The organism is Nocardia sp. NPDC004123, from assembly GCF_053603795.1.
Genome location: NZ_JBSGGG010000010.1, coordinates 113,489 through 293,037, shown reverse-complemented (window position 1 = coordinate 293,037; position 179,549 = coordinate 113,489). Strand labels below are relative to the sequence as shown.

At 68.8% G+C, this 179,549-nt stretch carries 159 protein-coding genes, 5 tRNA genes and 1 pseudogene (1 of these 165 cut by a window edge); 75 read left to right on the top strand and 90 right to left on the bottom strand.

Going from position 1 to position 179,549, the window contains the following annotated elements:
* A partial coding sequence (gene ctaD, locus ACWEQQ_RS17090; RefSeq protein WP_452348839.1) for an aa3-type cytochrome oxidase subunit I occupies window positions 1-1,589 on the bottom strand: 1,589 nt, incomplete at its 3' end.
* 252 nt (window positions 1,590-1,841) lie between these two features.
* Between ctaD and ACWEQQ_RS17085 the strand changes: the two genes are divergently transcribed.
* A complete protein-coding gene (locus tag ACWEQQ_RS17085; protein WP_452338095.1) occupies window positions 1,842-2,246 on the top strand; it encodes a hypothetical protein in 405 nt (134 codons plus the stop codon).
* Window positions 2,247-2,258: 12 nt separating this feature from the next.
* Here the strand turns inward: ACWEQQ_RS17085 and ACWEQQ_RS17080 are convergent, their stop codons facing one another.
* Window positions 2,259-3,122, bottom strand: coding sequence for an LLM class flavin-dependent oxidoreductase (locus ACWEQQ_RS17080; RefSeq protein WP_452338096.1), 864 nt, complete (start codon window positions 3,120-3,122; stop codon window positions 2,259-2,261).
* 222 nt (window positions 3,123-3,344) lie between these two features.
* On the opposite strand from ACWEQQ_RS17080, the gene ACWEQQ_RS17075 reads away from it, so the two are divergent.
* The 4 genes from ACWEQQ_RS17075 (at window position 3,345) to ACWEQQ_RS17060 (ending at window position 7,338) form a co-directional block, all read left to right on the top strand.
* Window positions 3,345-4,070, top strand: a complete 726-nt coding sequence (locus ACWEQQ_RS17075) for a HalD/BesD family halogenase (RefSeq protein WP_452348838.1) — start codon at window positions 3,345-3,347, stop codon at window positions 4,068-4,070.
* A 159-nt stretch (window positions 4,071-4,229) separates the two neighbouring features.
* Window positions 4,230-5,588, top strand: coding sequence for a WS/DGAT/MGAT family O-acyltransferase (locus tag ACWEQQ_RS17070; protein ID WP_452348837.1), 1,359 nt, complete (start codon window positions 4,230-4,232; stop codon window positions 5,586-5,588).
* Between the two features lie 46 nt (window positions 5,589-5,634).
* Entirely contained in the window at window positions 5,635-6,423 is a 789-nt protein-coding gene (locus tag ACWEQQ_RS17065; protein WP_452338099.1) for an RluA family pseudouridine synthase, read from the top strand.
* Window positions 6,424-6,558: 135 nt separating this feature from the next.
* Window positions 6,559-7,338 (top strand): metallophosphoesterase, encoded by a 780-nt coding sequence (locus ACWEQQ_RS17060; protein WP_452348836.1) that lies wholly within the window; start codon window positions 6,559-6,561, stop codon window positions 7,336-7,338.
* On the opposite strand, the gene ACWEQQ_RS17055 is transcribed toward ACWEQQ_RS17060, so the two are convergent.
* On the bottom strand, window positions 7,319-8,386 hold the full coding sequence (locus tag ACWEQQ_RS17055; protein WP_452348835.1) for an AraC family transcriptional regulator: 1,068 nt from the start codon (window positions 8,384-8,386) through the stop codon (window positions 7,319-7,321). The genes ACWEQQ_RS17060 and ACWEQQ_RS17055 overlap by 20 nt on opposite strands.
* Before the next feature lie 95 nt (window positions 8,387-8,481).
* On the opposite strand from ACWEQQ_RS17055, the gene ACWEQQ_RS17050 reads away from it, so the two are divergent.
* The gene (locus tag ACWEQQ_RS17050) at window positions 8,482-9,936 is read left to right on the top strand and encodes a flavin-containing monooxygenase (RefSeq protein ID WP_452338101.1); all 1,455 of its coding nucleotides are present in this window, start codon (window positions 8,482-8,484) and stop codon (window positions 9,934-9,936) included.
* Between the two features lie 173 nt (window positions 9,937-10,109).
* Here the strand turns inward: ACWEQQ_RS17050 and ACWEQQ_RS17045 are convergent, their stop codons facing one another.
* Window positions 10,110-10,490: a hemophore-related protein gene (locus tag ACWEQQ_RS17045; protein ID WP_452348834.1), complete on the bottom strand. Its 381-nt coding sequence runs from the start codon at window positions 10,488-10,490 to the stop codon at window positions 10,110-10,112.
* 380 nt (window positions 10,491-10,870) lie between these two features.
* Here ACWEQQ_RS17045 and ACWEQQ_RS17040 point away from each other — a divergent pair, with 380 nt between their 5' ends.
* Window positions 10,871-12,022 (top strand): lipase family protein, encoded by a 1,152-nt coding sequence (locus ACWEQQ_RS17040; RefSeq protein ID WP_452348833.1) that lies wholly within the window; start codon window positions 10,871-10,873, stop codon window positions 12,020-12,022.
* 22 nt (window positions 12,023-12,044) lie between these two features.
* On the opposite strand, the gene ACWEQQ_RS17035 is transcribed toward ACWEQQ_RS17040, so the two are convergent.
* From ACWEQQ_RS17035 to yczE, 3 genes are all read right to left on the bottom strand, one after another.
* Window positions 12,045-12,566, bottom strand: coding sequence for a TetR/AcrR family transcriptional regulator (locus ACWEQQ_RS17035; protein WP_452348832.1), 522 nt, complete (start codon window positions 12,564-12,566; stop codon window positions 12,045-12,047).
* A complete protein-coding gene (locus ACWEQQ_RS17030; RefSeq protein WP_452348831.1) occupies window positions 12,559-12,984 on the bottom strand; it encodes a DUF4260 family protein in 426 nt (141 codons plus the stop codon). Before ACWEQQ_RS17030 ends, ACWEQQ_RS17035 begins: the two co-directional genes overlap by 8 nt.
* Before the next feature lie 84 nt (window positions 12,985-13,068).
* Window positions 13,069-13,710, bottom strand: coding sequence for a membrane protein YczE (gene yczE / locus ACWEQQ_RS17025; RefSeq protein ID WP_452348830.1), 642 nt, complete (start codon window positions 13,708-13,710; stop codon window positions 13,069-13,071).
* A 245-nt stretch (window positions 13,711-13,955) separates the two neighbouring features.
* On the opposite strand from yczE, the gene ACWEQQ_RS17020 reads away from it, so the two are divergent.
* On the top strand, window positions 13,956-15,233 hold the full coding sequence (locus ACWEQQ_RS17020) for a lipase family protein (protein WP_452348829.1): 1,278 nt from the start codon (window positions 13,956-13,958) through the stop codon (window positions 15,231-15,233).
* 38 nt (window positions 15,234-15,271) lie between these two features.
* Here the strand turns inward: ACWEQQ_RS17020 and ACWEQQ_RS17015 are convergent, their stop codons facing one another.
* The 4 genes from ACWEQQ_RS17015 to ACWEQQ_RS17000 form a co-directional block, all read right to left on the bottom strand.
* Window positions 15,272-15,910: an ammonium transporter gene (locus ACWEQQ_RS17015; RefSeq protein WP_452348828.1), complete on the bottom strand. Its 639-nt coding sequence runs from the start codon at window positions 15,908-15,910 to the stop codon at window positions 15,272-15,274.
* A gap of 163 nt (window positions 15,911-16,073) precedes the next feature.
* The gene (locus tag ACWEQQ_RS17010) at window positions 16,074-16,838 is read right to left on the bottom strand and encodes an energy-coupling factor transporter transmembrane component T family protein (protein ID WP_452348827.1); all 765 of its coding nucleotides are present in this window, start codon (window positions 16,836-16,838) and stop codon (window positions 16,074-16,076) included.
* Complete coding sequence (locus tag ACWEQQ_RS17005) at window positions 16,835-18,961, bottom strand: ABC transporter ATP-binding protein (protein WP_452348826.1); 2,127 nt, start codon at window positions 18,959-18,961, stop codon at window positions 16,835-16,837. Before ACWEQQ_RS17005 ends, ACWEQQ_RS17010 begins: the two co-directional genes overlap by 4 nt.
* A 161-nt stretch (window positions 18,962-19,122) precedes the next feature.
* Window positions 19,123-19,299 carry a hypothetical protein gene (locus ACWEQQ_RS17000; RefSeq protein ID WP_452348825.1) on the bottom strand — a complete coding sequence of 59 codons (177 nt, stop codon included), beginning with the start codon at window positions 19,297-19,299 and terminating at the stop codon, window positions 19,123-19,125.
* Between ACWEQQ_RS17000 and ACWEQQ_RS16995 the strand changes: the two genes are divergently transcribed.
* A complete protein-coding gene (locus ACWEQQ_RS16995) occupies window positions 19,299-20,297 on the top strand; it encodes an SDR family oxidoreductase (protein ID WP_452348824.1) in 999 nt (332 codons plus the stop codon). The genes ACWEQQ_RS17000 and ACWEQQ_RS16995 overlap by 1 nt on opposite strands.
* A gap of 123 nt (window positions 20,298-20,420) precedes the next feature.
* Window positions 20,421-21,065 (top strand): cysteine hydrolase family protein, encoded by a 645-nt coding sequence (locus ACWEQQ_RS16990; protein ID WP_452348823.1) that lies wholly within the window; start codon window positions 20,421-20,423, stop codon window positions 21,063-21,065.
* Between the two features lie 9 nt (window positions 21,066-21,074).
* Here the strand turns inward: ACWEQQ_RS16990 and ACWEQQ_RS16985 are convergent, their stop codons facing one another.
* The 4 genes from ACWEQQ_RS16985 to ACWEQQ_RS16970 all read right to left on the bottom strand — a co-directional run bounded on the left by ACWEQQ_RS16985 (window position 21,075) and on the right by ACWEQQ_RS16970 (window position 25,764).
* Window positions 21,075-23,348 carry an ATP-dependent DNA ligase gene (locus ACWEQQ_RS16985; protein ID WP_452348822.1) on the bottom strand — a complete coding sequence of 758 codons (2,274 nt, stop codon included), beginning with the start codon at window positions 23,346-23,348 and terminating at the stop codon, window positions 21,075-21,077.
* Window positions 23,349-23,519: 171 nt separating this feature from the next.
* On the bottom strand, window positions 23,520-23,840 hold the full coding sequence (locus ACWEQQ_RS16980; RefSeq protein WP_379435866.1) for an antitoxin: 321 nt from the start codon (window positions 23,838-23,840) through the stop codon (window positions 23,520-23,522).
* Window positions 23,841-23,875: 35 nt separating this feature from the next.
* A complete protein-coding gene (locus ACWEQQ_RS16975; RefSeq protein ID WP_452348821.1) occupies window positions 23,876-24,997 on the bottom strand; it encodes an MBL fold metallo-hydrolase in 1,122 nt (373 codons plus the stop codon).
* Window positions 24,998-25,038: 41 nt separating this feature from the next.
* On the bottom strand, window positions 25,039-25,764 hold the full coding sequence (locus ACWEQQ_RS16970; RefSeq protein ID WP_452338313.1) for an enoyl-CoA hydratase: 726 nt from the start codon (window positions 25,762-25,764) through the stop codon (window positions 25,039-25,041).
* Between the two features lie 82 nt (window positions 25,765-25,846).
* On the opposite strand from ACWEQQ_RS16970, the gene ACWEQQ_RS16965 reads away from it, so the two are divergent.
* Window positions 25,847-26,977, top strand: coding sequence for an NAD(P)-binding domain-containing protein (locus ACWEQQ_RS16965; protein WP_452348820.1), 1,131 nt, complete (start codon window positions 25,847-25,849; stop codon window positions 26,975-26,977).
* A gap of 2 nt (window positions 26,978-26,979) precedes the next feature.
* Here the strand turns inward: ACWEQQ_RS16965 and ACWEQQ_RS16960 are convergent, their stop codons facing one another.
* The 6 genes from ACWEQQ_RS16960 to ACWEQQ_RS16935 form a co-directional block, all read right to left on the bottom strand.
* Complete coding sequence (locus ACWEQQ_RS16960) at window positions 26,980-27,837, bottom strand: aldo/keto reductase (RefSeq protein ID WP_452348819.1); 858 nt, start codon at window positions 27,835-27,837, stop codon at window positions 26,980-26,982.
* Between the two features lie 119 nt (window positions 27,838-27,956).
* Window positions 27,957-29,507, bottom strand: coding sequence for a carboxyl transferase domain-containing protein (locus ACWEQQ_RS16955; RefSeq protein ID WP_452348818.1), 1,551 nt, complete (start codon window positions 29,505-29,507; stop codon window positions 27,957-27,959).
* Between the two features lie 195 nt (window positions 29,508-29,702).
* Window positions 29,703-30,305, bottom strand: a complete 603-nt coding sequence (locus ACWEQQ_RS16950; protein ID WP_174391578.1) for a GTP-binding protein — start codon at window positions 30,303-30,305, stop codon at window positions 29,703-29,705.
* Window positions 30,286-30,660, bottom strand: a complete 375-nt coding sequence (locus ACWEQQ_RS16945) for a DUF742 domain-containing protein (protein WP_033085504.1) — start codon at window positions 30,658-30,660, stop codon at window positions 30,286-30,288. The genes ACWEQQ_RS16950 and ACWEQQ_RS16945 overlap by 20 nt, the downstream gene beginning before the upstream one ends.
* A gap of 7 nt (window positions 30,661-30,667) precedes the next feature.
* The gene (locus tag ACWEQQ_RS16940) at window positions 30,668-31,081 is read right to left on the bottom strand and encodes a roadblock/LC7 domain-containing protein (RefSeq protein WP_029930951.1); all 414 of its coding nucleotides are present in this window, start codon (window positions 31,079-31,081) and stop codon (window positions 30,668-30,670) included.
* Window positions 31,078-35,145 carry an ATP-binding protein gene (locus tag ACWEQQ_RS16935; RefSeq protein ID WP_452348817.1) on the bottom strand — a complete coding sequence of 1,356 codons (4,068 nt, stop codon included), beginning with the start codon at window positions 35,143-35,145 and terminating at the stop codon, window positions 31,078-31,080. Before ACWEQQ_RS16935 ends, ACWEQQ_RS16940 begins: the two co-directional genes overlap by 4 nt.
* A 339-nt stretch (window positions 35,146-35,484) precedes the next feature.
* Between ACWEQQ_RS16935 and ACWEQQ_RS16930 the strand changes: the two genes are divergently transcribed.
* The 7 genes from ACWEQQ_RS16930 (at window position 35,485) to ACWEQQ_RS16900 (ending at window position 42,834) form a co-directional block, all read left to right on the top strand.
* A complete protein-coding gene (locus ACWEQQ_RS16930; RefSeq protein WP_452348816.1) occupies window positions 35,485-37,632 on the top strand; it encodes an AMP-binding protein in 2,148 nt (715 codons plus the stop codon).
* Window positions 37,633-37,756: 124 nt separating this feature from the next.
* Window positions 37,757-38,143 carry a hemophore-related protein gene (locus ACWEQQ_RS16925; RefSeq protein WP_452338120.1) on the top strand — a complete coding sequence of 129 codons (387 nt, stop codon included), beginning with the start codon at window positions 37,757-37,759 and terminating at the stop codon, window positions 38,141-38,143.
* 193 nt (window positions 38,144-38,336) lie between these two features.
* On the top strand, window positions 38,337-39,035 hold the full coding sequence (locus ACWEQQ_RS16920) for a response regulator transcription factor (RefSeq protein ID WP_364605873.1): 699 nt from the start codon (window positions 38,337-38,339) through the stop codon (window positions 39,033-39,035).
* Window positions 39,032-40,432, top strand: coding sequence for a HAMP domain-containing sensor histidine kinase (locus ACWEQQ_RS16915; protein WP_452338121.1), 1,401 nt, complete (start codon window positions 39,032-39,034; stop codon window positions 40,430-40,432). Before ACWEQQ_RS16920 ends, ACWEQQ_RS16915 begins: the two co-directional genes overlap by 4 nt.
* A 73-nt stretch (window positions 40,433-40,505) precedes the next feature.
* Window positions 40,506-41,663: a YhgE/Pip domain-containing protein gene (locus ACWEQQ_RS16910; RefSeq protein WP_452348815.1), complete on the top strand. Its 1,158-nt coding sequence runs from the start codon at window positions 40,506-40,508 to the stop codon at window positions 41,661-41,663.
* Window positions 41,664-41,809: 146 nt separating this feature from the next.
* On the top strand, window positions 41,810-42,091 hold the full coding sequence (locus ACWEQQ_RS16905; protein ID WP_452348845.1) for a hypothetical protein: 282 nt from the start codon (window positions 41,810-41,812) through the stop codon (window positions 42,089-42,091).
* Between the two features lie 56 nt (window positions 42,092-42,147).
* Window positions 42,148-42,834 (top strand): RDD family protein, encoded by a 687-nt coding sequence (locus tag ACWEQQ_RS16900; RefSeq protein ID WP_452348814.1) that lies wholly within the window; start codon window positions 42,148-42,150, stop codon window positions 42,832-42,834.
* 77 nt (window positions 42,835-42,911) lie between these two features.
* Here ACWEQQ_RS16900 and ACWEQQ_RS16895 read toward each other — a convergent pair whose 3' ends face one another.
* Window positions 42,912-43,274 (bottom strand): FKBP-type peptidyl-prolyl cis-trans isomerase, encoded by a 363-nt coding sequence (locus ACWEQQ_RS16895; protein ID WP_354830823.1) that lies wholly within the window; start codon window positions 43,272-43,274, stop codon window positions 42,912-42,914.
* Between the two features lie 90 nt (window positions 43,275-43,364).
* On the opposite strand from ACWEQQ_RS16895, the gene ACWEQQ_RS16890 reads away from it, so the two are divergent.
* Window positions 43,365-44,168 (top strand): TrmH family RNA methyltransferase, encoded by an 804-nt coding sequence (locus tag ACWEQQ_RS16890; protein ID WP_452338124.1) that lies wholly within the window; start codon window positions 43,365-43,367, stop codon window positions 44,166-44,168.
* Window positions 44,165-44,458 carry a DUF2537 domain-containing protein gene (locus ACWEQQ_RS16885; protein ID WP_452348813.1) on the top strand — a complete coding sequence of 98 codons (294 nt, stop codon included), beginning with the start codon at window positions 44,165-44,167 and terminating at the stop codon, window positions 44,456-44,458. The genes ACWEQQ_RS16890 and ACWEQQ_RS16885 overlap by 4 nt, the downstream gene beginning before the upstream one ends.
* Before the next feature lies 1 nt (window position 44,459).
* On the opposite strand, the gene ACWEQQ_RS16880 is transcribed toward ACWEQQ_RS16885, so the two are convergent.
* The 3 genes from ACWEQQ_RS16880 to serC form a co-directional block, all read right to left on the bottom strand.
* A complete protein-coding gene (locus tag ACWEQQ_RS16880) occupies window positions 44,460-45,200 on the bottom strand; it encodes a DUF6928 family protein (RefSeq protein WP_452348812.1) in 741 nt (246 codons plus the stop codon).
* Between the two features lie 249 nt (window positions 45,201-45,449).
* Complete coding sequence (gene sepH / locus ACWEQQ_RS16875; protein WP_452348811.1) at window positions 45,450-46,496, bottom strand: septation protein SepH; 1,047 nt, start codon at window positions 46,494-46,496, stop codon at window positions 45,450-45,452.
* 232 nt (window positions 46,497-46,728) lie between these two features.
* Window positions 46,729-47,853, bottom strand: coding sequence for a phosphoserine transaminase (gene serC, locus ACWEQQ_RS16870; RefSeq protein WP_354830837.1), 1,125 nt, complete (start codon window positions 47,851-47,853; stop codon window positions 46,729-46,731).
* Window positions 47,854-47,985: 132 nt separating this feature from the next.
* On the opposite strand from serC, the gene ACWEQQ_RS16865 reads away from it, so the two are divergent.
* Entirely contained in the window at window positions 47,986-48,741 is a 756-nt protein-coding gene (locus ACWEQQ_RS16865) for a hypothetical protein (RefSeq protein ID WP_452348810.1), read from the top strand.
* Between the two features lie 38 nt (window positions 48,742-48,779).
* Here ACWEQQ_RS16865 and ACWEQQ_RS16860 read toward each other — a convergent pair whose 3' ends face one another.
* A complete protein-coding gene (locus ACWEQQ_RS16860; RefSeq protein ID WP_452338128.1) occupies window positions 48,780-49,646 on the bottom strand; it encodes a polysaccharide deacetylase family protein in 867 nt (288 codons plus the stop codon).
* A gap of 295 nt (window positions 49,647-49,941) precedes the next feature.
* Between ACWEQQ_RS16860 and ACWEQQ_RS16855 the strand changes: the two genes are divergently transcribed.
* A complete protein-coding gene (locus ACWEQQ_RS16855; RefSeq protein ID WP_452348809.1) occupies window positions 49,942-50,766 on the top strand; it encodes an RDD family protein in 825 nt (274 codons plus the stop codon).
* A 96-nt stretch (window positions 50,767-50,862) separates the two neighbouring features.
* Here ACWEQQ_RS16855 and ACWEQQ_RS16850 read toward each other — a convergent pair whose 3' ends face one another.
* Window positions 50,863-52,005, bottom strand: a complete 1,143-nt coding sequence (locus tag ACWEQQ_RS16850; RefSeq protein ID WP_452338130.1) for a citrate synthase 2 — start codon at window positions 52,003-52,005, stop codon at window positions 50,863-50,865.
* Window positions 52,006-52,105: 100 nt separating this feature from the next.
* On the opposite strand from ACWEQQ_RS16850, the gene pdxH reads away from it, so the two are divergent.
* From pdxH to ACWEQQ_RS16825, 5 genes are all read left to right on the top strand, one after another.
* Window positions 52,106-52,831 (top strand): pyridoxamine 5'-phosphate oxidase, encoded by a 726-nt coding sequence (gene pdxH, locus ACWEQQ_RS16845; protein ID WP_452338131.1) that lies wholly within the window; start codon window positions 52,106-52,108, stop codon window positions 52,829-52,831.
* Between the two features lie 106 nt (window positions 52,832-52,937).
* Entirely contained in the window at window positions 52,938-54,221 is a 1,284-nt protein-coding gene (locus ACWEQQ_RS16840) for an MFS transporter (protein WP_452348808.1), read from the top strand.
* A 187-nt stretch (window positions 54,222-54,408) separates the two neighbouring features.
* On the top strand, window positions 54,409-55,722 hold the full coding sequence (locus ACWEQQ_RS16835) for a citrate synthase (protein WP_452338132.1): 1,314 nt from the start codon (window positions 54,409-54,411) through the stop codon (window positions 55,720-55,722).
* A gap of 234 nt (window positions 55,723-55,956) precedes the next feature.
* Window positions 55,957-57,162, top strand: a complete 1,206-nt coding sequence (locus ACWEQQ_RS16830; RefSeq protein ID WP_452348807.1) for a GNAT family N-acetyltransferase — start codon at window positions 55,957-55,959, stop codon at window positions 57,160-57,162.
* Window positions 57,163-57,430: 268 nt separating this feature from the next.
* Complete coding sequence (locus ACWEQQ_RS16825) at window positions 57,431-57,820, top strand: YccF domain-containing protein (RefSeq protein ID WP_356999267.1); 390 nt, start codon at window positions 57,431-57,433, stop codon at window positions 57,818-57,820.
* A gap of 1 nt (window position 57,821) precedes the next feature.
* Here the strand turns inward: ACWEQQ_RS16825 and ACWEQQ_RS16820 are convergent, their stop codons facing one another.
* The gene (locus ACWEQQ_RS16820; protein ID WP_354830859.1) at window positions 57,822-58,259 is read right to left on the bottom strand and encodes a MarR family winged helix-turn-helix transcriptional regulator; all 438 of its coding nucleotides are present in this window, start codon (window positions 58,257-58,259) and stop codon (window positions 57,822-57,824) included.
* 109 nt (window positions 58,260-58,368) lie between these two features.
* Between ACWEQQ_RS16820 and ACWEQQ_RS16815 the strand changes: the two genes are divergently transcribed.
* Both ACWEQQ_RS16815 and ACWEQQ_RS16810 read left to right on the top strand, forming a co-directional pair.
* Window positions 58,369-58,611, top strand: coding sequence for a DUF2530 domain-containing protein (locus ACWEQQ_RS16815; RefSeq protein WP_452348806.1), 243 nt, complete (start codon window positions 58,369-58,371; stop codon window positions 58,609-58,611).
* 133 nt (window positions 58,612-58,744) lie between these two features.
* Window positions 58,745-59,359 (top strand): TetR/AcrR family transcriptional regulator, encoded by a 615-nt coding sequence (locus ACWEQQ_RS16810; RefSeq protein WP_379397885.1) that lies wholly within the window; start codon window positions 58,745-58,747, stop codon window positions 59,357-59,359.
* Window positions 59,360-59,487: 128 nt separating this feature from the next.
* Here ACWEQQ_RS16810 and ACWEQQ_RS16805 read toward each other — a convergent pair whose 3' ends face one another.
* Both ACWEQQ_RS16805 and ACWEQQ_RS16800 read right to left on the bottom strand, forming a co-directional pair.
* On the bottom strand, window positions 59,488-62,667 hold the full coding sequence (locus ACWEQQ_RS16805; RefSeq protein ID WP_452348805.1) for a sacsin N-terminal ATP-binding-like domain-containing protein: 3,180 nt from the start codon (window positions 62,665-62,667) through the stop codon (window positions 59,488-59,490).
* 142 nt (window positions 62,668-62,809) lie between these two features.
* On the bottom strand, window positions 62,810-64,150 hold the full coding sequence (locus ACWEQQ_RS16800; protein WP_452348804.1) for a DUF3027 domain-containing protein: 1,341 nt from the start codon (window positions 64,148-64,150) through the stop codon (window positions 62,810-62,812).
* Window positions 64,151-64,167: 17 nt separating this feature from the next.
* Between ACWEQQ_RS16800 and ACWEQQ_RS16795 the strand changes: the two genes are divergently transcribed.
* From ACWEQQ_RS16795 to ACWEQQ_RS16785, 3 genes are all read left to right on the top strand, one after another.
* Complete coding sequence (locus ACWEQQ_RS16795) at window positions 64,168-64,962, top strand: glutaminyl-peptide cyclotransferase (protein ID WP_452348803.1); 795 nt, start codon at window positions 64,168-64,170, stop codon at window positions 64,960-64,962.
* A 153-nt stretch (window positions 64,963-65,115) separates the two neighbouring features.
* Complete coding sequence (locus ACWEQQ_RS16790; protein ID WP_452348802.1) at window positions 65,116-67,062, top strand: MFS transporter; 1,947 nt, start codon at window positions 65,116-65,118, stop codon at window positions 67,060-67,062.
* A gap of 16 nt (window positions 67,063-67,078) precedes the next feature.
* Entirely contained in the window at window positions 67,079-67,672 is a 594-nt protein-coding gene (locus ACWEQQ_RS16785; RefSeq protein WP_452348801.1) for a DUF2771 family protein, read from the top strand.
* Between the two features lie 74 nt (window positions 67,673-67,746).
* On the opposite strand, the gene ACWEQQ_RS16780 is transcribed toward ACWEQQ_RS16785, so the two are convergent.
* Complete coding sequence (locus tag ACWEQQ_RS16780) at window positions 67,747-68,190, bottom strand: cold-shock protein (RefSeq protein WP_364606729.1); 444 nt, start codon at window positions 68,188-68,190, stop codon at window positions 67,747-67,749.
* Window positions 68,191-68,372: 182 nt separating this feature from the next.
* On the opposite strand from ACWEQQ_RS16780, the gene ACWEQQ_RS16775 reads away from it, so the two are divergent.
* The 4 genes from ACWEQQ_RS16775 (at window position 68,373) to ACWEQQ_RS16760 (ending at window position 72,584) form a co-directional block, all read left to right on the top strand.
* Window positions 68,373-68,603, top strand: coding sequence for a hypothetical protein (locus ACWEQQ_RS16775; RefSeq protein WP_354830880.1), 231 nt, complete (start codon window positions 68,373-68,375; stop codon window positions 68,601-68,603).
* Window positions 68,604-69,046: 443 nt separating this feature from the next.
* A complete protein-coding gene (locus tag ACWEQQ_RS16770) occupies window positions 69,047-69,679 on the top strand; it encodes a transglycosylase family protein (RefSeq protein WP_379382948.1) in 633 nt (210 codons plus the stop codon).
* Between the two features lie 146 nt (window positions 69,680-69,825).
* Window positions 69,826-70,014, top strand: coding sequence for a hypothetical protein (locus ACWEQQ_RS16765; RefSeq protein ID WP_120743826.1), 189 nt, complete (start codon window positions 69,826-69,828; stop codon window positions 70,012-70,014).
* Window positions 70,015-70,310: 296 nt separating this feature from the next.
* Window positions 70,311-72,584 carry a helicase-associated domain-containing protein gene (locus ACWEQQ_RS16760; RefSeq protein ID WP_452348844.1) on the top strand — a complete coding sequence of 758 codons (2,274 nt, stop codon included), beginning with the start codon at window positions 70,311-70,313 and terminating at the stop codon, window positions 72,582-72,584.
* Window positions 72,585-72,676: 92 nt separating this feature from the next.
* Here ACWEQQ_RS16760 and ACWEQQ_RS16755 read toward each other — a convergent pair whose 3' ends face one another.
* Window positions 72,677-73,207: an LppU/SCO3897 family protein gene (locus ACWEQQ_RS16755; protein WP_354830886.1), complete on the bottom strand. Its 531-nt coding sequence runs from the start codon at window positions 73,205-73,207 to the stop codon at window positions 72,677-72,679.
* Window positions 73,208-73,529: 322 nt separating this feature from the next.
* Window positions 73,530-75,185, bottom strand: coding sequence for an endoglycoceramidase I (locus ACWEQQ_RS16750; RefSeq protein ID WP_452348800.1), 1,656 nt, complete (start codon window positions 75,183-75,185; stop codon window positions 73,530-73,532).
* Window positions 75,186-75,413: 228 nt separating this feature from the next.
* Between ACWEQQ_RS16750 and ACWEQQ_RS16745 the strand changes: the two genes are divergently transcribed.
* From ACWEQQ_RS16745 to ACWEQQ_RS16730, 4 genes are all read left to right on the top strand, one after another.
* On the top strand, window positions 75,414-77,072 hold the full coding sequence (locus tag ACWEQQ_RS16745; RefSeq protein ID WP_452338142.1) for a DNA repair helicase XPB: 1,659 nt from the start codon (window positions 75,414-75,416) through the stop codon (window positions 77,070-77,072).
* Between the two features lie 37 nt (window positions 77,073-77,109).
* Window positions 77,110-77,778, top strand: a complete 669-nt coding sequence (locus ACWEQQ_RS16740) for a DUF3239 domain-containing protein (RefSeq protein ID WP_452338143.1) — start codon at window positions 77,110-77,112, stop codon at window positions 77,776-77,778.
* Window positions 77,779-77,841: 63 nt separating this feature from the next.
* Window positions 77,842-78,480 carry a LysE family translocator gene (locus ACWEQQ_RS16735; protein WP_452348799.1) on the top strand — a complete coding sequence of 213 codons (639 nt, stop codon included), beginning with the start codon at window positions 77,842-77,844 and terminating at the stop codon, window positions 78,478-78,480.
* Window positions 78,481-78,543: 63 nt separating this feature from the next.
* Entirely contained in the window at window positions 78,544-79,947 is a 1,404-nt protein-coding gene (locus tag ACWEQQ_RS16730; protein WP_452348798.1) for a M1 family metallopeptidase, read from the top strand.
* A gap of 57 nt (window positions 79,948-80,004) precedes the next feature.
* On the opposite strand, the gene ACWEQQ_RS16725 is transcribed toward ACWEQQ_RS16730, so the two are convergent.
* The 3 genes from ACWEQQ_RS16725 to sigJ form a co-directional block, all read right to left on the bottom strand.
* Window positions 80,005-80,649, bottom strand: a complete 645-nt coding sequence (locus tag ACWEQQ_RS16725) for a LysE family translocator (RefSeq protein ID WP_379382962.1) — start codon at window positions 80,647-80,649, stop codon at window positions 80,005-80,007.
* Between the two features lie 140 nt (window positions 80,650-80,789).
* On the bottom strand, window positions 80,790-81,974 hold the full coding sequence (locus ACWEQQ_RS16720) for a pyridoxal phosphate-dependent aminotransferase (protein WP_452348797.1): 1,185 nt from the start codon (window positions 81,972-81,974) through the stop codon (window positions 80,790-80,792).
* A gap of 69 nt (window positions 81,975-82,043) precedes the next feature.
* Window positions 82,044-82,973: an RNA polymerase sigma factor SigJ gene (gene sigJ, locus ACWEQQ_RS16715; protein WP_452338148.1), complete on the bottom strand. Its 930-nt coding sequence runs from the start codon at window positions 82,971-82,973 to the stop codon at window positions 82,044-82,046.
* Window positions 82,974-83,069: 96 nt separating this feature from the next.
* Here sigJ and ACWEQQ_RS16710 point away from each other — a divergent pair, with 96 nt between their 5' ends.
* Window positions 83,070-83,651, top strand: coding sequence for a GNAT family N-acetyltransferase (locus tag ACWEQQ_RS16710; protein ID WP_452348796.1), 582 nt, complete (start codon window positions 83,070-83,072; stop codon window positions 83,649-83,651).
* 128 nt (window positions 83,652-83,779) lie between these two features.
* On the opposite strand, the gene ACWEQQ_RS16705 is transcribed toward ACWEQQ_RS16710, so the two are convergent.
* The 4 genes from ACWEQQ_RS16705 to ACWEQQ_RS16690 all read right to left on the bottom strand — a co-directional run bounded on the left by ACWEQQ_RS16705 (window position 83,780) and on the right by ACWEQQ_RS16690 (window position 90,233).
* A complete protein-coding gene (locus ACWEQQ_RS16705) occupies window positions 83,780-84,874 on the bottom strand; it encodes a 3-deoxy-7-phosphoheptulonate synthase (RefSeq protein ID WP_379382970.1) in 1,095 nt (364 codons plus the stop codon).
* A gap of 250 nt (window positions 84,875-85,124) precedes the next feature.
* Window positions 85,125-85,487, bottom strand: coding sequence for a PH domain-containing protein (locus ACWEQQ_RS16700; protein ID WP_354830917.1), 363 nt, complete (start codon window positions 85,485-85,487; stop codon window positions 85,125-85,127).
* A 19-nt stretch (window positions 85,488-85,506) separates the two neighbouring features.
* Window positions 85,507-86,388, bottom strand: coding sequence for an oxidoreductase (locus ACWEQQ_RS16695; protein WP_452348795.1), 882 nt, complete (start codon window positions 86,386-86,388; stop codon window positions 85,507-85,509).
* A 314-nt stretch (window positions 86,389-86,702) separates the two neighbouring features.
* Complete coding sequence (locus tag ACWEQQ_RS16690; RefSeq protein ID WP_452348794.1) at window positions 86,703-90,233, bottom strand: non-ribosomal peptide synthetase; 3,531 nt, start codon at window positions 90,231-90,233, stop codon at window positions 86,703-86,705.
* 142 nt (window positions 90,234-90,375) lie between these two features.
* On the opposite strand from ACWEQQ_RS16690, the gene ACWEQQ_RS16685 reads away from it, so the two are divergent.
* Window positions 90,376-92,013 carry a (2,3-dihydroxybenzoyl)adenylate synthase gene (locus ACWEQQ_RS16685; RefSeq protein ID WP_452348793.1) on the top strand — a complete coding sequence of 546 codons (1,638 nt, stop codon included), beginning with the start codon at window positions 90,376-90,378 and terminating at the stop codon, window positions 92,011-92,013.
* Window positions 92,014-92,036: 23 nt separating this feature from the next.
* Entirely contained in the window at window positions 92,037-92,906 is an 870-nt protein-coding gene (locus ACWEQQ_RS16680; RefSeq protein WP_452338153.1) for an oxidoreductase, read from the top strand.
* 3 nt (window positions 92,907-92,909) lie between these two features.
* Here the strand turns inward: ACWEQQ_RS16680 and ACWEQQ_RS16675 are convergent, their stop codons facing one another.
* On the bottom strand, window positions 92,910-94,292 hold the full coding sequence (locus ACWEQQ_RS16675) for a salicylate synthase (RefSeq protein ID WP_452348792.1): 1,383 nt from the start codon (window positions 94,290-94,292) through the stop codon (window positions 92,910-92,912).
* A gap of 161 nt (window positions 94,293-94,453) precedes the next feature.
* Between ACWEQQ_RS16675 and ACWEQQ_RS16670 the strand changes: the two genes are divergently transcribed.
* The gene (locus ACWEQQ_RS16670) at window positions 94,454-96,823 is read left to right on the top strand and encodes a glycerol-3-phosphate 1-O-acyltransferase (RefSeq protein WP_452348791.1); all 2,370 of its coding nucleotides are present in this window, start codon (window positions 94,454-94,456) and stop codon (window positions 96,821-96,823) included.
* Window positions 96,820-98,349, top strand: coding sequence for an HAD-IB family hydrolase (locus ACWEQQ_RS16665; RefSeq protein ID WP_452348790.1), 1,530 nt, complete (start codon window positions 96,820-96,822; stop codon window positions 98,347-98,349). Before ACWEQQ_RS16670 ends, ACWEQQ_RS16665 begins: the two co-directional genes overlap by 4 nt.
* Here ACWEQQ_RS16665 and ACWEQQ_RS16660 read toward each other — a convergent pair whose 3' ends face one another.
* The 6 genes from ACWEQQ_RS16660 to ACWEQQ_RS16635 form a co-directional block, all read right to left on the bottom strand.
* Window positions 98,350-99,051 carry a polyprenol monophosphomannose synthase gene (locus ACWEQQ_RS16660; RefSeq protein ID WP_354831630.1) on the bottom strand — a complete coding sequence of 234 codons (702 nt, stop codon included), beginning with the start codon at window positions 99,049-99,051 and terminating at the stop codon, window positions 98,350-98,352.
* 123 nt (window positions 99,052-99,174) lie between these two features.
* The gene (locus ACWEQQ_RS16655; protein ID WP_354830937.1) at window positions 99,175-99,345 is read right to left on the bottom strand and encodes a hypothetical protein; all 171 of its coding nucleotides are present in this window, start codon (window positions 99,343-99,345) and stop codon (window positions 99,175-99,177) included.
* Between the two features lie 105 nt (window positions 99,346-99,450).
* Window positions 99,451-99,524: transfer RNA gene (locus tag ACWEQQ_RS16650), tRNA-Phe, on the bottom strand.
* A gap of 57 nt (window positions 99,525-99,581) precedes the next feature.
* A tRNA-Asp gene (locus tag ACWEQQ_RS16645) sits at window positions 99,582-99,655 on the bottom strand.
* A gap of 35 nt (window positions 99,656-99,690) precedes the next feature.
* A tRNA-Glu gene (locus ACWEQQ_RS16640) sits at window positions 99,691-99,763 on the bottom strand.
* A 92-nt stretch (window positions 99,764-99,855) separates the two neighbouring features.
* The gene (locus tag ACWEQQ_RS16635) at window positions 99,856-100,521 is read right to left on the bottom strand and encodes a TetR/AcrR family transcriptional regulator (protein WP_354830940.1); all 666 of its coding nucleotides are present in this window, start codon (window positions 100,519-100,521) and stop codon (window positions 99,856-99,858) included.
* 1,119 nt (window positions 100,522-101,640) lie between these two features.
* Between ACWEQQ_RS16635 and ACWEQQ_RS16630 the strand changes: the two genes are divergently transcribed.
* From ACWEQQ_RS16630 to phoU, 8 genes are all read left to right on the top strand, one after another.
* Window positions 101,641-101,713: transfer RNA gene (locus ACWEQQ_RS16630), tRNA-Lys, on the top strand.
* Between the two features lie 135 nt (window positions 101,714-101,848).
* Window positions 101,849-102,430, top strand: a complete 582-nt coding sequence (locus ACWEQQ_RS16625; protein WP_452338183.1) for a DUF937 domain-containing protein — start codon at window positions 101,849-101,851, stop codon at window positions 102,428-102,430.
* A 210-nt stretch (window positions 102,431-102,640) separates the two neighbouring features.
* Window positions 102,641-103,627, top strand: a complete 987-nt coding sequence (locus ACWEQQ_RS16620) for an acyl-ACP desaturase (protein WP_452348789.1) — start codon at window positions 102,641-102,643, stop codon at window positions 103,625-103,627.
* Between the two features lie 153 nt (window positions 103,628-103,780).
* Window positions 103,781-104,554 (top strand): alpha/beta fold hydrolase, encoded by a 774-nt coding sequence (locus tag ACWEQQ_RS16615; RefSeq protein ID WP_452348788.1) that lies wholly within the window; start codon window positions 103,781-103,783, stop codon window positions 104,552-104,554.
* Window positions 104,555-104,558: 4 nt separating this feature from the next.
* On the top strand, window positions 104,559-105,380 hold the full coding sequence (locus ACWEQQ_RS16610) for a hypothetical protein (RefSeq protein WP_452348787.1): 822 nt from the start codon (window positions 104,559-104,561) through the stop codon (window positions 105,378-105,380).
* Window positions 105,381-105,452: 72 nt separating this feature from the next.
* Window positions 105,453-106,601 carry a tRNA dihydrouridine synthase DusB gene (gene dusB, locus ACWEQQ_RS16605; protein ID WP_379435788.1) on the top strand — a complete coding sequence of 383 codons (1,149 nt, stop codon included), beginning with the start codon at window positions 105,453-105,455 and terminating at the stop codon, window positions 106,599-106,601.
* A 222-nt stretch (window positions 106,602-106,823) separates the two neighbouring features.
* Complete coding sequence (locus ACWEQQ_RS16600; RefSeq protein ID WP_452348786.1) at window positions 106,824-108,977, top strand: LCP family protein; 2,154 nt, start codon at window positions 106,824-106,826, stop codon at window positions 108,975-108,977.
* A gap of 110 nt (window positions 108,978-109,087) precedes the next feature.
* Window positions 109,088-109,759 carry a phosphate signaling complex protein PhoU gene (gene phoU / locus ACWEQQ_RS16595; protein WP_354830957.1) on the top strand — a complete coding sequence of 224 codons (672 nt, stop codon included), beginning with the start codon at window positions 109,088-109,090 and terminating at the stop codon, window positions 109,757-109,759.
* Between the two features lie 55 nt (window positions 109,760-109,814).
* Here the strand turns inward: phoU and ACWEQQ_RS16590 are convergent, their stop codons facing one another.
* The 7 genes from ACWEQQ_RS16590 to ACWEQQ_RS16560 form a co-directional block, all read right to left on the bottom strand.
* Window positions 109,815-111,431 carry an MFS transporter gene (locus tag ACWEQQ_RS16590; RefSeq protein ID WP_452348785.1) on the bottom strand — a complete coding sequence of 539 codons (1,617 nt, stop codon included), beginning with the start codon at window positions 111,429-111,431 and terminating at the stop codon, window positions 109,815-109,817.
* 325 nt (window positions 111,432-111,756) lie between these two features.
* Entirely contained in the window at window positions 111,757-112,533 is a 777-nt protein-coding gene (gene pstB, locus ACWEQQ_RS16585; RefSeq protein WP_040854892.1) for a phosphate ABC transporter ATP-binding protein PstB, read from the bottom strand.
* 12 nt (window positions 112,534-112,545) lie between these two features.
* Window positions 112,546-113,445, bottom strand: coding sequence for a phosphate ABC transporter permease PstA (pstA, locus tag ACWEQQ_RS16580; protein ID WP_452338189.1), 900 nt, complete (start codon window positions 113,443-113,445; stop codon window positions 112,546-112,548).
* A complete protein-coding gene (gene pstC / locus ACWEQQ_RS16575) occupies window positions 113,442-114,413 on the bottom strand; it encodes a phosphate ABC transporter permease subunit PstC (protein ID WP_364606018.1) in 972 nt (323 codons plus the stop codon). Before pstC ends, pstA begins: the two co-directional genes overlap by 4 nt.
* 114 nt (window positions 114,414-114,527) lie before the next feature.
* A complete protein-coding gene (gene pstS / locus ACWEQQ_RS16570; RefSeq protein WP_452338190.1) occupies window positions 114,528-115,646 on the bottom strand; it encodes a phosphate ABC transporter substrate-binding protein PstS in 1,119 nt (372 codons plus the stop codon).
* Between the two features lie 230 nt (window positions 115,647-115,876).
* Window positions 115,877-116,773: a mycothiol synthase gene (gene mshD, locus ACWEQQ_RS16565; RefSeq protein WP_452348784.1), complete on the bottom strand. Its 897-nt coding sequence runs from the start codon at window positions 116,771-116,773 to the stop codon at window positions 115,877-115,879.
* Window positions 116,773-117,528: a winged helix-turn-helix transcriptional regulator gene (locus tag ACWEQQ_RS16560; protein ID WP_040854884.1), complete on the bottom strand. Its 756-nt coding sequence runs from the start codon at window positions 117,526-117,528 to the stop codon at window positions 116,773-116,775. The genes mshD and ACWEQQ_RS16560 overlap by 1 nt, the downstream gene beginning before the upstream one ends.
* 246 nt (window positions 117,529-117,774) lie before the next feature.
* Between ACWEQQ_RS16560 and ACWEQQ_RS16555 the strand changes: the two genes are divergently transcribed.
* The 6 genes from ACWEQQ_RS16555 to ACWEQQ_RS16530 all read left to right on the top strand — a co-directional run bounded on the left by ACWEQQ_RS16555 (window position 117,775) and on the right by ACWEQQ_RS16530 (window position 122,028).
* A complete protein-coding gene (locus ACWEQQ_RS16555) occupies window positions 117,775-118,650 on the top strand; it encodes an LmeA family phospholipid-binding protein (protein WP_452348783.1) in 876 nt (291 codons plus the stop codon).
* On the top strand, window positions 118,647-119,105 hold the full coding sequence (locus tag ACWEQQ_RS16550; RefSeq protein WP_452348782.1) for a thioredoxin family protein: 459 nt from the start codon (window positions 118,647-118,649) through the stop codon (window positions 119,103-119,105). Before ACWEQQ_RS16555 ends, ACWEQQ_RS16550 begins: the two co-directional genes overlap by 4 nt.
* Before the next feature lie 255 nt (window positions 119,106-119,360).
* On the top strand, window positions 119,361-119,870 hold the full coding sequence (locus tag ACWEQQ_RS16545; protein WP_452348781.1) for a DUF4395 domain-containing protein: 510 nt from the start codon (window positions 119,361-119,363) through the stop codon (window positions 119,868-119,870).
* A 69-nt stretch (window positions 119,871-119,939) separates the two neighbouring features.
* Window positions 119,940-120,773, top strand: a complete 834-nt coding sequence (locus tag ACWEQQ_RS16540; protein ID WP_452338195.1) for a sulfurtransferase — start codon at window positions 119,940-119,942, stop codon at window positions 120,771-120,773.
* Between the two features lie 6 nt (window positions 120,774-120,779).
* Complete coding sequence (locus ACWEQQ_RS16535) at window positions 120,780-121,085, top strand: DUF1416 domain-containing protein (RefSeq protein ID WP_354830981.1); 306 nt, start codon at window positions 120,780-120,782, stop codon at window positions 121,083-121,085.
* A 274-nt stretch (window positions 121,086-121,359) separates the two neighbouring features.
* Window positions 121,360-122,028, top strand: coding sequence for an FABP family protein (locus ACWEQQ_RS16530; protein ID WP_452338315.1), 669 nt, complete (start codon window positions 121,360-121,362; stop codon window positions 122,026-122,028).
* A gap of 438 nt (window positions 122,029-122,466) precedes the next feature.
* On the opposite strand, the gene ACWEQQ_RS16525 is transcribed toward ACWEQQ_RS16530, so the two are convergent.
* The 5 genes and pseudogenes from ACWEQQ_RS16525 to ACWEQQ_RS16505 form a co-directional block, all read right to left on the bottom strand.
* A complete protein-coding gene (locus ACWEQQ_RS16525) occupies window positions 122,467-124,143 on the bottom strand; it encodes an ATP-binding cassette domain-containing protein (RefSeq protein ID WP_452348780.1) in 1,677 nt (558 codons plus the stop codon).
* A gap of 335 nt (window positions 124,144-124,478) precedes the next feature.
* A pseudogene (gene cydD / locus ACWEQQ_RS16520) lies at window positions 124,479-126,203 on the bottom strand (thiol reductant ABC exporter subunit CydD); the annotation flags it as partial.
* A gap of 66 nt (window positions 126,204-126,269) precedes the next feature.
* Window positions 126,270-127,319: a cytochrome d ubiquinol oxidase subunit II gene (gene cydB, locus ACWEQQ_RS16515; protein ID WP_452348779.1), complete on the bottom strand. Its 1,050-nt coding sequence runs from the start codon at window positions 127,317-127,319 to the stop codon at window positions 126,270-126,272.
* Between the two features lie 9 nt (window positions 127,320-127,328).
* The gene (locus ACWEQQ_RS16510; protein ID WP_452338199.1) at window positions 127,329-128,801 is read right to left on the bottom strand and encodes a cytochrome ubiquinol oxidase subunit I; all 1,473 of its coding nucleotides are present in this window, start codon (window positions 128,799-128,801) and stop codon (window positions 127,329-127,331) included.
* 179 nt (window positions 128,802-128,980) lie between these two features.
* Window positions 128,981-129,907, bottom strand: a complete 927-nt coding sequence (locus ACWEQQ_RS16505; protein ID WP_452338200.1) for an aminodeoxychorismate lyase — start codon at window positions 129,905-129,907, stop codon at window positions 128,981-128,983.
* A gap of 359 nt (window positions 129,908-130,266) precedes the next feature.
* Between ACWEQQ_RS16505 and ygfZ the strand changes: the two genes are divergently transcribed.
* From ygfZ to ACWEQQ_RS16485, 4 genes are all read left to right on the top strand, one after another.
* Window positions 130,267-131,382 (top strand): CAF17-like 4Fe-4S cluster assembly/insertion protein YgfZ, encoded by a 1,116-nt coding sequence (gene ygfZ, locus ACWEQQ_RS16500; protein WP_452348778.1) that lies wholly within the window; start codon window positions 130,267-130,269, stop codon window positions 131,380-131,382.
* Window positions 131,379-132,050, top strand: a complete 672-nt coding sequence (locus ACWEQQ_RS16495) for an MOSC domain-containing protein (RefSeq protein WP_452338202.1) — start codon at window positions 131,379-131,381, stop codon at window positions 132,048-132,050. The genes ygfZ and ACWEQQ_RS16495 overlap by 4 nt, the downstream gene beginning before the upstream one ends.
* A 26-nt stretch (window positions 132,051-132,076) precedes the next feature.
* Entirely contained in the window at window positions 132,077-133,039 is a 963-nt protein-coding gene (locus ACWEQQ_RS16490; RefSeq protein WP_452348777.1) for an asparaginase, read from the top strand.
* Window positions 133,040-133,226: 187 nt separating this feature from the next.
* Window positions 133,227-133,439 (top strand): DUF3073 domain-containing protein, encoded by a 213-nt coding sequence (locus ACWEQQ_RS16485; RefSeq protein ID WP_452338204.1) that lies wholly within the window; start codon window positions 133,227-133,229, stop codon window positions 133,437-133,439.
* 343 nt (window positions 133,440-133,782) lie between these two features.
* Here ACWEQQ_RS16485 and purM read toward each other — a convergent pair whose 3' ends face one another.
* The 6 genes from purM to purF form a co-directional block, all read right to left on the bottom strand.
* Window positions 133,783-134,862: a phosphoribosylformylglycinamidine cyclo-ligase gene (gene purM, locus ACWEQQ_RS16480; protein ID WP_356998884.1), complete on the bottom strand. Its 1,080-nt coding sequence runs from the start codon at window positions 134,860-134,862 to the stop codon at window positions 133,783-133,785.
* A 241-nt stretch (window positions 134,863-135,103) separates the two neighbouring features.
* On the bottom strand, window positions 135,104-136,840 hold the full coding sequence (locus tag ACWEQQ_RS16475; protein WP_452348776.1) for an ABC transporter ATP-binding protein: 1,737 nt from the start codon (window positions 136,838-136,840) through the stop codon (window positions 135,104-135,106).
* Complete coding sequence (locus tag ACWEQQ_RS16470) at window positions 136,833-137,855, bottom strand: ABC transporter permease (RefSeq protein WP_452348775.1); 1,023 nt, start codon at window positions 137,853-137,855, stop codon at window positions 136,833-136,835. Before ACWEQQ_RS16470 ends, ACWEQQ_RS16475 begins: the two co-directional genes overlap by 8 nt.
* Window positions 137,855-138,865, bottom strand: coding sequence for an ABC transporter permease (locus ACWEQQ_RS16465; RefSeq protein WP_452348843.1), 1,011 nt, complete (start codon window positions 138,863-138,865; stop codon window positions 137,855-137,857). Before ACWEQQ_RS16465 ends, ACWEQQ_RS16470 begins: the two co-directional genes overlap by 1 nt.
* A 118-nt stretch (window positions 138,866-138,983) precedes the next feature.
* Entirely contained in the window at window positions 138,984-140,570 is a 1,587-nt protein-coding gene (locus ACWEQQ_RS16460) for an ABC transporter substrate-binding protein (protein ID WP_452348774.1), read from the bottom strand.
* 292 nt (window positions 140,571-140,862) lie between these two features.
* Window positions 140,863-142,428, bottom strand: coding sequence for an amidophosphoribosyltransferase (gene purF / locus ACWEQQ_RS16455; RefSeq protein WP_452348773.1), 1,566 nt, complete (start codon window positions 142,426-142,428; stop codon window positions 140,863-140,865).
* Between the two features lie 113 nt (window positions 142,429-142,541).
* Here purF and ACWEQQ_RS16450 point away from each other — a divergent pair, with 113 nt between their 5' ends.
* Window positions 142,542-143,900, top strand: coding sequence for a YhgE/Pip domain-containing protein (locus ACWEQQ_RS16450; RefSeq protein WP_452348772.1), 1,359 nt, complete (start codon window positions 142,542-142,544; stop codon window positions 143,898-143,900).
* Between the two features lie 10 nt (window positions 143,901-143,910).
* On the opposite strand, the gene ACWEQQ_RS16445 is transcribed toward ACWEQQ_RS16450, so the two are convergent.
* Genes ACWEQQ_RS16445 through ACWEQQ_RS16435 form a run of 3 tightly spaced genes read right to left on the bottom strand, consistent with a single transcriptional unit; the run spans window position 143,911 to window position 146,749 of the window.
* Entirely contained in the window at window positions 143,911-144,297 is a 387-nt protein-coding gene (locus ACWEQQ_RS16445) for a sterol carrier family protein (protein WP_364606083.1), read from the bottom strand.
* 44 nt (window positions 144,298-144,341) lie between these two features.
* Window positions 144,342-144,992: a CPBP family glutamic-type intramembrane protease gene (locus tag ACWEQQ_RS16440; RefSeq protein ID WP_452348771.1), complete on the bottom strand. Its 651-nt coding sequence runs from the start codon at window positions 144,990-144,992 to the stop codon at window positions 144,342-144,344.
* 2 nt (window positions 144,993-144,994) lie between these two features.
* On the bottom strand, window positions 144,995-146,749 hold the full coding sequence (locus tag ACWEQQ_RS16435; protein ID WP_452348770.1) for an alpha/beta hydrolase: 1,755 nt from the start codon (window positions 146,747-146,749) through the stop codon (window positions 144,995-144,997).
* A 151-nt stretch (window positions 146,750-146,900) separates the two neighbouring features.
* Between ACWEQQ_RS16435 and ACWEQQ_RS16430 the strand changes: the two genes are divergently transcribed.
* A complete protein-coding gene (locus ACWEQQ_RS16430) occupies window positions 146,901-147,188 on the top strand; it encodes a YiaA/YiaB family inner membrane protein (RefSeq protein WP_364606092.1) in 288 nt (95 codons plus the stop codon).
* A 93-nt stretch (window positions 147,189-147,281) separates the two neighbouring features.
* Here ACWEQQ_RS16430 and purL read toward each other — a convergent pair whose 3' ends face one another.
* Window positions 147,282-149,576: a phosphoribosylformylglycinamidine synthase subunit PurL gene (purL, locus tag ACWEQQ_RS16425; protein ID WP_452348769.1), complete on the bottom strand. Its 2,295-nt coding sequence runs from the start codon at window positions 149,574-149,576 to the stop codon at window positions 147,282-147,284.
* A gap of 317 nt (window positions 149,577-149,893) precedes the next feature.
* On the opposite strand from purL, the gene ACWEQQ_RS16420 reads away from it, so the two are divergent.
* A complete protein-coding gene (locus tag ACWEQQ_RS16420) occupies window positions 149,894-151,150 on the top strand; it encodes a glycosyltransferase 87 family protein (RefSeq protein ID WP_452348768.1) in 1,257 nt (418 codons plus the stop codon).
* Here the strand turns inward: ACWEQQ_RS16420 and ACWEQQ_RS16415 are convergent.
* Window positions 151,140-152,426: a M18 family aminopeptidase gene (locus ACWEQQ_RS16415; RefSeq protein ID WP_452348767.1), complete on the bottom strand. Its 1,287-nt coding sequence runs from the start codon at window positions 152,424-152,426 to the stop codon at window positions 151,140-151,142. The genes ACWEQQ_RS16420 and ACWEQQ_RS16415 overlap by 11 nt on opposite strands.
* Before the next feature lie 163 nt (window positions 152,427-152,589).
* The gene (locus ACWEQQ_RS16410; RefSeq protein WP_354831037.1) at window positions 152,590-153,027 is read right to left on the bottom strand and encodes a MarR family winged helix-turn-helix transcriptional regulator; all 438 of its coding nucleotides are present in this window, start codon (window positions 153,025-153,027) and stop codon (window positions 152,590-152,592) included.
* Between the two features lie 47 nt (window positions 153,028-153,074).
* Here ACWEQQ_RS16410 and ACWEQQ_RS16405 point away from each other — a divergent pair, with 47 nt between their 5' ends.
* On the top strand, window positions 153,075-154,142 hold the full coding sequence (locus tag ACWEQQ_RS16405) for a substrate-binding domain-containing protein (protein ID WP_452338217.1): 1,068 nt from the start codon (window positions 153,075-153,077) through the stop codon (window positions 154,140-154,142).
* Between the two features lie 17 nt (window positions 154,143-154,159).
* Here the strand turns inward: ACWEQQ_RS16405 and purQ are convergent, their stop codons facing one another.
* Window positions 154,160-154,837 (bottom strand): phosphoribosylformylglycinamidine synthase subunit PurQ, encoded by a 678-nt coding sequence (gene purQ / locus ACWEQQ_RS16400; RefSeq protein ID WP_452338218.1) that lies wholly within the window; start codon window positions 154,835-154,837, stop codon window positions 154,160-154,162.
* The gene (gene purS / locus ACWEQQ_RS16395) at window positions 154,834-155,067 is read right to left on the bottom strand and encodes a phosphoribosylformylglycinamidine synthase subunit PurS (protein WP_040803258.1); all 234 of its coding nucleotides are present in this window, start codon (window positions 155,065-155,067) and stop codon (window positions 154,834-154,836) included. The genes purQ and purS overlap by 4 nt, the downstream gene beginning before the upstream one ends.
* Window positions 155,068-155,220: 153 nt before the next feature.
* Between purS and ACWEQQ_RS16390 the strand changes: the two genes are divergently transcribed.
* On the top strand, window positions 155,221-155,865 hold the full coding sequence (locus tag ACWEQQ_RS16390) for an MBL fold metallo-hydrolase (protein ID WP_452338219.1): 645 nt from the start codon (window positions 155,221-155,223) through the stop codon (window positions 155,863-155,865).
* 99 nt (window positions 155,866-155,964) lie between these two features.
* Here the strand turns inward: ACWEQQ_RS16390 and ACWEQQ_RS16385 are convergent, their stop codons facing one another.
* Both ACWEQQ_RS16385 and ACWEQQ_RS16380 read right to left on the bottom strand, forming a co-directional pair.
* Window positions 155,965-157,347: a M20/M25/M40 family metallo-hydrolase gene (locus tag ACWEQQ_RS16385; RefSeq protein ID WP_452348766.1), complete on the bottom strand. Its 1,383-nt coding sequence runs from the start codon at window positions 157,345-157,347 to the stop codon at window positions 155,965-155,967.
* A 13-nt stretch (window positions 157,348-157,360) separates the two neighbouring features.
* Window positions 157,361-157,570 carry a hypothetical protein gene (locus ACWEQQ_RS16380; protein WP_452338221.1) on the bottom strand — a complete coding sequence of 70 codons (210 nt, stop codon included), beginning with the start codon at window positions 157,568-157,570 and terminating at the stop codon, window positions 157,361-157,363.
* Between the two features lie 131 nt (window positions 157,571-157,701).
* Between ACWEQQ_RS16380 and ACWEQQ_RS16375 the strand changes: the two genes are divergently transcribed.
* Entirely contained in the window at window positions 157,702-159,204 is a 1,503-nt protein-coding gene (locus tag ACWEQQ_RS16375) for a glutamate decarboxylase (RefSeq protein WP_452348765.1), read from the top strand.
* A gap of 104 nt (window positions 159,205-159,308) precedes the next feature.
* On the opposite strand, the gene ACWEQQ_RS16370 is transcribed toward ACWEQQ_RS16375, so the two are convergent.
* Entirely contained in the window at window positions 159,309-161,465 is a 2,157-nt protein-coding gene (locus tag ACWEQQ_RS16370) for a S9 family peptidase (RefSeq protein WP_452348764.1), read from the bottom strand.
* Window positions 161,466-161,849: 384 nt separating this feature from the next.
* Here ACWEQQ_RS16370 and ACWEQQ_RS16365 point away from each other — a divergent pair, with 384 nt between their 5' ends.
* Window positions 161,850-162,122, top strand: a complete 273-nt coding sequence (locus ACWEQQ_RS16365) for a DUF397 domain-containing protein (protein WP_083868551.1) — start codon at window positions 161,850-161,852, stop codon at window positions 162,120-162,122.
* 42 nt (window positions 162,123-162,164) lie between these two features.
* Here ACWEQQ_RS16365 and ACWEQQ_RS16360 read toward each other — a convergent pair whose 3' ends face one another.
* From ACWEQQ_RS16360 to ACWEQQ_RS16340, 5 genes are all read right to left on the bottom strand, one after another.
* Window positions 162,165-163,124: an alpha/beta hydrolase gene (locus ACWEQQ_RS16360; protein ID WP_452348763.1), complete on the bottom strand. Its 960-nt coding sequence runs from the start codon at window positions 163,122-163,124 to the stop codon at window positions 162,165-162,167.
* A gap of 132 nt (window positions 163,125-163,256) precedes the next feature.
* Window positions 163,257-163,691: an HIT family protein gene (locus tag ACWEQQ_RS16355; protein WP_452348762.1), complete on the bottom strand. Its 435-nt coding sequence runs from the start codon at window positions 163,689-163,691 to the stop codon at window positions 163,257-163,259.
* Between the two features lie 146 nt (window positions 163,692-163,837).
* Window positions 163,838-165,259 (bottom strand): adenylosuccinate lyase, encoded by a 1,422-nt coding sequence (purB, locus tag ACWEQQ_RS16350; RefSeq protein WP_452338226.1) that lies wholly within the window; start codon window positions 165,257-165,259, stop codon window positions 163,838-163,840.
* 106 nt (window positions 165,260-165,365) lie between these two features.
* Window positions 165,366-165,971 (bottom strand): TetR/AcrR family transcriptional regulator, encoded by a 606-nt coding sequence (locus tag ACWEQQ_RS16345; RefSeq protein WP_452338227.1) that lies wholly within the window; start codon window positions 165,969-165,971, stop codon window positions 165,366-165,368.
* A 69-nt stretch (window positions 165,972-166,040) separates the two neighbouring features.
* A complete protein-coding gene (locus tag ACWEQQ_RS16340) occupies window positions 166,041-167,198 on the bottom strand; it encodes a pyridoxal phosphate-dependent aminotransferase (RefSeq protein WP_452338228.1) in 1,158 nt (385 codons plus the stop codon).
* 71 nt (window positions 167,199-167,269) lie between these two features.
* Between ACWEQQ_RS16340 and ACWEQQ_RS16335 the strand changes: the two genes are divergently transcribed.
* Entirely contained in the window at window positions 167,270-168,367 is a 1,098-nt protein-coding gene (locus ACWEQQ_RS16335) for a M23 family metallopeptidase (RefSeq protein ID WP_452338229.1), read from the top strand.
* A gap of 186 nt (window positions 168,368-168,553) precedes the next feature.
* Here ACWEQQ_RS16335 and purD read toward each other — a convergent pair whose 3' ends face one another.
* Window positions 168,554-169,837, bottom strand: a complete 1,284-nt coding sequence (gene purD / locus ACWEQQ_RS16330) for a phosphoribosylamine--glycine ligase (protein WP_452348761.1) — start codon at window positions 169,835-169,837, stop codon at window positions 168,554-168,556.
* 92 nt (window positions 169,838-169,929) lie between these two features.
* Between purD and ACWEQQ_RS16325 the strand changes: the two genes are divergently transcribed.
* On the top strand, window positions 169,930-170,355 hold the full coding sequence (locus ACWEQQ_RS16325) for an HIT family protein (protein WP_354831079.1): 426 nt from the start codon (window positions 169,930-169,932) through the stop codon (window positions 170,353-170,355).
* A 37-nt stretch (window positions 170,356-170,392) separates the two neighbouring features.
* Here ACWEQQ_RS16325 and ACWEQQ_RS16320 read toward each other — a convergent pair whose 3' ends face one another.
* Together ACWEQQ_RS16320 and ACWEQQ_RS16315 are read right to left on the bottom strand one after the other, a co-directional pair.
* Complete coding sequence (locus ACWEQQ_RS16320; protein ID WP_452338316.1) at window positions 170,393-171,796, bottom strand: sensor histidine kinase; 1,404 nt, start codon at window positions 171,794-171,796, stop codon at window positions 170,393-170,395.
* Window positions 171,797-171,870: 74 nt separating this feature from the next.
* Window positions 171,871-172,608 carry a response regulator transcription factor gene (locus ACWEQQ_RS16315; RefSeq protein ID WP_354831085.1) on the bottom strand — a complete coding sequence of 246 codons (738 nt, stop codon included), beginning with the start codon at window positions 172,606-172,608 and terminating at the stop codon, window positions 171,871-171,873.
* A 449-nt stretch (window positions 172,609-173,057) separates the two neighbouring features.
* On the opposite strand from ACWEQQ_RS16315, the gene ACWEQQ_RS16310 reads away from it, so the two are divergent.
* Window positions 173,058-174,014: an AraC family transcriptional regulator gene (locus tag ACWEQQ_RS16310; RefSeq protein WP_452348760.1), complete on the top strand. Its 957-nt coding sequence runs from the start codon at window positions 173,058-173,060 to the stop codon at window positions 174,012-174,014.
* Window positions 174,015-174,184: 170 nt separating this feature from the next.
* Here ACWEQQ_RS16310 and ACWEQQ_RS16305 read toward each other — a convergent pair.
* The 3 genes from ACWEQQ_RS16305 to ACWEQQ_RS16295 form a co-directional block, all read right to left on the bottom strand.
* Window positions 174,185-174,256: transfer RNA gene (locus tag ACWEQQ_RS16305), tRNA-Thr, on the bottom strand.
* 165 nt (window positions 174,257-174,421) lie between these two features.
* Entirely contained in the window at window positions 174,422-174,664 is a 243-nt protein-coding gene (locus ACWEQQ_RS16300) for an MbtH family protein (RefSeq protein ID WP_019931522.1), read from the bottom strand.
* Window positions 174,665-174,802: 138 nt separating this feature from the next.
* Window positions 174,803-175,636, bottom strand: a complete 834-nt coding sequence (locus tag ACWEQQ_RS16295) for an alpha/beta fold hydrolase (RefSeq protein ID WP_452338232.1) — start codon at window positions 175,634-175,636, stop codon at window positions 174,803-174,805.
* Window positions 175,637-175,865: 229 nt separating this feature from the next.
* On the opposite strand from ACWEQQ_RS16295, the gene ACWEQQ_RS16290 reads away from it, so the two are divergent.
* Together ACWEQQ_RS16290 and ACWEQQ_RS16285 are read left to right on the top strand one after the other, a co-directional pair.
* Complete coding sequence (locus ACWEQQ_RS16290; protein ID WP_167659823.1) at window positions 175,866-176,033, top strand: hypothetical protein; 168 nt, start codon at window positions 175,866-175,868, stop codon at window positions 176,031-176,033.
* Window positions 176,034-176,036: 3 nt separating this feature from the next.
* Window positions 176,037-177,518, top strand: coding sequence for an alpha,alpha-trehalose-phosphate synthase (UDP-forming) (locus ACWEQQ_RS16285; protein ID WP_364606162.1), 1,482 nt, complete (start codon window positions 176,037-176,039; stop codon window positions 177,516-177,518).
* 57 nt (window positions 177,519-177,575) lie between these two features.
* On the opposite strand, the gene ACWEQQ_RS16280 is transcribed toward ACWEQQ_RS16285, so the two are convergent.
* The 3 genes from ACWEQQ_RS16280 to ACWEQQ_RS16270 all read right to left on the bottom strand — a co-directional run.
* Window positions 177,576-178,547, bottom strand: coding sequence for an oxidoreductase (locus tag ACWEQQ_RS16280; RefSeq protein WP_452348842.1), 972 nt, complete (start codon window positions 178,545-178,547; stop codon window positions 177,576-177,578).
* 195 nt (window positions 178,548-178,742) lie between these two features.
* Window positions 178,743-179,480 carry an SDR family NAD(P)-dependent oxidoreductase gene (locus ACWEQQ_RS16275; RefSeq protein WP_452348759.1) on the bottom strand — a complete coding sequence of 246 codons (738 nt, stop codon included), beginning with the start codon at window positions 179,478-179,480 and terminating at the stop codon, window positions 178,743-178,745.
* Window positions 179,481-179,505: 25 nt separating this feature from the next.
* On the bottom strand, window positions 179,506-179,549 hold the 3' portion of the coding sequence (locus ACWEQQ_RS16270) for a 3-oxoacyl-ACP synthase III family protein (RefSeq protein ID WP_452348758.1). Its footprint extends 898 nt past the window's final position; the window shows 44 of its 942 coding nt (coding positions 899-942); its start codon lies beyond the right edge, outside the window; the stop codon is at window positions 179,506-179,508.

The following is a 179,549-nucleotide window of genomic DNA, read 5'->3' as shown; positions in this document are numbered from 1 at the left end:
TTGTGCCGCGGCGGCGGGCAGGAGGTCGCCCATTCGAGGGAGTTGCCGTAGCCCCACGGGTCGTCCACGGTCACGACCTCGCCGTAGCGGTAGGAGCTGAAGACGTTCCACACGAACGGCAGCACCGACGCGCCCAGAATGAACGACCCGATGGTGGAAACGGTGTTCAGCGTGGTGAATCCGTCGCTGGGCAGGTAGTCGGCGTAGCGGCGCGGCATGCCCTGCGCACCCAGCCAGTGCTGGACCAGGAAGGTGGCGTGGAAGCCGAGGAAGGTGGTCCAGAAATGCCACTTGCCCAGGCGCTCGTCGAGCATGCGGCCGGTCATCTTCGGGAACCAGAAATAGATGCCGGCATAGGTGGCGAAGGCGATGGTGCCGAAGAGCACGTAGTGGAAGTGCGCGACCACGAAGTAGGTGTCGGACACGTGGAAGTCCAGGGGCGGCGAGGCCAGGATGACACCCGACAGACCACCGAAGAGGAAGGTGACGATGAACCCGACCGCGAACAGCATGGGCGTCTCGAAGGTGAGCTGACCACGCCACATGGTGCCGATCCAGTTGAAGAACTTCACGCCGGTCGGCACCGCGATGAGGAAGGTCATGAACGAGAAGTACGGCAGCAGCACCGCGCCCGTCGCGTACATGTGGTGCGCCCACACCGCGATCGACAGCGCCGCGATGGCGAAGGTCGCGTAGACCAGGGTGGTGTAACCGAAGATCGGCTTGCGCGAGAACACCGGGATGACTTCGGAGATGATCCCGAAGAACGGCAGCGCGACGATGTACACCTCGGGATGCCCGAAGTACCAGAACAAATGCTGGAAGAGGATGCTGCCGCCGTTCGACGGATCGTAGATGTGCCCGCCCAGGTGGCGGTCGAAGGCCAGCGCGAACAGGGCGGCCGTGAGGATCGGGAAGGCAATCAGGACAAGGAAACTCGTCACCAGGATGGTCCAGACGAACACCGGCATCCGGAACAGTGTCATGCCCGGGCAGCGCAGGCAGACCACGGTGGTGATCATATTGACGCCACCGAGGATGGTGCCCAGGCCGGAGACGGCCAGACCCAGAATCCACAGGTCGCCGCCCACGCCCGGGGAGTGCACGATGTCCGACAGCGGCGTGTAGGCGGTCCAGCCGAAGTCGGCCGCGCCGCCCGGGGTGAGGAAGCCGGCGGTCGCCATGGTGCCGCCGAACAGATACAGCCAGTAGCTGAGCGCGTTCAGGCGCGGGAACGCCACGTCGGGCGCGCCGATCTGGAGCGGCAGCACCACATTCGCGAATCCGAACACGATGGCGGTGGCATAGAAGAGCAGCATGATCGTGCCGTGCATGGTGAACAGCTGGTTGAACTGTTCCGTCGAGAGGAACTGCATGCCCGGCCGCGCCAGCTCGGCGCGCATGAGCAGCGCCATCAGGCCACCGATCAGGAAGAAGCTGATGGCCGTGGTCAGGTACATCATCCCGAGCATCTTGGGATCGGTTGTGGTGATCACCTTGAGGACGAACGAGCCCTTGGGACCGTGTCGCGGCGGATACGGGCGGATCGCCTCGAGATTCTGTTCGGGCTTTGGAGCAACTGCAGTCACCACATCCTCCTCGGGAGGGTTCCGTCCAGCTTCTACCAATCAGGGCACATAGAACGGCGCACAGCGTACCGACAGCAAATCGATCCTCGCCGAAAACACTCCGGTCGGAATGAACAGCGATTGGAATGCAAGATACTGCAGGGCAACCCTGCGCGTCGATGGCGGTCTCGAACAGGTTTGGTGCGTTGTTCATTGGCAGTTCATCCCCCGCCATCACGAAATACTCACGAGGCAGGGTCCAATATCGGTGCTATGTCTCGATCACTGCGCACCCGCGTTCTCACCGTCGCCGTGGTCGGCAGCCTCGGCACCGTGCTCGCCGTGGGCGCCGCCACCAATGCCCATGGCGAACCCAAGGCCGTGATCCAGGGCCGCACCGAGGTGACCGCCCGGGTCACCGGCGAGAAGCCGGACAACAAGTGCCAGATCGCGGCGTCCGATATCAGCGGTCCGTGGGGCATCGTCGGCGCCGACGGCACCGTCACCCTCACGCTCGGCGCGGTGCACAGCAACGCCAAGAAGCTGCGCGTCATCTGCGAGGACCCCAGGCGCGGCGACGCCAGCCTGCACACCGTCCGCTCGGATCGGGTGACCTTCGACGGACTGCTCTCCCCCATCCGTCAGATCATGCACAACCGATTCTTCGGGGCCAGATAGCTGTCTTCGGGGCTAGACAACCGGGTGACCGGCGCGCGCCGAGGCGACCGCGGACCGGACCGCGGGCACGGTCTCGGTGGCGAAATGGTGTGTGGCGCGGTCGCCGCCGGGGTCGACGGGGAGCAGGAATTCGCTGATACCGTGGGCCAGGGCCACTTCCGTGAGCTGGCCGGGCGTCATGGTGGGGTCGATGATGTAGGCGCGGCGGATCAGGGCCGGGACGCGACCCGCCCCGCGAGCGGCGGCGTCGATGGCGGTCATCATGGCGGTCAGGGTGGCGGGCGGGGCGTAGCCGACGCTGCCGAGCCAGCCGTCGGCCAGTTCACCGGTCAGGCGCAGGGCGCGGGGACCGTAGACGCCGAGCCAGATGCCGATCGGATGGGCCGGGCGCGGACCGGGTTTCGCGCCGCGCAGCGGATAGAACTGGCCGGCCAGCTGCGAGCGTTCACCCTCACCCCACAGCGCGCGAACGACCGCGATGGCCTCGCGCAGCGCGGCGAGGGCCTGGCCGGGACTGCGGCGGGTGCCGCCCATGGTCTCGATGGCGTCCCAGAACGCGCCGGCGCCCAGGCCCAGTTCGACCCGGCCGCCGCTGAGCAGGTCCAGGCTGGCGGCGCTGCGGGCCAGCACCGCGGGCGGGCGCAGCGGGAGGTTCGCGACCGCGGGCATGAGGGTGAGGTTGCGGGTGACGCCGGCCAGATAGGACAGCAGGGTCCAGGTGTCCAGGAAGGCGGGCTGATACGGATGATCCTGCACCGCCAGCACTTCCAGCCCGGACTCGTCGGCGTGCCGCACCAGGCGCAGCAGCAGCCGCCCGCGCGCCGCCTCGGGCGGCACGAAGATCCCGAACCGGAGCTCATGCCCGTAATCCGCCATAGCGAATATCAAGCTACCGCGCTGCCGGGGGCGCCCGGGCGAAATCGGGCGGATTCGGCGCGTCCAGGCGGCACCAGCCGTCTCAGATCGTGATCAACTGGCAACCCGATTCCATAGTCGTTGCCGGGCAACGGAATACAATTGAGACCGGGTCGCCCGGGTCACGACCCGGTCTTTTCGGCAGTGGGCCGTTCGCGACGGCCGGGTGAAGGGACGTGCGCGATGCCGGCTCACAGCACGGTGGACATCGCCCTACGGCACCTGAGGGGAGTGGATCCCTCGGCGTTGCACCACGCGCGGAACCGGTTGGCGGAGACCGGAATCGCACGGCTGGGATTTCTGCTCCCGCACCGGGTCAAACGGGTCCTCGCCGCCGAGGCGCTGACCCTGCTCGATCATCACAAACAGTGGGGCGACCTGCTGCCCGAGGGCGAGGGCCTGGCCCGGCAGCAGGTCGAGCTGACCGAGCAGGAGGTGGCCGCCCACGCCTTCTGCATCCCGCAGCTCTACGACTGTGAACCCTTGCGGCACAGCCTTTCCGTGGTCGCCGCCGAACCGGTCCTGGCCTGCCCCGAGGCCGAGCGCTACCGCGTCAGCCGCCTGCACCACGACGACTCGGTCGACCAATGGCATTGGGACGACTACGCTTTCGCCCTCGTCCTGGTGGTGGAGTGCCCGCCGCTGGCGGACGGCGGCTTCGTGCAGACGGTGGCGCACACCCGCCGCGACTGGGACCACGCCGACATCTACCGGACCCTGACCCGCAATCCGATCCACTCCTGGGAGATACAGCCCGGCGACCTCTACCTGATGCGCGCCGACACCACCCTGCACCGCGTGCACCCCTTCGCGCACGGCCGCCGCACGATCGTCGCCATGACCTTCGCGGCGCGGACCGACACCGAGCGGGAAGTCCCGTGGCGGGCTGTCGAACTCACGCCCCGATAACGGACACGCCGTGCAGAGCTGGGAGTTTGCGCCAACAGGTCGATGTGGGCCGAATCATATAGAGTGATAGCCTGATTAACCGTTAACGCAGCGGGGGGCAGCGTCGCCGCACCGTATCCGCTCCGGGCAGTTGTGCCCCACCCGGCTAAGGCGGCTCCCATGGACCTGCTCAACCCTCTCGACGCGATCTTCCTGGCCATCGAATCCCGCGAGCATCCCATGCACGTGGGCGGTCTGCAGCTGTTCGAGCCGCCCGCCGACGCGGGCCCCGAGTTCACCCACGAGCTCTTCGAGGCGATGGCCGCGAAAACCGATGTCCGCACCCGATTCCGGCGCAAACCGAGCCGGCTGCTGGGCGGCTTCTCCAGCCTCGCCTGGTCCCACGCCGAGACCGTGGATCTGGGCTACCACCTGCGGCGTTCCGCACTGCCGGCGCCCGGCGGCATGGGTGACCTGCTGGACCTCACCGAGCGCCTGCACGGCATCCTGCTGGACCGGCACCGCCCACTGTGGGAGGCCCGGCTCATCGAGGGCCTGTCCGACGGCCGCTTCGCGGTCTACGTGAAGATGCACCACGCCCTCATCGACGGCGTCTCGGCCATGCGGCTGCTGCAGCGCACCCTCACCGACGACCCGCTCGACAGCCGGCTCACCGTCCCGTGGGGCACGGCGCCGGTGCCGCGCGACGACAGCCCCGAACCCGAAAGCCCCTGGACGCAGTTGCGCCGGGCGGTGCCGCGGATCCTGCGCGCCACCGGATCGATCGCCGCGCCGTTGCGGGGCGCCATCGACGGGCGGCTCACCCTGCCCATGACCGCCCCGCGCACCGTGCTCAACACCTCCATCGGCGGGGCCCGGCGCATCGCGGTGCGGTCCTGGCCGCTGGAGCGGATCAATGCCGTCCGGCTGGCCACCGGGGCCACCGTCAACGACATCGTGCTCGCCATGAGCGCCGCCGCGCTGCGCGCCTATCTGCTCGAGCGTGACGCACTGCCGGACGAGCCGCTGATCGCCATGGTGCCGGTCAACATTCGCAGCGCCGCCGAATCCGATACCTCCGAGGGCAATCTGGTGGCGGCCTGCCTGGCCAACCTCGGCACCCACGTCGCGGATCCGGCGATCCGGCTGGAAACCATCAGCACCTCCATGCGCGACGCCAAACGGGTGTTCACGCAATTGCCGAAGCTGGAGGCCATGCTGCTGTCCGCCGCGCTGATGACGCCGTTCGGGGTGTCGCTACTACCGGGCTTCGAAGCACTGCCGCGTATGCCGTTCAACCTGGTGATCTCGAATGTGCCCGGGCCGCGCAAACCGGTCTACATGCAGGGTGCGCGCCTGGACGCCAATTACCCGCTGTCGATTCCGTTCGAATCGCAGGCCATGAACATCACGCTGACCACCAACGGCGACAATCTGGATTTCGGCCTGGTCGGCTGCCGCCGCACCGTGCCGGATCTCGATCGCATGACCGACCATCTGGAGAACGGCCTGGCCGAGCTGGAGCGAGCCGTCGCCTGACGCCTCGTGGCACCGGGCCGCGCCGGGCCTCATTACGCTGGTCCGCGTGGAAACATCGTGGCCCGAACTGCGCACCGAGTGCCTGATCCTCGAGGACGAGGCGGTCCTGGCCCTGAACAAGCCGGCCGGGATCTCGGTGACGGGCGAACGCCACGACACCGACATCGTGGAAATGGCCGCGGCGCAGGGCGAGACGCTGTATCCGGTGCACCGGATCGACAAGGTCACCTCGGGTCTCGTCCTGCTGGCCAAGGAGCTGTCCGCGCACGGGCAGCTCACCCGGCAGTTCAACAAGCGCACGGCGGAGAAGACGTACCTGGCCGTCACCGCCTCCACGGGCCTGCCCGACCGCGGCGTCATCGATCTGCCGCTGAGTGTGGGCCGCAAGAATCGGGTGCGAATCGCCGCGCCCCGCGAGAGCATTCACCGCGCGGGCGACACCTGGCTGGTCGACGAGCAGGACGTGGCGGCGGGCAAGAGCTATCCGTCGGTTACCGAATTCACCACCCTGGCCCGCACCGATTCCCATACCGTGCTGGCACTGCGCCCGATCACCGGTCGGCGGCATCAAATTCGCGTGCACCTGGCCTGGATCGGTCACCCCATCGTCGGCGACCCGCTGTTCGACCGGACCGGCGCATTTCCCCGCACCCATCTGCATTCGTGGCGTCTGACCCTGGACGCGTCCTGGCGTCCCACCGGCACACTCGAACTGGAGGCCGAGCCGGGCGCCGACTTCTGGCGGATCGGCGACACCCCGGTCACCACCGATCCGCGGCAACTGTTGAGCAGCGCAGGCGAACTCATGACCCGCACCACATCGACCGGTCATTGATACGACTTCGCTATATTGGGTGGCGGGTCTCACCGAGACCGCATCAGGGCAGGTCAATTAGCCTGAATGGGGTGACCGCGGTGCGGCGGCACAGCCGGGCGCAATGATGCTGCCCTTCACAGAAAGCGAACGCCGATGGTTCTGCTGGCTCAGCTCAGTGACACCCATTTCAATATGGGCGCCCGCAATGTCGAACGCGCCGAACGGGTGATGGCCTTTCTCGCCGAGCTGCCGCAGCGACCCGACGTCATCATCGTCACCGGCGACATCGCCGACGAGGGCGATGTGGAGGAGTACCAGCAGGCGCGCGCGGCCCTGACCGCCGATCTGCCCGTGCTGATCCTGCCCGGCAATCACGACGACCGCGCCAATATGCGCAGCGTGCTCTTCCCCGCCACCTCGGGCACCGGACCCATCAATCAGTCCTATCGGATCGACGGCGTGACCCTGGCCCTGCTGGACTCCAGCATCCCCGGCAAACCGGAGGGCCTGCTCGAGGACGAGACCTACGACTTCCTCACCGAGGTCCTAGCAGCCGCCCCCGCCGATGAGGTGGTGCTGGTGGCCATGCATCATCCGCCGGTGCCGGTGCAGTCCACCGTCGTGGATCCCATCCGGCTCACCAATCCGGAGCGCCTGGCCGAGATCGTGGCGGGCGACGGCCGCATCGCCGCCGTCCTCACCGGGCACGTGCACGCCGGGCTCATGACCCAGTTCGCGGGCAAGCCGCTGATCGTGGCGCCCAGCGTCTCCTCCACCATCGGCTGCGAATGGGAAACGGCCGCACCGGGGCACGTGCCGATCGATTTCGCGCCCGACCCGTCGATGATCTTCCACTCCATTACCGACGGCCGGCTGCTGTCGATGTTCCGGCCCATCGCCATGGGCGGCTGGCTCAGCGAACCGACGGAGTGAGCGCGCCGCGCCGGTAGGCCGAGGGCGTGGTGCCGGTCCAGCGTTTGAAGGCGTGAATGAAGGTGGACGCCTCCGCGTAGCCGAGCCGGATCGCCACATCGCTCACCGACAGCGGTGTGGCCGTGAGCATTTCCTCGGCCAGCGCGCGCCGCACCTCGTCCAGCAGCTGCCGGTAGCTGGTACCCGCCGCGTCCAGGTGGCGGCGCAGGGTGCGGGTGCTCATATTGAGATCCCTTGCCACCGAATCGATTCCGGGCGGCACCGCGAAACCGTCCAGGCCGCCGCGCGGCACCAGCAGCGCCCGCACCTCGGCGGCGATGCCGGTGCGGGCGCGGCGGCGGGAGACCAGTTCGGTGCACTGCGCCAGGCACATGGCCCAGGTGTGCTCGTTGGCCTGCGGCAGCGGCTGCTCCAGGATCGCCGGATCCATAGTGAACACATTGTGCTCGGCCTCGAAATTCGGTGTCAGTCCGTAGATTTCGGTGTAGAGGCGGAGGTCGGGCGGCGGCTCGAAATCGAAGTCGGCGCGCAGCAGTTCGACGCGGTGACCCATCAGGTCCGACAGCATCTGGAACATGGCGGTGACGTCGCGTTCCACCAGGAAGCGGCGGACGTCGGCGGGCACCCGCTCGTCGTGGATGCGGGCCATGAATTCACCCGGCCGCCAGCGGGCCGCCGGAATGCAGAAGGTGAAGCTGAGCTCCAGGTAGCGCAGGGCGAGGGAGATGGCCTCACCGAGGGTGGGACTGCTGACGCAGGCGAAGCCGAAGATGCCGAAGGTGGTGATGCGGTACCGCCGGCCCACCTCCAGCCCGAGGTCGGGGCGGGCGCCCAGTTCGCGCACCAGGTTCCGGATCACCGCCAGTTCGGTGTGCGCGTCGATCTGCTCGTCCGGATTGGCCAGCTGCTTCTCGTTCAATCCGCTGCCCTGCAGCATGCGGGCGGCCGGGACACCGTGCTCGCGCGCGAATCCGACCATGAGGGCGACACTCGCCACGCCGCGCGGGAAATTCCAGTCGCGAATCCCCGCCTCCTGCACCGTGCCCATAGCCTGATTATGGCCGAAATTCTCGATCCGGTCGCCCACCAAATCGAACGCTCGCTCCTACAGTGAGAAGAGTCTTCGATGTGAGGAGCACCACAATGCCGTCCGTCATCATCATCGGCGCCGGATTCGGCGGGCTCGGCATGGCGATCGAGTTGCAACGCAATGGCTTCCGCGAGTTCACCATCCTGGAGAAGGCGGCCGGCCTGGGCGGGGTGTGGCGGGAGAACACCTACCCCGGGGCGGCCTGCGATGTGCCGTCGCCGCTGTACTCGTTCGCGCACGAGCCCAGACCGAAGTGGCGGCAGCGGTATTCGACACGCGAGGACATCTGGGCGTACATGCGCGGGATCGCCGAGCGGCATCGGCTGCTGGACCACATCGTGTTCGGGACCGAGGTCACCGAGGCGGAGTTCGACGAGACGACCGGGCAGTGGACGGTGCGCACCGCCGACGGCGTGACGCGCACCGCGGACGTGCTGGTCCCGGCCGTCGGGCAGTTGTCGCGCCCGGCCATGCCGCCGATTCCGGGCATCGAGGTGTTCGGCGGGGAATCCTTCCATTCGGCGCGGTGGGATCACGGGGTCGAACTGGCCGGCAAGCGGGTGGCCTGCATCGGGACCGGGGCCAGCGCGATCCAGTACATTCCCGAGATCCAGCCGCGGGCCACTCATCTGACCGTCTTCCAGCGCACCGCCGCCTGGGTGCTGCCCAAATTCGACACCGACTACAAGCCGGTGCATCAGCGGATCCTCATCTCGATTCCGGGAATGCCGAAGGCCGAACGCCTTTCGTGGTGGCTGCTCGGCGAGTTCATATCGCTGGGGCTGGTCGAGTTCCCCGGCATCGTGCGCGCGATCGCGCGGATCGCGGAGAAACATCTGGAGGTGAAGGTCGCCGATCCGGAGCTGCGCGCCAAGCTCACCCCGGACTACCCCATCGGCTGCAAGCGCGGACTGTTCTCCAACGACTACTTCCCGGCCCTCACCCAGCCCAATGTGCACGTGGAGACCACCGCCATCAGCGAAATCGTCCCCGAGGGCGTCCGCACCGCCGACGGCGTGCTGCACGAGGCCGACGTCATCATCTACGGCACCGGCTTCAAGGGCACGGAATTCCTGTGGCCCATGAAGATCCGGGGCCGCGGCGGCCGCAACCTGAGCGACGTGTGGGACGGCGGCGCCCATGCCTACCTGGGCATCACGGTCCCCGAATTCCCCAATATGTTCATGGTCTACGGCCCCAACACCAACCTGGGCGTCGGATCCGTCATTTACATGATCGAATCCCAGGCGCGCTACATCCGCCACGCCCTGCAACTCCTCGCCGAACGACCGCGCACCTATCTGGAAGTCCGACCCGAGGTCGAACTGGCCTTCAACGATGCCCTTCAGCAGCGCCTGGCCCGCACCCCGTGGAACTTCTGCACCAGCTGGTATCGGACGCCCTCGGGCCGCATCACCAACAACTGGCCCGCCACCACCCACCGCTACCGCCGCCGCACCCGCGCCCTGCGCCTCCCCGACTACACCTTCACCCCGATCCGGGGCTGATCGGTAACTGGTACGCGAAATTCCTTGCCCACCAGGTCATCTCAACCTCGGTGGGGAACACGGTGCTGGCAGCGGACACCGAGTGATCTGCTGCGGCCGTCTTCCACCAGCACCGAACCTTCCCGATTCCTCGGCTTCACCGCTCAATGAGAATCAGAAGGGCAATCCGTTGGTCAGTACCGGTGGCAAATGTCGGTGACCTGGCGCAGGTGCGGACCGAAGTCCGAGTTGATGTCGGTGGGCGCGCCCACCTGCTGCTGTTCGACGAGCAGGGCCTGGAAGGCGATGCGCCGCTGCCACATCGGCTGGTCGTAGGCCATCCGGAACGCGGCCTTGCGCGCGGGTGCGGCATCGAGCTGCGCCGCGACCTCGGGTTCCACCTGATGGAAGGCGGCGTCGATCTGGTCGAACGAGCAACTCGAGCTCAGCAACGGTTCGAGATCGCTCATCGGATCGGCGCCCGCCACTCCCGCACCGGACAGCGCCGCACCGGCGGCGAATCCGGCAATCGTCACTGCAATCACGCCTGCGTACCGCGCACTGATCAACCTCATGTGAGACCAACCTTTCGTAGTAGCTGGATCTGCGGATGACAACCGGCCCTCGTCCGGGCCGGACCGAAGGGTAGCCGAGGGCATCGGGGGCCGGAGCGCTGGACTCCGCACAACACCTTTGTCTCCACGCGCGAGTCGTCGTTGACCGCGCGTACCAGGCCACATAGTTTGTTCTCCCGTGCGCCGGAATTCTTGGCGGCGCAAGCAGTGGTCCGTGGTATCTGGAGCGTCGGCCGATACACACTGGAGGCGTTTTGAAGCTCGATGCCGCACGGTTCGGGAAACGCACGAATAGATCGACCAAACTATCGCGAACAATTCGATACTGGTGGCGCGCCGGACTGATCGGCGCAGTCACACTGCTGACGACGGCGATCGCGGTGCCCAGCGCCCGCGCCGATATCCCCTTCCCCGACAACGATCCGTTCTACGCGGCGCCTGCCAACCTCGGACAATTCGCGAACGGGTCGATTCTCAACTCCCGGCCGATCTCGGTGTTCGGGCAGTCGCTGCCGGTAGCGGGCTGGCAGGTCCAATACCGGACCACCGGCTCCAATGGCGAGGCCGCCGCCGATATGGCCACGGTCTTGAAGCCCGATACCCCGTGGAACGGGCCGGGTGATCGCCCGCTGCTGGCGTTCCAGGTCGCCGAGGACAGTCTCGGAACGCGGTGCGCGCCATCGTTCGCGCTGCGCGGCGGACGCGGCTTCTCCATCATCACCACGCTGCTGGATGTCCCGTTCCTGGCGCAGGCGCTGTGGCGCGGCTGGGCGGTGGTGGTGTCCGACTACCAGGGCCCGCAGTCCCGTTTCTTCGACGGCGTCAACTCCGGCCGGGCCGTGCTGGACGGCGTGCGCGCCGCCAAATCCTTTGCCCCGCTGGGCATTACCACCAACAGCGCACTCGGCGCGTGGGGTTACTCGGGCGGCGCCTTCGCCACCCTGTGGGCCATGCAGCTGCGGTCGAGCTACGCACCCGAGCTCCGGTTCGCGGGCGTGACCTCCGGCGGCGTGCCCGTGGACATCCCCTCCATGATGCGCGGGGTGGACGGCGGTTTCCAGGCCGGGCTCGCCGTGCTCATCCTGATCGCCCTGGCGCGCAACGATTCCGGCACCGGACTGGCCAAGATCCTCAATGACAACGGCCGCACGCTGATGGCCCGAGAGGCCAGCTCGTGCGCCGGCGACCTGGTGGTCCACCACGCCATGCGGCACCTCGACGAATACTCGACCGCACCGAATCTCGTCGGCAGCCAAGCGTTCAAGGCCGCCGCCATCCGTCAGGAACTGGGCGCCCAGGCCCCCGATACCCCGCTGTACCTCTACCACAGCAATGCCGACGACGTGATCCCGGCGGGAGGCTTCAGCGCCCTCGTCGACCGCTACTGCTCCCTCGGCGCAAACCTGACCGCCATCCACTCACAGATTCCCGGCCACAACCCAGCGGCAGTCGTGGAATCCCTGGGAGCCATGAACTTCCTGTCCGACCGCTTCGCCGGCAAACCGATGTCCCCCGGCTGCGACGTGCGCTGAGGCGTGCATGCAGGATCGGCCGCTACTCGCCGAAGGCGGCGAGGCCGGATTGCCAGGCGGCCGCGAGGTCGGCGTTGTTGGGGAAGCGGCCGTCGATTTCGAGGCTCACCATGCCGTGGGCGAAAGCCCAGAGGGCGCGGGCACGGGCCGGGTCGCCGCCGACGGCCGTGACGAGTGGTTGTGCCGTGCGCTCTTCCAGGTCGGGCGGGAGTAGGTCGCGGCGGAGTGGGCGGTAGTTCATGAGGCGGTATACGTGCGGGTGGGCCAGGGCGTAGTCGCGGTAGGCCTGCGCCACACCCGGGAGGCCCCGGGCGGAGGCGGTTTCCAGGGCCTGCGCCACCTCGGTGAAAGCCTGGGCCACTACCAGGGTTTCGAGGGCGGTCTTGTCGGGGACGTGTTTGTAGAGGGAGGGGGCTTTGATACCCAAGGCCTCGGCCACGTTTCGCATGGTCAAGGCCTCGGGGCCCTGGGTGTCCAAGAGGGTGCGAGCGGCGGCGGCGATCTGCCGCTGCCGCTCGGTGAGTGGTCCGGTCGGGTCAGGCACGGAGGAATCCGTCCGCGGTGCGGAGGCCGTAGCCGGCCATGCGGTCGATGCCGATGTGCAGCATCCAGGCCAGCAGGAAGGTGAACAGGGCCGGGATCTGGAGGGGGGCAAAGGTGTACGCGACGGCCAGGGCCAGGGGGATCCAGGTGCGGTGGGCGGTGTTGTAGAAGGGGACGGCCCGGCGGGGCAATTGGCCCTGCTGCACAGGGTCTTTGGCGCCGATGGCGGCGAAGAAGGTGAGGTCGGGGGCGATGAGGCCGGCCGTCAGGGCCAGCCACGAGCCGGTGCCGTGGTTGACGCCCTCGAGGATGGCGAAGGCGGCGAGGAAGACGGTCCAGGAGATCCATCCGGCCTTGCGGACCAGGGCCGGGAGGCGGTGATCGGTGGTGGCCGGCAGGTTGGCGGCGATGGTGGTCATCGGACCCTCCGAGGCTTCTAACTGGGGCTAACGTTGTTAGCCACCACGTTAGGCTAACGCCGTTAGCCCGTCAACCCCGGATGGTCAGGCGGCCATCGGCTCCGCCTCCGCGGCGGGCGAACCAGCCGGTTCCGCGGGATGGAAGCCCGGCAGGAACCGATCCACGTACGGGATCATCAGCTGGATCAGCGGTCCGATGGCGAACGCGTACACGACCGTGCCCACTCCGACGCTGCCGCCGAGGATCCAACCGGCGGACAATACCGTCGCCTCCAGCCCTGTCCGGATGACCCACACCGGCTTGCCCGTACGCCGAACCAGGCCAGTCATCAGGCCATCGCGTGGACCCGGCCCCATGCCCGCGCCGATATAGAGCACTGTCGCAATCGCATTGAGCACCACCGCCGCGGCCATGGCCGCGATCCGGATCGGCAACGCGTGCAACTCCGGCAGCAACCACAGCCCCGCGTCCACCGAGACGCCGATCACCACGACATTGCTGACCGTGCCCAGACCCGGCCGCTGCCGCAGGGGAATCCAGGCCAGCAGTACCGCCGCGCCCGTAATCGCCACGACCGTACCGAAACTCAGCGGCACCTGATCGGCCACGCCCTGGTGGAACACATCCCACGGATCCAGGCCGAGCGCGGCGCGGATCATCACGGCCATGGAGAAGCCGTACAACCAGAGTCCGACATACAGGGCGATGAGGCGGCGCAACAACATTGACCGAGCATGGCGACAACTGGCATGTAACCGGTAGAGCCAGTCGAAAAGATCTGGATACCAAGCTGGATATATCTTTTCGTACAAGAAACCGCGCAACGCCGTAGTTACGACGCGCGGAGACGCGTTGACCGCGAGGACCGGCCCGACGTAATTTTGTTTCTCCGATGCGCCGGAATTCTTGTCGGCGCGAGCAGCGGGTCCGTGATGTCTGGAGCGTCGGATGGTTCGACGCTGGAGGCGTTATGCGGCGGGACGGCGCAGGGTTCGGGGTACGCACGCGCGAATTCACGGTGCGCTCACATAAGGTTCGGCACTGGTGGCGCGCCGGGCTGATCGGCGCGGTGACCCTGCTGGCGGCGGCGGTCGCGGTGCCCGGCACTCGCGCCGACATCCCCTATCCCGACAATGATCCGTTCTACGCGGCGCCGATCGACCTGGGAGAGTTCGCCAACGGGGCAATCCTCAACTCCCGGCCCATCGCCGTCTTCGGGCTGCCGCTCCCGGTGGCGGGCTGGCAGGTGCAGTACCGCACCACCGATTCCGCCGGGGTAGCCGCCGCGGATGTGGCCACCGTCATGACGCCTCTCACACCTTGGACCGGTCCCGGCGATCGCCCGCTGCTGTCGTATCAGATCGCCGAGGACAGCCTCGGAACCCGTTGCGCCCCATCGTTCGCGCTGCGCGGCGGGCGCGACTTCTCCATCGCCACCACCCTGCTGGACGTGCCCTTCCTGGCCGAGGCGTTCCGCCGCGGCTGGGCCGTGGTGGTGTCGGACTACGAGGGCCCGCAGTCCCGATTCTTCGACGGCGTGAACTCCGGCCGGGCCGTGCTGGACGGCGTGCGCGCCGCCAAATCCTTTGCCCCACTCGGTACCACGGACTCCAGCCCGCTCGGAGCCTGGGGCTACTCGGGCGGCGCCTTCGCCACCCTGTGGGCCATGCAGCTGCGGGCGAGCTATGCGCCCGAGATCTGGTTCGCGGGTGCGACCTCCGGTGGCGTGCCCGCCGATATCCCCGCCATCGCGCGCGGCGTGGACGGCGGCTATCAGGCTGGGCTCGCGGTGCTGATCCTGCTCGCTCTGGCCCGCAACGACTCCGGCTCCGGACTGGCGGACACGCTCAATGACAGCGGCCGGGCGCTGCTGGCGCAGGAGGCGACCTCCTGCGGCGGCGATCTGGTGGCCCGCCACTTCTTCGGGCACGTCGACGACTACTCGAGCGTCCCGGACATCCTTGACAGCCAAGCCTTCCGGGCCGCCACCAGCCATCAGGAGCTGGGCGGCTGGGCGCCCGACGTGCCGCTGTACCTGTACCACAGCAACAACGACGACGTGATTCCGTCGGCGGGCTTCAGCGCGCTGGTGGACCGCTACTGCGCGCTGGGCGCGAACCTGACCGCCGTGCACTCGGCGATACCGGGCCACAATCCGGCCGCTGCCGGAGAAGCCTTGGGGGCCATGAACTTTCTGTCCGATCGCTTCGATGGCGACCCGGTGGACGCCGGGTGCACCGTCCGCTGACGATCGTCCGCAGCGGCCGGTGCACCCGCGCCAGAGCGTTACTGGTCGCCGGGCTGGGCCCACTTGGTGGTGCCGGGCGCCGCGTTCAGCGTGTTGATCAGGTCGATGCCGGCGATGAGCAGGGCGGGCCCGCCGACCACCAGGGTGCCGATGACCGCGCCGACCGCCGCGGCGACCGGGACCGTCGCCAGACCGAAAGCGCCACCGAGGAATCCGATCGCGCCGACCGCCGCGCCCACCGCCAGGCCCAGGAAACTGCCGATGGCCGTGCCGATGCCGAACTGGGTGCTGAACGCCTCCATCGCGTGCTGATTCTCGTTCGTCGAGGCCACCGGGTGCAGTGCCGGCGTGGCCGCGGCCACATCCTTGACCGCGGTCAGGGACAGGGTGGCGCCGTCATCGCTGACGGTGCCCGGCACCGGGTAGCTCAGGCCGTCCTGCTCGAAGGCCAGCGGCAGGCTGAGGACGGTCGCGCCCGCGGAGTCCTTGATGTTCACCGCTCGCCCGGCCAGCTCGAAGCTGCCGTTGGTGAGGGTGGTGACAACGGTATTGCCGACCAGTTGGGCCTGGTAACCGATGTCCGGCACCGCCGGATCCGCGTGTGCCACACCGGCTCCGGCGATGGCGACTGCCGTGACAACCGGCGCGGCGACAGCGGTGATCTTGCGCAGCATCATGGGTCTTCCAATCTTGATCAGGTGTTTGTGGCAACACACGGCTCAGTTGAAAGAATTCCCCCCTTTGCGACTGTGAGCCCGTGCTGCATCGGCAACGCGTTCTACTGGCAGACACGGTAGCGCGCGGCACCGACAGCCCGAATTATTTTCCGCTCGAGTGTTGCTAAAAAAGCAGTTCGATGCCGATTCCCAAGGCGCACACCAAAGCCACCACCAGCAGCGCCACCACGTCCGCGCGCCCCGGCGATCCCGGGCGGGCGGTCAGCTCGCCGGTGCCGCCGCGGGTGGTGATGGCCTCGCCGAGTTCGCCCGCCCGCCGGCTCGAGACCGCCATGCTCGCGGTCAGAATGTCGACCAGCGGGTTCTCCGACGCCCGATGCAGCAGCGAATCCTTGGGCCGCAGTTTGCGAGCCGCGCGCAGGATGCGCATCTCTTCCAGCAGCAGCGGCAGGCCGCGCAGGGTGAGCGCGACCACCACCGCCCACTCGTCCACCGGAATCGCGTGCCGGACCCCATGGCGTGTCCAGCCGATGCGCTTCAGCGGCGCACCCAATCTGGCCAGCGCGGGCGCCACCTCACCCATCGGCGTGGTCCAGGCGACCAGGAACGACGCACCCAGCAGCAGGAAGCCGAACAGGATCACCTGCGCGTACCGCAGCAGCGCCGACGCGCCGACCGGCGCGTTGATGGCCGCCCCGATCAGCACGCCCGCCCAGATCCACCACGGGAGCCGGGGCAGCGTGCCCAGCGGCAGCTTCGCCAGCAGGAACACCGCCACCAGGAACAGCGACGCGACACCCAGCAGCGCCCAGGACGGGATGAACATGAGCAGCACGCTGACGGCGAAGACGCCGATCATCTTGGTACCGGCCCAGAGTCGATGCACGGGGCTGTCGACGGGGACCTCGCGGAGCACGACGCTGCTCATCGGACACCTCCGGTGAAATCCTGAATCCGGTTGTCGTGCACTGCGGCGGCACCGTTCTCGACGAGGCGGCCGTCACGCAGGTGGACGGTGCGGTCGCACACCGCGGCCATGTCGGACACGTCGTGCGAGATGACGATGAGGGTCAGGCCCGAATCCCGGAGCCGGGCAAGCAGTTCCACCACTCCGGCGCGGCCCTTCGGATCCAGTCCGGCCAGCGGCTCGTCGAGCACCACCACCTGGGGATGGCTCGCCACGATCGCCGCCAGCACCACCCGCTTGGCCTGCCCGCCACTGAGCTCCTCGACCGAGCGCGAGGCCAGCGCCCGATCCAGCCCCACGGCGTCGAGGGCACGCGCGACCGCGTAACTGCCGCGGCCACCCCAGTCCTCGATCTCGGTGCCGACGTCCTGGCGCTGCAATTGCAGGCGGGAATGCTGGAAGGCCAGCTGCACGGCCCCGATCCGCTTGTGCACCGGACGGGTGGTGCCCATGGGTTCGCGCAGCACGCAGGTGCCGGCGGTGGGCGTGGTCAGCCCGGCCATGATCCAGGCCAGCGTGGACTTGCCGGAACCGTTGCCGCCCACGATGAGCAGGGCTTCGCCGCGGCGGACGCTCAGGTCGATGTCGTGCAGGGCGGGCGCTTCCCAGGGGGTGCCGCGGTTGTAGGTGTGGCCGACGCCCCGCAATTCGAGGACGGCGTCGCCCATGGGCCGGCGGCGTGGATCGCGAACGGGGCGCGGCCAGGCGGGCAGATGGCCGACCGAGCGGCCCTGTTCCAGATGGACGACCCGGTCCGCGGCAGCCGCGTCCGCCTCGTGATGGGTCACCAGGACCACGGCCATCGGATGCCGGCGCGGCAGGTCGGCCAGCAGTGCGACCAGGTCGCGACGACCCTCGGGGTCGATCATCGAGGTCGCCTCGTCGGCGATGAGCAGCGTGGGCTGCCGGGCCAGGGCAGCGGCCACCGCGAGCCGCTGCTGCTGGCCACCCGACAGGGTCGAGGTTTCGCGGCCGCCCATCCCGGCCAGGCCGACCTCGGACAGCAATCCGTCGATATCGACGGCCGCGGCATCGGCGGTGGGCAGGCCCCACACCACGTCATCCGCGACGAGCACGCCCAGCGTCTGGCTCTCCGGTCGCTGCAACACCATCGCGGTGCCGCCGCGCACGCCCAGACCGGCCGCGCCCAGCCGGGTGACCGTGCCCGCGGTCGGCGGGCGACCCGCGAGAATCCTGGTGAGCGTGGATTTTCCGGACCCGTTGTGGCCGACCACCGCCACGAATTCGCCGACGTCGACGGTCAGATCGATATCGTGCAGGGCATCGGTCTGCGCCCCCTCGTATCGGAACGCGACCTCCCGCAAGCTGACCGGCAGCGGCGCGACCGGACGCGGATCCGCGGGCGCTTCCAGCAGGCTGTCGCGGCCCGGCAGCCAGGACAGGCGATCCAGCACCCGCCCGAGCACGAACCAGGAGAACACTCCGCTGACCACCATGGCGGCGATGATGCCGCCGCCCACGAAGGCCCACCACCAGTGCAGCACGGTGTCGGTGTAGTCGGACACGGCACGGCCCAGCGGTTCCAGCGAAGACTGGCGCGACGCAAGGTTTTCGATGCCTGCCGCGGAGTTGCGGATGCTGTCGAACAGCAGGTGCCGTGACTGGGCGAAAACCAGCAGCATGCCGACCGTCAGGGCGGCCATCGCGGATCCGGCCACCGCCGACAGCGCCACCACCGCGGGCAGACCGCCTCGCCTGCGCTTGACGGTGCCGATGATCCCACCGATCACCGCGACGCCGACCAGGTTCTCGGCGGGCAGCAGCCCCGCCGCGACGAACGTCACCAGCGCCCCCGCGATGGTGGTCGCCAGCTGCGCCCGGAACCGGTGCCGATGCGCCAGCATCCCCATGGGCACCGCCGCCACCAGCTGCAGTGCCGCGGCGAAGGGCACCAGCGACCCGAGGGTCACCAGCCCCACCGTCGCCCCGCCCAGCACGGCGGACGCGGCCAGCTCGATGGGCCGCAACGCCCCTGTGGGAAGCGTCGCCCCAGCGCTGCTCCCGGCGCGGGACACGCCAACCTGCTCGGCCAGGCCGCCGCGAATCCGGTACGAATCGGTCACGCCTACCAGTCTGCCGTGTCCGCACCCCAACCCACCGCGACCTCTCAACATCTCCACAGACTGCAGGCAGTGCCGCCACAAATATCGGCGGTCGATCAGCGGAAACACCAGCCCCTATGGCATGGCCGACCCTCCCGCAGATCGGCCCACATTCCCGGCCGCTAGGCCGGACGCTGGTCGATGAGGTTGGCGAAGATGTGGGTGATGCGGGTCGTGAGGGCTTCGGGGGTGGTGCCGGATTGGGTTGCGCGGAGGCCGAATTTGCCGTCGACGGTGAGGGCGGCCATGCCGTGGGCCAGCGACCACCAGGCCAGGGCCAGGGTTTCGGCGTCAGGCAATGTCCGATCTCGTTCTCGTCACCGGCGCTTCCGGCTATGTCGCGGGCCATGTCATCCAGGAGCTGCTCGGCCAGGGCTATCGGGTGCGCGGCACCGTGCGCTCGGCCGCCCGCGCCACCGCGGTGGCCGAACTCCTGCCCGGCGTCGAGCTGGCCGAGGCCGATCTGGGCTCGGACGCGGGCTGGGCCACGGCCGTCGCGGGTTGCCGCTACGTGCTGCACACCGCCTCACCCTTCCCCTCCGGCGTTCCCGAGCACGAGGACGAACTCGTCCGCCCCGCCGTGGACGGCACGCTGCGGGTGCTGCGGGCGGCCGCCGGGAGCGGTGTCGAACGGGTCGTCGTGACCTCCTCCATCGCGGCGGTCGAGGTCGGCAACGAAGGGCATCTGCTCACCGAGGCGGACTGGTCCGACACCGAACAGTGCGACGCCTACCAGAAGAGCAAGACCCTGGCCGAGCGCGCCGCCTGGGACTTCGCCGCGCAGCACCCGAATCTCGAACTGGCCGTGATCAATCCGGGCATGATCATCGGCCCCATCCTGCGCGCCGAGGCCGGCACCTCGGTGGACGGCATTCGCGTCCTGCTGGCCGGGGGCATGCCCGGCGTCCCCCGGCTGAGCTTCGCGACCGTGGATGTCCGCGACCTCGCGGTGGCGCATCGGCTCGCCATGGAAACCCCGCAGGCCGCGGGCAATCGCTACATCTGCGCGGGCGAGGAACTCTCCTTCCCGCAGATGGCGCAGATCCTCGCCCAGCGCTATCGGGTCGCGACCCGCGTGCTCCCCGACTGGCTCGTCCGCCTGAGCGCCCGGTTCAACCCCGACGCCCGCACCGCCGTCCGCTTCCTCGGCCGCGCAGCACAGCTGAGCGCCGCCAAGGCCGAGCACGACCTGAACTGGACCATGCGCCCCGTGGCGGATTCCCTGCTCGACACCGCGGAGAGCCTCATCCACTTCGGCCTGGTGCCCGCGCCCCGCCCAGCCCGCTCCGCCGCCTGAGTCAGGGAGCTTCCACCGAGGGATGTCGCCCGATTCCCCCGCACCGCGAGGTCCCCGATCATGGTTCGCCGGCGGGGTAGGGTGGCGAAAGAGGGTGGGGCAGTGGGAGATTGCGGAGGGCTTATGCGGCGCGGGAACGGGCTGGAGATTCCGGAGACGCTCGAGGACGTGTGCTCGCCGGAGAAGATGGCGGTCGTCGTGTACGACATGCAGGTCGGGGTGCTCGGGCAGCTCGACGCCGGCCCGGCGATCACCGAACGGGTCGCGCGGGTCGTCGAGGCCGCGCGGCGCGGCGGCTACCCCGTGATCTTCCTGCGGCACTTCTTCCTGCCGAAGCGCCTCATGGGAACCTTCGCATTGCGCATGGCCATGACCTGGCAGGGCGTGGACTCCGCGGACGAGGTGGTGCCGATGCTGCAGCGGGACACCCCGGGATTCGAGCTGGTGCCGGAGCTTCGGCCGCAAGCGGGCGAGACCGTCTTCGACAAGACCTCGATGTCGGCGTTCGAGGGCACCCCGCTGGCCTCCACCCTGCGGGACCTCGGGATCGGCGCGTACGCCATCGTCGGCGTCGCGCTCGAGATCGGCATCGCGCCGACCGTATGCCACTCCACCGATCTGGGTTTCATCCCGGTCGTGATCCGGGACGGCGTCGGCGGGCGGGACGAGCCCGGACAGCAGCGCGCGTGGGACGATTTCGCCTTCCAGGGCCACGCCATCGTCACCGACATCGACACCATCGTGCCGCTGCTCGAGAAGTCGAGCTAGCCGAAACGGTCAGTCGGAGCTGGGAATCCAGGCCGGATGCCAGAGTCGTCCGGTCTCGGTCCAGTTCATGAAGCGCACGGTGCCGGTGAGTTTCGGCGTCACCCACACCGCGTCCTTGCGCTCGTCGGCGGTGAGTTCATTGTCGAACGGGCTGGTCTTGCGTGCCAGGCGGCGCAGCCGATCGGCGAGGTCGCTCATCTCCTGCTCGCTGAACCCGGTGCCGACCCGGCCCAGGTAGTACAGCTCCCCCTCGTGCGGAACACCGACCAGCAGCGAAGCGAACTGCCGCACCTCCGATCTCCGGTAGCCGCCGATCACCACCGACAGCGTCCGCCAGTTCCGGGTCTTGATCCACGACTGCCCGCGCCGCCCGGGCAGATATACCGAGTCCCGCCGCTTGGCGACCACGCCCTCCATGCCGTGATCCTGGCTGTACCGCAGGGCTTCCGCACCCGGCCCGCCCAGCTGTCTCGGCACGATCAGCGAACGCGCCTGCCCGGCAAGGGCTTCCAGCACCCGCCGCCGGTCGTCGTAGCGTTTGCGGATCAGCGAGGTGCCGTCCAGATACAGCAGGTCGAAGGCCAGGAAGACCGCCCGCGTCGAATCCTCCCGCAGCAGGCCGAGATTCGCGCCGCCGTGATCGTCGAAGACCACCGCCTCGCCGTCGAGCACCGCGCTGTGCCCGGACAGTTCCGAACCCAGCACCGCCAGGCCCGGATATTTCCCGGTGACCATATGCCCGGCCCGGCTGCGCAGCGTGACCGCGCCGTCCTCGATCTCGGCGATCAGCCGGAACCCGTCCCACTTGGTCTCGAAGGCCCAGTGCTCGGCGTCCAGGGTCCCGACATCACCCGCCGTGGCCAGCATGGGTTTCAGCCCCCGCGGCATGGGCGCGGGGGTGCGCGGCGCGGCCGGAACCGGCTGCGCCCCATCGCCTTCCATCCCCGGCGGCGTCTGATCCTTCATCAGGTGCATGAGCCACTGGTTGCCGCTGGTCTGGATCAGCGCGTACCGCCCCGTCAGCCGCTGCCCGCGCAGCCAGACGATGACCTCGTCGTCACGCCACTTCTCGGTCTCGTAGGTGCCGGTATCCCAGATGGTCATCTCGCCGCCGCCGTACTCGCCCTTGGGGATGGTCCCGTGAAAGGTGAGGTACTCCATCGGATGGTCCTCGGTGTGCACGGCCAGGCGGTTCTCGCCGGTATCGGTGGGTGGGCCCTTGGGCACCGCCCAGGACACCAGCACGCCCTCGCGTTCCAGCCGGACATCCCAGTGCAGCCGCCGGGCGTGATGCTCCTGCACCACGAACCGATTCCCCGGACCGGCGTCTGGCGGGCCCGGCGGGACCGGTTCGGGTGTGCGCCGCGGGTCACGCATGGAGCGGTAGGTGTCGAGCCGGTCCGGAACCGGTTCCGGCAGTGGCTCGTCCAATCCTTCGAGCAGATCCCCCTGCTCATGCCAGCGCCGTAGCACCTCGTCGAAGCGCAAGTGCCGCAGCCGCTTCGGCTTCTCGATCTCCGGCCAGGCCCGGGGCGCGGCCACCCACGGCTCGGTGCGCCCGCGCAGCGAATACGGCGCGATGGTGGTCTTGGCCGGATTGTTCTGGCTCCAGTCCAGGAATACCTTGCCCCCGCGCGCCGATTTCGCCATGGTGGCCGTCACCAGCTCCGGCCGCAGCTGCTGCAGGTTGGTGGCGACCTGCTTGGCCACCGCCGACGCCCCGTTCGGCCCGAGTCTGCGGTCCAGCGGCACGTAGACGTGAATTCCCTTGGAGCCGCTGGTGACCGGGTATGCCTCCAGCCCCACCTCGCGCACCACGTCCCGCAGGATGAGCGCCACCTCGGCGCACTGCGCCAGCCCGGCCCCCGGCCCGGGATCCAGGTCGAACACCAGGCGGGTGATGTCCCCGACCTCGGCCCCGTCGAAACGCCATTGCGGCACATGCAGTTCCAGCGCCGCCTGCTGCCCGAGCCAGGCCATGCCCGCGAGATTGTCGATGAGCGGGTACGTGACCGGCCGGTCGGAATGCCGAACCGTCCGCCGCGCCAGCCACTTCGGCGCGTGCTCGGCCAGGTTCTTCTCGAAGAACGACTGCTCGTCCACCCCGTTCGGCCACCGCTTGCGGGTCACCGGCCGCTGCGCGATATGCGGCAGCAGGGCCGGGGCGATGGCCGTGAAATAGTCGATGACCTCCCCCTTGGTGGTCCCGGTGGCCGGGTACAGCACCTTGTCGAGGTTGGTCAGCCCAACCTCGATACCCCCGAAATCCCTGCGGGACCCCATGACAGCAGTTTAGGTCCGGGTCCCGGCAAAAACCGGCAACCCGAAGCGCCCCGGAGGAATTCGCGCCATCCGTGAAATGCCAACGGGCCGTTCAGGTCAGCGACGGGGACCCCGCCACTCCCGAACAGCCCGTGGAACGACCGGTGCGACCACTGCGCGACGCCGCGACGATTACGCCTTGGGCTGTTCGCCCTCCGCGGCCTCCGCAGCGGGTTCCGGGGCCGGTTCGGCCGCCGCCGCGGCGGGTGCCGGCTCCGCGGCCGGTTCGGCTGCGGGAGCCTCCGCGGGGGCCGCGGCCGGCGCCTCGGCGACCGCCTCGGGCTTGATGGCCGACTTGACCGCCTCCGCGCCCTTGTCGATCTGGGCGGAGAACTTCCCCCCGGTCTTCTCGTCGATCACATGTCCGGCCTTATCGACCGCCTGCTCGATCTTCTCGGCGTTCTGGGCCGCCACCTCTTTGCCCTTGCCGACCAAGCCCTTGAGCGTGTCCATGAGACTCACAGCGCTGCTCCTTCAATCTCGGTCCGTTATTGGCGAACATCTTCCCACCACGAATCCCGTGGTGGGAGGCCAATCGGGTCGATCCGCTCGCCCGGCTTCGGCACGGCGATACGTGTCCCCGCCGCCTCCGCCGACTCGACCAACCGGCGGACCGGCTCCGACCAGCCGTGGAAGGCGAGATTGAAGGTGGCCCAGTGGATCGGCACCAGCAGCCCGTAACCCGCATCGCCGACACACAGATCGGCGTGGGCGCGCACCGCCTCCTCGGGGTTCATGTGCACATCCGGCCAGTGCCGGTCGTAGGCGCCGATGGGCAGCAGGGTCAGGTCGAACGGGCCCAGCCGCGTACCCGCCTCCGCGAAGGCCTTGGTGTAGCCGGTGTCGCCGCCGAAGTAGACCCGGCGGGTGGGACCGGCGATCGACCAGGACGCCCACAGCGTGGTGTTGCGAACCAGCCCGCGGCCGGAGAAGTGCCGCGCCTCCGCGCAGGTGATCACCAGATCGGTGCCGTCACCGTGATCCCGCTGCAGCTCCGACAGCGAAACCGAAGCGGCCCAGTCCAATTCGACAATGCGATGCTCGGGCACCGCCCAATGCCGCAGATGCGCGCCGATGCCGATCGGCACGATGAACACGCAGTCCTGACTGTCCACCAGCTCGATCACGGTGTCGCGATCCAGATGGTCGTAGTGGTCGTGCGAGATGAGCACCGCGTCCAGCGCCGGCAGCGCCGACAGCGGCGACGGCACCGGATGCAGCCGGGCCGGACCCACCAGCGGCGACGGCGAGACCCGCTCGCTCCACACCGGATCGGCCAGCACCCGGTAGCCGTCCACCTCGATCAGGCAGGTGGCGTGCCCGTACCAGGTGACGGCCAGGTCCGCCGCCCGCTCCGGCAGCGCGGGCGTCACCAGCGGGATCGTCCCGGCCGGGCGGCCCCGGTTGCGCTGGGTGGCCAGCTGATACAGCAGCTCCAGCGGGGAACCGATGATCTGGCTGCTCGGTTCGGTGTTGTGGAACTGCCGATCCCGATAGGTGGTCGCCCCGCGCGCCGTCGTCGCGATGGCGGACATGGAGGCGCCCATGGCGGAGGGAATCCCCCACGCCGCCCGCACCAACCAGGAAAGACCGAATGCACCCGCAGACATACCCACCAGTTTCCGCGCATTCGCGGTCGCGCGCTGCCCCTTCACTTGCCCTCGAACTTCGCGGGCCGCTTTTCCTGGCGTGCCACGCGCGCCTCCTGTGCGTCGGCACTCTGCCACGCCGCGTCCAGCGCCGCGGTCTGCTCGAGGGAGTCGGTACCGCGGGTGTCGTCGTCGTTGAACACCAGTTTCAGATGCCGCAGCGACAGCGGCGCGAGTTCGGCGATCTGCTTGGCCCAGGCCTGCGCGTCGGCCAGCGTGCCGATCCGGTTGGCGAAGCCGAAGTGGTACGCGTCCGCGGCCTGCACCCGCTCGGCGCCCATCAGAATGGTGCGCGCCGGGCCGGGCCCGATCAGGTTGGACAACCGGCGCACGGTCCAACGGTCCACGGAGATACCGAGTTTCGCCGCCGGCACGGCGATGAAGGAGTCCGGCGTCATGACCCGAAGGTCCGACGCCAGGGCCAGCTGCACGCCCGCGCCCAGCGCCCCGCCGTTGATGGCCGCGATCACCGGCACCGGGATCGTCTCGATGGTGCGCAGCATGCCGAGCAGCCCCGTCAGGAACCTGTCCGAATACACACCGTCCAGATCCGCGCCCGCGCTGAAGATCGGCCCCTGGCCGGTCAGCACGATCACGCGGGCCGAGGTCGCGGCCTCCTCGAGCGCCGCGTGCAGCTGCCCGATCAGCTCCTCGTTCAGGGCGTTCCGGCGATCCGGACGCTGCAGTTCGATGGTCACTACCTCGCCATCGCGGCTGACTCCGAGCATCTGTCTCTTTCCCACTGTCCAACTCACCTGCGCTTTCGACCCATGATCGGCTTTCACTCTAAGTGCGCGTACCGTCGGGCCGGTGATCGCAACACCCGATGTCGACATCCTCGTAATCGGCGCCGGTCAGGCCGGTTTATCGGTCGGATATCACCTGCGACGGCTCGGTTTGCGGCCGGAACAGGACTTTCTCATTGTCGACCACGCTCCCGCGCCCGGCGGGGCGTGGCAGTTCCGATGGCCGTCACTGACATTGAGCAACGTCAATCGGGTGCACGATCTTCCGGGCATGTCGTTCGCGGAGACGCTGCCCGAGGGCTCGGAGAACGCGCAGGCGGCCACGGCCGTGCCGCACTACTTCGAGCTCTACGAGAAGCGCTTCGATCTGCGGGTGCACCGGCCGGTGTCGGTCGGCCTGGTGTGCGACCGGGCCACCGCGGCCACCTGCCCGGATCAGGAGGTCGACGGGCTGCTGCACGCGGAGCTGACACCGGACGCGACGCTGCGGGTGCGCGGGCTGGTGAATGCGACCGGCACCTGGGACAAGCCGTTCATTCCCTACTACCGGGGCGCGGACACCTTCGCGGGGCGTCAGCTGCACGCCCACGATTACCGCACCGCAACGGAATTCGCGGGCAAGCACGTGGTCGTGGTGGGCGGCGGGATCACCGCCGTCCAACTGCTGGACGAGATCTCGCAGGTCACCGGCACCACGTGGGTGACCCGGCGCGAACCCGTGTTCCGCTCAGGGCAATTCGCACCCGAGGACGGACGGGCGGCGGTGGCCATGGTGGAGGACCGTGTGCGGCGCGGACTCCCGCCCGGCTCGGTGGTTTCGGTCACCGGCCTGCCCGAGGACGCGCGGGTGCGGGCCATGCGCGAGCGCGGCGTGCTGGACCGGCGGCCCATGTTCGACCACCTCGAAGCCGGCGGAATCCGCTGGGCCGACGGCACTTTCCAGCACGCCGACGTGATCCTGTGGGCCACCGGATTCCGCAGCGCCCTCGACCATCTGGCCCCGCTCCGGCTGCGTGGTCCCGGCGGCGGCATCACCATGGGCGGTCGGCTCGCCACCCGGGTCGAGGCCGATCCGCGCATCCACCTGATCGGCTACGGCCCGTCCGCCAGCACCATCGGCGCGAATCGCGCGGGCCGGGCCGCCGCCGTCGAATTGACCTCGTACCTGGGCATTCCCACCCAGCACGAGCCCTGAGCTCAGGCGGGGGCGTCCATATCGAAAATGTCCGGATCCGCGCCCTGCCGCGCGCCCTTGTCGATACCGGCGATCTGCGTCATCTCCCGGCCGGACAGCTCGAAATCGAAGACCGCCAGGTTCTCCGCCATCCTCGACGGCATCGTGGACTTCGGAATGGCCACATTCCCCAGCTGCATGTGCCAGCGCAGGATGATCTGCGCGGGCGTCCGGCCGAGCTTGTCCGCCAGCGCGATGATGACCGAGTCGTTGAACTCCGCCCCGCGCCCCAGCGGACTCCATGCCTCGGTCACGATGCCGTGCGCGGCGTGAAAAGCCCGCAGCTCCGACTGCGCGTAATACGGATGCAGCTCAACCTGATTGATGGCCGGCACCTCACCGGTCTCACCCATCACCCGTTCCAGGTGCGCCCTGGTGAAGTTGGAGACGCCGACCGAGACCACCCGGCCCTGCCGCTTGAGCGTCTGCAGCGCGCGGAAGGTGTCGACGTACAGATCGGCCGCGGGCAGCGGCCAGTGGATCAGGAAGAGGTCGATGGTGTCCAGGCCCAGTCGCTTGACGCTGGCGTCGAAGGCGCGCATGGCGGCGTCGTAGCCGTGGTCGGCGTTCCACAGCTTGGTGGTGACGCACACCTCGTCCCGCGGTAGGCCCGATTCGCGGACCGCGCGGCCGACCTCCTCCTCATTGCCGTAGAAGGCGGCGGTGTCGATGCTCCGGTAGCCGAGCTCGAGGGCCGTCGTAAGGGTGCCGACCGCCTCGTCGCCGACGACGTTGTACACACCGAACCCTAGCTTCGGCATGACCTGGCCATCATTGAGCACTATCGCTGGGATGTCGCTGGCCTCGAACCGATAAGTCACCGTTCCGAAGGTAGAAGCGCCGTTCCACCCCGTCAACCGAACACACGATAGGGAAGCAGCCGGATTGGATCCGCACACTGGCAACTTCTCAGCGTCGCCCTGGTGGGGTGTGAGGAGAACTACGACCCGAGACCCAGGCGACGGTATCGCAACTGCCGTGCGGCCGGCAGATCCGCGGCGGACCGACTGGTGAGGTCGGCCAGTTCGTCGGCAATGGCCGCCACCATGCGCAGCGCGAAATCCACCGGCTCGTCCGCGGCATCGGGATACTCGGGCACGATGCGGTCCACGATCCCGTCGGCCCGCAGATCCTGTGCGCGAATCCGCTGGGCGGCAGCCAGTTCCGGGGCGTGCCCGATATCGCGGTAGACGATCTCGCTCGCGCCCTCCGGCGGGAGCGGAGCCAGCCAGCCGTTCGCGGCCGCCAGCACCCGGTCCGCCGGCAGCAGGGCCAGCGCGCCACCGCCGGTGCCCTGGCCGAGCAGCACCGACACCGTCGGCGTATCGAGGGTGACGAGATCGGCTATGCAGCGGGCGATTTCGGGCGCCAGGCCACGCTCCTCCGCCTCACGGGACAACGCGGCGCCCGCGGTATCGATGACCAGGACCAGGGGGACGTGAAGTTCGGCGGCCAGATGCATGCTGCGCCGGGCCTCGCGCAATGCCGCCGGACCCATGGTGTTCTCGGGCGACTGCCCCGCGCGATCGTGACCGAAGACGATGCAGGGCTGACCGCGGAAACGGGCGAGCGCGTGCACGACGGTGCGATCCAGCTCGCCCTGTCCGGTGCCGGACAACGGAACTCGATCAGTGGCGTGGCGCAGCAACTCCCGGATTCCCGGCCGATCGGCCCGCCGCGAGATGAGCACCGACTGCCAGCCGTCGACGTCGCCGGTATCGAGCAGCGCCGAGCCGCGCCGCTCCGCCGCACCCGCCTGGAAGGAATCGACGCCCTCCTCGGAACGGCTTGGGCCGCTGTCCCTTTCGGGCAGCGGCAGCGGTCCGTCGCACAGGACGTTCAGCGCGCGGTGTGCGATCCGGCGGAAAACCGGCACCGGTACGACTCCGTCGATAACGCCATTGTGATAAAGGTTTTCGGCCGTCTGCACGCCCTCGGGGAACTGTTTCCCGTACAGCGCCTTGTAAACCCGCGGCCCGAGAAAACCGACCAGCGCGCCCGCCTCGGCAAATGTCATGTGCCCCAACGATCCCCACGAGGCGAACACCCCACCCATGGTCGGGTCGCGCAGATACACCAGATACGGATGCCCCGCCGCCTTGTGCGCGGCCAGGGCCCCGGCGACTTTCACCATCTGCACGAAAGCGACTGTGCCCTCCTGCATTCGGGTACCGCCGGAGGTCGGCGAGGCGAGCAGCGGCAGTCCCAGCTCGGTGGCACGCTCCACCGCCGACACGATGCGCTCGGCCGCGGCCACCCCGATGGACCCCGCGAGAAACCCGAACTCACACGCGAGCACGGCGACCCGCCGCCCGCGCAGCAACCCCTCCCCGGTGAGCACCGCCTCATCGGTGCCCGCCGTTGCCGCAGCAGCCAGCATTTCCTCGCGATACCCGGCCGATGCCGCCACCGCAACGGGTGGCCGATCCCAGCTCACGAAGGAACCGGGATCGAGCAATGCGCCGAGCAATTCCCGCGCCGAGATCTTCATGAGGCATGAGAGTAGCTACAAATGGCACACCCTCAGTTCGCGGCCCGCCTCGGCCTGGACTGCGGCTTGATCGACCCCCGCCTTGGAGCCGGGGGAGCGAAGCGGAGGAGCGGAGGAGGGAAGGCCGAGGTACCGGCTCCAATAGGCCTGCGCCCTGGGCCGCGAACCGCGGCGGCGGAGCCGCCGCAATTCAACTCAGTACCCCTGCACGACCTTGCGCAGTGCGTACTCGGTGACCGCGACCAGAGCCTGCTTCACCGGCTCCCGGCGACGGGCGTCGATCGAGAGGATCGGCACGTCCGCGGGCACCGCCAGGGCCTGGCGAATGTCCTCGACCGGATACCGTGGCGCATCATCGAATTCGTTGATGGCCACCAGGAAGGGTAGGTTCCGCGCCTCGAAGTAGTCGACGGCGGCGAAACTGTCCTCCAGCCGGCGGGTGTCGACCAGCACCACCGCGCCGATGGCGCCCTTGATCAGGTCGTCCCACATGAACCAGAAGCGGTACTGGCCGGGCGTGCCGAACAGGTACAGCACCAGGTCATCGGCCAGGCTGATGCGGCCGAAGTCCATGGCCACCGTGGTGGTGGCCTTGGACGGGACCCCGGTCAGGGAGTCCACGCCGACACTGGCATTGGTCACCAAAGCCTCGGTGCGCAGCGGAACGATCTCCGACACGGCACCGACCAGGGTGGTCTTGCCGACACCGAAACCACCGGCCACGACGATCTTGGCCGACGTGGGCTTGCTGGTGCGCGTGTCGACCTGTGTCGTCGAATCAAATACGCCGGAGTCCACTGAGAACCCTTTCGATCAGCTCGCGACGTTCATCGTCGCTGGAATCGTCTTTCAATGTCGCCGATACCCGCACATGGCCGGCATCGATGAGGTCGGCGACCAGCACCCGCGCGACCCCGAGCGGGATGCCCAGACGCGCGGCTACCTCGGCAACCGACGGCGATTCTCTGCACAACTCCACGATTGACGTCTCGATATTGGTGAGTTCGAACTGCCGCTCGAGGGCGACCGGATGCGATGCGACGAGCGCCTCCAGGGCGAGCTCCACCTTCGGCCGGGTGCGACCGGCCGTCAGTGAATAAGGGCGAACCAGGCTCGGTTCGGCGCTCCCAACGCGTTCGTTGTCTATGTCCATCCCGCCATCAGGAACCCATCGTGACGCGAGGTGTGGCCTGAACCGTCTGGCCCACTCGCTCGACCAACAAGGCCATCTCGTATCCCACCTGGCCGATGTCACAGGACGTATTCGTCAGCACAGCCAGGTACGAGCCGTCGCCGACCGCCATGAGCAGCAGGTAGCCGTGTTCCATCTCGACCACCGACTGCAACACGGTGCCGCCCTCGAACAAGTTCGACACACCCACCGAGAGGCTCGCGAGCCCCGCGGTCACCGCTGACAGCTGTTCGGCACGGTCCACGGGCAGCTGCGCACTCGCGGCCATCAGCAGGCCGTCAGCCGACACCAGGACCGCGTGCGCAACGCCGGGAACCTCATTGGCGAAATTCGAAACCAGCCAATCCAGCTGACGCTTCGTACCACCTAGATCGGGGTTCATCGGTCTCCTTTATCTCCGGTTAGGTTCATAGCTTTCATCGCGCGGCCATCCCGGACGCCCTGCTGGTGACGACTCAGACTTGACCTGATGGATTCTGGGTCCCGATGGGCCGCCTTGTCAGCGTTTCCGGTGACACCACCGGGCACAAGTCGGTTACCGGGATCACGCTGCGGCAGACCCGCGGCGGTCCGCTTGTCCGCCGAGGACTCGTTGACGCGGCGAGCAGCCTGCCAGCCCTCGTCACCCGGTGATTCGAAGGACGACGCCACCTGGGACCGGTCGGCATTCGGATCCGACAGCCACGCCGACATCATCTCCGCGAAGATCGGCGTGCCGCCCATGATCGCATCGCCACCGGAATCGGCTGGCTGCAAACGGGTCTGGAAGAACGACGCCGCCTTCTGCGGATTCGAGCGGAAGCTGTGCCGTCCCGGCTCCTTGACAGCGTCGGGGCCGTTCTGCGGCAGGCCCACACCCGGAATCGGGCTCGGGCGCTGCGGCAGCACCGCACCCGGATCACGCTGCGGCAGACCGGTCGCGCCCCGCTGCGGGAGACCCGCACCCGGATCACGCTGCGGCAGTGGACCACTCAGCGGATCACGCTGCGGCAGTGGACCGCTCAGCGGATCACGCTGAGTCAGACCACCCGACAACGGATCAGCACCGGCGGCACCACGCTGCGGCAGACCATTGCCCGCGTCACGCTGCGGCAGACCATTGCCCGCGTCCCGCTGCGGCAGGCCGTTGCCACCGCGCTGGGGCAGACCACCGGCAGCGGAATCACGTTGTGGCAGAGACCCACCCAGCGGATCACGCTGAGTCAGACCACCCGACAACGGATCAGCACCGGCGGCACCACGCTGCGGCAGACCACTACCGGCGTCACGCTGCGGCAGACCGTTGCCCGCGTCGCGCTGAGGAAGACCCTTGCCCGCGTCGCGCTGGGGCAGGCCGCCGGCCGCCGCACCACGCTGCGGCAGGCCGCCGTCGCGCGGCGCGAGGCCATCCCGCTTGGGCAGACCCGGCACGTCCGAATCCTGAGCGGCGGCGAGGCCATTGCCCACGTCCCGCTGCGGCGCGGCACCCCGCTGCGGCAGCCCCTGGCCCGGAGCACCCGGACCACGCTGCGGCGGAGCGCCATTGGCGCCCGGCTCCCGACGCGGCAGACCACCGGCAGCGCTATCACGCTGCGGCAGACCACCGGCCGAAGGATCACGCGGCGGCAGACCACCGGCCGAAGGGTCACGCTGCGGCAGACCACCGGCCGAAGGATCACGCGGCGGCAGACCACCGGCGGCCGAGTCACGCTGCGGGAGACCACCAGCGGCGGGCTCACGACGGGTCGGACCCGAATCCGCTCCGCGCGCTTGCTGCGGCGCACCATTGCTACCCGGATCGCGCTGGGGCAGGCCGCCCGGCGCGGGGCGCGGCGGCTGGCCGAGGCCGGCCTCGCGGCCCGGCGCACCGTTGGTGCCCGGCTGACGCTGCGGCAGACCACCCGGTCCCGATGGAGCTCCACCCGGCGCGGCATCGCGCGGCGGTAGGCCGACGGAGGGATTGCGCTGCGGCATCGCACCGGACTGACCCGGCTGCAGCAAACCGCTCTGGCCCGGACCGCCCGGCGCGGCCCCCGGCTCGCCCGGTCGCGGCGGCATGCCGCCCGGGGCGCCTTGACGCTTGAGCATATTGGCGGCGAGACCGCCCCGCGGCTGCGACGGGCTCTCGGGGCTCTGGCCGCGCTGCGGCAGATTGGCGCCCGGCTGGGCCGAGGGCGCGGACGGACCGTGCGCACCCGGATCACGCTGGGGTAGGCCGGCGGGCTTCGACCCGCCCGGAGCCGCCAGCGTGTGCTTGACGGTGGGCCCGTTCACACCGGGCTGCCGGGTCGGCAGACCGCCCGGCACCTGGGCACCCGGCTGCCGCGTGGGCAGTCCGGTCGAGGCGCTGGCGGCGGCGGGGGCCGGGGCAGCGCCCGGCGTCTGTCCCGCCGGAGCCGGAATCGGCCCGCTCACACCCGGATCCACGGTGACCATCACATTGCCGGTCGCCGTGCGGGTGACCGCGCGCATCTGCATGGAGGACGGCGCACCGGCCTGGTTGCCCGCACCCTGCGGCTGCACGGACGGCGTGGGAGCCGACGGCGGCGTCTGACCCTGCTGCGGCGGCACCGAGATCGGCCCGCCCGCCGAGACGATCAGCGGCTTGGGCACGTGCACGGTGACCGTCACGCCCGGGTCCCGGGCGATGTCGAAGGTCGGGCGCAGCCGCACGGTCAGGCCGTGGCGCTCGGCCAGGCGGCCGACCACGAACAGACCCATGTGGCGGGCGGTGTCCGGACCGACCTCGGCCACGGCCTCCAGTCGCCGGTTGATCTCGGCCATTTCGGCCGGGGGCATACCGATACCGCGGTCGGCGACCTCGATCAGCAGACCCTGATCGTGTGCCTGCGCGAAGGTGAACTTGACGTCCGTCTCCGGGGGCGAGGCGCGCAGCGCGTTGTCCAGGAGCTCGGCGAACAGGTGCGCGAGGTCGGAGGCGGCGGGCTCGACGAGCGCACCCCGCGGGGTGGCGCCCAGCTTGACGCGTTCGTAGTCCTCCACCTCGGAGATGGCGGCGCGCAGCACGTCGGCGATCTCGACGGGCGCGGACTTGGTCCGGCGCTGCTTGGTACCGGCCAGAATCAGCAGGTTGTCGCCGTTTCGCCGCATACGGGCGGCGAGGTGGTCGAGGCGGAAGAGGTTTTCGAGCAGGCGCGGGTCCTTCTCGTCGTACTCCATCGCCTCGATGAGCGAGAGCTGGTGATCGACAAGGGACTTGGAGCGGCGGGCCAGGGTCTCGAACATGTCGTTGACCTGGGTACGCATGGCGGCCTGGTCGGCGGCCAGGCGCAGCGCCTGACCGTGGATGTCGTCGACGGCGCGGGCCAGCTGGCCGATCTCCTCGTCGGTGTGCACCGGCATCGGTTCCAGCGGAACGTCTTCGGGATCCGCACCGTCACGCAGCGAGGTAACTTCCTGGCCGAGGTCGTATTCGGCGACGCGCAGGGCGGCCAGGCGCAGCCGGCGCAGCGGGACGATCATCGCGCGCGCGATCAGCACGGCCAGCGCGAGGGCGCCGAGGATGGTGGCGATGACGATGATCGAGTAGCGGATGGCGCCCGAGCGGGCCGCCGCGGCCAGATCGTCCACCCGGGACACGATGTCCTTGGTGGAGGCGGTCGCGATGGACTGGTAGCCGTTGATGCTGGCGACCAGCGAATCCTTCAGCTCGGCGACGGGCAGCTGCCCGGCCAGCGCCTGCGGGCCGTTGACCAGCTGCACGCGGGTGTCGGCCTGCCGATCGAGCTCCGCGATGGTGGCGTCGCCGTCCGGGAAGCGGTGCGCGAGCACGGCCAGCATCTGCCGCTCGGTATTGACGCCGATCTGGATGTCCTTGAGGCCATCCTTGGGGTTGTTGCGCAGCGCCTCGGCCATACCGGCGACCTCGTTGAACAGCATCCAACGGCTGTTCAGCGAGTCGACCAGGCGCAGCTTGGACTGGTCCACGTTCTTGTCGGCGACGCTGGACACGATGTTCTCCACCGTGCGCACGCTGTCGCCACGGATCCGTTCGACCGCGGTGACGGTGTCCGGAATCGACTTCGACGGCGCGAGGCCCTGGGCCCGGATCGCCTTGGCGCCCACGATCATCTCGTCCAGCGCCGAGCGGGCGCTGGGCATATCGCTCAAGCGCGCGGCGGCCTTCTCGGCGAACGCGATGGCCGTATCCAACTGCGCAAGCTCCGGATCCGAGGTCAGCGACTGGGTCGGGCCCAGCATGACCATCTGACCACTGGCGACCTGCGCCGCATCAGCACTGAGACCGGTGATCGCCGGGATGACCCCGACATGATCGGTCGCCGTCGAGAGCCGGCTGGAGTCGGCGAACTCCGCCGAGATCCTGGACGCTCCCAGCACAACAGCAACCAACAGCGGCACGGCGAGCACCGCCGTGACCTTCCATCGCAGGTCCCAGTTGCTCAGCGCCCAGCGCTTATTGCTGCCGGACCTAGCGGCGTCACGCATCTCCCACTCACTTTCCAAACTGGCCCCAGCCACGCGCCATCAGCGAGCCTCCGCGATCGCACGCTGGGCTCGACTGGCACAGCTGGCCGAGAACTGCGGCTGGCCGAGAAATTGCGTCCATGACGGCCGAAATATGTGACATGCGATTCTAACGGATCAATAACTTCTTGTGTGACCTCTTGGCAACCACCGGTCTCTGACCTGCCATTTGCAGGCAAAATCAAAGGTCGCGGCGTCCGCCCGGACGTCGCGTGAAGTCTGCCACAATCAGCTGGATCTATCGAGGCGGGCATCTCAGCGCATCTCAAGGACACATGGCGGAGCTAGGGAGTCACCGGGTTGAACGCGAAGCAGGAGTACCGACCGGCGTATCAGCTGAGCCTGGTCGATCCCTCGGAGTTCTGGTGCGACGCGGCCGAAGCCATCAGCTGGGATATTCCTCCCACTCAGATTCTCGAGACCGCGGCCCGTCCGACGGCGCGCTGGTTTCCCGACGCTCGCCTCAACACCTCCTACAACGCCCTGGACCGGCATGTGCGCGATATCACATCCCCGGAGGGCCCGACCGGCGGTCAGGTGGGGGGTCGCGCTGAACAACCGGCCCTAATATACGACTCCGCTATGACCGGGTCCAGAAGGATCTACACATATCGGGAGCTGCTGGACGAAGTCGCCCGATTTGCCGGATCCATGCTCCGATTGGGCGTCAAGACCGGTGATCGTGTCGTCATCTATATGCCGATGATTCCGGAAGCCGTGGTGGCGATGCTCGCCTGCGCCCGCATCGGCGCGGTGCACTCGGTGGTCTTCGGCGGATTCGCCGCTCACGAACTCGCGGCCCGCATCGACGACGCCGAGCCTGTGCTGATTATCACGGCCTCCGGCGGGCTGGAACCCGGCCGCCGCATCGAGTACCCGCCGATCGTGCTGGCCGCCCTCGACCTCGCGGCGACCACCGCGCCGCGCACGGTGCTGGTCAAGCAGCGGGACGGCTTCCCCACCATTCGTTTTCCCGCCGAGCAGGCCGCCACCGAACATCTGCCCGCCTCCTCCGACACCGTCGCCGCCCGCTGGCTGGACTGGGACGAGGCGCAGATCGGCGCGGAACCGGCCGATCCGGTCTCGGTGGCCGCGACCGATCCCCTCTATATCCTCTATACCTCCGGGACCACCGGGAAGCCCAAGGGCGTGGTGCGCGACAACGGCGGGCACGCGGTCGCGCTGGCCTGGTCCATGCGCAATATCTACGAGGTCGGCCCCGGTCAGACCATGCTCACCACCTCCGATATCGGCTGGGTGGTCGGGCACTCCTACATCGTGTACGCGCCGCTGCTGGTCGGGGCGACGACCATCCTCTACGAGGGCAAGCCGATCGGGACCCCGGACGCCGGGACCTTCTGGCGACTGGTGGACGAGTACCAGGTGGACGTGATGTTCACCGCACCGACAGCGCTGCGGGCCATTCGCCGCGCCGATCCGGACGCCGCACTCGCGCATCGGCACGATCTGACCCGGCTGCGGGCGCTGTTCTGCGCCGGCGAGCGGCTGGACCCCGCCACCTACGAGTGGGCGGTGGAGACCCTGCTCGCGGACCGGCCCGACTGCCCGGTCGTGGACCACTGGTGGCAGACCGAGACCGGCTGGCCCATCTGCGCCAATCCGCTCGGGCTGCAGCAGCTGCCGATCAAACCCGGTTCGGCCTCGGTGCCGGTGCCCGGGTACCGGCTGCGGGTGCTGGATTCCGAAGGCAATGCGGTCCCACCCAATACAGAAGGAAACATCGTCATCGGGCTGCCGCTGCCGCCCGGCACGCTGACCACGCTGTGGCGCGACGACGCCCGCTACGAGCGCTCCTATCTCTCCGCGTATCCCGGCCACTATCTGACCGGGGACTCCGGCTTCTTCGACGAGGACGGTTACCTGTACGTCCTGGGCCGCAGTGACGACGTCATCAATATGGCCGGGCACCGGCTCTCGGCGGGCGGTATCGAGGCGGCCATCTCCGGGCATCCGGCCGTGGCCGAGACCGCGGTGGTCGGTATCCCGGACGAGCTGAAGGGGCAGCGGCCGATCGGGTACGTGGTGCTCAAGACCGGCATCGACATCGAGTCCGAGCGGCTGCGCGCCGAGGTCATCGAGCGGGTGCGCGAGCGGGTCGGCGCCATCGCCACCCTCTACGACGTGGTCGCGGTGACCGCGCTGCCCAAGACCCGATCCGGAAAGATCCTGCGCCGCACCATGCGTCAGATCGCGGCGGGTGAAACCTTCGAGGTGCCGCCCACCATCGACGACGCCGCCATGCTGCCCACCCTGGAGAAGCAGATCCGCGACGCGGTCACCCTCATGGAGGACAAGGAGCGCATCGCCGCCGCCGATGCCGCGGTCGCCACCTCCCCGATCAACCGGGTCGATCCGGCCGCCCTAGATGCGGGCGCGTCCGGGGTGGATCCGGCCGCTCAGGCCGGGGATTCGGCCGTCTCGGGCTAGCCTCAGAGAGTTTTCATACTTCGCTCATCGGCCTCCCATGTGGGTGGTTTAGCGTCGGGCGGGCGCGAATCGCGGGATTCGCGCGCCACTTTCGCTGTGCCTGTCGAACAAGAAAGGTCGATGCATGAGCTTCGTCCGTAATAGCCGCGTCGGTGCGCTCCTCGGAGCCGGCGCGGTCGCCGCCGTGGCCCTCGCCCTCGCGCCCGCCACCGCCTCGGCCTCCCCCGCGGATCTGGTTGCGCCGCTACTGAACTCGACCTGCACCTTCACCCAGGTGGACGCGGCCCTGCACGACAAGGCTCCGGCCCTGGCCTCGTTCCTGGACCAGAACCCGGGCTATAAGTCCGAGTTGCAGGCCAAGTTCGCGCTGTCGCCCGAGCAGCGTCAGGCCGAACTCGACCAGTACCTGAAGGACAACCCGGACGCCGCCGACCAGGCCGCGGCCGACCCGCGAGCCGGTGGAATCGCCGCGGCGATCCAGCAGGTCGCCGACTCCTGCCACAACTATTGACCTCTGCCGGGCAATACTGGTGTGGTGTGCCGCTGGGGGGGTGGCACACCATCAGGTTCGCGGCCCGTCTCGTTCTGGACTGCGGCTTGATCGACCTCCGCCTTGGAGCGGGGGAGCGAAGCGGAGGAGCGGAGGGAGGGAAGAACGAGACCTCCAGGGCCGCGAACCCGCCCGGAGCGAAGCGGAGGGCAAATTGGACCCAGTACCCACTGTCCTGGTCGTCGACGACGACGAGGATGTGCTCGCATCGGTCGAGCGCGGGCTCCGGCTGTCGGGGTTCCGGGTGGTCATCGCCCGGGACGGCGCGGCGGCACTGCGCAGTGTCAACGAATCTGCCCCCGATGCCGTCGTGCTCGATATGAACATGCCGGTGCTGGACGGCGCGGGCGTGGTCACCGCCCTGCGCGCCATGGGCAACGAGGTGCCGATCTGCGTGCTGTCGGCGCGCAGTTCGGTCGACGACCGGATCGCCGGGCTGGAGTCCGGGGCCGACGACTATCTGGTGAAGCCGTTCGTGCTCGCCGAACTGGTCGCCCGTATCAAGGCGCTGCTGCGGCGGCGCAGCGACGTACCCGCCTCCGCCATCCCGGGCGCGATCACCGTGGGCCCTTTGGAAGTCGACGTCGCCGGCTACCGGGCGCTGCTGCACGGCACCGAGATCGAACTCACCAAAAGGGAATTCGAGCTGCTGTCCACGCTGGCGCGCAGCGCCGGCGTGGTGCTGAGCCGGGAGCGGCTGCTGGAACTGGTGTGGGGCTACGACTTCGCGGCCGACACCAATGTGGTGGACGTCTTCGTCGGCTACCTGCGCCGCAAACTCGAGGTCGACGGCACCCCGCGCCTGCTGCACACCATTCGCGGGGTGGGATTCGTCTTACGCGCACCCAAATGAACCGGCCCGCACCCGATTCCGCGCCACCGCGCCGGCGCCGCCACTCCTATTCGCTGCGCTTCCGGGTCGCGGCGGCCGCGGCTTTGGGCGCCACCATCATCGTGGCGGTGCTCAGCTGGGTGACCGTCACCGCCATCGAGCGCAACAATCTCAGTCAGGCCGATCAGCAGCTGGCGCTGTCCTCGCGGATCGTGCTCATCGAGCCACAACTCGCGGTGACCGTCCTCGACGTGCTCGGCCCCACCAACCAGCTGGCGCTCACCGTGCGCAATGCCGACGGCTCCATGACCAGCACCTCCGTACAGCTGCCCGCCCTGTCGGTGGGTAATCACACCGTCACGGTGGACGGCAATCCCTACCGGGTGCTCACCACCACCGAGAACCAGCCCCCGGGACGCGTTGTCTCCCTGGGCATTCCGACCACGGAGACCGAGCACGCGACCGCGGAGCAGCGGCGGTTCGTATTCTTCGCGGCGCTGGCCGCGGTGGCGGCGTCGGCCGGGCTGGGCTGGCTGTTCGGCGGCCGCGCGGTGCGGCCCATCGTCCGGCTCACCGAGGCGGTCGATCAGCGCGGCCCCACCGGCGGCCCGAATGCGCAACTGCCCGTGGACGGTTCGGGGGTCAGGGAGGCCGACAAGCTGGGCGAGGCCGTCAACACCATGCTGGAGCGGCTGGACCGGGCGCAGGCCGAGATCGCCGCGGCGCTGGAGACCGCGCGCGACTTCGCCGCGGTGTCCGCGCACGAACTGCGCACCCCGCTCACCGCCATGCGCACCGATCTGGAGGTGCTGCGCACCCTCGACCTCAGCGAGGACCAGCGCCGGGAGATCCTCGGCGACCTGCAACGCGGCCAGAACCGGGTGGAGACCACCCTCGCGGCACTGGAACGGCTGGCCGCCGGTGACCTCACCAATGAACGCGACCACGTGGTCACCGATGTGGCCGAGCTCTGCGACGCCGCCGCGCACGACGCCATGCGGCACTTCCCGCAGCTGAAGGTGCGCATCGACACCGACGCCGAACTCGTCACCCGGGGCCTGCCCACCGGGCTGCGGCTGGCCGTGGACAACGCGCTCACCAATTCGGCCCGGCACGGCGGGGCCACCGAGGCGCTGGTGTCGGCGCACCGGGCGGCGAGCGGGCGCATCGTCATCTCCATCGACGACAACGGGCGCGGACTGCCGCCCGCGGAGCGCGAGGCGGTGTTCGAACGGTTCTTCCGGGGTAGCCACGCCGCCAAGGGCGGGTCCGGGCTGGGGCTGGCGCTGGTCGCGCAGCAGGCCCAATTGCATGGTGGCCGAGCCTATTTCGACGACGGCATGCTGGGCGGGGTGCGTCTGGTACTGGAACTTCCGGACCGCGATGCGCCGCCGGGGCAATCGCCCGGCCGCGGGTGAACGTACCGGTCTTTACCGAACTCTCAGACAACCATCAGAGCTCGGGGCACACCACCCCTCTACGGTCTGAATGGTGTTCGGAAAACGCGCCCGCTGGGTCCTGATCGTCCTGCTGCTCGCCGCCGCGGTCACCGCGGGCACGATCAGCGTCCTGCGGCTGCGCTCCGCGCCCACCGCGGTCGCGCTCATCAACGGCGATACCGGGCCGCTGGGCGCGCGCATCGCAAAGGAGCTACAGGGCAGCGGAACCCGGCACTGGGACGTGGTCGACGAGGCGAGCACCAAGGACTACGCCGCGGTGGTCACGCTGCCCACCGACCTCAGCACCGATATCACCTCCCTGCTCACCGACAAGCCGCAGCGGGCGCAGGTCACCGTCACCACCCACGATCGCGCCGACCCGAACCTGGTCAACGACGCGGTGACCGAGGTGACCAAGAAGATCAGCGCCGCCGGGCTGGACACCCTGTTCGCGACCATGAACACCGCGCGCCTGCAGGTGTCGCAGATCGCGGGCACCTCGCAGCTGCTCAGCGCGGGCGTGCAGGCGGCCGCCGACGGGGCGCAGCAGTTCTCCGGCGGCGCCGACCAGATGATGGACTTCCTGAATCAGGCGAAATCCGGTGCGGGACAGCTGACCTCCGGCATCGACGCGCTGAACTCCACCCTGAGCGCCGCCACCACGCAGGCGAATCAGCTTGCGGCGGAGCTGGATTCGACCGGCGTCACCATGGGGCAGGTCTCCCAGGCAGCGAGCACGCTGTCCGACGGACTCGACTTCGTGGTGCCGCTGCTGCAGGCGCTGCCGTTCGCCAATGATCCGCAGCTGGCGAATGTCATCACCCAGCTGCAGGGTCTGCAGAACGTGGCGAATCAGGCCAACACCCAGCTCAGCGGCTTCGCCAAGCTGACCGGCACGCAAGTCACTCCGGATACCAAGGTCGGGCAACTACTGCGCGACGCGGCCGGCCGGCTGAACGACGCGAGCACGCAGCTGAATCAGGGCGCGTCGCTGGCACAGAGCATTCCGGCCATCGCCGATCAGGCGGGTACCCAGCTGGTGGCGGCCATGCAGGCGCTGACCGGCGGCGTCACCCAATTGCAGGCTGTGACCAAAACATTGGGCAATCAGGCCGGTCAGGCGATGGGCGCGCTCCCGCAGCTCGGGGTGCCGCAGCAAACGGCCATCGCGGCCGCCCTCACCGACCCGGTCGACATCGTTCGGAAATAACGTTCGCAAACAATCAGCAACATTCGGCGATTCGCCCGGATAGACTCTGCCCGGATTGCTCTAATCGACCCGTTTCGGAAGCTCCACAGCTCTACCGACCCTGGCTCCACCTAGCGCCCCGGTACCGGAGAGGAACGATCGTGAGCATGCTGATGGCCGCGCATGACGTGTACGGCACGGTTCTCGCCCAGTTGGGCAACCCCACCGCGGAAACCCCGCCCATGGCCGACAAGATGATGAAGATGTTCCGCTACTTCACCTGGTTCACCCAGATGTCGGGCGTCGCGGCCATCACCTACGGCGGCGGGCGCTTCGCGTGGGAGAAGTGGGGCGGCGGCTCGGCCTCCCCCAAGATGGTCGCCAACGCCATGATCGGCGGCGCGACCGCGACGAGCGCCGGAACAATCATGAACGCCATCGTCGGCTAGGGATTCGGGAGACAATGCGGGGGCCCAGCCCCCGCATTCCCTCTGGGGAGGAACCGATGACCTACGGCAACGATCCCTACTCTCAGCAGCCGCAACAGCCCGGATTCGGGCAGCAGCCCGGGTTCGGCCAGCAGCCACCGCCCGGCTACGGGCAGCAGCCACCACCCGGGTACGGGGGACAGCCACAGCCCGGGTACGGGCAGCCGGTGGGCGGCTACCCCGGTCAGCCCGGAGGCTATCCGCCGGGACCCGGCTACGCCGCGTATCCCCAAGCGCCCTATGCCAGTTGGGGCGCGCGGGTCGGGGCGTACCTCATCGACCGGCTGATCATCGGCGTGCCCGCGGGCATCTTCTACGGCATCGGCTTCGCGGTCGGGTCCAAGGACATGAACTGCACCACCGACTCGACCGACTCCTCCTACAGCACCTCCTGCTCGGGCGGGCTGTCCGCGGGCGGGATCGTGCTGGTGCTCATCGGCGCGGCCATCGCGATCATCGGCGGCCTGTACCTCATCTATATGGAGGGCACCAGCGGCCAGACCCCCGGTAAGAGGCTGCTGGGCATCAAGCTGATCCGCGAGGCCGACGGGCAGCCCCTGGGCTTCGGCATGGCCTTCGTCCGGCAGATCTGCCACATCGTCGATACCCTCCCCTGCTACCTCGGCTGGCTCTGGCCGCTCTGGGACGCCAAGAAGCAGACCTTCGCCGACAAGATCATCAGCAGCATCGTCGTGAAGGTGTGAGTTCCGGCAGCGCAGACAACCGTGCCCGCCGCGCTGAAAAGCACGGCGGGCACGGGTTTTTCGCCGACCGGGAGTCGTCAGTTCACGACGTCCAGGAGGTCGATGATGAAGACGAGGGTCTTGCCGGCCAGATGGTGGCCACCCGCCTCGCCGTAGGCCAGCTTCGGCGGGATGGTCAGCTGGCGGCGGCCGCCCACCTTCATGCCCGGGATGCCGTCCTGCCAGCCCTGGATCAGGCCGCGCAGCGGGAAGACGATGGACTCACCACGGTCCCAGGAGGCGTCGAACTGCTCGCCGGAGTCGTACTCGACGCCCACGTAGTGGACATCGACGGTGTCGCCGGGCTTGGCTTCGGCGCCGTCACCCACAACGAGGTCCTTGATCACGAGTTCAGCGGGGGCGGGACCATCCTGGAACTCGATTTCCGGCTTGCTGCTCATGGGCTGTCCTCTTCGATAGATCGGAATCGGGTCTTGATCACCTTATGCCCCGCGCATTCGCCCGCCGGCAGCGGAGGCGAAAATGTCCCGGTGGCCGAAGTGATCGATATCGACGACCCGGACGATCCGCGGGTCGCCGAATTCCGCGACCTCAACAATGCCGATCGACGCCCCGACCTGCCCGGCGGCAAGGGATTGGTGATCGCCGAGGGTGTGGTGGTCGTGCAGCGCATGCTGGCCTCGCGATTCACGCCCTTCGCATTGTTCGGTGTCGCGAAGAGATACGAACAGCTCGCCGAGGAGCTGACCGGAGTGGAAATTCCGTATTACCGGACCAGCGCCGAGGTGATGGCGCAGGTCGTCGGATTTCATTTGAATCGCGGCGTCCTCGCGGGCGCCTATCGGCCGCGTGAACTCACCGCCGGCGAGCTGCTCGCGGGCGCGCGCACGGTGGCGGTGCTCGAGGGCGTGAACGACCACGAGAACATCGGGTCGATCTTCCGCAATGCCGCCGGATTGGGTGCGGACGCCGTGCTGTTCGGCGACCGCTGCTCGGATCCGCTGTACCGGCGGGCCGTGCGGGTCTCCATGGGCCATGTGCTGCGGGTCCCCTTCGCCCAGCTGCCGCCCTTCCCGGCGGGGCTGGACGTGCTGCGCGACAACGGCTTCCAGATCATCGCCCTGACCCCGAACCCGAAGGCCGACACCCTCGCCACCGCCATGACCGGCGAGAAGGTGGCCCTGCTGCTCGGCGCGGAGGGCCCCGGCCTCACCGAGGAGACCATGCGGGCCAGCGACATTCGTGCCCGCATCCCCATGACGGCGGGCACCGATTCGCTTAATGTGGCGACCGCAGCCGCCATGGCCTTCTACGAGAGAGTGCGTGCCCAGTGAGCCATCCGCCCGACGGACCGTATGGATACGGCTATTCCGAACCCACCCCGTGGGCCAGCGGCATCGCCGTGGTCGTCACGGTGGCCGCGCTGACCGCCGTCGGCGTCTACGCCTTCGGCGCGGCGCTGGCCCAGATCCATCCGGTGCTGTCGGTGGCGGTCAACCTGATCGCGGTGGGCGGGGCCGCGCCGACCGCCTGGCGCTGGCGCTACGCCCCGGTGACCCGCTGGGTGATCGCGGGCCTGGGCGCGGGCGTCCTGCTGGCCTGGCTGGGCCTGCTGCTGCTCTGAATCAGGCGACCGGGTCGCGGCCGCGCAGCCAGCCCAGCAGTCCGCGTTTGCTGCCGTTGTGCTCGATGGGCGCCTCCGGCACGACCTCCACCACCATCGGCGCCTCGCCCCTGGGGAACAGCGAGAAGCCGCACACCTCGATCTCGTCGGCGGTCAGCGCCTGCTCGGGATCCCGGCCGCGATACCGGAAGCCGAGCCACTGCTGATTGGCGGCGTCGGCGAAGTCCGGCGGGTCGAAGGGCAGTAGCTGCGGGTCGGGCAGTTCGCCGGGCGCGAGGTGGATGGGATGGTCACCCGCCCAGTAGGGCCGCTCCCACACCCGCGGCATGCCCTCGTCCTCGAGGATATTGACCCGGGTCGCGCTGAAGGAGCGGCGGAATTCGCCGCGTTCCCAGTGCGCGAACGCGCCCCAGCCCAGGGACAGGTCGTAGGAGATCAGGTAGGTCTGCTCTGAGGCGAGCGGACGGACCAGCAGCTCCGGCAGTCTGGTCGGGCGCGCCAACGCGGCCTGGGTGGAGCAGACGACCGTGACGCCGGGATAGCAACCGATATAGACGGATTCGCGATCCGGCCCCGCCCACACCTTCATGGTGCCCGAGGCGGCGGGCACCACATCACGGTCCGGGTTGAGCTGTTTGGCGAGTGCGAAGGCGGCGTCCGGGTCGGGTCCCGGGTGCGCACGCAGCACGGCCACCGGATCGGGGGCGTCGACATACCACAGGGAATAGACCGTTGATGGCACCGACGTCACCTCCCCTCAGTCACTGCACACAGGCTGGCTACTTTGGAGCAAACATTCGGCGGCCGATCACTGGCATCGACGTGGATCGACCCGGCGCTGACCGCCGACTCAATGAATCTACCCCCGCGAGGGCCGAAATATCGCCGTTGCGAACCTTGTTTCGCGGCGCGGCGCGGCGCAGAGCGGACGGCCCGCGGATTCAGCAACCCACTAGCATCCGAGAAGTTCGAGCGGCCTACCCGGCAGGACTCAGTGACCGGAGGACCGCACGCCTAGGAGTACATCCTCCCAGGACGGCATCGGCGCCTTGCCACCCCGCTTGCGCCCCGCCTCCCCGGGCTTGCGATTCGGCTTCTGCGCGTTGGCCTTCGCGGCCGGCTGCGCCGGGGCGGGAACCGGTTCCGCGGGCTCGGCGGCAGCCGGGGCCGGAGCGGGTGCCGGGGCAGCCGGGAGCGCCGGAGCGGGCTGCTCCTTCGCCGCCGGAGCGGGGGCCGGCGCCGGGGCGGCGGCGGTGGTCACCGGCACGGTGCCGTCGCCGACCGCGGCGCGCTGCTCGAAGTAGTCGTCCACGTTCTGCTGCTTGGCGACTCGCGCCGGCGCGGACTCGTAGTCGGGGGTCCGCTCCTCGCGCGGTGCGGGCGCGGGCGCCGGCACCTCGTCCACCACCGGGTCGGTCTGGTCCGGCAGGATGGTCGCCAGGCCGCGCAGCGCCCGGCCGAAATCGGGATCGATCAGGTCCGAGGCCGGATCATCGAGCGGCACCACCGAGCCGCCGTGCGCGTCCGGCTGGTAGCGCCAGTGCGCGGCGATCACGGAACGGCCCGCCTGCCACTGCAATTGGGCCACCCAGTAGCCCTTCTCGTCCTTCCAGGCATCCCATTCGGCGACCTCGATATTGTGGCCGCGCTCGGCGAAGGCGGCCGACACGATCTCGATGAGGGTCTCCACGGCGGGACCGTCGTTGCGGACCGGGTGTGCCTTCTGCGCCAGCTCGGCGGCCCGGGCGCGTTCCAGCAGAACGGGATACGCGAAACGCTCCACCCGCGACAGCGGCATACCCGATTCTTCGGTGACCTGCTCCACCGACGCGCCGGCACGGATGCGGGCCTGGATATCGCGAGGACGCATCGTGGCTTCCGTTTCGATCTCGATTTGGCCGAATCGGGCAAGATCTCCGCGGGCCGCGGCGCGCAGTTTATCGTCGGCGGCGAGCCGGTACTTCTGGCCGCTCTCGGTATCGATGCACACGATGTGCGTGGAATCGGGCGTCAATCCGATTACTCGAAGTTCACGCACCGTTACCTCCTGTTCGCTGCGCAACTCACAGCTATAGCTAGGCTCGCGACACCGCCCACGTTCTGGAACAGTAGTGCACTTCTGAGAATCATGGGGCAAGACACGCGGCGCGGAAATCTGTTCCCAGACTTCCGCGCCGCATTAGTGTGATCGATTCGCCTCAGCGGCGAAACCGGTTTCATGATCTCCCGAAGAGCGTGAGAGAACCGTGAACCGATGTCGTTGTTACTGCTCAGGCCAGCTTTTCGACGACCCAGTCGACGCAGCGGGTCAGCTGCGAGACATCGTCGGGGTCGATGGCCGGGAACATGCCGATGCGCAGCTGGTTACGGCCCAGCTTCCGGTACGGCTCGGTGTCCACGATTCCATTGGCGCGCAGCACCTTCGCCACCTGCGCGGCGTCCACGGTGTCGGCGAAGTCGATGGTGCCGACGACCTGCGAGCGCAGCGCCGGGTTCTGCACGAACGGCGTTGCGTACGCGCTGGTCTCGGCCCACGAGTACAGGCGCGAGGACGAGTCGGCGGTGCGCTTCACGGCCCAGTCCAGGCCGCCGTTGCCATTCAGCCACTCGATCTGGTTGGCGAACAGCAACAGGGTGGCAAGCGCCGGGGTGTTGTAGGTCTGGTCCTTGGTGGAGTTGTCGATCGCGATCGGCAGCGAGAGGAATTCGGGGGTCCAGCGACCCGAGTTCTTGATTTCCTCCACCCGCTCGAGCGCCTTGGGGCTCATGAGCGCGATCCACAGGCCGCCGTCGGAGGCGAAGCACTTCTGCGGGGCGAAGTAGTAGACGTCGGTGTCGGCGATGTTCACCGGCAGACCGCCCGCGCCGGAGGTGGCGTCGATGGCGACCAGCGCGTGCTCGGAGCCGGCCGGGCGTGACACCGGGATGGCGACACCGGTGGAGGTCTCGTTGTGGGCCCAGCCGATCAGGTCCGCCGACGGGTCGGAGGTCGGCTCGGGAGCGTCGCCCGGCTCCGACTTCACCACGATCGGGTCACCGATGAACGGGTTGCCCTTGGCGACGGAGGCGAACTTCGAGGAGAACTCGCCATTGCTCAGGTGCAGCGACTTCTCGCGGATCAGGCCGAAGGCGGCGGCGTCCCAGAACGCGGTGGTGCCACCGTTGCCCAGCACGACCTCGTAACCGTCGGGCAGCGAGAACAGGTCGCGCAGACCGGAGCGCACCCGCGCCACCACGTCCTTGACCGGCTTCTGCCGATGCGAGGTACCGAACACCGAGGCGCCGGTATCCACCAGGGACTGCAGCTGCTCGGGGCGGACCTTGGAGGGGCCGCAACCGAACCGTCCGTCGGCGGGCTTGAGATCGTCGGGGATGGTCGGGAACGCAGAGGTCATGGCGACAAGGGTAGAGGTGCTATCACCCGCGCTCACGCCCGGGTCCGGTCGGAAAAACATTCCCACGAGCGGGTTCGGCAAACCTCGGGTATCGCTGTGTCGGGCACCACACAGCGATTACGGTGTACCGCCATGGACATGGCCGCACACGAGCGACCGCGCAGCGCTTCCGACCAGCCGCCCGATTCCGGACCCGGCGCGCCCCCGAATTCCGGTCGGCGGCGCCGCGGTGCGCAACTCGCGCCCGCCCCGCGCATCGGCCTGCTCGCCCGGCTGTCCTCGCAATTCGGTTCCCGCGGCCTCGCCCGCCGCGGGCTCACTCTCGACGACGCCGCGCGGCGCGAACTGCTGTTGCACGGCGTCGAGGGCGCCGCGACCGTGCTCGGTGTGCACGGCACCGCCGAGGCCGAGCCGGGACCGGAGTTCTGGGTGCGGGTCCAGCTCGAGGGCCGGCATGCCTACGAGGCGCGGGTCCGGCAACGGGTGAGCGCGGCCGATCGGCAGTGGATGCAGCCCGGCGATGTGGTCTGCTGCCGAGTCGATCCGGGCGATGACGACCGGGTGGCGCTGTATCTGCCCGCGTCCGAGGAGACCTCGCGCACCAATATCGCCAAGATCCTGGCCGATGGCCGCCGCGCCCGCGCCACCGTGCTGGCCGCGACACCGGTCGCGGCCGACTACAGCGGCAGAGACGATCCGGTGCTGCGGCTGGATCTGGAACTGCATGCCTGGGACGAGCCGGGGCCGTGGCGCGTGCGGGTGGTGCAGCCGGTCCCGCTGTCCGCCCTGGAATTGGTGGATCTGGGCCGGCATCTGAAGGTCGCCTTCTTCACCGTCGACCGCGGCGAATCCGTCGCGGTGGACTGGGCGGCCTCGCTGGCCGACTGACCGCCGGGCCCGAAAGGCTGTGACACGTGCTCGAAAGGCTATGGCAGGTGCACGAATTGGAAGCCGTTGGACTTCAGGGCCGGCAGGGCGGCGAGCATGCCCGCGCCGGTGCCCGACTTGGGGCGGTGCATGTGCGCCAGGGAGATGCCGCCGGTCTTGGCGGCCGTCATGTTGTTCTGGACCTGGGCGGCGGTCGCGGTGGCACCGAAATCGGCGTTGACCGAGAAGCCGACCGGGGTCTCGCCCAGGTCCTTCACGATCGCCACGGCCACGTCGTCGTAATGTGCGGTGCCCGCGCGGAAGAAGCGGGGCGCGTGACCGGTCAGGGCGGTGATGCGCTGGTGGTTGCCCCACACCTCGTCCACGGCCGCCTGCGGGGAGGCGGTGCCCTTGATCTCGTAGGCGGCGCGGCCGTTCACCGACAGCGGGCAGTGCGCGGTGCCGTGATTGCCGATCTCGAAGAGCGGGTTGGCGGCCAGCTGCCCGGCGCGACCGGGATTCGCGTCGATCCAGCGCTTGTTCAGAAATAAGGTGGCCGGAATCTGCTGGGCCTGCAGGAAGGCCAGCAGGTTCTCGTCGATGTCGTTGTTGCCGGGGCCGCCGCAGGCGTCGAAGGTGACCGCGAACTGCTTGCCCGTGGCATTGAACCCGGTCACGATGCCGTCGAGGTCCATGCCCCAGCCCTGCGGCTGCCGACCGGCATACTTCGCGGCCACGGCGTCGGGCGACACCGTGGCGGCGGGGAGCCGCGCCGGCGCGGTGGCCGGATCGGCCCCGGCGTGCGGATCGAGGATGCGGTCGGACGAATTGCCGTTCGCCACACCGCATCCGGCGGTGACGAGGCCTGCGGCGAGCGCCGCGCCCGCGGCGAAGAAGCCGCGCCTGGACAGTCCTGCGTCGAGCACCGGTGCAGGTTATGTGAATCCGGTCGCAGTAGCCAGAACCACGATCATGATTGTTCAAACCGTTGCGGTCCGGCAACCAACTCGCCACCGCCGTTGGTGCAGATGTAATCCATTGTTCCACTGCAGGATTCGACGCAGCAGCCCGTATACGAGCACCTCGGGACGCCGCCGCTGGTGGGCGGATCAGCAATCGCGCAGCGCTCACGGCGTGTCGGATTTCCAGTTCATCCCGAAGGCCGGATTGCTCCAGACTGTAGCCTGCCCGACCGAAACAATCCCTTTGCAAGGAAACGCATTGACATATCCGAACAACCCGTACCCGCAGCAGCAGCCCGGATACGGCTACCCGCCCGCCGATCAGCCCGCCCCGGGCTACGGCGCTCCCCAGCCCGGCTACGGTGCTCCGCAGCAGCCCGCCTACGGCGCGCCCCAACCCGGTTACGGTGCGCCCCAGCCCGCGTACGGCACGCCCCAGCCCGCGTACGGCACGCCGCAACCCGCGTACGGGGCTCCGCAGCCCGGCTATGACGCCCAGTCCCCCTACGGCGCTCCGCAGCAGCCCGCGTACGGCGCGCCTCAACCTGCTTACGGCGCAGCGCAACCCGCGTACGGTGCGCCGCAGCCCGGCTATGCTCCGTTCGGAGGGTACGGGGCACAGTATGCGAGCTGGGGCGCGCGCGTGGGCGCGTACTTGATCGACGGCGCGATCTGGGTTCTGCCCGGCACGATCCTGCGGACCATCGCGGTCACCGCCGGCACGTCCAAGGTGCAGTGCAGCGTCACGCCCGGCACCTACCACACGTCCTGCACGGGCGGTGGGATGAACGCGGTGGGAATCATCTGCCTGCTGCTCGCCTTCGTGGTCGGCCTCGCGGGCCTGCTGTTCATCAGCCACCAGGAGGGCACCACCGGCCAGACCCCGGGCAAGCGCGTGGTCGGTATCCGGTTGGTCCGCGAATCCACCGGCCAGCCGGTCGGTTTCGGTCTCGCCATCGGCCGCCGCCTGCTGCACTTCATCGACGCCCTCCCCTGCTACCTCGGCTTCCTGTGGCCCGCCTGGGACGCCAAGAAGCAGACCTTCGCCGACAAGATCGTCAGCACCATCGTCGTGAAGGGCTGAGAGCTTCCCGGGGCTGGGGGGTGACCCGGGGACGGATGTGAAAAACGGTGGCCCGCAGCGATTCTCGCTGCGGGCCACCGTCGTGTTCGAACCGGATTACTTGTGCGACACCAGATCCCAGCCCGGGACGGCGTCGGGCGTGCGCGGGGCCGGGCCGGTGTAGATGGCGGCCGGGCGGACCAGCTTGCCCAGCTTCTTCTGCTCCAGGATGTGGGCACACCAGCCGGCGGTGCGGCCGCAGGTGAACATGGCGGGCATCATGTGCGCCGGGACCTCGGCGAAGTCCAGGATCACGGCGGCCCAGAACTCGACATTGGTCTCGATGGCGCGGTCGGGGCGGCGCTCGCGCAGCTCGGCCAGGGCGGCCTGCTCCAGGGCGGCGGCGACCTCGTAGCGCGGGGCGTCGAGGCGCTTGGCGGTGGCGCGCAGCACGCGGGCGCGCGGGTCCTCGGCCCGGTAGACCCGGTGGCCGAAGCCCATCAGCTTCTCCTTGCGGTCCAGGATGCCCTTGACCAGGGCCCGTGCGTCGCCGGTCTTCTCGACGGCTTCGATCATGGGCAGCACGCGGGCCGGGGCGCCGCCGTGCAGCGGGCCGGACATGGCGCCGATGGCGCCGGACAGCGAGGCCGCCACGTCGGCGCCGGTGGAGGCGATGACGCGGGCGGTGAAGGTGGAGGCGTTCATGCCGTGCTCGGCGGCCGAGACCCAGTAGGCGTCGATGGCCTCGATGTGGCGCGGGTCCGGGTCACCCTTCCAGCGGGTCATGAACCGCTCGGTAATGGTGGCCGATTCGTCGATCTTCGCCTGCGGCACGGCCGGCTGGTAGATGCCGCGCGCCGACTGGGCGACGTAGGACAGCGCCATGACCGAGGCCCGGGCGAGGTTCTCGCGGGCGGTGTCGTCGTCGATGTCGAGCAGCGGCTCGTAGCCCCAGATCGGGGCCAGCATGGCCAGGCCGGCCTGCACGTCGACGCGCACGTCGCCGGTGTGGATGGGGAGCGGGAACGGCTCGGCGGGCGGTAGGCCGCGGCCGAATTCGCCGTCGACCAGCAGGGCCCACACGTCGCCGAAGGTGACCGAGTTGCCGACGAGGTCCTCGATGTCGACGCCGCGGTACCGGAGGGCGCCGCCGTCCTTGTCGGGTTCGGCGATATCGGTGGTGAAGGCCACCACTCCCTCGAGACCGCTCACGAAGCCGTCGGGGACGACCGAGCTTGGTACCGCAGCGCTGGCAGTCATGTTGTGACTCTCCTTGCAAAGTCGGGCGCCCGATCTTTGGGCAGCCACGCCGATCAACTGGAGCTTAACCCCCGCATTACTCCGGAGTAACGTCTGCCCCATGGTTGACCAGGAGAAATTCGCCACGCCCGACGTCGACATGGCTGCCCTGCGGGTCGAGTACGGAGTCGATCAGGGCGACAACCATCCGGGCCCGGAAACCGACCTCGACGAGACCTGGCTGTCCGACGGCTGGGAGCCGTTGCTGCGCAACTGGATCGAGGACGCGACCAGCGCGGGCATGACCGATTCGAACTCGATGGTGCTGAGCACCGTCGAGATCACCGAAACCGGTCCGCGGCCCGCGTCGCGAACTGTCCTGTGCAAGGGGCTTTCTCCCGAAGGTGTGACTTTTTACACGAATTACGAATCGTTCAAGGGCCGCCAGCTGACCCGAACCCCGTACGCCTCGGCCACTTTCGTGTGGCCCGCCATGGGCCGGCAGGTCACCGTGCGCGGGCCGGTGCGGCGGGTCCCGGCCGAAGCCACCGAGCTGTACTGGCAGTCCCGTCCGCGCGGTTCCCGGCTGGGCGCGTGGGCCTCGGAGCAGTCGCGGCCCATCGCCTCCCGCGCCGAGCTGGACCGGCAGATGGATGCGACGGCCGCCCGGTTCGCCGAGGTCGGCGACATCCCGGTGCCGCCGTTCTGGGGCGGCTTCCAGATTCAGCCGGAGACGGTGGAGTTCTGGCAGGGCCGCCGCAGCCGCATGCACAACCGCATCCGGGTCACCGTCGAACCGGGCAATACCGACGTGTCGGTCATGAAAGTCGAACGCCTGCAACCCTGACCGACTCTCGTCGGCCCGAAAGAGTTGGATATCTCACGTTCAAATGATGGGATGATCGGCCCAAAATGCCTTCCCAACCGCTCGTCGGCGTCGCTAGGTTGGGCCGGTGAAGCTGCTCGCCGACATAACTCCATTACGGAATCCCGACTACCGGAGGCTCTGGACCACCGGCATCGTCACCGTGATCGGCGCACAGCTGTCCGTCGTAGCCGTCCCCAAGCAGCTCTACGACATCACCCACAGCTCTTCGTATGTCGGCCTGGCCGGGCTGTTCGGCCTCATCCCGCTGATCGTCTTCGGCCTCTGGGGCGGCGCGCTCGCCGACGCCATGGACCGCCGCAAGATGCTGCTCGTCACCAGTGCGGGCACCGGCCTGACCTCGCTGGCCTTCTGGGCGCAGGCCGCCGCCGGGCTGAACAGTGCCTGGCTGGTCCTGATCCTGTTCTCGGTGCAGCAGGCGTTCTTCGCCATGAACCAGCCCGCGCGCAGCGCCATCTACCCGCGGCTGCTGCCGCCCGAGCAGCTGCCCGCGGCCAATTCGCTGAGCATGACGGTCATGCAGTTCGGCGCCATCGCCGGTCCGGTGCTGGCGGGCATGCTGATTCCGTTCGCGGGCCTGGCCACGCTGTACCTGATCGACTCCATCGCGCTGCTGGCCACGCTGTGGGCCACCTGGAAGCTGCCGCCCATCCCGCCGCACGGCGAGACCCGGCGCGCGGGCCTGCGCGAGGTGTTCGACGGTTTCGCCTACCTGGCCACCCAGCGCATCCTGCTGGCCTCGTTCGCGGTCGACGTGGTGGCCATGGTGTTCGGCATGCCGCGCGCCCTGTTCCCGCAGATCGCCCAGGACAGCTTCGGCGACACCGCTTCCGGCGGAACGGCACTGGGCCTGCTGTTCGCGGCCATGTCGGTGGGCGCGGTGCTGGGCGGGGTGTTCTCCGGGTGGCTGTCGCGGGTGCGGCGGCAGGGTCTGGCCGTGGTGGTCTGCATCGTGCTGTGGGGGCTGGGCATGGTCGGGTTCGGCCTGGCCGTGGGCCTGGTCGGGCACGGGCTGAGCGTGACGCTCGCACTCTGGATCGCGCTGGCCTGCCTGGCTTTCGGCGGCGCGGTGGACATGTTCTCCGCGGCCCTGCGCACTACCATGCTGCAGTCGGTGGCGACCGACGAGATGCGCGGACGACTGCAAGGGGTCTTCATCGTCGTCGTGGCAGGTGGACCGCGCATCGGTGATGTTGCGCACGGTTTCGCGGCCGCGGCGGTGGGTACCGCCACGGCTGCGGCCGGTGGTGGCGTCCTGGTCGTGATCGGCATGATGATCGCGGCCGTGGCGTTTCCGGCGTTCGTCCGATACCGGGTGGCACGCGCGTATTCGGAGGTGCAGCTCGCGTGATGTCACGGGGTTCATGCTCATAGCACATGACCGCCGCTCTCCTCACCTGCGAACGATGTGACTGTGAGGTAGCAAAGAGCCACCCTCATTGGTCGGGCGTAGTGGACAGCGGCTAGCGTTGACTCGAGCGCATCGCACGCCGACCGTGTCCGATGCCTACGGTTACAAGCCTGAGAGGGATCCTTCCGTGCCCGCTGAGAACATCATCAACGTCGACGACGACGCCAAGCCGGTACTGCAATACCCGGGCGGCGAGTACCCGATGACCGTCGCCAAGGCTGTCGAGGGCAATGACGGAATCGACCTGGGCAAGCTGCTCGCCAGCACCGGGTACGTCACCTATGACCCCGGTTTCATGAACACCGCCTCGACCAAGTCGGCCATCACCTATATCGACGGCGAGGCTGGCATCCTGCGCTACCGCGGGTACCCGATCGAGCAGCTGGCCGGTAAGTCGACCTTCATCGAGGTCAGCTACCTGCTGATCTACGGCGAGCTGCCGACCCAGGCCCAGCTCGACGACTTCACCGACCGGATCCGCCGGCACACCCTGCTGCACGAGGACCTGAAGCGGTTCTTCGACGGCTTCCCGCGCAACGCGCACCCGATGCCGGTGCTGTCCTCCGCGGTCAACGCGCTGTCGGCCTACTACCAGGACTCGCTGGACCCGCGCGACCCCGAGCAGGTCGAGCTGTCCACCATCCGACTGCTCGCCAAGCTGCCGACCATCGCGGCCTACGCGTACAAGAAGTCGGTCGGCCAGCCGTTCCTGTACCCGGACAACTCGCTGTCGCTGGTGGAGAACTTCCTGCGGATGACCTTCGGCTTCCCGGCCGAGCCCTACGAGGTCGACCCGGAGATCGCCGCGGCGCTGGACATGCTGCTCATCCTGCACGCCGACCACGAGCAGAACTGCTCGACTTCGACTGTGCGCCTGGTGGGTTCGTCCGACGCCAACCTGTTCACCTCCGTCTCCGGCGGCATCAACGCGCTGTGGGGCCCGCTGCACGGCGGCGCCAACCAGGCCGTGCTGGAGATGCTGGACGACATCAAGGCCAGCGGCGGCGACGTCAAGGAGTTCGTCCGCAAGGTCAAGAACAAGGAAGACGGCGTGAAGCTCATGGGCTTCGGGCACCGCGTCTACCGCAACTACGACCCGCGCGCCACCCTGGTCAAGCAGGTCGCGGACAACATCCTGGCCAAGATCGGCGGCGACGACCAGCTGCTCGACATCGCCAAGTCCCTCGAAGAGGCCGCCCTCACCGATGAGTACTTCATCGAGCGCCGCCTGTACCCGAACGTCGACTTCTACACCGGCGTCATCTACCGGGCCATGGGCTTCCCGACCCGCATGTTCACCGTGCTCTTCGCCATGGGCCGTCTGCCGGGCTGGATCGCCCACTGGCGCGAAATGCACAGCGAGCCGCTGAAGATCGGCCGTCCGCGCCAGATCTATACCGGCTACGGCGAGCGCGACTACATGCAGATCAACGGTCGCTGACCCGACGGGCCCTGTGCCCGAAGGGTTTTCGGCGAACCCCGCCGCAACGCATCGTTGCGGCGGGGTTTTTCGTTCACAAGGTCTTGTTGAGAATCTCGCTGGGGTGCGACGGCAATCTTGTTCCCGTGAGATGGAAACGATCTCAGCTCCGGTGCCACCTGCCGCGGCGGGGGCGGCAGGTGACACCGGAGAAAATCGGGTGCGCGGCCCGGTAATACGTGGGATGTTCGGGGTATGGCATCGACGAATGGCATTACCGTGCGTTCGGCGCGAGCGGACGAGCGGGCGGAGATCATCCGGCTCTCGGAGATCTGCTTCGGGATGCGGGTCGGCCCGGCCGATCTGGAATACGGCGGCGACGTCTTTCCGATCGAGCGGGCCCTGGTGGCCGTGGACGGCGATCGCATCGTCGGGCACACCAACGACCGCACCATGACCGTCACCGTGCCCGGCGCGCGCACCGTGCAGGCCTGCGGCGTCAGCAGCGTCGTGGTGGCGCCCACCCATCGGCGGCGCGGCATTCTGCGGGCGCTCTACACCGAGCAGCATCGGCGCGCCGAGGCCGAGGGCATACCGCTCACCATCTTCACCGCCAGCGAGGGCACCATCTACGGCCGCTTCGGCTACGGCCCGTCCATTGTCGAGAACGAGATCTCCGTGCGCGGGCGCACCGCCGAATTCCGTTCCACCACACCGGATCCCGGAGGGGTGCAGGTCGCCGACCGGGAAGAGGCGAAGCTCCGGTTGCCCGCGATCTACGACCGCTGGCGGCGGCTGGTCCCGGGCGCGCAGGCCCGGCCCGCAGCCCGCTGGCAGCAGCGGTTCTTCGCCGACGCGGTACAGAGCGAGGAGAGCTCACCGCAGTTCTTCCTGATCCATCCGGACGGCTACGCCATCCTGCGGCGCGCCTGGCACGAGGACAAGAACACCGCCACGGTCCGCGAGCTGCGGGCTGTCACAGCGGAAGCCCATGTCGCGCTGTGGCGGGTGCTGCTGAGCCTGGATCTGGTGGACACGGTCGAGGCGACGCTGAGCGATAACGATCCACTCCCCTACCTGGTCACGAATCCGCGTCTGGTGCGCGTCACCGGCCGCCACGACGCGCTGTGGACCCGGGTGATGGACGTCCCAGCCGCTCTCACCGCCCGCACCTACCAGCGGGATCTGGATATCGTGCTGTCCGTGCACGATCCGTTCCGTGACGCGGGCGGCAGCTTCGCGCTGCGGGTGCGCGACGGCATCGCCGAGTGCGCACCGACCGGCCGCACCCCGGATCTGGAACTCGGCATCGAGGTACTCGGCAGCCTCTACTTCGGCGCGTACCGGGCCCGGGTCTTCGCGGCCGCCAACCGGATCCAGGCCAAGGACGCGGCCGTGCTCCGCGCATTCGACGAGGCGTTCGCCGCCGAATGCGACGCCGAGCTCGGCTGGTTCTTCTGAGTCGGCAGACGAAAACGGCTGCCGGATCCGGCACGGCGTTGGAACCGGGGTATTTCTTTGCTAGAAATGCGCTCTAGATTCTTTCCATGCCAGAAAAATGTGTAGAGCTGCATAAGCCGAGATAGCTCGTCATTAACAGTTGTCAATGATTCAACCCACCTTTTGGGGCATTTCACCCGATTCGGGCGAGGGGCACCCCTGGCGAGTTCAGGGTTTTCCCGGTGGTGGGTGAGCACCGGACGCTGGCATGCTGGGATACGTGAAACCCATCCAGTTGATACTCAACGTCCTGTGGCTCGTGCTGGTCGGATTCTGGATGGCCATCGGCTATGTCATCGCCGGGCTGATCTGCTGCGTGCTGATCGTGACCATCCCGTGGGGCGTCGCGTCCTTCCGCATCGCCAACTTCGTGCTCTGGCCCTTCGGCCGGGAAGCGGTGGAGAAGCCGAGCGCGGGCGTGGGCTCCATGCTCGGCAACATCATCTGGATCATCGTGGCGGGCTGGTGGCTGGCGCTGGGCCACCTGATGACCAGCATCGCCCTCGCCGTCACCATCATCGGGATCCCGTTCGCCTGGGCCAATCTCAAGCTGATCCCGATCTCCCTGTTCCCCCTGGGCCGCGAAATCGTCGACAGCGACCGGCGTTTCGGCTACTGAATCACTCGGATTCGTCGACGATCTGCTTCATGATCCCGACCGCCTCGGCGAGCACGCCGACCTGGGCGGGGGACAGCCGGGACAGCTGATCGGTCATCCAGGCCTCGCGGGCCTGGTTCTCGTCGGCGATCAGGGCGCGCCCGGCGTCGGACAGCGACACGATGATCTGCCGCCCGTCGGTGGGGTGCGGATTGCGTTCCACCAGATCCATTTCCGACAGCGAGGCGATGACCCGGGTCATCGACGGCGGCTGCACCCGCTCCTTGGCGGCCAGCGTGCCCGGCGTCATGGCGCCCTCCCGATTCAGCGTGGCGAGCGCGGACAGCTGGGTCAGCGAAATCTGGGCATCGGCCCGCCGGCCTCGCAGATGCCGAGTCAAGCGCACCACCGCCAGCGAAAGTTCACCGGCGAGCGCTCGAATGTCGGAAGGCGTTGTCACAGAGGCAAACGATACGGGACCGCCCGCGCGGGAGTCGGCTGTTCCGGTGCGTGGGGGCCGGCCGCCCCGGCGCGCCACCCGGACCGGCCCCGCCCTCTAGTCTGGTGGGGTGACCACGCCGCCCGTTCCGGAGATTCCCCCGCGCTTCACCGATCCGCGCCCGGTACTGGCCGTGGGCAGCCTCGGTTTCCTGATCGCGACGGTGGCGGTGTGGGCGAACGACGCGTGGGCGACCGCGCGTCCGGTCTGCCTGATGGGTCTGGCGGTGGGCCTGCTCGGCTACACGATCTTCGCGATCCAGCGCCGGAGCGCGCGGCGCGGGGACAAAGGCGCACAGCTCGGTCTGGATTAGCGGGCCCCGGGCCCGGATTAGCACTAAAAGCGACTGGTCGGCCGTCCAGACGGGTCTGACAAAACGAACTTGCGGACCGTGCGAATTGACTGCACGCGCCTCGGAGGCTTAACTCCCTGGAGTGTCCTCCCGATTGAGCGTCGAAGAACGACGGGCCCACCTTATCGAGGCAGCCATCGGCCTTGCCGAAAAAAAGGGCGTGGCAGGAGTTACCACGCGCGATGTTGCCCAGGCAGCCGGTGTTTCCCTCGGTGTGGTGCATTACTGTTTCGAAAACAAAGATCAGCTGATGACCGAGCTGGTCAAGGCACTCTCGATGGAATTGCGCGATTCCGTCGATGCCAACGAAACGGTATGGCAGGACGTCGGAACCGGAAAAGAAGCGCTGCAACAATTGGTGCGCGCCGGTCTGGAACTCATGTGGCTCAACATCGAAGCCACTCCGGAGCGCCAACTACTCACCTACGAAACCACCACCTACGCCCTACGCGAAGGCGAGCAGACCCCCGCGAAACTCGCCATCGCACGCGAGCAGTACACCTTCAACGACTCCACGGTCGCCGACGTCATCGAACACGCGCGCGAAGCCACCGGCACCTCCTGGACCGTTCCCGTCGACACGCTGTCCCGTTTCATACTGGCGGCCATCGACGGCATCGTGCTGCGCTGGCTGGTTGACAACGACAGCGCCGCTGTCCGTCAGCAATTGGACGTCCTCGCCACCACCGTGGCAGCCCACGCGGCCTGACCCGGGCCTCCCCCGCTCCGGCGCGGGCACTGTGCAGCAGCGCCCGCGCCGGACCCGAATTCGCCTGCCCGCCTGTGTATCTCGTCCAGGCCGGGCCCACGCACGGCCATTCGGGCCCGCACGCGTCCTCAGCGGCGCGAGAAGTTCTGCGGCTGCGCCTGCACGTGGGTGATATCGCCCTCCCGCCACCACGCGACCGTCACCGTGGCCTCGAACGCACCCGTCAGCCGGACCCGGAGTTCGTCGTGCACCACGAGATCGCCTGCGGGCAGCGGCAAGTCGAACTGCAGGCGCAGCAGCACACCCAGCGGCTCGGCGGTCCAGCTGGTCTCCCGGCCGGTGCTCACCACCTCCGCCGTCACCGCCTCGGAGGCCAGCGGCAGATCCAGCAGCGTGGCCAGCGGGCGCGCCGACGCCAGGTCACCCACGACCAGCCGGTCGGCGGGCAGCGCCGGGCCCAGCCACGGGCGATCCAGCACCAGGGCGTCCGCGGCCGGGATCACCTCCCCGGTGAGGGCGCGCACCTGACCCGGCAGCACCAGATCCTCGGTGTCCAGGCGGCCCGCGTCGAGCGCCTCGGCCAGATACCGGTACGTCTGTGAAATCGATTCCGGGGTGGGCATTCTCGCCGGATCGGCGAGGGCGTCGAGGAGTTCCTCGGCCAGCGCGGGGGTGAGCACCTCCGGGTCGGCGAGCACGCCGCGCAGCACCGCCAGATCGTTCGCGTCGAAGCCCGGCAGCTGCGGGAGCAGACCCGCGAACAGAGTGTCGTCCGGGTGGCGCAGCAGGCCGAGCGGAATGCCGTCGATGTAGGCGTGATGGCGCAGCCACCAGGCGGTGTAGCCGTCGCGGTCCGCGAGCAGCCGGCGAGTCGTCTCATCGGACAGCAACAGCCGCAGCGCCTCCGGCCATTCGGCGTCGTCCACCAGGTCCAGATCGCGGACCGCCACCAGTTCGGCCGGATCCTCGGCCAGACCCTCCCACCAGGTCTCCTCGTCGTCGAGGTGGTGGTCCGGGCCGGTCGGATCCGACTCGGCGACCAGCGTGAAGCTCCAGCCGACGCCGATGGCGCGCAGGGCCTCCGGGCCGTAGCGCTCGAGCACGCCGGCATCCACGGTGGTGAAGGGCGAATCCTCGACGAGCACGCGGGCCAGCGGCGCATCGGGCAGCAGCAGTTCGTCGGCCGGCGTCGATTCGCCGTCGACATCCGGCAATTCGACCAGGCCCAGCCAGGACGGGAGGACACCCGGCGCGGCCAGGGTGGTGGCCGCCAGCTTCAGCACCGCGTCGACGGTGTCCGGATCGCTCGGATCGTCCTCCAGCACCGCCTGCAGCCCGGCGTCATTGAGCAGATCCTCCGGCGTGGCCGGGCGCGTACCCAGCCGGCCCAGCAGCTCGTGGGCCGCCTCCGGGTGCACCAGACGCGCCCAGTGCACCGGAATCGCCTGTTCCAGACGGTCATCCAGCACCACCGTGCGCGGGCCGGTCACCAGGCGGCCGTCGGTCAGCGGCACCGCCAGCGCGCCCAGTTCCTCCACCGCCAGCGGATCCACCGCGAACGGCTCCAGGGCGTCGTAGAGCGAATACCACCACTGCGGTCCACGTTCCAGGCTGCTCGACAGCTCGGCGATCCGCGCCAGGCCGATCCGGTGCACATCCAGTACGGCGAGGGCATCGGCGTACATGCGGCCCGACAGCTCCGGAATCACCAGCGGGCCGACCATGTCCGCCAGCAGATCGGCCAATTCCACGGTCGCACCGGTGAATACGGTGGCCCGCCGCGGCGAGGCGACATTCGCCCGCGAATCCGCGCCCGGGGTTTCGGTGGTCGCCGGTTCATTCACAACCATCCCCAGGTCCACTGGGGATGGTTCCTCGAACCCGGTCGAGTCGAAGGTCGCGACCACATCGTGCGGTCCGATGGCGTCGTGGGGTTCGACCGTGTCGCCGGGCGCTTCGTCCTGGGCCGGAAGATCCCACAGCGGCAGGGTTTCCTGCTCCCATGCCGCGCTCGCCTTGGCGGCCGGCGCGGCGGCCGAGTCCACGTCCGGCGCGGCGGCCAGTTCGAGCGCGGCCGCGGTATCGGGATCGCCCGATGCCCGCACCTCATCGGCCTCGGTATCACCGCCGGCTGCCGTCTCGCCGAACGCGGCGTCGAATTCTGCCGGCGCCGGGGCATATTCGGCAGCGCGTTCCGGACGGCCGGTGAGGACCGGAAGCCACTCGTTGTCGCGGAGCTCGGCGATCAGGGCCTCGCGGAGCAGGCCGTCGGCCTCGCTGCGGGCGAAGCCGGGAGTGGGGACCAGGACCAGGCGGTCGCGCGGCGGCAGGGCGCGCGCGAACGCGGCGTAACCGGCCGCCAGCGCGGTCAGGTGCGCGCCGGGGAGCAGGCGGCGGCGGTCCGGCTGCATGGGGATGTCGGCGATGAGCAGAGCCGGAATGGACAGCTCCTCGTCGGAGCGGGTGGGTGCGCGCAGCACATCGGGGCGGGTGGCGATCGGGCGGCCGTCGCGCACGGGCAGCAGCCAGCGGACACGCTCGGTGCGGTACTGCCACCACACGCGCTCATCGGAATTCGGGCCGGTGACCCGCAGTTCCGTGAGGCCGTCACCGAGTTCCCGCTCGGTACTGGCGATCTCGTCGTCACCGATCCGGATGGCGTGCAGCGCGGGCAGTTCCAGCAGCAGATCGGCCGCCTCCGACCGCATCTCCGTGAGCAGGGCGACGGTGTCCACGTGCTCGCGCAACCGCAGCACGATCTCACTGTCGAACCCGTTCCCGGGCTGCTCCGCGGTGGCCCAGGCCAGTCGCAGCGCGGGCGGCTCGAAATCGTCCGGCGTCTGCGGGATCTCGATGCCCTGCGCGCCGAGCAGCGCCCAGGTCTCGGCCCGTGAGAACCGCACCGAGCCGCCGGTCGAACGGAATTCCACCTCGTCCGACACCGTCAGCACGGCGGTGAAGCCCACCCCGAACTGCCCGACGGCCGCGGCGTCGGTCTTCCCCGAGGCCCGCAGTGCGGTGAGCGCGTGCACGCCCGAAACATCCAGCGGCGCACCGGTATTGGCCACATGCAGGGTGCGGCCGTCCAGCCACACCGCGATCCGCCCGTCGACGCCCGCCTTGGCGGCCGCGTCGGCGGCGTTCTGCGCCAGCTCGGTCAGCAACCGGTCCCGGTATCCGGCCCGGACCAGGTCCGCCTCCGTGGCGGCGTCCTCCCGCAACCGGGTGGGCGACCCGCGCCAGGCGGCCACCACCCCGGCCCGCAGTTCCGCCGTCCCGAACGGATCCCCCGCATCGGTCGCGACCACGCCCTACACCCCTTCCGCACAACCGTTGATGGCACGCCAGAGCCAAGCATCCGGGTATCTCACAGAACTCCGGCGCGATCCATCGAAAACCGCACCCGCCGCCGGGAATCCGGCGGCGCTACAACCTATCCGGGCGAGCGCCTCAGCGCGACTCGGCCGAACCGGTCTCGGGCTCCACCCGCACCGCATTCACGGCCCACGCATCGTCGTACACCGCATCCGGATCGCCCACCTCGAACAACCCGGCCGTGCCGGAATCGTCCGCGGCCACCGACTTCTCGGACGGTCCCGCCTCGCCGTTCTCGGTCGGTCCTGCCGCCTCGCCACTCTCGGGCACCGCCGACACAGCGGCGACCTCGGCGTCCGGATCGACCACACCCGCCCGCACATCCGCGGCATCAGCCAGGCCCGTCGCCGAATCGGCCTCAGCCGCAACGCTCGTGTCCGCGGCGACCGTGTCGGTCTCCACAGTCCGACCCGCGCCAGTTTCGTCCTTCTCGCCCGATTCCAACCCGGCCACAGCGGCAAGTTCGGCTTCCGCGGCCTCGGTCGTCGTGGCAGCGTCAGCAGTCGCGGCAGGCTCAGCGGCGGCATCAGCGGTCGCGTCGGCGTCCGTCACGGTGGGCGTCGAATCGGTCTCGCTAGCAGGCGCTTCCGCACCCGCTACCGTGCCGGATTCGTCCACTTCGCCGTTCTTGGCGGATTCCGCTTCCAGCGCACCGGTTTCGATGCGGAGGTCGGCGGTGGGGAACAGGTCCACGGCGGCGTCGTCGTATGCCTCGTAGAGGGGAGAGCCGCTGCCGGTGGGGAGTTCGACGTCGGAGTGGGCGCCACAGCCGTAGGCGACGTGGACCACGTGGCCGTCGGCGCCCATGGCATTGGTGCAGACGCCGAAGGCAGCGCCCAGGGCGCCGGCCATGGGAACGAAGAAGGCGCAGCGGGCGCAGGTGGACGGGGCGGCGCGGGCCATGTCGGTGTCGGGGCCGTATTCGGAGAACCAGCGGTAGGCGGCCTCCTCGCGACCCTCGCGGGAGAGCACCTGGGTGCGGCCGAGCCCGATCTCGAGGGCGACCTCGTCGACGGCCGGGTCACCGGAGGCGACATAGCCGGGCACCAGGCGCGGGTCGCCGGGCGGCGGGGCCAGCAGATCGCCGGGCGCGAGATCGCCGGGGCGGATGCGCTGATCCCACGGGATGAAGTCGGGCGCCACCAGTGCGTCCGGCCCGGGCAGCAGTGCCGACTCGCTCACCGTGGCGGTGGTCGCCCCCGGCGGCGCGGCCACCACGACCGCCCACTGCCAGCCGCGATAGCCGGGCAGCGTCGCCTCGAAGTGATGGGTGGCCGAGGATTCGTCCTCGCCGGTCACGCCCAGATGCGCGCCCACCCCGACCGGTTCCAGGTCCAGGAGCGCACGGCGGGCCAGCTCGACCGCCTCCGCCAGGATCGGCCGCATACCGGACTCCGAAACTCCAACCGCGCTCACGCCCTACATTTTGCCGTATGGAGCGCAAACGCCGTGCACCGGTAGCGGCCGCCACGATCACGCTGTCCACGGCCCTGGCCCTGGCCGCGACCGCGACCGGCTGCACCAGCAGCGACAACACGCCGAAGCTGCGGGTCGAGGTGGTCGCCACCCGGCCGCACGACCCGGGCGCGTTCACCGAGGGCTTGGAGGTCGACGGGTTGGTTCTCTACGAGAGCACCGGACTCGCCGGCAATTCCTCGATCCGGGCCACCGACCTGAACACCGGCGCCGAACTCGCCCGCGCCGATCTGCCCGCGCCCCTGTTCGGCGAGGGCATCACCCGGGCCGGCGACGTGCTGTGGCAGCTCACCTACAAGAACGGCGTGGCCATCGCCCGCGACCCGGGCACTCTCGCGGAACTGCGCACCAGGCATTTCGACGGCGAGGGCTGGGGCCTGTGCACCCGGGACGATCGCGTGCTCATGAGCAATGGCAGCTCGACCCTCACCTTCCGCGATCCACAGACCTTCGCGATCACCGGGAGCGTGGCGCTGACCAGCCACAAGGACGCCGAGCTCAACGAACTGGATTGCGCCCCCGACGGTTCCGTCTACGCCAACACCTGGCCGACGAACACCATCCTGCGCATCGATCCGGGCACCGGCGAGGTCCTCGCCGCGATCGACGCCTCCGGCCTGCTCCCCCGCAGCGCCCGCACCCCCGACACCGATGTGCTCAACGGCATCGCCCACCTCCCCGGCACCGACCACTTCCTCCTCACCGGCAAGAAGTGGCCGACGTCCTATGAAGTGCGTTTCGTCCCCGCCTGATCTGGTCCATCGCGACCGGTCGCTCCGAACTTGTGGTGGCCCACACCGGCCGTAGTGCAGCCACCGGCCGACGGCACTGCAAGAATTGGGTGCGTGACTCCTCCCCGTGACCCCGGTGCCGACCCAGGTCGCTGGGGCGACGAGGACTCTCCCATGATCGAACGGCACCCGGGGTACGACCGCTATCCGCCCGCCAACCGCGCGGGCCGCCGACCCGTCCCGCCGGGCGACGAGACCGAAGTGCCGGAATTCCTGGCCCGGCGTATGTCCGCGCGTCCCACCGACCCGCCGTCGAGGTCGCGCGGCGAATCTCCGCGCAGCCCAGGCGGCGATCCGGAGGGCCGTACGTCGCGCTGGGCGCGCCGCCGCCACGACAAGGCCGAAACGCACGACAGGGCCGAGGACAACCCGCCGACCCGGCCGTACGAGACCCAGCCGCCCGAGGGAACCGCGAACGAGCCGGAAGCGTGGCGGCAGCCGCACGACTTCGGCACCACGCGGCGGGTGCGCTACGACCCGGAATCCGCGCCGCCCGCGCACCGCGATCAGGGTTATCCGACGCGCCCCGACCACACGCGGCACCCGCACACCGAACCGCCGCACCCGGAAACGGATCGCACGCAATCGTTTTCGCGCGAAGCCGACCCGGATGCCCAGGACAGCGGCGGGCTGCACAAGCCGCCCCGCAAGCTGACCGTCACCCGGGTCGCGGCACGCCGCAGCATCGAGCTGACGCAGAGCGGCTTCGCGACCTTCCAGCGCGCCGCCAAGGCCGACGGTGCGGAGGAGTCGGGTCTCACCGCGCTCATCTACGCGACCATGGCCAACTTCGCCACCGACGCCGCGATCGCGGTGGCCCTGGCCAACACGCTGTTCTTCGCGAGCGCCACGGCGGAGTCCAAAACCAAGGTGGCGCTGTACCTCTTGATCACGATCGCCCCGTTCGCGGTGATCGCGCCGGTCATCGGCCCCATGCTGGACCGGCTGCAACGCGGTCGCCGGGTCGCGCTGGCGGGCTCGTTCGCGCTGCGTGTGTTCATCGCCGGGCTGCTCATCTTCAATATCGACAACTGGGCGCTGTACCCGCTCGCCCTGTGCATGATGATCCTCAGCAAGTCGTTCTCGGTGCTGAAGTCCGCGGTCACCCCGCGCGTGCTGCCACCGGGAATCGACCTGGTGCGCACCAACTCCCGGCTCACCGTGTTCGGTCTCGTCGGCGGCACCATGGGCGCCGGCGCGGTGGCCGCCCTGTGCGCCAAGATCGCGGGCTCCACGGGTGCGCTGCTGCTCGCCGCGGCGCTGGCGGCGGCGGGCATGATCCTGAGTCTGCGCATCCCATCCTGGGTGGAGGTCACCGAGGGCGAGGTCCCGGCCACCCTCGGCTACCACGGCAACGACGCCCGCACCGAGGTGCTGGACCCGAGCCGAGCCGAGACGGTGCAGCCGAGCAAACGCCGTCAGCCCCTGGGCCGTTCGGTGGTGACCGGGCTGTGGGGCAACAGCACCGTACGAATCCTGACCGGCTTCCTCACCTTCTACGGCGCCTTCGTCGCCAAGTCCACCGAGCATCGGGCCGTGCAACAGGTGGCGATGCTGGGCGTCATCGTCGTGGCCGCGGGTGTCGGCAATTTCGCGGGCAATGCCTCCGGCGCGCGCATGAAACTCGGTCGCCCGCAGTTGATCGTGGTCAGTTGCACCGCCGCGTGCGTCGGCGTCGCGGTCGTGGCGGCGGTGATGGGCAACCTGATGGGCGCCGCGATCGCCACCCTGATCGCCTCGGGCGCGAGTGCCCTGGCCAAGGTCTCGCTCGACGCCTCCATCCAGGACGATCTCCCACCCGAATCCATCGCCTCCGGTTTCGGCCGCTCCGAGACCGTGCTGCAGCTGTCCTGGGTGATCGGCGGTGCGATGGGCGTGATGCTGCCGCCGACCTGGTGGATCGGTTTCACCGTGGTCGCGTCGGTGATGGCGCTGGGCTTGATCCAGACCGTGGTCAGCTACCGTGGTCATTCGCTGCTGCCCGGTTTGGGCGGTAACCGACCTCAGCACGCCAAGCAGGAGATCCCCGCCGCGCACGGCGCGGGGGAACCCACCCAGTGACGGACAGGAAGCCCCGGTGAACCAACCCAAAGCCCGCACGATCATCGCTCTGCTGGCGGTTCTAGTCGTGGTGGCAGTGGCCTATTTCGCCGCGATCGTGGTCGTCGCCCGCCACACCACCAAGCCGGATCCGCAGATCACCGCGTACGCGCACGGGAAGTCGGTGTCGGTGAATCCATTCCTGTACTGCGACCTCGAGGTGTCGAAGGACCGGCTGGCGATCGGCAAGTGCAACTCCACCCAGTCCGTCTCCGATCTCGATGTGCCCCCGGGTTCGACGGTGCAGATCTCGCTGCCCAAGGAGGTCGCCGACGCGCCGTGGGAGCTGCTGATCGGCTACCGCCTGCCGAACAACAAGGCCGACGCGGAGATCCTGACCTACAAGCAGCCCTGGCGGCTGTCGGGCAAGCCGGAGCGGGATAAGGATCCCAAATACGACAAGCCGCTCACCCTGACCATCAAGACCCCGCCGACCGAGCACGTGCGCCTGGCCATCATGGAACTGCACCTGCCGATACCCGCCCGTGACGAGAACGGTAACGAGGGTGTCATCTCCCGCGGGATCTGGGCGCTGCACACCCCCGCGTTCGATCCCGTGCTCTTCAGCTGAGATCCCGCCTGCCGCAACAACGGAACGGGCCCCGGTGATGGAATCACCGGGGCCCGTTGGCTTCTCGGCGCGACCTAGTGGTCGAGCTCCCGCGCCACGCCGCGCACCACTTCGGCGATGCGCTGGGCGGTCTTGCGGTCGGGGTACTTGCCGCGGCGCAGATCCGGCTGCACCTTGGTCTCCAGCAGCGTGATCATGTCCTCGATGAGGCCGTGCAGCTCGTCGGGGCTCTTGCGATTGATGGGGGCGTCATTGCGCCCGCCGCCGCGACGGTCGCCGCGCTCGCCACGGCCGCCGCGCTCCTCGCGCAGGGACGGGGTCTCCAGCAGCTTCAGCGAAAGCGCCTGCGGGCCACGGCGACCCGCCGCCATTCCGAATTCGACGCGCTGGCCCGGTTTGAGGGCCTCCACGCCATCGGGCAGCGCCGACGATCGAACATAGACGTCCTCGCCCTCATCCTGGGAAAGGAAGCCGAAGCCCTTTTCGACGTCGTACCACTTCACCTTGCCGGTCGGCACTGCGCTCACCCGTTCGTCATTCAAGCCCGGGCAGCCGGGCACATTCGTGGTCGCCGGACGCATGCGCCGGCGACCTTTCCGTTTGCGAAAAGAACGCGCCCCACACAGCTATGCAGGACGCGACTGACACCGAGTCTACCCCGGTGCGAATAGCGCAAGCACATCAGTTTTACGGTTCAGAGGTGTCCGACACTTCTTCCAAGCAGGCCCCTCGCGGTTCCGCGAGCTGGCTGCTGTATATCGCCTTGGGCCTGTTCGCGATTGGATTGCTGGCCGTGTTCGCGATCTTCGGCGTGCATCTGCTCACCGATGCGAAGCCGGGTCTGTGGCTGTATCTGCTCGCCATGTGCGCGCCGCTGGGTTTCCTGCTCTCGGTGGTCTACGCGCTGTGGTCGGGCCGCCGGTCCCGCTGACCGTCCGGGTCGGGATCAGGACTCTGCCGACACGCGGGCGACGACACGGAGATTGCCCAGTTCGTTACCCGAGCATGCGTGTGATCTTCGTCACATAACGAGAAGGTCACGGAGCGGTGACAGACCCCTATCGGCGGGGACTCGCCGTGACCACCTGCACAGAAGCCATCCGGAACACCTTGCGCCGGTTAGTGACCCGGACAGACACGTCGGTTACCAAATGGTGATTTTTGGCGGCGGTCGTCGTAGTGTCTTCCTCGCCGGGTCAGCCCGGCGCCACCGGCCCGCCGCACCGAACTTCGCCCCGCGGGTACCGGACCCCCAACTGGAGAAAAGGGGCGAAGACGAGGAACAGCGCACATCCAGTGCGCCGGGCCGGACGACCTCTCAGTTCGACCCCGGTAGTCGGCCTCGCAGGCGCGTACGAGAGGAAAGACCCGAAAATGAGTGGACGCCATCGCAAGCCGACCAACACCGGCCGCACTGTCGCCAAGGTTGCCCTGACGGGCATCGCTCTCGGCGGCGCCGGAGTGGCCATGGCGGGTAACGCCAGCGCGGCACCCGACTCCGACTGGGATCGCCTCGCACAGTGCGAAGCCGGCGGCAACTGGGGCATCAACACCGGCAACGGTTTCCAGGGTGGGCTGCAGTTCTCGCCCGGCACCTGGAACGCAGCGGGCGGCGGCGAATACGCCCCGACCGCCAACCAGGCCAGCCGCGAGCAGCAGATCGCGGTCGCCGAGAAGGTGCTCGCCACGCAGGGCTGGGGCGCCTGGCCCTCCTGCTCCTCGAGCCTCGGACTGACCAGCGGATCCACGCCGCGGACCGCCCCCGCGCCCGCGACCTCGGACACCCCGCAGTGGAACCCGCAGCAGGCGGGCCCCGGCGCCGGCAGCGACGGCACCCAGGAAGTCTTCCAGGCCGTGGACCGCGCCATCGCGGTCGCCCAGTCGCAGGGCGTGCAGATCCCGCAGCCCGCACTGGATTTCCTCAATGCCACCAAGGCCAACGGCACCAAGCTGGACCCCAGCATCGTGAACTTCTTCGAGGCGAACAAGGGCCTGCTGCCGCAGTAGCACCCGTTCCCTCTCCGGAATGCCCCGCATCAATGCCGATGCGGGGCATTCGCGATTTCCGGGGTTGGCGGCGGAACGCCGTGGCGGGGGCAAACTTCGGGGTGCCGGAGGGGGCGGTCCCGATGGCCGCATGCCAGAATGAGCGCGTGGTGAACAAATCGAACAAACCCTATGTCGACAATGGCTGGCCGGAGATGGCCAATGGCGATCACGCGGTCACCGAACTCTCCTCGACCCGCTCCGGTGGCCTGTCCCCGTACGGTGAGGACACCGAGTTCCCGCTGCCGGCCGATCAGCTGCCCTACGTGCACCCGCACACCATCGTCAACCGCTGATCCGACGTACGACCGACAACCATGCGGTTAACGGCGCTCGTTCCCGGGCGGCCGCCGCGCATACGACCCCAGGCCCGCGGGGCGGGCACCGTGCCAGCAGCCCCACCTACCGCCTGGTCGCCGCGGCGGCCGCTGAACCGCGTCCGCACCGTGCCCGATGAACCGCGCCCGCGCATTGCCCGGCATGCCGGCTGCCCGATGGATCGGGTGAAGTGACCGACCTCCCCACCTCAGCCACGACCGCCGACGCGGCCGCCCGTCCCGCCAAGTCCGCGAAATCCGCCGCCCGCGCGGATATGACTCTGGCCGAATGGCTTTCCAAGCGCAGCGACGCGGATCTCGTGACGCTGCTGCAGTTGCGGCCCGATCTCGCGGTCCCCCTGCCCGGTTCGATGGCCGTGCTGGCCGCGCGGACCGAACAGCGCGCCTCGGTGCTGCGCGCGGGCGACGAGCTGGACACCCTCGATTTCGCCGTCATCGAAACCCTGGTGGTACAAGGGGCCGGAGACGGCGGCCGCGCCGTGCCGCTGCCCGCCAAGACCCTGCGCAAGCTGCTGTCGGACCGGGTTCCGGCGGCCACCGTCAATGCCGCGCTGCAGAAGCTGCGCGCCCGCGCCCTGGTCTGGGGCCCGGATACCGCCCTGCGCGTGACACCCGCCGCCCAGGAGGCGCTGCCGTGGCCGTTGGGCAGCACCACCGAACTGCCGGACATGCTCACCGAACCCGAGATCACCGCGGCCCTGGCCGCGTCCACCCCGCAGGAGCGGGCCCTGCTGGAGAAGCTGGCCGGCACCGGCCCGCGCGGGCGCACCCGCGATGCCGCGCCCGGCACCCCCTCCGAGCGCCCGGTGCAGCGGCTACTGGCGCACCGGCTGCTGAACTGGATCGACGAGGAGACCGTGGAGCTGCCGGTCTCGGTCGGGCAGGTGCTGCGCAACGAGCCCGTCAGTGATCCGCATGCGCTGGTGCCGCCGCATCCGGATTCGACCAAGCACGCCCCCGCCGACATCAATGCGGTGGCCGCGGGCGAGGTGGGAGAACTGCTGCGGCACAGCGCGGCCGTGCTGGAGGCGCTGGGCGGGTCGCCCGCCCCGGTGCTGCGCTCCGGTGGTCTCGGCGTCCGCGAGCTGCGTCGCGTCGCCAAGCAGACCGGCATCGACGAGAACCGGGTCGGCCTGCTGGCCGAGGTCCTCACCGAGGCCCGGCTGATCGACAAGGGCACTCCCGAGCCCGCGCCCGACGGCGACGGCGCCGAGGACTACTGGGCGCCCACCACCACCGCCGACGCCTGGCTCGCGGTGGTGCCGCCGCGGCGCTGGACGGTGCTGGCGCAGGCCTGGCTGGACCTGGACCGGTTCCCGTGGATGATCGGCCTGCGCGACGCCAATGACAAGCCCCTGGCCGCGCTGTCGGCGGAGCTGCGGTATGTGCACGCCGTCCGCGACCGGCGCGCCGTGCTGGGCGCGCTGTCCGAATTCCCGCCCGGCACCGAGGTCTCCGCCGCCGACCTGGGCCGGATCCTGGCCTGGCGGCAACCGCGCCGGCGACGGCACTACCGGCTGGAGGCGGTGGCGAACACGCTGGCCGAGGCCGAGGCGCTCGGGCTGGTGGCGCGCGGCGCCATCAGCTCGGCGGGCTGGGCCCTGCTGCACGGCAGTCCGGAGGACGCCGAATCGGAGATGGCGATCGCGCTGCCGGAGCCGGTGGACCACGTCCTGGTGCAGGCGGATCTGACGGTCATCGCGCCCGGTCCGCTCACCCCGGAACTCCAGGACCGGGTCGCCCTGGTCGCCGATGTCGAATCCGCGGGCGCCGCAACGGTTTACCGCATCAGCGATACCTCGGTGCGCCGGGCGCTGGACGCGGGTGCGACGGCCGCGGAACTGCACAACCTGTTCACCACGCACTCCCGCACCCCGGTCCCCCAGTCGCTGACCTATCTCATCGACGATGTGGCCCGCCGCCACGGACGCCTGCGCGCGGGCATGGCACAGAGCTTCGTGCGCAGTGAGGACCCGACGCTGCTGGCGGAGGTGCTGGCCGCGCCCGTGGCCGGCGAACTCGCCCTGCGCGCGGTGGCCCCGACCGTCGCCATCTCGCAGGCGCCGCTGGGCGAGGTGCTGGAGCGGCTGCGCGCCGCCGGTTTCAGCCCGGCGGGCGAGGATTCGTCCGGCGCCATCGTCGACCTGCGACCCCGCGGGGCCCGGCTGTCCGCGCGAGGCCGGCAGCGCCCGAACTGGCGGCCCAACCCGCCGAGCACCGAACAGCTCGAATCCCTGGTCGCCGAACTCCGCGCGGGCGAACGCGCCGCCAATGTCCGCCCCGGCCAGGCGGTGCGCTCCGACGGCTCCCGCACCAGCACCGCCGCCACCCTCAACCTGCTACAGCTGGCCGCCCGCACCCGCCGCCCCGTCCACATCGGTTACGTGGACGCCCAGGGCGTCGCCACCCAGCGCGTGGTCGAACCCCTCAAGGTCGGCGGCGGCCAGCTCGATGCGCTGGATCCGGTCACCGGCGCGGTCCGCCACTTCACGCTGCACCGCATCGCGTCGGTCGCCCTGGTCGACTAGCCGCTCGGTCGCCCTGGAACAGGAAAAGCCCGGTACCCGAACGACATTCGTCAGGTCGTCCGCGTACCGGGCCGCACGTCCCGAGCGCCTGGCTATCCCTTCGGGTTACCCAGGCAGAACGTGGTCTTCGGGTCGTGAATGATGCGGAAGCTGGTGGCGGTGTTGGCGTCACAGGCGAATTCGTCGTCCTGGCCTTCGATCCGCTTGAGCACCTTGAAGGATGCCTCGGGAGCCGTGCACGCCACGTACTTGTAGCCGGTGGACGGGCTCTCGTTGTAGCAGGCGCCCTCCTTGAAGTTCGGGCTCAGGCACAGGAACGCGGTGGTGCCGCCATTGAGAGTCTCCTCGTAAGAGGTCTCCTCTTCCTTGCAGTCGGTCTTCTTGTCGTAGACCGCCGCGACCTTGTACACCGCCTTCTGGTCGGAGCAGTCGACGGGTGCCGTCTTCGAGTCGGTGGCCGAGCCTTCGATGACGTTGATGCAGTCACCCACCTTGGACTTGGCGGTGTCGGACTTACTGGCGTCCTTCAGCATCGAACAGCCGGAAACGGCCAGCACGGCCACGGCCACCGCCACGAGGGCGAGTACGAGGCGCACCAGCGTCCTCGTTCCTGCGAACTTCACTAGCGAAAACCTTTCTCACCGAACAATTCACGGCTGTGAACGCGGTGAGAATACCTGTGTGCGGCCCGCACGCGCATCCGACATGGGGGTTATATCAGAACCGCATGAATTTCTCAGTGCAGCATGGACAGCCCGCGCATGCCCAGCCACGAGAGGTTCACGAGGATGGTCGGGAGGGCACTGAGCAATTGCAGGCTGAAGGCGTTCACGGTCTATACCTCTCGATCGGATCAAACTGGGCGCAGGTCCAACATTGTCCCTGCGCCCTGTGTCGCTCCCCACCCTCGACTCGTTACATAAGCACATCAACGGGTTTCGCGCATCAGCGTGCCGAACCGGTCCCCGATCCGGTGCCCGCCGAGCCACTGGCCGAACCACTGTCGGCCGAGCCGCTCGCGGAACCACTGTCGGCCGAGCCGCTCGCCGAACCGCTGTCGGCCGAGCCGCTCGCCGAACCGCTGTCCGCCGAACCCGTCCCGATCGGACCGCTGGGCACGGTCGCACCCTTCGACCCCGGCCGGTTGACGTAGACGGTCACCGGCGTCGACGCGTCCGCCTCCACCGTCACCACCCGGGCACCCGCCGCGGAGGTGACATGGCCGCCGTCGACCCGTACCGCGTACCCGTCCGGATAGTGCACATCCGACACATAGATCTCGGTCGGCCCACTCGCCGGGCGCGGGGTGTACCGGTAGGCGAAGTCACCGGTGTCGGGATCGAAGATCATCCGCCCCGGCGTGCCCGCAGTGGCCTGCGGATAGGTCCGCACCAGCTGCTTGCCGACATCCCCGAGGAACGGGTCCGGCTTCGGCCCGCCCGCGCCGAACCGCGAGGTGTAGGTCCAGTACTGCCAGCTGACGAAGCGCTCGTCGGCGCGGCTGAGGGTATTGCTCAGCACGGACGCGTCGCCGTCACCGAATTCGGTGACCAGGGTGGGCAACTGGGTGCGGGCGGTGAAGGCGTCGATATTGCTCCAGGTCTTGGCCTGCTGCACCGGGCACAAACCGCGCAGGAAGGTGGGCAGCCCCGAATAGATGGCGAGCTGACTCGGGATGCAGTAGTCGTGTGGCGCGAAGGCGATGTCGGGCGCGCTGATCGGCGGATTCTTGCCCAGATTCGTGGGCATGGTCTCGTTCCAGGTGACATTGGGTTCCCACAGCACCATGAGGTCGCCATTGCGGCCGCGCACGGCATCGGTCAGCTTCTGCATGGCCGCCTGGTATTTGACGTCGAAGCCCGGACAGCCGTTCGGGAAACAGGACAGGAAGGCCGAACCCGGCCACGGCTCGTTCAGCAGCTCGATGCCGAACGCGCCCGGGTGTCCGCTCACCCGCGCCGCGAGCGCCCCGAGCGCGTCACCCAGGTAGTCGAGCACTCCGTAGGTGTTGTTCCAGACCTCGTCCCAGCCGGAGTTCATGCTGGGCATCAGGTAGTAGAACGGGAAGCCGACATTGGGCTCCAGGCCGCTGGGCCGCGCGTGGATGGCCCATTCGGGAAAGCCGTTGCCGCCCCAGATGCTCGAGAGCCCGTCCTGGTGGTTGTCGAGCAGGGTGTGAATCCCATACTGCGCCAAGGTGTCCACCACGCCGGCGACGCGATCGAGGTAGGCGGTGTCGACCACGCCCTTGGTCGGCATGAGCGCGTCGAAGGAGACGCCGAGGCGCACGGTGTCGAAGCCGTGCCGCGCGAGCAGCGCCGCATCGTCGGCGGTGACGGTGAGGCCGTCGCCGGGTTCGAGGAAGGGCGGCTCCTTGTCGACATTGTTGACGCCGTGCAGCAGGACGACGCGGCCGCTGTCGTCGACGAACCGCACGCCGTCGGTGTGGAGCCGCGCGAGCGCCGAGCCCGCGGGCGCGGCCTGGGCGACGGCGGCGGGCGCGATCAGCGCACCCGCCAGTGCCGCGGTGAGCAGTCCGCGGATCCAGCGTCCGGCGCGCCCGCGCCCGATCCGGGCCGTGGTGGTCCTGTGTATCGGCATCGCTGTTCAGTTCTTTCAGGTCAATCGTCCAAATGGACATCCGTCCAAGTTTGGAGTGATCGTAGCCATCGAAACTCGGGTCTTGACCGTTTTCGCGAGATCGATCGGCCGCTTCCGGGCCGGTCACGTGCGCTATGAGCGAAAAGGACGCAGGTCACGTGGCATTGTCGGTGGCTTCCTGGAGAATGGACCAGGCCCATTCGGGCTCGGACAAAGCCAGGAGGTGTCGTGACCGACGGTCCACTCATCGTGCAGAGCGACAAGACGCTGCTGCTGGAGGTCGACCACGAGTCGGCCGATGCGGCGCGGCAGGCCATCGCGCCGTTCGCGGAACTGGAGCGCGCGCCCGAGCATGTGCACACCTATCGGGTGACACCGCTCGCGCTGTGGAACGCCCGCGCGGCCGGGCACGACGCCGAGCAGGTGGTGGACGCGCTGGTCAGCCACAGCCGGTATGCGGTGCCGCAGCCACTGCTGGTGGACATCGTCGACACCATGGCCCGCTACGGGCGGCTGCAGCTGGTCAAGCATCCCGCGCACGGGCTGGTGCTGGTCAGCCTGGATCGCGCGGTGCTGGAAGAAGTGCTGCGGCACAAGAAGATTCAGCCCATGCTGGGCGCGCGCCTCGACGACGACACGGTGGTCGTGCATCCGTCCGAGCGCGGGCGCATCAAGCAGATGCTGCTCAAGATCGGCTGGCCCGCCGAGGATCTCGCCGGATACGTGGACGGCGAGGCCCACGAGATCAACCTGGACTACGAATCCAGCGACTGGCATCTGCGCGACTACCAGGAGATGGCCGCGGAATCCTTCTGGGCGGGCGGGTCCGGCGTGGTCGTGCTGCCCTGTGGCGCGGGCAAGACCATGGTGGGCGCGGCGGCCATGGCCAAGGCCAAGGCCACCACGCTGATCCTGGTCACCAATACCGTGGCCGGGCGGCAGTGGCGGCGCGAACTGCTGGCCCGCACCTCGCTGACCGAGGACGAGATCGGCGAATACTCCGGTGAGCGCAAGGAGATCCGTCCGGTCACCATTGCCACGTACCAGGTCATCACCCGCAAGACCAAGGGCGAGTACCGGCATCTCGAGCTCTTCGACAGCCGGGACTGGGGCCTGGTCATCTACGACGAGGTGCACCTGCTGCCCGCCCCCGTCTTCCGCATGACCGCGGACCTGCAGTCGCGCCGCCGGCTCGGGCTGACCGCCACCCTGGTCCGTGAGGACGGCCGCGAGGGCGATGTGTTCTCGCTGATCGGCCCCAAGCGCTACGACGCGCCGTGGAAGGACATCGAGTCGCAGGGCTGGATCGCGCCCGCGGACTGCATCGAGGTGCGGGTCACCCTGACCGACGCCGAGCGCATGGCCTACGCGACCGCCGAGCCGGAGGAGCGCTACAAGCTGTGCTCCACCGCGCGCACGAAACTGCCTGTGGTGGAATCGATCCTGGCCCGGCACCAGGACGCGCCGAGCCTGGTGATCGGCGCCTACCTGGATCAGCTGGACGAACTGGGCGAGCATCTGAACGCCCCGGTCATCCAGGGTTCCACCCGCACCAGGGAGCGCGAGGAGCTCTTCGACGCCTTCCGCCGCGGCGAGATCCCGGTGCTGGTGGTGTCGAAGGTGGCCAATTTCTCCATCGACCTACCGGAAGCCTCGGTGGCGGTGCAGGTTTCGGGCACGTTCGGGTCGCGGCAGGAGGAGGCGCAGCGGCTCGGGCGGCTGTTGCGCCCCAAACACGATGGCGGCCAAGCTCACTTCTATTCCGTGGTCGCACGTGACACGCTGGACGCCGAGTATGCCGCGCACCGGCAGCGTTTCCTGGCGGAGCAGGGGTATGCCTATCGCATCACCGATGCGGACGACCTGCTGGGGCCGACGATAGGATAAGTGGAGGAAGAGCCTCCATAAGGCGGGAGGGACGCACGTGCGGCGCTTCGAATTCGCGGTGGATCGCGACCATGCCCGGGCGGTCAACGAGGTCGTCGCGTACCTGCGGCGGCTTCGCATCTGGGCGTACAGCGCGGCCATCGGGCTGGGACTGGGCACGGCATTCCTGGTCTGGGTGAACCACCCCTGGTCCTGGCTGCTGGCGGTGGCGTTCCTGCTCGCCGCGGTGACCGCGCTGTTCATCGGGTACTGGACGCCGCATCGGGGCCGGGTGGACAAGCTGTACGCCGCCGGCGATCTGGTGCCCGCGGTGGTGTCGGAAACGCACGGGACCGGGGCCACCCTGCTGGCCCTGGTCGATCTGGCCAAACCGAATACCGCGGGGCCGCGCTACGCGCTGGTGACCCGCACGGTGCGCTCACTACCCGGGCATCGGGCCCGGGCCGGGGAGCGCGTGCCCGCGGTGACCGTGCGGGTGGACCGCGCGCCCGGCCCGGTCGGGGATCTGTGGCAGTCGGTGAGCGCCATGCCCATTGCCTGGGGCACCCGGGATCTGAACATCATCGAGCGCGCCCGCGGGGCCATCAACGAGGTGGAGTGGAAGCTGCTCACCGACAATCTGGACCTGGCCACCAAGGTGCGGGGCGCGGACGCCAAGCGCCTGCTGCTGGACCCGCAGCAGCTGCCGGAGGAACTGCGCGGCTGAACAATCCGGGCGACAGGCAACAATAAGGGCGACAGGCGCGGCCGCCGAAAATAGAATGATCGGATGATTCCCGCCGCGAATATGCTGGCGTTTCTCGTCGCATCCATCGTCATTGTCATAATCCCTGGTCCCGGTGTGCTTTTCGTGATCGGCCGGGCGCTGACCTACGGGCGGCGCGCGGCACTGCTGTCGGTGCTGGGCCACTCGGCCGGCGTCATGGTGGTCCTGGGCATGGTGGCCGCCGGGCTCGGCGCCATTCTCGCCGCCTCGGCCATCGCGCTCTCGATCGTGAAGCTGGCCGGCGCGCTGTACCTGATCTACCTGGGCATCCAGGCCGTCCGGGAACGGCGTTCGCTGCGCGAGGCCTTCGAAGCGAAGGTCGAGCCCATGGAGAACGGCCGGGTGCTGCGCCAGGCGGTACTGGTCGGGCTGACCAATCCGAAGGCCATCATCTTCTTCTCCGCGGTGCTGCCGCAGTTCGTGGCCCCGAAGGCGGGCGCGGTCCCGGTGCAGATGCTGATCCTGGGCGGGCTGTTCCTGGTGGTCGCGCTGATCTCGGACTCGGTCTACGCCCTGCTGGCGGGTACCGCGCGGAACTGGTTCGCCCGGTCGCCCAAGCGACTGGAGGTGATCGGCGGCGCGGGCGGCGTGATGATCATCGGACTGGGCGCGAGCGTCGCCGTGTCGGGCAGCGGTAACTGAGGGGTGCGCCGATTAGCATCGGGCTGGTCGGCGGTCGATCACGGAAAGGGGTCGGTGCAGCGCATGAGGCGGAACTGGCGGTACCTGGCGGTGGGGGCGGTACTGCTGGCGGGCGCGAATGCGGCTCCCGCACAGGCGGATTCGAGTGACGCGCTCGCGGGCTCGCCCGGGCTGGGCGATCCCTACTATCCGATGGACGGCAATGGCGGCTATCACGCCGACCACTACGACGTCACCATCTCCTACGATCCGCCGTCCCATCAGCTGACCGGGTCGACCCGGATCGACGCGGTGGCCACGCAGGCGCTGCGCACGTTCAACCTGGATTACAGCGGGCCGGAGATCTCCAAGGTGACGGTCAACGGGCTGCCGGCCTGGTTCGACCGCACCGATGAGCACGAACTGGTCGTCACGCCCCTGATCCCGCTGCTGCCCGGCCTGCCGTTCACCGCGCAGGTGCAGTATGCGGGCGCCGCCACCAGCACCGATGGCGACGGGTGGTGGTTCTCGCCCAGTGGCGGGGCTTTCGTTGCGGGCGAACCGCATTCGGCGAGCGCCTGGTACCCGCTCAACGACACGCCGTTGGACAAGGCGACTTTCACGCTGCACGCCACCGTGCCACAGGAGTGGGAGGTGATGTCCAACGGCGACAAGGTGTCCGACACCGTGCAGGGCGCGGACCGCACCGTCTCCTGGGAGATGCGCCAGCCGGTGGTCGGCTATCTGACCACCATCGCCATCGACCGGTTCCAGTTCCTGGAACAGCGGCGCGCCAATGGAACTCCACTGCTGAGCGCGTTCGCGCCGGACGCGTTGAAGGCCAGGGAGGTGGAGTCACGGCTGCCGGAGATCCTGGACTTCCAGGAGCAGCTGTACGGGCCCTACCCGTTCGACACCGGGGGCGGCATCTACGTCGACACCGATCTGCAGTTCTCGCTGGAGACCCAGACCCGGCCCATCTACGCGCCCTGGACCGATCTGGACACCGTGGTGCACGAGATCACCCATCAGTGGTGGGGCGACTCCATGTCGGTGAAGCAGTGGTCGGACGTCTGCCTGAACGAGTGCTTCGCCAGCTACACTGCCGACTACCTGTGGCCGGAACGCAAGGACGGCAAGGACGTCGACGCCGCGTACCGGGACACCATCGCGAAATACCATGACGATCAGAAGTTCTGGGAGATCCCGCTCCAGAACCCCGGCAAGGGCAGCGAATTCACCTCGGTCTACTACCGCGGCCCGCTGTTCCTGCACGCGCTGCGCCGCACCATGGGTGATGACGCCTTCTTCCCGGCGGTCCGCGACTTCGTCATGGGACACAAGTACGGGAATGCCTCCATGTCCGAGTTCCGCGCGTTCATGCAGACCCGCACACCTCGCGATCTGACGGGCTTCTTCACCGCCTGGCTCGACCGCACCGACCGCCCCGCCGACGAGTTCCTCTACCCCGGCAGCCTGCGCGCGTGAGACGTTGCCCGCCACCGGAATTCGCGGCGGGCCACCGCAGCGGCGACCGTGATCCGGTCAGGCCGGAAGCGGGCGGGTACGGTCCGACAGCACCAGCGCGGCCATGGCGCCGAGCACCGAGCCGGTGACGAACCGCTGGGCCCGCAGCCAGAGCGGCCGCCGCGCCAGGAAGGTCGAGATGGCGCCCGCGCTGAGCACGATCAACCCGTTCACGGTGATGGCGATGCTGATCTGCACCGCGCCCAGGCAGAGGCTCTGCAGCCACACCCGCCCGTGCGCGGGCACCACGAACTGTGGAATGAGCGCCATGTACAGGATGGCGATCTTCGGATTCAGCAGATTGGTGACGAGACCCATGGTGAACAGTCGCCGCGTCGGATCCGCGGGCAGCTCCGTCGGCGTGAACAGCGAAACCCCGCCGGGCCGGAACGTCTTCCACGCCAGATGGAGCAGGTACACCGCCCCCGCCACCTTCAGCGTCAGGTACAGCGCCGGCACCATGGCGAACACCGCGGTGATCCCCGCGGTCGCCGCCGCCAGATACACCCCGAACCCGACCGCCACTCCCGCGAGCGACACCAGCCCGGCCCGCCGCCCCTGCGACACGGTCCGCGACACCAGATACATCATGTTCGGCCCCGGCGTGAGCACCAGCCCCAGCGCCGCCGCGGCCACCCCCAGCACCGCACTCGTCTCGATCACCCGGCCCATTCTCCGAGCCGCACCCACCCGCTGTCGCGGTCCACTCACCACCATCTGGACCCCGAACCCAGAGCCATCCGGCCCGGCCGGATCGGCGGCGTCGGTTCCCGAGGGTGAGAACGGCGTTCCGAAGTCCGGCGTCAGCGGACGACGTCGGCGGTGTGGCCCGCGCGCAGACGGCGGACACCCTCGGCGATGGTCTCCTCCTTCTTGCAGAAGGTGAAGCGCACCAGGTGGTTCCAGGCGGCCTTGTCGTCGGCGAAGACGCTCACCGGCACCGCGGCCACGCCGAGGCGTTCGGGCAGCTCCTTGCAGAAGGCATAGGCGTCGGTCGCGGCCAGCGGCGTGATGTCGGCGCACACGAAATAGGTGCCGTCACTGCGCTTCACCCCGAACCCGGCGTCGGCGAGCGCGGCCGAGAGCCGAAGTCGCTTCTCCGACAGCGTGTCCCGCAGCGCGGCCACCCACTGCTGCTCGGTGTTCAGTGCATGCGCGACCGCGGGCTGGAACGGACCGCCGCCGACGAAGGTGAGGAACTGCTTGGCGGCGAGCACCGCGTCCAGCAGCGGCGCGGGCGCGCAGGCCCAGCCGATCTTCCAGCCGGTGACGCTGAATGTCTTGGCGGCGCTGGAGATCACGATGGTGCGCTCGAACATGCCGGGCAGCGTGGACAGGCTGATGTGCTCGTGCCCGTCGTAGTAGAGGTGCTCGTACGCCTCGTCCGACATGACGTACAGGTCGTGTTCGATGGCGATGTCCGCGATGGCGGTGAGGTCGGCGCGCGAGAGCACGGTCCCGGTCGGGTTGTGCGGCGAATTCAGCAGCAGCAGCCGGGTTTTCGGGGTGATGGCGGCGCGCAGGCTGTCCAGGTCGAGGGCGAAGCCGTCGCCGTCGGGCACCAGCCGCGCGGTGCGGCGCCGCGCCCCGGCCAGCGCGATGGCGGCGGCGTAGGAGTCGTAGTAGGGCTCGATGAGCACCACGTCCTCGCCGGGTTCGACCAGTCCGAGCACGGTGGCCGCGATGGCCTCGGTGGCGCCGACGGTGACCAGCACCTGGGTGTCCGGGTCGTAGTGGGTGCCGTAGCGGCGGGCCCGGTCGGCGGCGATGGCCTGCCGCAGGACGGGCACGCCGCGGCCGGGCGGGTACTGGTTGAACCCGTCGGCGATGGCCTGCCGCGCCACCTCGAGCATGCCCGCGGGGCCGTCGCTGTCCGGGAAACCCTGACCGAGGTTGACCGCGCCGTGGCGCACGGCGAGCTCGGTCATCTCGGCGAAGATCGTCGACGCGAAGGGCTGCAGTCGGGCGACGGTGGGAATGCGCGGCATGTCCGGAGCCTAATCCATCGGCGAAAACGGCCCGCGACGGTGAGTTGCCTCACAGCGACGGGCCGCGGTTCACTGCGGCAGCCGGATACCCGTCAGCTTGGCGGGGTTCACCACGTCGTAGACGCCCCACACCCGGCCCTCGCGCACGGTGAAGGCGTACACGCGCTGCGGGTTCCCGGCGGACCCGTTCTCGGCCGGGATCGTGTGCGCGAGGATTCCCCACTGCCCGTTGACCAGCACCGGTTCGAGCTGCCGGGCGGGTCCGATGTGCTCGGCGTCGAAGAGCCCGAATCGGCGCCACAGGCCCAGCCAGAGGCGGACGTTCTTGTCCACGCCCGCAACCACATTGATGGCGGTGGACACGGCGCCGCCGCCGTCGCCCACGGTACGCACGTCCGGGTGCAGCGCGGCCACGATGGCGTCGACGTCGCCGCTGCCCAGCGCGGCGAGCAGTCGCTGCACCGCGGCATTGTGCTCGTCGTCGGTGACCGGGGCGGGCGCGGCCGCCACCGCCTTGCGGGCCCGGGTGGCCAGCTGTCGCGCGGAGTCCACGGAAATGCCCAGGATGTCGGCGATTTCGCTGAACGGCACCGAGAAGCCGTCGTGCAGCACGAATGCCACGCGCTGCGGCGGGGTCAGCGTGTCCAGCACCACGAGGGCGGCGAAGCGGAATTCCTGTTTGCGCACCACGGCCGCCAGCGGGTCCGGGGTGCTGGAGGGCGTCACCGCGCTGACCACCGGCTCCGGGAGCCATTGCCCCACATACTTTTCCCGCCGGACCGCGGCGCTGCGCAGCCGGTCCAGGCAGATGCGGCCGACCACCGTGGTGAGCCAGGCGCGCAGATCCTCGATCTCGGATTGGCGGGCCACCGCGAGCCGCAGCCAGCTCTCCTGTACCGCGTCCTCGGCGTCGCTGACGCTGCCGGTGAGCCGATAGGCCACCGAGAGCAGATGCGGCCGATGCGTTTCGAACAAGTCGGCAAGGAGAGCGGCAACCATCGGATCGATCCTACGGCCGGGCTCCGACAGCCTCCGCACCGCCCCGGTGGCCAGAACGCGCTGTGCCCGCGCACGTTTCCGTGACAGCATGACCGCATGGACGCGGAATTCCTCTCCGACGGCGTGGTCCGGCTGTCGCCGCCCGCAGTTTCCGACATCGACGCCATCACGGCCCTGTGTCAGGAACCGTCCATCGGCGCCTGGACCACCATGCCGGTTCCCTATCACCGCGCCGACGCGGAGAAGTTCATCTACGACATCGTCGGCCCGGGCTGGGCCACCCGCAGCCCCACCTGGGCGCTGCGCCGCGCCGCGGACGGGCCGGTGGTCGGCATGATCGGCCTGACCGTGCCCAATCGCCGCCGGGACGAGGACACCGCCGAGATCGGCTTCTGGCTCACCCCCGCCGCCCGCGGCGAGGGCCTGATGACCAGGGCCGCGCTCCTGGTCACCGCGGCGGGTCTGGATCCCGCCGGGCTGGCCTTCGAGCGGCTGGAGTGGCGCGCCTTCGTCGGCAATCACGCCTCCGCGGCGGTGGCCCGCCGCGCCGGCTACCACTACGAGGGACTGCTGCGCGGCGGCTCGCTCCAGCGCGGCGTCCGCCGCGACACCTGGGTGGCGGGCCGCCTGCGCGACGACCCCGCGACGCCCGGCCCGCACTGGCCCGAGGGTGTCTGACACACCCGGAAACAGGTTCGGCGCACACCCGCCGGACTGGGTGTGCGCCGAACACAGTGTGCACGCCGGACTCGTTCCGTGCGAGGTGAACTCGCGACGAGCGGGTGCTGGTCGGATGGCCGGGCCGGCTAGCCGCGGGCCTCGCGGCGGCGGGTGACGGCGTCGGCGAGCCGGTCGAGCTGGGCTGCGGTGGTGTCCCAGTCGATGCAGGCGTCGGTGATGGACTGCCCGTAGGTGAGCGCCTCCGGGTGGCCGAGGGTGAGGTCCTGGCGGCCCGCCACGATGAAGGACTCCATCATGAGACCGACCACGGTGTGCTCGCCCGCCGCGATGCGCTCGGCGAGATCGGTGACGACGTCGATCTGCTTGTTGTGGTCCTTGTTGGAGTTGCCGTGCGAGGCGTCCACGACCAGCCGCTGCGGCAGCGACGACTTCTCCAGGCGCAGCAGGGCTTCCGCGCAGGAGGCGGCGTCGAAGTTGGGGCCGTTGCTGCCGCCGCGCAGGATGACGTGGCAGTCCGGGTTGCCCGCGGTGCGGATGAGCGCGGAACGCCCGTCCAGGTCGGTGCCGGGGAAGACGTGCGAGGCGGCCGCGGCGCGCACGCCGTCCACCGCGACCTGCACGTCGCCGTCGGTGCCGTTCTTGATGCCGACCGGCATGGACAGCGCCGAGGACAGCTGCCGGTGCACCTGGCTGGCCGCGGTCCGCGCGCCGATCGCGCCGTAGGCGACCAGGTCCGCGATGTACTGCGGGGTGATCGGGTCCAGGAACTCGCACGCCACCGGCAGCCCCAGCGCGGTGATGTCGACCAGCAGGCGACGGCCCAGGTCCAGGCCGGTGTTGATGTCGAAGCTGCCGTCCAGGTGCGGGTCGTTGATGAGACCCTTCCAGCCCAGCGTGGTGCGCGGCTTCTCGAAGTAGACGCGCATCACCACGTGCAGCCGGTCGTCCAGCTCGGCGGCCTTGGCGGCGAGCCGGCGAGCGTAGTCCATGGCGGCGTCCGGATCGTGCACCGAGCACGGGCCGACGATCACCATCAGGCGGTCATCGGAGCCGTTGAGCACGTCGACGGTGGCCTTGCGGCCGGCGCGCACGGTGTCGGCGAGGGTGTCGTCGATCGGGTGGGCGGCACGGATCTCACGGGGCGACCGCAGCGGGCTCACACTGAGCGTGCGCTGATCGTCCAGATCGGCATGCCGTTCGAGATCGGCGGTGGTAGTCATGGGTTGGTTTCCTGTCCCAGGCCGACCCACGGAGAGTTGTTCGAAACCCCTTCGAGCCGGTCTGTTTTCGTCCGGCTCGGGGTGGAGGATGTCAGCGCAGGTTCACGCCGCGCGACCCACCCGGGGCCGGCTGGCTAAACCAGAAATACACACGCTGCATGCACCGGACTGTACCAGAGATCTCGTATCGTGCCTGTGGCGTGGAACACCATCGATGGGACCGGGATCTCACAGAATGGGACGGTCCAGGTCAGCGCAGGATGTAGTGCAGGATCACATCGTGCACGTGGCGGGTCTTCTCGTCGCCCCGGAACTCCACCTCGTAGGTGTGGTGCCCGGTGCTGATGGCGATGTGCCCGGAGGAGAAGAACTGTCCCGCGAACGACTTGTTGGTCAGGATGCTGACGCTCGAGATCCGCGCGTACGGGATGCTCGTGATGGCGATCTTCTTCCCGACGAACGAGTTGTCCTGGATGACGACCCGCCGGTCGGTGATCCCCAGGAATCCGGTGCCCACCCCGATGGCGTCGTACACGGCCAGGATCTGTTCACCCGGCAGCAGTCCCTGCTGGATCTTGTCGAGCTGGTCCCGCCGGTCGAATGGAATGCTCATCGGTGCTCCGGCCTCCGGATCAGCGGCGAACGAACGGATAGGTGACCTTGGTCAGTTGCTCGGACAGCTCCCACAGCCGCCGCGCCATCACCTCGTCCTTGGAGGCGGCGGTGGAGGTGCTGGGCCCGGGGTAGCCGCGCATGCCGCGCAGCCCGGTCGGGCCGTAGAAGCCACCCGGCTCGACCTCCGAGGTGGCGGCGAACAGCGTTGGCAGCGCGCCCATTTCGGCGCTCTGCGCGAACAGCCGGTTGCCGATGGACATGAGCGTGTCGTACAGGGATTCGGTGTGTCCCTGCAGCTCGGTGGCGGCGTAGCCGGGATGCGCGGCCACCGACACCTTGGTGGATCCGGCGGCCGTCAGGCGGCGCTGCAGTTCCCGCGCGAACATGAGATTGGCCAGCTTGGACTGCCCGTAGGCGGCCCAGCGCTGATAGGAGCGCCGCTCCCAGTTGAGATCCTCGAGGTCGATGCGGCCGATGGCGTGCATGCCGCTGGAGAGCGTGACCACCCGGTCGCGAATCTTGTCCAGCAGCAGCCCGGTCAACGCGAAATGACCGAGATGGTTTGTGCCGATCTGCATTTCGAAGCCGTCGGCGGTGCGCTTGAACGGCACCGCCATCACGCCCGCATTGTTGATCAGTACGTCGGCGCCGTCGACGGAGTCGGCGAACTCGTGGATCGAGGTCAGGTCGGCCAGATCCAGCCGGCGCACCTGGGCATTGGGGCCGATCTCGTCGGCGACGGCCCGCGCCTTGACCTCATTGCGGCACGCCATGATCACGCGCGCCCCGGCGCCGGCGAGCGCACGCGCGGTGACCGCGCCCAGCCCGCTGTTGGCGCCGGTCACGATGACCGTCCGGCCCGCCTGATCGGGGATGTCGGAGATGTCCCAACCACTCACGGGGTCGAGTCTAGGGGCGCGGCGGCGTGCTCGTCTGATCTCGGCGCGAACCGCTCCCGGATTCGGAATTTGCCGACGCCTGCCGAGGGTGCTCCGGCGCGTCACGTCCGCCTCGCCGTCGAACCCTGCGACCTGCCCGAGCGGTAGCGTCCGCGACCATGGACGCCCTGATACTCCCGGGTTTGCTGGGCGTTCTGGTGCCGATCCGACATTCTGGTGCCGATCTGACATTGTGACCGCCAGGGACACCGAGACCACCGTCACCGAGAGCGGCGGTGACGGATTCCCGGGTCGGATCCAGTACTGGCCGGCGGTCAGGACAGGGCGAGGACCTCGTCGTCGGACATGGCGGCCACCTCCAGGTAGAGGCGGGCCACCTCGTCCAGCCGGCCTGCCGCGCCGGCGCGCTCCTCACGATCCCGCAGGCGGCGGGCCAGTCCCGCGACCGTGCGGGCCGCGAAGAAGTCGGCGACCACGGTGTCCGGGGAATCCAGCCAATCCCGCACGCGCGCGACGACCGCGGTCGCCAGCACCGAATCGCCGCCGAGGGCGAAGAAGTCGTCGGTCACGCCGACCCGCTCGCGGCCCAGCACCGTGGCGACGATGTCGGCCACGGCGCGCTCGATATCGGTTCGGGGAGCGACGAATTCGCCGTCCCGCTCGCCCGCGGCCAGCAGGGTCGCGATGGCCTTGCGGTCCGGTTTGCCGTTCGAGGTGAAGGGCAGCTCGGCCAGCAGTTCGACCCGGGACGGAATCATGTAGGCGGGCAGCAGGTCCGCCGCGGCCGCCAGCAGGGCCGGGGCCTCGAGGGTGACGCCCTCGCCCGCCACCACGACCGCCGCGAGTTTCGGTGCGGCCGTGCCGATCACCGCCGCGATGGCGTGCCGCACGCCCGGCAGGGCGCGCAGGGCGCTCTCCACCTCGCCGAGTTCCACCCGATACCCGCGGATCTTGACCTGATGGTCGGCGCGGCCCAGGAACTCCAGGCAGCCGTCCGGCAGGTACCGCGCCAGATCGCCGGTGCGGTACCAGTTCAGGCCCTCGTGGGTGACGAACCGGTCGGCGGTCCGCTCGGCGTCGCCACGGTATCCGGCGGCCACGCCCGCCCCGCCGATCCACAGCTCGCCGGTGACCCAGTCCGGGCAGTCCTGCCCCGACGGCCCGACCACCCGGCATCGCACATTGCGGAGCGGAGTGCCGTACGGGACGGCCGACCACTCCTGCGGCACTTCGGCATTCACCACTTCACAGATGGTGGAGTGGATGGCGGTCTCGGTGGCCCCGCCCAATCCGGCGAACCGGCTGTCCGGGGCCACCGCGGCCAGCCGTCCGGGCAGCGCCACATCCACCCAGTCGCCGCCGAGAATGACCATGCGCACACTGTCCACAGGCTTCCCGGCGGCCGCCTCGAGCAGCATGTCCAGCAGGCTGGGGACACAGTTGACCACCGAAACCCGATGCCGCCGAATCATTTCGGCCCACCGTCCCGGCTCGCCGCGCTGTCCCTCATCCAGCGCGACGACCGCACCCCCGGCACTCAGCAGGCCGAAGATGTCGTAGACGGACAGGTCGAACTCCAGCGCCGACAGGGCGAGCGCCCGATCGTCGGCGCCGATCCAGAACCGCTCGTTGAGGTCGTCGATGGTGTTCATCGCCGCCCGGTGCGGCACCTCCACGCCCTTCGGCTGCCCCGTCGACCCCGACGTGAACAGCACATACGCGATGGCCTCCGGATCCGGAATCACGGCCTCGGCCAACGGTTCCGGATACCGCCGCGCCTCGGTCAGCGCCAGCGTCGGCACCCCGGTGACCTCCGCCCCGGCCGTCACCGCCGCCACCACGGCACCGATCCGCACGATCTCGTCCCGGCGCGCCGCGGGCTGATCGAACCCGATCGGCACGTACACGCCGCCGGCCGCGAGCACACCCGCGCTGGCCAGGATCTGATCGGGCCCCTTCGGCAACTGCACCGCGACCGCATCACCCGGCCGCACCCCCGCCGCACGCAACGCACCCGCCACCGCGAGCGCCTGCCCGGCCAGCGCGCCATAGGCCAGCACCCGTGCCACGGAGGCGGACGTATCCACGAGGTCGTCCTCCCAGATGACCGCGGGCGCATCCGGATTCGCGGCGGCGAACTCGAACAGCCCACTGTGCAGCGCCCGCCCGCTCACCGGACCATCGGTGGCATTCACCCGGGCGCGAACCACCGCCTGCTCCACCGGAATTCGCACCGCCGCCTCGGCATCCCACCCCGCGTCGCGGACCTCGACGTCGGGCTCGTCACTGCCCGCCAGGCGCAGGACGGCGTCGATGTAGCGGGTGAACATGGTCTCGACCATGGCGGGCGGGAAGGCGTCGGCGCGGACGTCCCAGTTCAGCAGCAGGCCGCCCCGGACCTCGGTGACCTGGGCATCGAGCAGCACCTGCGGGCCCTGGGAGATGATCCAGACCGGCTCGCCGAAGGTGGCGGTGACCTGGTCGGCGAAGAGTTCGCCGAGATTGATGGCGCTGGTGTAGACGATCGGGGCCAGCACCGGTTCGCCGCGCAGCCGGCCCAGGTCGCGCAGCACCTCGAGGCCGGTGTAGCCGGAATGCGCTCCGGCGGCGTGCAATTCACGCTGCAGGGCGCGGGCCCGGTCGGTGACGGTAGCCGGCTCGGTCACATCGACCTCCAGCAACACCGACGAGGTGAAGTCACCCACCACCCCGTCCACCTGCGGATGCACCGGTTCCCGATGGAACAGCGGCAGATTCAGCAGGAATCGCCGCTGCCCCGACCACCCGCCGATGGTCTCGGCGAACACCGACGCCAACGCCATCGCGGGGGTGATCCCCCGCGCATGCGCCGCCGCGAACATGCGCGCCTTGGCCTCCGGCGACAGCCACCGATGCAGCCGCACGGTGCGCGCCTGCTCCCGGACCTCGGCGGCGCCCGGCAGTTCCGGCGCACCCGGCAGATCCGCGAGCCGCCGCTGCCACCACTCGCGATCGGCGGCGTGTTCCGGTGCGGGACAGGCATGGTCGGCCAGGTACTGCCGGAACGTGTAGTGCTGTGGCGGCAGCTGCTCGCCGTGATAGAGCCGCGCCAGGTCGGCCACCAGGATCCGGTAGCTCATGGCGTCGGCCGCGAGCATGTCCACATCCAGGTGCAGCCGGGTGCGCCCGTCCGGCAGCAGGGTCAGCGCGATATCGACGACCTGACCCTCCTCCACGGCCATCAGCTGATGAGTCCGGCGCTCCCGCAACGCCGCCAGCGTCCGCTCCACCGATGCGGCGTCGGCCGCGCGTAGATCGGTGACACTCCAGACATCCCGGCCCGGCCGCTCCAGCGTCTGCTGGGTCCCGTCGGGCAGGAACCGCGTCCGCACCATCGGATGCCGCCGCACCAGCCCCTCGACCGCCGCCCGGAGCCGCTCCGGATCCACCCCGGCCCCGTCGAATTCGACATAGAGATGCGCCGCGACGGCCCCGAGCTCCTGACCCTCGCCCCGCCCGACCCAGTACGCGTGCTGCATCGGCGCCAGCCCGAACGGACTTCCGTCATCGGCCTTCTCGCTCGCGGCCGCAAGCACATCGTCCGCCGGGTCATTCGATTCCGCCCCGCCGAGCAGGCGGTGCCAGGCGGCGACGGTGGGCTCGGCGGCGAGTTGGGCGAAGTTGACGGCCAGGCCGCGTTTGCGCCAGGAACCGGCGAGTTTCATGGTGCGGATGGAGTCGAGGCCGAGCTCGATGAGGTCGGCGTGGTCGGGGACGGCGACCGGGTCGAGGCCGAGGTGGCCGGCGACGGCGGTGCGGATCTCGTCCCGGGCGATGCTCGCCGCTGACCCCTGGGGTGACTCCATTTCCGCTGGTACTCCTTGTTCGAGGGGAGGGGATGGCCGCTGCCGATCCGGAATTCGGATGTCGTTCGACAGCAGCCTAACCCATTGAGATAGGGTTGCCTAACCTATGCAAGGCCACCCTTACTAGCCAGAGGTCAGAGCTGTGACATCGACCGCATCCGCGGAGACATCGACCGCAAATCCCGCCACGGACCACCGCGCCGGCTTCGTCCCGTTCCCCGACGACCTGGCCGAGCGGTACCGGCGGGCCGGATATTGGGCGGGCCGGCCACTGGGCGAACTCCTGCGCGACGCGGCCCGGCGGTGGCCCGACCGACCGGCGCTGCTGGGCGGCACCGAGACCTCCTACGCGGCACTCGATCTGGCGGCCGACCGGATGGCGCACGGCTTCCTCGCCCTGGGCATCCGGCCCGGCGACCGGGCCGTCCTGCAGCTGCCCAATGTCCCCGAGTTCGTTCCGGTGCTGTTCGGCCTGCTGCGCGCCGGGATCATCCCCGTGCTCACCCTGCCCGCCCACCGGCGCGCCGAGATCGAGCATCTGGCAAGGCTTTCCGGCGCGGTCGCCTACGTGACAGCGGACCGGCTCGCCGACTTCGACTACCGCACCCTCGCCGCCGAGGTGAGCGCGCACGTCCCGGCCCTGCGGCACGTCCTGGTGCTGGGTGACCCCGGCCCGTTCACCGACCTGAATTCGATTCCCGCCGATGGTGATTCGCTGCCCGCGGTCGACGCCTCCGATATCGCGCTCATGCTGGTCTCCGGCGGCACCACCGGCCTGCCCAAGCTCATCGCCCGCACCCACGACGATTACGCCTACAACGCGAAGGCCAGCGCCGAGGTCTGCGAGCTCGGCCCGGACGACGTCTATCTCGCGACCCTCCCGGTCGCCCACAACTTCCCGCTGGCCTGCCCCGGCGTACTCGGCACGGTGGCCACCGGCGGCGCCATGGCCTTCGTCACCGACCCCAGCCCGGAGAGCGCCTTCGCCGCTATCGAACGCCACCGCGTCACCGTCACCGCCGTGGTGCCGCCGCTGGCCCAGCTCTGGTGCGCGGCAGTGGAGTGGGAGGACGCCGACCTGTCCTCGCTGCGCCTGCTCCAGGTCGGCGGCGCGAAACTGGCCGAGGTGAACGCCCGCGATGTCGTCCCCGCCCTGGGCGTGCGGCTGCAACAGGTGTTCGGCATGGCGGAGGGCCTGCTCAACTACACCCGCGCCGAGGACTCCGACGAACTGGTCTGCACCACCCAGGGCCGTCCCCTCGCCCCCGCCGACGAGGTCCGCGTGGTGGACGAGCAGGGCGACGACGTCGCCGACGGCGAGGAGGGCGAGCTGCTCACCCGCGGCCCCTACACTCTGCGGGGCTACTACCGTGCCCCCGAACACAATTCGCGCGCCTTCACCCCGGACGGCTACTACCGCAGCGGCGATCTGGTGCGCCGCCTGCCCAGCGGCCACCTGATCGTGTCGGGCCGCATCAAGGACGTCATCAATCGCGGCGGCGAGAACATCTCCTGTGACGAGCTCGAAGAACACCTGCTCGCCTATCCGGGCGTGCGGCACGCGGCCGCCGTGGGCCTGCCCGATCCGGCACTCGGCGAGAAGGTCGGCGTGGTCCTGGTGACCGCGGGCGACCTGCCGTCGCTGGCCGCGGTCAAGGCCTTCCTGACCGAACGCGGCCTGGCCACCTACAAGCTCCCGGATGTATTGCGGCAGGCCGACGTCCTGCCCGTCACCGCGGTCGGCAAAATCGACAAGAAGGCCCTCGCCGCGCGCTACTGAGCCACACGCCCTAGGGTTCAGCCATGGGCGGGTGGAACACATCGGACATTCCTGATCAGACCGGTCGGATCGTGATCGTCACCGGCGCGACCAGCGGCCTGGGCGAGGCCACCACGCGGGCCCTGGCCGCCGCCGGCGCCCAGGTGATCATGGCCTGCCGCAATGAGATCAAGGCGCAGGCCGTGGCCCGGACCATGCCCGGGACCGTGCAGATCCGCCAGCTCGACCTGGCCGACCTGGCCTCGGTGCGCGCCTTCGCCGCGGGCGTCGAGCGCGCCGATGTCCTCATCAACAACGCCGGGGTGATGGCGGTGCCGAAACAGCGCACCGCCGACGGCTTCGAATTGCAGATCGGCACCAACTATCTGGGCCACTTTGCGCTGACCGGCCTACTGCTGGACCGGATTTCGGAGCGGGTGGTGAACACCTCCAGCATCACCCACTTCATCGGCCGTATCGATCTGGAGGACCTGAACTGGGAGCGGCGCGCCTACTCCCGTTTCGGCGCGTACGCGCAGTCCAAGCTGGCGCTGCTGCTGTTCACCTACGAGCTGCAGCGGCGGCTGACGCTCACCGGCTCGCCCACGCTGTCGGTGGCCGCGCACCCGGGCTATGCCGCCACCGAGATCAGCTCGGAGACCCAGAACCTGCTGGAGCAGATCGTCGGGCTCGGCAATCGGCTGGTGGCCCAGAGCGCCGAGATGGGCGCTCTCCCAACGCTGTACGCCGCCACCGCCGCGGTCGAACCGGGCGGCTACTACGGACCGGACCGGTTCAACTGGCGCGGTCATCCCGCCGAGGTCGGCTCCAATGCCGCCTCCCACGACGAGAAGACCGCCCGGCAGCTCTGGGAGCTGTCCGAGCGGTTGACCGGGGTCGAGTTCGGCGTCTGACGCTCAGGCGCGCACCACGTACGGCGCGACGCTGCCGAGTTTCTCGCAGGTCTCCTCGAATTCGCGGTCGGGCCGGGACTGCCCGACCACACCCGCGCCCGCGCGCAGCCACGCGCCCGCACCGGTCTGGTAGACCGCGCGCAGCACCAGCGTCGCCTCCAGCGCACCGTCGGGCGAAACCGTCACCACCGCACCGGAATACAGGCCGCGCGGATCGTGGTCGAGGCGGAACACCGCATCGACGCCCGCGGCCTTGGGAATCCCGGAGGCGGTGACCGACGGGAACAGCATCTCCAGCGCGTCCCACGGGCTGCGGTCCGCCGCCAGCCGCCCGCGCACCGTGGAGGCCAGGTGCTGCACGCTGCCGCGCTCACGCACGGCCATGAAGTCCGAGACCGCGGTGGTGTCCGGCTCCGCCACGGCCGCGATCTCGGCGAACGAGGTCTGCACCGAAATGGCGTGCTCGACAATCTCCTTCGGATCCCGCACCAGGTCGGCGCGGGCGGCCAGATCGACCTCGTCGCCGCGCCCGAAGGCCCGGGTCCCGGCCAGCGGCTCGGTGGTGACCACCCGGTCCCCGTCCACGGCCGCGACGAGTTCCGGGCTGAAGCCCGCGGCCTCCAGCCCGCCCAGCCGCAGCAGGAACGAGCGCGCCGGGGTGTTGTGCACGCGGCCCAGCCGGTAGGTGGCCGGAATGTTCACCGCGAAGGGCAGTTCCACCTTCCGCGACAGAATCACCTTCTGGTACTTGCCGTCCCGGATCTCGGCGACGCCGGTGGCCACCCGGTCCCGGTAGCCCGTGGGATCCACGGTGACGTCGACGGGGTGCGCGACCGGCAGCGGCGTGTCCCGCGCGGCCGCGATCAGCGCGTGGATGTCGCCGGTCTCGGACGGCGTCGCACCCGACACCCGTACCCCCGAGGCGTCGATGCGTACCTCGATGCGCGGAATCATCAGGTGCGCCAGCGTCGCTCGCGGGTGCACGTGCGCGGTCGCGCACAGCGACCAGGCGCAGAACTCGAATCCGATCCACCCGAACGCATTCCGGCCGTCCAGCGGCAGTGCGGCCAGCGCGCCGTCGACGGCCTGCGCCGGATTCCCCGTCCACGGCCCGGCGGTGGTGCGCCCGTCCCAGCTCACCCGCAGTTCGTTCGCGTCCAGCTCGACGCCGCCCAGCGGGTCGGCCGCGAACACCCATTCGCCGGGCCGCTCGTACACCACGTATTCACCGAAGCGATCCGCCGCCGCCAGCGCGGTGACCGCCGCGACCGGATCGGTGACGTGTTCGCCCCACCGCTGCTCCCCCTCGAGCCGTACCCGTTCGTCAGCGACCGACACCAGACCTCCAAGGTTATGCTTACCTAACTCGATGAGTGAGGTTAGCATTACCTTTCCCAGAGCGGGGCGGGGTCGATCGCGACCTGCGTCACGACGCCGCCGCGCCGCCCCGAAACCCACGCCCCGACCGGGGAATTGCCCGACCTACCGACCGACGCCGCACGTTTGGGCTTCAATGGATCGCAGCGGCTCATGCGGAGGTAACCAGAATGCTCGATCATGACAGCCGGCTCCCCGAAGCCGCGCTCACCGCTCCGCAGTCCGTGGTCGCCCTGGTCGACGCCGCCTCCCCGGTAGAGCGCGCCCTCGTCGGACACTGGCTGGCCGAGGGCGGCATCACCCAGGAGTTCGGCACCGCCGCCCCCGTCACCCAGCTCGACCTCGACCCCGCGGCCGTCACCGCCCGGCTGGTCGGGCGCAGCGACGATCCGCTGGTGGTGCCGGTCCGGGTGCTGTGGCTGCCGCCCGAGCGAGACGGCGTGCGCCGCACCACCTTCAGCGACCTGCTCACCCTCACCAACCCCCGCAAACCCAACCGGCTCATGCAGCGGCGGCTGCTCAGCAAGGCCCCCGACCGGCACCTGGTGCTGACCGGGCAACCCGCTCGGCTCAGTGAGCTGCGCGCCAACAATCCCGGATCCGCCGGTGCGCCCGATGCTTTCGGGCGGGCCATCGTGCGCGCCGGCATCGTTGCCCTGGAACGCGCCGAACGCGCCGTCATCGGCGACCGGTACAAGGTGCCGCGGCTGGTGGTCGAGGAGATCCTGGACTCGCCCGAATTCCTGCGGCGGCTCGACGCCATCGCCGAGGAGACCGGCGTGCCCGCGCGCGAGGTGTACCGGCGGGCCGAGAAGGGCCTGCGCGAACTCGTCGCGGCACAGAGCCGGCTGGTGTCGGACCTGTTCACCCAGGCCATGCGGCCCGTGCACGCCTCCACCTGGAAGGTCGACGCCGACGAGTCCGGGCTGGACCGGCTGCGCTCGCTCAACCGGCGCTACCCGCTGGTCTTCCTGCCCTCGCACCGGTCCTACGTGGACGCCTTCGTGCTCGGGGACATCCTGGCGCGCAACGACTTTCCGCCCAACCACGTGGTCGGCGGAGCCAATCTGAAGTTCTGGCCGATCGGGCCCATCGCGCGGCGCACCGGAACCGTGTTCATCCGCCGCAGTTTCGGCGACGACGAGGTGTACAAGGCCGTCGTCGAGGAGTACTTCGCCTACCTGCTCACCAAACGCTTCAACCTGGAGTGGTACTTCGAGGGCGGGCGCACCCGCACCGGCAAACTCCGGCCGCCCCGCTACGGACTGCTGAACTACCTTGCGGCCGCGCTGCGTTCGAAGCGCATCGACGACGTCATGCTGGTGCCGGTATCCATCACCTACGAACGGCTCAACGAGATCGGGGCCATCGCCCTCGAACAGACCGGCGGCCGTAAACAACCCGAGGGCCTGACCTGGCTGGCCCGCTACGTGCGCAACCAGCAGCACTCGGCCGGGCGCGTGTACGTGCGCTTCGGGACCCCGCTCTCGGCCCGCGACCGGCTGGCCGTGAACGGCGATCCGCTGACGGTCCACCCGAATCCGCCGTCCGAGCGGACCCTCGAACTCGAGCACCTGGCCGTGCAGCGGCTGGCCTTCGAGGTCGCCGTCGGCATCAACGACGTCACCCCGATCACCGTCAACGCCCTCACCACCCTGGTGCTGCTGGGCGTGCACGAGCGCGCCCTCACCCGCGGCGAACTGCGCGCCGCCATCGCGCCCGTGCTCGGCTACATCCAGCGCCGGAACCTGCCCAGCGGCGAACTCGACGCGCTGCGCGACGATCACGGGCTGGCCGTGGTGCTCGAGCAGCTGACCGTCGCCACCGTGGTCACCGTGTACCGCGGCGGGCTGGAACCGGTGTACGCCATCAATGCCGGGGCGCACCTGGAGGCCGCGTTCTACCGCAACAGCGCCGTGCACTGGTTCGTCAACCGCGCCATCCTCGAACTGTCCATCCTCACCGCCGTCGAGGCGCCCGAGGGCGATCAGCTCCGGGTCGGCTGGGAGGCCGCCTTCCGGCTGCGCGACCTGCTCAAGTTCGAATTCTTCTTCCCGGAGCGGGCCGAATTCACCAGCCAGCTCACCGCGGAAATGCTGCTGGTGGATCACGACTGGCATCAGCGCACCGCCGCGGGCACCGTCGGCTCCGACATCCTGGCCCGGCTGGCCGAATCCGGGTTCATGATGGCGCACCGGGTGCTGCGCTCCTTCTTCGACGCGCAACTGGTGGTGGCCGAACGGCTGGCCGCCCGCGACCCGGTCGCCGAGGTCGACAAGAAGGCCCTCATCGACGAATGCCTGCAGGTCGGCAAGCAGATGCTGCTGCAACAGCGGCTGCACAGCCCCGAATCGGTGTCCTCCGAATTGTTCGGCAGCGCGATCAAACTCGCCGACAACCACGGCCTGCTCACCCCCTCCGACGATCCCGCCGATCTGGCCGCCCGCCGCAGCAGCTTCGCCGCCGAACTGCGCGCCATCGGCCAGCGCATCTCCCGGGCCGCCACCCTCGACCCCTCCAACCGCCTGGAAGCGCTGTGACACACCGGGTCCGGGGGATCGGCGCGGGCCGGCCCGCACTGCCGCTCCGGCCCGGCGTCGGCGTCACCCAGCGCCCGGTCGGCGCACAGGATCTCGGCGCGGCCCTCGAAGCCGTGCGCACCGGACCGCAAGGACCGCGCGTCGCAGCGATTTTCGACTTCGGCGGCACCGTCGTCCACGGATTCAACCCGCCGCCGCTGCCCCGGCGACTGCTGCGGCGCAGCAGCACCCAGGGCGCGCTCACCGCCACCCTGCTCGGCAGTATTCGCGGGGCGCGCAGCGAGGGCGAGTACGAGCGCTTCCTGCAATCGGTGATGTACATCTGGGCCGGGACAGCCGAGGACGAGCTGGCCCGACTCGGGCGACAGGCGTTCGCGCGCAGCGTGTACGGGCACATCTACCCGGAGGCCTGGCGGCTGGTGCGCGAACACGAGGCGGCCGGCCACACGCTGGTGCTGATCAGCTCGGTCACCTGCTACCAGGTGCGGCCGGTGGCCGAGGAACTCGGCGTCCCGCACGTGCTGTGCACCGCCATGGCCGTCCAGGACGGCGTGCTCACCGGGCACGTGGAGGGAAAGCCGCTGTGGCGCAACGGCAAAGCCGACGCCGTGCGCCGCTTCGCCATCACCCACGACATCGACCTCACCCAGAGCTGGGCCTACGCCGACAGCGCCGCCGACCTGCCGCTGCTGCAGACCGCCGGGCACCCGGTGGCGGTGAACCCGGATCCGCGCGTCGTGCTGGAGGCGGCCGAAAAGGATTGGCCGGTACTGCATTTCCGGCCCCGGCAAGCGCCCGGGGCCACCGACTACGCCCGCACCCTGGCCGGATTCACCGGTCTGCTGGGCGGGGCCCTGTTCGGCGTGGCCGCCAAGGCGCACACGAAACAGCGCCGCCAGATGGCGGATTCGATGATGACCTACGCCGCGGACACCACCCTGCGCGGCACCGGGGTGAAGGTCCGCGTGGTGGGCGCCGGGAACGCCCGCGCCCCACGCCCGGCCGTGTTCGTCTTCAACCACCAGAGTCAGTTCGACATCGTGGTGCTGGCCGAGGTGCTGGGCACCGGATTCACCGGCATCGCCAAGCGGGAGATCACCAAGAACCCGATCTTCGGTCCCCTCATGCGCTTCGTCGAGGTGACCTTCATCGACCGCGCGGACACCGCGGCCGCCAAGGCCGCGCTGGAACCGGTCGTCGACACCCTGCGCGGCGGACTGTCGGTCGTGATCGCGCCCGAGGGCACCCGATCCCTGACCCCGCGCATCGGGCCGTTCAAGAAGGGCGCGTTCCACATTGCCCGGCAGGCGGGCGTGCCGGTGATTCCGGTGGTGATCCGGAATGCCGGCGAAATAGCGTGGCGCAATTCGGCCGTGGTGCGCAAAGGCGTCGTGGACGTGGCCGTCCTACCGCCGATCGATGTCAGCGGCTGGGATCCGGCCGATATGGACGCCGAGGTGGAGCGGGTCCGGCAGTTGTTCGTGGATACGCTGCTCCACTGGCCCGAAAGCCGCCCCGGCAGTTAGTCAGACAGCGCGACCGAACAGCAGTTTCCACGGCATGGCCGCGGACTCCAGCTGCACCTTCAGGCTCATCTTGGACGCGCCCTTGGTGCGCTCCTCGAAACGGATCGGCACCTCGGCGATCGAAATGCCCTTCTTGACCGTCCGGTAGTTCATCTCGACCTGGAACGAATAGCCGTTGGACTTGATCGAGGCCACGTCGATGGCGCGCAGCGTGTCCGCCTTCCACGCCTTGAAACCGGCGGTCGCGTCCTTCACGCCCAGGCGCAGAATCATGTTCACGTAGAAGTTGGCCCAGGCCGACAGCGCCTTGCGATACCACTTCCACTCTGCCGCGGTGGAACCCCCGGGAACATAACGGGATCCGAGCACCACGCCGGCATCGGTGGACTCCAGCTTGTCCAGCATGGCCGGGATGACCTCGGCCGGGTGCGACAGGTCGGCGTCCATCTGAATGACCACGTCGGCGCCCTCGTCCAGCGCCCGGGTGATGCCGGCGATGTACGCCCGGCCCAGACCGTCCTTCTCGGTGCGGTGCAGCACGCCCACCACGTTCGGCAGGTCGGCGGCCAGCTTGTCGGCCACCTCACCCGTACCGTCGGGCGAATTGTCGTCCACCACCAGCACATGCAGGTCGGCCACCGGTAGCGCGGTCAGCCGCTCCACCGCCACCGGCAGGTTCTCCCGCTCGTTGTAGGTCGGCACCACCACGGTGACCTTCAAGGTTTACCCTCCCGCTCGGTCGTTTTCTGGCTACGAAACCGTACCTGGTCAACCTGAGTGCCTCGTGAGCGCACCGAACAGCGCGTCACCCCCGTCACTCCGGCGTCAGTCGTCCTCTTGGTCCGCGCGCCGATTTCGTTCCCGCACAATATCCAACGCCCGCTCCGCTGTCGCCTTATCCGGATAGGGCCCGATCCGATCGCCGACCCAGCAGGTCTTCCCCTGCTCCGCCTTCTGATGGGAGATGCAGTAATACCACTGGTTGTCCTCAGCCATGCGGTCCAGCATTGCACCAAGATCAGACCCACAGGTCGAAAAACACGCGGAGAACCCGGGAATGCGGAAAGACCCCGTCCGCGGGACGGGGTCTTCCAGATCCGGTGGCCAAGGCCGGGATCGAACCGGCGACCTTCCGCTTTTCAGGCGGACGCTCGTACCAACTGAGCTACCTGGCCGTAGGCACCCGATTCGAATGCCACGCTGTACCACTTCTTGCCATGCAAGGAGTCTTGCGACCCTGACGGGACTCGAACCCGCGACCTCCGCCGTGACAGGGCGGCGCGCTAACCAACTGCGCCACAGGGCCTTGCTCTTGCTCCTACAACGATGTTGCCATCGTTGTACCCCCTACGGGATTCGAACCCGCGCTACCGCCTTGAAAGGGCGGCGTCCTAGGCCGCTAGACGAAGGGGGCCCGCCGGATCTCTCCGGACCGTTTGCTCAACGGCTTCCGTTGGGAGCGGAGATAGCTTATGACAGGCTCCGCGTGATTCCCAAATCAGCTGGTCAGAGTCCCAAGTTGAGATCTTCGAGCCGGGCGGACACCCGCCAGCCGGTGCGGCGGAACTCCTCGGTCCACTCCGGTGTCGCGGTGGCTTCCACGATCACCTCGAGCGCCTCGGCGAACCGGGCCCGCAGATCCACCGGGCCCGCCAGCACATCGGAGATATAGCGCTGGCCCGCCAGCGCCGCCGCCAGGGTGCGGGTGAACCGGTCCGGATCCGAATCCGGGCGCAGTTGTTTGTGCTCGGTCGCTTTCACCGCGAGCTGCCGGATGGCGCGCCCGAGGATGCGGCCGCCGCCGGCCTGGATGTCGCGATAGAACTCCGGCTCGATGATGAGCCGGAACTCCGCCTGGATGATGATGTCGTTCTCCAGCCGCAGCGCGATCTCGTCGATCATGCCGTGCAGCACATCCAGCGGACCGAGATCAGTTCTGGCGAGCCACCTTTCGGTCGATGCCCGGTAGCGGTCGACCGCCGCCTCCAGCACCGCACGAGCCAGGTCCTCCTTGGAGTCGAAGTGAAAGTACATGGCCCCCTTGGTCGCCCGGGAACCTTCCAATATGCGGTTGAGCGAAGCAGCGGCATAGCCGCTCTTCCCGAACTCAACGGCGGCGGACCTGATGATCGCCGCGCGTGTCCGGCGGGCCCGCTCTTGCTGCCGTGCCATGCTCGAAACGCCTCCGAAGCTAGCTAACCGTCGCCGACCGCCGCGCGGCCTCGACGCAAAGTTACGTGTCTTTCAAATACTTCAAAACGGGCTTCGCCCGGAATTACCAAACTTTTGGTACGAAAAAGCGCGAAAAACTTGAAACACACCAACAGGTATAGTTTTTCCCGCCCGGGTGCACCACAGGGGGTGCGCACCCGGGCGTTCACGTTGTCCTGGTCCGCCTCCCCGCAGCTTCATCGTATTGGAGCCGCGATCGGCCAGACCGGTCGCGACACGTTCGGGCACATCAACGATAAGCCGAATCCCGTGCCGCCGGGGCAATCCCGGTTCCTCGGGAATTCACCAGTCGGTCACCGTACCCGGAAAGCGCACCCAGCGTGAGGTGTACCGGAAAGTCAGTTAGCCAGCACACCCCCTATCGAATGCCGCAATTCCCCAGCAATCGTATGGATGATTGGTTCGAATCGACGAATTCGCCCATATCCCACCGATGTTCAGCCGGCCGATCGCCGCCGCGCGCGCTGTCCACACCGACACCGCATCGCCGCCGAGCCGCCGCCCCCACGCCCGCGCCGACTCCGACCGGTTTCCACCCCCCGCTCCAAATAGCTTGCCACACATCACCATTGGATGATATTCACACTCCAGCGCAACGAAACAAACTGAGTGGCAAGGCGATTGCCGGACCCCTCGGCACCGGCAATCAGCGCCCGCTTACCGGGCCGTCCGGAACCCATCGGGCAATGGACACGGCGAAACCACACCGCCACCCCACCCCGCCCACACTCCGCGCCGACCCCGGCCCACCCCCGGGTCCACCTTCTCGCGGTGCCGCACCGACCGGTCCGCACCCTCACAGGGCCACATCGTCCCCCCAACCGACCGCCTCGGCTCCCCGAGCCCCGCCGATCGGCACGGCCCGTCACCCCAACGGCACACGGCGTCATTCCCCCACCCGGACGCGACCGATCCCCGCGGTCCCCCGCCGCGCCCCCGCGCCGCACCGGCCCGGACCCCGACGGCGCATCGTGACCTGCGCAAATATCGTCTGCCAGAGCGCAATCGGATACTCGTTTAACACTTATGGGGTCGGCCCATTAAACTGACCTCCCGCACGCCCCTATAGCTCAGTTGGTAGAGCTACGGACTTTTAATCCGCAGGTCCCAGGTTCGAGCCCTGGTGGGGGCACTCCCATGCGAGGGGCCCGGAACGATACCTCCGGGCCCCTCGCCACATCCGCGAATCTGTAGCAATCCGTCCGGACTTCACCTACCGTGGCCGGAGCAGAGCTTTTCCCGGGAACCATCACCACAGGCGGAGTTCATGACTTCCTTCGATGACCTGCTCTCCCATGTCCCGGTCGCCCAGATCGCCGAGCGGCTCGGCGTCGACGAGGCGACCGCGAAGACGGCGATCGATGCGGCCGTCCCCGTGCTACTCGGCGGCTTCCAGGCACAGGCCGGCAACCCCGAGGTCGGACTGAATCTGGAGAACGAAGTCGCCGGCCAGCCGCACGGCCTGCTCGACGGCGGTGTCGACATGAGCCAGGTGGACATCGCCAACGGCAGCCAGATCGTCGATCAGACCTTCGGCGCCGACAAGAACACGGTGATCAGCGCTCTCGGTAATGTCGGCGGCAACAACATCAGCCAGGACCTGATGAGCAAGCTGCTCCCCATGCTCGCGCCGATCGTGCTGGCCTACCTCGGCAAGAAGGCCCTGGGCGGGGGCGACGGCACGGCCGGCCAGTCCGGCGGGATCGGTGATCTGCTCGGCAGTCTGCTCGGCGGCGCCACCGGTGGAAACAGTGGCGGCGGTCTGGGCGACATACTCGGCAAGGCGGTCGGCCAGAACGCGGGCAGCGTGCTCGGCAAGGTGCTGGGCGGGCTACTGGGTAAGAAGTAATCGGGCATCTCGACCGGATGCGCGGCTAACGAACCACGGCCCACGGCGATACACCCGTCGCTGCGGGCCGCTTGTCATATGACATCTCTCACCTACGCCGCAATGGCGCACATGTGAGTTTCACATCACCCTACGGTCACGTAAGGTATGGGCGCGGCGGCAGGCCGGCGAGGGTACGACAGCACGACGCACGACACGAAGGGCACACGTATGGCAAAGGATCTGACTCAACTCGAGCTGCTGACGGAGTTGGAGCCGGTTGCCGAGGAGAACGTCAATCGCCACCTCTCCCTGGCCAAGGAATGGCACCCGCACGACTACGTGCCGTGGGACGAAGGTCGAAACTTCGCCGCCATGGGTGGTGTCGACTGGGATCCGGAACAGTCGAAACTGAGCGAGGTCGCCAAGGCGGCCATGATCACCAACCTGCTCACCGAGGACAATCTGCCGTCCTACCACCGTGAGATCGCCGAGAACTTCTCGCAGGACGGGGCCTGGGGCACCTGGGTCGGTCGCTGGACCGCCGAGGAGAACCGGCACGGCATCGTCATGCGCGACTACCTGGTCGTGACCCGCGGCGTCGACCCGGTCGCCCTCGAGCAGGCCCGCATGATCCACATGACCAACGGGTTCGCCTCGCCCACCGAGGAACTCGAGCAGCTGTCGAACAATGCCGGATTCCTCTACTCGGTCGCGTACGTGACCTTCCAGGAGCTGGCCACCCGCGTCTCGCACCGCAACACCGGCCGCGTCTGCGACGACCCGATCGCCGACCGCATGCTGCAGCGCATCGCCGCCGACGAGAACCTGCACATGATCTTCTACCGCAACATGTGCGGTGCTGCCCTCGACCTGTCGCCCGACCAGACCCTCGAGGCCATCACCCTCATCCTGGAGAACTTCCAGATGCCCGGCGCCGGTATGCCCAACTTCCGCCGCAACGGCGTGCTGATGGCCAAGCACGGCATCTACGACCTGCGCCAGCACCTCGAAGAGGTGGTGAACCCGGTGCTCAAGAAGTGGCGGATCTTCGAGCGCGACGACTTCACCGCGCGCGGCGAGGAGATCCGGGAGCGCCTGGGCACCTTCCTCGAGAGGCTGGGCAAGGACGTCGTGAAGTTCGAGGAGCAGCGCGACCGCATGCTGGCCCGTGAGGCCGCCAAGCGCGAGAAGGAGCTGGCCGCCACCGGCAGCTAGCGACTGCGGCTGCGGCCCGGACCCTCGAGCGAATAAGCCACGGCCCCTCCGGATTTCGATCCGGAGGGGCCGTTTCGCGCCCTGCGCGCGACTCACAGCAAGCTCACCGGGATTCCGCAGCCGATCCGGGCCCGCGGGCCCGATCATGACTGCATGAGCCTCGACACCCGGGTCCGCACGGCGAATGTGGTGCTGCTGCACGGGCAACCGGGCGATCGGTCCGACTGGGACGCGGTGACCGCCCGGCTGCCCGGATCGCTCACCGCGCTGGCCTTGGACCGCCCCGGATACGGTGACAATCCGGAACCGGCGGGATCCATCGAGGACAATGCCCGCTGGCTGCTCGACCGGCTCGACCACGAGGGCATCGACAGTGCCGTCCTGGCCGGACATTCGTACGGTGGGGCGGTCGCGCTGGCGGCCGCGACGCTCGCGCCGCACCGGGTGCGCGGATTGGTACTGGTCTCCAGCGTGGGGCCGGGCTGCCTGACCGCCTGGGACGAACTGCTCGCCGCACCGTACGCCGGCACCGCACTCGCACTGACCGCGTGGTCGGTGCTGCCGTGGCTGGCGCGCAAGGGCCTCGAGCACAGCCCGGCCGGGACCGCCGCCGGGACCGCGCTCGCGCTGCTCGCCGGCGTGCACCACCGGCACGGTCCGGTGTGGCGCAGTTTCCTGACCGAACAGCGGGAAATGTTCGACACGCTGGACCGGTGGACGGCGCGGCTCGCGGACATCCGCGTGCCGGCCTTGATCCTCGCCGACCCCGCCGATAAGGTCGTGCCGATCTCCACCTCCCACGCACTGTGCGAGCAGTTGCCTTGTGCCCGAATCGATCTGATCAGTGGGGGTGGCCACCATCTGCCACGACGGCTGCCCGGCCCCGTGGCCGCCCGGATAGGTGACTTTGTCGACTCGTTGGACTGAACCGATGCGCGGCACCCTGCTGGCCGTGCGGGAACGCGCGCTCACCCAGTTCCATACCGAGCGCCGGCATCCCGCCCCCAGCCCGATCGAGCCCGGACGGCCGCTGTGGCGGCAGGTCGCGGGCGAGGTGCGCTGGTCGTTCACCCCGCCCGCGCTGTGGCTCGAGGGGGTCGGCGCGAATGTGGTGCTGTCCGGGCTCTTTCTGCTGATCTCGCCGCTCACCCTGCACAAGCACGGCTGGGTGGTGCTGGTCGGCGTCTACTTCGCGACCTTCGTGCTCGCCGACGTCACCACCACGAATGTGCTCGGCGTGGACGCCGACCGGACCCGGCTGAGCCTGGCGGCCGGGGTGCCGGTGCAGCGCATCCTGGTGGTCAAGAACCTCGCGCTGCTGATCATCGTGGGACTGCCGACGCTGCTGGCCACGGCCGTGCTCACCGCCAAGACCAGCGCGCATCCGATGCAGCGTGCCGGGGTTTCGGTCGCCGATGTGGCGCTGCCGATCCTGGCCTGGCTCGGGGTGGGCAATGTCGTGTCGGCGCTGCTCGCGGTGCCGCCCCGCGCGCTCGGGCAGCGCTGGGCGGCGCGCCGGGACTGGCGCAGCACGCTGCCCTGGCTGACCCACCTGGTCCTGCCGTACGGGCTCTACTACTTCGTCGCGCCGATCGACGGCGAACAGCGCGCCATCCTCGGCTACCACCTGGGCCGCGCGATGCCGGGCGATCTGCGCAGTGCGATCCACCTCGGGGTCGGGCTCACGGTGTGGCTGGTCGGCACGATGCTCGCGGTCGCCGTGGTGCGCCGCCGCGGCCTGCGCATGTGGTGACCCGTGTGACCGGGGGCACTGCAGGCGGTACGCGGCTCTGGCCGCGAGCGCACGGATGAGAGACTGGACGACGTGACTGCCTCGCTCGAAGCCCCCAAGACCGAGCTGCGGATCGGGCCCTACCCGCTCGATCCGCCGGTCGTGCTGGCCCCGATGGCGGGCATCACCAATGTCGCCTTCCGCACCCTGTGCCGCGAATTCGGCAGCGCCACTTCGCTGTACGTGTGCGAGATGATCACCGCCCGCGCCATCGTGGAGCGCAACGAGAAGACGCTGAACATGATGGCCTTCGGGCCGGACGAGTCGCCGCGGTCCATGCAGCTCTACGGCGTCGACCCCAAGACCCTGGGCGAGGCGGTGCGCATCGTCGTCGGCGAAGGCTGGGCCGACCACATCGACATGAACCTGGGCTGCCCGGTGCGCAAGGTCACCCGCCTCGGCGGCGGGTCGGCGCTGCCCTACAAGCGGCGGCTGTTCCGCGAGATCGTGCGCGAAATGGTCGCGGCCGCAGGCGATGTGCCGGTCACCTTCAAGTTCCGCATCGGCATCGACGACGAGCACCACACCTACCTCGACACCGGCCGCATCGCCGAAGCCGAAGGCGCCGCGGCGGTTTCGCTGCACGCCCGCACGGCCGCGCAGCTGTACTCCGGGCAGGCGGACTGGTCCGCCATCGCCCGGCTCAAGGAGACCGTGACCAGCATCCCGGTGCTGGGCAACGGCGATATCTTCACCGCCGACGACGCCCTGCGCATGATGGCCGAGACCGGCTGCGACGGCGTGGTCGTGGGCCGCGGCTGCCTGGGCCGGCCCTGGCTGTTCGCGGAGCTGAGCGCCGCCCTGCGCGGCGAGCCGATTCCGGAGGGCCCCACCCTCGGCAAGGTCGGCGAGATCCTCTACCGGCACGCCGCGCTGCTCGTCGAGCACGACGGCGAGGACAAGGCCATGCGCGATATCCGCAAGCACATGGCCTGGTACCTGATGGGCTTCCCGGTGGGGTCGGCGCTGCGCCGGCAGTTCGCCACCGTGACCAGCCTGGCGCAGATCGCGGATCTGGTCGGGCAGCTGGAGCCGGACGTGCCGTTCCCGGCCGACGCGCTCGGCCCGCGCGGGCGCCAGGGTTCCCCGCAGACCAAGGTGGCCCTGCCCGACGGCTGGCTCGACGATCCCGAGGACGCGACCGTGCCCACCGCGGCCGACGTCATGCACAGCGGCGGCTGATCGCTCCCTGTTTCGAGTTCGATCCGATCACCACCCGGCGCAGCTCCCGGGCGTTGCGGTGACTCCCTGTCACACTTTGCGAAGCGTGCCCACCCGGGTGTGCGACATACCCGACAAAGCGGAGAAAACGGCCCCACCTGCGGTGGACATACGTTCGAGTGGTTCGTCGTGGCGAAATCGTTATCATGGCCCTCGGCATCAAGAGCAAAGTGAGGTTCGTTGGTGGGTGACGATCGGTACGGGCGTACGCCACGACCCGGAGGTCGCGCCCCCTGGGAGCGCTACCCCGCGGACGGGGACGATCCGGCGGGCACCGGCCGCCGCTCCCGGCACACCGACGACGCCGAACCCGCTGCCGCCGCACCCATTTCGGTCCAGGACCTGGTCGAGCGCGTGGACAGCGAACGCCAGACCCGGCGCCGGCGCCGCGCCGAACCGGAGACTCCGAACGAACCCGAAGCCGAGGCGAGCCGCGAAACCCCCGGGCCGAACGGCTCGGCACCCGTGCCGCCGCAACCGGCAGCCCCACCGGCTCCCGTGCCCGCCACCGGATCACAGCCGGCGGCCTCGACCGGCGCGCAGCCCGCGGTGAGCACCGGGTCCCAGCGCACTGTGCGCGACACCAGCCACCTACGCCGGGTCGCGAACGCACCCGGCAATCGCGGCGCGCGCCCGGCCGACCCGACCGCGGATCCGGTCACCGTGGAACTACCCCCGGTCACCGATACCGCGCCGCCACCGGCCGCACCCGGCGCGGCCGCCCGCGCCCGGGCGCTGCTCGCGCGAAAGGTCAAGTCGCCCGCCGACTATCCGACCACCGCGCTCCCGGCAGCCGTGGGACCCGCACCGGCCAAATGGGTTTCGAGCACGCGCCGCCGCCGCAACCGGCGGCTGCAGCTGGCCGGCCGCGCCACGCTCGCCCTCGTCGCCGTCATCGCGCTCATCGTGACCGGCACCGGCTGGAGCTACCTGCGCGCCAAGGACAACAATTTCCAGCAGGTTTCCGCACTCGACGACAACTCACCCGACATCGTCGACGCCGACGGCCAGACCGGTGACGAGAATTTCCTCATTGTCGGCACCGACACCCGCGCCGGCGCCAACGGCAGCCTCGGCGCGGGCAGCGTGGACGACGCCGAGGGCGCACGCTCCGACACCGTCATGCTGGTCAACATCCCGGCCAACCGGTCCCGCGTGGTCGCCGTCTCCTTTCCCCGCGACCTGGACGTTTCCCGCCCGGTCTGCGAGGGCTGGGACAACGACAAGGCCGCCTACAGCAGCGAGAAGTTCCCCGCCGCCGACGGCGACAAGCTCAATGCCACCTACGCCCTCGGCGGGCCCAAGTGCCTGACCAAGGTGATCACCAAACTGTCCGGCCTGAAGATCAACCACTTCGTCGGCATCGACTTCTCCGGCTTCGAATCCATGGTCAACGTGGTCGGCGGCGTCGAGGTGTGCACCACCAAGCCGCTCGTCGACGAGATCCTCGGCACCGTGCTCACCACGCCGGGCAAGCAGGTCGTGAACGGCTCCACCGCACTGGACTACGTGCGCGCCCGGCACGTGTACGGCGAGGAACGCAGCGACTACGACCGCATCAACCGGCAGCAGCGGTTCCTGTCCTCGCTGCTGCGCAGTGCGCTGTCGAGCAAGGTGCTCTTCGATCCGGGCAAGCTCAACGGCTTCATCGATGCCTTCGCCAAGCACTCCTTCATGGACAACGTCACCACCAAAGACCTGCTGACACTGGGCCGTTCGATGCAGAAGATGCAGGCCGGGGCCATCACCTTCCTGACCGTCCCCACCGCGGGCACCACCTCCTACGGCAACGAGATCCCGCGCGAATCGGATATCAAGGCCATCTTCCGCGCCATCATCGACGACCAGCCGCTGCCCGGCGAGAAGCAGACCGACCCGCCGCCCAGCGCCAGCGCCGCGCCCGTGGCCAAGCCCAAGCTGGCTGCGGTGGATCCGAGCACCTTCTCGGTGCAGGTGTCCAACGGCTCGGGCCAGGCGGGCATCGCGAGCACCACGGCGACCAAGCTGGCCGCGCAGGGCTTCCAGATCTACAGCACCGGCAACTACGCCGACGGCACCTCACCCAGGACCAAGGTCCGCTATTCCAGCGGCCACGAGGCCGAGGCAGGGACGGTGGCCAGCGCCATTCCGGGCGCCATCCTGGAACCGGCGGGCGGGCTGGGCAGCATTGTCGAAGTGGTCGCCGGTTCCGATTTCACCGGCACCGTGAAGGCGCCCACCGCCTTCGGGCAGCCGCTGCCCGACACACCGAGCGACTCCGGCGGCCCCAGTGCGGCTCCGGTCACACTTCCGTCTGATCTCGAGCACGTCAACGCCGCCGACGACCTGTGTAAGTGACCGCGCGTCCCGCTGGCCGGAACTGCGGCATCGGCGCTGGAACCGACCGGCACCGACGGTTAACCCGCAGTTGGTGACTTGGTCAGCGGTCGGCACTAATGTCTTGAATCATGCGTGTCATCTACAACGAACAAATGGCCGAGCTCGCCGATCTGCTCGGCGGCATGGCCGGGCTCGCCGGATCGGCGATGGAGCGGGCCACCCAGTCCCTGCTCACCGCCGATCTCGAGCTCGCGGAGCAGGTGATCACCGAATACGACCGCATCGCCGAGATGATCCAGCTGGCCGAGGAGAAGGCCTTCGCGCTGCTGGCCCTGCAGGCCCCCGTCGCCGGTGATCTGCGGCAGGTGGTCAGCGCCATTCAGATCGTCGCCGATGTGAACCGGATGGGCGTGCTGGCGCTGCACGTGGCCAAGATGACCCGGCGGCGCTTCCCGGCGCACGCCGTGCCGGAGGCCGTCAACAGCTACTTCGCCGAGATGGGCCGGGTCGCGGTCAAGATGGGCGCCACCGCCAAGGAGGTGCTGGAGTCCCGCGATCCCGAGCGGGCCGCCAAGCTCACCGACGACGACGAGGCGATGGACGACCTGCGCAAGCACCTGTTCACGCTGATCATGGACCGCGACTGGCAGTTCGGCGTGGCGGCGGCCGTGGACGTGGCGCTGCTGGGCCGCTACTACGAGCGCTTCGCCGACCACGCCGTCGAAATCGGGCGTCGCGTGGTGTTCCTGGTCACCGGCGTGCTGCCGCCCGACCCGGATTCCGAGAAGGAAAGCATCTAGGACGACGAGCGAGAGAGTTCCGGGGCGACCCGGAACTCCCTCGATTCGGTGCGGGTCAGTCCTCGCCGGACTCGCGCCAGCCCATCAGGATCGATCGACCCCGTTCGGGGCGCCACGGGAGCGTCGCGGCCACGATGACCGCACACACCACCAGGGTGCCGACCGCGACATAGGACGCGGCCTCGGCGCCCTGCATGGCCGCGACCTTCATGGCGTGGATCAGATCCGCCTTCGCCTGCGCCAGTAGCGGATTCACCGGCGCCTTCACGATCCCGATGATGCTGATGGGCGTATTGCCCGCCAGTTCCTTCTGCTGCGCGTTCATGATCTGCGCGGGAATCGCGTCGATCCGGCCGCCGATCTTCCCGGCGTAGACCGAGGTCATGATCGAGCCCAGCAGGGCCACCCCGAGCGCGCCGCCCACCTCACGCGTGGTGTCGTTGACCGCCGAGCCCGCCCCCGCCTCCTCGAGCGGCACCGCGCCCATGATCGATTCGGTCGCCGGCCCCTGCACCACCGCGAAGCCCAGGCCCATCAGGATCATGGACACCACAACCGGTCCCAGATAAGGGGTTTCGACGGTGGTCCGGCCCGCGATGTACATGGCCACCGCCAGGATCAGCAGCCCGGACACCAGCATGGCCGTGGTGCCCACCCGCTGCGCCAGCATGGTCGCGATGGGCGCGCCGAAGCCCACCGCCACCGCGAAAGGCAGTGAGTGGATGCCGAATTCGAGCGGCGAGAGCTCCTTCACGCCCTGGAAGTACTGGGTGATCAGGAACAGGAAGCCGAACGCCGAGAAGTAGGACACCGTGATGGCCAGCGACGGCAGCGCGAAGCGGCGATTGCGGAACAGCCGCATGTTCAGTACCGGTGCGGGCACCCGCAGCTCCCAGCCCACGAACGCGGCCAGCAGGGCGATCGAAAGCAGGTAGCCCGCAAGGCTTTCGGTCGCGAACCAGCCGTGCTTGGGGGCCTCGATGATGGACCACACCAGCGCGGTCACCCCGGCCAGGGACAGCAGGATGCCGATCCGGTCGAGCCGATCCACCTGGTCGGCACGGGATTCCGGCACGGTGGCCAGCACCGCCCCGATACCCATCAGCGCCACGGGGACATTGATCCAGAACACCGAGTGCCAGGAGAAGTACTCGAGCAGCCAGCCGCCCACGGTTGGGCCGATGGCGACGGCGATACCGGCCATGGCCGTCCACAGCGCGATGGCGGCGGCGCGTTCGCGGGCCGCGGTGAAGATATTGGTGATGAGCGCCAGCGTGGCCGGGAAGACCACGGCCGCGAACACGCCCATGCCGGCGCGCGCCGCGATGACCTGTCCGAGGCCGGAGGAGAGTGCGCCGGCCGCGGACATGACCGCGACGCCGCCGAGTCCGATGATCATGAACAGCCGTCGCCCGAACCGGTCGCCGAGGTGCCCCATGGCGAGCAGCAGGCCGGAGAAGGCCAGGGTGAACGCGTCCACGATCCATTGCAGGCCGCTCATGTCGGCCTGCAGCTGCACGGCCATGGACGGCAGGGCCACATTGACCAGCGTGTTGTCCAGGACCACCAGCAATTCCGCGAGACAGATGGCAATCAGGGCCGCCACCTTGGCCCGCTGCGGCAGTTCCGCCGCGGCCTGTCCGGATCCCGGGCTCGCCGTTGAGACGGTCATCCGACACCTCCTTACTAAACCGATCGGTTTACCAACGGGGTCAGGCTAACTGTTACCGACAGTTGCACACAATGGCACGCTCAGGAGATATGACCTACGACACGTTCCGGCCTGAGCCACGACAAAAGAAGAAGCGGCCCAGCCTGCAAGAGCCGGACCGCTTCCTGACGCCGAATGGTTCGTGACAACTGATTTCATGCCGACCGGGGTAACTCCCCGGGTACCCCCTGAATTGGTTCGGCGACCAACCGGCGGCACGCGTACACGACCGCCCACGGCTCTCAGCCGTGCGCTGAAGGCACGGAGAGGCGGGCGAGTCTGTTTTCTAGCCGAAGCGACCCGAGATGTAGTCCTCGGTCTGCTTCTGCGACGGGTTGGAGAAGATCTTCTCCGTCTCGTCGATCTCGATGAGCTTGCCCGGCTTGCCCTGCGCCTCCAGATTGAAGAACGCGGTCTGGTCACTCACACGCGCGGCCTGCTGCATGTTGTGGGTGACGATGACGATGGTGAACTCCTTCTTCAGCTCGGTGATCAGATCCTCGATCGCGAGCGTGGAGATGGGGTCCAGCGCCGAACACGGCTCGTCCATGAGCAGCACGTCCGGCGACACCGCGATGGCGCGGGCGATGCACAGACGCTGCTGCTGACCACCGGACAGGCCGCCGCCCGGCTTGTCGAGGCGGTCCTTGACCTCGTTCCAGAGGTTCGCGCCGCGCAGCGACTGCTCGGCCACCTCGTCCAGCTGGGACTTGTTGCGAATGCCCTGCAGCTTCAGGCCCGCCACCACATTGTCGCGAATCGACATGGTGGGGAACGGGTTCGGCCGCTGGAACACCATGCCGATGGTGCGGCGCACGCCGACCGGATCGACCTGGGCGCCGTAGATGTCCTCGCCGTCGAGCAGCACCGCGCCCTCGACGCGGGCCTCCGGGGTCACCTCGTGCATGCGGTTGAGCGCGCGCAGCACGGTCGACTTGCCACAACCGGACGGACCGATGAACGCGGTCACGCTGCGCGGCAGCACCGTCAGCCCGACATTGGCGACCGCATGGAACTTGCCGTAGTAGATATTGAGGTCTTTGACGTCAATTCGCTTGGCCATCAGTCTTTCCTTCTATCGGTTCCGCGTCAGCAGCTTGTTGACCGCCGCGGCGGCGAGGTACAGCAGCGCGATGATCAGGATCAGGGTCAGCGCCGCACCCCAGATGCGCTCGCGGCCGGCGGGCTCCGGATTCGACAGCTCCTGGTACATCAGCAGCGGAAGCGAGGCCATATTGCCGTTGAAGACATCGAAGTTGATGGCCTTCGAGTAACCGACCAGCACCAGCACCGGCGCGGTCTCACCCATGACGCGGGCGACGGCCAGCAGCATGCCCGAGATCATGCCCGGCGCGGCGGTCGGAATCACGATCCGCACAATGGTTTTCCACTTCGGAATGCCGAGAGCGTAAGAGGCTTCCCGCAATTCGTCCGGAACCAGCTTGAGCATCTCCTCGGTGCTGCGCACCACCACCGGCAGCATGAGCAGCACCAGGGCCAGCGACACCGCGAAGGCGCTCTGCGGGTTGCCGAAGGTGGCGATCCACAGCGCGAAGATGAACAGCGCGGCCACGATCGAGGGCACACCGGCCAGGATGTCCACCATGAAGGTGGTGGTCTTGGCCAGCCAGCCCCGGCCGTACTCGACCAGGAAGACGGCGGCCATGATGCCGAGCGGCACCGCGATGATCGCGGCGATGCCCGACTGCACGATGGTGCCGTAGATGGCGTGGTAGACACCGCCGGCGTGCTGATCGGGCAGCACACCGTTCTGCGACTTGGTCCACCAGTCGATATTGGCGACGGCCTTCGCGCCCTTCTGGAACACCACGTACAGCACCCAGAGCAGCGGCACCAGGGCCAGGCCGAAGCACAGCCAGACCAGGCCGGTGGCGACATTGTTCTTGAGCCGGCGGGCGACGCTGACATGCCGGAAGGTCGGCGCCTTGATCGGCTTGTCGAGTGTGGTGGTCATCCGTTGACCTTCCCGCCGGCCGCCAGCCGAGCCAGTGCGTTGACGACGAACGTCAGAGCGAACAACACGAAACCGGCGGCGATGTAGGCGCCGGTCGGCAGCTTCGAGCTGAATTCCGAAGCGGCCGAGGCGATCTTGGAGGCGAAGGTGTAGCCGCCGTCGAACAGCGACCAGTGGCCGGCCTTGGTCGAGGTGCGCAGCACGATCAGGACCGCGATGGTCTCACCGAGCGCGCGACCCAGGCCGAGCATGGAACCGGCGATCACGCCCGAGCGGCCGAACGGCAGCACGGTCAGGCGCACCACTTCCCATTTGGTGGCGCCCAGCGCCTGCGCCGCCTCGATCTGCGAGCGCGGGGTGAGGCCGAAGACCTCACGGCTGACGGAGGTGATGATCGGCAGGATCATCACCGCCAGCACCACACCGGCGGTGAAGATGGTGCCGCCACCGGCGATGCTGACATTGCCGTCGGAGAACAGGAACAACCAGTTCAGATTCCGGTTCAGGAAGTCCTGGAAGGGCCCCAGCTTGGGGGCCACGACCAGGAGACCCCAGAGACCGAACACGATCGACGGCACGGCCGCCAGCAGATCCACGATGATCGAGAACGGCCGTGCGAGCGCCTTCGGCGAATACTGCGTCAGGAACAGCGCGATGCCCACACCGATCGGCACGGCGATCGCCAGCGCGAACACCGAGCTCAGCACCGTGACCATGAACAGGTCCTTGATGCCGAAGCGCAGGTTGTTCTCGTCCTTGACGTTGAACTCGGTGGTGGTGAAGAAGTTCGCCTTGTTCGCCATGATCGAAGGCCACGCCCGGATCAGCAGGAACAGTGCGATCAGGGCGATGGCGGCGACGATGATCCCGCCGGCGGCCGTGGCCGCCGAGCGGAACGCGAACTCCGCGCCGAACTTCGTGGGTGCGCCGCGCCCCGCGGCCGGTTTGGTGCTGGGTTCGGTCGGCATCAGCGCAGTATCCCCCGGCAGTTGGGCACGGTCATCCCTCGGGTCGGTCGAAACGGACAGACCCGAGGATGCAGCTTCGTCGTGCACGGTCATCGTGGTTTTTCGATCAGGCGATCACTGAATGGCGTTGATCGCGGTCGTCAGCTTGGTCTTGAACGCGTCCGGCAGCGGCACGTAGCCGGCGTCGGCGAGACCGGTCTGGCCGTTGCCGACCGCCGAGGTCAGGAACGCCTTGACGGCCTTGGCGGTGTCGGCGTCGCTGTACTTCGAGCAGACGATCTCGTAGGTGGCCAGCATGATCGGGTACGCGCCCGCGGTGGTGGGCTTGTAGATCGAGCTGTTGTCCAGCACCAGGTCGTTGCCCTCACCCTTGACCTTGGCGGCGTCGACGGCCTTGCCCGCGGACTCGGCGGTCAGCTCGACCGGCTTCGGGTCGTTGGAGGTGGCGGTGGTCAGCACGCGCACGGTGGACAGCTTCTGCGCCTTGGCGAAGGACCACTCGGTGTAGGTGATGGTGAACTTGGTGTTCGCGACCGCGCCCGAGGTGCCGTCCGAACCCTTGGCGCCCTCACCGACGCCACCGTTGAACGCCTTGCCCGCGCCCTTGGTGTAGCCACCGGCGGCGGTCAGGTACTTCTGGAAGTTGTCGGTGGTGCCCGACTCGTCGGAGCGGAAGATCACGCCGATCTTGTCCGACGGCAGCTTGTCGGCCTTGTTGGTGTTCAGGGCCTTGATCTGCGGGTCGTTCCAGGTGGTGATGTCACCGGAGAAGATCTTGGCGAGGGTCGGCGGGTCCAGGACCAGGTCGTCCATGCCGGGGATGTTGTAGGCGACGGCGATCGGGCCGAAGACGGCCGGCAGGTTCCAGGCCGGGCTGCCGCAGCGGGCGGCGGCCTTGTCGGTCTCACCCTTGGCGCTGTCCAGCGGCGAGTCCGAACCGGCGAAATCGGTCTGGTTGCCGATGAATTCGTTCACGCCGGCGCCGGAGCCCGAGCCGGTGTAGTCCAGCTTGGCACCGCTGCAGTTCGCCTGGTAGGCGGCGACGAAGCGGTCCATCGCGTTCTTCTGGGCGGTCGAGCCGCTGGCCTTCAGCGAGGTCTTCCCGCCACACGCGACGTCGATCTTGGCGGCGCCGTTGGCGGTGCTGTTGTTGTCACTGCCACACGCGGACAGAGTCAGGGCACCGGCCGCGGCCAACACACCGAGCAGGGCGCTGCTGCGCTTGAGATTCACCTATTCCTCCGGGAATCACGATTGCACGTCCAACCCCTCAACGGTCGGACGGGCGCGATCTGGCGGCTGTTCGCTGCGAACTAGCGCACCGGGCAGCGGTCTGCGGCCCACTTGCAACGTAAGGGCACGTGGTTGACAGTTGGACCAGCACAGGTGAACGAGAGATGAACAACCCACCCTCTTTGTGGCACACCGGATGTGACATTAGCCGCACTGTTGCCGAAGGGATTTCAGGACCCGCTCGAGTAAGCGACGTCGATGTGGAATCGGGTGAAACCGAGCCGGGTGTAGGTGTGGACGGCCGCGGTGTTGTCGCCCTCGGTGTAGAGCAGCACCGCGCCGAGACCGCGGTCCCGCAGATAGTGCAGACCCGCCAGGGTCAGCAGCCGGCCGAGGCCGCGCCCCTGCGCATCGGGGTCGATGCCGACCACGTAGACCTCACCGATCGGCGGGGTCTCGTCGGAATGCACCTTGGTCCAGTGGAATCCGAGAACACGGTCCGGCCGCGCCGGATCCACGGCGATGAACAGGCCCTTGGGATCGAACCAGGATTCGGCGCGGCGGGCGTCGATATCGCGCTCGGTCCAGCCGCCCTGTTCGGGATGCCAGGAGAAGGCCGCGCTGTTCACACGCAGTAGTTCGGCATCGTCGGAAGGCCCTGCGTAGGTGCGCAGTTCGAGTCCGTCGGGCACCGCCAATTCCGGTAGCTCCGAATTAGCGAATTCTCTTCGCATTTGCCACAATTCACGCGAAACGGACAAGCCCAACCGGGCCGCCACGGCCCGCGCGGGCGGCAGGTCACCGTGCGCCCAGACCCGCGCACCCGGCCCGCCCGCGGCCAGTGCGGCGGCCACCAGACCTGCGCCGATCCCGTTCCCGCGGGCCGCCGGATCCACGGCGACCTCCGCCATGGCCGGATGCTCGTCATGGGCCGGAACCAGATTCGCGTACCCGGCGACCGCGCCGTCCCGGATGTCCACCAGATGTCGTGCGGGCGAATCATTTCCGAGCGAGAGCACCGCTTGTTCGGATACCGGTGCCACACCGTCGGCCGCGGTGGCGCGCTCCAGGACCGCCCGCACCTGCGCGGCGGTCTCGGCCGGCAGGCGGTCGGTCCAGGAGGTCATCAGAGAGCGCCGTTCGCCGTGGTCAATTCGGAGTCGTCGGTACCGTCGGAGTCGGGGAAGGTGACCGCGTCGCCCTTGCCGGCCGTGCGCGCCGGGCGCACCGCCTTGTAGCCGACATTGCGGACCGTGCCGATCAGCGACTCGTATTCACTGCCCAGCTTGGCGCGCAGGCGTCGCACGTGCACGTCCACGGTGCGGGTGCCGCCGAAGAAGTCGTAGCCCCAGACCTCCTGCAGCAGCTGGGCACGGGTGAACACCCGGCCGGCGTGCTGCGCCAGGTATTTGAGGAGTTCGAACTCCTTGTAGGTCAGGTCGAGCGGGCGGCCGCGCAGCCGGGCGGTGTAGGTGCCCTCGTCGATCACCAGCTCGCCGAGGGTGATCTTGCCGGTGTTCTCCGGGCTGGCGACCCCGCCGTTGCGGGCCACCAGCAGGCGCAGCCGGGCGTCGAGTTCGGCGGGCCCGGTGCCGGGCAGCAGGATGTCGTCGAGTCCCCAGTCCGCGTTCACCGCGACCAGACCGCCCTCGGTCAGCACGGCCACCACCGGCACCGACGATCCGGTGCTGCCCAGCAAACGGCACAGTCCGCGCGCGGCGGCCAGATCGGTGCGGGCATCGACCAGCGCCACATCGGCGGAACCCGCCTCGAGCAGCGATGCCACCTCGGTCGGCGCGGGTCGCACGTGGTGCGGCAGCAACGCCAGCGACGGCAACACCGACTCGGGGTTGGGGTCGGAGGTCAGCAGGAGCAGCTCCATGGGGGCCCTCCATCCCATCTGGCATGTGTGTGGCTACCGCACTGTCCGCCACTACCTCATGCAGGTCATCACAGGTAATCGCTGCCTACATTAGCGTGTCTCGGCCGACACCCTCGTATTCCGGGCAGCCGTCGCAACCATTCGGTCCGGTCCGGTTCCGATTCACCTGTCATTCACCAGGCCGCGACCGGCCCGAGTCGGACGTCGGCGGGTGGTAACGACACACCTCCCTACTAGGGTGCAGCTATGCGTTTCCGGAGGCTGCTCATCGGACTGCTCTGCCTGGCAGGGCTGGCCGTCCTACTCGATTTCGGGGTAGCGGCGTATTCCGAGTACCGCGTCTCGCGACTGCTGCGGACCGGTTCGGACCTGAGCGCCGATCCGGAGATCACCATCCACGAGTCGCTGCGGCACCCGTTCGTCGCCCAGGCGCTGGACGGCCAGTACGGAAACATCGACGTCCGCGCCCGCGCAATGCGCCCGGACATTCCCGGCCGGATCACGGTCGAGGCCAATCTGACGGGCGTGCACCTGTCGATGCGCAATCTCATCGACGGCAATGTGGGCCAGGTCCCGGTGGACGAGGTGCAGGCCCGCATGCGCATCGAGCCGACCGAGCTGGGCCGGCTGTTCAAGATTCCGGACCTGCAGGTCTTCGGCCCGCCCGCCGACAAGTCCGACGGCTCCGGCGGTTCGGGCAGTGTCCCCACGACCAATGGGGGCACCATCATCCTGGAGGGCACCGTGCCGGTCGGCCCGGACGCCGACACCGTCGCGGTCACCGATCCGCGCGGCGACGGCGGCGAGAAGCTGATGAAGAAGAAGGTGCACGTGCTGGCCGATCTGCGGCTGGTGGGCGACGAGGTGCGGATCACCGCCACCGCCATCTCGGGCCGGGATCTGCAGGCCGACACCGATTCGGTGCTACCCGACCAGGACCGGATCGTCATCCCCGAGCAGGACCGGCCCGCGGTGCTGGCCCGCTTCACCCGTACCCTCGACACCAAGAACATGCCGTTCGGCATCGTCCCGACCCGGGTCCAGGCCAGCGGCGGGCAGATCGTAGTGGAGGGCGCCGGCCGCAATGCGATCGTCGACCTGGACAGGCTGCAGAAACAATGATCGCGATCGAGATCCTGGTGGTCATGCTGGCCCTGGCGACCGGCGTGGGAATCCTGGTGCGCCGCAACGAGGGTCGCGTGCGCGCCGCCGCCGCGGCGAATCCGCCTGAGCCCGAATCGAATCGGACCGCACTGCTGGCCGCGGCCGGCGTGATCCCGGGTCGGCCCACCGTGCTGCACTTCTCGGCCGACTGGTGCGGCCCGTGCGCGGCGGTGCGCCGGGTGGTCGCGTCGGTGGTCGGCGAGCTGGAGTCGGCCGAGCTGCCGCCGCTGGATCTCGAGGTCGACATCGACGCATATCCGGAGCTGGCGCGCGAGCTGAACGTGCTCTCGCTGCCCACCACTTTCGGATTGGATTCTCGAGGATTGGAACGCTTCCGTATCTCCGGCGTTCCGAAGGCGGCGGATCTGCGCACGTCATTGGCCCCTTTAACGGTCGCCGGCTCCGCTGAGTGACCAGCATTACGGACCCCGGGTCCAATTTCCCCCGAAAATTGGGTAAACTCCCTCTCGTGCAATCCAACCGCGAGCTGATGCTCACCCGACGCCGCACGGTAGACCTGTGCCGGCTCGGTGGTTGTTGCTGCCTGTGCCGCTAGCCGGTCGGCCTTTCGTATTCCTCTGTCGCCGACCGGATGTGTCCCGCTGTCGAGAGATCGTTTCGATCCTCCGGCGATCTGGCCAATACACCTTCAGCGCAGGAGTACTCCCATGTCGAACCCTCATCCGAGCACATCACCCGCAGGGCAGGTGGATGTTCGCGGCCCCCGCTTCGCCGCCTGGGTCACCACCGCGGTGCTCGCCCTCGTTCTGATCCTCGCCGCCGTGTCGGTTCCCGCCGCCACCGTGCTGCTGGCGCTGCAGGCCATCGTGTTCGGCCTGGGTGCGGCCCACGGTCCGCGCCGGAGCCCGTACGGCCGGGTCTACGCCGCCGTGGTCGCCCCGCGCAACGGTGCGCCGACCGAGCTGGAACCCGTTGCGCCGCTGCGGTTCGCGCAGCTGGTCGGCCTGGCCTTCGCGGTGCTGGGCGTGCTGGGCTTCGCGGCCGGCAGCCCCGTGGCGGGCGCGATCTTCACCGGATTCGCGCTGTTCGCGGCCTTCCTCAACGCGGCCTTCGGAATCTGCCTGGGCTGCAAGATCTATCCGCTGGTCGCGCGGTTCCGCTCGGCCCCGGGCAGCGCCGTCCCGACCTCGACCAGCTCCGTGAACTCCTCTGTCTGACCCCCGACCGTCCATCCCTCAACCACACGAACGCAACGCCTGTACCGGCACCGCATCGAAAGGAACAACATGGCTCGCTCCGATGTCCTGGTCTCCGCAGACTGGGTCGAAGAGAACCTCAACACCCCGGGCGTCGTCCTCGTCGAGGTCGACGAAGACACCTCGGCCTACGACCTGGGACACATCGAGGGCGCCGTGCGTCTCGACTGGAAGAAGGACCTGCAGGACCAGGTCCGCCGCGACTTCGTGAGCCAGGAGCAGTTCTCTGCTCTGCTGTCCGAGCGTGGCATCGCCAACGACGACACCGTGGTGCTGTACGGCGGCAACAACAACTGGTTCGCGGCCTACGCCTACTGGTACTTCAAGCTGTACGGCCACCAGGACGTCAAGCTGCTCGACGGCGGCCGCAAGAAGTGGGAGCTGGACGGCCGTGAGCTGACCAAGGAGATCAAGGACCGCGCTGCCACCGAGTACAAGGCCGCCGCGCAGGACCTGTCCATCCGCGCCTTCCGCGACGAGGTCATCGAGGCCATCGGCGCCAAGAACCTGGTCGACGTGCGCTCCCCCGACGAGTTCTCGGGCAAGATCCTGGCTCCCGCGCACCTGCCGCAGGAGCAGTCGCAGCGTCCGGGCCACATCCCGACCGCCATCAACGTGCCGTGGTCCAAGGCCGCGAACGAGGACGGCACCTTCAAGAGCGACGCCGAGCTGGCGGAGATCTACAAGGAGGCCGGGCTGGACGGCGACAAGCTGACCATCGCCTACTGCCGCATCGGTGAGCGTTCCTCGCACACCTGGTTCGTGCTGCAGGAGCTGCTGGGCCACCAGAACGTCAAGAACTACGACGGGTCCTGGACCGAGTACGGGTCCCTCGTCGGTGCACCGATCGAGTTGGGAGCGTAATTACCTATGTGTGCAGCACCTACCCAGGGCCAGGCCCTGCCCGCCAACGTCGACGTCGAGAAGGAGACGGTCATCACCGGCCGCGTCCTGACCGCTGACGGCCAGACCGTCGGTGGCGCGTTCGTCCGCCTGCTGGACGGCAACGGCGACTTCACCGCCGAGGTCGTGGCCTCGGGCACCGGCGACTTCCGCTTCTTCGCGGCGCCGGGCACGTGGACCCTGCGCGCGCTGTCCGCGTCCGGCAACGGCACCGTCGAGGTGTCGCCGGAGGGCGCCGGCATCCACAACGTGGACGTCAGCGTCGCCAAGTAGGCGAAACATCAAGAACGGCCCCGGGATTCGTGATCCCGGGGCCGTTCTCGTGCGGGCCGGAGTTTTTCCCGGGGTCGTTTTCACGTGATCCCGGCGGTGCGATTAGACTCCGAGACGTGGTGCTTACCTTCGAGATTCTGCTGGTTCTCGTCTCCGTGCTGATCGCCTGGTTCGGTCTGTACGTCCTCTACCGGCTGTTCACCGAGTCGTGACAGATCCGGCCCACGAGAACATCGAAAACGGAGTGGCCAACGGTTCGTCGTCGTCGACGCCGATCGTTCGCCACGACGAGGGCGCGAAGCCCGCTGATGCTGCCGCCCCCCGGCGCAGCGGCGACCAGGCGGTCGCGGAAGCGGCCGAGCGTGCCAAGTCGACCGGGTCGCTGAACGTTCCGACGCTGCCCGATCTGCCGTTGCCCGTCGATACCGCGAACCTGCGGCTGGGCCCGGATCTGAGTTCTTCCATGCTCGCGCTGCTGCCGCTGGTCGGCGTGTGGCGCGGTGAGGGCGAGGGCAATGATTTCGAGACCGGCGACTACCGCTTCGGTCAGCAGATCATCGTCTCGCACGACGGCGGCGACTACCTGACCTGGGAGGCGCGCTCCTGGAAGCTGGACGCCCAGGGCGAGTACGCGGGCCCGGATCTGCGGGAGAGCGGTTTCTGGCGGGTCGGCATCGACGGTGACGACGAGGTGCTGGAGCTGCTGCTCACCCACTCCACCGGCATTGTCGAGCTGTTCTACGGCCAGGCGCTCACCCAGTCCTCCTGGGAGCTGGCCACCGACGTGGTGATCCGCAGCCAGTCCGGCATCGTGGTGGGCGGCGCGAAGCGGCTCTACGGCATTGTCGAGGGCGGCGACCTGGGCTACGTCGAGGAGCGCATCGCCGCCGACGGCGCATTGGAGCCGCGGCTCTCGGCACGGTTGCAGCGGTACATCGGCTAGCCCGCCTCCCCGAAACTTCAGCGGGCGGCTGGGAGCCGTCGACGGTGGAATTCCGTGCCTGCGCTGGGTGCCGAACCGATTTCGGGGTGCCCCAGAAGTTACCCCGATCCTCACGAGATCAGTTGCCGAGTCGCGAAACCGTGTGCGCGGCAGCCGATCTTCTTGGTACGAAACAGGTACGGCCCCCGAGTTGTATCAGCGGAGATGCAACTTTCACGCTGATCCGGTCGGACGGACCGTAACTCGGGGGCCGGGTGACTGCCTTGGATTCGCGAGGGCTCGCGCGATCGGAATCCGATTGCAGCGGTAGCGCCTAGCTGGCAGCCACCTCACGCGTCCTAGAAATCATTCTCGAACCACCTCCTTCCTGTGTACCGACGAAATTAGTCGGATGAGACAGTGGCGGCAACGTATTTTCTCGGATTGCGAAATCGCAGGTCAGGCCGGCGTTGTGGGAATAGATCGAGCGATGGCGACGGTTCCGCCGGGCTCGACGCGAACGATGGTGTCCGCCTTCGTGTCCGGCGGCAGCTGGTGAGTGACGACGACCACGGTGCGGTCGCGCTCCACCAGGCCGCTGGATTCGTCGAGCAGGCGGCGCAGCAGCTCGGCCCCGGCTTCGGCCTCCAGGTGCTCGGTGGGTTCGTCGAGCAGCAGTACGCGGGCCGGGGCGAGCAGGGCACGGGCCAGCAGCAGGCGCCGGCGCTGACCGCCCGAGACCGCGGCCGCGCCGCCGACCAGATCGGTCTCGACGCCGTCGGGGAGGGAGTCCAGCCAGTCGCCGGCTCCGACCGCGCGCAGAGCGGATTCGGCCTCGCCCGGCGTGATGTCGCCGCGAGCCACGCGCAGGTTCTCCAGCACCGTGGTGCCGAACAGGTGCGCATCCTCGGCGAAGAAGGTGACGCCCGGGCGCGGCGTCTCGAAGAGCCCGGCCCAGGACATCAGCAGCGTGGTCTTGCCCGCGCCGCTCGGGCCGACCACGGCGATCCGGCGGCCCGGCGGCAGCGCGGGGAGATTCGGTGCGGGAGCCGCGGATTCGCCGTGCTCGAGCCGATCCAGGCGGTGCAGGGCGGCGCGGCCGGTGGTGAGGGCCTGCGCGGCGGCCGGGAGCACCGCCATGGCCTCGAAGGCGGACAGCGGGACCAGGACCAGCACCGTGAACGCCATCGGGGTGATGCCGCCCGGCGGGACGGTCTGGAAGCCCGCCGTCGGGATGGGAGAACCGCTGCCGTACAGCACGATTCCGATGAGCAGCGCGCCCAGCACACTCGCCCCGATGGACAGCGGCAGCACCGCCGCTGCCCACGCGCTGCGCGCCGCCGCCCGATCCTCCGCCGCGACCGCCCGCTGCCCCGCCGCGGCGGCCGCGCCGACCGCCTCGGAAAGCCGGCCCGCCACCCGCAATTCGGGTGCGTGGTCCAGCACGGTCAGCGCCTCGGCGGTGAACTCGGTGCGATCGGTCCGCACCGCGAGCTCCGCCTCCCGGGCCGCGCGCGCCGACAGCCACGGCGCGACGATGCCCGAAACGGCCAGCGCCACCGCCAGAATCACCGCAGCGAGCACCGAGATACTCGCCAGCAGTCCGACGGCCAGCAGCGACAGGGTCAGCGCCACCGCGATCGGGACGAACGCGCGCACCACCACGGCCCCGAGATCGTCGATATCGCTCATGACCCGGCCGAGCAGCTCACCGCGCCGCAGATGCGTCGGATCGCCCTGCCGGGCTTCGTCTTCCGCGCCGGCCGGTCCGGCCGCATCACCGTCCGCCGACCCGGTCCGCCGCAACCGCCAGATGTCCGCACCCGCCAGCGTCCGATAGGTCGTGGTCCGCGCGGTGCTCATGGACCGCAGCGCCACATCGTGGGTGGCCAGCCGCTCCAGATACCGGCACAGCCCCCGCGAAATGCCCAGCGCCCGAACGGTCACCACGGCAATGCTCAGATCCAGCACCGGCGGCATCTGCCACGCCCGCGCAATCAGCCACGCCGCCAACGCCGCCAGCCCGAGCCCGCTCCCGAGCGCCAGCACCCCCCATCCCACCGACAGCGCCATCCGTCCCCGCGACAGCTCGAGCAGCTCCCGAATCCGCCGGAAATCGGCCAGTACCGCCCTCATCGCGCCGACACCTCCATCGAGCTCACCACGCCCGCGCTCCCGGTCGCGCCGCTCCCGGCTCGGCCGAGTACGCCCCCGTCCGCTCGACGGGGACTCGGATCCGCTCGCGGACCCGATACCGACTCGGCGGCAGCGGTTTCCGGCGCGGGTCCGCAGGCGCCCGGATCCGGAGCGGCCGCTGACCCGTCGATCCCAGTTCCGGCGGATGCGCCGGAAGACCCTGGCGTGGCGTTGCCGCTGAGCTCGGCAGCCGAGTTCGTCGCCGCGTCCGATTGCCGCGGGGCAGCGGCCGTCGTATCCGACTGTGGTTCATGCTCGGACTGCGCCGTCGTCGTGGCCCGGACTTCGACCACGCGGTCTGCGATGGCGAGCACGGAGGGTCGGTGGGCGACCACGACGACGGTGGCTCCGGCGCGGGCGCGGGCGGTCAGGGCCGCGAGAACCGTTGCCTCGGAGGCGTCGTCGAGGTGGGCGGTGGGTTCGTCCAGGAGCAGGATCGAGCGTGGGGCGGCGAGGGTGCGGGTGAGGGCGAGGCGCTGGCGCTGGCCCAGGGAGAGGCCGATGCCGCCGGCGCCGAGCACGGTGTCCCAGCGGGACGGGAGCGTGGCCAGGACGGCGTCGAAACCGGTTGCGGCGCAGGCGGCGTCGACCTGGCCGGGGCCGGATGGCGGGCCCAGGAGTTCGAGATTGGCGCGGAGGGTGCCGGGGACGAGAACGGGGCGCTGGGGGAGCCAGGCGATGTGGGACCACCAGCGGTCGGGGTCCAGGTCGGAGACGGGTATGCCGTCGACGAGAACGCTTCCGGCGTCCGGGGTGAGCAGGCCCAGGATGGCTTGCAGCGCGGTCGATTTGCCGCACCCGTTCGGGCCGGTCAGGACGGTGACCGTGCCCGGCCGCAGGGCGGCGGACAGCCCTTCGGGTGCGTATCCGTCGCGGGACCGCACCGTGAGTTCGCGGATGTCGATGTGGCCGTGTGGGTTCCGGTGCCCGGGTTCGGTCGGCACGGGCGTCGGCGCCGCGGATGCCGCATCGGTGTTGGCGTCGGCTTCGGGCGCGGCGTCCGGCTCGAGGATGGCGAAAGCCTTGTCGGCGGCGGCCATTCCGTCCTGGGCGGCGTGGAAACGTTCGCCGACGGCGCGCAGCGGAAGGTAGACCTCGGGGGCGAGGATGAGGGCGAGCAGGCCCGCGTACAGGCCCATGTGGCCGAACACCAGGCGCATGCCGATACTGACCGCGACCAGGGCCACGCACAGGGTGGCGAGCATTTCCAGGACCATGGAGGACAGGAACGCCAGGCGCAGCGCCGACATGGTCCGGCGGTGCAGCACATCGCCGAGCTCGCGGACCCGGCCCGCCATGCTGCGCGGCGAATCACCGTCTCCCCCACCGCTGTCCGCGCGTCCGGTCTCGCGGCCGAGCGCGCGCAGGGTCGGCATGCCGGCGAAGAGGTCGAGGAGCTGGTCGGAGAGCCGGGTGGTGGCGGCCAGGGTGCCGGCGGATTTCCCCTGGGTGAGCAGGCCGATGAGGATCATGAAGAGCGGGATCAGCGGCAGGGTGACGAAGATGATCAGGCCGGAGACCCAGTCGTGCACCGCGATCACGGCCAGCACCACCGGTGGGACGAGCATCGCCAGCAGCAGGGCGGGCAGGTAGCCCGCGAGGTAGGCGCGCAGCCCGCTCAATCCGGAGCCGACCACGACTGCGAGTTCGGTGCGGCGGCTCTCCAATTCCCGCGGCGGGAGCTGGGCCCCGGCTGTGAGCGCGGCGGTCTCGAGTTCGGCGACCACCTGCGCCCCGGCCCGGTGCGCGAGCCGCGACTGCCACCAGGTGGCGGCCGCCCGGCACCCGACCGCGACCGCGAAGATCACCAGTTCGGCGGTCCAGGAGCCGATGCGGCGCTGATCCGGTTCGGTGATGACCCCCGCGAGCACCCGCGCCAGCGCGAGCGCCGCGATCACGATGCACCCCGTGGTGACCAGCGACAGCCCCACGCTCAGCCCGAGATACCTGCGGGCGGAGCGAGCGTGCCGCCACAGTCGCGGGTCCACCGGTCGTGCCATGGTCGATCTCCTCTGCGAACGGGCGCGCCGGGCCCGTGGACATCACGTCCGGCGCGCCCGCTCCGTTCAGCTCTTCGCGGATTCCATGGGCAGCCCGATCGAGGCCGGGATCTGCTCCACGGTGAGCCGCTTGCGGAACACCCAGTACGTCCAAGCCTGGTAGATCAGCACGATCGGGACCAGGGCCACCGCGACCCAGCTCATCACCACCAGCGTGTAGTGGGTCGAGGACGCCGCCACGGTGCCGCCGCGGCCGTCGACGGTGAGGCTGTACGCGTCACTGATGGTGGACGGCAGCACATTCGGGAACAGCGACCCGAACAGCAGCACGGTGGCCGCCGCGATGGTGACCGCGGTGCCGGTGAAGGCCCAGCCGTCCCGGCCCCGGAGGGCGGCGAGACCCGCCCCCACCAGTCCGACCACGGCCAGCACCAGCGGAATCCAGGTCCAGCCCTTACCGTGGGCGAGCTGGGTCCAGATGCCGAAGGACGCCACCACCACCACGGTGGGCGCGAAGATCAGCCGGACGATGCGGTGGGCGTCGTCGCGCACCTCGCTGCCGGTCTTCAGGGCGATGAACAACGCGCCGTGCAGCAGGAACAGCAGCAGCGTGGCCAGCCCGCCGAGAATGCCGTACGGGTTGAGCAGGTCGAGCAGCGTGCCCTGGATGTGCTTGTGCTCGTTGAGCTGCACACCGCGCACGATGTTCGCGAAGGCCAGACCCCAGGCCAGCGCCGGAATCCACGACCCGAGCGCGATGCCCACGTCACACCAGGTGCGCCAGCGCGGATCGTTGATCTTGCCGCGCCATTCGATGGCGCAGGCCCGCGCGATCAGCCCGACCAGGATGAGCAGCAGCGCCAGGTAGAACCCGGAGAACAGGCTGGCGTACCACTCCGGGAAGGCGGCGAACATGGCGCCGCCGCCGGTGAGCAGCCACACCTCGTTGCCGTCCCACACCGGGCCGATGGTGTTGAGCACGGTCCGTTTCTTCTGCTCGTCGCCGCGACCGATGATCGGCATCAGCATGCCGACGCCGAAGTCGAAGCCCTCCAGCACGAAATAGCCGGTGAACAGCACCGCGATCAGGAGAAACCAGAATTCTGGGAGACTCATCCTCGGCTCCTAGTAGGCGAAGGAAAGCTTCTCGACGGGCTCCCCGGTCATCTTCGGGCCCGTATCGGTGGACGCTTTCTCGGGTCCGGCGTTCACGTAGCGGCGCATCAGGTAGAACCACGCGATGGCCAGCAGTCCGTAGAGCGCCGTGAAGACGATCAGCGAGGTGAGCACCGTGCCCGCCGATATCCCGGAGACGCCCTGCTGCACCGTCATCCGGATGTGCTGGTCGCCGGTCGGGTTGGGTGCGACCACCCAGGGCTGACGGCCCATCTCGGTGAACACCCAGCCGGAGATATTGCCCAGGTAGGGGGTCGCGATGGCGAGCAGCGAAAGCCACTTGTACCAGGTCTGATCCGGTACCCGGCCGCGGCGGGTGACCCAGAATCCGGCCAGTGCCAACAGGATCGGGCCGGCCATGAAGCCGATCATGGCGCGGAAGGACCAGTAGGTCACGAACAGGTTGGGCCGGTAGTCGCCGACGCCGTACTTCTGGTTGTACTCGACCTGCAGGTCCTTGACGCCCTTCAGAGTGACGCCGGTGAAGTCGCCGCTGGCCAGCCACGGCAGCACGTAGGGCACCTCGATGAGGTGGTCGACGCTGTCGCAGTTGTTGTGGGTGCCGACCGTCAGGACCGAGAAGTCGGGGTCGGTCTCGGTGTGGCACAGCGATTCGGCCGAGGCCATCTTCATGGGCTGCTGCTTGAACATGAGCTTGCCCTGGATGTCACCGGTGAAGATGAGGGCGACCGAGGCCACCAGGATCACGTACAGGCCCAGGCGCGCGCTCGGCCGCCACATGGTGCGGGCCTCCTCGATCGGCGCGTCGCTGCTCTCGGCCTTACCCTTGCGCGCATTGCGCACCATCCACCATCCGGCGATGCCCGCGACGAAAGTGCCTGCGGTGAGGAAGGATCCGGCCACCACGTGCGGGAAGGCGGCGAGGGTGGTGTTGTTGGTCAGCACCTCCCAGATGCTGTGCAGTTCGGCGCGGCCGGTCTCCGGGTTGTACTTCGCGCCGACCGGGTGCTGCATGAACGAGTTGGCCGCGATGATGAAGTAGGCGGAGGCGTTGGTGCCGATGGCGACCAGCCAGATGCAGGCCAGGTGCACTTTCTGCGGCAGCCGGGTCCAGCCGAAGATCCACAGGCCCAGGAAGGTCGATTCCATGAAGAAGGCGACCAGCGCCTCCATGGCCAGCGGGGCGCCGAACACGTCGCCGACGAAGCGGGAGTATTCGCTCCAGCCCATGCCGAACTGGAATTCCTGCACGATGCCGGTGGCGACGCCGAGGGCGAAGTTGATCAGGAACAGCTTGCCGAAAAACTTTGTGAGCCTGAGCCAATGCTCCTTCCCGGTGATCACCCAGGCGGTCTGCATGCCCGCGACGAGCGGAGCGAGGCCGATGGTGAGCGGCACCAGGATGAAGTGATAGACGGTGGTAATTCCGAATTGCCAGCGCGCCAGATCTACGACGCTCATCCGACCTCCCTGCCGATCTACGACATAACGTAGTACCAGACATTACGCCCATGGGAGCTCAGATCAACGTATGCCTCACCACAGGGTGCCAGATATTTGCCGGAATGTGATGGACACGCCGCGGCGAATTCCACCGCGCACCGCCGGAACCTGGTGACCGTCAGGGAAACCCGGGCCGATCACCAGTCGGCGAGGCTCCCGGGCAGTGCGATGCCCCGATTGACCATCTCGACGATCTCGTCCGCGTTCTCCGGCGCCGACATGCGCAGTCCGTCCAGGGAATTGACCCGCGCCGCCAGGGTGATCGAGGACAGCATCCAGATGGCGTCGGCGGTGATCAGGTCGGCGGTGAACAGCGGCTCGTACAGGCACTCCCAGCCCGCCTTCTCCGCCTGCGCGAACAACGCGCGCTGGGTGGTGCCGGGCAGCACGCCATTGCGCGCGGGCGGGGTGATGAGCTTGTCGTCGCGCTGCACAACGACCGTCGAGCGCGGACCCTCCAGCACCCGATGCTCGGTGCTGGTGAAGATGACGTCGTCGGCGCCCATCCGCTGGGCGAACCGCAGCGCGGACATATTGGTGGCGTAGGACAGGCTTTTCGCACCCAGCAGCAGCCACGGCGCGTTCTGCGCCAGGTCGATGGAGATGCCCTTCGAGAGCGTGATCACCGAAACACCTTCGGTGCGCGCCTTTTCCACGCGGTCCGGGACCGGCACCACGAAAACGTAACCGGTGGTTGCCGGTTCGGCGCCGGCCAGGTCCCCGCCCTTGTTCGCCATTCGTTCGCCGGCGGCTCCGTGATCGCTGTCACGCCCCCGGGTGAGCACCATGCGCAGCGTCCCCTCACGCTCGCTCCCCCACTGCTCGGCGGCCAGCTCCACCGCGAACCGCCACGCCTCCAGATCCGGCGCGGGCAGATCGAGCGCCTCCGCCGAGCGGCGTAGCCGGGCCAGATGCAACTCCAGCGCACAGGGCACGCCCCCGCGCACCAGCACCGTCTCGAAGATGCCGTCCCCCCGGAGCACCCCGATGTCGTCCGCATACAACAACGGCGCGTCCGGATCCCGGATCACGCCGTCGAGTGTCACCAAGACCCGTTCCACCATGGACTCGACCCTATGACAGATGGCGGACCCCGGCGGCCATACCGCGCCACCCAGCCGGTCAACCCGCCTGCCGCCACGCCGTAAACCTCTGCCCGCGGCCCATTGGCGACATCGTTCCGGACGCGACAAACCCACCCATGGCCTGATCACGCCACCAGGTCTCGTCTACCAACGCGACAACTGATCTCGCACCGATCCGGGTAACTCACCGGGTACGGCCGAAATCGTTTCGGCACCCAACCGCCGGCACGCGTGCACGGCCGGTGACGGCTCTCGAGCCGTGCGCTGAATATTCGGGGAGGCGGGGGAGCTCTCGAGCCGTGCGCTGAAGGCGCGGAGCGGCGGGTTAGTGTGGGTGTGTGTCCTCATCGGTTGCACCCAGTCCGATTCTGCAGGTTCCAGGGGCTGTCGCAGGGCTGCCGGAGTCACCGGATGCCGCGGTCGCGTGGCATTACGGCGATCCGTTCGGCGAGCAGCGTGCGGCGGTACAGGGGGTCGCGGTGATCGATCGCTCCCACCGATTCGTGCTGTCGATCACCGGCAAGGAACGGCTGAGCTGGCTGCACACCATCTCCAGTCAGGCGGTCGCCGATCTGGGCGACCGGGAATCCGCCGAGAATCTGGACCTGGATCTGAACGGCCGGGTGCTCAACCACTTCGTGCTCACCGACCTGGACGGCACGGTGTGGATCGACACCGAGGGCGCGCGCGGCCCCGAGCTGCTGAGCTTCCTGCAGAAGATGGTGTTCTGGGCCGACGCGAAACCCGTCGACGCGAACGACCATGCGGTGCTGAGCCTGCTGGGCCCGGGTGTGGCCGAGCTCACCGAAACCCTCGGCGTCCCAGCCCTTCCCGGCACCTATCGCGCGGTTCCCCTGCCCGGCGGCGGTTTCCTGCGCCGCATGCCCTGGCCCACCGCCGACTCCTTCGACCTGATCGTCCCGCGCGACCAGCTGGCCACCTGGTGGACGCGGCTGCGTGACGCGGGTGCGGCGGCGGCGGGCCTGTGGGCGTTCGAGGCGCTGCGGGTGGCCGCGCTGCGCCCGCGCCTGGGCGTCGACACCGACGACCGCACCATCCCGCACGAGGTGAACTGGATCGGCGGCCCCGCCGAACACGGTGCGGTGCATCTGAACAAGGGCTGCTACCGCGGTCAGGAGACGGTGGCCCGGGTGCACAACCTCGGCAAGCCGCCCCGGCACCTGGTGCTGCTGCACCTGGACGGTTCCGCGGACTCCCGCCCCGCGATGGGCGACCCGGTGACCGCGGGCGGCCGGGCCGTCGGCGTCCTGGGCACCGTGATCGACCACTACGAACTCGGCCCGATCGCCCTCGCCCTGATCAAACGCACCATCCCGGCCGACACCGCGCTGGTGGCGGGCCCGTGCGCGGCGGCCATCGACCCGGATTCGATACCCGCCCACGACGAGCCGCAGGCCGGCCGGCTCGCCGTCGACAAGCTGCGCGGCCGGTGAACGCCGTCGTTCCGGCCGGCCGGGTGCTGGCCGTCTGCGTCGTGCACGCCGAGCTGGAGGTGCCCGCCCGATCCTCCAAGGTGGGTCGCACCGCCATCGACAAACGTCCGGTGCCGCACCGGGTTCCGGTCCGGGCGCTGGGGCTGGACGGCGACCACGTGTGCGACACCAAACATCACGGCGGCGTGGACCAGGCCGTCTACGCCTATGCGGAGGAGGACGCGCGGCGCTGGGCCACCGAGCTCGGCCGGGACCTCGACGCGGGCTGGTTCGGGGAGAACCTGCGCCTGACCGGCCTGCCCGTGAGCGACGCGGTCATCGGCGAACGCTGGACCATCGGCGACACCCTGCTCGAGGTGTCCGCGCCGCGCGTCCCGTGCTCCACCTTCCAGTGGCACTCCGGCGAACCGCAGTGGGTGAAACGCTTCACCGCACAGGCGAATACGGGCGCCTATCTGCGCGTGCTCACCGAGGGCACGATCGGCGCGGGCGACGAGGTGCGGGTGGTGTACGTGCCCGAGCACCGGATCACCGTCCGCGACCTGTTCACCGGCGCCGACCCGGCCCGCCTGGAACTGCTGGCCGAGGCCGAACCCACCATCTCCGACGACGTCCGCATGCAGATCGATCGTCACCGCCGTCGTCACGCCGGGGCGGCCGCCCGATGACACCGACTTCCGAGGGGAGCCCCACCATGAGCGTCGATCTGGTCGAGGTGGTGCGGTCCGGGTTCCGGGAGTGCGTGCACCGCGGCTCGGCGGTGGTGCTGCGCCCGGACGGCGAGCCGTTGGTCGCCGCGGGCGCGGTGCACGGCCCGATCTTCCCGCGCTCCACCAACAAGCCGATGCAGGCACTCACCCTGCTGCGCAACGGTTTCGAGCCGGTGGACGACGCCGAGCTGGCCATCGCCACCGCCTCGCACTTCGGCGAGGCCGATCATGTGGAGCTGGTACAGCGTTTGCTGGACCGCTTCGGCTTCACCGAGGACGATCTCGAGTGCCCGCCCGATCTGCCGTTCGAGGAGCATGCCCGGGCCCAGGCGCTGGCCGGGCGCGACCGCGCCAAGGCGTCCCGCCGCGTCTACATGAACTGCTCCGGCAAACATGCCGCCATGCTCGCGACCTGCCGGATCAACGACTGGCCCACCCGCGGCTATCTCGAGGTCGGGCACCCGCTGCAGCGGGCCGTACTGGAGACGGTCGCCGAGATGACCGGTGAACCGGAGACCGATCTGGGCATCGACGGCTGCGGCCTGCCGATCGTGCCGGTGTCGCTGGTGAATCTGGCGCGCGCCTACGCGAGCTTCGCCACCGCGCCCGAGGACAGCCCGGAACGCCGTGTCGCGGACGCGATTCGCACGCATCCGCGAGTGATTTCCGGCACGGACGGTCCCGATTTCCGGGTGATGACCGCGACCCCCGGCCTGGTGTGCAAGATCGGTGCGGACGGGGTGCACGCCGGCGCGCTGCCGGACGGTTCGGCCTTCGCCTACAAGATCGATGACGGCGCCGATCGCGCGCGACTTCCCCTGACGCTGGCCATTCTCCAGCGTATGGGGGTGCCGTGGACCGACGAGCACGCTGAGCTGGCGGCCCCCGCGGTGCTCGGCGGCGGAACCCGGGTGGGCATCGTCCGAGCGATTCCCGGGGCGCTGTAGCCCCCGGTCGGCAACCTCTTCGCGCGGGCCCGGGGAGCGCCCGGCCCGGCCCCGGGACGTTTATCCCCCACTCCTGGAAGCGCGACCGCCGGACACACGCTAAAGTGTTCGTCAGGAAGAGTATTAATTCGAACGGGGCCGCCAAACCCACCCCAGGCCGCCCCGCAGTGACGCGAGGGGGTCAGCCATGGGCCGTGGCCGGGCTAAGGCAAAGCAGACCAAGGTTGCACGGGAGCTCAAGTACAGCTCGCCGTCTACCGACTTCACGAGCCTTCAGCGCGAGCTGTCGGGGAGTCCCTCCGACTCACAGCGGAGTGGTGTGCTTTCCGAAGAGCATGACGCGAGCGAATCGCGGTCGAGCTGGGAAGAAGAAGACAGCTACGACGACTGGCGTCGCTGACTCGGATATTTCGACGTACTGCAGGGGGAGGCCGATGGGCTTCCCCCTTTAGCACGTCGATTTACGCCGAGAAGCAGTCGATGCTGAGGGTTTGCCAGCAGCACTAGCGGCTCCCCCGCCTCTACGCGCCTTTGGCGCACGGCTGGGGAGCCGTAGCTGGTTCTGCACGTGTGCCGCCGGTTGAGTGCCGATCCGATTCTGGACGTACCCGACGAGTTACCCTCGCCGGAACGAAATCAGTTGTCGCGTTGGGAGACGGGCGATTTGGCTCGCCGCCGGATATAGCGAAAGGCCCCGGCCACTCTCCAGAGTGGCCGGGGCCTTCGTTCGTTGTGTCCGGCGCTCAGAAGCGCGGGTGGTCTCCCACCAGGACGGCGCGGGCGGCGTCGGCGTCCTTGGCCTTCTTCACCGTGCCGAGGGTCCAGCAGTCGATGTGGCGGGCGGTGAGGACGGCGAGGGCGCGGTCGGCGTCCTCGGGGGCGACGACGGCGACCATGCCGACGCCCATGTTGAAGGTCTTCTCCATCTCGGCCCGCTCGACGCGGCCACGCTGGGCGATCATCTTGAAGACCGGGGCCGGGTTCCAGGTGCCGCGATCCAGCTCGGCGACCAGACCGGCGGGGAGCACGCGGGCCAGGTTGGCAGCCAGGCCGCCACCCGTCACGTGGCAGAAGGTGCGGACGTCGGTCTCGGCGATCAGGGCCAGGCAGTCCTTGGCGTAGATCTTGGTCGGCTCGAGCAGTTCCTCGCCGAGGGTGCGGCCGAATTCCTCCACGTGCCCGGTGAGGGACATGCGGTCGATATCGAGCAGCACCTTGCGGGCCAGCGAGTAGCCGTTGGAGTGCAGGCCGGAGGCGCCCATGCCGATCACCACGTCACCGGGGCGGACGCGGTCCGGGCCGAGCACGGCGTCGGCCTCGACCACGCCGACGCCGGTGGCCGACAGGTCGTAGTCGTCGACGCCCATCAGGCCCGGGTGCTCGGCGGTCTCGCCGCCCAGCAGGGCGCAGCCGGCGATGACGCAGCCCTCGGCGATGCCGGAGACGATCTGCGCGACGCGTTCCGGGACCACCTTGCCGACGGCGATGTAGTCCTGCAGGAACAGCGGTTCGGCGCCGCAGACCACCAGGTCGTCGACGACCATGGCGACCAGGTCGAGGCCGACGGTGTCGTGCTTGTCGAGGGCCTGGGCGACCGCGATCTTGGTGCCGACGCCGTCGGTGGAGGCGGCGAGCAGGGGCTCCTTGTAGCCGCCCTTCAGTGCGAACAGTCCTGCGAAGCCGCCGAGTCCGCCCTGTACTTCGGGGCGGCTGGCCTTCTTGGCCAGGGGAGCGAACAGCTCGACTGCACGGTCACCGGCTTCGATGTCGACGCCGGCCGCCGCGTACGAGGCACCGGCACCGCTGGGGATCTGTTCAGTCATTGTCGGAGAGAGCTCCAAGCCGAATCGATGGATAGATGCCTGCTCACGCTAGCTCACCCGCCTCCCCGACAACTCAGCGGGCTCGCCCGCCTCCCCGAGAATTCAGCGGGCTCGCCCGCCTCCCCGAGAACTCAGCGGACGGCACGGAGCCGTCGGTTTTCGGGACCCGTGCCGGCGGCCGGGTGCCAAATCTATTGTGGACGTACCCGGTGAGTTACCCCAAGCGGTACGAAATCTGTTGTCACGTTTCGTAACGATGCCGACGCCGTTGCTCCACCGGGTCGGGGACGGGGACGGCGGCGACCAGGCGGCGGGTGTACTCCTCGCGTGGGTTGCGCAGGATGTCGTCGTTGGTGCCCTGTTCGATGACGGTCCCGTTGCGCAGCACCACGATCCGGTCGGCCAGCTGATCCACCACGGCGAGGTCGTGGCTGATGAACAGGCAGGCCCAGCCGAACTCGCGCTGCAGGCCCGCGAACAGTTCGAGCACCCGGGCCTGGACGGAGACGTCCAGGGCGCTGGTGGGTTCGTCGGCGACCAGCAGGTCGGGATTGAGTACCAGGGCCCGGGCCAGGCTGACCCGCTGGCGCTGGCCGCCGGAAAGTTCGTGCGGATAACGCTTTTCCACCCCGGCCGGGAGTTGCACGTCGTCGAGGAGGCGGCGGACGCGGTCGCGGGCGGCCGCGCCTTTGGCCTGTTCGTGCACCAGCAGGGGTTCGGCCACGCAGTCGCCGATGGTGAGGCGCGGGTTGAGGGAGGTGGCGGGGTCCTGGAAGACGAAGCCGAAGCGGCGGCGGATGGGCCGCAGCCGGCGTTCGGAGAGGCCCGCGATATCGGTGCCGAGCACCCGGACGCTGCCCGCGGTGGGCCGCTGCAGACCGGCCACGCAGCGGCCTATGGTGGATTTGCCGGAGCCGGATTCGCCGACCAGGCCGAGGGTTTCGCCGCGGCGCAGGGTGAGACCGACCTCGTTCACGGCCCGGAAGGACGGGCGGCCGAGCGGGGCCGGGAACTCCACCACCAGGCCGGAGACCTCCAGCACGGCGGCGGCGTCGGCCGGGATGGGTTCGCGGACAATCGTTCTCGCCAGTGCAGCGCCCGCCACGGGCGCGGAGTCGGCTCGAGCCTCGGCCCCCGCGGCCGGTGCATTGTCACCGGGATGCTCAGCGGCTTCCCAATTATCCGGCAGCACATGTAGTTTCGGCACTGCGGCCAAGAGGGCACGGGTGTATTCGTGCTCGGGTTCGGCGAAAAGCTTTTCCACCGGCGCCTCTTCGACGATGCGCCCCTCACGCATCACCACGACGCGGTCGGCGAGGTCGGCCACGACGCCCATATTGTGGGTGATGAGCACGATGGCCGCGCCGATGCGGTCGCGCAGATCCCGGAGTAGTGCCAGGATTTCGGCCTGCACGGTGACGTCGAGGGCGGTGGTGGGTTCGTCGGCGATGATCACCCGGGGTTCGCAGGCGATGGCGATGGCGATCACCACGCGCTGTTTCTGGCCGCCGGAGAGCTGGTGCGGGTAGTAGTCCACCCGCGCCTCGGGGTCGGGCAGCCCGACCGCGCGCAGCAGTTCGATCGCCTTGGCCCGGGCCAGTTTCCGCTTCATGCCCGAGTGCGCCCGCAGCGCCTCGCCGATCTGGAAGCCGACGGTGAACAGCGGGTCCAGGGCCGCGCCGGGCTCCTGGAAGATCATGGAGACGGCTCCACCGCGCACCGCGGTCAGTTCCTTTTCGCTCATTGTGGTGATCGCCTTCGTGCCCAGCAGGACGTGCCCGCGGACGCCCGCGGTCGGCGGCAGCAGTCCCATGGCGGTGCGCGAGCTGACCGATTTGCCGGAGCCGGATTCGCCGACCACGGCCAGTACCTCGGCCGGATACACCTGGTAGGACACGTTTTTCACGGCGGTGACGGCCCCGGCGTCGGTGGCGAAGGTGACGGTGAGGGAGTCGAAGGACAGGACGGGTTCAGGCATCGGCCGCCTCCTGCGCGGGTTCGGATTCGGGGGCCGCGGGCTCGGTCTCGGTGGCCGCCGCGGTGGCGGCGCGGCGGGTCCGCAGCAGCGGGTTGAGCACCTCGTTGAGGCTCTCGCCGACCAGGGTCATGCCGAGCACCACGATCACGATGGCGGCGCCGGGGAACACGCCGGTCCACCAGATGCCGTTGGAGACGTCGGCCAGCGCCTTGTTGAGGTCGTAGCCCCATTCCGCGGCCTGGGTGGGTTCGATGCCGAAGCCGAGGAAGCCCAGCCCGGCCAGCGTGAGGATGGCCTCCGCGCCATTGAGGGTGATGAGTACCGGCAGCGACTGGGTGACATTGGCGAGGATGTGCCGGAACAGGATTCGCAGCGTGGACGCACCGGTGACGCGCGCGGCGTCCACATACGGTTCCTGTTTCACCGAGATGGTGGCGTTGCGCACCACCCGGAAGTACTGCGGCACGAAGATGACGGTGATGGCGATGGCCGCCGACAGGATGCCGCCGAAGCTGCTGGACTGCCCGCCGGACACCACGATCGACACCACGATGGCCAGCAGCAGCGACGGGAACGCGTACATGGCGTCCATGAACAGCACCAGCACCCGGTCCACCCAGCGGCCGAGGTAGCCGGACACCAGGCCCAGCGGCACGCCGACGATGAGCGACAGCACCAGCGACACCGCGATCACCGACAGCGCGGTGCGCGCCCCGAAGAGGACGCGGGAGAGCACGTCCTCCCCGCGCACCGAGGTGCCGAACCAGTGCGCGGCCGACGGCGCCTGCTGCCGCGCGAAATCGCCGCCGCCGGAGGCGTTCTGCGCGAATCCGTAGGGCGCCAGCAGGGGCGCGAAGACGGCCACCAGGATGAACCCCGCGACCAGGGCGAGCCCGAGCAGCAACGTGGCCCGCTGCAGCCCGGAGGTCATGCGCACCAGGGCCGTTCCGGGGATCCGCAGCCGGGAGCGGGTCGGTGGGACCGGCGCCCGCACGCCGGTTTCGATGACGGTCATCAGAACCTCACCCTCGGGTCGATCAGTGCCACGATCAGGTCCACCAGGAAGCTCATGACGGCCACCACGATGGCGATGAACGCGACGATGCCCTGCACCGCCACGAAGTCGCGCGCCTGCAGGTAGGTGGCGAGCTGGTAGCCCAATCCCTTCCATTCGAAGGTGGTTTCGGTGAGCACCGCGCCGCCGAGCATCATGGCGATCTGCATGCCCATGACGGTGACCACCGGAATGAGGGCATTGCGGAAGGCGTGCCGCCCGGTGACGACGCGGTCGGACAGGCCGCGCGCCCGGGCGGCCTCCACGTAGCCCGAGCGCAGGGTCTGGATCAGGTTGATCCGCACCAGTCGCAGGAACACGCCGGCGGTGAGCAGGCCCAGCGCGATCGCCGGCAGCACAGCGTGTTTCAGCACGTCGACGATGTTCCCGGTGTCGCCGTAGAGGATCGCGTCGACGATCATGATGTTGGTCTTGGGCGACACGTGCTGCAGCTGGAGCTCCACGGTGGTGCTGGCCCGCCCGGCCACGGGCAGCCAGCCCAGCTTGACCGCGAAGATCAACTTCAACAGCAGCCCCACGAAGAACACCGGGGCCGCGTACACCAGGATCGCGAACAACCGCAGGCTCACATCGGCGGCCGAATCCCGTTTGGTGGCGGCGTATCTGCCCAGCGGCACCCCCACCGCGAAGGCCACGAGGAGCGCCCAGAACACCAGTTCCAGTGTGGCCGCGCCGTAGGTGACGATGACGTCGCTGATGGCTCGATTGTCCTGGGAGCGGCCGAAATCCCCGCGCAGCAGGCCGGACAGGTAGTCCCGGTACTGGGTGAGGATGGGCCGGGTGAGTCCGGCGGCCTCCTTGCGCCGCTGCAACTCCTCGGGGGTGAGCCGCCCGCCCTGCGCGGCGGTGATGGGATCGCCGATCACCCGCATCAGGAAGAAGACCAGGGTCACCAGGATCCAGGTGGTGGGGATGATGAGCAGGGCTCGCACCCCGAGGTACCGTGCCAGCGCGCCGTAGCGGGTGTCGCCGCGGCGGGCCGGGAGGAACCTGCGGTGCGTTCGTGTACCCGCCGGGCGGGCCGGGATCGCCGGCCCGCCCTCGGGTTCGGTGGTCGTCACCATCCGACTACTTGCTCAGTACGCCGAAGCGGAACTTGGAGGACGGGTCCAGGGTGTTCTCCACGCCCTGGATGTTCTTACCCGCCACCGCGATCTGGTTGCCGGTGAGCAGCGGCACGATGGGCAGGAAGTCGGCCATCAGATCGTGCTGCACGGTGGCCAGCGCGGCGATCCGCTTGGCCGGATCCGGTTCGGTCAGTTCGGCGTTCAGCTCCGCGGTGATCTTCGGATCGCCGAAGTGGTTGCGCAGGAAGTTGTCCTCGGTGAAGAAGGGGCGCAGGTAGTCGTCGGCGTCCGGGTAGTCCGGGAACCAGCCGAACTGGAATACCGGGTAACCGTCGGTGGAGCGGGCCTTCTGGTAGGCGACCCATTCGGTGGACTGCAGGTTCACCTTGAACAGCCCGGTGGCCTCGAGCTGGCTCTTGACGGCGGCGTACTCCTCGGAGCTGACGGTCCCGTAGTGCTCGGTGGTGTACTGCAGGTTCAGTTCGACCGGCGTGGACACGCCCGCGTCGGCGAGGAACTTGGCGGCCGCGTCCTTGTTCGGCAGCGTGCCGTAGATGTCCTTCAGGGCCTCGGTGCCGCCCGGAACGCCCTTGGGCACCGGCGAATACAGCGGGGCCCAGGTGCCCTTGAAGACGCTGTTGGCCAGCGCCTCGCGGTCGACGGCGACAGCGACGGCCTTGCGCACGGCCAGCTTCTGGGCGGGATTGCCACCGGGCTGGGTGTTGAGGTTGAACACGATGTAGCGGGTGTCGCCGCCGGGCGACTGGTGCACGGTCACCTTGTCGCTGGTCTTCAGCGAGTCCAGGTCGGTCGGGGTGAGGGTGTGCCAGGCGACGTCGATATTGCCCTGCTGGACATCGAGTTTCAGGTTGGCGGCCTCGGCGTAGTACTTCACCGTGACCGCGTCGGTCTTGGGTTTGCCGAACAGGCCGTTGTAGTCCGGGTTGGACTTGTACTCGACCAGCTTGTTCTTGTCGTAGCTGGTGATGGTGTACGGACCGGAGAACGGCTTGGCCTTCACGATGTCCTCGTCGGCGAGCACCTTGTCGGCCGGGAAGACCTTCTCGTCCACGATGGCCGCCGCCTGGGTGGGCAGGATGGCCGGGAAGGTCTGATCGTTGCCCTTCTTGAGAGTGAAGGCGACGGTCTTGTCGTCGGGGGCATCGGTGTGATCGAGGTTGTCCAGCAGCGCCTTCGGACCCTGCGGGTCATCGATCTTCACCATGCGGTCGAAGGAGAACTTCACGCTCTGCGCGGTGAGGGGATCACCGTTGGCGAATTTCAAGCCGGGTTTGAGCGTGCAGGTGTAGACGGTCGGCGAGGTGAACTCGCACTTGTCGGCGGCGTCGGGTTTCGGCACCGCCTCGCCCGCCGGGAAATTCATCAGGAACTGGTAGACCTGGGTTTCCGCCAGCAGTGAGCCGTTGTCGTAGGCCCGGGCCGGATCCAGTGAGGTGACCTTGTCGGTGGTGCCGACCAGGATTCCCGCTCCTCCGCCACTGTCCGATGTCTTTCCCGAACCGCAGCCGGCGACCGCCAGCACCGCTAGGCCCGCAAACCCTACTGCCGCAACTCTTCTCGCGCGCATACTGCCCTGCTCTCGAAGCGCAGCGCAGCGGCCGGGTCACGGTCCCGCCGCGCCGCGGTGGACATCCTTTGGCTGGGCACAGTATCGACCGGTTATAACCGGCGTGTTGCGTTTCGGAACAATCGGTACACAAATCGAGCCATCCGCCCCGAGACGCCGATGTCGCAACTGCGCCACCGAATTTCCCTGTTCAGAGCGGGAAAAGCACGGTGCCCGTCCGCGATTACGCGAACGGGCACCGTGAATGCTTGGGCCTACGGGCGACTCGAGGCTTGCGCTTCTGCGCTCGTGCTTACGGGCGACTCAGCGCCGAGGCATTGACATTGTCCGCCAGCAACTCGGTCTCGGTCGCGCCGGACAGCATGCCCTCGAGCACGTTCTTGCCGATGGCGTTCTCCGCCGGCAGCGAGATCGGATAGTCGCCGTCGAAGCAGGCGCAGCACAGCCGCGAGCGCGGCTGCTCGGTGGCGGCGACCATGCCCTCGAGCGAGATGTAGCCGAGGCTGTCCGCGCCGATGGAGCGGCGCACGCCCTCCACCATGTCGTCGAGGCTCTCGCCCTCGATGCCCTCGGGGCCCGCGCCATTGGCGATCAGCTCGGCGCGCGAGGCGAAGTCGATGCCGTAGAAGCAGGGCCACTTGACCGGCGGGGAGGCGATGCGCACGTGGATCTCCAACGCGCCCGCCTCGCGGAGCATGCGGATCAGGGCCCGCTGGGTGTTGCCGCGCACGATGGAGTCGTCCACCACGATGAGCCGCTTACCGCGGATCACCTCGCGGAGCGGATTGAGCTTCAACCGGATGCCGAGCTGGCGGATGGTCTGGCTGGGCTGGATGAAGGTCCGGCCCACGTAGGCGTTCTTCATCAGGCCCTGGCCGTAGGGCACGCCGGAACCCTGTGCGTAGCCGACGGCGGCCGGGGTGCCGGATTCCGGCACCGGGATGACCAGGTCGGCCTCGATCGGGTGCTCGGCGGCCAGGCGGCGGCCGATCTCCACGCGGGTGGCGTGCACCGAACGGCCGGAGATGGTGGAGTCGGGCCGGGCCAGGTACACGAATTCGAAGACGCAACCCTTGGGTGTCGGATTGGCGAAGCGCAGCGAGCGGACGCCGTCGGCGTCGATGGCGAGCAGCTCGCCCGGCTCGATCTCGCGCACGAAGGACGCGCCGACGATGTCGAGGGCGGCGGTCTCACTGGCAACGACCCAGCCGCGGTCCAGCCGGCCCAGGCACAGCGGCCGCACCCCGTGCGGGTCGCGGGCGGCGTAGAGGGTGTGCTCATCCATGAAGGTCAGGCAGAAGGCGCCCTGCAGCGTCGGCAGCAACTCCATGGCGGCCTGCTCGATGCTCTTGTCGGCGGCCGCGTGCGCCAGCAGCGCGGTCATCACATCGGAGTCGGAGGTGGCGGCCATGGTGCCCGCCAGCCGGCCGGTGACCAGTCCGAGTTCCCGTGCCCGCGTACTCAATTCGGCGGTGTTGACCAGATTTCCATTGTGGCCCAGCGCGATTCCGGTACCGACCGCGGTGGTGCGGAAGATGGGCTGCGCGTTCTCCCAGGTGGTGGAACCCGTGGTGGAGTAACGACAGTGGCCGACGGCCACGTGGCCGGGCATGGCGGCCAGGGTCTGTTCGTCGAAGACCTGGCTGACCAGGCCGAGATCCTTGAAAACCAGCACCTGCGAGCCGTCGGCGACGGCGATGCCCGCCGCCTCCTGACCGCGGTGCTGCAATGCGTAAAGTCCGTAATACGTGAGCTTTGCCACATCTTCGCCCGGTGCCCAGACACCGAACACACCGCACTCTTCGCGCGGTTCGTTCTCGTCCTGGTCGGAGGTGGTGGCGGCGGAGGGGAGAGTCACCGTTTGCTCCCTGTTCGGCGGGCTGGGGGCGTTCGCCATTCTACGGGTAACCCCAAGGCAACCCACCGTTGGGATAACGGGGACGGCAAGCGGTTTGCTGTTAGCGTTCGACCGTGGCGAGCACCGAAAGCACCGGCAGTACGGAAACCGCTCCACGACCCAGGCATCTGAGCCCGTTCAGGTGGGCGTTTCCCATTGTGGTGGTCACGCTGCTCGCCGCGCTGCTGGGCGTCATGTACCTCGATTACGTGGTCGATCCGGAGAAGAATCTGCACGACTTTCCGATCGCCCTGGTGAATCAGGATGTCGGCGACGATATCGGCGGCAAGCACGTCAACTTCGGCGATCAGATCTCCGACGGCTTGCAGCAGGCGGTGCCGTCGGACCAGATCGATCTGCGGGTGCTCGGCATCAACGAGGCGCAGCTGCAGATGCAGTCCGCTCGGGTGTACGGCACGATCATCATTCCGTCCGACTTCTCCAAGCGGCTCGGCATTCTGGGTGTCGGCAGCGTGGTGCCCGGCGACATCACCAAGCCGGTGATCACTTTGCAGACCAATCCGCGTGCCGGCGCGTTCGCCACCGCCGTGGTGCAGAAATTCGGTGAGCGAGCTCTCACCCAGGTGAACGCTCAGGTCGGGCAGCAGCTGACCGACCAGGTGAAGGCGCAGCTGACGCCGGCTCCGGGCGCACCCCCGACGGAACTCACCGCGGCCACCCGGCTGGTGCTGGCGCAGCCGCTGAATGTCGTCGTCGACCAATTCCGGCCGCTGCCCGGCGGTTCCGGCGAAGGCCTGACCGCGTTCTTCTACAGCCTGCTGCTCCTGCTGGTCGGCATGGTCGGGGCGATGATCATCCATCAGCTCATCGATTCGGCCCTCGGGTTCCTGCCGACCGAGTGGGGGCCGTGGTACGTGCACTATCCACGCGCATCGATCTCGCGGGTGAAGACGCTGCTCATCAAATGGTCGGCGGTGGTGGTGATGGCGCTGGCGGTCTCGGGTGCGCTGATGGGCATCGCGGCCGCGCTCGGCATGCCGATCGACAGACCGCTGCTGCTGTTCATCTACGGCACCCTGGTGATCGTCGCGGTCGGCTTCACCTGCACCTCGATGCTGGCCGCGGTCGGCACCGCGGGCCTGATCATCAACCTGATCATCTTCATCATCCTGGGCCTGCCCTCCTCCGGCGGCACCATTCCGATCGAGGCGACGCCCAGGTACTTCGGCTGGCTGGCCAAGTTCGAGCCCATGCACCAGGTCTTCCTGGGCACCCGCTCGATCCTGTACTTCTACGGCAACGGCCGGGCCGGGCTCACCCGCGGCGTGTGGATGGCGGTGCTCGGCCTGATCATCGGCGTCGTCGGCGGTCTGTTCATCACCCGCTTCTACGACCGGAAGGGCTTGGAGCGCAAGCCCGTCGAGACCCCGGACACCGGCGGCGGCAAGCACACCAAGCCCGCCGACGCCTAGCGCCGCACCGTCAGACCGGCACCACCGGCAGCCACCGCGCGACCTCGCCCGCCCGGCTGCCGGAGGCGGACAGTGCACCGGATTCGCGCGCCACGTCGAAGCCGAGCAGCCCGGTGGCCAGCAGCAGCCAGGTGCGGGGGTCGGTTTCGACCACATTCGGCGGCGTCCCCCGGGTGTGCCTGGGGCCCTCGATGCACTGCACCGCCACGAACGGCGGTACTCGCACCTCCACCGAATGCCCGGGCGCATCCGCCGCCAATGCCCGCGCGGTCCCGCGCACGGCGGCCGCGAGCTCGGTGCGCGAAGGCGGCACCGTGGTCTCGTCGCGCAGCCACTCCCCCACCGCCGCTACCGCCGCCCGCACCTCCGCCGGATCCACCGCACCTCGTCGCGCCATGCCGCCGAGGCTACTGCGGCGCGCCGACATCCCGCTTTCGCGGGCTAACGCTCACCTCGGGCAAGGCGACGGGCGACCCGTGGGGCCAGGGCTCCGCCGGCATTGAGGGCCAGGTGCAGCAGGGCCGGGGCGGTGGCGCTGCCGGTGTGGCGGCGCAACCCGTCGAAGAGCAGACCCGCGGCGGTGGTGAGGGCCACCGTTGCGCGGACCGGATCGGCTGCGGCGCGAGCAGGTTGGATGTGGGACAGACCGAAGACGAACGCGCCCAACGCGTTTCCCGGACGCCCGGCGGCCCGATCCAGCAGGGGCGTCAGCGTCGAGCGGTAGACGAGCTCTTCGGTGAGGACGGTGCCGCCGGGGATGTGCAGGGCGGTCCATTCGACGGTGGAGACGCCCGGGCCGCGATCGGCGAGTCCGGCGAGGTGACGGCGGGTGGGCGGCAGGGCCAGGGCGACAGCGTAACCGGAGAGCACCATCCCGGCCGCAGCCGCGCCGGTGCGCAGCCCATGCGGTGACAACCAGTTCGGTGTGCCTCGGAAGAGCAGGGTGTACGCGGCGGCGAAGGCGGTGCTGACGGCGGTGCGGCCGCGCACGTCCAGGTCCAGGGCGGGCAGTATGCGGTTGCTCCACAGCAGCGGGAGCACCGCCGCGGCAAGGGGTTTCGGGCGCAGCAGGGCGCGGGCCGTGGCGAGCACGGCTATTTCACCGCTCGCTCGTACGCCTCCGCGAGTTCGATCTGGGTGCGGATGCGTTCGCCGAGGTCCTGGTCCCAGTCGGGTGGGGCGGCGATGGCGGCCCAGCCGTCCAGCACCAGGGAGCCGTAGTTGTGGCCGTGACCGTCGCTCACCCCCTGGGCATTGGTGAGGTCGGCGACGACCTGCCAGAAGGTGACGAGGGGCCACCAGCGCATCTGGGGCGAGACATCCGCGCCGCGCGGTTCCGAGAGCCAATCCGGCTGGGAGAAGATGAGATCCGAGGACCACCAGACGATGGGGTCGGAGGGGTGCTGGAGATAGGCGATGCGCGGCTTGCGCCAGTCGGCCGAGGGTTTGCCCAGATCGGCTGCGGTGGCGGCGAATCGGACCACCAGGCCGTCGGCGTAGATGGGTTCCACCTCGCGGGTGCCCGGATCGCGGCGCTGAACGAACTGCTGCCACAGGCGATTCGAGTTGGGCGGGCCCACCCACAGCGCGCCGTCCACCTTGGAGCGCAGGTCGGCCAGGCCGTCGAAGGCGGATTCGGAGCCCTGCGAGCCGAGGCTCTCCCCGTACACCAGCAGCTTGGGCCGATGCTCGGGCGGCCGCTGCGACCAGCGCTGGTACACCGCGTCGAACATCTTCCGCCCGTTGATCGCGACCTTCTGCCGGTCCGCCAGGAACGACAGCACGCTCGGCAGATACGAGTACTGCGAGGCCACGATGGCGGTGTCGCCGCCCCACATGTACTCGATGGCGGCCGCGGCCTCCCCGTTCACCCAGCCGGTGCCGGTGGTGGTGGCCAGCACCAGCACCTTGCGGTCGAAGGCCCCCGTGCGCTCGAGTTCGGCGACCGCCAGGTCCTCCTCGGTGGCGTCCTTGCCCGCCGACTGCAACCCGACGTACACCCGGATCGGTTCGCGCGCGGGCTTTCCCGTGACGGCGCTGATCAGCATGGGGTCCGGTCCGTGCGAGACGAACCAGCGGCCCTCCGACCCCAGCGTCTCCCACTTGGCCAGCGAGGCCGGACTGCCCGAACGCTCGGGCTTGTCCGGCTGCACGGCGTATTCGGTCACCTTGTCGTTGCGGACACTGAACGCCGAGTTGGCGACCGCGAAGAAACCGCGGGTGGCGACGCCGTTGAACAGCGTCACGATGAGCACGGTGAGCAGCAGCGCGCCGGTGGCGGGCGCGAGCGCGGGCGGCACCCGCACCCAGCGGCTGAGCAGCCGCGCCAGGAACCGCACGATCTCGCGCAGCGTGCGGTAGACCGCCACCACCAGCGCGCCGACCGCGAAACTCAGCCCGCCCGTACGCAGATACGCGGCCCGGGTGGTGCCCTCCATGCCCATGAGGGTGGTGATCTCGCGCTGCCAGTCGGCGGACAGCACCAGCATGTAGCCCGCCACCAGAATGCAGACGACCACCACGGCGACCTTGATCACGTAGCGCGCCCACTCGGGCGGAGTCGCGATCTTGATCCGCGGCCGAATCCACATGCGGAACAACCACTGCAGCACACAACCCACGCCGTAACCGATGGCGGCATTGAGGCCGGAGATCAAACCCTGGAACAGCCAGTCGCGCGGCACCAGCGACGGCGTCACCGACCACGCGAAGAAGATGGTCGCCACCACCAGTCCGGTGTGGTTGAGGTCGATGACGTCCTCGACCTTCCGCGCGACCACCGTGCCACGCCGATACACCATCGCGCCACGTGTGCGCAGCCGGGTCAGGGCGTCGGCGGAGTCCAGCACCCGTCAAGTATGGACGCAACCGGCCGGAATCCGTGGACCGCAGCAGGTGAGAGGGACCATCCCACCGGCGTGTCGCCCGCGGCCTCTACTCGGCGCACTCGAGTAGATGTACTCGGTCGATTCGGCGGCGGGGCCGCCAGACTCACCAACCATGAGCACTCCGAGCGCACACACCAGGAGCACCACGGCGTTTCTGGCTCAGGCCACGATCGCCTTCGGAATCAGCTTCTGCGCCTTGATCATCGGCATCGTCTACCTCCCGCTGGACATCTGGCAGCGCGGATTCCTGCTGATGGCAATGCTGTTCCTGGTGAGCAGCAGTTTCACCCTCGCGAAAGTGATTCGCGATCAACACGAATCCTCGAAGGTGCATCACCGCATCGACGAGGCCCGGATGGAGAAGCTGATGGCCGAGCACGACCCGTTCAAGATCAATTGAGCTGTCCCGCACCGCGGGAATGGCGAGAGCCCGCCGGATCGAGGGGGAACCGGCGGGCTCTCGGAATGTCCACGGCCCTCGGGCCGGGCCGGTTCAGTGGTCGGAGATCCCGAACAGCGCGGGGAGGGTGCCCTCGTGGGCGGCGCGCAGATCGTCGAGCTTCACACTGAACTGGCCCTGGACCTCCACCGAGTCCGCGCCGTCGTCGACCACGCCGATGCGGGCCCACGGCAGGCCGCGGGCGTCGCACATCTTGGTGAAGCGGGTCTCCTCCGAGCGCGGCACGGCCACCAGGACGCGGCCCGCGGACTCGGAGAAGAGGGTGACGAACGGGTCGGCGCCCTCGGGAATGATGATGCGGCAGGCGGTTTCGCCGGCCAGCGCGGCCTCCACCACGGTCTGGATCAGGCCGCCCTCGGAGACATCGTGGGCGGCGGAGACCATGCCGTCGCGGGAGCCCGAGACCAGGATCTCGGAGATCAACTGCTCGCGGGCCAGGTCGACCTGGGGCGGCAGACCGCCGAGGTGGTCGTGCTCGACCTGCGCCCAGATGGAGCCGTCCAGCTCGTCGCGGGTCTCGCCGAGCAGGATGAGGGTCTCGCCCGGCTCGGTGCCCAGGCCGGTCGGGATGCGGCGGTGCACGTCGTCGATGACGCCGAGCACGCCCACCACCGGGGTCGGCAGGATGGCGGTCTGGCCGGTCTGGTTGTAGAAGGACACATTGCCGCCGGTGACCGGAATGCCCAGGGCCGCACAGCCGTCCGCGAGACCGCGCACGGCCTGCTGGAACTGCCACATGACACCCGGGTCCTCCGGGGAGCCGAAGTTGAGGCAGTTGGTGACGGCCTTCGGGGTAGCGCCGGTGACGGCGACGTTGCGGAAGGCCTCGGCCAGCGCCAGCTGCGCGCCGGTGTACGGGTCCAGCTTGGTGTAGCGGCCCGAGGCGTCGGTGGCCAGCGCGATGCCGCGGCCGGTCTCCTCGTCGATGCGGATGACACCGGCGTCGGCGTGCTCGGCGAGCACGGTGTTGCCGCGCACGTAGCGGTCGTACTGCTCGGTGATCCACTTGCGCGAGCACAGCTGCGGGCTGGCCAGCATCTTCAGCAGGGTGTCGCGCAGCTCGTCACCGGTCTTGGGCCGGTTCAGGCGCGCGGCCGAATCCGCGTTCAGCGCATCCTGATCCGCGGGACGCTCGACCGGGCGCTCGTAGACCGGGCCCTGGTGGGCGACGGTGCGCGGCGGCACGTCCACCACGGTCTCGCCGTGCCAGGTGATGATCAGGCGCTCGCCGTCGGTGACCTCACCGATGACGGTGGCGGTGACGTCCCACTTCTTGCAGACGGCCATGAAGGCGTCCACGTTCTCGGGGGTGACGACCGCGCACATGCGCTCCTGCGACTCGCTCGAAAGGATCTCGGCGGGAGTCATATTGGCGGCGCGCAGCGGCACCTGGTCCAGTTCGATGTGCATGCCGCCGTCGCCGGCCGCCGCGAGTTCCGAGGTGGCACAGGACAGTCCGGCGCCGCCGAGGTCCTGGATGCCGACCACCAGTCCGGCGTGGTACAGCTCGAGACAGCACTCGATGAGGACCTTCTCGGCGAACGGGTCGCCGACCTGGACGCTCGGGAGCTTCTTACGGCCGGAACCGGATTCGTCGCCGGAGAAGGTGTCCGAGGCCAGCACGGACACGCCGCCGATGCCGTCCAGACCGGTCCGCGCGCCGAACAGGATGATCTTGTTGCCCTGGCCGGAGGCGAAGGCCAGGTGCAGGTCCTCGACCCGCATGACGCCCGCGCACAGCGCGTTCACCAGCGGATTGCCCTGGTAGGACGAGTCGAACACGGTCTCGCCGCCCACATTCGGCAGGCCCAGCGAGTTGCCGTAGCCCCCGACGCCGCGCACCACGCCGTCGACCACGCGCCGGGTGTCCGGGTGATCGGCCGCACCGAAGCGCAGCTGGTCCATCACCGCGATCGGGCGGGCGCCCATGGCCATGATGTCGCGCACGATGCCGCCGACGCCGGTGGCCGCGCCCTGGTAGGGCTCGACATACGAGGGGTGGTTGTGCGACTCGACCTTGAAGGTCACCGCCCAGCCGCCGCCGATGTCCACCACACCCGCGTTCTCGCCGATGCCCGCGAGCATCGACTTCTTCATCTCCTCGGTGGTGGTTTCACCGAAGTAGCGCAGATGAACCTTGGAAGACTTGTAGGAGCAGTGCTCCGACCACATCACCGAGTACATGGCGAGCTCGGCGTCGGTGGGACGCCGGCCCAGGATCTCCTTGATCCGGGCATACTCGTCGTCCTTGAGGCCGAGTTCCTTGTAGGGCTGCGGGTGGTCCGAGGTGGCCGCGGCGTTGCTGACGGTATCGACGTGGCTGGTCACGGGAATACCAGAGTCCTTTCGGCCGGGCAGGTCGGAAGCGAAAGCCGGCGTTGCTGGATGTCGGCGAGATACGATCGCGAGTCTAATTGCCTGCATTCCAGCCCTTTACCCCGCCCGCCAGTGTGGCAGCGGCCACTGTCTTCGTCATGCCGAGGCGACAACTGATTTGTCGCCGACCGGGGTAACTCCCCGGGTACGCCCACAATGGTTTCGGCTCCCAACCGCCGGCACGCATGCAGGTCAGGGAGCGGCACGCGAGCCGGGCGCCGAAGGCCCGGGGAGGCGGGGGAGTGAGCGGTGCCCGCTACTCTGTCCGGGTGAACGATCGATCCGGGGTCGCGGATCCGAGCGAGAAACCCGTGACCACGCCTGGCGGGCTGACACGGCGGCAGGGGCAACTGCTCGCGATCGCGATCGCGCTCTTCGCGATATCCGCGCTGATCAGTTTCGAGACCCTCTGGCACGGGTTCATCGACCTGCAGGTGTATCGGAACGGCGCGCGGGCCTGGCTCGACGGCAAGGATCTCTACGGGCCGATGCCGGCGGTGTACGGGATCGGGTTGCCGTTCACGTATCCCCCGCTGGCCGCGCTGTTCTTCGCGCCGCTGGCCATCATGCCGCTGGGCGTCGCGGAGGCGGCGGTGCTCGCGGTCTCCATCGCCTCGCTGGGTGTGACGCTGTGGGTGGTGCTGGACCGGATCCGGCCGAGCCTGGCGTGGCGGACCCGGCTGGCCGTCGTCATCGGCGCGGTCGGGTTGCTGCAGCTGCTGGAGCCGATCCGCGAGACCTACGGATTCGGTCAGATCAACCTGGTGCTGATGGCCGCGGTGACGCTGGATTGCCTGGTGCGCAAGCCTTTCTGGCCGCGCGGCATGCTGATCGGCATCGCGGTGTCGGTGAAGCTGACCCCGGGCGGCTATCTCCTCTACTTCCTGCTGCGCAAGGACTGGAAGGGCGCGATCACCCTGGTGCTGTCCGCCATCGGCGCGATTGCGGTGGGATTCGTGCTGTTCCCGAAGGATTCGCCGCAGTACTGGTTCCACACCCTGTCCGACACCGGCCGCATCGGCCCGCCCTGGTACGCGGGCAACCAGTCGATCAAGGGCTTCGTGTTCCGGCTCGGCTACTCGACCTCGATCTCGACGCTGATCTGGCTGGTGCTGTCGGTGGCCGCGGTGGCGCTGGCCGCGCTGTGGATGAAGCGCCTGCTCGACGCCGGCGCGACGGTCGCGGCCCTGATGGTGAATGCCGCTGCGGTGCTGCTGGTTTCCCCGGTCTCCTGGTCGCACCACTGGGTGTGGATCGCGCCCGCGCTGATCGTGGCCGCCGATGCCGTCGCCCGCGGCCGCCGCAACCGGTGGTTCCTCGGCGCGGCCGGCCTGGCGGTGGTCATGTTCGCCATCGGGCCGATGTGGCTGCTCCCCCACAACCACGACCGCGAACTCACCTGGAACTGGTGGCAGCAGATCATCGGCAACAGCTACGTCATCTTCACCTTCGCCGTCTTCGTCGTGGCGGCCCTGAGCTATCGCCCGAACCCGGACCCGGAAAGGGCCGCGCTGCTCACGGCGTAGGGGTCAAGAAGGCCGCGAGGGCCGCCGCGTAGGCGGGAACGTCTGCGGCGCCCATCATTTCGCGCGCCGAGTGCATGGCCAGCTGAGCCGCGCCGACATCCACGGTGGACATGCCGGTGCGGGCCGCGGTCATCGGCCCGATGGTGGAGCCGCAGGGCAGATCCGCCCGGTGCACGTAGCGCTGCAACGGGACGTTCGCCTGCGCGCAGGCCAGGGCGAAGGCGCCCGCGCCGGTGGCGTCGGTGGCGTAGCGCAGGTTCTGATTGACCTTGAGCACCGGCCCGCCGTTCACCTCGATGCGGTGCGAGGGCTCGTGCCGGTCCGGATAGTTGGGGTGTGTCGCGTGCGCCATGTCGCCGGAGGCGCACACCGAATCGGCCAGGGCCGCCAGGTATTCCGCGCGTCCGCCGCCGCGGGCGAGCACGATGCGCTCCAGCACCGTGGGCAGCAGACCGGATTGGGCGCCGCGGTCGGACTGGCTGCCGACCTCCTCGTGGTCGAACATGGCCAGCACCGGTGTCGCCGCACCGGGTTCGGCGATGGCGGCCAGGAAGGCCCGCAACCCGGCGTAGCAGGTGCCCTGATTGTCCAGCCGGGGCGCGCTGATCAGATCCAGGTCGCGCCCGATCAGCCTGGAGGGCACCAGATCATGGGTCATCAGCTCCCAGCCCAGCACCGCGCCCGGGTCGATGCCGGAGCGTTCGGCGACGAACGCCAGGAACGAGCGCGGCTCGCCGCCGATCCCCCACACCGCGTTCACGTGCCGTTGCGGATCGAGCTGCACGCCGCGCCGGTCGTCGGAGAGGTGGATGGCCAGCTGCGGCACCCGCAGAATCGGTTCGTCGATGCGAATCAGCTGCTCCCGCACCGTATTTCCGTCACGCACCGACAGTCGCCCGGAGATGCCGAGATCGCGGTCCAGCCACGAGTTCAGCCAGGCGCCGCCATAGGGCTCCAACCCGACCATCTGCCAGCCCGCCACCGCGGTGTCCGGATGCTGTTTGACCCGCAGATTGGGGCTGTCGGTGTGGGCGCCGACCACCCGGAACGGGCCGGCCTGCCCGGAGCCGGCGGCCCAGGCCACCAGGGAACCGGCGCGCACCACGTAATAGCGGCCCGCGCCACCCGCGGGCCAGGGCGCCGATTCGGACAGCCGGGTGAAGCCGTGCTCGTCGAGTTCGGCTGCGACAGTTCGGCAGACGTGGAACGGCGACGGGGAGGCATCGATGAATGCGCACAGGCCTGCGGCGGTCGCGGCGGTCTCGGCAACGGGCATGGGCTCGAGCTTATCCGCCTCCCCGAGACTTCAGCGGGCAGCTGAGAGCCGTTGACGGGATGGCATTCCGTGCCTGCGTTGAGTGCCGAACCGATCTTGGGGGTACCCGGGGAGTTACCCCGATCCTTGCGAGATCAGTTGTCCCGTTTCGGACTGCGCCAGGCTACCCGGGCAGCGGGGCTTCGGCGACGCGGCCCAGCAACCGCACCAGCTCCAGATAGTCGTCACTTCCGAGACTGCGGCGCATTTCGGCCTCGGCGCGCGCCTCCTCGGCGCGCACCTCCTCGACCAATTCCTCACCGCGGCGGCTCAGTCCGATCAGAATGCGCCGGCGGTCGTCGGCCGCCGCGACCCGGAAGATGAGCCCGCGCTCGGCGAGCTGGTCGGCGTGCCGGGTGGCCGAGGACGGGGGTAGCTGCGCCCGCGATGCCAGCTCACTCATGGTGATGCCGATGTCGGCGGACAGATTGGTGAGCATGCACCACTGGTCGGCGGTGAGCCGCCTGGCACACAGTGCGGCGTCCAGGTGACGAAGCCAACTCCGCTCGGCCGCTCGGAGGGCTCCATGCAAGGTGGAAAATCCACCTAGAATTGTCGCCATATTTCCCGCCCGTCAGAAAACCGCTTGAACGAGGGGAAGGGTAGCCCATGTCCCCGTTCGGCGGGAATCCCGAGAACGTCATCGAGATCATCAACATAGTTCCGCAGCAGGGTCCCGGCGGTATCTTCGCGCCATCCTGTGAGGCGGCTATTTCTCTCGCGTTGGAAGAAATCAACTCCGGTTCCGGAATTCTGGGACGAGAATTGCGCGTCACCCACATTGACGGCGGGCGCGAACCCCACCTGGTGGCCGGAGAGGTGGCGGCACTGCTGGCCACCGGCATGGTGCACGCGGTCACCGGCTGGCACACCTCGGCGGTGCGCCGCGCGGTGGAGCGGGTGACGGCCGGACGGGTGCCGTATCTGTTCGCCACCGACCACGAGGGTGTGGAGTCGGTCCCGGACGGGCTGTTCATGATCGGGGCGGATCCCGAACACCAGATCGTGCCCGCGCTGGACTGGCTGCGGCGCTCCTTCGAGGCCCGACGCTGGGCGATCATCGGCAACGACTACGTGTGGCCGCGGCGCACCGCGCAGGCCGTGCGCGCGGCGCTGCAGGATCCGGAGCTGATTCCGCTGGAGCTGTTCGTGCCCATGCGCACCCGGGATTTCGGCCGGTTCCTCGACGATCCCCGGCTCGACCTGGCCGACGGGATCATCGTGCTGCTGGTGGGCGCCGATGTCGCCCGCTTCAACCTGCAGTTCTCCCGGACGGGGCGGTCCGATCAGCAGGTGCGGGTGAGCCCGGCCGTGGACGAGAACGTGCTGCTGGCCGCGGGCGGCGGCGCGAACCACAATCTGTTCGTGCCGTCGGGCTTCTTCGTGAACGGACCGCACGATCGGGAGCGGCTGGACCGCTATCACCGGCTGCACGGCTGGTTCGCGCCCACGCTCACCAATTTCAGCAATACCAGCTACGAGGCCATCCACACCCTGCACGGCATGGCCGAGCTGGCCGGATCGCTCGAGGTGCGGTGCATCCAGGCCGCGGTGGCGGACCGGCGGGTCGTCGAAACCCCGTGGGGCGAGGTCGGTTTCGACGGGGTGCAAGCAGTCCGCCCGACCTGGCTGGCCAGGGCGGGCGGAGTCGACTTCGAGATTCTGGACGGAATCTAGTTCCGCCGCGCGTGGGGCTACGCCTCGACGAGGCTGTCCAGCACCGAGAGGAACAGGCCCAGGCCGTCGTCGCTGGGGCCGGTGAGCGGCTCGGTGGCGTGCTCGGGGTGCGGCATCAGGCCGACCACCCGGCGATTGGCCGAGGTGATGCCGGCGATGTCACGCTGCGAGCCGTTGGGGTTGCCGCCCGCGTAGCGGAACACCACGCGGCCCTCGCCCTCCAGCTGGTCGAGCACGGCGGTGGACGCCTGGTAGCGGCCCTCGGCGTTCTTGACCGGGATGAGGATCTGGGCGCCCGGCTCGTAGCGGGTGGTCCAGGCGGTGTCGGTCTGCTCGACGGTCAGCCACTGGTCGCGGCAGACGAAGTGCAGGCCCTCGTTGCGGGTCAGCGCACCCGGCAGCAGGCCCGCCTCGCAGAGGATCTGGAAGCCGTTGCAGATGCCCAGGATCGGCATGCCCTGCTCGGCGGCCTTGATGACCTCGCCCATGACAGGGGCCATGGAGGCGATGGCACCGGCGCGCAGGTAGTCGCCGTAGGAGAAGCCGCCGGGGACGACGACCGCGTCGACCTGCTTGAGGTCGGCATCGGCGTGCCACAGCGAAACAGGCTCGGAACCGGCCAGTTTCACCGCCCGGGCGGCGTCGACGTCGTCGAGCGTGCCCGGGAAGGTGATGACACCGATGCGGGCGCTCACAGCCGGACGACCTTCCAGTCCTCGATCACGACATTGGCCAGCAGCGATTCGGCGATCTGCTCCAGGTCGGCGTCGGTGACATTGTCATCGACATCGAGTTCGAATCGCTTGCCCTGCCGCACATCCGAGATGCCGGGGTGCCCGAGACGCCCCAGCGCGCCGACAATGGCTTGTCCCTGCGGATCCAGGATCTCGGCCTTCGGCATCACCTCGACCACGACACGTGCCACGCGTTGCTCCTCAGCTGGTGGGGCGGTGCCCGGCATGCATGCCTGCCGGGCGGGGGGTATCGCTGATCAGCGTAGTTGGCGGGGGCGGCGGACATACCGCCGGGTCGTGCCGTCCGTGGCCTACACCACAGCCCCGCGGGCTACCGTTGAATCATGCACATAGCCCATTTCGGACATTCCTGCATTCTCGTGGAGCTCAACGGCAGCAAGATCCTGTTCGATCCGGGCAATTTCTCGCACGGATTCGAAGGCCTCACCGGATTGGATGCCATTGCGGTGACGCATCAGCATCCCGATCACATCTGCCCGCACCGGATCGAGGCGCTGATCGAGGCGAATCCACAGGCCAGGCTACTGTCCGATCCGCAGACCGCGCTGCTGCGGGGCGAGCCGTGGGAGCCGGTGCACGCCGGAAATATTCTCGAAGTCGGTGATGTCCAAATTACCGGCGGTGGTGGCCGGCACGCGGTCATCCATCCGGAGATCCCCGTTATCGACAACACCGTCTTCCAACTCGGCACTCCGGAGGACCCCGCACAACTCGTGCATCCCGGTGATTCACTCTGGGTTCCGCCGACTCCGGTCGGTGTTCTCGCCATTCCCGCGGTCGCCCCGTGGATGCGCATCAGCGAGGCCGTGGATTACCTGCGTGCGGTAAATCCGCGGGTCGCATTCCCCATCCACTACGGCATCATCGCCCCCGAAGCACAGGGCATCTATTTCGGTCGGCTGAATGAAATGAGTCCGGCCAATACCGAATTCAAGATCATCGAACCCGAGGATCACGCGGAATTCTGATGTCGCACCGCCGGGCGGGAGCGGCCACCGCCCGGCGGCGCGAGCTGTGTAACCCACTGCGGCCGAGGCGGATTCGTGGCGAATCCGCCTCGCCCCGGGTCAGCGGTAGGAGGCCAGGAACAGCGCCTCGGCCAGGGCCATGTGCTCGATCTCCGTCGGATCGACGCTCTCATTGGGCGCGTGGATCAGGCACTTCGGTTCCTCCACGCCCATGAGCATGATCTCCGCCTGCGGATAGGTGTCGGCGAAGACATTGCACAGCGGGATCGACCCGCCCTGCCCCTCGGTGGTGGCGGGACGCCCGTAGGCCGCCTCCATGGCCGCGGACATGGCCCGCCGCGCCGGGCCGTCCGTGCTGCCGACGAACGGCGAGCCGGTGGCCTCGGTCTCGACCGTCACCCTCGCGTGCCACGGCGCGTGCGACTTCAGGTGCGCGGTCAGGGCTTTCAGCGCGTCCTCCGGATTGATGCCCGGCGGAATGCGCAGGTTGAGGCGGGCCCGGGTCCGGGGCTGGATGGCCGCCGAGGAGCCGACCACGGGCGGGACGTCCATACCGAGCACCGTGAGCGCCGGACGGACCCAGAGCATGTCGGCGACCCCGCCATTGCCCAGCAGATGGACGCCGTCGAGAACGCCCGCGTCGGAACGGAATCGGCCCACCGGGTACTCATGACCCTGCCAGACCTGGTCATTGCGCAGCCCGTCGATGGTGGTGTTGCCGTCGACGTCGCGCAGGGTGCCGAGCAGGTGGATCATGGCGGCCAGCGCGTCGGGCGCGGGACCGCCGAACATGCCGGAATGCAAGGGGCCGGAGAGGGTTTCGACGGTGACGACCACATTCACAGTGCCGCGCAGGGTCTGGGTGAAGGTGGGCACGCCGACCGCGAAGTTGCCGCAGTCGCCGATGAGCAGGGTGTCGGCGCGCAGCAGGTCGGCATTGCCGGGCACGAACTCCTCCAGGCCGCCGGTGCCCTGCTCCTCGGAGCCCTCCGAGACCAGCACCAGCCCGACCGGATACTCGTCGCCGTACACCTTGCGCAGCGCCCGCAGCGCGGTCAGATGCATGACGATATTGCCCTTGCAGTCGGCCGCGCCGCGCCCGTACCAGCGGCCATCCTTTTCGGTGAGCTGCCAGACCGGCGTCTGCCACGCGGCGTCGTCGAGCGGTGGCTGCACGTCGTAGTGGCAGTAGAGCATGACGGTCGGCGCGCCCTCCGGCCCCCGGCTGCGGGCCACGACGGCATTGCTGCCGTCCGGGGTCTCGTGCAGCCCCACCTCGGTCAGTCCCTCCGCCTCGAACGCATCGGCCACCCACTGCGCGGCCTTCTCGCACTCCTCGATCGGGAACTGCCGGGCGTCGTACACCGATTTGAACGAGACGAGCTGCGCGAGATCGCTTTTCGCACGCGGCATGAGTTCCCTGACGGCCGCGCGCAGCGCGGCCACCTTCGAATCCTCCTGCACCCCTGCGGTCGTGGTCATGACATCCTCCTGATCACTTGGCGGTATCGGGTTTCACGGTCTCACCCTTCTTCAGGTGACCGATTGTTTCCAGGGTGCGCAGGTTTCCGAAGCTCGACGTCGGATAGGAGATGGCGCGATCGCGGTCGACGGTGTCGGTCAGCAGCTGATCGGCTACCGCACCCGCCCCGAGGTGCGGCTGCGTGGCGGACATCGCCTGCGCTATGACATGCTGATAGTCCATAGTGCTGAATAGTAACCGTTCAGCAACTTTCTCTTGATTACGAAACGGTAGCTGGCCGAACCAGTTTCGATCATGGCCGGCTGGCTACCATCATCTCGGCAAACCCATGCCGAATCTCGATCGGAGGCCATATGACCGGCACCACGGAACCCGACGACGTCTACGCGATGCCCGGCATCAGACGCGCCGCTCCGCACCGTGGCTTCCCCGAACACGAGATCTTCCCGCAGGTCGCCTACCAGATCGTCCACGACGAACTGATGCTCGACGGCGTCTCCCGGATGAACCTGGCCACCTTCTGCACCACCTGGGTCGACGACCAGGCCCGGCGGCTGATGAACGAATGCCTCGACAAGAACATCGTCGACAAGGACGAGTACCCGCAGACCGCCGAACTCGAGCAGCGCGGCGTGCACATGCTCGCCGACCTGTGGAACTCCCCCGATCCGCGGGGCACGCTGGGCACCTCCACCACCGGGTCCAGCGAGGCCGCCATGCTGGGCGGCCTGGCCGCCAAATTCCGCTGGCGCAAGCGCGGCGGCACCGGCACCCCCAACTTCGTGTGCGGCCCGGTCCAGGTGTGCTGGGAGAAGTTCGCGCGCTACTTCGACGTGGAGATCCGCCAGATTCCGCTGCGCGGCGAGCGCTACACCATTGACCCGGATGAAATCGACGCCTACTGCGACGAGAACACCATCATGGTGGTGCCCACCTTCGGCCAGACCTTCACCGGCCTCTTCGAGGACGTCGAGGGCATCAGCAAGGCGCTCGACGCGCTGCAGGCCGCGACCGGACTCGACATCCCCATCCACGTCGACGCGGCCAGCGGCGGCTTCCTCGCCCCGTTCTGCGCACCCGAAATCTGTTGGGATTTCCGGCTTCCGCGGGTCAAGTCCATCAACGCCTCCGGCCACAAGACCGGTCTCGCACCGCTGGGCGCGGGCTGGGCCATCTGGCGGACCAAGGAGGATCTGCCCGAAGAGCTCATCTTCGATGTCGACTACCTGGGCGGCAATATGCCCACCTTCAACCTGAACTTCTCCCGGCCCGGCGGGCAGGCCGTCACCCAGTACTACGAGTTCATCCGGCTGGGCCGCACCGGCTACCGCAATGTGCAGACCGCCATCTACACCGCAAGCCAGCACCTGGCCAAGGGCATTGCCGAGGCCGGGCCGTTCGAGCTCATCCACGATGCCGATCCGCGCCGCGGCATCACCGCCGTCTCGTGGAAACTGGCCGACGGCGCCGACTACAACCTCTACGACCTGTCCGATCGGCTGCGCACCCGCGGCTGGCTCATCGCCGCCTACCCGCTGCCCGCCGACCGCGAGGACGAGATCATCATGCGCGCGGTGCTGCGCCACGGCTTCACCATCGACATGGCCGACCTGCTGCTCGCCGACCTGCACCGCAGCCTGCAGGTGCTCGGCAAGCACCCGATGACGACCTCGCTCACCCGCGAGGAGGCGGGCGGCTTCCCGCACAACGCACGCGCGGTCGTCCCCACCCCCAAGGCGAAACCGGTGCGGTCCAAGGCCGGTGGCAAGGCCACGATCAACGGCAAGAAGGCCGCCGAGGCCCCCGCCAAGCACGCCAAGACCAAGCACGCCAAATCCAAGGCCGGCAAGAAGTGAGCGCGGCCGGGAGTTCGGCCGTCACCGGATAACCACGGCGGCAACCGAATACCGCGAAGCGGCGGCGGGAATCCCGCCGCCGCTTCATGTTCCGGACTCGGAGCCTAGGCGTCGGCCAGGCCCACGGTGTCGAGGAGCCAGGCGAGCTCGAAGGCCGCCTCCTTCCACTTCTCGTAGCGGCCGCTCACCCCGCCGTGGCCCGCGCTCATCTCCGTCTTGAGCAGCAGCTGCGCATCGCCGGTCTTGGTGGCGCGGAGTTTGGCCACCCACTTGGCCGGCTCCACGTACAGCACGCGGGTGTCGTTGAGCCCGGTGATGGCCAGGATCGCCGGATAGTCCTTCGCCTCGACGTTCTCGTAGGGCGCGTAGGACTTCATGTACTCGTAGACTTCCTTGTCCGCCAGGGGATTACCCCACTCGTCCCACTCGGTGACGGTCAGCGGCAGCGACTCGTCCAGGATGGACGTCAGCGGGTCCACGAAGGGCACATTGGTCAGAATGCCCGCGAACAGCTCGGGCGCGAGGTTCGCCACCGCGCCCATCAGCAGCCCGCCCGCGCTGCCGCCCTCGGCGAGCATGCGGTCCGGTGCGGTGACACCGGAATCCACCAGATGCCGTGCGCAGGTGACGAAGTCGGTGAAGGTGTTCTTCTTCTCGAGCTTCTTGCCCTCCTCGTACCAGCGCCGGCCCATCTCGCCGCCACCGCGGACATGCGCGACCGCGTAGACCATGCCGCGATCCAGCAGCGACAACCGTCCCACCGAGAAGTACGGATCCATCGGCGCCTCGTAGGAGCCATAGCCGTAGAGCAGCAACGGTTTCGGACCGGCCGGGGCATCCTTGCGCATGACCACCGAGATCGGCACCCGGGTGCCGTCCGCGGCCACCGCCCAATCCCGGTGCTGCACATAGTCGTCGGGGTTGTAGTCGCCGAGCACCACCTGCTCCTTGCGCAGCAGCAGCTCGTCGGTGTCGGGCACGTAGTCGAAGATCTTCATCGGGGTGATGTAGGAGGTGACCCCGACCCGCAGCATCGGCTGCTCCCACTCCGGGTTGGCTCCGAACCCGGAGTCGAACAGCTCGAGACCGAAATCGATCTCGTGCAGTTCGCCGTACCCGGTGTCGGTCAGCGGCCAGACCGCGGCCCGCTGCATCGCGTCGCGCCGATAGCTGACCGCCAGCTTGTCGGAGAAGGACTCCAGGCCGTTGAGGCGGACATCGTCGCGGTGCGGAATCAGGATGGTCTGGTTGGTCGGATCGTGCAGCGGCGCCTCGGCGAGCACGAAGTTCTCGGCCTTGACCCCGTCGACCACGTCGTTGTGCAGGATGAGCAGTTTGTCCTCGCCGCCCACCACCGCATGATCGACCGAGTACTCGACGCCCTCGCGCCGGGGCATGATGAGCCGGAATTCGCCCTCGGGATTGTCGGCCTCCAGGATCCAGTTCTCGGTGGTGATCTTGGATTCGACGTAGAGCAGCAGGTACTTCTCCGAATTGGTCGCCGTCACGCCCACCGAGTAGTGGGCATCCGGCTCATGGAGAACCTGGACATCGGCCGACATCGGCGTGCCCAGCTTGTGCCGCCAGACGGTGTCGGACCGCCACGCGTCGTCGTAGGTCGAGTAGAAGACGTACGCGCCGTCGAGCGACCAGGTCGCGCCCTGGGTGACGCCGGTGATCTCGTCGGACAGCAGCTCACCGGTGGTCAGGTTCTTGAAGCGCAGGACATAGCGCTCGTCACCGGAGGTGTCCTCCGAGTAGGCCAGCATGTCACCGGCGTGGCTGATGGAGAACGCGCCGAGCGCGAAGTAGTCGTGGCCCTCGGCCAGCTCATTGGAGTCCAGCAGGACCACCTCGCCGGGCATGGTGGCCGACGCCTCCAGCTTGGGCGGGGTCCAGTCGTCCGGACCGGCGATCGGGCAACGGCAGTGCACGCCGTGCTGTTTGCCCTCGAAGGTGCGCGAGTAGTACCAGAACTCGCCCATCCGGGTCGGGAGCGACAGATCGGTCTCCTGGATCCGCGACTTGATCTCCTCGAAGATCTTTTCCCGCAGCGGGCCCAGCTTCGCGGTCTGCGCGTCGGTATAGGCGTTCTCCGCCTCCAGATACGCGATGACCTCGGGATCCGTCTTCTCCCGCAGCCACTCGTACTCGTCGATGAAGACATCCCCGTGGTGCACGCGCTCCATCGGAGCCCGCTTGGCGATCGGCGCCACCACCGCGTCGTCTACTGAGATCGCGCTACCACTGTCCAAAGCCATGGGCACCACGTTAGTAGCGATCCCCCACCGCGGGCCCCCGACCCGGCAATACCGGGCGTGGTGCGGCTCCCGCGCCGGTCGAGCGCGGGATCCGCCCGGTAGCCGTCACCGTATCCGTCGCTGCCGCGTCCCGCTGGCGTGCTGATGCTGCTCGTAGAGGTAGAAGACGGCGGCCTTGCGACGAGCACATTGGTCGGTCGGGCAACTTCGGTGGATCCGAAGAATGCTGTGGGCCAATTCCGCTGTGAAACGCTCGGGAACCACCGCACAGCTGTCGGAGACCGGGGCGGCTCGTTGCGGGGACCATGGCGTGCGCACCACATACCTCCTTCCACTGACAGAAGATGGAATATCCGATCCGAAGCCCTCACAAACCCTGGCATTATGAGTGCGATCTACATCACCGACCAGTACTGCTGGTGCGCACAGGGGAGGCCGACAGTGGAAGCGAAGAACCGCGTCATCGAGGCCGATGCGGTGTGGCGGCGCGGAGACGACACCGCCGACGGCGTCGAGATCGCCTTTCTGGCCAGTGGAAACATCGGATTACGGGACTCCCGCAATCCGGACGGGCCAGTACTGATCTTCACCCCCGGCGAATGGGAAGCCTTCGTGGCCGGGGCCAAGGACGGCGAATTCAACCGGCCCGGAGCCTGATTCGGGCGTGCCCGGCTCGAAATGAGCCGGGCACAACACTGTTCAGGCCCCTATCGCCGCACCGATGGTCGGCCACGACTCGTGCAGGGTGTCCTGCCAGTACGACCACGAATGCGTGCCCACCGGCGAGTGCTCCACCCGCGCCGGAATGTTCATGGCGCGCAACCGCTGCTCGAACGCGGTGACACAGGCGTCCACCCCGAATTCGATTGGGCCGCCGAAGAAGATGTTCTCCGGCAGCTGCGGCTTGATCTCCAGCTCGTGCGGGCCGGGCAGGCCGGTGCCGGTGGACAGGAAGATGGTCTTGCCGCGCAGCGCCTCGGCCAGTACCGCTGGATTGTGCTCCGTCCACGCCGGACTGCCCGGCGCGCCCCACATATTGAGCGGGTTGCCACCGCGATTGGCCACCGAGAACATCATGGCGCCCTGCGCGATCGTGGTGTCCGGGCAGGCACTGTAGCCCGCTACCGCCCGATACAGCTCCGGATGCCGCACCGCCAGCACGAAGGCCGCGATGCCGCCCATCGACAGACCACCGATGGCGTTCACCCCGCTACCGGCGAAGTATCCGTCGATGATGGGCGGAAGCTCTTGTGTCAGAAAGGTTTCCCACCTGTAGCGGCCGAAGCGCGGGTCGTCGGACACCCAGTCGGTGTAGTAGCTGGCCTGGCCGCCCATGGGCAGCACCACGTTCACGTCCTTACCCTGGAAGAAGGGTTCGGCGTCGGTGGCATTGGTCCAGGTGCTCTGCGTCGCACCGGGATCCAGGCCGTCGAGGAGGTAGTAGCTGGGGCGGTCACCGCCCGCGGCCGGATGCAGGACCTGCACCTGGATGGTGCGGCCCATGGCCGCGGAGTCGATGAAGATCGCCGAGCGGGTGGCGCTCAGCTGGTCGACGCGGACTACCTGGCCCGCGTGCGCGATTGCCGGCGGGACGGCCACCGGATATAGCAAACCTGCAGCGATCGCCAAAACAGCTGCGGCAACGACTCTTCGACGCATGTCCCCACCTTCATCAGCCCACCACAATCACCATCAAACGTAACTCGAGTGGCCATTGCGACGCGTGGGAATGGGGTTATGGCGTGTCGTTGGCTAACCACGCGGTCCGGATATGGTAATGCTGGTCGGCTATCAGTCGGCGGCAATTCTGGACAATGCGCCCTTGATGGATCCCGCCAGGTAATCCAGGTCCGCGCGCGCCGGACTGGTCGGCCGGGCCCGCAGCCCGAATCCGTCGCCCGGAGTGCGGGGAATCACGTGCAGATGCACGTGGAACACCTCCTGCCCCGCCGTGATCCCGTCGGCCAGGAAGAAATTCACTCCGTCACAGTGCACCTCGGACTCCCGCAGGCCCGCCGCGATGCGCTGCCCCACCTGAAACAGCTTGCCGCCCAACGCCGGATCCAGCTCCGCCAGGCTCCGGGCGGGCGTCTTCGGAATCACCAGCACATGCCCGGGCGTCACCGGCCGAATATCCATGAACGCCAGGCAATCCTCGTCCTCGTACACCTTGGACGACGGTGCCCGCCCGGCAACGATGTCGGAGAAGATCGTGTAAGGGTTCATGCCCGCAGAGCCTAGAGCCCCCTACCCCGCACCCGCCCGACTCGACCCAGTGGCCGGGCGAGCGACCCCGCAATCCTTCGCCTACAACCCGTTCGCCCCCGGCTCCGTTCCGGAGCCGGGGGCGAGATTCGAGAGTCGTTGTATCCCTAGAGGATCGGCGACGGCGTGTAGCGGGCGGCCTGCGGATTCGCGTCGACCAGCTTCTGGACCTGGGCGATCACATCGGCGGTCTGCGCCTCGGCCGCGCCGATGAAGGCGGAACGGTCGGCCAGGGCCGCGTCCAGGGCGGCCCGGTCCAGCGGCATGCGGTCGTCGGCGGCCAGGCGGTCCAGCAGATCGGGTTCGCGGCCCTGCTCACGCATGGCCAGCGCCACCGCCACCGCGTGCTCCTTGATGACCTCGTGGGCGGTCTCGCGGCCCACGCCCGCGCGCACCGCCGCCATCAGGATGCGGGTGGTGGCCAGGAACGGCAGATAGCGATTGAGCTCGCGGTCGACCACGGCCGGGTACGCGCCGAATTCGGCCAGCACGGTCAGGAAGGTCTCCATCATGCCGTCGATGGCGAAGAAGGCGTCCGGCAGCGCGACCCGGCGCACCACCGAGCAGAACACGTCGCCCTCGTTCCACTGCGCGCCCGCCAGCTCGGCCGCCATCGAGCCGTAGCCGCGCAGCACCACCTGCAGGCCGTTGACGCGCTCACACGAGCGGGTGTTCATCTTGTGCGGCATGGCCGAGGAGCCCACCTGACCGGGCTGGAAGCCCTCGGTGACCAGCTCGTGGCCCGCCATCAGGCGAATGGTGTGCGCGAACGAGGACGGGCCCGCGCCCACCTGCACCAGCGCGGAGAGCACATCGTGGTCCAGCGAGCGCGGGTAGATCTGGCCCACGCTGGTGAACACGTTCGCGAAACCCAGGTGGCCGGCCACCTTCTGCTCCAGCTGCGCCAGCTTGGCCGCGTCGCCGCCGAGCAGGTCCAGCATGTCCTGCGCGGTGCCCATCGGACCCTTGATGCCGCGCAACGGGTATCGGTCGATCAGCTCCCGCAGCCGGGTCAGCGCGATGAGCAATTCGTCTGCGGCGGAAGCGAATCGCTTGCCGAGGGTGGTGGCCTGCGCCGCCACATTGTGCGAGCGGCCCGCCATCACCAGCGGCTGATACTGGGCGGCCCGCTCCGCCAGCCGGGCCGCGATGGCCACGCCGTGGCCGTACACGTGCTCGAGCGACAGCCGGATCTGCAGCTGCTCCACGTTCTCGGTGAGATCCCGCGAGGTCATGCCCTTGTGCACGTGCTCGTGTCCCGCGAGCGCGTTGAACTCCTCGATCCGGGCTTTCACGTCGTGCCGGGTGACCCGCTCGCGTTCCGCGATCGACTTCAGATCCACCCGATCGATGACCCGCTCGTAGTCCTCGACGACCCCCGCCGGAACGTCCACCCCCAACTCGGCCTGGGCCCGCAACACCTCCAGCCACAACCGCCGCTCGAGCACGATCTTGTTCTCGGGAGACCACAGATGAACCAGCTCGGGGCTGGCGTAGCGGGTGGCAAGGACGTTCGGCACAAGACTCACGTTGTCCCAGTTTACCGGTGGGTTTCCCACCGGTTTGCCCCGCCGTCACCGCGGCGGAAATTCGCTCCGGCGGAGCTTCCCGGGAGTTCCCGGGAGTCGGGCCGAGTTATGCCGGTGGGGCGACGATGTCGATGATCTCGAGCAGCGCGCCCCGCGCCATGCGCCGGGGCTGCGGGTCGAATTCACCGAGCGCGGTCACCACCGCCCCATCGACGACCGCCACCAGGCGGCGGGTCTGTTCGGTGCGCACCACGCGGTCCGAGCGGCGCAGCACGTCGGTCAGCAGCTCGTCCAGCTGGCTGCGTAGTCGCAGCTGGACCTCTCGTAGTTCCGGGTGTCGGGCGGACGCGACCGAGCGCTCGTAGCGGGCGATCAGCTGGCCCCGCGCGTCCAGGTCCTGAATCTCCGGACCCACCAACAGGTCCAGCACCAATTCCACGGTGGCCTCCGCCCCGCGGCGGCGGTGCGTGACCTCGCCGACGCGGCGGCGCATGGCCTCCAGTTCGGCATTGCCGGAGAACTCGACCGCGCGCGCGATCAGATCCTCGAGCGATTCGAAGTAGTAGGTGGTCGACGCGAGCGGCAGATCCGCCCGGGTTGCCACCGAGCGGTGCCGGACCGCTTCGAAGCCACCTTCGAGCAGGAGCTCGGCGGCGGCACAAACCAGCGCTTGGCGACGCCGTTCGCCTTTCGGAGTCGTCGCAGTGGTCACGGTGCAATCGTGCCAGTCATCACCGGCGCTGTGTTCATTTTGCCCACTGCGCTCAATCTCCTTGGCAGATCAGGCCAAATACCGTTCCAACCGGTCCAGTGCCGCTTCGATGTCGGCGCCGGCTCCGGCGAACGAGAAGCGAACCGTGTGATGGCCGTTGCGGGTGTCGAAATCGATGCCGGGAGCCAGCGCCACACCGGTGGCGTCGAGCACCTCGGTGCACCAGCGCATCGAATCATCGGTCAGGTGAGCGATATCCGCGTAGGCGTAGAACGCACCGTCGGCAGGGGCGAGGTCGGTGATGCCGAGCTTGGGCAGCCCCGACAGCAGCAGCTGGCGATTCGCCGCGTAGCGCCGCACATGACCGTCCAGTTCGGCTTTGGCCTCCGCACCGAACGCGTGCACCGCCGCGAACTGAGAAATAGCCGGAGGGCACACGGTCATATTGGACGCCAGTCGCTGCAGCGCCGGGCGCAGCGATTCCGGCACCAGCATCCAGCCCAGCCGCCAGCCGGTCATGGAGAAGTATTTGGACACCGAGCCGATGACCACCGAATCCCGAGAGGTCTCCCAGGCCGAAGAGGTCGGCTCGGTGCCGGCGTAGACGATGCCGTGGTAGATCTCGTCGGAGATGAGCAGCGTCCCGTGCTCGTCGCACCAGCGGGCCAGCGCTGCCAGCTCCGCCGGCGCGATCATGGTCCCGGTCGGATTGGCCGGGCTCGCCACGATCAGGCCCGCGGGCGGCTCCGGCAGCGCCTCCAGCATGGCCACGGTCGGCTGGAACCGGGTCTCCGGCCCGCAGTCCAGTTCGACCACATCGCAGCCCAGCGCGGTCAGCGTGTTCCGGTAGGCCGGATAGCCCGGCCGGGCCACCACCACGGTGTCGCCGGGATCGAAGGCCGCCAGGAAGATGAGGGTGAACGCGCCGGAGGAACCGGTGGTCACCACGACATCGTCCGCGTCCACGCGCACCCCGTAGGTGCTGCGGTGATGCTCCGCGATGGCCTCCCGCAGCGCCAGGGTCCCGAATGTCTCGGTATAGCCCAGCAATTCGGAATCCATGGCCGCCTTGGTGGCGCGCAAAACCGCCGCCGGAGCGGGCGTGGACGGCTGCCCCGCGGCCAGCACCAGTACATCTCCGCGTGTCCGGGCCCGTTCAGCTGCTGCTTTCCAGACGTCCATCACGTAAAAAGGTGGAATGGTCGACCGGCGAGATTCGATACGCACTCGACAGACGGTAGAGCACCGACTCCCCCGCCTGTCCGGGAACTGCCACCCGAATGCCTGAGGAGGCGGCTGTGCAGGGGGGACCAGCAGCCACCGGGACCACCCCGGAGGCCGACCCGCACCCACCCGAATCCGCGCCACCGCGGACAGCCGGCGCGACGGACAGCTATACGCCGGGTGTGCGGTCGCAGCTGGCATTCCAGGACGAGCCGTCGCGGGGTCAGGAGGCGCTGGACCGGGTCCGGCGGTCGGTGGTCCGGCTCGCGGGGCAGGCGATCGCCTGGCTGCGGCTGTACGCGCCGATCGCGCGGGAACGCGCGATCGAGCTGTGGGCCCGGCGGCCGCGCTCGTGGGCCGAGACCGTCGAGCTGGTGCGGCGGGGCCGGGCCGAAGCGCGGCGGCAGTGGCCGGTGGTGCGCGCGTGGAGCATTCGGCACCGGGTGCTGATCGCCGGTGTGGTCGCGGTGCTGGTGCTCGCGAGCGCGGACGGCGCGCTGGGCCTGCTGCCCACCGACGCCGAGGTGGGTCCCGGTGTGGCGCTGCGGGTTCCGGTGCAGTATCCGCTGCAGGTGCAGGCCTCCCCGGAGACGTCGAAACGGTATCTGGACGCCATCAACAACGGTGAGCATCTGCGCGAGCAGGCGGTGGTCTCGGCGGCCGCGGCGGCCACGCTGGAGCGGGCCAAGGCGGAGGCCGCGGCGGCCGTCGCCGGGCAGCCGCAGCCGTGGATGACGCCGTCACCGGACAGTTCGCTGCCGCCCGGCTTCGTGATTCCCGGCGCCGGCGGGTTCGCGCTGCCCGCGAAGGGCGTGTTCACCTCCGGATTCGGCGCGCGCTGGGGCACCTTCCACGCGGGCATCGACATCGCCGCGCCGCTCGGCTCACCGATCTACGCGGTGGCGGCGGGCACCGTCATCGACGCGGGCCCGGCCCAGGGCTTCGGACTGTGGGTGCGCATCCGCCACGACGACGGCACCATCTCCGTCTACGGGCACATGTACGACTTCTCGGTGTCGGTCGGCGAGCGCGTCCCGGCGGGCCTGCAGATCGCGCGCATCGGCAACCGCGGCGACTCGACGGGACCGCACCTGCACTTCGAGATCATCATCAACGGCCAGCACGTGGACCCGCAGCCCTGGCTGGCCCAGCACGGCATCATCGTCGGCTGAGCTCCCCCGCCTCCCGGAACTTCAGCGCACGGCTCGGGAGCCGTTGACCGTTGGCGACGCGTGCCGGCGGTTCAGGGCCGAAACAATTTCGGACGTACCCGGGGAGTTACCCCGATCGGTACGAAATCAGTTGTCGCGCTGGCATTCGAAGTTCAGGCGTGGATTCGGACTTCGGGTCGTCGGACTTCAGGCGGAGGCCGGGACCGTGATGCGACCCTCGGTGGCGGCCAAGGCGATATCGGTGCGGAAGTGGCCGCCCGGCAGCTTGATTCCGGCCAGCCGGTCGTAGGCGTTCTTGCGGGCCTCGGCGAGATCCGCGCCCTGGCCGACGATGGCGAGCACGCGGCCGCCCGCGGACACCAGCACGCCGTCCTCACGCTGCGCGGTGCCGGCGTGCAGCACCTCGGATTCGGTTCCGGTGCCGGTGGATTCGGCCCCGGTGATGACATCGCCGCTGCGCGGGCGGGCCGGGTAGTTCTCGGCGGCCAGCACTACGGTGACGGCGGCGCCGTCCTTCCAGCGCGGCGCGGGCACCTGGTCCAGGGTGCCGGTCGCGGTGGCGTACAGCAGCTCGCTCAGCGGGCTGTCCAGCATGGCCAGCACAGCCTGGGTCTCGGGATCGCCGAAGCGGCAGTTGAATTCGATGACGGCCGGCCCGGCCTGCCCGACGGCGAGACCGGCGTACAGCAGGCCGCTGAACGGCACGCCGCGGCGGACCATCTCGGCCGCAACGGGTTTCACCACATCATTGACAATGGCCTGCAGGGTCTGGTCCGGCAGCCACGGCAGCGGCGTGTACGCGCCCATGCCGCCGGTGTTCGGCCCGGTGTCGCCGTCGCCGACCCGCTTGTGGTCCTGCGCGGGCAGCAGCGGCACCACGGTCTCGCCGTCTACCAGGCAGAACAGCGACACCTCGGGGCCGTCGAGGAACGACTCCAGCAGCACCGGGTGGCCCTGCTCGAGCAGTTCGGCGCCGTGCTCGCGGGCCACCGACCGGTCCGGGGTCACCACGACGCCCTTGCCGGCGGCCAGACCGTCGTCCTTGACCACCCAGGTCGGCCCGAAACGATCCAGCGCCGCATCCAATTCGCCCGGATGATCGACGATCTCGCTGTGCGCGGTGCGCACCCCGGCCGCGTTCATGACGTCCTTGGCGAAGGCCTTCGAGCCCTCGATCCGCGCGGCGGCGGCGGACGGGCCGAACGCCGGGATGCCGGCGGCCCGCACCGCGTCGGCCACGCCGAGCACCAGCGGCACCTCGGGTCCGACCACGACCAGATCGACGCCCAGCTCCTGGGCGAGCGCGGTCACCTCCGCCCCGGAGGTGGCGTCCACCGCACGCACCTCGGCGTGCTGGGCGATGCCGGCATTGCCGGGCGCCGCATACACGGCGGACACCGCCGGGTCCTTGCGCAGTGCCAGGACGAGGGCATGTTCACGGGCTCCGGAACCGATGACGAGTACGCGCACGGCAGACAGCTTAAAGGGCTGGGCAGATGCAATCGGTAGCGGTCTGTTGTGCGTTCGCGCGGGGGTGTCCTTGCCCGCGTAAGGTCCCGGGCATGGCTTCTGTTTTCTCCGCAATCATCGACGGTCAGCTGCCGGGCCGGTTCGTCTGGGAGGACGACGAATTCGTCGGCTTCCTCACGATCGCCCCGGTGACGCAGGGGCACACGCTCGTCGTGCCGCGCAAGGAGATCGACCAGTGGCAGGACGTCGATCCGGGCACCTTCGCGCGCCTGACCGCGGTCGCCCAGAAGATCGGCCAGGCCGTGCGGGCCGCCTGGGACGCCCCGCGGGCGGGCCTGCTCATCGCGGGCCTCGAGGTGCCGCACCTGCACATGCACGTCTTCCCGGCCTTCCACCTGGGTGACTTCGACATCAGCGGGGCGGACCCGGAACCCAGCAAGGAATCCCTCGACGAGGCGCAGGCCATGATCAAGCAGGCCCTGCGCGACCTCGGTTACGGCGCGAACGTCCCCGCGTAGTGAACCCGGGTGCCCGCGTCCCGCGCGGGCACCCCCCTCAGCGCGGTTCGCGCGGCAGCCGGACGGTGAACGTGGTGCCCTCCCCCGGCTCGCTGGTCACCGACACCTTGCCGCCGTGCGCGTCGACCAGCGCATGCACGATCGACAGTCCCAGTCCCGTGCCGCCGCTGTCCCGGCTGCGGGACGCATCGGTGCGATAGAAGCGTTCGAAGACCCGCTCGGCCTGCTCGGCCTCCAGTCCCGGCCCGGTGTCGGCGACCTCGATGAGCACCTCGTCGGCGGCCGGGGTGAGCCGCACCGTCACCTCCGCCTCGGGCGGGGTGTGCACCAGCGCGTTGTTGATCAGATTGGCCAGCACCTGCCGCAGTCGCGTCTCGTCGCCGAGCATCTCCAGAGTGCCGGGCCCGGGCCGGATTTCGAGGTCGATCTTGCGTTCGGGCCCCTCCGAGTGCTGAGCCGCCGCCAGGGCGCGGGCACTGTGCACGGCATCGCTGGCCATCATGAGCAGGTCCATCGGCCGCCGTTCGATCGGTCGCTGCGCGTCCAGCCGGGCCAGCATGAGCAGGTCCTCGACCAGCAGCCCCATCCGCTTGGACTCGCGTTCGATGCGGTCCATCAGCATGTCCGGATCGGTGATCGCGCCCTGCCGGTACAGCTCGGAGAAACCCTTGATGGTGGTGAGCGGGGTGCGCAGTTCGTGGCTGGCGTCGGCGACGAAGCGCCGCATCTTGGCCTCGGAGCGCCGCGCCGCCTCCTCGGAGGCCTCGGTGGCGGCGAAGGCCTGCTGGATCTGGGTCAGCATGGTGTTCAGCGACTGTGAGAGGTGGTCGACCTCGGTGTCGGTGCCGCGCACCGGAACTCGCTGATGCAGGTCACCGCCCGCGATGGCGGCCGCGGTGCGCTCGACCTCCCGCAGCGGCCGCAGACTGCGCCGGATCACGATGCGTGCCACCGCCGCCAGCGCCGCCAGTACCAGCGCGCCGATCACCAGTTGCAGCACGATCAGCTTGTCCAGCAGCGAGTTCGTCTCGTCCATGCGCAGTGCGATGGTGCTGGTGCCGTACTCGTTGACGGTCCGCAGCACCCGCCACTCCTCGGTGGACGCACCCACCGAGCCGACGGTCTCCGGCCGATTGCCCAGGTCCGCGGGCACCTCGGGCTGCTGCACGCCCGCCGACAGGCTCAGCGTGACCTGGCCCGTCGCATCCTGCACCTGCACCCAGTACAGGTGCGGCGGCCGTTCCCGCCCGCGCACGGTGGGCAGCGGTTCCGGACGTTGCGCGCCGGGCGCGGCCCAGCTGTGAGCGGCGTCGTAGAGCTGCCGGTCGATGCGTTCGACCAGCACATTGCGCATCAGCGAGGTGACCGCGATACCCGAGACCAGCAGCCCGAATCCGACCAGGGACACCAGCGCGAGCACCAGGGTGGTGCGCAGCGGCACCGCGGCAAGCCGGTCGGCGAGCGTGCCCCGGAGACTGCGAGCCGTGCCTTTGCCGTCGACCGGCGGGGCAGCGTTCACGCGTTGGCCGTCTTACCGCGCGGCTCCCGCATGACGTAGCCGACCCCGCGCAGGGTGTGGATGAGCCGATCCGGTCCGGTGTCGACCTTCTTGCGCAGGTAGGACACATAGGTTTCGACCACGCCGACCTCGCCGCCGAAGTCGTAGCGCCAGACGTGGTCCAGGATCCGCGGCTTGCTCAGCACCGTGCCGGCATTGACCAGGAAGTACCGCAGCAGCGTGAACTCGGTGGGCGACAGGGCAACCGGTTCGCCCGCCTTCCACACCTCGTGGGTGTCGTCGTCGAGTTCGATATCGGCGAACCGCAGCCGCGACGTCTTGGTCTCCGGCGCCGAGCGCCCGGACCGCCGCAGAATCACCCGCAGCCGCGCGACCACCTCTTCGAGGCTGAACGGCTTGGTGACGTAGTCGTCGGCCCCGAGCGTCAGTCCGGTGATCTTGTCGTCCACGTCGTCACGCGCGGTCAGGAACAGCACCGGGGCGTCGATCCCGTCGGCCCGGAGCCGCCGCAGCAGCCCGAACCCGTCCATCCCGGGCATCATCACATCGATGATCAGGGCATCCGGCCGGAAGGTCTTGGCCTTGTCCAGCCCCTCGGTGCCGCTCGCGGCACTCGCGACCTCGAACCCTTGATACCGCAGGCTCACCGACAGTAGCTCGACGATCATGGGCTCGTCGTCAACGACGAGCACCCTCGCCTCGGGTTCGCGCGGCTGAACGGGCACACCTGTCATAAGGCCATATTCTGCGCTTCCCCCGCGAAGAACCTGACCCTTCCCTGGGAGTTTCCTGCGAGGAGCACACACCAACCTGGACACCCGACGGTCGGGGAACTACCAGGAACGTGGATCGACCGTCACGGGGAATGAATTGATGGTCGCAAGGACGGGTCCCGGTTTGTTCATGCCCTCGAGGTCCAGCGGCTCCACATGCGCATAGACATCGTTCTGTGGCGATGTCGCCGGTGTAGGTCACCTCCGCGCCCTTGCAGAGATGTTGCTGATCTACCCCCTTCGTAGATCAGCAACATCGACAACGGGTCAGCCCTGCTCGCGTTCGATTTCGTCGAGCAGCGTGGCGAGCGACTCATTTAGCCAAAGGTTAAGTGCGCGTATAGATTCGGGTCGACCGGATTTGCGACGAACCTCTTCCGGGATTGCGACAACACTGAAGAGGGACGCAGGTGTCTGAGCTGGAATTGTCAAGCGACACCACATCCGAGGTGCCGAAGGACGACCGACCGGCGTACTGGCGCGAGCAGGTTTCCACCAATCAGGGCGGAGCGCGGATCGACTTCAGCGATTGGCCGAACTTCGATGGCGCGCTGCGGGTTCAGCGCCTGGCGGACTATCAGTTGGGCGACTTCCAGAATGTGCAGTTCGAATCCACCGAGATTTCCTATGAACGCACGCCGGCCCAGGTCGAGGCGGACGGCGACCGCAGCGCCCGATTGCTGATCCCGCGCAGCGGAACCCTCGGTATCGAGCAACACGGCACACGAGTGCTGCTGCGGCCGGGTCAGATGGGCGTCGTGGATTGGGGCCAGCGCATGGTGCTCTCCCACGCCGACCACGTGCGGAGCTGGATTCTGAACGTTCCCGCCGGCACACTGCGCTTGTCTCCCGGTGGACCGCCGCATCTGGCATTGGACGCCCACGACCCGCTGCTCGGGTCCGTGCTTGCGCTCACCGAACAGCTCGACCGCCACGGCGACACGATGACGGCGGCCCAATTCTTGAAGATCAGCACGCACTGGACCGGGCTGCTGGCCGGTGCTCTGGACGAACGCTGGGCCCCGGAGAACACGAAACTGGCCGCGATATCCCGAGATGCGCGCCTGCACATTCGCAGATACTCCGATGATCCGCGGGTCACTGTGGAAACCGTCGCCGAATATCTCGGCATCACACGTCGCCAGCTCGAACGTGCCATGCGACTGGCGGGCACTACTCCCCATAGCTACCTGCTCACCGCCCGTCTCGAACGGGCGGTGGCACGCCTCTCCGATCCACGGAATCGACGCCGAACCATCGCCGATATCGCCTACGAGAGCGGGTTTTCGGCTCTGTCGGTCTTCAACAAGGCCTGCCGGGACAGATACCACGCTTCTCCTGGCCAGCTACGGCAACGAAGCGTCTAGCCAGACGAGATGGATCGATGGCCGCCCTCGCCGGGCACCAGCAACTCGCGGCGGTCCAGATCGATAGTGTGATTGGTCTCACACCGCAGATGCGGCCCCGCGCTATCCAAGTTGCTCTCGCTCAAAAGGAAGCAGGCTCTGACCCGATTTTGCAGGTCAGAGCCTTTTTGAGCCCCCTGTCAGGATTGAACTGACGACCTTTCGCTTACAAGGCGAGTGCTCTACCACTGAGCTAAGGAGGCGGAAAGCGGTGCCATCATAACCGGGGTGGCCGGCTGCGCGGAAAAGCCGGCGTCCCAGTCGGAACGATGCTGCGTGGAGGACCGGAGCGCGGCCGGGCGACGCTCGTGGCATCGACCGGCCGCGTTCGGAAGCCGTTCGCGCAGTATCGGACTAACCGCAGGGTGTCAGGACTGAGCCGCCTGACGAGCCGCGTCGTCCGCCGCCATGGCGTCACGCAGGCTCTTCGGACGCATATCCGTCCAGTTCTTCTCGACGTACTCGACGCACGCGGCGCGGCTGTCCTCGCCGAAAACGACTCGCCAACCCGCCGGAACCTCGGCGAAGGCGGGCCACAGGGAGTGCTGTTCCTCATCGTTGACCAGGACGAAGAACCGGCCGTCTTCGTCATCGAAGGGATTGGTGCTCATTTCACCTCACTGGATACTGGCGCTGTGTACGGGAACGTAGACGGATCGTCCAGTCACCGCAGTGATGGAACGAGCCCCCGACGTTGATTCGACCCTAGCAAGGCAGGCGTTACCGCTGGGCGGTTACCTGCACTTCGTTCAGGCCGCGAAGAATTCGAGCAGGATCTTGTTGACGGCCTCCGGTTGTTCCAGATAGCCGAAGTGTCCGGCGTCGGGAACCTCCTGGTAACGGGCTCCCGGAATGATATCGGCGACCTCGCGGGAAAGGTAGGGCGGGATCATCCGATCGTCCGCGAAGCCCATGGACAGGCAGGGCACGGTGATGGCCCGGTATGCCTCGGTGCGGTCGAAGTCGTGGTCCATGCGCCGCTGGGCGCGCACGCCGGGCGAGGCCGGGCCGCCGGTGAATTCGAACAGGTCGAGCCAGTCGCGAGCGGCGTGCGGGTCGGCCATGGTGGCCGGCGAGAGGTTCATGATGGCGGTCATGGCGGCCTCGTATTTGGCGGGCAGCCGGGTGCCGGAGGCGTCGAGTTCGTGTTCGCCGAACGAGAGCGTCTTCTGGAACTGGTCGAGCCGGGCGTGTCCGGCCATGAAGATGGCCTTGCGGACCAGGTCGGGCCGGGCCAGCGCGAGTTCCTGCGCGACCCGCGCGCCCATGGACTGACCGACCACCAGGGCCGGTCCCTCGTCGAGGAATTCGATGAGGGCGGCGGTGTCGCGCACCAGGTCCTCGATGGTGATCCCGGTGGGCGATTCGAAGGACGGTGCGATGCCGCGGTTGTCGAAGGTGCAGACCCGGAATCCGGCGGCGACCAGCGCAGGCACCTGGTGCAGTTCCCATACCCGGCCGCCGCTGCCGGTGCCCATGATCATGACGACCAGCGGCGCGGACCCCTTGACGTCGGTGCCCTTGGACCGGTCTCCCTTGACCTGGTAGTTCAGCGAGATTCCGTTCACCGTCGCCAACGGCATGCTTGCGACCCCTTCGCCACGTTTCCGATTTGCACGTTCCGTAGACCGTATAGGCATGGGGGCCCGGAACGTTTCGCCCGGTGCCGCCGACCGTGCGGTCTGGTCGCCAGGTCTCGTGAGCACGACCATTGCGGTTAGGGCTCGCAATGTACGCAGCGCACGGTCTCGACTTTCCTGGCAGATACGATGGACTCCTCGCACCGAGCAGACTTCCCCGAGAGGACATGAGATGGCCGCGAAGACCGGCGCAAACGACATCGCGGACGACGATCTGGAACCGCTCGCCGACGAAACCGCTCGACAGGCCCAGCGCGTGGTGGCCGCCTACGCCACCGATGCCGACGAGTGCCGCATGCTGCTGTCCATGCTGGGCATCGCTCCGACGCGAGGCGAATGACCCGTGCACCCGGATAGCTCCGGCTCCGGTTTCGTCGTCGTCGCCAACCGGCTTCCGGTCGATCTGGAGCGACTGCCCGATGGAACCACTCGCTGGAAGCGCAGCCCCGGCGGCCTGGTGACCGCGCTGGAACCGGTACTGCGCAACAACAAAGGCGCCTGGGTCGGCTGGGCCGGCGTCCCGGATGTGGATCTGGATCCGATCGTCGAGGACGGTCTGGAACTGCATCCGGTGCCGCTGTCGGGCGACGAGGTCGCCGATTACTACGAGGGCTTCTCCAACGCGACGCTGTGGCCGCTGTATCACGACGTGATCGTGCGGCCGGTCTACGACCGCCAGTGGTGGCAGGCGTACGTCCAGGTGAACCGCCGTTTCGCCGAGTACACCGCCAAGGTGGCCGCCGAGGGCGCGACGGTGTGGGTGCAGGACTACCAGTTGCAGCTGGTGCCGAAGATGCTGCGCATGCTGCGGCCCGATCTGACCATCGGCTTCTTCCTGCACATTCCGTTCCCACCGGTGGAACTGTTCATGCAGATGCCGTGGCGCACCGAGATCGTCGAGGGCCTGCTGGGCGCCGACCTGATCGGCTTCCACCTGCCGGGCGGCGCACAGAACTTCCTGTATCTGGCCAGAAGGCTGGCCGGCCAGCCGACGTCGCGCGGCAATGTGGGCGTGCGTTCGAAACTCGGTGTGGTGCAGGTGGGTTTCCGCACCGTGCGGGTGGGCGCGTTCCCGATTTCCATCACCTCCACCGAGCTGGACGAATATTCGCGCCGCCGCGGGGTGCGGGAGCGGGCCGCGAAAATCCGTGCGGAGCTGGGCAATCCGAAGACGATCCTGCTGGGTGTGGACCGCCTGGACTACACCAAGGGCATCGACATCCGGCTGGCCGCGCTGGAGGAACTGCTGCACGACGGCCGCATCGATCCGGCGGACACGGTGATGGTGCAGCTGGCCACGCCGAGCCGGGAACGGGTCGAGTCCTACAAGCAGATGCGTGGCGATATCGAACGCCAGGTGGGCCGGATCAACGGCGAGTTCTCCCGGGTGGGTTATCCGGTGGTGCACTACCTGCACCGCCCGATCCCGCGCGACGAGCTGATCGCGTTCTTCGTGGCCGCCGATGTCATGGTGGTGACGCCGCTGCGCGACGGCATGAATCTGGTCGCCAAGGAGTACGTGGCGTGTCAGGGCAGCCTCAACGGTGCGCTGGTGCTGAGCGAATTCACCGGTGCGGCAGCGGAATTGCGGCAGGCCTACCTGTGCAATCCGCACGATCTCGACAGCGTCAAGGACGCCCTGATCGGCGCGATCGACGACGACCGCGACACCCGTCGCCGCCGGATGCGCTCGATGCGGCGCCAGGTCCTCACCCATGACGTCGACCGGTGGGCGCGTGCCTTCCTCGACGCCCTGGCCACCGATCGCGTCGCCGGCAGCGCCCTGCTGACCGACGACGACGTGGATCCGGACCTGAGCCGCTGACCCGGTCGTAAGGTGAACGCCCCCTGAGGATTTCAGGGGGCGTTCGGCATATCGGGCCTAGTCCGCCTCGCCGTCGAGTTGGTCGAACCGGTAGGTGACTCCGGTGAGCCGTTCGGATTCGGCCCACAGCTGGGCCGCCAGCTCGGGATCGCGGGTGCGGTCCCCGGCCGCGTTCGGCACCGGGTAGCCCTTGGTCGAGCCGGTGGGGCCGTAGAAGTCACCGCCGCGCACGCCGGGGTCGGTGGCGGCGCGCAGGCTCGGCAGCGCACCCATCTCGACGGTCTGCATGACGATCCGGAACACCCAGCGCAGTGAGGGCCGGGACAGGAAGGCGACTGCGGGACCGAAGTTCTGGGCGAAGTCGGATTCGGCGGCGCCCGGGTGGGCCAGCACCGAGATCAGCGGGCTGCCGGTGCCGTTGAGCTGCCGCTGCAGTTCGAATGCGAAGCTGGCGTTGGCCTGCTTGGACTGCGCGTAGGCGGGGTATGCCTTGTAGGTGCGCCGCTCGTAGGTGAGGTCGTCGAGGTCGAGCCAGGTGCCCTTCTGCGCGGGGACCCCGCTGGTCACCGTGACGACGCGGGCCTGCGGCGCCGCGTGCAGCAGATCGAGCAGGAGTCCGGTGAATGCGAACGGGCCCAGATGGTTTGTGCCGAAGGTGGTTTCGAACCCGTCCTCGGTGACGGTCCGCTCCCGGCTCAGCGTGCCCGCATTGTTCACCAGCAGGTCGATCTGCCCGAAGTCGTCGTGCAGCCGTGTCGCGGCCCGGTGGACCGATTTCAGCGACGTCAGATCCAGTTCCACGAACGGCAAGTCGGCGTCCGGCGTGGTCCGGCGGATGGTTTCCGCCGCGGCCGCGGCCTTGTCGGCGTTGCGGCAGGCGAGGACCACCCGGGCGCCGTGTTCGGCGAGCCGCAGCGCGGTCTCCAACCCCAGCCCGGCACTGGCCCCCGTCACAATGGCGGTGCGCCCCTGCAGATTCGGGATGTCGGCGGCGGTCCACGGCGCCTTCTTGTTCTCCACGTGCTGCATCCTGACCGGTCGGGTTTCACTCAACTCTGTGACCTTAACCCGGTCCCCGGTGGGCCGCAGCCGCGCCGAGCCGCGGCCCCTACGCGAAAGTGAGCCGCGCGATCAGATGGCGGTGGTTCCGGACCAGCGGCAGCCTGCGCCACAGGCCGAGCATCACCGGTGAACACCAGCCGCGTCCAGGGTTGCGCGGGTCGGTCAGGCCCACATCAAACCTCCGTTGACATCGAGAATCGCCCCGTTGACGTAGGAGGCGTCGTCGGAGGCCAGGAATACGGCCGCCTGCGCGGCCTCCTCGACCCGTCCGGCCCGGCCCAGGGCGAACCGCTTGCGGTAGGCGGCCCAGACCCGGTCGTTGTCAGCCAGCCGACCGCCCATGCCGGCGTCGAGAATGCCGGGCGAGAGGGCGTTGACCCGGATTCCGTACTGCCCCAGTTCGATTGCGCTGGTGCGGGTGAACATTTCGATGGCGGCCTTGGTGGCGCTGTAGCCGGCCGCGCCCTTCGCGATCCGGGTCGCCATGGACGACGACATATTGATGATCACCCCGCCCCGCTCCTTCATGTGCGACACAGCCGCGCGGGTGCACAGGAAGGTTCCCGTGAGGTTGGTGGTCACCATGGCGTTCCAGTCCTCGGGGTCGAGCTGCTCGATCAGCCCGTCCCGGCTCACCCCGGCATTGGCCACCACCACGTCCAGTCCGGACAGCGATTCCGCGGCCGCGGCCATCAGCTGCTCGACCGCCGCCGGATCGGTGACATCGGCCGGATGGAACAGGCAGCGGTCCGGGTATTCCTCCTTGAGGAGCTGGTAGTCCCCGGCCGTACGCGCCGAGCACATGACCGACGCGCCCTCCGCGAGAAACGCTTTCGTGATCGCGAAGCCGAGCCCCCGGGTGCCGCCGGTGACGACGGCGGCCTTTCCTTCGAGCCGCATCACGAGTCCTCCGATTTCGTTCGGGTCAATACCACGTCAGGACCGCCGCCCCGGCGCTCATGCCGCCGC

Bases quoted from the DNA above. Each gene is read 5' to 3' on its own strand.
- ACWEQQ_RS17085 (WP_452338095.1), top strand. From the start codon at position 1,842: ATGTCTCGATCACTGCGCACCCGCGTTCTCACCGTCGCCGTGGTCGGC.
- ACWEQQ_RS17080 (WP_452338096.1), bottom strand. From the start codon at position 3,122: ATGGCGGATTACGGGCATGAGCTCCGGTTCGGGATCTTCGTGCCGCCC.
- ACWEQQ_RS17075 (WP_452348838.1), top strand. From the start codon at position 3,345: ATGCCGGCTCACAGCACGGTGGACATCGCCCTACGGCACCTGAGGGGA.
- ACWEQQ_RS17070 (WP_452348837.1), top strand. From the start codon at position 4,230: ATGGACCTGCTCAACCCTCTCGACGCGATCTTCCTGGCCATCGAATCC.
- ACWEQQ_RS17060 (WP_452348836.1), top strand. From the start codon at position 6,559: ATGGTTCTGCTGGCTCAGCTCAGTGACACCCATTTCAATATGGGCGCC.
- ACWEQQ_RS17055 (WP_452348835.1), bottom strand. From the start codon at position 8,386: ATGGGCACGGTGCAGGAGGCGGGGATTCGCGACTGGAATTTCCCGCGC.
- ACWEQQ_RS17050 (WP_452338101.1), top strand. From the start codon at position 8,482: ATGCCGTCCGTCATCATCATCGGCGCCGGATTCGGCGGGCTCGGCATG.
- ACWEQQ_RS17045 (WP_452348834.1), bottom strand. From the start codon at position 10,490: ATGAGGTTGATCAGTGCGCGGTACGCAGGCGTGATTGCAGTGACGATT.
- ACWEQQ_RS17030 (WP_452348831.1), bottom strand. From the start codon at position 12,984: ATGACCACCATCGCCGCCAACCTGCCGGCCACCACCGATCACCGCCTC.
- yczE (WP_452348830.1), bottom strand. From the start codon at position 13,710: ATGTTGTTGCGCCGCCTCATCGCCCTGTATGTCGGACTCTGGTTGTAC.
- ACWEQQ_RS17020 (WP_452348829.1), top strand. From the start codon at position 13,956: ATGCGGCGGGACGGCGCAGGGTTCGGGGTACGCACGCGCGAATTCACG.
- ACWEQQ_RS17015 (WP_452348828.1), bottom strand. From the start codon at position 15,910: ATGATGCTGCGCAAGATCACCGCTGTCGCCGCGCCGGTTGTCACGGCA.
- ACWEQQ_RS17010 (WP_452348827.1), bottom strand. From the start codon at position 16,838: ATGAGCAGCGTCGTGCTCCGCGAGGTCCCCGTCGACAGCCCCGTGCAT.
- ACWEQQ_RS16995 (WP_452348824.1), top strand. From the start codon at position 19,299: ATGTCCGATCTCGTTCTCGTCACCGGCGCTTCCGGCTATGTCGCGGGC.
- ACWEQQ_RS16990 (WP_452348823.1), top strand. From the start codon at position 20,421: ATGCGGCGCGGGAACGGGCTGGAGATTCCGGAGACGCTCGAGGACGTG.
- ACWEQQ_RS16985 (WP_452348822.1), bottom strand. From the start codon at position 23,348: ATGGGGTCCCGCAGGGATTTCGGGGGTATCGAGGTTGGGCTGACCAAC.
- ACWEQQ_RS16980 (WP_379435866.1), bottom strand. From the start codon at position 23,840: ATGGACACGCTCAAGGGCTTGGTCGGCAAGGGCAAAGAGGTGGCGGCC.
- ACWEQQ_RS16975 (WP_452348821.1), bottom strand. From the start codon at position 24,997: ATGTCTGCGGGTGCATTCGGTCTTTCCTGGTTGGTGCGGGCGGCGTGG.
- ACWEQQ_RS16970 (WP_452338313.1), bottom strand. From the start codon at position 25,764: ATGCTCGGAGTCAGCCGCGATGGCGAGGTAGTGACCATCGAACTGCAG.
- ACWEQQ_RS16955 (WP_452348818.1), bottom strand. From the start codon at position 29,507: ATGAAGATCTCGGCGCGGGAATTGCTCGGCGCATTGCTCGATCCCGGT.
- ACWEQQ_RS16945 (WP_033085504.1), bottom strand. From the start codon at position 30,660: ATGGACATAGACAACGAACGCGTTGGGAGCGCCGAACCGAGCCTGGTT.
- ACWEQQ_RS16940 (WP_029930951.1), bottom strand. From the start codon at position 31,081: ATGAACCCCGATCTAGGTGGTACGAAGCGTCAGCTGGATTGGCTGGTT.
- ACWEQQ_RS16935 (WP_452348817.1), bottom strand. From the start codon at position 35,145: ATGCGTGACGCCGCTAGGTCCGGCAGCAATAAGCGCTGGGCGCTGAGC.
- ACWEQQ_RS16925 (WP_452338120.1), top strand. From the start codon at position 37,757: ATGAGCTTCGTCCGTAATAGCCGCGTCGGTGCGCTCCTCGGAGCCGGC.
- ACWEQQ_RS16915 (WP_452338121.1), top strand. From the start codon at position 39,032: ATGAACCGGCCCGCACCCGATTCCGCGCCACCGCGCCGGCGCCGCCAC.
- ACWEQQ_RS16905 (WP_452348845.1), top strand. From the start codon at position 41,810: ATGCTGATGGCCGCGCATGACGTGTACGGCACGGTTCTCGCCCAGTTG.
- ACWEQQ_RS16900 (WP_452348814.1), top strand. From the start codon at position 42,148: ATGACCTACGGCAACGATCCCTACTCTCAGCAGCCGCAACAGCCCGGA.
- ACWEQQ_RS16895 (WP_354830823.1), bottom strand. From the start codon at position 43,274: ATGAGCAGCAAGCCGGAAATCGAGTTCCAGGATGGTCCCGCCCCCGCT.
- serC (WP_354830837.1), bottom strand. From the start codon at position 47,853: ATGACCTCTGCGTTCCCGACCATCCCCGACGATCTCAAGCCCGCCGAC.
- ACWEQQ_RS16865 (WP_452348810.1), top strand. From the start codon at position 47,986: ATGGACATGGCCGCACACGAGCGACCGCGCAGCGCTTCCGACCAGCCG.
- ACWEQQ_RS16850 (WP_452338130.1), bottom strand. From the start codon at position 52,005: ATGACTGCCAGCGCTGCGGTACCAAGCTCGGTCGTCCCCGACGGCTTC.
- pdxH (WP_452338131.1), top strand. From the start codon at position 52,106: ATGGTTGACCAGGAGAAATTCGCCACGCCCGACGTCGACATGGCTGCC.
- ACWEQQ_RS16830 (WP_452348807.1), top strand. From the start codon at position 55,957: ATGGCATCGACGAATGGCATTACCGTGCGTTCGGCGCGAGCGGACGAG.
- ACWEQQ_RS16795 (WP_452348803.1), top strand. From the start codon at position 64,168: ATGGAGCGCAAACGCCGTGCACCGGTAGCGGCCGCCACGATCACGCTG.
- ACWEQQ_RS16790 (WP_452348802.1), top strand. From the start codon at position 65,116: ATGATCGAACGGCACCCGGGGTACGACCGCTATCCGCCCGCCAACCGC.
- ACWEQQ_RS16770 (WP_379382948.1), top strand. From the start codon at position 69,047: ATGAGTGGACGCCATCGCAAGCCGACCAACACCGGCCGCACTGTCGCC.
- ACWEQQ_RS16760 (WP_452348844.1), top strand. From the start codon at position 70,311: ATGACTCTGGCCGAATGGCTTTCCAAGCGCAGCGACGCGGATCTCGTG.
- ACWEQQ_RS16750 (WP_452348800.1), bottom strand. From the start codon at position 75,185: ATGCCGATACACAGGACCACCACGGCCCGGATCGGGCGCGGGCGCGCC.
- ACWEQQ_RS16735 (WP_452348799.1), top strand. From the start codon at position 77,842: ATGATTCCCGCCGCGAATATGCTGGCGTTTCTCGTCGCATCCATCGTC.
- ACWEQQ_RS16730 (WP_452348798.1), top strand. From the start codon at position 78,544: ATGAGGCGGAACTGGCGGTACCTGGCGGTGGGGGCGGTACTGCTGGCG.
- ACWEQQ_RS16720 (WP_452348797.1), bottom strand. From the start codon at position 81,974: ATGCCGCGCATTCCCACCGTCGCCCGACTGCAGCCCTTCGCGTCGACG.
- sigJ (WP_452338148.1), bottom strand. From the start codon at position 82,973: ATGGTTGCCGCTCTCCTTGCCGACTTGTTCGAAACGCATCGGCCGCAT.
- ACWEQQ_RS16710 (WP_452348796.1), top strand. From the start codon at position 83,070: ATGGACGCGGAATTCCTCTCCGACGGCGTGGTCCGGCTGTCGCCGCCC.
- ACWEQQ_RS16705 (WP_379382970.1), bottom strand. From the start codon at position 84,874: ATGACTACCACCGCCGATCTCGAACGGCATGCCGATCTGGACGATCAG.
- ACWEQQ_RS16700 (WP_354830917.1), bottom strand. From the start codon at position 85,487: ATGAGCATTCCATTCGACCGGCGGGACCAGCTCGACAAGATCCAGCAG.
- ACWEQQ_RS16690 (WP_452348794.1), bottom strand. From the start codon at position 90,233: ATGGAGTCACCCCAGGGGTCAGCGGCGAGCATCGCCCGGGACGAGATC.
- ACWEQQ_RS16680 (WP_452338153.1), top strand. From the start codon at position 92,037: ATGGGCGGGTGGAACACATCGGACATTCCTGATCAGACCGGTCGGATC.
- ACWEQQ_RS16675 (WP_452348792.1), bottom strand. From the start codon at position 94,292: ATGCTAACCTCACTCATCGAGTTAGGTAAGCATAACCTTGGAGGTCTG.
- ACWEQQ_RS16670 (WP_452348791.1), top strand. From the start codon at position 94,454: ATGCTCGATCATGACAGCCGGCTCCCCGAAGCCGCGCTCACCGCTCCG.
- ACWEQQ_RS16655 (WP_354830937.1), bottom strand. From the start codon at position 99,345: ATGGCTGAGGACAACCAGTGGTATTACTGCATCTCCCATCAGAAGGCG.
- ACWEQQ_RS16635 (WP_354830940.1), bottom strand. From the start codon at position 100,521: ATGGCACGGCAGCAAGAGCGGGCCCGCCGGACACGCGCGGCGATCATC.
- ACWEQQ_RS16625 (WP_452338183.1), top strand. From the start codon at position 101,849: ATGACTTCCTTCGATGACCTGCTCTCCCATGTCCCGGTCGCCCAGATC.
- ACWEQQ_RS16620 (WP_452348789.1), top strand. From the start codon at position 102,641: ATGGCAAAGGATCTGACTCAACTCGAGCTGCTGACGGAGTTGGAGCCG.
- ACWEQQ_RS16615 (WP_452348788.1), top strand. From the start codon at position 103,781: ATGAGCCTCGACACCCGGGTCCGCACGGCGAATGTGGTGCTGCTGCAC.
- ACWEQQ_RS16610 (WP_452348787.1), top strand. From the start codon at position 104,559: ATGCGCGGCACCCTGCTGGCCGTGCGGGAACGCGCGCTCACCCAGTTC.
- phoU (WP_354830957.1), top strand. From the start codon at position 109,088: ATGCGTGTCATCTACAACGAACAAATGGCCGAGCTCGCCGATCTGCTC.
- ACWEQQ_RS16590 (WP_452348785.1), bottom strand. From the start codon at position 111,431: ATGACCGTCTCAACGGCGAGCCCGGGATCCGGACAGGCCGCGGCGGAA.
- pstB (WP_040854892.1), bottom strand. From the start codon at position 112,533: ATGGCCAAGCGAATTGACGTCAAAGACCTCAATATCTACTACGGCAAG.
- pstA (WP_452338189.1), bottom strand. From the start codon at position 113,445: ATGACCACCACACTCGACAAGCCGATCAAGGCGCCGACCTTCCGGCAT.
- pstC (WP_364606018.1), bottom strand. From the start codon at position 114,413: ATGCCGACCGAACCCAGCACCAAACCGGCCGCGGGGCGCGGCGCACCC.
- mshD (WP_452348784.1), bottom strand. From the start codon at position 116,773: ATGACCTCCTGGACCGACCGCCTGCCGGCCGAGACCGCCGCGCAGGTG.
- ACWEQQ_RS16560 (WP_040854884.1), bottom strand. From the start codon at position 117,528: ATGGAGCTGCTCCTGCTGACCTCCGACCCCAACCCCGAGTCGGTGTTG.
- ACWEQQ_RS16555 (WP_452348783.1), top strand. From the start codon at position 117,775: ATGCGTTTCCGGAGGCTGCTCATCGGACTGCTCTGCCTGGCAGGGCTG.
- ACWEQQ_RS16550 (WP_452348782.1), top strand. From the start codon at position 118,647: ATGATCGCGATCGAGATCCTGGTGGTCATGCTGGCCCTGGCGACCGGC.
- ACWEQQ_RS16545 (WP_452348781.1), top strand. From the start codon at position 119,361: ATGTCGAACCCTCATCCGAGCACATCACCCGCAGGGCAGGTGGATGTT.
- ACWEQQ_RS16540 (WP_452338195.1), top strand. From the start codon at position 119,940: ATGGCTCGCTCCGATGTCCTGGTCTCCGCAGACTGGGTCGAAGAGAAC.
- ACWEQQ_RS16535 (WP_354830981.1), top strand. From the start codon at position 120,780: ATGTGTGCAGCACCTACCCAGGGCCAGGCCCTGCCCGCCAACGTCGAC.
- ACWEQQ_RS16525 (WP_452348780.1), bottom strand. From the start codon at position 124,143: ATGAGGGCGGTACTGGCCGATTTCCGGCGGATTCGGGAGCTGCTCGAG.
- cydB (WP_452348779.1), bottom strand. From the start codon at position 127,319: ATGAGTCTCCCAGAATTCTGGTTTCTCCTGATCGCGGTGCTGTTCACC.
- ACWEQQ_RS16510 (WP_452338199.1), bottom strand. From the start codon at position 128,801: ATGAGCGTCGTAGATCTGGCGCGCTGGCAATTCGGAATTACCACCGTC.
- ACWEQQ_RS16505 (WP_452338200.1), bottom strand. From the start codon at position 129,907: ATGGTGGAACGGGTCTTGGTGACACTCGACGGCGTGATCCGGGATCCG.
- ACWEQQ_RS16490 (WP_452348777.1), top strand. From the start codon at position 132,077: ATGAGCGTCGATCTGGTCGAGGTGGTGCGGTCCGGGTTCCGGGAGTGC.
- ACWEQQ_RS16485 (WP_452338204.1), top strand. From the start codon at position 133,227: ATGGGCCGTGGCCGGGCTAAGGCAAAGCAGACCAAGGTTGCACGGGAG.
- purM (WP_356998884.1), bottom strand. From the start codon at position 134,862: ATGACTGAACAGATCCCCAGCGGTGCCGGTGCCTCGTACGCGGCGGCC.
- ACWEQQ_RS16475 (WP_452348776.1), bottom strand. From the start codon at position 136,840: ATGCCTGAACCCGTCCTGTCCTTCGACTCCCTCACCGTCACCTTCGCC.
- ACWEQQ_RS16470 (WP_452348775.1), bottom strand. From the start codon at position 137,855: ATGACCGTCATCGAAACCGGCGTGCGGGCGCCGGTCCCACCGACCCGC.
- ACWEQQ_RS16460 (WP_452348774.1), bottom strand. From the start codon at position 140,570: ATGCGCGCGAGAAGAGTTGCGGCAGTAGGGTTTGCGGGCCTAGCGGTG.
- ACWEQQ_RS16445 (WP_364606083.1), bottom strand. From the start codon at position 144,297: ATGGCGCGACGAGGTGCGGTGGATCCGGCGGAGGTGCGGGCGGCGGTA.
- ACWEQQ_RS16430 (WP_364606092.1), top strand. From the start codon at position 146,901: ATGAGCACTCCGAGCGCACACACCAGGAGCACCACGGCGTTTCTGGCT.
- ACWEQQ_RS16415 (WP_452348767.1), bottom strand. From the start codon at position 152,426: ATGCCCGTTGCCGAGACCGCCGCGACCGCCGCAGGCCTGTGCGCATTC.
- ACWEQQ_RS16410 (WP_354831037.1), bottom strand. From the start codon at position 153,027: ATGGCGACAATTCTAGGTGGATTTTCCACCTTGCATGGAGCCCTCCGA.
- ACWEQQ_RS16405 (WP_452338217.1), top strand. From the start codon at position 153,075: ATGTCCCCGTTCGGCGGGAATCCCGAGAACGTCATCGAGATCATCAAC.
- ACWEQQ_RS16390 (WP_452338219.1), top strand. From the start codon at position 155,221: ATGCACATAGCCCATTTCGGACATTCCTGCATTCTCGTGGAGCTCAAC.
- ACWEQQ_RS16385 (WP_452348766.1), bottom strand. From the start codon at position 157,347: ATGACCACGACCGCAGGGGTGCAGGAGGATTCGAAGGTGGCCGCGCTG.
- ACWEQQ_RS16380 (WP_452338221.1), bottom strand. From the start codon at position 157,570: ATGGACTATCAGCATGTCATAGCGCAGGCGATGTCCGCCACGCAGCCG.
- ACWEQQ_RS16375 (WP_452348765.1), top strand. From the start codon at position 157,702: ATGACCGGCACCACGGAACCCGACGACGTCTACGCGATGCCCGGCATC.
- ACWEQQ_RS16370 (WP_452348764.1), bottom strand. From the start codon at position 161,465: ATGGCTTTGGACAGTGGTAGCGCGATCTCAGTAGACGACGCGGTGGTG.
- ACWEQQ_RS16365 (WP_083868551.1), top strand. From the start codon at position 161,850: ATGAGTGCGATCTACATCACCGACCAGTACTGCTGGTGCGCACAGGGG.
- ACWEQQ_RS16360 (WP_452348763.1), bottom strand. From the start codon at position 163,124: ATGCGTCGAAGAGTCGTTGCCGCAGCTGTTTTGGCGATCGCTGCAGGT.
- ACWEQQ_RS16355 (WP_452348762.1), bottom strand. From the start codon at position 163,691: ATGAACCCTTACACGATCTTCTCCGACATCGTTGCCGGGCGGGCACCG.
- ACWEQQ_RS16325 (WP_354831079.1), top strand. From the start codon at position 169,930: ATGGCTTCTGTTTTCTCCGCAATCATCGACGGTCAGCTGCCGGGCCGG.
- ACWEQQ_RS16315 (WP_354831085.1), bottom strand. From the start codon at position 172,608: ATGACAGGTGTGCCCGTTCAGCCGCGCGAACCCGAGGCGAGGGTGCTC.
- ACWEQQ_RS16300 (WP_019931522.1), bottom strand. From the start codon at position 174,664: ATGAGCACCAATCCCTTCGATGACGAAGACGGCCGGTTCTTCGTCCTG.
- ACWEQQ_RS16295 (WP_452338232.1), bottom strand. From the start codon at position 175,636: ATGCCGTTGGCGACGGTGAACGGAATCTCGCTGAACTACCAGGTCAAG.
- ACWEQQ_RS16290 (WP_167659823.1), top strand. From the start codon at position 175,866: ATGGCCGCGAAGACCGGCGCAAACGACATCGCGGACGACGATCTGGAA.
- ACWEQQ_RS16280 (WP_452348842.1), bottom strand. From the start codon at position 178,547: ATGCAGCACGTGGAGAACAAGAAGGCGCCGTGGACCGCCGCCGACATC.
- ACWEQQ_RS16275 (WP_452348759.1), bottom strand. From the start codon at position 179,480: ATGCGGCTCGAAGGAAAGGCCGCCGTCGTCACCGGCGGCACCCGGGGG.